Here is a 225,180-nt window from a genome sequence, read left to right on the forward strand (position 1 = left end):
TTCGGTTACCAATCGGGCGGAGATATGACACTAGGCGATTAGCGGGAAAAGGGATTGAAATTTTGCTAACTCGATAACTTACCTTAGAGAGCTGGTTTCAACCAGCTCTCTTCTATTGGCCTGTCCAAGGTTGACCGTCCCATTTTTCAAATTGCGATCCTGAGCCATCTGGCGATGTGAACGGAATCCTGTCTATTTGGCTGTCATCCCAAACTGACGAACGATCCTGCTGTGATGAATGTACGTTGCAACCTAATTGTGCGTTCCTTCTGCTAACAGTAAAGCTCAAAATTAACGCGAGCGGAATGAGCGATAATATCAAGCCGCCGATGCCAGCAAGTTTGTAACTAACGAACAAAGTTGAAAGGACGAAGATTAATAGTTTCATAGCCTATTTTCCGATGAAAATTGCCCTAATTTAAATCCTACCCCTGTTCTCTATAAATGCAAGTCGCTCAATATTCTGTTCAAAGAACCATAAAATGATACTGTAAAAAAACACAGTAAAACCCCTTGCATATCCGGGATCTCGTGGTATTTATATTGATATGTTTTGCAATGCTTTGCTTTGATTGAGGAGTAGTTATGTTTGCTGAAAAATGTCTTTGGTTTGTGCTTGCAGGGTTCATTTACTTTGTTATTGGACAGTTGCTGACTTCAGGTGATTTAGCCTATTTTGTACTGTCTGTTGCTGGTGGTGTTGCACTTACTCTGTATCTGCCAACGTCTTACAAGAAGCGATTCACAGAGGGGGCGTAGCAATGTCACCTCTACTTTCAATGTCCGATCTGGATAACCAGGCTGCTCAGATTACTGAGCAGCGCCCAGACCAAAATGTGTTTGAGTTGGATCTCACCCTTTGGAACCTGCTGGCAACTCTCTGCCGCCATGCTCCGAGCGTGGCCAGAGAGCAGTTTTCACTACCACAAAGTACGGTTGTGGCCTTAGCTGTCACGCCATCTCACGAATTGTCCAAGTTGAGTTCAGGCGTAGTTTTAAGCTTTCAGTTACACACGCCAGAACCGGACGTATGTGATTTCTTGGCCGCTGAATACGAGCGTGCTATTCCACCTGGCTTCGCAGGAATGGAGGGTGTGGAGCGAGAGTTTGACGTGACGTACTGGCTGACACTTAGAAACTTGGCTCGCCGAGACGCTCCTATGGCCGCAGCCGCATTTGGTGTCAGCCAGTCACTGGCGAAGGCTGTGGCTGAGGCAACCGACAATCAGATCCGTCAACTGGTAACAGAAATTTGTACAGCCTGCACTCTGCGATTTGGGCCGGAGATTATCGAAGGTCTGTTGCCTTCAGCAGACCTTCGTAAGCATAGACAGGCGTTCTTCATGAAGTATCAGCAGTGCCTGTCGATAGGAGGCAACGTATGAATACCCGTAACAATCCGTTGCACCTGTGGGTTCAAGCACGTGAGATGGCTCTCATGGGATACGTAACCCGCATTATCATTCTGGAGACTGGGTTGACAGATAAACAGGTACGCAGGATTTACCGAGATCTGGAAGATGATGGGATGGAGGTCGGTAAAAACAGGACCTCCAATACCATCAAAAGTGGCGCCTCTTTGGTAACGAATCAGCTTTCCAAGCTCCATGTTTCGCTTCTGATGGGGTTTTATCGACAGATAGGTGGAAGCTCCATTGAATCCTCGACCTGCATTTCGGCACTGAATCGCGCATACCGGATGTATCGTGCAGCAATCACTGAGATAGCGCCTGTCAGCTCGCCGATGGGCAAGGAGGCATTTCAGATGTTCACAATTTCGGATGCTTGGTGCTTAGCGTCGGAGATGCGGTCTGGGGACGCGATGTTTGAGCATTGCTGCGACTGCGGGTGTGAATTTTTCACCTCTGTGAATCAGGCGACGGGAATACACTGCCCGCACTGTTTTCAGCCTCAGAATGCGAAGGGTGCGGCGATGCCAGCGGTTGAAGTCTTCGCTGAGCCAGCTTGAGTTACCTTTGAAAAACTTTCACATGTGAAAGAAAATTTGGCCAATTTAACGTTATGCGCCCAAAACGGTAAATTACACATCCGCTGGGAGCGCCGGATGCTCGATATGATCTCTCGAAAAGATTTTCGGAGAGGTCATTATGCGAAATTCACCAGGCTTGATGAGAGCCATTGCCTACCTTTTAACTATCACCACGACTCTGATGCCCCTTCACGGCGTGGCTCAAGAGTCACCTGAAGTTGATAGCCAGGACTTTTTAAGTCAGCTCGGTCGCGAAGGCCAGAATCTGGGTATGGAGCTTGGTAACGAAGCCAAAAACACTCCAGCCAAGGTCCAGAACGGGCAAATCACTGTGCCCACCAAGGACGAAAATGGCAACCTACAATACCAGGGCGGCACCCAATTCAGCGTTCAAAGCCTGTACCCAGGTAGCAACCCTTCCAACGTCTCCGTCCAGAACGAGTACTTCTCTGATGGCATAGTCCCTGACCTCGAACAACTTCAGGGAATCTATGACTCGGAAGAGGGAATGGGCGAAACCGGTAGCGAGGCCAAAGACTCGCTCTGGGAGGATGCCTACAGTGACACCCCTTCCATCTCAGGTGCGGCGTATAAGGTTCTGGTGGATTCCTCAAACGAGAGTCGCCCGGATTTCAGCTCCGACCCGATGTTGGGGCTCACCAACGCCACATACGAAAACATTGACGTGATTGCTGAGGGCTTCGGTGACTGTTCCGCCGAAACAACCTTCGATGAAATCACCATGTCGGTACATAACCCGGAGTACGAAACCTGCGACCGTGTGACCGACAAAAGCGCCACCTGCGAGGTCATCCACGACTATGAAGCGGCAGTGGTCAAGCACCATGACGGTCCATACAACATTTCACCATGCGATGGGGCTGGCGGTGGATGTTCTGACGTGTGGATCGGCAAGGTCGGGGACAACTACTGGAGTGGTAGCTGCTCGATTTACGAGGAATTCACGGAAATCAAAGTCGTCAATCCTGCTGCCATTACTCAGGCTACGCTCATACGTGCCAAGTGGGATGACTACATGCAGATATGGATTGGTGAGCCAGGTCAAGAAGTAAAGGTCTGGTCTGGCCCCAATAACAATTTTCCGCCCGAGACAGCCGGTAAGTGTGAGCTGAGTACAAGCTGGGACCAAAATCCTAACCTCGACCTGACCAGTTACTTCCGTAACGCGCCGGAAGACTCGGTGATTCGATTCAAAATTCGCGTATCAGTCTCCGGCGAGGGTGAAGGCTTCGGGAAGATTCGCATTAAGTACGACCCCTCCAAAGCCATCATCAAAGATGAATGGTCACCGGATAGCTGCATCGAATCAGCTACTGGCGTGGTGGACGGCTTTGCAGAGGGAAGTCTGACCTGCGTGAACGATCCTCGTGACGCGGAAGGCTGCACCTACACGAATGGCATCAAAATCTGCGAGGACAGCCTGAAGCCTTCTCCCATCCCTGGTATCCCCAACCTTTGCAAGAAAGTCGCCGTAGATGCCGACTTCGATTTCTATAAGGGGGATATGGAGTGCTACACCGATGTCAACGGTGAAGAGCAGTGCCCCGTCAACGAGGGCGGTAATCTAAATACGTGCCAGCAGTACGAAGAAAACCCTCAGTGCGGCTTTATCAGCTCAGAGTGTGTTGAAGGTGCCCAAGGTAACTCCGGTGTGTGCTACGTCAAAGAGGAGACATGGGATTGCGGGAGTAGTGTGGACATCGACACCGTTGAGAAAAACACCGAATACCAGTGTGGGGGCGCTATTCGCTGCATGGGGGACGACTGCCTCGACCCGACACAATCCAACGACCAGACCGCGAACTTCGCGAAAGCCTCAGCGTTGCTGAACGCTGCTCAGTTTATGACTCAGGACATGAGCTGCACCGGCCAAGATGACGATGGCAATGCGACTGGGGATGAGAACGTGACCTGCACCGCGTTCGGTGGTGAGGCGGGGGAATGCAAGATTGCCGTCGGCGGAGTTTCAGACTGCTGTGAGAAACCCTCCAACGTGAGCATGGCTGATTACCTGATGATGATTCGCCAGGTTCCGAAGCTTGATGGTGCAGTCTTGGCGCTTGAGGACACCAACATCATCAAAAGCTCGTACCAAACTCTTCGTGAGCCCGTCATGAACGCTTGGACGGAGGTGTCTCAGCCGTTTACAAACTACATGGATAACATTTCTGGTGCCGTTGAGGAGATATGGTCGCCCATCGAGGAACTGAAGAACCAGCTCATAGAAAAGCTGAAAGAGCAGGCTAAAGGTATGTTGCAGGACGTGATGGGTAATTTGGCCCAGGATGGCGCGACCGAGGCGGCAGCCACTGCTACGGCAGATAGAGCGGCTGAGGAGGCAATGACTGAAATGGCGAACCAAGCCGCTTCTATGCTGGGTGCGGCGATGACGGTCTACACGGTGTACGTGGTCGCTGTGGCCGTAATTCAAATGGTCTACGCCTGTGAGCAGGAAGAGCTGGAGATGAACACCAAGCGGGCAACGGATAGCTGCACCTACGTTGGCTCCTACTGTAAGGAAGAGGTTCTTGGGGCCTGTATCGAGAAGCGTAAAGCGTACTGCTGCTTCAATTCACCGCTGTCTCGAATCATCCAGGAACAGGTTCGGCCTCAGTTTGGTCAGGACTTCGGAACTCCTAAGAATCCGAGTTGTGGAGGTATTCCCTTTGAGCAAATCGCTCAAATCAATTGGGATGAGGTAAATCTCGATGAGTGGCTGGCTATTCTTCAGCAGAACGGTCAGTTCCCCAGTGGAGCCAATTTATCTATGGATGCCCTCACAGGTTCTGGCAGCGTCTTCAATGTTGATGGGGACCGTTTGCCTGCTGATCAGCGTGCAATGGATCGCGTTGATGACATAGACGTGGACGCAAAGCGTCGGGAGGCAATGGACAAAATAGAAGTGAATCCGGGCGGTCCGGGAAGCTAACGATAAAAATACTGAAAAACTGCCTTATGCGCCCAAAATGGTAAAAAGCGCGTTCTTCGGTCAAAGGTAGTTAAACCGAAAATAGCTCCTAGAGAAATCGAAGGAGCTATTGTTTATGAAATCCCAAAAGAAAGATCGAGGGGCTGGCGTCGAGTCAGACGTGCTTTTAACGGTACGTGATGTCCAACAACTTTTACGCATTTCCAATCCGACGCTGAGCCGCATTCGGGCAGATAAGAACGCTGATTTTCCAAAACCCATTGCCGTAACCACAAAAGCGGTCCGCTGGAAGCGCGCCGACGTAGAGGATTGGCTTGAGCGTCGGAAGGTGGATTGATGGGAGGCAAGCCGTTTACTGCCTACCATCAAAGTCTTATTGAGCAGGCAGAAAATCAAGAGCTGAACCCTGAAACATGGTTCATGCCGCAATTGTTTTGCCAACTTAGCCCATTACCGGCGGCCAATACTGATAAAAACCTTTTTCAGCGCACCAATGGCAATGTCAAAGTATCGGTATTGTCCAGCGAGCGTGTTCCCGCAGGGGGCCTGGTAAGGCTTTTGTTGGCATGGTTAACCACACAAGCCAAGCGACAGAGGAGTCCTGAGCTAGCGATTGATACAAGCCAAAGCCAGTTCCTGAAAAGTCTTGGACTAAGCAATAGTGGTCGATATGCAGCTCTACTGCGCGAACAGGTCAATCGTTTGGCTCGCGCTACATTTCAGATAGAGAGAGTGGTTGGAAACGGGGTAGAAATTGAGAATATTCTTGTATCCCGTAAGGCGCTTATCTCAATGCGCCATGGCAAAAATTCAAGCTGGTCATCAACAATCAGCCTGGATGAAGAGTTCTACCAAAGCATTTTGAGCAATGCTGTGCCAGTTTCCGCCCACGCGATCAAAGCTTTGACTAAAAACCCGCTCGCCATCGATTTCTACTGTTGGTGGAATTGGCGAGTCCACTCGATGTCGCGCAGAAGGCAGATTGAAATCCCGCTTGATGCCCTGAAGCTTCAGTTCAGCAGTGAAACGAAGGAGCGGAGAGACTTCCGTCGAAAGCTGGAAAATGCCGCTATATTAGCGTCTATTTTCCATCATGAGATTTTCAACAGCACGCTTTTTCAAAGCGATAAACTGATAATTACCAAGACGAACCCTCATATCGCCCCTAAGTGAAAAAGCCTCGGGGCGAATCCTTCTTTGTTCGCATCTCCTCATTCAAAGCCCTATCTCGTCTACTTCGATTACGGTAATTATGATAATTACAGCCCCTACGGGCGGTATTCTGGTTGAGTCGAATTCGCTCCCATGGTGGATAACCCTGTTTATAACCAATGTTATCCACGTCACTAGCGCCACGCAGTAGCCAAGCCTGTGAAATCAAGGGCTCCGGCGAGTTTTGGCAAGTTATCCACGACACTAGCGCCACGCCAGTCACGTCACTAGCGCCACGCCTGTACGACACTAGCGCCACGCCTATAATTGATTTTTTAACAATAAACCAATGAATCTAAAGGAAAAATCGTTGCATTGGACAGTCTGCAAGTAGTTCTTTCAAGTAGTTTTAAACAAATAATAAATTACAACTATTGGTGACAGGGGAAATGTGGACAGTTAGTCGGTCGGACTGACGTAGGCACTTTCCAGAAAATTTTCTCAATTCCGCTCAAACCGCCCAAAATGGGCAAAAGCAGACCCGTCGTTTCGTACCTCTCTCCTTCATCATAAACCCATCAAAGCGAATCAAAGACAATGTGGGTGAATGATGTCTGAAACAGAACAGTTATCGTGCGTGATGAATGAATTGGCAGAAATCAAAAAAATCTTGGCTGATTTCGTTTCGGGAACAGCGTCGAACGACACCAGTAACGTGAACCTCCCTCCTTCTGGAAAGGAGTATCTTACTGTCGATGAGGCGGCAGCTTTGATCGGTTCAAAGCGGAGCTATATCTACAAGCTGACTCATGAGAAGCGAATCAGCTTTACAAAGCCGGGGGGGAATCGTGTATTGATTAAACGCTCGGACCTTTTGGATTGGGTTGAGGCCAACCGCATCAAATCTCAGAAGGATGTGCAGAACGACGTTGAGGAGTTTATGAAGAACTCTCGCCGTCCTGGACGTAAAGCGCCTAAGCGATAGCCATGGGGACTGCCTGCCCGCAATGGGAGCATCTGTTATTCTCACTTTCACGCTCTTTGAATATGTCTGGAAAGCTTCTCATGGCCGTTACTCGACGGCTTTCGAGAATATCAGCATAGTCTTCAGTTGTTCTCAGCTCTGAGTGTCCAAGGAGCCGAGAAAGAGAATAAATATCAACACCACGGTTAAGTTGGGCTACGGCGAATGTATGTCTCCCGACGTGAAACGTGACATGCTTTGTTATTCCAGCTCTCATTGCCCACTTCTCTAAAGCGACATTAAAGTAGCTGTTGTATTTTAGGCCGACGAACACTCTGTCTTCTGGTTCGCCCTTTCGATCTATATCCAACAGCTTTACAGCCGAATCTGGAAGGTCCAGATATACAAGGGATTTTCCACCGTTCTTAAGCTTTTTCTGGTCAAAAATGATTCGATAGTGGCCAGGCTCAAACTCTTCGATTTCACTCCATGTGAGTTTATTGATGTCACTCCACCGGAGACCGGTAGTGCAACTGAACAAAAAAGCCCGCTTCAGGACATCGTAGCGACATTCCGCTTTTGTCAACGCTCGAACCTCATCCAGTGAGAGGTAGGTTCGCTTAGTGTTCTCTGGCTTGACACTTTTCACTCGTTGAACCGGATTATCCCTGATGATGCCCTCTCGATATGCTTCATTCAGAGCAGCTCGGATCTTATTGAAGTAGCTCGATGCAGTATTTTTGGCAAGCTTGGTTTTCGATTTGGTGAGCTTCTCCTCCAGTAGGTACTTCCGTAAGCCTTCAAGAAACTGCTTATCAATCTCCTCAAAGGTGAGTTCAGCTCTGCCGTGGTAGTTTCTGAGGTGCTTACCTGCCGAGATCCAGATTGAATAATTAGATGCGCTTCCGGATTCTTTGGTCGAGGTTAATTGGTCGTAGTAGTCGAAGAAGCTTGAGGCCAGTTTCACGCGGTCTTCAAGCTGGAATTTATTGGCATGTGCTTCAACGAGACGTGCAGACCTCGCAGCTTCTGCCTGACGCATCATCTCCTTGTTGTGCTGCCGCTCAGCCTGGGTCTTGGGGTTGTGATACACGTACAGCTCAAGAGGCTCGTAATCCCGCTTAGGCCGCTTTTTTCCGTCCTCCCCTTCGACCACACCGTAGTAGTACACCAGGCGAAGCTGCTGTAGCCCCTTCGAGTTGGGGTTCCTCTTGTTAACAGATACCTTCATGTTTGCTCCAATTTTGATCCCATTGCTCCCGAATTCTAACCTTGGAGCAAATCGGGATCAATTTATAGTGAAACGGAGCAAATTAGAAGAAAACGCGGGAAAAAGGTTTTTGAGGTAAAAGCGAATATTGTCCTTAGAAAACAATAAGTTATTTTGATATGTTTTGATAGGTTTCACGGGGCTTTACCACTTCAGAATGAGGTTCACTTCCCGATGCAGAAGCTCCCGAATATCTCTCCCAGCAGATCGTCGGCACTGAACTCGCCGGTAATCTCTCCCAGTGCCTGCTGGGCATCGCGAAGATCTTCGGCCAATAGTTCGCCTGCTCCGTAGCCTTCCAACTGAGTGCGCCCTGCTTCCAACGCGGCCATGGCACGGTCCAGAGCGTCCAGATGGCGGCGGCGCGCCGAGAAACGACCTTCGGTAGTGGCGGAAAAGCCCATCACCTCTTTCAAGTGGGCTTTCAAGTTATCCACACCTGCCCCCGTTTTGGCCGAGAGCCTGACGATGGGAGTGCCTGTGGGTAACTCAGATGCTTCGAGCCCTGGCGCTTCGGCGCTGCTGTCGATCTTGTTGCGTACCAGGGTCAATCGCTGCTGGTCCGGCAGGCGGGCCACGAATTCGGGCCAGATGGCCATGGGGTCCGTTGCCTGGGTAAGCGAGGCATCGACCAGCAGCAGTACGCGGTCGGCTTTCTCGATCTCTTCCCAGGCCCGGGCAACGCCAATTTTTTCTACCGCGTCCGGCGTATCGCGCAGGCCAGCTGTATCGATAATATGCAGTGGCATGCCGTCCAGATGAATGTATTCGCGCAGCACGTCACGGGTAGTGCCCGCAATGTCCGTGACGATGGCCGTATCCTGCTCGGTCAGCGCATTGAGCAGGCTGGACTTGCCCGCATTGGGGCGCCCTGCAATCACCACGCTCATGCCTTCACGCAGCAAGGCGCCTTGGCCGGCGGCCTGGCGCACACGCACCAGTGCCTGCTGCACCTGCTCAAGATGCGTTGCCACGTGGCCATCGGCAAGAAAGTCGATCTCTTCTTCTGGGAAGTCGATGGCGGCCTCTACATAGACACGCAGCTCGATCAACTGCTGAACCAGCCCAGAAACGCGCTGTGAAAACTCGCCTTGCAGCGAGCGAAGGGCATTTTCGGCCGCCGAGCGTGAGCTGGCATCGATCAGGTCGGCAATCGCCTCGGCCTGGGCCAGGTCCAGCTTGTCATTCAAGAACGCGCGTTCGGAGAATTCGCCAGGCCGAGCCAGGCGGGCGCCCAGGGCGAGGCAGCGCTCCAGCAGCATATCCATGATCACGGGGCCACCGTGCCCCTGCAGCTCCAGCACGTCCTCCCCGGTAAAGGAGTTAGGCCCGGCAAACAGCAGCGCAATGCCTTCGTCGATAATGCCTTGAGCACCGTTGAAGGGGCCGTAATAGGCATGACGCGGGGGAGGGCATTGCCCTAGTATGGCCTGAGCGATATGGCGGCTTTCCGGGCCAGATACGCGGATGATGCCCACGCCGCCGCGCCCTGGGGGGGTGGCCAGGGCGGTAATCGTGTCTTGGGTATAGAGTCGTTCAGCCATAACGCGTCCTGGAGATCAAAAAAGAGAGTGTATCGTGTATGCAGCGGAAGAAAAGGGCAGGCCTGAAACGCCAGACCCCCGCTTTAGCGGGGGTCTGGTGAAGAACAGGATGAAAGGCTACTTGGTGCGCATCCCTTTGCCCACGTTGGGGTCTTTCTCGATATTGCGGGTAATCACGTACTGCTGGGCTACCGAGATGATGTTGTTCACCACCCAGTAGATGACCAGACCCGCCGGGAACCACAGGAAGAAGAACGTGAAGATAATGGGCAGCATCTTCATGATCTTGGCCTGCATGGGATCCGGAGGCGTCGGGTTGAGCAGCTGCTGAACGTACATCGATACACCCATCAGGATGGGCAGAATGAAGTACGGATCTTTCACCGACAGATCCTGGATCCACAGCATGAACGGCGCATGGCGAAGTTCAACGGATTCCAGCAGCATCCAGTACAGCGCGATGAAGACCGGCATCTGGATGAGGATCGGCAAGCAGCCACCCAGCGGGTTGATCTTCTCTTTCTGGTAGAACTTCATCATCTCTTGAGACATTTTCTGGCGGTCATCGCCATAAAGCTCTTTGAGACGCTGCATCTCCGGCCCGAGCTTGCGCATCCGAGCCATGGACTTGTAGGCCTTGGCTGAAAGCGGGAATAGCGCGAGCTTGACCAGCACGGTCAGCAGAACGATGGACCAGCCCCAGTTGCCGACTACGTCATGAATCTTGTCGAGCAGCCAGAACAGCGGATTGGCAATGAACCACAGCCAGCCGTAGTCCACGGTCAGACGCAGATTCGGTGCCACCTGCTCAAGGTACTCCTGGACCTTGGGCCCCATGTAGAGGGTAGCCCCCAGAGTGGCTTCGCCTTCGGCGGCCACGCTGGTCACCGGCCCTGCAAAGGCGGCAACGTTGCGGTTTCTGGAGTCGGTGGTCGCGTAATACAGGTTCTGCTGATTCTGAGCAGGTGCCCAGGCAGAGACGAAGTAGTGCTGAATGATGGCTACCCAGCCACCTTGGGCCTCACGGTTCTCGAACCGACCGCGCTGGATATCATCGAAATCGACTTTTTCGTAGCGGTTATCGGGTGACGAGTAGGCAGCGCCCAGATAAGAGCTCATGCCCATGGCGACGCCACTGGAGGGGTCCGGGCTGTTATCGCGAGCCAGTTGGCCAATGAAACGGGCACTGACCGGTTCATCAGTGTTGTTGGCCAGGTAATAGCTGACATTGACCGCATAGCTGCCGCGCTCGAAGGTCAGACGCTTGATCACGTCAACGCCGTTGACTTCTGCCGTCAGGTTGACGGTGAGCTCTTGCTCGTCGTTACCCAGGCGGTATTCGGTGTTTTCAGGCGTAAACGTGATGCGACTTGCCTGGCCATCCAGCTGCAGGCCAGAGCGCGCTACGTAGCTGCGCGTGGCGTTATCCGACAGCAACACGTAGTTGCGTTCAGAGTCCAGCGTCAGCTTGTGCTGTGGCAGAGCGGCATACACGATATCCCCACCAAAGGGGTCGATGCGTACGTCCAGCACATCGGTAGTGACGGCGATGAAGTCACGACTGGCGGTCGAGCTTGGCGAGTCGCTCATGCCTTCATCGATAGCGGTCTGAGGTGCGGAAGTACTGGGAACGGAAAGATCGTCGCTGCCGCCTTCACTCTCAGGTGCCCCATTGCTTGTCTGGGTCATTTCGGGAGTGGAGTCGTAGCTGGTCTGCCCGTAATCCTGATTCCACTGTACAACCAGTAGGTAGGCAAGCACTGCCAATGGAATCAGTAATAAAAGTCGTTTTACGTCCATGAGGGTTCTGCCCGATGGGTGGTGAACATGCTAATGGCGCAGTGTCATTTGCTCGGCCCATGACACACGAAAGCCTGCCAAGCGGCAGGCCGAGGTCGAGCGGCGAGGTGTGTCGTCAAGTGTCACGTGTCAGGCCATGTGATGGCGGAGATGTCGATGCCGCCGGAGCCTCGCGCTGGAGTCGTTTCCACATGCCATGCAATTGGCGAGTCAGCGTCTCGTTGTCGATCTCCTGAACGCCCCGCTTGGCCATGATCACGATATCCACAGCGGGCAAGCGATCCTGACGAAGGCGAACGGATTCTCTAACCAGGCGCTTGAAGCGGTTACGTTCCACAGCAAGCTTCACATTTTTCTTGCTGACTATCAGGCCAATGCGGGGGTGCCCCAGAGTATTCAAGCGCGCTAGCGCCATCATGCCCTTGCCATGGACTTTCAAGTCGGCTTGTTCGAACACGTGACTGAAATCCCCAGCGTTCAGCAATCGCAAGCACCGGGGAAAGCCTTGAGGCGACACACGCAATCCGAGATCAGGCGCTCAGACGCTTGCGGCCTTTGGCACGGCGGCGTGCGATGACGGCACGGCCGTTCTTGGTTGCCATACGAGCACGGAAGCCATGCGCGCGCTTGCGCTTGAGAACGCTAGGTTGAAAAGTGCGTTTCATAACTCGTTATTCCCACGTGGTTTAGGACGGAAATTGAATTCCAGATGACCCGGTCCAGTGAGGAACCAGCCGGGGAGTTTCAATTCAAGACCGGAAATTGTAGAGACTTCCTGGCCCCGGTGCAATTTTTCCTTGCATGAAAAGCGTGAAAAGGGCAATGGCGGCCCACGATGCCCTGTCAGTCTGACGAACGTCGATGACACTACTATTACTAATGGGTTTATTTAAACCTGTTGTTATTAATAGTGGGGATACTAATTGTGGATAACTCATTTATCCCTATTTTTATCAGTACCTTAAAATAATAAAAAATCTGTGGGTAACTGGCTGTGAGGCAGCGTAAAAGCTGTGATTTATGTGTGATTAACGCAGCACAACTCAGCAATTTGCGGTTTTGTACCCATGCCGTCCGCTGTTTTTCCTAAGCTCTCATGGCCATTTGTCCACAGGCGGAAAAGAGCCCCGAGTGCGTGTGGATAACCGTTTCGTTGGGCGCTACAATGGTCGGCCGTTTTCAACCGATGGTGAGATGAGTGTCACTCGCGCTTTGGCAACAGTGCCTGGACTACCTGCAGGACGAACTGAATTCGCAACAGTTCAATACCTGGATACGTCCACTGCAGGCAGAAGAAGGAGAGTCCAACGAGCTTCGCTTGTTGGCGCCGAACCGCTTTGTGCGCGATTGGGTGAGCGATAAATACGCGAAGCGAATCAGTGAACTGATGCGCGAGCTTGCTCCTTCCAAACCTCCCAAGGTCAGCTTGACCGTGGGTAGTCGTCGCACCTCGGCACCTGCGCCACAGCCTAGAGAGCTGGGTAATCCCGTCTCCGCATCGCCTGCCCAGGCGCCTGCTCCCGCCATCCATACTTCGCCCCGCGGTGAAGTGGGCGATGAGCGTGAAATCGAGCAGTTGCGCGAAGAGCCGGGCGCCGGCCGACGCGGCAACGAGCGCCAGGTACAGGTAGAAGGTAGCCTGAAGCACAGCAGCGGCCTGAATCCCAACTTCACCTTTGATACCTTCGTGGAAGGTAAATCGAACCAGTTGGCGCGTGCGGCCTCTCGGCAGGTATCCGAAAATCCGGGGGGGGCCTATAACCCGCTGTTCCTCTACGGCGGGGTAGGCCTGGGTAAAACCCACTTGATGCATGCCGTGGGCAATGCCCTGGCAGGTAGGCGGGAAAACGCCCGAGTGGTGTATCTGCACTCCGAGCGCTTCGTGGCGGATATGGTGAAGGCGCTTCAGCTCAACGCCATCAATGACTTCAAGCGTTTTTATCGCAGTGTCGATGCCTTGTTGATCGATGATATTCAATTCTTTGCTGGCAAGGAGCGCTCCCAGGAGGAGTTTTTCCATACCTTCAACGCCCTGTTGGAAGGTGGCCAGCAGATGATCCTGACCTCGGATCGCTACCCCAAAGAGATCAGTGGCGTCGAAGAACGTTTGAAGTCGCGGTTCGGTTGGGGCTTGACGGTAGCCATCGAGCCGCCTGAGCTGGAGACGCGGGTCGCGATCCTGATGAAGAAAGCCGACCAGGCCAAGGTCGAGTTACCGCATGATGCAGCCTTCTTCATCGCGCAGAAAATACGCTCCAACGTGCGGGAGCTGGAAGGTGCGCTCAAAAAGGTCATTGCCGACTCCCACTTCATGGGCAAGCCGATCACCCAGGACTTCATCCGTGAGTCGTTGAAAGACCTGTTGGCGCTTCAAGACAAGCAGGTGGGGGTGGATAATATTCAGCGCACGGTGGCTGAGTATTACAAGATCAAGGTGGCGGACCTGCTCTCCAAGCGACGCTCTCGTTCGGTGGCGCGCCCTCGGCAGGTGGCTATGGCGCTGGCCAAGGAGTTGACCAATCACAGCCTGCCGGAAATTGGTGATGCCTTTGGTGGGCGAGACCATACGACGGTATTGCACGCTTGTCGTAAAGTGAAGGCGTTGCAGGAAGAGAGCGCAGATATTCGCGAGGACTACAAGAACCTCCTGCGCCTGCTGACCAGTTAACCCATTATGTCGGCCTGCTGCGGTGGGCCTTTCAGGATAGAAAACCGGAGTTTCGATGAAATTTACCATTTCCCGAGAGGCGCTGCTTCGCCCGCTGACTCTGGTGGCGGGGGTCGTAGAACGGCGCCAAACGCTACCTGTGTTGTCGAACGTCTTGATCCAGGTCGAAGGTGATCAGGTAGCGCTGACCGGTACCGACCTGGAAGTCGAATTGGTGGGGCGCACGGTGGCCAGCCAGGTGGACCAGCCAGGCGCAGCAACGGTACCTGCGCGCAAGCTGATGGATATCTGCAAGTCATTGCCGGATCAGTCGGATATTCAACTGGCTGTGGAGGACGGGCGCGCCGTATTACGTAGTGGTCGTTCGCGCTTTACACTTTCTACACTTCCGGTTGCCGAGTTTCCCAACATCGAAGATGCGGATGGTAGCCAGGAACTGAGCGTACCGCGCGGTACGTTGAAGCACTTGATCGAGTCCACATCCTTCGCCATGGCCCAGCAGGACGTGCGCTACTACCTGAATGGCATGCTGCTGGAGATTCAGAGCAATCTGCTGCGCACGGTGGCCACCGATGGGCATCGGCTGGCCATGTGCTCACGTCCGGTAGAAGTGGCCGTCAGCCAGGCGCAGAAACTGATCGTGCCGCGCAAGGGTATTCTGGAGCTGTCTCGCTTGCTTGACGACAGTGACGAGCCCGTAAGCCTGACGCTGGGTGCGACCCATGTGCGTGCTCACACGGGCGACTTTACGTTCACGTCCAAGCTGATTGACGGCAAATTCCCGGACTACGAGCGTGTCGTGCCGCGCAATGCCGACAAGGTGCTGATTGCCGAGCGCGCGGAGTTGCGTCAGGTGCTGTCGCGGACCGCCATCCTCTCCAACGAGAAGTACCGTGGCGTACGTCTCTATCTGGAAGAGGGCAACCTCAAGGTCATGGCCAATAACCCGGAACAGGAAGAGGCCGAGGAGAACGTCGCTGTCGAATACAATGGCAGTGCCATGGAAGTCGGCTTCAACGTTGGCTATCTGGTAGACGTGCTTTCCGTGTTGGATGAAGACCGCGTTCAGATGACGTTGGCCGACCCCAACAGCAGTGCGCTGTTGGAAGAGCCAGGTGGCGGTGATTCGCTATACGTCGTCATGCCCATGCGTCTATAAACGACAGCAGGACGTTATCTATGACGGCGCTTCTGGCTTCAGAAGCGCCGTTTTCACGTGTGCTGGACGGCAATCAATGGTCTTGAAGAGTGACATCGACGCATGAGCATCAAGGAGCTTACTTTCCACGGCCTGCGTAACCTGGCCCCCACCACCTTGCAGCCATCGCCGCGCATCAATGTGCTGCACGGGGATAATGGCAGTGGCAAGACCAGCGTTCTGGAAGGTATTCATGTGCTGGGTATGGGGCGCTCCTTTCGAACCCGTCAGCTCAAGCATGCCATACAGACGGAAGCCCCATATATGACCCTGTATGGCCGTTTGGCGGGTGACCCTGAGGTTACCCTGGGGGTCAGGCGATTACGCACTCAGCGCGAGCTGGAGCTGCGTTTGAGGGGGGAGAAGGGGGTGCGCTTGGCCGAGCTCGTGGAGGCGATGCCCCTACAGCTCATCAATCCCGATGCCTTCAGGTTGCTGGAGGGCTCTCCTGCCGGGCGTAGAGAGTTTCTCGACTGGGGTGTGTTTCACGTGAAACATCATTTCCTGGATGCCTGGAGAAGAACGCGCCGAGCAGTGAAACATCGGAATGCCCTTCTCAGGCGTGGTAGAATGGTGGCCAGTGAGCTGGTTGTTTGGGAGCAAGAGCTTGCACAGTGGGGCGAAGAGATGGATCGGCTTCGCCTTGAGTGGTTTAGCCAGTTCTTGCCCATGTTCGAAGAAACGCTGCATAAATTGCTGCCACTACCTGGCCTGACGCTGCGCTATGCCCGAGGGTGGGATAAGCAGCGCTCTCTGGCAGAAGTGCTGAGGGATAGCCGAGAGACGGATCAGCAGATGGGGTTTACCCAGCAGGGCCCTCAGAGAGCAGATTTACGTATTCGATTGAACAAGCAGCCAGCCGTCGAGGTGCTTTCCAGAGGCCAGCAGAAATTGGTCGTCAGTGCGCTGAAGCTGGCTCAGGGGCGGCTTCTGGAAAGTACCACGCAGCGGCACTGTATCTATCTGATTGATGATTTACCTGCGGAGCTGGATGACAGGCACCGCCATCAATTTTGCCATTTACTGGAAGAAATGCAGTGTCAAGCTTTTATTACCAGCGTTGAAGCCACGGCTCTAAGGAATAGTTGGCAAGCCAGTACGGACATAAAAATGTTTCACGTGAAACATTCCCCGGCTGGATGGAGTCAATTGGAGACGGATGGCTAAACGACACGGAACGAGACAGACTTCACGACGGAGTGGTCAATGAGCGAGCAGGCTTACGATTCATCAAGCATCAAGGTGCTCAAAGGACTGGATGCAGTACGCAAGCGTCCGGGCATGTACATCGGTGATACCGACGATGGCACCGGGCTGCACCACATGGTTTTCGAGCTGGTGGATAACTCCATCGATGAAGCTCTGGCAGGCCACTGCAGTGAAATTCGCGTCGTCATCCACCCGGATGAATCGATCACCGTGAGTGATAACGGCCGCGGTATTCCGACTGAACTGCATGAAGGCGAAGGCGTTTCGGCAGCCGAAGTCATCATGACCGTGCTGCACGCAGGCGGCAAGTTCGATGACAACTCCTACAAGGTGTCTGGCGGGCTGCACGGGGTAGGTGTCTCGGTGGTTAACGCGCTTTCAGAAGAGCTGCGTCTCACCATCTGGCGGCAAGGCGAAGTATTCGAGCAGATCTATCACCACGGCGTGCCGCAGGCTCCCCTTGGGGTCGTGGGCAAAACTGAAAAAAGCGGTACACGTGTACATTTTCGTCCGTCTCCTGCCACGTTCGCCAATATCGAGTTTCACTACGATATTCTGGCCAAGCGGCTACGTGAACTCTCCTTCCTGAACTCCGGCGTTGCAATTCGCCTGATGGATGAGCGTAGTGGCAAGGAGGAGCTTTTCCATTACGAGGGCGGCTTGAAAGCCTTTGTTGATCACCTCAACAAGAACAAGACCGTTCTCAACCCGGTTTTCCACTTCAATGCGGAGCGGGAAGATGGGGTGGAAGTCGAAGTGGCCATGCAGTGGAGTGATGCGTTTACAGAAAACATCTTCTGCTACACCAACAACATTCCCCAACGGGATGGTGGTACTCACTTGGCAGGGTTTCGGGCAGCGCTCACGCGGACATTGAACCATTACATCGAAGCCGAAAATCTGCTCAAGAAATCGAAGGTCAATACCTCCGGTGATGATGCTCGTGAAGGTTTGACGGCCATCATTTCGGTGAAGGTACCGGATCCCAAGTTCTCCTCGCAGACCAAGGACAAGCTGGTTTCTTCCGAAGTGAAAACGGCGGTAGAGCAGGAGATGGGGCGTCTGTTCGCAGAATACCTGATCGAAAAGCCTAATGAAGCCAAGTCGATCGTCAACAAGATGATCGACGCGGCGCGAGCCCGTGAAGCCGCCCGTAAAGCGCGTGACATGACGCGTCGTAAGGGGGCTCTGGACATTGCTGGCTTGCCCGGCAAGCTGGCTGATTGTCAGGAGAAAGACCCCAGCCAGTCAGAACTTTACCTGGTGGAGGGTGACTCGGCCGGCGGCAGTGCCAAGCAGGGTCGTGACCGTCGTACCCAGGCCATCCTGCCATTGAAGGGCAAGATTCTAAACGTCGAGAAGGCACGCTTCGACAAGATGCTCTCTTCCGCCGAGGTAGGCACGCTGATCACGGCATTGGGATGTGGTATCGGCCGCGAAGAGTTCAACCCCGACAAGCTGCGCTATCACTCGGTCATCATCATGACGGATGCCGACGTGGACGGTTCGCATATCCGTACACTGCTGCTGACGTTCTTCTTCCGCCAGATGCCCGAGCTGATCGAGCGGGGCCATATTTTCATCGCGCAGCCACCGTTGTACAAGATCAAGCGTGGCAAGCAGGAGCTCTACCTGAAAGACGAGCAGGCCATGGTGGACTACCTGACCACGACGGCACTGGATGGTGCAGGGCTCCATGTGAATGCCGATGCACCGGGCATCGCAGGCTCGCAGCTCGAGGCCCTGGTGAATCAGTACCGCAATGTCATGAAGCGGATTGATCGCCTGGCACGTGTTTACCCCATTGAGGTATTGAAGCAGGCAGTACATGCCACTGCACTGCAAGGGGAAGCCAGCCTCAAAGATCGCGGTACCATGCAGAACTGGATTGCCGAGCTTCAGAAAGCCATGGATGACAAAGTGGCGTATGAGGGCGGCCCGCGTTATCAGTTCCATCTTCAGGAAGACACCGAGCGTGGTCTGCACCTTCCCGCAGTGTCACTGATTGCTCATGGCGTGACGACCGATTATGTATGGGGTCTGGATTTCTTCGAAAGTGCCGACTACCGTGCGATTGCTGGGCTTGGGCAAACGCTTAACGGGCTGTTGGAAGAGGGCGCCTACATTGCCCGTGGCGAGCGTCAGAAGCCGGTCAGCCACTTCTCTGATGTGTTGGCCTGGTTGATGCAGGAAGGCCAACGTGGCTTGTCAGTACAGCGCTATAAAGGGCTAGGGGAGATGAACCCTGACCAGCTCTGGGAAACCACTATGGACCCCGATAGTCGCCGCATGCTGCGCGTGACCATTGAAGATGCCGTTGCCGCTGACATGATGTTCAACACACTGATGGGCGACGAAGTGGAGCCTCGCCGAGACTTTATCGAAACCAACGCTCTGGTGGCCAACCTCGACGTATAAGGCTGATCTTCACCAGCTATTGGCCATTGATGAAAAATGTTTCACGTGAAACATTGAATCAAAAAAGCCGCAGTGGGCAATGCGCCACTGCGGCTTTTTTATGGGAATTTATGTGAAGAACTGTCCCGCGTGATCAGGCTTGGCGCTTTACAACCGTTTAGCGATTCCGCGCGTGCGAATCTAGTGTTCCGGCTAACAACTGTTCAACGAAATCGGCAAGGTCACTGACGACCAGAGTGTTCTCCAAGCCCACACCTTTGGCTAGCGTTCTCGCACCTTTGCCTGTCTTTACCAGCACACTTTGGCAACCTGCCGTCTCTCCGGCCTGTAGATCTCGCAGGCTGTCACCTACCATCCAGCTGCCCTCCAGGTGTTCCAGGCCAAGTGCCTGCTGTATTTGCGTCAGTAGGCCGGGCAACGGTTTTCGGCAGGTGCAGTCATCTTGCGGGCCATGGGGGCAATATGCGACGTGCGCAATATGGCCACCTTCGGCTTCTACCAGGCTGCTCATTCGATGATGCATGGCTGCCAGGGTGGCTTCATCGTAATAGCCCCGTGCAATACCTGATTGGTTGGTGGCCACGGCTATCGTAAAACCAGCCTGTGAAAGCCGCGCGATGGCCGTAATGGAAGCAGGGTAGGGCACCCACTCCGCCAGGGACTTGATGTAGTCATCCGAGTCATGATTGATGACGCCATCTCGGTCAAGTATCACGAGCCGTTCTGGCATCAGAGAAGTCGTCGAGGGCATGAAAGTCCTATTTGCTGCGTAGGTGCTGATTCAGTAGCGCCAAGGCGTGCAGGGTATGGGCAATCTTTTTGCCATCGCTGCCAAAGCGCTGGAAAGGAATTTTCTGGAGGCGTTGCAGGCGCGGCAAGGTCGCCAGAAAGCGTTCGCGTACATCGTGGCGGGTGGCCTGCAGGCCGTCCATCAGGGCTGCGGTCAGGCGTTTACGATGAAGAGGTCGTTTGCTCAGCTTGCCATAGAGAGAAAAGATGAAACAGTGCGAATCGCGCACCATGCAGTCGGTGAGTTCATGTACCTGGCCTGGGTCCGTTTCTGGGTCCGTTTCGAATCGATGAAAACGACTCCATCTTTGTTGACCAGGATGTTGCGTGCAAAGGCCTCGCTAAGATAGCAGCTGCGTTCATGAACATCATTGAGCGCTGAAATCCCAAGGTTTAACAGTTGGTCGATTTCATCTGGTGTTTGCGCCTGGGTCAATTTCTCCAGCAGCGTGGCTGCGGGTTCCTCCGCGCTGCCCGCATCGGCCAGCAATAGGGCATCAGGGGTTTCTGCCAGAATGGTCGGTACGGCGATACCAGCGGCAGACAGTTCTTTGATGCGACTGGCTTCTAGCGCCACGCTCTCCTGGCCGCCCAGATTGGGCACCGGTTTGAGCGCTTCGATGTTCAGCCACCGCGCCATCAAGGTCAGCGGCAGGTAAGCCAGCCGTGAGTTACGTTTGGCGGCTTTTTTCAGCCATACCTTGCGTCCTGCCATCTGGTAAGACGCCATGTTGGACTGCTGCTGAGGCAAGGTGTCGAAAAGAAACATATCGTACATGGCCAACTCCCCCGGCGACGTGAGTGCATAGCTGCCAGGTATGTCAGACGCAGCGGCAATTGAAATGTTTCATTAATTTTACCTTGATGTTTCACGTGAAACAAAAGCTTCGTCAAGCACGAAGAAATAAAAAGCCCGGCCACCTGGGCCGGGCTGTAAGCGTTTCTGACGTGTGGCGCTTACTGGGGTAGCTGAGAGATATCGGCCACTTCCAGGAACAGAGCCTGCAGGCTGGCAAGCAGGGCAAGGCGATTGCGACGCACGGCCTCGTCATCGGCCATGACCATGACCTGATCGAAGAACGTATCGACCGGCTCACGCAGCGTTGCCAAGGTGTCCAGGGCCTGCTGGTACTCACCGGCGGCAAATAGCGGAGCTACCTGCTGCTGGCAGTGGATGACGGCTTCCGCCAGTGTCTGCTCGGCGCTCTCCTGAAGCAGGGTGGTATCGACTTGCGTGCTGCCATCGTGCGCCTGCTTGCTCAGGATATTGGAGACACGCTTGTTGGCAGCCGCCAGAGCGGTGGCTTCCTCACGCTGGGCAAAGGCTTTGACGGCACGTAACCGACGCGCAAAATCCAGCGGCTTGCTGACGGGACGAGCACGCACGGCCAGGTACATCTCGGGGGTAATGCCTTCGTCTTGCCCCCAAGCGCGGAAGCGGTCGAGCATGTAGGTCAGCACTTCCTCTACCAGTCCTTCGGCTTTGGGCAGTTGCTGGTGCTGGTCGACGGCGACCTGCAGCAGTTCACGCAAGTCGAGGTTCAGCTCGCCTTTTACCAGGATATTCAGCACACCAATGGACGCGCGACGCAGGGCAAAGGGGTCCTTGGCGCCCGTGGGGCGCTGGCCGATGCCGAAGATGCCCACCAACGTATCCAGGCGGTCTGCCAGGGCCAGTGCTTGGCCAGTCAGACTGGCGGGGATGGCGTCGCTGGCAAAGCGCGGCAGGTACTGCTCTTCCAGTGCCTGGGCTACTTCGGCAGGCTCGCCATCCTGCTCGGCGTAGTAGCGGCCCATGATGCCTTGCAGCTCGGGGAACTCGAGTACCATCTCAGTGACCAGGTCGCATTTGGCCAGTGCCACGGCACGCTGAGCGTGGGCGACATCCCCCTGGATGCGCTCGGCGATGAAGGTAGCAATGGCCGTGCTGCGGCGTGCCTTGTCTGCCAGCGTGCCGAGCTGCTGCTGAAACACGACGCTTTCCAGCTGAGGAATGCGCGATGCCAGCGTTTTTTTGCGGTCGGTATCGTAGAAGAACGCAGCATCCGCGAGGCGAGGACGGATGACCTTCTCATTGCCGGCAATGACTTGGTCAGGGTCCTGGCTTTCGATGTTGGAAATGGTAATGAACAGCGGCTTGAGCTTGCCGTGGTCATCCAGCAGATGGAAGTATTTCTGGTTGGCCTTCATGGAGGAGATCAGGCACTCGGCGGGCACGTCCAAAAAGCGCTCATCGAAGCTGCCGGTCAATGCCACGGGCCACTCGACCAAACCGCTGACCTCGACCAGCAGGTCTTCATCGATGACCGCATTGGCTTCCTGAACTTCTGCCTCGGCCAGCACCTGCTCACGAATACGCTCGCGGCGCTGCTGACGGTCGGCCAGCACGTAGGCGTTTTCCAGTACTGCCAGATAATCGTCGGCGTGTTCGAGCTGGATCGCATCCGGGGCGTGGAAACGATGACCGTAGGTGGTGCGGCTGGCCTGCAGGCCTAGTGCTTCTGCGGCAATCACTTCCTTGCCATACAGGGCGACCAGCCAGTGTACCGGGCGGGAGAACTCCACACGAGACGCGCCCCAGCGCATGTTCTTGGGCACCGGCAGCGACTGAAGCGTCTTGCGAATCATCTCTGGCAGTAGTGCTTGGACACTCTCGCCTTGCTGCTGCTCCTGGAAGCCCAGCCAGGTGCCTTTGTCTGTTTCCAGGTGAATCAGCTCATCCACGCTGACGCCACAGGAGCGCGCAAAGCCTTCGGCGGCCTTGGTGGGCACGCCATCCTTGAATGCGGCGGCCAGCGCGGGACCACGGCGCTCCACTTCACGATCCGGCTGCTTGTCGGCCAATCCCGATACCTGGACGGCCAGGCGACGCGGTGTTGCATAGGCAGTGACGGACTGAAACGGAACCTCTGCTTCCTGCAGACCTTTTTCAATACCCGCAGCAAACGCATCAGAGAGCGCGTCCAGGGCGGTAGGCGGCAGCTCCTCGGCACCCAGTTCCAGTAAAAGCGTATCAACGGCCATCATGCGTCTCCCTGATCGGCGAATAGCTCGGGTAACAGTTCACGGCGCAATGCCTCGGGCGCCATGGGGAACCCTGCTGCTTTGCGTGATTCGAAGTAGGCGGTCGCCACGTCACGGGCCATGGTCCGCACACGCAGGATGAAGCGTTGACGTTCGGTGACCGAGATGGCGTGGCGCGCATCCAGCAGGTTGAAGGTGTGCGACGCCTTGAGCACTTGCTCGTAGGCGGGCAGGGGCAGGCTGGCGGCCAGCAGTTTGCTGCACTCTTTCTCCTGATGGTCGAAGGCAGCAAAGAGCTGGTCGACGTCGGCGTGCTCGAAGTTGTAGGCTGACTGCTCCCGCTCGTTTTGCAGGTAAACATCGCCGTAGCTGACCTTGCTGCCGTCCGGCGCAATGGCCCAGACCAGATCGTAAACGCTATCGACGTTTTGCAGGTACATGGCGATACGCTCGAGGCCGTAGGTCAGCTCGCCGGTGACGGGGTAGCACTCGATGCCGCCCGCCTGCTGGAAGTAGGTGAACTGGGTGACTTCCATGCCGTTTAGCCATACTTCCCAGCCCAGGCCCCAGGCCCCGAGCGTGGGGGATTCCCAGTTGTCTTCCACGAAGCGAACGTCGTGAACCAGCGGGTCGAGGCCCAGGCGCTTCAGTGACCCCAGGTACAGGTCCTGCAGATTGCTGGGGGAGGGCTTCATCACCACCTGAAACTGGTAGTAGTGCTGCAGGCGATTGGGATTTTCGCCGTAGCGGCCGTCGGTGGGGCGGCGGGAAGGCTGCACATAGGCAGCGTTCCAGGTTTCGGGGCCAATCGCCCGCAGGAAGGTGGCGGGGTGGAAGGTGCCCGCGCCGACTTCCATATCGAGGGGCTGGAGAATCACACAGCCCTGTTCTGCCCAGTACTGTTGCAGAGCAAGGATCAAGCCTTGAAAGGTCGACACATCGGGTGTCGATTGGTTTGTCGAGACACTCATCGCGGAAAGCACCGTTGGCCATGAATTCATAAGCCGTCAAGTATACAATTACAGGCAGATGGGTTATAGGCACGTTAGCAAAACAGCCGCTTTTGATAAGGAGAACGAGATGATCGTGGTAACAGGCGGCGCCGGGTTTATCGGCGCCAATATTGTCAAAGCGCTAAATGCTCGTGGCCGTGACGATGTGATGGTGGTCGACGACCTGCGCGATGGCACCAAATTCGTCAACCTGGCGGACTGCACGCTCGCCGACTACCTGGACAAGGATGATTTCATTGCCCGGGTGAAAGCCGCGCTGCGCGGTGAAACGGTGGACCTGCCGACCATCGATGCGATTTTCCATGAGGGTGCCTGCTCGGATACCACGGAGTGGGACGGCCACTACATGATGGAGAACAACTTCGAGTACTCCAAGGTGCTGCTCAACTACTGCGAGAAGCTGGGCATTCCGTTTCTGTACGCCTCGTCAGCGGCCACCTACGGCGGCAGCGAGGTGTTCAAGGAAGCGCCAGAGTATGAAAAGCCGCTCAACGTGTACGGCTACTCCAAGCTGCTGTTTGATCAGCACGTACGCTCGCGCTGGAACGAGATGACCACGCAGGTGGTGGGCTTCCGCTACTTCAATGTTTACGGGCCGCGAGAGCAGCATAAAGGCAAGATGGCCAGCGTGGCGTACCACAACCACCTGCAGATCCGTAACGGCGAAACGCTGAAGCTGTTCGGTGCTTACGGCGGCTATGAGGCGGGCATGCAGAGTCGCGATTTTGTCTACGTCGGCGATGTGGTCGACGTGAACCTCTGGTTCCTGGACAACCCCAGCGCGTCAGGCATCTTCAACTTGGGTACGGGCCGTGCCGAACCCTTCAAGGCGATTGGTGAAGCGGTGATCGATTTCTATGGTCAGGGCGAAATCGACTATATCCCGTTCCCCCAGGAGCTGAAGGGGCGCTACCAGAGCTATACCCGTGCGGACATCGGCCACCTGCGAGCATCGGGATGTGATGTCGAGTTCAAGACGGTGGCTCAGGGGGTCAAGGCCTATCTGGAGTGGCTGAATGGCTGACTCTGCCAAGCGGCTGCTGGTGGTCGGCCCTTCCTGGGTCGGCGATATGGTCATGGCGCAAAGCCTGTTCATGACCTTGAAGGCGCGCACCCCCGGGGCCACGCTGGGCGTGGTGGCCCCGGCCTGGTCGCAGCCGATTCTCGAGCGCATGCCCGAAGTCGATGAGGTATTGCCACTGGAGGTCGGCCATGGTGAATTTGGCCTGGCGAGTCGGCGGGAGCTGGCCGCTCGGCTGCGGGGCCGCTTTGACCGCGCCATTGTGCTGCCGCGCTCCTGGAAGGCGGCGCTGGCGCCTTTCATGGCACGGATCCCTGAGCGGGTAGGGTTCCTGGGGGAGCACCGCTACGGGCTGCTGAAAGAGCGCCGCAAGCTGGATAAACAGGTGCTGGATCAGACCGTCAAGCGCTTTGTCTCGCTGGGGCTTCCTGCCTCTGAAGCGCAAACTGGCCAGTTTGCCATTCCCAAGCCCAGGCTCACCATTGACCGTGACAACTTGGTGAATCTGCGGCTGAGCCACGCGCTCTCTTCCCGCCCGGCAATCGGCATGATGCCAGGCGCTGAGTATGGGCCGGCCAAGCAATGGCCATTGGCCTATTTTCATCAGTTGGCGGCAAAACTGGTCAAAGACGGCTTTGAGGTGCGCGTGCTGGGTGGCGCAAAAGACCGTGAGGCGGGGCAGGCGATCGTGAAGGGGCTGTCGCATGCACACAACCTGTGCGGGAAAACCCAGCTGGCCGACGCCGTCGATCTGTTGGCCGACTGCCGTCAGGTGGTCACCAATGACTCTGGCCTGATGCACGTGGCGGCAGCGGTCGGAGTGCGTATTCAGGCACTGTATGGTTCGTCGTCTCCTGCCTATACGCCGCCTCTCACCGAACAGGCGTCCATTCACTACCTGGGGCTCTCCTGCTCGCCATGCTTCGCGCGAGTGTGCCCGCTGGGTCATACCAACTGTCTCAACGATTTGCCCGTCGAGCGCGTCTATCAGTCGATCTGCGCCGACCTGCCGTGAGGGGCTGACGAAGGCGTTGTCAGTGCAGGATCTCGACTTCCTCGGCTTGATCGGCCGGGGTCTCCATGACTTGCGCCGAGGAGCTCTCCTCAGGCTCTCTGCGCTGGGGGGCGAGGCCTTCCCATAGGCGATGCTGAAGCGCTGTTTCTTCGCGCAGACGGGCATTGAGCGTCTTCAGTCCGTGGTTTTCCGCCAAGGTAGGACGGCGGCCCAACAGGGAGGTGCCAAGGCCTGCTCGGCCTTCGTGTAGCGGTAATCCCATGGCGTCCAGTATGGTGGGAAACACATCCAGCATGGTGGCTTCGCGGCGTATCCGCTGGGGAGTCACCCTGTCGCCCAGCATGATCATGGTATTGTCGCGATCCAGTTCCGTCAGTTGGTCCCATACCGACACGCGCATGGTCAGGTGGTCGCTGAGCACCACCACCAGCGTATTCTCCAGCAGGTTTTCTGCTTCCAGCCGTTCGATCAGATCGCGGGCCAGCCAGGCCGAACACTCCACGGAGTAAAGAATGTCCTGGCCATCGAAGGCCCCTTGACGGTCGATGCAGCGCTGGGCGGGAAAGCCGCTGGGGGCATGGCCTGCGATGCTCAGGTTGACCACTGCCCAGGGGCCATCGTCTTCACGGTTCAAGCGGCGTATTTCGTCGACGGTGAAGTCGTAGAGGGTATCATCATAGAGGCCCCAGCTATTGAGATACTCGGGGTCCTCCATGTCCGTGATGAAATCCTCCTTGCCCTTGACCGTGTCGAACTGATGCCCTCGGTAAAAGAGGCCTTTCCCCGCAAACTGCGTACTGGCGCCACCCAGATAGCTGAGCCGATAACCTTGACCCGCCAGAATGTCGCCCAGGCAGTCTACGCCAGGCACGACCTGGGAGAGGGGTTCGAACTGGCTGTCATGCAACAGGCCAGCAGGCATCAGGGGAACGCCGCACTGGCTGGCGATCATCCCGGCCATGGTCCAGCCGGTGTTGTCCATTTGTTGCACGCCTTCGAAGACGATGCCACGCTCCCCCAGTGCCTCAAGGTCATCGTAGGCGTTGCCGAATATGTCGTGACGATAGGTACGCTCGATGCTTTCCAGGTAGAGGAGCAGCAAGTTAGGAGCGCCGGGCTGGTCTTCCAGCGGCGGCTGAACGTAGCGTCGATCCAGCCAGGCCCCGTCATCGGTCACGATGGCGGCACTGCGTTGCCCCAGCCCATATAGCAGCGGGTTTCCGGCTAACAAGGCAATGGCAAAAAAGCGTTCGGTCAAACGCCAGCGCTGGTCGTGACGGGCGATATATAGGACGGAGATCAGCATGGCGAGCACGACCAGCGTATACACCACTGCCATGACCATTTTGCCGCCACCGCCATGGTCGGCCATGCCCGCTTGCAGATGGAAAAATACCGCGCCCAGGTCCACACTGCCAAAGCTGTCGACCAGGTAGACGTAAATGCCAAACAAGCTCAGCGGTAGCAGCGACCATGGCCAGACGGGGCGGTAGCGGGCATTCAAGGGAGCACCCCAGCGCAGCTTGAGGCCGACCCCAATCCATACGGCTGCGGTCAAAAAGAGTGTCCACCAGGGCAGGCGAGTTAGCACAGTAACGGCATAGCCGAGGCTGAGGCCAATCACAACCAGAGGCAGCCAGGGGGTAAGTTTGAGTGACCTTAAGGGGGGCATCCTGTATCCCTTTTCAGAACGTGCTAAATGAGTGGTTCAGCTTATCAAAAGTCGCACGCTGTGGCCGTGTTAGCATGCAACTAAACGCGCCATGGTAATGAGCACCATGGCCATGGGTCTTAAACCAAGTGGGCAAAGGTGAACCGTGTCTATTTCCGCTGTGTTAATAGTCAAAAACGAAGCGCACCATTTACGTGAGTGCCTGGAAACGCTGACCTGGGCCGACGAAATCGTGGTGCTGGATGCGGGTAGCCAGGATGACACCTGCGCGATTGCGCGTGAATTTACCGACCATGTGAGCGTTAATGCCGATTGGCAAGGCTTTGGCATTCAGCGCCAGCGAGCAGAATCCCTGGTGAGCAGTGAGTGGATTTTGATGGTCGACGCCGATGAGCGCGTGACCCCTGAATTGCGTGACAGCATTCAGGCCGCCGTTCAGCAGCCGCCTGCTGCCTATAGCGTGAGTCGGCTCTCCTGGTGTTTTGGCCGTTTCATTCGCCACTCGGGCTGGTACCCAGACCGAGTGCTGCGTCTCTACCCGAAAGGTCAGGCAGGGTATAACGCCGCGTTGGTGCACGAGAAGCTGGTCGTCGACGCAGGCCTTGCCGAAAAGCCGTTATCCGGCGACCTGCTTCACTACACCTACCGCGACCTGCGCCACTATCTTGAAAAATCTGCGCATTACGCCCAGGCCTGGGCAGAGCAGCGCGCCGCACAGGGGAAAACGGCCACGCTGTGGCAGGGCATTAGCCACGGGCTGGCCTGCTTTCTCAAAATGTATGTGCTTAAGGCGGGGTTTAAAGATGGCAAGCAGGGGCTGTTGTTAGCCCTGCTGTCCGCTCACTCAACCTTCGCTAAGTACGCGGATCTCTGGGTTCGTACGCAGACCTCCGAGAAGCAGCGCTGAGATCTGGTGGGCTGCCGCGTCGAGATCGATGGCAGTCATGTCCTGTGTGTCAGCGCCTGAAGGCGGGCTAAACGCCAGGCGCTTTTCCGCCCGGTTGCAGGTTTGCCAGCGCAGCGGCGTGGCTGAGCGCTTGGCCGGATAAAAGCCCGCCGTGGCGATATCCAGGCAGCCTGCAATGTGCAGCGGGCCGGTCGAGCCAGCAATCAGCATGTCCGCTCCGCCTAGCTGTAAGGCAAAGGCGTCGACACTTGCGGTGTCGGGGAAGTGGTCTGCTTCAACACCCTGTTTGGCTAGCTGCTCCCTCAACTCTTGTGCCTGAGGCTGCTCACTGGGGCCAGCGCTGATCAGCCAGCGTAGTGGTAGGTGCTGGCACTGCTGGTGAACGTGAGTAATCAACTCGGCGTACTGCGCTACCGATAGATTCACCGCCGAGCCGCCGCTGCCAGGATGAACTACCACCACGCGCTCTGACGTATCGTTTATCAACGTTTGTCGCTGTTCATAACGCTGCGCGAAATCCATCGGCCAGAAGGGTGGTGAAGGCAGGGTAGAGAGTTTCAGCGAAAGGCGTGCCAGCAGCTCACAGGCCAGATCGACGTTGTACTGGTACTCCGGCTTTGCTGATTGCGAGCGGCGCTGGCGTACCCGTACGTTATAGAACACCTGCGCCCACTTGGTCGCCGGGGCAACGCGCAGCGGAATGCCTGCTTTCATGCCTAGCCAACCAATGCGCGGTGTCGAGAACAGCGTTAGCAGTGCATCGAATTTCGATTGTTTCACGTGAAACAATAGCGCCTGCTGCGCCGCTTTATCGGCCTGGCTGCCAGGGTCGATAATGACCTCATCTACCCATGGGCACGCCTTGGCTAACGGGGCCGTATAGGCAGGCACCAGTACCGTCACGTGGGGCGCAGGCGATGCCTGTTTCAAACACGCCAAGGCTGGCCACGCCAACATAAAATCGCCGATTTTGTCGTTACGCACGACAAGCAGTCTCTGCGCCATGATTTAGGCCCCGTTAATAGCAGCCTGTATACTACAAGAGATTGTAAGGATTGTTTAACAGTGGGCGGCTAGGTAGGGCAAGCGATGGCGAAGAAGGTACTGCAACTGTGTCTTTCCGATGGTAAAGGCGGAATGGAGCTATACGTAGACCGGGTGATAGAACACCTGCTGGCGGAAGGTTGGGACGTCATCGGCATCTGCCTGAAAGACAGCAAGGTAGAAACTTACATGCAGCGCAACGGAGTGCCGTATAAGGCCTTTGCGAGCAACGGGCAGGCGCTGGTCAACCTGCTGTCGATACGCCGCTGGTTGAAGGAGGAAAATATCTCCGTCATTCACTGCCATAAATCGAGTGATTTACGCCTCACCACGCTGTTAAAAGCACTGCTACCAAAACTAAGAATAATTTACACTGATCACGTGGGTGGGCAGCGCCCCAAAAAAAGCCCTTATCATCGTGTTGCCTATGGCAGTGTGGATCTTGTGCTCTCTATCAGCCAAGCAACGCATCAGCGTAATGTCCGCAATTTACCGCTTCCCCAGGAGCGTGTGGTTTGCTTGCCCCACGGAGTCGATATCGATAAGTACCAGCCCAATCGTGACCCTGCCGCCATTACGGCTAAGCGTGAAGCGCTGGGTGTGCCGGCAGACGCGGTGCTCATCGGGCTTCCGGGCCGAGTGACGCCTGGCAAAGGGCAGGATGTCTGGGTAAACGCACTGCTAGCGCTTGACCCCACGCTTCACTTTTATGCGCTCTCTATCGGTGGCACTGACTATGCGTCAGGTGGCGTGGAAGCGTTCTATGCCGAGCTGCAGCGCACCATCGCGGGCACGCCGCTGGCGGATAAAATCACCTTTCTAGGGCATCGCAGTGACCTGACGGATATTTTGCCCGTGCTGGATGTGGTGTGCATTCCTTCGGAAAACGAAGCGTTCGGCCTGACCATCATCGAATCCATGGCCTGTGGGATGCCGATCATTGGCTCGAATACCGGGTCGTTGCCGGAGCTAGTGGATGCTGATTCCGGCGTGTTGGTAGGCCCGTTTGACGTGCCTGCCTGGCGCGATGCCATGGACACGCTCATTCGTGATGCGGCCACACGTCAAGCCATGGGGCGTGCCGCGCGGCGGCGCGTCGAGGAGCACTTCAGTAACAAGCAGCACGTGAAGCGCTTAATGGAGATCTACTCAGTGTCGGCATAGCCTGCGTAAAGCGGTGCCATCAGGTTTTCCATTTGGCTAGGGGCAAACTTCACCACAGACCGTTCCAGCCGCTGCAAGTTGCCCGCTTGCCATTTGCCTGGCGGGCGCAGTCGGCAGCGGTCGAGATCGATGAGCCAGGGTTTGCCAGCCTCATCCACCAGAATATTACGGGCGTTGAGATCCACATGATCGAGCCCTGCCTGGTGAAACCGCTTGATCATGGCGCCTACGCGCATCAACAGCGCCTCGTCTGCCTCTTCGGCGCTCAGTAAGGAGGCGAGCGCTCGGGCGCCCGGGATGCGTACGGTCAGCAGGGCCGCCTCATAGGTCAAACCGAACCGAGTGACGCAGCAGGCCACTGGGCGAGGCACGGGAAGCCCTTGCTCATACAGCGCGGCGGTCAAGCGCACTTCACGAAACGCTCGTGTGCGCTCTGCCCCCAGCCAGACATAGCGTTGCTTGCTGACCTTGGCGATGAGCCCGCCGCGCTGGTAAGGGCGCAGCACCCACTGCTCGTGGTCGCGTGCTTGCAGGAACAGGCTGCTGCCCCGGCCAGGTGCTTCGCCGACTACCAGGCCTTGCGATTGCCAGTAATCTGCCTCGAACAGCGCCGTGCTCAGTGGGTGAGTCGGGGAGGACAGTTGGTGTGATACGCAGGCGTCACTTAAACTGTCTGCATCATGTAAAATCAGCCCATTTTTCTGCTGGAGTGCCGCTAAGCGCATGAAGCCCTCTCTGCCTGCTCAACCAAACCATATTGCCATTTTGCGCCTCTCCGCTCTGGGAGACGTGTGCAATCTCGTGCCCACGGTGCGAGCGTTGCAGCGCCAGTGGCCGAACGCGCGCATTACCTGGATTATCGGCAAGGGGGAGCACAGTTTACTGGCCGGGCTTTCCGGGGTCGAGTTTGTTGTGTACGACAAATCGACGGGGCTCTCCGGCATGCGCGCTATCTGGCGCGAACTGGCGGATACCCGCTTCGATGTGCTGCTGCATATGCAGCAGGCCATTCGCGCCAGCGTGCTCTCGCTCGGGCTTAAAGCCAGCGTCCGGATAGGGTATGACAAGGCCCGTGCCAAGGACGCCCAGCACTGGTTCACCCAGCACCAGCTAGCCCCCCACGAGAACGCCCATGTGCTGGAGTCGTTCATGGATTTTGCGCGTCTGCTGGGCGTCGAAGATGAGCGTCTGGAGTGGAATCTCACGGTGCCCGCAGTGGCCTATGAGGAAGCCCGCGCTATCAGCGGCGACGCCCCTTATTTGGTGATCAACCCTTGTAGCAACGCGCGGTTGCGCAACTTCCGCAACTGGTCGGTGGAAGGCTACGCCAGCGTGATTGAACACGCGTGGGTACAGCACGGTCTGAAGAGCGTACTCACCGGTGGCGGCAGCCCGCTTGAGCGGGAAATGGGTGACCATATCGAAGCGCTCTGCCAGTCAGGTAGCGTGATCAACGCCATTGGCGGCACCTCGTTGAAAGGCGTATTGGCGCTGATCGATAACGCCCGCGCGGTGATTGCCCCGGATACGGGTCCTGCGCATATGGGCAACGCCATGGGCACGCCGACGCTTGGCCTCTATGCCACCACCAACCCTCAGCGGGCCGCCCCCTACTTGTGGCGCGATTTTGCCGTCAATGCCTACCCCGATGCGGTACGCACCTACCTGCATAAATCGGTGGACGAGGTGAGCTGGGGGCAGCGAGTACGCCATGCCGATGCCATGGACTTGATCAAGGCTGACGATGTGATTGCCAAGCTAGACGCGCTGCTGGCGCACACCGCAGCGCAGACCACAACAGGACCCTCGGATGAAAGTTGATTTAACCGCCCTGGAACATGCCCGCGTACTGGTGGTAGGCGACGTCATGCTCGACCGCTACTGGCACGGCGGCACCTCGCGGATCTCCCCAGAAGCGCCGGTGCCCGTGGTACGCGTGGAAGATGCCGACGACCGCCCCGGTGGCGCAGCCAACGTAGCGCTCAACGTGGCGTCATTAGGCGGCTATGCGGCACTGGCGGGCGTGGTGGGCGAGGATGAGAATGCCGAGCTGCTCACCAAACGCCTGGCTGCATCTGATGTAAGCACTTACTTTCAGCGCAGTGCCGAGATTCCCACGATCACCAAGCTGCGCGTGATGAGCCGCAACCAGCAGCTGCTGCGCCTGGACTTTGAACAGCACCTCGACAGTGTGGATACCAGCGCTCTGCTGGCACAAGTAGAAAAGGCACTGCCCGAGTGCGACGTGGTGATTTTGTCGGACTACGGTAAAGGCACGCTTAACCAAGTGGAGCGGCTGATCGAGATGGCTCGCCAGCACGGCAAGCGAGTACTGATCGACCCCAAGGGGCAGGATTTCACCAAGTACCGGGGAGCCAGCCTGATCACTCCTAACCTGGCCGAGTTCGAGGCCGTGGCGGGCCCCTGCGCCACCGACGCTATCCTGGCCGAGCGTGGCGAAGCGCTGCGTGCCGAGCTGGCACTGGAAGCGCTGCTGATTACCCGCAGCGAGAAGGGCATGACGCTGATCCGTGAAGGCCATGCACCGCTGCACCTGCCCACCCGTGCCCAGGAAGTGTTCGATGTCACGGGGGCTGGCGATACCGTGATTGGCCTGATGGGCCTGGCCCTGGCCGCTAACCATGCGCTGCCGGAAGCCATGATGCTGGCCAACTTGGGCGCAGGCCTGGTGGTGGCCAAGCCGGGTACCGCAACGCTCTCCATTGCCGAGCTTTACACCGCGCTGCATAGCGACAAGCTGGCCGAGTTCGGCGTGATCGAGCCAGCGCCTCTGGTCGATGCCGTTCGCGCTGCGCAGCTGCGCGGTGAGCGGGTGGTGATGACCAATGGCTGCTTCGATATTCTCCACGCAGGCCATGTGGCCTACCTGGAACAGGCCAAGCGCCTGGGTGACCGGCTGGTCGTGGCGGTGAACGATGATGCGTCCATTGGCCGGTTGAAAGGGCCTAAGCGCCCCATTAACCCGCTAAACCGACGGATGCAGGTGCTGGCGGGGCTCGGCGCGGTGGATTGGGTGGTACCGTTCAGTGACGACACGCCTGCCGCCCTGATCGAGCAAGTACTGCCGGATATCCTGGTCAAAGGCGGCGACTACCGCCCCGAAGACATTGCTGGCGGCAGCGCCGTGATTGCCAACGGTGGCGAGGTGAAAGTGCTGGGCTTTGAAGATGGAGTTTCCACCACGGCGATGATCAGCTCCATTCTGGACCGCGAAAGTTAATGGCAGCCCCCCGCTGGCCACGGCTGGCCTATTCGGCGGCGCTCTATGGGCTAGCGCCGCTGATTGGCTGGCGCATCTGGCGTGAGCAAGTGCCCACTTACTCACGGCTCCAGCGGCTGGGGTTGTGCCTCGAACCGCTGCCGCCCCCACCGCGCATTTGGTTGCACTGTGCCTCGGTAGGTGAGGTACGCGCTGCCCGCCCGCTGATCGAAGGGCTGCTGGCGCGCTTTCCTCACCACAGCCTGCTGCTGACCACCATGACGGCTACCGGTGCCAGACAGGCACAGGCGTTGATAGCAGAACAGGAGACTGCCGACCAGACGCGCCTTGCCCACCGTTTTTTGCCGTTGGATTTTCCGGGCGCGGCCAGGCGTTTTGTGGCTCGCGTACAGCCGGACCTTGCCATCCTGTTTGAAACCGAGCTGTGGCCGAACCTGCTTCACGCCTGCCATCGGCAGGCGGTGCCCGTTGCCGTAGTGAACGGCCGACTATCGCCCCGCGCGTTTGGCCGCTACCAGCGTTTGCGCCCGCTGATGCAGGGGGCCTTGGCCAACGTGACGTGGCTGGCCGCCAAGTCGCCAGAGGACGCCGAGCGTTTTCACGCGCTGGGCTGTGCGGCTGAATCGACCACCGTGGTGGGGTCGCTGAAGTTCGAACAAGCCTTTCCTGAAAGGCTATTGGAAGAGAGTGAGTACTTACTTAATGTGTGGGGTCAGCGTCCCGTGTGGGTCGCTGGCTCTACCCGAGACGGGGAAGAAGCGCTGCTGCTGGCTGCCCATCGCCAATTGCTTTCGCGCTTCCCCGCGGCGCTGTTAGTGCTGGTGCCCAGGCATCCACAGCGGTTTGATGAAGTGGCGGCCCAGTGTGAGCGTGAAGGGTTCAAGGTCAGTCGTCGAAGCCAGCAACAGCCCGTTACACCCGCCACCCAGATCTACCTGGGGGATACGCTGGGCGAGCTGGCGACGCTGTATGCTGCGGGCAGCGTCGCCTATGTGGGGGGGAGTCTGGTGCCACTGGGCGGGCACAACGTGTTGGAACCTGCTGCGCTGGGTAAGCCCGTGCTGTGTGGTCCGTCGCTGGAGAACTTCAGCGATGTTGCCGAGCCGCTCTTGGCGGCCAAGGCACTGACGGTGGTTGACACGCCAGATGCGCTGGCAAGCGTTCTGGTAGAACACATCACCAACCCTGAGTGTGCCAGGCAGCGCGGGCTGGCTGGGCAAGCGGCAATCACAGCCCAGCGTGGGGCGCTTTGGCGCACGTTGGATGGGCTTGGCCGGTGCTTGGCTTTGGCCCGGGATTAGTCTTGGCCAGTGCCTGGCTTTGGCGAGTGCTCAGCGTAAGGCCGTGCGCTCTACGCCATCCGCTTTACCCAGCAGCAATACATCGGCACCGCGTGCAGCAAACAGGCCGTTGGTGACTACGCCGACGATGCCATTGATACGCGCTTCCATGGCTACCGGGTCGTCGATCATGAAGTTGAAGCAGTCGATGATCTGGTTGCCGTTGTCGGTGATGACGCCCTGACGGTAAACGGGTTCGGCACCGAGTTTGACCAGCTCGCGGGCCACATAAGAGCGCGCCATGGGAATCACTTCTACCGGCAGGGGAAAGTTGCCGAGCTGGGCGACGTATTTCGAGCCATCGGCAATACAGATGAAGCGCTCGGCGCAGGCGGCGACGATCTTTTCACGCGTCAGTGCGGCACCCCCACCTTTGATCATATGCAAGTGAGCATTCACTTCGTCGGCACCGTCGATGTAAAAGGGGACGTTGCCAACGTGATTGAGTTCGAAGACCTCGATACCCTGTGCTTTCAAGCGCTCTGCGCTGGCCTCTGAGCTGGCCACGGCCCCTTTGAAGCGGTCGCGTAACGCGCCCAAACGATCAATGAACAGGTTGGCGGTGGAGCCGGTGCCAATGCCCAGCACGGTGCTTTTTTCGAGATATGGCTCGATTTCATCGAGCGCGGCATCGGCGACAGCGGCTTTTAGTTCGTCTTGTGTCATGATGGAGTCCAATCAGGGTGGGCAGTCGTCCTTAGTATAACGGCCTGAACGCCCGCTGCCGATGGCAACGCCGCTAGACGTTGGCGGCTGTCATCTGCTACCAATAGAGGTTTTGTTCGCACCCGCCAGGGTCACGCCATTTTTCCGGGATATCAGCATGCTCGAAGCAACCGTCAAAAAGATTCTCCAGGCCCGTGTCTACGAAGCGGCCTGCGAGACGCCTATTTCCCCCGCTCCCTTTTTGTCGCGTCGTTTCAACAACCAGATTTTGATCAAGCGCGAAGACTTGCAGCCGGTGTTTTCGTTCAAGATCCGCGGGGCCTACAACAAGATGGCCCAGCTCACGGAAGAACAGAAAGCCAAAGGGGTGATTGCTGCCTCGGCGGGCAACCATGCACAGGGCTTGGCCATGGCGGCCAAATTGATGGGCGTGAAGGCCGTCATCGTGATGCCTCGCATCACGCCGGATATCAAAGTGCAGGCGGTACGTGCGCGGGGTGCAAAAGTGGTGCTGAAGGGCGACGCCTTTGCCGCCGCAGCCGAGCATGCGCAGGAGCTGATCAAGGAGCATGGCTACACCTATATTCCGCCGTTTGACGATATCGACGTCGTGGCGGGCCAGGGCACCATCGGGGTCGAGATCCTGCGCCAGCACAGCGGGCGGCTGGATGCGATTTTCATCCCGGTAGGTGGTGGTGGGCTGATTGCCGGGGTGGCGGCCTACGTGAAATACCTGCGTCCTGACATCAAGATCATTGGCGTCGAGGCCGAGGATAGTGCTTGCTTGAAAGCGGCTCTGGAGGCCGGAGAGCGCGTCGTGCTGGAGCAGGTGGGCGTGTTTGCAGAAGGCGTGGCCGTGGCGCAAATTGGCGACGTGCCGTTCTCTCTGGTGCGTGACCTGATCGACGATGTCATTACCGTGAACACCGACGAGATGTGCGCGGCGGTCAAGGACATTTTTGAAGATACCCGTGCCGTGGCGGAAACGTCTGGAGCGCTGTCGTTGGCCGGCCTGAAGAAATACGTGCAGCAGACCGGTGCCGAGGGAGAAACCCTGTTGTGCATCAATTCGGGAGCCAACACCAACTTTGACCGCTTGCAGCATATTGCCGAGCGGACGGAGCTGGGTGAGCAACGTGAAGCCATTCTGGCCGTCACCATTGCTGAAAAGCCTGGCAGCTTCAAGAAGTTCTGCCGAACGCTGGGCAAACGTATGGTGACCGAATTCAGCTACCGTTATGCCGATGACAGCGAGGCCCATATCTTTGTTGGCGTGCAGGTAAAACCAGGAGGCGAAGACCGCCTGGCGGTGATCGAAAAGCTGCGCGAAGGCGGGTATCAGGTCGAGGACTTGACCGATAACGAATTGGCCAAGCTGCATATTCGCCATCTCAGTGGTGGTCGTCCCAGCGAGCACTTCGAGGAAGAGCTTTACCGTTTCGAGTTTCCGGAACGCCCAGGGGCTTTGATGAACTTCCTCACCCAACTGCCCCATGACTGGAATATTTCATTGTTCCACTACCGTAATCACGGCGCCGCTTACGGCCGTGTGCTGGTGGGCATGCAGGTGCCCAGTGAGGACCGAACCCACGTGACCGAGTACCTGGATGCCATTGGTTACCGCTATTGGCAGGAGAGCGACAATCCCGCCTATCGGCTTTTCATGGCGTAAATGAATGTAAGTGTTTGCTAACTTCGCAGACAAGGACTGCCCGCCAGGTTCGCAAGACTAAAACGTTTAATTAAGGGGTGAAAATAGTGCCAATAGCGGTTGTCACTGCCCCCCTTATAGCCCTATAGTCGTCGGCGAAAATAATGAGGTGTGTCATCTTTCCAAAGGCAACCCCTTGGTGACGCACCCAGGGCTACCGGCATTTGGAAAGACGTTGGAGATTAGGCATGCGGCGAAGAAAACCTGATATGGTCATGGCGCTAACCGTGGTGTTTCTACTGGGGGTTTTGGCGACTGGCTATGCCCAGGCAATATCGGGAAGTTGACCGATGGTAGCAGGGTAGAGCGGTATCGACGTCGCGAGCCTGCAAAAGGTCAAACAAGAGGGCTGATCATGGATCAGCCCTTTTTTATGGGGCGTACCGTGGCTTGATCGCTGACCACGGCCGTGAGCGGAATATCCCAGGGCTCCAACGGCAGCTGGTCGACCTGTTGGCAAGCGTGCGCCACCCCAATCAAGGCGGGAGCCGGGCCAGGTCTGCGCATGAAGGCCAGGCTGCGGTCGTAAAATCCTCCCCCCATGCCCATGCGGTTGGCCTGCTGGTCGAACCCGACCAGCGGTACGATCAGCGTATCCAGTGCCCAGGCGGGTAGCCGATGGCCACGGTGGGCAGCAAACCGTGGGCAGGGCTCGGCAATGCCGAAACGATTCTTGACCATGGGGGTATGCTGGTCGTAACGCACGAACCATAGGCTGTTGGCGCTGAAAGGGCGTAGCACAGGAAGGTAGATCGTGGTGCGTCGCTGGCGAAGCCAGTCGATCAGGGGTGTCGGGTCGATTTCGCCATGGATCGGCAGGTAGAGACTGATGCGTTTGGCGCGTCTGATTTCGGGCTGACGCCTCAGGCGCTGGCAGAGTGAGCGGGCCGCCTGCCGTTGCTGTCTGGCGGTCAGCGCCTTGCGTCTCCGTTTGAGTTCTCGGCGCAGGGCCTGCTTCTCATCGGGCGTCGTATGCGTCATCGCTATCAGGCCATGTTGAAGTGTTCCCCAGAATGCCGCTGTCGTTCTGGCCCTGAACCTATTGGTTCAGGTGGGTGGCCGCAGCCAGACCGTCAGGCTTTCCGACGCACGGACATGCACACGGGTCTGGCTAGCATTTGGCCCCCTGGTACTGCGTATAGGCTCGAGGGACTATAACGACTGGCGCACATTCCAGAGAACGTCCCTATCCTAACAGAGGCGCTGCCAATGCCAAAGCATCCATGCCCCGAACGGCTCTCTTTACGCGTCCGTTGGCTTGCGAGTACCTGCCAACGCTCGTTCGAGGCGCTCATTGAGGCGGCTCAGGTTGGCCTCACCCGCGCGGTGCTCGTCCAGCGCTTCCAGCAATTCATGGGTAATGTTCAAGGCGGCCATGATGGCAATGCGCTCGTTGCCCAACACGCTGCTCTGGGCGTGAATACCGTGCATGGCTCTGTCCAGGTAGCGAGCGGCGCGCTCCAGCTGCACCTCCTGACCGCTATCGCAGGCAATGACATAGCTGCGCCCCAATAGGGTGATCTCTTTCGTTGGCCGCTTGGCGGTACTCATCATTGACTCCAGCACGGGCCAGTCAGGGCCCCAATGCGTTAACATCACATAAATAGGATGGATAGACGATATTCACTATAAGAGAGCCGCTCGTACGGGGTCAACGCACGTACCGGCCGCGCTCTGCGCAGAATCTTACTCTGACTTTTGCTAAAGCGAGCACAAAACATGTCATTGATTGACGAGCGCCAGGATTTTTCTGACGTGGCGGATGTATTTTTATTGCACGGGAGCATGCAGTCTCCCGCTTTTCTGGATGGGCGCCTGTGTGGCCTGCTGGCGCTACGTGACGTGAGCGCCGAAGGGTGGCTGGAAGAGGTCTGCCTGGGGCTTGGTGTCGAGCAACCCCGCGATCAGGCAAGCGCAGAGCGACTGTTGGGCTGGCGACGCCAGACGCTGGAAGCCTTGAGCGCCAGCGATATGAACTACGCGCCGCTGCTGCCGGATGAGCTGTTTTCGCTTGCCGAGCAGGCCCAAGGGCTCAAGGAGTGGACGTTGGGCTTCATGGAAGTCGTCGAAGAAGTGGCCGATGACACGCTGCGAGAGCGCTGGTCGCAGACCCTGCGTGAGGCCATCGAAGACCTGGCGGGGCTGAGTCAGATCGAAACCGATATCGACGATAGCCCGGACAACGAGAACGATCTGTTTGCCCTGACCGAGCACGCACGGATGGCGGCCATGCTGCTGTATACCGAGCAGCACCCGGGCCAGCCCCAGGTCGAGCAGGTCGACGCCCCCGTCCACTGATATCTGACTGTTCTTCAGGATATGCAAGGAGCCACTATGTTGCCTGAGCTATTGCCGCGCCCCGCGCCCATTGGGCCCGACGAGTACCGCCAGCGGCGTGAGGCGCTGATGGCCCAGCTGCCGCCGAACGCGGCGATGCTGATCCCCGGCGCGTCGCTGGTGACGCGCTCCCACGACAGCGAATACCGCTTCCGACAGCAGAGCGACTTTTACTACCTTACGGGCCTGCAAGAGCCCGACGGCCTGCTGGTGCTGCTGCCTGGGCGTGCCGAAGGCAGCAGCGTGGTGTTCTGCCAGGACCGGGACCCCACGCTGGAGGCCTGGACGGGCCGTCGGTTGGGTGCAGGCGGGGTGGAGCAGCAGTTGGGGATCGACCAGGCCTTCGAGAACGCCCAGCGCGATGTGCAACTGGCAGCGCTGCTCGATGGCCGCGAACTGCTCTACGCGCCGCTGGACAATCCCGAAGCGACCAGCCTGCTGGAAGAGGCGCTCGCCCAGGCTCAGGCGGGCGTGCGCCGAGGCAAGCCTGCCTTGAAAGGCTGGCTGGATTGCCGTCCACTCATCCATGAGATGCGGCTGTTCAAGAGTCCGGCCGAAATCGCCCTGCTGCGCCACGCGGCGGCCATTTCTGCTCAGGCCCATGTGCGTGCCATGCACACCTGCCGGGCAGGGCTGCATGAGTATCAGCTTCAGGCCGAGCTGGAGCATGCGTTCATGTGGCAAGGGGCCAGTGGTCCCGCTTATAGCACCATCGTGGGCGGCGGCGCCAACGCCTGTGTGCTGCACTATATTGAAAACAGCGATGCGCTGGAGGCAGGGGCGCTGGTGCTGATCGATGCGGGCGCCGAGTTCGATCTCTACGCTGGCGACATCACCCGCACTTTCCCGGTCTCCGGTCGCTTCAGCGATGCCCAGCGAGCGCTCTACCAGGTGGTGCTGGAGGCTCAGGAGCGCGCTGTGAACGCCGTCGCTCCAGGCGCTACCCTGGCCGATATTCATCAAGGGGTCGTGCACGATTTGACCAAGGGCCTCATCGACCTGGGGCTTTTGGAAGGCGAGGTGCAGGCGCGGATCGATGACGAGAGCTATCGACGCTTTTATCTGCACTCCACGTCGCACTGGCTGGGTCTGGACGTCCACGATGTGGGGACTTATCGACTCGATGAAAACACGCCCAGGCCGCTGGCACCGGGCATGGTACTGACCATTGAGCCCGGCCTGTATATCCCTTGTGATGACGATATTCCTACGGCTTACCGTGGGATCGGTATTCGTATCGAAGACAACGTGGTGGTCACTGCCCTTGGGGGAGAGGTGATCACCGATGGGGTTCCCAAGCAGGTCGAGGCCATCGAACGATTGGTGGCTAAATAGTGACCAGTCGACAAAACCGATGAAGCCATTATGTAAATTACGTTATGGGTTACGATGATTCGCGTGGGCTGAACAGCCAAGCCACGTCAGGAGAGGTGAATGCAGGTGTCCGCAGCGGTAACAGAAGCTTCCAGTGAGCGGCCTGCCACTCACGATATCGTGATCGTGGGGGGGGGCTTGGTAGGCGCCAGCCTGGGGTGCGCCCTCGCACCTCTGATCGAGCGTTTTGGTTGGCGCGTGGCCATGATCGAGGCCAAGGCACTGCCCGACACGAGCGACCAGGCCACTTGGCAGCCCAGCTTCGATGCGCGTGCCAGCGCCATTGCCGAGGGTTCCGCCCAGCGCTTTCGCCAACTGGGCGTGTGGCAGGAGATGCAGGCCGAGGCCACGCCCATCCAGCGCATTCATATCAGCGAGCGTGGACGTTTGGGGGCGACACGCCTGAGCGCGGAAGAGCTGGGCGTCGAGGCGCTGGGGCATGTGATTCCCAACGCCTGGATGGGGCAGGTACTGCACCGTCGATTGCAGCAACTCCCCATCGAATGGCACTGCCCCGCCACGGTCACGTCGCTGACCCCGCAGGCAGGGGGGCAGCATCATCTTCGCCTGTCGAATGGCAGTGAACTGACTGCCACGCTGACGTTACTGGCCGATGGAGGCCGCTCGGGCTTGAAAGAACAGTTGGGTATTCAGAGTCGCCGTCACTCTTATGAACAAACCGCCGTGATTGCCCATGTGGGGGTCAGTCAGCCGCACCACGGGGTCGCCTACGAGCGCTTCACCGGAGAAGGCCCCATTGCGCTGTTGCCCTTGCCCGGTCAGGCCATGGAGCTGGTCTGGACACACCCCAGCGGCGGTGAGCGGGCGCGCATGGCGCTGTCGGGCCAGGCTTTTTTGAGCCAGCTGCAGCAAGCGTTCGGCGACCGGGTAGGCCGCTTCAATCGGCTGGGGCAGCGTTATTGCTATCCGCTTTCGCTGGTGACTGCCGAAGAGCCGGTAAGGCCGGGGCTAGCGGTGCTTGGCAATGCTGCGCACGCGCTGCACCCCGTGGCCGGGCAGGGCTTCAATCTTGCGCTGCGCTCCGTGATGGATCTGGTCGAGGCGCTGGCCCAGGCTGCCCAACACCAGCAGCCCCTGGGCAGTCTGGCAACCCTGGCGGCTTTCGAGCGCCGTCGTGCCCATGACCGTGCCAACGTCATCCGTTTCAGCGATGGCCTGGTGCGGCTGTTCGGTGCTTCGCTGCCACTGCTGCCCCATGCCCGTGGTGCGGGATTGATCGGCCTGAACCTGGTGGGGCCGCTGCGCCGGGGGTTGGCACGGCGAGCCATGGGGCTAGAACGATAGCGCTGGGACGATAGCGCGCACCATTGGCGCTGACACATTAAGGATTGGCTATGACGATTCAAGCAGAACAGGGAGCCACGGTCACGCGTTTCGATGCGGTGGTGGTGGGGGCCGGCATGGTCGGGGCCAGCGTGGCAGGGTTGCTGGCCAAGGCCGGTATGCAGGTCGCGCTGGTCGAGGCCCGTGAAAAGCCTCTGCAGTTGGAAGAGGTGGCCCAGGCGCTGCCGGCGCCCCGTGTCAGCGCCCTGACGCCGGTGTCACAGCGGTTGTTGAAGCATCTGGGTGCCTGGCCTGCCATGGCGGCGACGCGTATCACTCCTTACCGTTACATGCAGGTATGGGACGCCGAGGGCAGTGGCAACATCCACTTTTCGGCAGACGAGGCGGGCACCGCCGTGCTAGGGCATATCGTCGAGAACGACGTGACCCTGGCCGCACTCAATGCACAGCTGGCCAACCTGCCGACGTTGACCCGGCTGAATGGCGTGCGCGTCTCCGCGCTGCAGACCAGTTCCAAAGGGCGCTGGCTGGTGTTGGAGGATGGCCGCCAGCTGGAAACCCCGCTGCTGGTGGCGGCCGATGGTGCGCGCTCTGTGCTGCGCGAACTGGCGGGCATCGAGGTGGCAGAGGAGTCCATGGGCCAGGAAGCGGTGGTCACCACCGTGCGCTGTGAGCACGCCCATGGAGCGACGGCCCGTCAGGCCTTCGTAAGCGGCAGCCCGCTGGCTTTCCTGCCGTTGACCGTGGACGGCGATGATCGGCTGTGCTCGATTGTGTGGTCCGTGCCACCCGAGCAGGCGGCCCGGCTTGAGTCGCTGGCACCGCAAGCGCTGGGAGAGGACTTGGGTCGCGCCTTCGATCACCGTCTTGGGGCTGTCACGGTGCTCGATCGAGCCTATCGCTTTGCGCTGGTACAACGCCACGCCCGCCGCTATGTGCAGGAGCACTTTGCCCTGGTGGGGGATGCGGCGCACAGCATTCACCCCTTGGCGGGGCAAGGGGTGAACCTTGGGCTGATGGATGCGGCGGTGTTGGCGGAAGAAGTGGTTGCTGCCTGGCGGCGTGGCTCGCCCTGGGGCAGCCTGACCATCCTGTCGCGCTACGAACGCCGCCGTCGTCTCGACAATACGGCCATGCTGGCCCTGATGAAGGGCTTCAAGGGGCTGTTTGGCAGTCAGCAGCCGGGCCTGACCCTGCTGCGTAATGTCGGCATGAGTGGCATGAACCAGTGGGTGCCACTCAAGCGGCTCATCATGCGGCAGGCCACCGGTGAAAGAGGTCGCCTGCCGAGCACGTGCCGTTAGCGGCGCCGGTCGACGACATTGAGCGCTTTCAACAGGTTGAGCGCTTCGCTGAGCTGATAGTCGTCGCGCAGCCGCTGCGACATGGCCGCACGCTCGCGAGGCTGGTTCTGACTGCCCAGATGCCCTTCCAGGTCGGCTTCGCGCAGTTCACGGCGACTTTCGGCCACTTCCAGGCGGCCACGCACCACTTCCACGTCCGGCTCGATGCCCTGCGCCTGGATGGAGCGGCCATTGGGCGTGTAGTACAGCGCCGTGGTCAGCTTCAGCCCTTCGCCGTTGCCTAGCGGCATGATCTGCTGCACCGACCCTTTGCCAAAGCTTTCGGTGCCCATGATGACTCCACGGCGCTGGTCCTGAAGCGCACCCGCCACGATCTCTGCGGCGGAGGCGCTGCCGCTGTTGATCAGCACCACGAGCGGTACATCACGCGCAGGCGTATCGGGCGATGCCGAAAAGGACATCTCGGTATCCGACAGGCGACCTTCGGTATACACGATCAGCCCGCTATCCAGAAAGAGGTCGGCCACGCCCACCGCCGCCTGCAGCACCCCGCCAGGGTTGTTACGTAAATCCAGAATCAGGCCTTCGAGCGGCTGTTCGCGTGCCATGCGCTCGAGGGCACGGCGTGCCTGCTCCGGCGTGCGTGATTGGAACTGGCTGATACGTAGATAGCCATAGCCAGGCTCCAGGGTTTCATGGCGCACGCTTTCGCTACGGATGATTTCCCGGGTCAGCGTAAGATCTCGTGGGCTATCTTCGCCCGCGCGCAGAATGGACAGCCGCAGCTGGCTGCCCGGCTCGCCCCGCATCAGGTTGACGGCTTCCTGCAAGGAGAGGTTATCGGTGGGTGTGCCATCGATGGCGATGATGATGTCCCGCGACAGCAGGCCCGCGCGGGAGGCCGGTGTATCGTCGATGGGAGTGATCACCATGAGTTGACCATTCTCGGTGCCGACTTCGATGCCGATGCCGCCGAACTCGCCCTGGGTGGACTCGCGAAGGCTCTGGTACTCGTTGGCATCCAGGTAGGCCGAGTGAGGGTCCAGCTCGCTGAGCATGCCGCGCATGGCATTGCGCAGCAGCGTGCGATCATCCACTTCCTCGACATAGGCCCGTTTGATGCGTTCGAACACCTCGGCAAAGGTCTGGATCTCTTCCAGCGGAAGGTCGTCGGCGACGCTATTGGCCGTTTGAGCCGCCAAGGGTAAGGGAGCTGCCAGCAGCGCGAGCGGAAGCAGAGTCGCCAAGAAACGCTTGGCAGGGGCCGATACCTCGGTTACAGATAGCGTCATGCGTACTCCGCAAGGCGAAAGGCAGCGCCGCTGGGCGCCGCAGGGGTTGATACGATTGGCGCGACACCTTCATGGATGCCGCTGCTATCAGCTTATCCCGTCAACGTCGTGCAATCCAACGTTGCGGGTTAATGGGGGCGCCACCTCGCCGCACTTCGAAATAGAGCGCGGACGAAGGCTGCCCTCCGCTGTTGCCCACTCGGCCGATGCGGTCGCCTCGGTTCACTTGCTGGCCCGGGCGGGCATCGAACTGCTGAAGGTGGGCATACAGGGTCATGATCTGATCACCATGATCGATGATCATCAGGTTGCCGAACCCCCGCATCCAGTCCGCAAAGACCACCCGCCCAGAGTGGACGGCCGTGACCGCCGTGCCGGCGCCCGCTTGAATCACGATACCGTTGTAATGCACGCCCTGACGGCGTTGGAAGCTGGCCGTGATGGCACCCTGTACTGGCCAGGGCAGGTCGCCCTGGGTGCGGGTGATGTTGGTGGAGGGCGTCGGCTCGGCCAGTCGGGCAAGCTCGGCCTGGATGGCGCGTAGCTGCTGTTCGGCCTGCTCGCGGCTCTGGCTGAGATCGGCCAGACGGTCGGCTTCGCTCTCGTAACGGTCATCCAGCGTGGTCACGACGCTGCGCCGCTCCTCCGTGCGGCGGGCCAGCAGCGCACTCTGTGCTTCCAGCTCGTCCGCCAGGGTATCCAGCCGGGTCTGGCGCTCGGCCAGCGCCCGCTCGGTATCCACCAGCGCGGTATCCAGGCGGGCAATGTCGCCCAGGCGACGTTGTCGCGCCTGCGTCAAGCGGTTCAAGTAGGCCTGCATGCGGTCCAGCTCGGCGGGGTTGCTCTGGTTCAACAGCAGCTTGAGCTGAGGGGTGGGCCCCAGCCGGTAGAGGGCCGCCAGCTGCTGGCCCAGCGCTGCGTATTGCGCCGCTCTTTCCTGCGCGAGCCGCTCACGGTGCTGGCGCAGTTGCTCGCTCTCTTCGTTCAGTTGGCGGCGTTCCCCCTGTAGCTGGTCCAGACGCTGGTGCGTTTGGGCCAGCTCCGTCTCGACGGCACGCAGGGCCTGTTGGGCGCTGTCACGGGCCTGGTCCGTCACGCCCAACTGCTGGGTCATGGCATCGATTTGCTGGCCTAGCGCATCCAGTTGCTGCTGGGCGGCACGCTCATCCTGCGCGACGGCAGCGGGCGTGCCCAGCATCAGCAGCGCCAGCAAGGGCAGCCGTTGCCACGATGGCATTAGGCGAAGCGCAGCAGTGACTGGCCCGTCATCGCGTCTGGCTGTGGCTGATGCATCATCGCCAGCAGCGTGGGCGCCAAATCGCACAGACGGCCGTCCGACAGCTGAGCCTCGCGCTCACCGACGTAGATCAGCGGTACCACGAAGGTGGTGTGAGCGGTTTGCGGCTCGCCGGTCAACGGGTGCACCATCTGTTCGGCATTGCCGTGGTCGGCGGTGATCAGGCAGGCGCCACCGGCCCGCTCGATGGCCTCCACGACCCGCCCAACGCAGGTGTCGACGGTTTCAATGGCCTTGACGGCGGCGGCAAAATCCCCCGTGTGACCGACCATGTCGCCGTTGGCGTAGTTGCACACCATCAGGTCGAAGCGACCGCTGTCGATGGCGTCCACCAGCTTGTCGGTGATGTCGAACGCGCTCATTTCCGGCTTTTCGTCGTAGGTTTTCACATCACGAGGCGACGGCACCAGGATACGTTCTTCGCCGTCATACTCGGCTTCGTTACCCCCCGAGAAAAAGAACGTCACATGAGGGTACTTCTCGGTTTCGGCGATGCGCAGCTGGGTCAGGCCGCGCTTGGACACCACTTCGCCCAGCGTATCGGTGAGGTCGGTGGGGGGGAACGCCGCCGGAGCGGCAATGTCGGCGGCGTACTGGGTCATCATCACCAGGCCGTCACCCGCCAGGGCAGGCCGGGTCTGGCGCTGGAAACCGGTAAAATCTGCATCGGTGAAGGCGCGGGTCAGTTCGCGGGCCCGGTCAGAGCGGAAGTTCAGAAAAATCGCCGCGTCGCCATCTTGTAACGTCATGGCGCTACCGTTGACGGGAACGCTGGTGGCCGCCACGAACTCGTCGGTTTCACCACGCGCGTAGGCATCCCGCAGGCCGCTTTCAGCGCTGGTGGCGGTATGCTCGGCATGACCCTCGGTGAGCAGGCGGTAGGCCTGTTCGACCCGCTCCCAGCGGTTGTCTCTGTCCATGGCGAAGAAGCGGCCAATGATGGAGGCCACGAAGCCGTTGTCGGCACCGACCAGTTCGGCAAGCCGGGCATTGGCGCGCTCGATGGAGGCCAGCGCGCTTTGAGGGGGCATGTCGCGGCCATCCAGGAAGGCGTGCACGTAGATTCGCTGAGCGCCGCGCCGTGCTGCCAGTTCCGCTACGGCAATGAAGTGGTCTTCATGGCTGTGTACGCCTCCAGGGGAGAGCAGGCCCAGCAAATGTACCGCTTTGCCGTTGGCCACGGCGCCGTCGATGGGTTTGGTCAGCACGCCATTGGTATCCAGGTCGCCATCCTCGATGGCCTTGGTGATCCGCGTGAAGTCCTGGTACACGATGCGCCCAGCCCCCAGGTTCATGTGGCCCACTTCCGAGTTGCCCATCTGCCCATCGGGCAGCCCCACATGGCGGCCATCGGTGTGTACGAAGGCGTGGGGGCGTTTGGCCCACAGGGCATCCATGTTCGGGGTATGGGCAGCAGCCACGGCGTTATGTGCGCTATCGGGGTTGTGGCCATAGCCGTCCAGGATGATCAGGGCGACGGGGCGGGGTGCAGATGATGCCATGAGAAACCTCGTTATATGGGTCAGCCAAGCAACGAAAAGTGCTGTTTGAAACGCTGGCAATGGCCATTCAGCCAGTTTTCAGACAGTACCTGAGAAACAGGGTCGCGGCGGGCGCGTGCTTGGGGCATCATAACGCAGGCAGCCGCTGGGCGTCATGGCCTGCGCGGTATGCCCTGTGACGTGTATACTTGTCGCGTTTCTGATGGCGGCCAGGCCGCTTTTTTCTGCATAGACCAAGAGATTGTGTTCGCGATGATCGATCAGCTGTTCGAATTCGTAATGAACCACCCCCTGTTGGTGGGGGCATTTTTGCTGGTGCTCACGGCGTGGATTGTCTACGAAACGCGTAGCGCTGCCTCGAATGCCGTGTCCTCTAGCCAGGCCACCCAGCTCATCAACCGCGAAGATGCGGTGGTGGTGGACATTCGTGAAAGCAAAGACTTCAAGGCGGGGCATATCGCCGGTGCACGCAACATTCCCCAGAGCAGCCTCGATAGCCGCATGAACGAGCTGGAGAAAGTCAAAAGCCAGCCGATCATCGTGGTGTGCAAGCATGGCCAAAGCTCGGGTGCCGCACAAGCCAAGCTGGTCAAGGCGGGCTTCGAGCGGGCCACGAAGTTGCGTGGTGGCATGATGCAGTGGCAGGCCGATGGCCTTCCCGTAGTGAAGAAGTAAACGACGAAAGCGGCCTCTGGGCCGCACGCTTTTTTATTGAATGAATAACGAGGAGTCTCCCATGGCGGAAGATAACAACACCCCGCAGGCCGGTGCCGCTGAAGGCGAAAAGCCGCAGCTGAAATTCTCTTTGCAGCGTATTTACGTGAAAGACATTTCCTTCGAAGCGCCGAACTCTCCTTCCGTGTTCAAGCAGGCGTTCAAGCCCAAGGTCAATCTGGATCTGAACACTACCAGCCAGAAAGTGGCTGACGACCAGTACGAAGTCGTGGTCAAGGTCACCGCCCAGGTGAATGACAGCGAGTCCGGCACCACGTCGTTCCTGGCCGAAGTCGAGCAGGCTGGCCTGTTCCGTATTTCCGGCATCGAAGGTGCGCAGCTGGAGCAGACGTTAGGCGCCTTCTGTCCTAACCTGCTGTTTCCTTACGCCCGTGAGTGTATCGACAACCTGGTCAACCGTGGCGGCTTCCCTGCGCTGATGCTGGCGCCGGTCAACTTCGAAGCCATGTACGCCCAGCGCAAGCAGCGTGAAGCGCAGCAGGCAAGCCAGGCTGCCGAGAACACCCACTAAGCCATGCTCGAAGCGCATTCGGCAGCACACTGGCTCGCCACGCACGGCAAGATGCCGCGCCTTCATGTGCCCACCGAGCTGCGTGTCGGGGCAACCGTCACGCTGCCGGAAGGCCCTGCCAGGCACGTTACCCGCGTGCTGCGCATGGGGGAGGGCGCGGCACTGATCCTGTTCGACGGGGCGGGCCAGGAGGCAGGCGTTCGGCTGGCGGAGGTGGGGCGAAAACAGACCACCGCAACCGTCGAGTCGGTATGGCCAGGCAGCGCGGAGTCTCCGCTAGCGGTGCATCTGGGCCAGGCGATTTCCAAGGGAGATCGCATGGACTATGCCATTCAGAAAGCCGTGGAGCTGGGCGTCGCTGCCATCACCCCACTCTATACCGAGCGGGGGGATGTTCGCCTGAAAGGCGACCGAGAAGAGAAGAAGCTGGCCCATTGGCAGGCGGTGGCTGCCAGCGCCTGCGAGCAAAGTGGGCGTGCAGTGGTGCCTCCCGTGTACCCGCCGCAGGGGCTGGAGGAGTGGCTGGCCGAACGGCAAGAGCCGCTGCGCCTGATGCTTCATCTGGCCACGGGCAATGGCTTTGCACAGTCGTCTCGGCCCGCTTCGGCAGCGTTGCTGATTGGCCCCGAAGGAGGGCTCAGCGAGACCGATATCGCTGCGGCCACCGCCAGCGGCTTTACGCCGCTGACATTAGGGCCCCGTGTACTGCGTACGGAAACCGCACCGGTCGTCGCGCTGACCCTCCTGCAGCATCATTTCGGCGATTTGTAAGCGCTTGCTGTCAGCCGCTGCCGCATTTTCTGTGGCAGCGGCTTTTGTATAGCAGGCTGTCAGGCCGAATACGGCCTCGCTTTGGCTAGCGTTAGCAAGGTACGCTACCGATTCTCAACCCTTCGCAAGGACACCTCCATGGCCCGTGAGTCCCATGCCTCTCCCCGTTCTGCCAGCGATGCGACTGCCCAGCTGGGAGAAGTCGCTTACTTGACCGTGACGGCAGTGAACAGTACGGGCGCCTTTCTGCGCTGGGGCCAGCCCAAGGACGTGCTGCTGCCCTATAGCGAACAGCGTTTTCGCCCGGATCCCGGCAAGCGCGTACTGGTCATGCTGTATAGCGATGACCAGGGGCGTCCCGTGGCATCCATGCGATTGGACCGCTTCCTGAGCGACGATGCCTGGGCGCTGTCGCAGGGTGATGAGGTCACGGTAGTGGTGGCCGATCGCACGGACCTGGGCATGAAAGTGGTGGTCGAGCACCGTTACTGGGGATTGATCTATCAGGACGACATGACCCAGCCGCTGCGCCGAGGGCAGACGCTGAAAGGCTATGTAAAACAGCGTCGCGAGGATGGCCGAGTCGATATCTCGCTGCTGCCGCCGGGGGTGGCACGCCTCGATGTGGTGGGTGACAAGATACTGCAGGCGCTACGCGAAAGCGGCGGCTACTTGCCGCTGGGCGATAAAAGCGATGCCCACGCCATCAAGGCGCGCCTGGGGGTGAGCAAGAGCGCCTACAAACAAGCGATCGGGCGGCTTTACAAGCAACAGCTGATCACCCTGGCCCCCGATGCCATTCGCCTGGTGCCTGGCGCGCTCTCCGAAACCGCAGACAAATAGCCGCGGTTGGAGCCGTGCCTGCAGTACGGCATACTGAATAATGATTGTTCCTGCATGGACGGTATTTCGATGAGCCACTCAACGTTGCATCTCGGTGTCGTGATGGACCCGATCAGTGACATCGCCTACAAGAAAGACACCACCCTGGCGATGCTGTGGGCTGCCCAGGAGCGCGGCTATACCTTGCACTACATGGAGCAGGACGATCTGTTCTTGAACGCAGGGCAGGCCTACGCACGCATGCGTCCATTGACCGTGCATCGTGATCCGACGCACTGGTATGACCTTGGCGAAGCAGTTCAGCGGCCACTGGCAGAGTTGGACGTCGTGCTGATGCGCAAGGACCCGCCGGTAGATGCCGAGTTCATCAATGCGGTGCACCTGCTGGGCTTTGCCGAGCGCGAGGGAGTGCTGGTGGTGAACCCCACCGCCGCCTTGCTGCAGTGTAACGAGAAGCTCTTTGCCCAGCAGTTTCCTCAGTGCTGCGCGCCAACGGTCGTGGCCAGCCGTGATGACGTGCTGCGTGCCTTTCACGCCGAGCATGGCGACGTGATCTTCAAGCCACTCGACGGCATGGGTGGCACGGGCATTTTTCATATCGGCCCTGATGGCCGCAACATTGGCGCCGTCATCGAGCAGCTGACGCTGCGCGGTCAGCGTCAGATCATGGCGCAGCGCTACTTGCCGGAAATCAAACACGGCGATACCCGTATTCTGCTGGTCGATGGCGAGCCTGTGCCCTTCGGGCTGGCGCGCATCCCCTCGGCGGGAGAGACCCGCGGCAACCTGGCCGCCGGTGGGCGTGGCGTGAGCCGCGAGCTGACCGAGCGTGATCACTGGCTGATCCAGCAGGTACAGCCGCTGATCCGTGAGAAAGGGCTGATGTTCGTGGGTCTGGATGTCATCGGTGACTACATCACCGAGATCAACGTGACCAGCCCCACCTGCGTGCGGGAAATCGACGATCAGCGTGGCACCGACATCGCCGGCATGCTGCTGGACGCCATCGAGCGTCGCCTTGCTTCCGCCCAATAACGCCCGACTTGCTGATTCAGCGGCAAGCCATAGGAGACGCATGCAAAGCTTAAAACACCATTTTTTAATGGCCATGCCGCATCTGGACGACCCCAACTTTGCGGGCAGCCTGGTGTACTTGTGTGACCATGACCACAATGGTTGCATGGGGGTGATTACCAACCGCCCTCTGGAAATCACGCTGGATGCGCTGTTCGAACAGCTCTCCTTGGGGGGCGATGAGAGCCCGCACCGCAATGCGCCTGTCTATTACGGTGGCCCCACCCATAAAGACCGTGGCTTTATCCTTCACGAAGGGGATAGCCAGGCGTGGGATTCCAGCGTCCAGGTAGAAGATGGCATTGCCCTCACCACGTCCATGGATATTCTTCAGGCGCTGGCGGATGGCACGGGGCCAGAGCACTTCCTCGTGTGCCTGGGGTGCGCGGGCTGGGAAGTAGGACAGCTGGAGGATGAGCTCAAGGACAACGCCTGGTTGACGGTGGAGGGCCAGCCAAGCGTGCTGTTCGAGACCCCACCCGCCGAGCGCTTGGCCGCTGCCGCTGGCCTGCTGGGCGTCGATCTCAACCTGATGACCCGTGACGCCGGTCACGCATGACGAAGGGGCAGTAACGCGATGGCCGACAGTGGGGAGCGCCTGATCCTGGCATTCGATTATGGAACGCGGCGCATCGGTGTGGCGGTAGGCAATGAGCTGCTCAACAGCGCCCGCGAGCTGACGCCTCTCCCTGCACGGGATGGCATTCCTGACTGGAACGTGGTGTCTCGTCTGGTTCAGGAGTGGCAGCCCGACCTGTTCGTGGTCGGGCTACCGTTGAACATGGATGGTAGCGAATCGCCCATGAGTACCCGTGCGCGCAAGTTTGGCAACCGCCTGCATGGGCGTTATGGCAAGCCGTGCGAAATGGTCGATGAGCGTGGCTCTACCCGTGAAGCCAAGCAGATCGCCCACGCATCGGGACATCGCGGCAACTATCGTCAGCAGAGCGTGGACGGCATCGCTGCCGTGCTGATTCTGGAAGGCTGGTTCGCCCACCGAGAAGGCCTTCCCGGTGGGCGAACCGCGCACTGAGCGTTTAGCTGCTCAGCCGTCTGCTCCTCAGCGGTCCAGCGTGCCAATTTGCGGCGGTACGAACCAGCGTACTGGCCGCATGTCCTGCTCGATCAGCTCGTCCACTTTCAAGAGCGTGGCAAAAATGGCCATCCGCATGGGGATGCCGTTATCTGTCTGGCGGAAGATCGCCAGGCGCGGATCGCCATTCAAATCGACGTTCAAATCATTGGCGCCTGGACGGCTATCGCGCGGTAGCGGGTGCATCACGATCGTGCTTTGGCTGCAGCGGTGATCCAGAAAATCGCGATTGACCATGAAGTCATCGGAAAGCCCCTGGAAGCTCTCGTTCATTTCATCCGTGAAGCGCTCCTTCTGGATGCGTGTCGTATAGACGACGTCCAGATCCGAGAAGTCGCTGGCCAGGGAGTCGCGCTGCTCGATGCGATGGCCCCGCGATGCCACCAGATCCACCAGATAAGACGGCATTTCCAGGCCGGGTGGGGAGACCAGCGTTATCCGCAGCGGATCATAAAGCGATAGCAGCTTGATCAGCGAATGCACCGTGCGCCCGTATTTCAAATCCCCGGTCAGTAGAATGTGGGCACCACTCAGGCGCTTGCCCAACCGCTGGAACTCCTTGTCGATGGTATAAAGGTCCAGCAGCGCCTGGCTTGGGTGCTCGCCTGGACCATCACCACCGTTGATGACCGGCACATGCGTTGCGGCGGCAAACTCGGCAACCGACCCTTGATCCGGGTGGCGCATGACGATGGCATCACAGTAGCCGCTCATTACCCTGCTGGTGTCGTACAAGGATTCGCCCTTGGCCATGGACGAGAAGGTAAAGCCCGTGGTGTCACAGACACTGCCTCCCAGACGGCAGAAAGCCGCATTGAAACTCACCCGCGTCCGCGTACTGGCTTCGAAGAACAGGTTGCCCAGTACCGCACCTTCCAGCACTCGCGTGACCTGACGGCGACTGGCAATCGGCTCCATGCGTGCGGCCACCCGTAACAGGTGATCAACGCTTTCGCGATTTAATGAATCGACGGTTAACAAGTGCTGGCTCATCGAAGACCTCATATCCGTAGGTGCAATAGATGTGGCGAATGTTGCAGAGTGCCAAGTGTAACCGCCAAACAGTAAGCGCCGAAGTGCTTTCCACGGGTTGCGTGATCGCGTGGGCGACTTTTTTTGACTATTTGGTAAATACCCCTTGCCAACCCGGCAGCGAATCCGTAAAGTACGCATCCGCTGCCGGGGACGCCAAGCGTTACCAGCGGTGAAGAAGGTTGAAAAACCTTCGGTTTGTCAGGAAGTTAGCGCCATCTGTTGGTTGGATTGATCGCTCGCTTCACGCGCTGAAAACAGCCCTTGACAAACACCACGGAATGCGTAGAATACGCCTTCCTCGCTGAGGCAACACGGTTCAGGTCACCGAGCCGGCCGCAGCGAACTTAAGAAAGTTGCTCTTTAACAATTTGATCAGGTAATTCATGTGGGCGCTTGCCGATGAGGGTGAATCATCACCGAATATCAAGGCAAGCGAACACCAAGATGCTCTTCGGAGTATCACAGTGAATTCGTTTGAACCTTGAGCCAAGTTTGATCCGCTTTTGTTGCCTTCGGGCAGCGAGTAAGGATCGCATTGATCTTAAACTGAAGAGTTTGATCATGGCTCAGATTGAACGCTGGCGGCAGGCCTAACACATGCAAGTCGAGCGGTAACAGGGGTAGCTTGCTACCCGCTGACGAGCGGCGGACGGGTGAGTAATGCATAGGAATCTGCCCGATAGTGGGGGATAACCTGGGGAAACCCAGGCTAATACCGCATACGTCCTACGGGAGAAAGGGGGCTTCGGCTCCCGCTATCGGATGAGCCTATGTCGGATTAGCTAGTTGGTGAGGTAACGGCTCACCAAGGCGACGATCCGTAGCTGGTCTGAGAGGATGATCAGCCACATCGGGACTGAGACACGGCCCGAACTCCTACGGGAGGCAGCAGTGGGGAATATTGGACAATGGGGGGAACCCTGATCCAGCCATGCCGCGTGTGTGAAGAAGGCCCTCGGGTTGTAAAGCACTTTCAGTGAGGAAGAACGCCTGGTGGTTAATACCCATCAGGAAAGACATCACTCACAGAAGAAGCACCGGCTAACTCCGTGCCAGCAGCCGCGGTAATACGGAGGGTGCGAGCGTTAATCGGAATTACTGGGCGTAAAGCGCGCGTAGGTGGCTTGATAAGCCGGTTGTGAAAGCCCCGGGCTCAACCTGGGAACGGCATCCGGAACTGTCAAGCTAGAGTGCAGGAGAGGAAGGTAGAATTCCCGGTGTAGCGGTGAAATGCGTAGAGATCGGGAGGAATACCAGTGGCGAAGGCGGCCTTCTGGACTGACACTGACACTGAGGTGCGAAAGCGTGGGTAGCAAACAGGATTAGATACCCTGGTAGTCCACGCCGTAAACGATGTCGACCAGCCGTTGGGTGCCTAGCGCACTTTGTGGCGAAGTTAACGCGATAAGTCGACCGCCTGGGGAGTACGGCCGCAAGGTTAAAACTCAAATGAATTGACGGGGGCCCGCACAAGCGGTGGAGCATGTGGTTTAATTCGATGCAACGCGAAGAACCTTACCTACTCTTGACATCCTGCGAATTCGGTAGAGATACCTTAGTGCCTTCGGGAACGCAGAGACAGGTGCTGCATGGCTGTCGTCAGCTCGTGTTGTGAAATGTTGGGTTAAGTCCCGTAACGAGCGCAACCCTTGTCCTTATTTGCCAGCGCGTAATGGCGGGAACTCTAAGGAGACTGCCGGTGACAAACCGGAGGAAGGTGGGGACGACGTCAAGTCATCATGGCCCTTACGAGTAGGGCTACACACGTGCTACAATGGTCGGTACAAAGGGTTGCCAACTCGCGAGAGTGAGCCAATCCCGAAAAGCCGATCTCAGTCCGGATCGGAGTCTGCAACTCGACTCCGTGAAGTCGGAATCGCTAGTAATCGTGGATCAGAATGCCACGGTGAATACGTTCCCGGGCCTTGTACACACCGCCCGTCACACCATGGGAGTGGACTGCACCAGAAGTGGTTAGCCTAACGCAAGAGGGCGATCACCACGGTGTGGTTCATGACTGGGGTGAAGTCGTAACAAGGTAGCCGTAGGGGAACCTGCGGCTGGATCACCTCCTTAAACGATGTCTTCCCCTCGCGGTAAGCGCTCACAATGAATTATCTGATCAGAATGCTGTTGATGAGCAGTGATAAACGCTCTTTCACGTTAAAAAGAAGAAAAGACCTTTCTTTTTCTTTCAAGGTGTGAAAACACGATCCGTTTATCACTGCTTATAGCAGTCGCTCTTTAACAATGTATATCATGCTGACAGAAACGTGTTTAACGCGTTTCTACGTAAATTGTATTGTGATACGTCTCAAGCGTATCCGGCAATCGTTATCATTGCGAACCCCAGACTCCTTCGGGTTATAGGGTCAAGCAATGAAGCGCACACGGTGGATGCCTAGGCAGCCAGAGGCGATGAAAGACGTGGTAGCCTGCGATAAGGTTCGGTGAGGTGGCAAACGACCTGTGACCCGGACATCTCTGAATGGGGAAACCCACTCATCACAAGATGAGTATCTTGCGCTGAATACATAGGCGTAAGAGGCGAACCAGGGGAACTGAAACATCTAAGTACCCTGAGGAAAAGAAATCAACCGAGATTCCCCCAGTAGCGGCGAGCGAACGGGGACCAGCCCTTAAGCGTGTGACGGATTAGACGAACAGACTGGGAAGTCTGGCCATAGCGGGTGATAGCCCCGTAGTCGAAAATCTGATCACGTGAAATCGAGTAGGTCGGGGCACGAGAAACCTTGACTGAAGACGGGGGGACCATCCTCCAAGGCTAAATACTCCTGGCTGACCGATAGTGAACCAGTACCGTGAGGGAAAGGCGAAAAGAACCCCGGAGAGGGGAGTGAAATAGATCCTGAAACCGTGTGCGTACAAGCAGTAGGAGCCCACTTGTTGGGTGACTGCGTACCTTTTGTATAATGGGTCAGCGACTTATATTCAGTGGCGAGGTTAACCGTATAGGGGAGCCGTAGGGAAACCGAGTCTTAACTGGGCGACACAGTCGCTGGATATAGACCCGAAACCGAGCGATCTATCCATGAGCAGGGTGAAGGTTGAGTAACATCAACTGGAGGCCCGAACCAGGATCTGTTGAAAAAGATTTGGATGACTTGTGGATCGGAGTGAAAGGCTAATCAAGCTCGGAGATAGCTGGTTCTCCTCGAAAGCTATTTAGGTAGCGCCTCACGTATCACCGCCGGGGGTAGAGCACTGTTTCGGCTAGGGGGTCATCCCGACTTACCAACCCGAGGCAAACTCCGAATACCGGTGAGTGCCAGCGTGGGAGACACACGGCGGGTGCTAACGTCCGTCGTGAAAAGGGAAACAACCCAGACCGTCAGCTAAGGTCCCCAAATCCTGGTTAAGTGGGAAACGATGTGGGAAGGCTCAGACAGCTAGGAGGTTGGCTTAGAAGCAGCCATCCTTTAAAGAAAGCGTAATAGCTCACTAGTCGAGTCGGCCTGCGCGGAAGATGTAACGGGGCTAAACCAGGTACCGAAGCTACGGGTTCATCCTTACGGATGAGCGGTAGAGGAGCGTCGTGTAAGCCGATGAAGGTGTGTTGAGAAGCATGCTGGAGGTATCACGAGTGCGAATGCTGACATGAGTAACGATAAAGGGAGTGAAAAACTCCCTCGCCGGAAGACCAAGGGTTTCTGTTCGACGCTAATCGGAGCAGAGTGAGTCGGCCCCTAAGGCGAGGCCGAAAGGCGTAGTCGATGGGAAACGGGTCAATATTCCCGTACCGGACATGATTGCGATGGGGGGACGGAGAAGGCTAGGTGAGCCAGGCGTTGGTTGTCCTGGTGAAAGTGAGTAGGCTTGGGTCTCAGGTAAATCCGGGACCCTTCAAGGCCGAGACACGAAACGAAGACACTACGGTGTCGAAGTCATTGATGCCACGCTTCCAGGAAAAGCCTCTAAGCTTCAGATCATGTGCGACCGTACCCCAAACCGACACAGGTGGTCAGGGTGAGAATCCCAAGGCGCTTGAGAGAACTCGGGTGAAGGAACTAGGCAAAATGGTGCCGTAACTTCGGGAGAAGGCACGCCGGCGTAGGGTGACGAGACTTGCTCTCCAAGCCCGAACCGGTCGAAGATACCAGGTGGCTGCAACTGTTTAGTAAAAACACAGCACTCTGCTAACGCGCAAGCGGACGTATAGGGTGTGACGCCTGCCCGGTGCCGGAAGGTTAAGTGATGGTGTTAGGATTCGTCCGAAGCTCTTGATCGAAGCCCCGGTAAACGGCGGCCGTAACTATAACGGTCCTAAGGTAGCGAAATTCCTTGTCGGGTAAGTTCCGACCTGCACGAATGGCGTAATGATGGCCACGCTGTCTCCACCCGAGACTCAGTGAAATTGAAATCGCCGTGAAGATGCGGTGTACCCGCGGCTAGACGGAAAGACCCCGTGAACCTTTACTATAGCTTCACACTGGACGCTGATGTTGCCTGTGTAGGATAGCTGGGAGGCTTTGAACCTCGGACGCCAGTTCGAGGGGAGCCAACCTTGAAATACCAGCCTGGCATCATTGGCGTTCTCACTCAGGTCCGTTATCCGGATCGAGGACAGTGTGTGGTGGGTAGTTTGACTGGGGCGGTCTCCTCCCAAAGCGTAACGGAGGAGCACGAAGGTACCCTCAGCACGGTCGGACATCGTGCAATGAGTGCAAGAGCATAAGGGTGCTTGACTGCGAGACAGACACGTCGAGCAGGTGCGAAAGCAGGTTCTAGTGATCCGGTGGTTCTGTATGGAAGGGCCATCGCTCAACGGATAAAAGGTACTCCGGGGATAACAGGCTGATACCGCCCAAGAGTTCACATCGACGGCGGTGTTTGGCACCTCGATGTCGGCTCATCACATCCTGGGGCTGAAGTCGGTCCCAAGGGTATGGCTGTTCGCCATTTAAAGTGGTACGCGAGCTGGGTTTAGAACGTCGTGAGACAGTTCGGTCCCTATCTGCCGTGGGCGTTGGATGTTTGAGAAGAGCTGCTCCTAGTACGAGAGGACCGGAGTGGACGACCCTCTGGTGTTCCGGTTGTCACGCCAGTGGCATTGCCGGGTAGCTATGGTCGGACGGGATAACCGCTGAAAGCATCTAAGCGGGAAGCCCCCTTCAAGATGAGACATCCCTGAGGCCTAGAGCCTCCTGAAGGGCCCAGCGAGACCAGCTGGTTGATAGGCACGGTGTGGAAGCGCTGCAAGGCGTTGAGCTAACGTGTACTAATGGCCCGTGAGGCTTGACCCTATAACACCCAAGGGGTCTGGTCGTGATGATAACGAAGAGTGTGAACGCACTCGACACACCGGATACGCCGCAGTGAGCCCAAGTGCTTGCTGACAAGAGACGCACACAATACACGTCAACGAATACTCAGCATGATATGCATTACCTGTTACGCCTGACGACCATAGCACGCGTGAACCACCTGATCCCATGCCGAACTCAGAAGTGAAACCGCTTAGCGCCGATGGTAGTGTGGGGTCTCCCCATGTGAGAGTAGGTCATCGTCAGGCACTTATATCGTAGAAAGCCCCGAGCACACTGTGTTCGGGGCTTTTTTCTGTGCGTTAAATTTGTCTACCCCTGGTGCTTTTATGTCAGAATGAAGGCTCCAAGGAGGAGTGCCGATGACACAAATGCAATGGGATCAGTTACTTTCCCCTCAGCGCTTACATGACAAGCGCCCCGGCAGTAACCGCGAAATAGGGCGCACTCCTTTCCACAAGGACCATGACCGCATCGTCTTCTCAGGCTCCTTTCGTCGCCTGGGGCGCAAGACGCAGGTGCATCCCCTTACCGAAAACGACCATATCCATACGCGGTTGACCCACTCCCTGGAAGTCGGCTGCGTGGGCCGCTCGTTGGGCATGATCGTCGGCGAGTTGCTGCGTGATCGGCTGCCGGAGTGGATCACCCCAGCTGACCTGGGCGTCATCGTGCAAACAGCCTGTCTCGGCCACGACATCGGTAACCCCCCCTTTGGCCATGCCGGTGAATATGCCATTCGTGACTGGTTTCGCCGTGCCGAGGGGAGTGGCTTGCTGGAGGGACTCTCCGAACAGGAGCGCCAGGATCTGCTGACCTATGAGGGTAATGCTCAGGGATTTCGTGTCATTACGCAGATCGAGTACAACCAGTTCAACGGCGGCATGCGGTTATCTGCAGCAACCCTGGGGACTCTGTTGAAATATCCCTGGACCGTTCGCTATGGTGGCCGCGCTGGCAAGTTTGGCTGTTATCAGTCCGAGCAGGCGTTGCTCAAGGAAGTCGCTGACGCCGTGGGTCTGCTTCCTCAGGGCGAGCAGCGCTGGTGCCGTCATCCACTGGCGTGGCTGGTCGAAGCAGCGGATGACATCTGTTATGCGCTGCTGGATCTGGAAGATGGCCTCGAAATGGGGATTCTGCGTTACGAAGAAGTCGTCGAAATACTGCGTCAGATTGCTGGCGAATTTCCCCCTGAGTATGAAGAGATGCAGCGCAAGAGTGTCTCGCAGCGCCGCCGTATCGCGCTACTGCGGGGGGCAGCCATGGAGCGTGCGGTCAATGATGTGGCGGCCGTGTTTGTACAGCATGAGCAGGCGCTGCTGAGCGGTACCTTGAGCGATGACCTGCTGGAGCTTTGCCATCCGGATCTGGGCTGGGGCGTGCAGTCTGCCAAGCAGTTGGCTCGAGAACGCATTTTCCAGAACGAGCGCAAGGCCAAGCTGGAAATCGGTGCCTACACCACGCTGGGGATTCTGCTGGAGGCGTTCATTGGTGCTGCCCATGAGCTACACCATACCGGGCAAAGCTCTTTCAAGCATCAGCGCGTGCTGGCACTGATCGGTGAAAACACGCCGCTGCCCTCCTGGACGCTCTACGACAGCTACCGTCGTATGCTGGATTTCATTGGTGGCATGACCGACCACTACGCCGTGGACCTTGCCCAGGAGATGGGCGGGCGGCTGCGCGGGGATTAAACCGACGGGTGGCGCAAATGTTTTAGCTCCATCAGCCGCACCCGTTCCAGCAAGGTATGGATGACCTTGTCATGGATGACGTCGCTCATATGGCCCGGTTTAAGCTCGCTCAACTGGCGTGACAACCGTTCTCCGCTGACCACCAGAATATCTGAAGCTGCCTCACTGGTATCGATTTGCCAGCCAGGCAGCACCAGCACGCCTCGAACGGGAACAGGCACCCCACAGCGTCGCTCCAGCCACTGGGTGAGCCAATTGACCCCCTGACGCGTCTTGTGCAGTGGGCGACGCTCCTGCCAATGGGGAAAGCGCAGCCGTTCGCGTTCGACGGCCACGCTATTGAGCTCGCGGCCATCCGAACCTATCGCCAGCGCTCTGGCGCGGGTTTCGACGACAAAGACGCCATGGGGCGTCACGACCACGTGGTCGATGGTGAAGCTGTCGGTAGGTACGTCGTGAAACACATAGTAAGGGTGTGCCTCCGGGCGGATGAGTCGCTCCAGCTCCTGGCCAACGGCCAGCTCGCAGGCCAGCCCCAGCTTCAGGCGACGGATACGCTGATAATCGCGTACCAGCAGCAGTGAAAACGCCAGTACCAGCAGCGTGCTGAGCAGCCCGTACAGTGCCCACTCCACCCAGTCCTGCTGCTCCACGAACAGCATGCGGCCCATGCCGTAGACCAAGGGCGCCAGACTCACCAAAGGCCCTAGCGTACCGTTTAGAAACAGGCTCGAGAATGCTTGATCCAGCCGGTAACGCAGTGCCTGCCCAGGCTCGTGAAGCGGGGCATCGAAAGGAGACTGCACGCGCGCATCATGCAGACTGCGCAGCGCCAGCACGATACCGCCCATTGCCGCCATCGGAAACAGGAAAATGAGAGGTAGCAGGTATTCCAACCAAACCATTGCGATGCCTTGCCCTTGAGCCGTTTACCAGAAGTAGAGCGATTGGTGCTACATCAATACTTCAACCGCCTGCCAATTTTACCTGATACCCCATGGAGGTTAGCGCGTCACGCAGGGTTTCGCGATGATCTCCCTGGATTTCGATCACGCCCTGCTTGACGGCGCCACCGGTGCCACAGCGCTGCTTCAGGGTCTTGGCCAGTGCTTTCAGCTCCGCGTGGGCCAGCGGTATACCGCTGATGGTGGTCACACCCTTGCCTTTGCGGCCACTGGTCTCTCGTCGAATTCGCACGATGCCATCCAACGTAGCCAATCGTGCCTGTTCGCTGGCGTCTTCGCAGTGGCAGTCGTCAATCGCGGCACGGCACTGGGGGCATGTCTTGCCATGCTCGGTGGAATACACCAGACCACCCAGTTGGTCACGTAATGAAGCCATGTCTTGTCTCTGCTGAGGGTTATTTCGCTGTCGAGTGATGCGGCATTGCCGTGTGCCATCGCTCGCGGGTCAAACGCTCCACAACGGCAGGCAACTGATACATGTTACTGATCATGATAGCGCCTTCCGGGGTATTTTCGGCATCTGGAAAGCGGTTTAAATGAATCACCGTCATGCCCGCTTGAAGTGCTGCCCTGACGCCGACCAGCGCATCGTCGATGGCAATGCACTGTGCGGCAGCAAACCCCATGATGCTGGCCGCATGTAAGTGCAGGCACGGCTCGGGTTTCCAACAGTTGGCGGTATAGCCGCTGAACAGGCGGTTATCGAAGTAATGGGTCAGGCCCGTGGCTTTCAGCGCCGCGCGTATCTTCGTTTCCGGGCCGTTGGAAACCACCGCGCTGGGGTAGTGCGACAAGGCTTCCAGTGCTTCCAGTGCCCCGGGAATGGTGGTGAGTTCGTTGGTCAGTCGCGTGGCCAGGTTGGCGCGCATATCCTGCTCCATGCGCTCGAGTTGTTCGATGTCGACTTGACCATGGCGGTCCTGCAGCTCGGCGACGATCCTGCGAAAGCGGGCGCCGCGAAATTCGCCCATATAGTCGGAGGCAGCGAAGGGAAGCCCCACCGTATTGAGGCCGCGTGCCATTTCTTCGGCAAGCAGAGGTTCGCTATCGACGAGCGTGCCATCACAGTCAAACAGCAAAAGTGGAAGCGGCATGTCAGTTCCTTGCAGTACCTGAAGCACTACGCATGTTGGGGTAAGCCGACCATCTTGCTATTGAACGGGATTTTAGCTCCTTTGTGAACACTGTTTGATAATTTTTTACGTTTTCGTCGATGGCGGAGTCGCTGCACGTTGGGAAAGCCCCTGGCAGGTGCTTATCCCGCGGAGCGGCTATAGTGAACAGGTGCAACGACATGCATCATGAAAAAGGAGATTGATATGCGAGTATCCCCTTGGCTATTACCTTGGGTTTTGAGTGCATCCTTGTGTGTAGCCGCGGCCAGCGCGTGGGCAGATACCGCGGCTGAGAATGGACAGCACGAAGCGTTGGATGATGCGGCGCTGGAAGAGACGTACGGTATCAAGGCGGGGGCCGTCCGACGCGACGAACAGCCCGCCTCACAAGCGCAGGAAGATGCTGGCGACGATGATGAAGAGCATGCCGAAGGCGGCACTGGGGGCACCGGCAGTGCCGATGACGCCATGTTGCAAGGTGAAGACGAACAGAGCAGTGAAGAGCAAAGCAGCGATCAGTAACGCGATGCCGCTTAACGCGACAAGCGTCGTGAGTTGGCACTGCTGCGCCGATGGTAAGGCTTCATGGCTTGTTGACTGGTTGTCCACCATGGCGCGTACTGACCGCGCATGGCGCTGAACAAGACTTTTTGCATGATGAGGCCAGCTTCCACGCTGGCCTCGATCTTTTCAGTCACCATGCGCTGGTTTTCACGCATCATGGCAGGACTGAAAAAGGGCTGTGTTTGCCATAGTTGCTGACGCATGGAAATCGTGGAGAGCGACGAGCTCCATAGCTCCATGCCCATGATGCCTGCTTTCCACAGGTCAAGGAACATCAGGGGCGGTGTCAGCATTGGCAGAGGGGTGTGCTTCATGGAGAAGGCTACCTGGTGAAGAAATGGGCGGTGTTGTTTAGTAATAGCTCATTATTGCTGCATTGCAATAAAAAAGGCGACCCGAAGGCCGCCTTGATGTCGTCGCGAGGCGCTGCTTATTTGATCTTGGGCGCCAGCTCACCACGCTCGTAGCGCTGGAACATGGCTTCCAGGCTGATCGGCTTGATCTTGCTCGCGTTGCCTGCGGTGCCAAAGGCTTCATAGCGGGCAATACACAGATCGCGCATGGCTGTGACGGTTTCTTTCAGGAACTTGCGCGGATCGAACTCTGATGGGTTCTCGGCCATGAAACGACGAACGGCGCCGGTCGAGGCCAGACGCAGGTCGGTATCGATGTTGACCTTGCGCACTCCGTGCTTGATGCCCTCGATAATCTCTTCCACCGGTACACCGTAGGTTTCCGGGATCTGACCACCGTAGCGGTTGATCACTTCCAGCCACTCCTGGGGTACCGAGGAGGAGCCGTGCATGACCAGGTGGGTATCCGGAATACGAGCGTGGATCTCTTTGATACGCTGGATCGAGAGCGTATCGCCCGTGGGCGGCTTGGTGAACTTGTAAGCGCCGTGGCTGGTGCCGATGGCAATGGCCAGGGCGTCCACATGGGTCGCCTTGACGAACTCGGCAGCCTCTTCCGGGTCGGTGAGCATCTGCTCCATATCCAGCTTGCCTTCGGCGCCAATGCCGTCTTCTTCACCGGCCATGCCGGTTTCCAGGCTGCCCAGACAGCCCAGCTCGCCTTCTACAGAGACGCCACAGGCATGGGCCATTTCAACGGCACGACGGGTCACGTCGACGTTGTAGTCGTAATCCATCGGCGTTTTACCGTCTTCGCCCAGGGAGCCATCCATCATCACGGAGGAGAAGCCGAGCTGAATGGAGCGCTGGCAGACGGCCGGGCTGGTGCCGTGATCCTGGTGCATGACGACCGGGATATGCGGGAACTCTTCCACCGCCGCCAGAATCAGGTGGCGCAGGAAGGGGGCGCCAGCGTATTTGCGTGCGCCAGCAGATGCCTGCACGATCACCGGGGAGTCAGTCGCGTCAGCGGCTTCCATGATGGCCCGCATCTGTTCCAGGTTGTTCACGTTGAACGCGGGAATGCCGTAGCCGTATTCGGCGGCGTGGTCGAGCATCTGGCGCATGCTAATCAAAGCCATGGGGTCACCTTATTGGGTTGTATGTTCAGGGTTCTAAGTGTCAGCGCTGAGCAGCGGCTTCCAGTGCGGCAACGGCCGGCAGCTGCTTGCCTTCCACGTATTCGAGAAATGCTCCGCCACCGGTCGAGATATAGGAGACCTGGTCGGCAATCGCGTACTTGTCGATGGCCGCCAGGGTGTCTCCACCTCCAGCAATAGAGAACGCGGCACTGTCGGCAATGGCTCGGGAAATGACCTCGGTCCCCTTGCCGAACTGGTCGATTTCAAACACGCCTACGGGGCCGTTCCACAGAATCGTGCCAGCATCCTTGAGCAGGCTGGCCAGATGGGCCGCCGTATCGGGGCCGATGTCCAGAATCATTTCGTTGTCTGCCACCTGATCGACGGGCTTGACCACCGCCTCTGCTGCTTCGGAAAACTCGGTGGCCACCACCACGTCGGTAGGCAGCGGAATCTTCACCTTGGCCATCAGCGCCTTGGCCTGGTCGAGCAGGTCTGCTTCGTAGAGCGATTTGCCCACATTATAGCCTGCTGCCGCAATAAAGGTGTTGGCGATACCACCACCGACGATCAATTGATCGCATTTTTCGGACAGTGCGTTCAGCACGTCCAGCTTGGTGGAGACCTTCGAACCGCCGACGATAGCCGCCATGGGACGTGCGGGATTGGCCAGCGCTTTCTCCAGGGCATCGAGCTCCTGGGCAAGCAGAGGGCCAGCACATGCTTGGGGAGCAAAGCGCGCGACGCCATGGGTAGAGGCCTGGGCACGGTGAGCGGTTCCAAAGGCGTCCATGACGAAGATGTCGCACAGTGCGGCATACTGCCTGGCAAGCTGTTCGTCGTCTTTCTTCTCGCCACGATTGAAGCGCACGTTCTCCAGCAGTACCACGTCACCGTTCTGCAGCGTCGGGGCAGTGTCGAGGTAGTCGTTGACCAGTTTGACGGGGCTGCCGAGCAGTTCGCCCAGGCGCTCGGCGACGGGGGCCAGCGAGAACTCGTCAGCGGGTTCACCTTCCGTGGGGCGGCCCAGGTGGCTCATGAGCAGTACTTTGGCGCCCGCCTTGGCGGCAGCTTGTATGGTCGGCAGCGCAGCACGCAGGCGAGCATCGCTGGAAACACGGCCGTTCTTGATCGGCACATTCAGGTCTTCACGAATCAGTACGCGCTGCCCTTCCAGTGGCAGGTCGGTCATCTTTTGCACGTTCATGTGAGCGGTTTCCTCGTGTTCAAGCGAATGAAAGGTCGTGGCGGTCATACCCGCTGGCGTAGCGTTGCCAGTCGCTGGCTGATATCCAGCATACGGTTGGCAAACCCCCACTCGTTGTCAAACCAGCACAGCAGCTTGAGCAGGCGCTTGCCTGCCACTCTGGTTTGCGTGGCGTCCAGAATGCCAGAGCGAGGGTCGTGATTGAAATCGATGGAGGCTATGGGGGCCTCGGTATAGCCCAGCACGCCCGCCAGCCGCTGTTGGCTGGCCTCGCGTAGCAGTGCATTGACCTGCTGGGCATCGGTGTCGCGGCGTACGGTAAGCGAGACATCCATGGCCGAGACGTTGATCGTGGGAACGCGCACGTGCAGACACTCGAAGCGGCCTGCCAGCGCTGGCATCAAACGGCTGATGCCCACCGCAAGCCCGGTATCGACCGGGACGATGGACTGCATCGCCGAGCGGGTAAGGCGCAGGTCAGTCTGGTGGTAGGCGTCGATGACTGGCTGGTCGTTCATGGCCGAGTGAATCGTGGTGGTGACACCGTGCTCCAGCCCCAGCGCTTCATCCAGTACCGTCAGCAAGGGCACCAGGCAGTTCGTGGTGCAGGACGCCGCCGAGAGGATGCGCTGTGCACCGCTGAGCTCATGCTCGTTGATCCCCCACACGATGGTGGCATCCACGTCGTTTTCTGCCGGTTGGGAAAACAGCAGCTGCCGTGCACCGGCCTTCAGGTGCCGCTCCGCCGTGGCGCGATCCTTGAAGCTTCCTGAGCACTCCAGTACCAGATCGATATCCAGGGCTTTCCAGGGAAGCGCATCGGGGTCACGCTCACATAGCACCTGAATGCGCTGGCCGTTGATCACCAAGGCATCACCCTCGTTCTCGACCTCGCCAGGAAAACGCCCGTGGGTGGTGTCGTAGCGGGTGAGATAGGTGATGGTAGCCAGGTCGGAAAGTTCGTTGATGGCGACCACTTCCAGATCGGGATGGCCGCGCTCCACCAGTGCACGCAGTACGCACTGGCCGATACGTCCATATCCATTGATTGCAATGCGGAACTTAGCGGTTGCGTTAGCCATGTCGCGAAGCGGCCCCAAAAAAAGTGGCTAGATGATAACGTACTTCAGCGCCCGTTGCTCAGCTGCCAGCTCCCACCAGACCCCAGGCGAACGGCAGCAGCAACGCGGTGAATATGCCCGTCAAACTCATCCCGAGGGAGGCAAAGGCACCGGCAGTGGGGCTCATCTCAAAGGCCCTGACGGTGCCAATGGCATGACCGTTGAGCCCCAGGGCGAAGCCGAGCAGGCGCTCGTCGGTAATGTTCAGCCATCTGGCAGCGAGGCTCACCATCGGAATGGTGGCGACGCCAGTGACCAGCAGCGCGCCCATCAACAAGGCAACGCTGCCACCCAACTGTTCGGTGATCCCGATGGCAATCGGGGCAGTGACGGACTTGGCTGCAATGGAGGCGAGTACTTCTGGGCTGGCGCCGAGCAGCCAGGCAATCCCCAGGGAATAGCAGGCGGCCAGAGACGCCGCCACGGGCAGGCAAGCCGCCAAGGGGCGCCATAGCTCACGGATACGCGGTAGCTGTTGATAAAGGGGCATGCCGAGTGCCACGGTGGCAGGCCCCAGCAGTACGGTCAGCCAGGTCGCCCCCTGTTGGTAAATGGGGTAAGGCAAGCCCAGCACGGCAAGCGTGGCCGCCAGCAGCAAGGCGGCAATCAGTATGGCGGGTAGCCAGGCAGGGTTGCCCAGCCGCCGGAACAGCGCGGTGCCCAAGAGGTAAGCCGCGAGCGTCAGGCCCACGGCAAACAAGGGCGTTGCGGTCAATAAGGTGAGCGTGTCACTGGCCATGTTCACGTCCCATCAGACGCTTGAGCAACCACAGCGTAGTCAAGACGCTGAGCAGCGTGCCCAGGAGCAGTGCCGCCAGGATGGCCAGCCACTGTCCGGCCAATTGATCCAGAATGAAAAAGACCCCGACCACCCCGGGCATGATCAGCATGGCCAGTAGTGCAATCAGGGGCTGGGCGGCGGCGGCAAGGCTTGTGGGCACACGGCCGATAAGGGCCAGAGTGACGCACAGCAGCAACATGCCGACTACGCCAGAAGAAATGGGCAAGCCGGAGAAGTGAACCACGGCTTCTCCGACCAGCCAGTAGCCGATCAGCCAAAGCAGGCCGTTCAGCGCGGGCATCTATAGGCCCGCGCTGCCTGTGCAGGCGTGATCAGGCAGGCTGAGACAAGCTCAGCCGAGCAGCTCATTGGCCTGCTTGACGATATTCTCGACCGTAAAGCCAAAGTGCTTGAACAGCTCGTCTGCCGGGGCCGACTCACCGTAGGTAGTCATGCCAATGACGCGCCCTTCCAGACCGACGTACTTGTACCAGTAGTCGGCGTGGCTTGCTTCGATGGCAATGCGCTTGGTCACGGCTTTGGGCAGCACGCTCTCGCGGTAGTCGGCGTCCTGACCGTTGAAGCGGTAAGTAGACGGCATGGACACCACGCGCACGGCCTTGCCCTGCTGCTCGAGCGTGGCCGCGGCTTCCATGGCCAGCGCCACTTCGGAGCCGGTGGCAATCAGGATCAGCGCGGGCGTGCCGTCGCAATCCTTCAACACGTAACCGCCGCGCTGGATGGCGGCCAACTGGGCCTTGGTGCGCGGCTGGTGCGGCAGGTTTTGACGCGACAGTACCAGCGCAGTGGGGCCGGAGTGACGCTTGATGGCCGCATCCCAGGACGCCGCCGTCTCCACCGCATCGCAGGGACGCCAGGTGTTCAGGTTGGGCGTGGTGCGCAGGCTGGTGAGCTGCTCGATGGGCTGGTGGGTCGGGCCATCTTCGCCCAGACCGATAGAGTCGTGGGTGAACACGTAAATGGCCTGCTGGCCCATCAACGCCGCCATGCGTACGGCGTTGCGCATGTACTCCATGAAGATCAGGAAGGTCGCGCCATAAGGAACGAAACCACCGTGCAGGGCGATACCGTTCATCACTGCGCCCATGCCGAATTCACGCACACCGTAGTGCAGGTAGTTGCCGCTGGCATCTTCGGGAGTGATCGCTTTGGCGCCCTTCCAGAACGTCAGGTTGGAGGGCGCGAGGTCAGCGCTGCCGCCGAGCAGTTCCGGCATTTGCGGGCCAATCACGTTCAGCGCTTCAAACGACGCTTTACGCGAGGCAATGCTTTCGCCCTTTTCCTGAGCCTGCTGCATCAATGCTTCGGTGGCCAGCTCCGTGGGCAGCTGCGCTTTCATGCGGCGTTTGAACTCACGAGCCTGCTCGGGGAATGCTTTGGTGTAGCGAGCGAAGCGGCCTTCCCACTCCTGCTGGCGCGCTTTACCCGCTTCGCGAGCATCCCAGGCGGAGTAAATGGGCTCGGGAATGTGGAAGGGAGCATGCTCCCAGCCTAGCTGCTTGCGCGCCAGCGCTACTTCATCATCACCCAGCGGTGCGCCGTGGGCTTCTTCTTTGCCCTGCTTGTTGGGCGCTCCAAAGCCGATGATGGTTTTGCAGATGATCAGGCTCGGCTTGTCGTCCTGGCTTTTTGCCAGCTCGATGGCGGCTTTGACTTCTTCAGGTTTGTGGCCGTCGACGTTAGGCACCACGTGCCAGCCGTAGGACTCGAAGCGCTTGGCGGTATCGTCGGTGAACCAGCCTTCGACTTCGCCATCGATGGAGATGCCGTTGTCGTCGTACAGGGCAATCAGCTTGCCCAGCTGCTGGGTGCCGGCCAGGGACGCCGCTTCATGGGAAATGCCTTCCATCAAGCAGCCATCGCCCAGGAAACACCAGGTGTGGTGGTCAACGATGGTGTGGCCAGGGCGGTTGAACTGTGCGGCGAGGGTTTTCTCGGCAATGGCAAAGCCGACGGCGTTGGCGAAGCCCTGGCCCAAGGGGCCGGTGGTGGTTTCGATGCCGGGAGCGTAGCCGTACTCAGGATGGCCTGCCGTGGGCGAGTGCAGCTGGCGGAAGTTTTGCAGCTGTTCCAGGCTGAGTTCGTAACCGCTCAGGTGCAGCAGCGAGTAGAGCAGCATGGAGCCATGGCCGTTCGACAGCACGAACCGGTCGCGATCGGCCCACTTGGGGTCTTCGGGGTTGTGCTTGAGGTAGTCATTCCACAGCACCTCGGCAATATCAGCCATGCCCATGGGGGCGCCGGGATGGCCAGACTTGGCCTTCTGAACGGCATCCATGGAAAGGGCGCGAATGGCATTGGCCAGCTCAAAACGGGACGGCATGGGGTGCTCCTCGCCTGAAAACGGAAAGAATAAAGGCGCTATTGTCGCTGACTTCCTCGGCGGCGGCAAATTCTCGGGGTGCGTTCTGGGAAGAACCCCCAACAGCGTGTAGACTCTGCCTCCCGAAGTAGTAGTGAAAAGGCTCTGCTTCTATATACGGGCAGGGAACCTCCTGCCATGATTTCCTGCTGATGCTGCGGTCATAATGAAGCAGCCGTCATACAGAGGGTCGAGTGCGCGATGAGCGAATATTCCCTGTTTACCTCCGAGTCCGTTTCCGAAGGTCATCCTGACAAGATTGCTGACCAGATTTCTGATGCGGTGCTGGATGCCATTATCGCCCGTGACAAGCAGGCGCGTGTTGCCTGTGAAACGATGGTGAAGACGGGTGTTGCCATTATTGCGGGGGAAATTACCACCTCGGCATGGGTTGATCTCGAAGCGTTGGTGCGTGATGTGATCACCGATATCGGCTATACCTCCTCGCAGGTAGGCTTCGATGGCGCCACCTGTGGCGTGATCAACCTGATCGGCAAACAGAGTGTGGATATTGCTCAGGGCGTTGATCGCACTAAACCCGAAGATCAAGGGGCGGGCGACCAGGGCTTGATGTTCGGTTACGCCACCAACGAAACCGACTCCTTCATGCCGGCCCCTATTCACTACTCCCACCGCCTGGTCGAGCGTCAGGCCGAGCTGCGCAAGCATGGCCTGCTGCCTTGGCTGCGTCCGGATGCGAAGAGTCAGGTCACCTTCCGCTACAATGCCGAAGGCCAACCCTGTGGCGTGGATGCCGTGGTGCTGTCGACCCAGCATGACCCGGAAATCGACCAGGAAGACCTGCGCAAGATGGTCAAGCGCGAAATCATCGAGCAGGTGATTCCCGCAGAGTGGCTGGATGCGAACACCCAATACCATATCAACCCGACCGGCAAGTTCGTGATCGGTGGCCCAGTGGGCGACTGTGGTTTGACGGGGCGTAAAATCATCGTCGATACCTACGGCGGCATGGCCCGTCACGGTGGCGGTGCGTTCTCGGGTAAGGATCCGTCCAAGGTAGACCGCAGTGCGGCCTACGCGGGCCGTTACGTGGCGAAGAACGTGGTTGCTGCCGGCTTGGCCGACAAGTGCGAGATTCAGGTGTCTTACGCCATCGGTGTGGCAGAGCCCACCTCCGTGTCGATCGACACCTTCGGCACAGGCAAGATCGACGATGCGAAAATCGTCGAACTGGTGCGCGAGCACTTTGATCTGCGCCCCTACGCGATCACCACCATGCTCGACCTGCTACACCCGATGTATCGTCTGACCTCTGCCTACGGCCACTTTGGTCGCGAGCCGTTCGAGCATAGCTACCGTTGGACGGACGACAAAGGGGAAGAGCATACCGAGACGTTTACGGCGTTCCCTTGGGAGAAAACCGACAAGGCCGACGCGCTGCGCAAGGCGGCTGGTTTGTAAACACCTGGTCATACCGCTGCCCTGATAGCGCCCCCTGATGAAAATCAAGGGGCGTTTTTATTCTTTCCTATTGACTGAACAACGTAACATTGCATCACGCCCCGTTTGAGTTAAGTTAACGTTAGTACGGTGGTTCAGGCACCGATGGCTTTGCTGATCATCAGGGGGGCGGCGATGGTGTGGCGGTGGATATTCAGAGCAGGGTGGCTGAGTGGCCTGTGCGCTCTGGCGCTGACGGCGCAGGCCGAGGAGTGCCCGGCATGGCCACAGGAGCGCCTTGTTCAAGAGCGCCAGACGCTGGCCGAGCATATCGCGCTGTGGGACCGTGCCTACCATGACGCGGGTGAGTCGCTGATTGCCGATGAGCTTTACGATCAGGCGCTGGCGAGGCTGGCGCATTGGCAAACCTGTCTGGACGATCCCTCGCCCCACCGTCCTCTGACCCGATCCACCCGTAGCGATGGCACGGTGACTCACGCGGCTGCGCAAACCGGGCTCCACAAGGCCGACGAGGCCGGAGTGCGGCGCTTTACCAGCCGTCGCCAGGGGCTATGGATCCAGCCCAAGGTGGACGGTGTAGCGGTGACTTTGCGCTATCACCAAGGAGTGTTGGTCGAAGCGGTCAGTCGCGGCGACGGGGAGCGCGGTCAGGACTGGACCGAGCGCGTTCGGCAACTGCCCGATGTGCCTGCTTCGCTGCCCGAGCCGCTATCGGCGGTGTTCCAGGGCGAGCTCTATTGGCAGCTTGATCGGCATATCCAGTCGCAAGCTCCCGAGGTGGGCGCGCGCGGTGCGGTGGCCGGGGCCATGGCGCAGCAGGCACCCAGTGAGGCGACGCTTTCCCGCGTTGGCTTGTTCGTGTGGGATTGGCCCGATGGGCCTACCGAGATGACGGAGCGGCTGGCGCGACTGACGGCACTGGGGTTCGATACGGCCGAGTACACGCACCCCGTTACGGGCCATCAGCAAGCGGCTGAATGGCGGGAGCGCTGGTTCAACGAGCCGCTGCCCTTCGCTACCGATGGCGTGGTGCTCAAGCAGGCCGAACGCCCTGGCATCCGTCACTGGTCGGCGTCGCCTCCGGAGTGGGCCATCGCCTGGAAATACCCCGCGCAGCAAGCGCTGGCCCAGGTGCGTGGTATCGAGTTTCGGGTGGGGCGCACTGGGCGAGTGACGCCCGTGTTATGGCTGTATCCCGTGAGCCTGGAAGGGCGCAGCATTCGTCGTGTATCGCTAGGGTCGCTGGAGCAGTGGCAGGCCTGGGATGTTCGCCCAGGAGACCATGTCGCCGTGACGCTGGCAGGGCTGACGATTCCTCAAGTCACCAGCGTGGTCTGGCAGAGTGCTGAACGGGCGCCGCTCAGTGTGCCATCGCCAGCGCGTTATGACCTGCTGAGTTGCCTGACGCTGACCCCAGATTGTGATGCCCAGCTATTGGCACGCCTGACCTATCTGGGGAATCAGCTGGGCATGCGCGGCATCGGTGAAGGCACCTGGCAGGCCTTGATGCGTGCCGGGGTTGTGACGGAGCTGCTGGGCTGGCTGGCGCTGTCGGAGGCGCAGCTGCAACAGGCCCATGGTATTGGCCCCGCCACGGCCGCCTCGCTGGCGGCGCAGTTTGCGGCGGCACGGCAGGCGCCCTATGCCGCCTGGTTACGTGCGCTGGGCGTACCGTCGGGCGGCAGCGCCGAGCTGGGGGAGTGGGCAACGCTGGAAGGGCTCTCCCGCGCCGAGTGGCAGGCCCAGCCTGGGGTGGGCCCCGTCCGAGCCGAAGCGCTGGTGGCGTTCTTTGGCCATCCCGAGATCCAGCGGATGGCACGTCAGCTTCAGCAGGCGGGTGTGGAGGGCTTCTAGGCTGTGTATGAAAAGTAGGCGAGCGAAGACCAGACAAGGCAAAAATCGGCGAAAAAACGGAGTTTACATGCTGTAAATGAGTATTTTGAGCTGATTTTTAACGCCGTATGGTCGAGCACAGCCAGTTTTCAGGCAGAGCCTAGGCCAGCCCGGTCAGGTAGAGCATCATCCCCAGATAGAACGGGATCAGCAGTGGCGCCAATAGCGTCGTGGTCAACACGGCCAGGGCGCCTTTTTGGGGCTGAATGCCCAGCTCCATGGCCACGACCACCACATTGGAGGCCATCGGTACCACTCCCAGCAATAGCAGCGCCATGGCCAGCTCCGGTGCCAGCGGCGTCAGCTGTTGCAGCACCAGCACGGCACCGACCATGACCAGTGGCCACAGAACGTAGCGCAGCCCCACGCAGGCTGCCACGAAGCGCGTATCCCAGGCGGCCAGCGTCACCTGGCTGAGCGTCATGCCAATGATCATCATGCCCAGCAGGGTGTACGTGGCGGGAAAGACGGCCAGCGAGTTCATCATGGGCTCGGGGAGCACTACACCCAGCGAGCTGAGCAGCAGGGCCAGCAGGAAGGCATAGACCAGCGGCAGACGGGCAATCTTGATCAGACTCTGGCGCACTGAGAAGTGCCCTCGCGCGCTCAGGTAAAAGCCTACGGTAAATTCATACAGGTTGATCCCCAGCATGCAGAACAGGTATAGCGTGACGCCCTCCGGCGGCAGCAAGATCAGCGCCACGGGCAGGCCGAAATAGCCGGTGTTGCCGGTGCCGGAGGAAAAGGCCAGCAGAGCACCCTCCTGGGGGCCGAAGCGATGGCGGGTCAAGCGATGTACCAGCAGCGCCATGGCGCTGACCAGCAGAAACATGGCCAGCGACAGGGTCAGATAGGCTGCCGTGGGGCCGCCGTTCATCAGCGCGCGGAAAATCGTCAGGGGAGCAATGAGATAGACCAGCAGCGTGGCAATCGGGCGAGGGTCGATCTTGAGCCGCTGGGCCGCAAGGAACCCTAACCCGACATAGCCCAGCAGCATCAACAGTGGCCCCATCAACGTAGCGGGTGCTAAATCCATTTCTCCTCCTTGAATTTTGTCTGCCGAACAACATGAGCCGAATTGAAGATCGTGCGTGAAATCTTTCATTAGTCGCCACGCGGGTAAGCAGCGAGAATACCTCACATAATGATCACTTTGTTGTACTGCGAGGATATACCATGAGCAGCCAGGAACATCCGTTAGGTATCAGCTTCGAGTTTTTTCCGCCCAATACCGATGCCGGCCGGGAGAAGCTGATTCACGTGCGCGATGAGCTGGCCGCATGTAACCCTCGCTTCTTTTCGGTGACCTACGGGGCTGGCGGGTCCACGCAGGCGCGTACCCGCGATATCGTGCGTACTGTGAGTGAAAGCGGTATTACCACCGCCCCGCACCTTTCCTGTATCGGCAGTGAGAAAGCCCAGCTACGTGACCTGCTGGCTCAATATCAGGCGGAAGGCGTGGATAGCCTGGTGGCGCTACGTGGCGATATGCCGTCCGGCATGGGCAGTATCGGCGAGCTGCGCTACGCCAACGAGCTGGTCGAGTTCATCCGTGCCGAAACCGGTGATCACTTCGATATCGCCGTGGCGGCCTACCCAGAATCTCATCCACAGGCTCCCAGCCTCGACAAGGATGTGGAAAACTTTGCCCGCAAGATGAACGCGGGCGCCAATATGGCGATTACCCAGTACTTCTTCACCGCCGACGCCTACTTCCACTTCGTGGACAAAGCGCGGGCGCTGGGTGTCGAGCAGCCGATCATTCCCGGCATCATGCCCATCACCAACTACACCAAGCTGGCGCGCTTTTCCGATGCCTGCGGTGCCGAAATCCCCCGCTGGATTCGCAAGCAGTTAGAGGCTTACGGCGATGACAGCGACGCCATTGCCGCCTTTGGTACCGATGTAGTGACTCGCCTGTGTGAACGCCTGCTGGACGGCGGCGCGCCAGGCCTGCACTTCTACACACTGAATCAGGCGGCCCCAGTGTTGAAGGTGTTGGATAATCTGAGCTAACGCTGTCGCCTGATGATGATACCGGCCTGCATCTTTGATGCAGGCCGGTTTTTTTATGGTAGTTCTAAAGGTACGAAAAAAAGCCGGAACCTCTCGGTTCCGGCTAGTGCATAGCTTGGCTCTAGTAACGTAACGGTTTACGCAGCGCTTGCCGTTGCCTTGCCTTTGCCACCATGCTGCTTGCGCTGCATGATAAACAGCACCGTACCAATCGCTAAGCCCGCGATGTCGGTGTAGATGCCGCCGTAGATCAAGAACATGGCACCGACCAGCATCACTAAGCGCTGGGGTAAGTTCACCGGACCGAAGAACCACTTCTGAACCATGCCCGAGAGCAACACAATGCCTAGCGTGGCGGTGAGGCCTACGCGCAGTATCTGCATGGCGGAGCCTTCCATCAGCATCGCCGGGCTGTAGAAGAACATGAACGGAACGATAAAGGCCGCCAAGCCAATCTTGAACGACGCCACCGATGTGCCCATGGGATTATCCCCAGAAATACCGGCGGCTGCATAAGACGCAAGCGCCACGGGCGGGGTAATGGCTGATACCACGGCGAAGTAAAATACGAAGAAGTGGGCGACGAGTGGTTCGATACCAATGTTGATCAAGCCCGGTGCCACGACCGAAGCCGCCACGGCGTACGCCGCAGTGGTAGGCATACCCATTCCCAGCAAGATGCTGATCAGCATGGCAAACACTAGCGCCAGTAGCTGGCTAACGCCTGCAAGGCCAAGCAGCAACGATGAGAAGCGCGCGCCAACGCCGGTGAGCGAGATAACGCCCACAATCAGGCCCGCGCAGGCACACACGGCGATGATCTGGATGGACATCGTACCTGCTAGCTGAAGGGCCCTTAAAATGGCGCGAATGCCCATTTTATTGGGTGAAATCCAGCTAACGACCGCCGCTGATGCGGTGGCCAGGGTACCGGCACGAATCACTGAGTAGCCCATGAAGAGGGCGGCAATCAGAATAATAATCGGCGCAAACAGGTAGACCTGTTTCACCAGCTTCGAAAATAGCGGAATCTCATCCTTACGCATTCCCCGCATGCCTTTACGCGCGGCTTCAAAATCCACCATGAAGTAGATAGAGGCGAAGTACAGAATGGCAGGAATCAAGGCTGCAACGGCAATTTCGGTATAAGGAATGCCGGTGACCTCTGCCATGATGAAGGCACCTGCCCCCATGATGGGCGGCATAATCTGTCCACCGGTAGAAGCGGCTGCTTCAATGGCACCGGCGCTACGTGCCGGGTAGCCCACTTTCTTCATCAGAGGAATAGTGAGTGAGCCTGTCGATACCACGTTGCCTGCGGAGGTCCCGTTGATCATTCCCATTAAGCCAGAAGCAAAGATAGACACCTTAGCGGGGCCGCCGCGAGCACGACCTGCCGCGGCAAAGGCGAAGTTGACGAAGTAGTCGCCCACTTTAGACGCCTGCAAGAACGCGGCAAAAATGATGAATAGAATAATATAGGTAGAGGAGACCGCTGTTGTTGGGCCAAGGATACCCGCATCGGTATAGACCTGGCTAAAGAAGCGCTGGACCGATAGACCAGGGTAGCCCAGGAAGCCGGGTAAATAGGGGCCTGCAAAGACGTAGGTCAGAAACACGGCTGAAATGACGACCAGCGCCAAACCTGCCACACGGCGAGTCAGTTCGAGAATCAGCAGCGAGCCCGCGATGGCGGCCCAAGAGATACCAGGAGGCGCAAACGAGGTGCCGGTGGACATCCGCATGTTGGTGTTAAACGCCATCAGCAGGTAGCCGGCGCTGGCCAGTGCACATACCATGAGCACTAAGTCGGCAGGATTAAAACGGTGGCGGGCTTGGCGATAGAACCAGGAGAGCACAATCGCGCCTGCTGTGGTGGCCATCAGTGGGTAGCCAAAGTGCAGCGTCTCCACGGCCGGGTCGATGCGCATGGCACCGCCGTTGATGGCCTGCTGCATCAAGAATACTTGCACCAGCGAGTAAACTGCAGGAACCAGCAGCGCATAGCTCACCCATTTTAGCCAAGCAGGGGAGGCCTGCTGGTCATCTTCAGCAAAGCGGGCACCGGCAAACAGCCCGTAACCCAAAATTAATGCACCGGCGATGTGTACGATACGGAACGACCAGGTTTCCATGGGGTACACGTTGAGTGAAAACAGGTGGAAACCTGAATAGGCAATCGCCAGTGCTGCAAATAATAGGAACTGCCAGCCAACGAACAGGCGGCGGTTGGGCTCAACAACTTCTTCATCGACGCCATCAGCAATCGATTCTGGCGTTGATGAAGCAGCTAAGGCGTCATCCTTGAGGCCGTTGGGGTCTTGGTCGGTATTGTGACTCATCAGAGGTCACCCTCACAGCAAAAGCAAAGAAAGGGGGCAAGAGCAAACGCTGCCCCGCCCGACAGGATCGGCAGCGGGGCAGCGCGATGGTGCGTGGAGCTTACTTGATCATGTCGTCAGAGATATCGTAACCGTTCTCTTCGTACCAGCGTGCTGCACCTGGGTGGAAAGGCAGTACCGTGTTGTGCACGATGTTTTCCGGAATGCTGGTTTCAGCACTGCGGTGTACGTCGCGCATACGATCATTGTTTTCCATCGTGGCTTTCGTGACTTCATAGATGAAGTCTTCCGGCAGGTCACAGCCAGCAATCGCGAAGTTCCACATGGAAACGGCGCGAGCATCCTCTTCCAGCGTGGTGTAAGTGCTAGCCGGGATGGTGAACTCAGCGACCGGGAAGGCGTCTAGCACAGTCGCCAGCTCTTCTTCGGTAAACTCAATAATGTTCACGTCGGTTTGGACTTCCAGCTGGCTAACTGCCGGAATCGGGATGCCCGCAGCGAAGGCGACAACGTCCAGCAGGCCGTCCTGAAGCTGGCCGCCCAGGTCAGACCAACCGCCATTACGGCGGTCGAAGTTTACGCCCAGGGTTTCCAACATGGCCGGGAAGTAGGTGTCAGAGGTAGACGCCGCCGGGCCGAAACCGATGCGCGCACCGTCGGGGATGTCGGAAATAGATTCAATACCGGAGCTAGAGAGCGCAGCGATAGAGAACGGGGTTTCATACATCGGGAACAGCGCGCAAACGTTGTCCATGACTAGGCCAGGTGCCAGCGGGCTTTCGCCTTTCATGGCATCGGAAGCCGGTCCCATGGTGGTTAGGCCGAACGCCATATCGCCACTATGTACTAGCGCCAGGTTTTGGGTAGGGCCACCAGTCACTTCGCCGCCGCCTGAAACACCGAGCTCATCGGCGATGAAGTTTGCCCAGCCAGAGCCGTAAACGAAGTAGGTGCCGCCTTGACTGGCCGTACCCACCGTGAAGTTGGTTGGCCACTCGGAACGGTCCGCGTGGGCAGTACCAGCGGCGAGTAGCGCGCCACCAGCGAGCAGGGCAATCGTTTTGGGCATCGTATTGCGCATGGCGAGTTTTCCTAAGCTGTTATTGGGATTATCGTCTGGCGCGTGTGGGACACCGCCAGTGCTTTATCATTAAGCAGCTTATATAGAGCGATACTTGTGCCACATATACGATTTAATATAGAAATCAATGCATTAAGAATTTTCTCTTCAACTTTGGTTGAAAAGAAAAAGCCATTAAGTGTCTGGCTTTTCGCACTCTCTAGATAGGTTTGTGTGCGGTTTTCCGCACACTTTCAAGGGGGCTAGCGATGCAGCCGCTGCACCGCTAGAGAGGGGCGTTATTTGTTTTTACCTGCGTCAAGAATGCGAACCGGCTGCACATCCTGGATTTTTTGCTCATCACGCACCTGATTCACTCGTGTAGTGAGCTCGGGGGCCGCTTCGTCTTCAATGGGCAGCTGTTCGAAGAAATCACAGCTCACGCATTCACGGTAGCGGATGCCGTGCTGCTCCCACGCACGAATGCGGTCCATGGCGGCACAGCGGGGGCAGGTCACGCCTGCAATAAAACGCTTAATACTCGACATACATACACTCCCAACGTGCGGCGGCAACGCCGCCGCACCGGATAAAAATAGCCAGCTTAGGCGGCGCGAATACCGCTATGGCGCAGCAGCGGTTCGACGCTAGGTTCGCGGCCTCGGAAGGCGCGGAATAGCTCGGCGGCATCCCGCGCACCGCCTTGCTCCAGAATCTCTTCGCGAAAGCGCTGGCCAGTGGTGGGGTCAAAGATGCCCGCCTCCTCAAAAGCACTCCAGGCATCGGCGGAGAGCACTTCTGCCCACTTGTAGCTGTAGTAGCCGGCAGCGTAACCGCCCGCAAAAATATGGCTGAAGCTATTTTGGAAGCGGTTGAAGTCGACCACGGGAACGACAGAGGTTTGGCGACGCACGTCGTCGAGCAGCGTCTGAACATCGCTGGCCGAAGGCGCTTCCAGCTCGTGATGGAGGCGTAGGTCGAACAGAGAAAACTCGATCTGACGCACCATGCCCATGGCGGACTGGAAGTTTTTCGCCGCTTGCAGGCGCTCGAACAGAACGTCCGGCAGCGGTTCGCCGGTGTCTACGTGTTTAGCTAGCAGGTCGAGACCTTCCCGCTCCCAGCAGTAGTTCTCCATAAACTGGCTGGGCAGCTCAACCGCATCCCAGGCCACGCCGTTGATGCCTGACACATCGGCCACGTCTTGCTTGGTCAGCATATGGTGCAAACCATGGCCAAACTCGTGGAACAGCGTGGTCACTTCGTCATGGGTCAGCAGCGCAGGTTTACCGCCTACTGGCGCGGTGAAGTTGCAGGTCAAGAAGGCCACTGGGAGCTGCACGCCGTTCTCGGTTTTACGGCGTACTCGGCAGTCCGCCATCCACGCACCGCCCCGTTTGCCTTCGCGGGCGTAGAGATCCAGATAGAACCCGGCAATCGGTTTGCCCTGTTCGGTAATACGGAAGAAGCGCACGTCGTCGTGATAGCTCGGAGCGCTGCTATCTTCTTTTACCTGAACGTTGTAAAGACGCTCGACGACTTGGAACAAGCCATCCACGACCCGCGGCGCGGGGAAGTAAGGACGCAGCTGCTCTTGGGAGATAGCGTAACGCGCTTCGCGAAGCTTTTCACTGACGTAGGCGACATCCCAGGGTTTGAGCGTCTCGATGCCGAGCTCGTCGCGGGCGTAAGCGCTGAGCTCGGCAAACTCCTCTTGCGCTTGAGGCTTGGCGCGACGGGCGAGGTCTTCCAGAAAGTCCAGCACCTGCGTGGGGGAGTCCGCCATTTTGGTGGTCAGCGAGTAGTCGGCGTAGGTCGCGAAGCCCAGCAACCGCGCCAGTTCCTGACGCAGGGCCAGAATCTCTTCCAAAATGGAGGCGTTGTCGAACTTGCCCGCGTTGGGGCCCTGGTCGGAGGCGCGGGTCACGAAGGCGGTATACACTTCCTCACGCAGTTCACGGTTGTCGGCATAGCTGACGATCGGAAAGAAGCTGGGGAAGTCGAGTGTAATGCGGTAACCCTCTGCGCCTTTGGCCTCTGCCAGTGCTTTCAGCGTTTCCAGAGCGCTTTCCGGCACACCTGCCAACAGTGCCGGGTCGGTGATGTCCTTGTGCCATGCCTGCGTGGCATCCAGCACGTGGTTGGAGAACTGATTGGACAGTGTGGAGAGGCGCGCCTGTATGTCGCCGTAACGCGCCTTTTGTTCGGCAGCAAGGTCTACGCCAGCCAGGCGGAAGTCACGCAGCGCGTTATCAACGGTGCGCCGTTGGGCAGTGCTCAGGTCGTGCCAGGCAGGACCTTCCTTGAGGGCCTGCCAGCCCTTGAAGAGCCCTTCATGTTGGCCCACCCAGGTGCCGTAGGCCGACAGTTTTTCCAGGCAGCCTTGGTAGGCGTCACGCAGCTCTTGGCTGTTCATGGTGTTGTTGAGGTGCAATACCGGCGACCAGGCTTGAGAAAGGCGGTCGTTCACGGCTTCCATGGGCGCAGCAAAGTTGTCCCACGTGGGGGGCTGCTGAGCGGCTTGCTGAGCGAGGCGCTCGATGGCGTCGCGGCCCTCATCGAGCAGTTTTTCTATGGCGGGCAGCACGTGTTCGGCACGAATGTCGGCGAAGGGGGGGAGCTCATGGCTCTCTAGCAGCGGGTTGCGGGACATAGGCACCTCTGGTGGCGGCAGGTAGGTTCGTTCGGGCGCATGCAGCGTCCGTGGATAATGACACAGTGCGGGCAGCCGAGGTCAGTTTCAATGGCGGCATTGGCCTGGGGGCATGCGCCTGCTAGTCTTGCCGCCTTTTGATACGTCGAATCGAGAGCCGCCAAGGCAGGAGCAGATGATGAGTGAAACGCTGGAGCGTTGGGGGTCGAAGCGTGCCTTTATTCTCGCGGTGACCGGTGCCGCGGTGGGGCTTGGCAATATTTGGCGTTTTCCCTATGTGGCGGGGGAAAATGGCGGGGCGGCCTTCTTGCTGATTTACGTGGCGTTTGTCCTGTTGCTGGGACTGCCCGTGATGATGGCGGAAATACTCATTGGCCGCGCTGGCCGACGAGGACCCATGCAGTCACTGGGCGTACTGGCCACACAGGCGGGTGCCTCACCCCACTGGCGCTGGCTGGGGCTGTTCGGCGCGCTGACGGTGTTTTGCATTCTGTCGTTTTATTCCGTGGTGTCCGGCTGGTCGATCGAGTTTCTGGTAGCGTCCATCAATGGCAACTTTGAGGGTGCCAGTGCCGCCGAGATCGGCGCTGGCTTTGACGCTTTTCTGGCCAATCCAGGGCTGCTGATTTTCAACCATTCACTGTTTCTGTTCATGACCATGACGGTGGTAGCGGCTGGCGTCGCGAAAGGCTTGGAACGGCTCAATAATCTATTGATGCCGGTGCTCTATGGCCTGCTCCTGCTGTTAGCCATTTATGCCATGACCACCAGTGGTTTTGGGGCGGCGCTGCATTGGCTGTTCATGCCGTCTTTCGAAAACGTTACCGCATCGGTGGTGCTGCATGCCATGGGGCACGCTTTTTTCACCTTGGCCGTAGGGGCGTGTGCGTTGATGGCCTACGGGGCTTATATGCCGGATGAACAGAGCCTGCCAAAAGCCGCTTGTGCGGTGGCCGTGCTGGACATCAGCGTGGCGCTGCTGGCGGGTATCGCGATCTTTTCGGTAGTGTTTGCCCAGGGGATGGACCCGGCGGACGGGCCGGGACTGATGTTCGTGACCCTGCCCATTGCCTTCTCCGAGTTGCCTTGGGGCTCCCTGTGGCTGAGCGTGTTCTTTTTGCTGCTGCTGTTGGCAACATGGACGTCAGCCATCAACCTGGCCGAGCCGATGGTAGCCACGTTGCAGGGCCTTGGCTGGCGGCGCAGCGTTTCCACGGCCGTCGTGGCGATCAGTGTCTGGCTGCTGGGGCTGCTGTCGGCGTTCTCTTTTTCTCACCTGGCGGAGTTCCGGCCACTGTTTGGGCGCAATGTGTTCGAGCTGGTCAGCAGTATTCCCCCCGATATCTTCCTGCCCATGGGGGGATTGCTGATTGCCATCTTTGCGGCCTGGGTGATGCCACAGGCTCAGGTGATGCGCACCTTGGGCGTAGGGGAGCGAGGCTTTCTAGTGTGGCAGCGTCTGGTGCGCTGGGTTTCCATTCCGTTGACGTTCATCGTTCTGCTGGGTGGATTGCTATAGTGGTTCTTATGTGGCTGACAGGAGAGTCTTCATGAGCAATGTCTTACGCGCGTTTCACGCACACTCCCCTACGCTGGGCGAGCGTGTCTATATCGATCCGGCCAGTGTCGTGATAGGTAACGTCACCTTGGGCGACGACTGCTCGGTGTGGCCCATGAGCGTGATCCGTGGCGATATGCACCGGATTACCATTGGGGCGCGCACCAGCGTGCAGGACGGCAGCGTGCTGCATATCACCCACGCCAGCGATTTCAATCCGGAGGGCTTTCCTTTGACGATCGGTGACGATGTCACCATCGGTCACAAGGCCATTCTTCACGGCTGTACGTTGGGCAACCGTATTCTGGTGGGCATGGGCGCCATCGTCATGGATGGCGCGGTGGTGGAAGACGAGGTGATCATTGCGGCGGGAGCGGTGGTGACACCTGGCAAACGGCTGGAAAGTGGCCATGTATATGCGGGCAATCCTGCCAAGCCACTGCGGCCTTTGAAAGAGCAGGAGCGGGCCTTTTTCCCCTATACGGCAGGCAACTACGTCAAATTGAAGGACGAGTTTCTGGCACAGCAAGGTGGCTAGCCTAAACCTTTGGTAAACGGCAGCTTTTTTTATATCAGGCCGTGTTGTAGTCTTCGATAATCTGGTAATTTATCCAGTTTTTCAGAGTGCCACGACATGGCCAACTTTCGCACGCACATCACGGTGGCCGCCGCAGGCGGCACGCTCATGGCCTATATGGGCTGGCAGGCGCAGTGGTGGCCCGCGTCGCAATCCTTGCTGATCATTGCGCTGGTTGCCTTCGGCGGCATCCTGCCCGACATAGATGCAGACCGCTCTCGCTCTATTCGTCTGATTTTCAACCTGTTGTCGGTACCTACCCTGGTATTGGGGGTGTTGATGCTGCAGCCTTGGTTGACGCCTGGACTGCTGCTGGTGGCTTGTGGCGGTATCTATTTCTCAGTGCGCTACCTGGCCGCGATTCTTTTCTCCAGATTGACCGTTCACCGAGGTATCTGGCATTCGCTGATGGCGGCAGGGCTGTGCGCCTTGGCGACGGCGGCGCTCAGCTTTCATCTGCTGGAGCAACCCGCCTGGTTGGCCTGGTCGCACGGGGCCGCGGTACTGGTGGGGTTTATCATCCACCTGGGGCTGGATGAGCTGTTCAGTGTCGATCTGGAGGGGGCGCGGCTGAAGCGCTCGTTTGGTACGGCGCTCAAGCTGGGTGACAGCCGGCGCCCGCTCTCCAATCTATTGATGCTCATTGCCATGCTGGTGCTGATACCCTGGGTGCCGCCCTGGGGAGTGCTGCTGGAGTTGATGCATCAGGGATCACTGCTGTGGCGATAATCGTCAGCACTCAAACCGTGTTTTTTGAGCTTGTCGTAGAACGTCTTGCGCGGGATGCCCAAGTGGCGACACACCTCCGTTACGCGGCCATGGTGGCGCGCCAGTGACTGGCTGATGAGGCTCTTTTCGAACAGTTCTACCTGGCGCGGTAGCGAGGGTTCATGGGTATCTGCGGCGACGCCCTCCAGCAAGGCGTCCAGACGATAGTCGAAAGCCGCACCCAGCAAAACGTAGCGTTCTGCCAAATTGCGCAGCTCACGCACGTTGCCTGGCCAGTCGTGGGCCAGCAGGGCGGCAATGGCCGGGCTGTCCAGCGTCGGCGCTTCCAGCCCGCTACGGTTGGCGGCGACCACGGCAAAGTGTTGAAAAAGGAGCGGGATGTCTTCTCGCCGTTCGCGCAGGGCGGGCAGGGGCAGAGTGACCACATTGAGGCGGTAGTAGAGGTCTTCGCGAAACAGCCCGTCGTCGGCGGCCACCTTGAGATCCACTTTGGTGGCGGCAATGACGCGAATATCGAGCGGCACGGCTTCGTTGGCCCCCAGGCGTTCGACGCTGCGTTCCTGCAGTACGCGCAGCAGTTTGACCTGCAGCGCCATGGGCATGGACTCGATCTCGTCCAGAAACACCGTGCCGCCGTTGGCATGTTCGAACTTGCCGATACGCCGCTCCACGGCCCCCGTGAAAGCGCCTTTCTCGTGGCCAAACAGCTCTGATTCGATGGTGTTTTCCGGCACGGCGCCGCAGTTGATGGCCACGAACGGATTATTGCGGCGGGCGCTGCGTTCATGGATCGCACGAGCCACCAGATCTTTCCCCGTTCCAGTTTCGCCAAACAGCAAGACATCGGCCTCTACCTGGCTGATGCGCTGGATCATGGCTGCCAAGCGCGAAATGATTGGCGTGCGGCCGACCAGGCGAGGCCCGAGTGCTGCGTGCTGGACTTCGAGTTCGGCTTTCAGGCGCAGGTTTTCCAGGCTCAGCTGGCGCTTTTCGATGCCGCGTCTGACGACGTCCAGCAGTTGATCGCCCGCAAAAGGCTTTTCCAGAAAATCCCAGGCACCGGCGCGCATCGCTTCTACCGCCGTCGAGATGTCGCCATGGCCGGTGATCAGAATGATCGGCAGGGTGGCATCGCGATGGTGTAGTTCATGCAACAGGGCCATGCCATCCATGCCAGGCATGCGGATATCACTGACGATGACGCCTGGAAAGTCGTCGGGCAACGCTGCCAACGCTTGCTCTGCGGATTCGAAGCAGTAGGGGGTGTAGCCGGCCAGCTCCAGGGTCTGGCTCGCGGTGATACGCAGGTGTGGCTCGTCGTCGATCACCATGACCGGCAGTGTCGACGGTTCATGCATGGTTATTGTTCTCCGTTACTCTCTGCAGCTCGCTGGGGGGCGGCACACGCGTGCGCGGCAAGGAGATCGTGAAGCACGCGCCTCCCTCGGCTCGGTTGCTGGCCTGCAGCTTGCCGCCCAAGTCTTCCATGATACGCGATGAGATGGAAAGTCCTAGTCCCAGGCCGCTGCCTGGTGCCTTGGTGGTGAAAAAGGGCTCGAAGATTCGCGAGACATGTTGTTCGGCGATGCCGGGGCCGTTGTCGATGACATGGATATGCACGTGATGGGGCGTGGCCTCGGCCTGCAGTGTGAGTGTGGGCTGGGCGGCGTCTTTCATTGCCTGAATGGCATTGCCAATCAAGTTGACGATGACCTGTTCCAGGCGTACCAGATCCCCCTCTACCCATAGAGTCTCGGACGGCCACTGCGGCGTGACCTGGATATTGCCATCGCGCAGGCGGCTATGAAACAGCCGGAGGGCGTATTCGATGCAGGCCTGAACAGAGATGGTTTCGTGCCGTTCGCTGCTCTTGCGAGAAAATTGCCGTAGCTGAGCACTGATGTCGGCCATGCGCTGGGTCAGCTCGACGATTTGCGCCAGATTGGCATCGGCTTTCTCGATGCGCGTCAATTCGATGAAGCGGCGCGCATTTTCAGCATAGGCGCGGATGGCGGCCAGCGGCTGATTGAGCTCATGATTGATGCCTGCTGCCAGCTGGCCCAACACGGCCAGCTTGGCGGCTTGTATCAACTCGTTCTGGGTTTGCTGAAGATTGGCTTCTGCCCGGCGGCGCTCTTCGATTTCATCGGAAAGGCGTTGATTGCTGGCCACCAGATCGCGTGTTCGACGCTCCACGCTGGCTTCCAGCTCATCGCGCGCGCGCGCCAGAGTCTGTCGTTCACGTTCGGCAAAGGCTTCCCGCTCTCGGCGTAGCCGTAAACGTTGCCAACCGATGCCCGCGCCCAGTGCAACGACGCCATAGAGGCCTCCTGCCATCAAGGCGGCCACCCACTGGGCGCTGATCACCGAGTTCAATGGCTTGAGAATATGCATCTGCCAGCCAAATTCCGGTAGCGGTCTCGTCAAGCTGAGGTAGCGCTCTCCCTGCAGCGGGCCATGGGCAAAGCTGACAAGGTAGCTGTCGGGGCCATAGGGGGCCTCTACCTCGAGGCCGGAGGGGTCGAGCGGCTCGATGGCATAGCGACGCGTTGCGCGAAGGCTTTCGCGCTGCGCTTCGTTGAGGGGGTAAAGCGCATTCATGCGCAGCTCGGGTTGGCTGGCCATGAAAATGATCGAGTCGCTGTCCGTGACAAACAGCTCCGCATCTTGCTGTGCCCAGTTCTCTTCGACCTCATCGAGCAGCACTTTGATGACCAGCACACCATCCGGTGTAGCGTCGGGTGATGTATCGTCCAGCCATACGGGGGCAGAAAAGTAGTATCCCCGCTCCAGTGACTGCGTACCCAGACCGTAAAAACGCCCCTGCCCACCGGCAATGGCATCGGTGTAATAACTGCGGAAGGCGTAGTTATGGCCAATGAAAGTATTGGGGCGATGCCAGTTGCTGGCCGCAATGGTGTAGGCGTCGCGATCCAGCAGGTAAACGTCCGACACACCTGCCGTAAAGCGAAAGCGGTCCAGCAGCAGGTTCAGCGGCATGGGGTCCTGACCTTCGTGCGCGGCCAGGAAACGCTGGATGCCTTCTCGGGTAGAGAGTATTTGGGGCAGGTAATCATAACGGGACAGGTAGCCCGTCAAGTTGGCTGCCGATAGGCGCAGTTCGTTTTCAGCGTCGTCACGCAAATTGCCAAGCGCTTGCTCTCGAGCCAGCTGTGCGGCTTGCCACATGCAGAGCGCAAGCCCCACCGGCAGGATCAGCAGCCAGGCAAGCCGCCAGCGTGTGCCGGATGAGCTCATGCGGAGGTGCGCGTGCCTTGGGCGCGGCGTAATGCGCGCTGAGCGCGGGTTTCCGCCCGGGCCATTTCGAGTAACCCCTCTTCCACATACACCAGATGTTCATGAGCGCGGGCTCGGGCATCTTCTGCGCGGCCATCCAGGATAGCATCGAGAAGTGCTCGGTGCTGCTTCATCAACTGTGAGCGGGAGTCTGGCTTGGCAAACAGGTGCGCAAGATTATCCACGATACTCTGCTCCAGGAGATGGAAGATACCGCGAATGGTGTGCAAGAGCAGGACATTGTGCGCTGCTTCGGCAATCGCCAAATGAAACGCGGCGTCCAGCTTGGCTTCCTGTGCAGGGTCGGCGCCGACGAAACCGCCGTCCAACTCCTCGAAGCGCTGTATCAGCACGGCTTTGTCGGCGGGTGTCGAGCGCAGTGCAGCATAGTAGGCCGATATGCCCTCCATGGCATCGCGAAACTCCAGCAGATCCAGGTGAAACTCCTTGTGGCGGGAAAGCATTTCCAGCAAGGGGTCGGTATAGCCGCTGTTGAGCGTCTCGTTGACGAAGGTGCCGCCGCCTTGGCGACTGCTCAGTAATCCGCGGGCAGCCAATTTCTGAATGGCTTCTCGCAAGGAGGGGCGGGATACGCCAAAACGCTCAGCCAGTTCTCTTTCAGGGGGCAAGCGCTGCCCGGGTTTCAGGCTTCCTTCCAGAATCATGCCTTCAAGGCGTTCGGTAATCACATCGGCAAGGCGCTGCTGGCGGAGCGGCGGGTAAGACATGAACAGTAGCTCCAATAATTGGTAAGACCAAGAATAAGCAAATTAAGTGTTCTGCTCAAGCGTAGGCAGTGCATCAATCTCGTCGGAAATTGGCTCTTTGAACTAAAGTATGGTGGGCGTGGAGGCCGTGATTAATGTTTTATGTTTGACACGATAGGCAGGCCTCTCTAATGTTGTTTCTGTTTTTTGTAAATTGGTAAAACCAATTTTTATTCTGGCTGAAGTGCTGGCATGCCAAAGAGTCGTAGGTACGCAAGTGCATGTAAGCATGGCTTTTTTGTTGACGTAACAATAACAGCGCAATTTCTCCATAGGGTGCTTCATGATCATTTCTGCCTCCACGGACTATCGCCAGGCTGCCAAGCGTCGCCTTCCTCCTTTCCTTTTTCATTATGCGGATGGAGGGTCGTACGCAGAGCACACTCTGCGTCGCAATGTGGATGACCTGCGTGATGTTGCGCTACGTCAGCGGGTGCTGAAGGACATGTCCTCGCTTTCTCTGGAAACCGAGCTGTTTGGTGAAAAGCTTGCCATGCCGCTGGCGCTGGCGCCGGTAGGGCTGGCAGGTATGTATGCGCGGCGGGGTGAAGTGCAGGCTGCCCGAGCGGCCAGCAAAAAAGGCGTGCCCTTTACCTTGTCGACTGTGTCGGTTTGTCCGATTGCCGAAGTGGCGGCAGCGGTTGACCGGCCCATCTGGTTTCAGCTCTACGTCCTGAAAGACCGTGGGTTCATGAAGCATGTGCTGGATCGCGCCAAGGAGGCTGGCGTAAAGACGCTCGTCTTTACCGTGGATATGCCAGTTCCCGGAGCGCGTTATCGTGATGCGCATTCCGGCATGAGCGGCAGGCACGGCCCGACACGGCGTATTCTGCAAGCGGCGTTGCATCCCTTGTGGGCCTGGGACGTGGGTGTCAATGGTCGCCCGCATGACTTGGGAAATGTGTCCGACTATCGCGGTAAGCCAACCGAGCTCGAGGATTACATTGCTTGGCTGGGCGACAACTTCGATCCTTCTATCTCCTGGAAGGATCTTGAGTGGATTCGAGAGCAGTGGGATGGGCCCATGATCATCAAGGGCATTCTTGATGCGGAGGATGCGCGGGATGCGGTGAGATTTGGCGCAGACGGTATCGTGGTATCCAACCATGGTGGTCGTCAGCTGGACGGCGTGCCGTCCTCGGCGCGTGCCCTACCTGCTATCGCGGATGCGGTCAAAGGAGACTTGGCGATTTTGGCAGACTCTGGGGTGCGCAGTGGCCTGGATGTCGTCAGGATGATTGCCATGGGGGCGGATACAGTGCTTATTGGTCGGGCATTCATCTATGCGCTGGCGACAGCGGGAGAGGCTGGCGTGACCCACCTGCTCGAGCTGTTTGAAAAAGAAATGCGCGTTGCCATGACGTTGACCGGGGCGCGTACCATTGCGGATCTCGGGCCTGAGTCGCTGGTGTCGAATGCTCTGCGGATGCTGCCGCAAGAGTAGCTGTGGACAGCGCGGCCTGCGTCGTCAGGACGCTAATAGATACAGTGCTGCAAGGCTGTGAAATTATTTTACGAAAGCCCTTGCCAACCCGGCAGCGAATCCGTAAAGTACGCATCCGCTGCCGGGGACGCCAAGCGTTGCCAGCGGTGAAGAAGGTTGAAAAACCTTCGGTTTGTCAGGAAGTTAGCGTCATCTATTGGTTGGATTGATCGCTCACTTCATTCGCTGAAAACAGCCCTTGACAAACACCACGGAATGCGTAGAATACGCCTTCCTCGCTGAGGCAACACGGTTCAGGTCACCGAGCCGGCCGCAGCGAACTTAAGAAAGTTGCTCTTTAACAATTTGATCAGGTAATTCATGTGGGCGCTTGCCGATGAGGGTGAATCATCACCCAATATCAAGGCAAGCGAACACCAAGATGCTCTTCGGAGTATCGCAGTGAATTCGTTTGAACCTTGAGCCAAGTTTGATCCGCTTTTGTTGCCTTCGGGCAGCGAGTAAGGATCGCATTGATCTTAAACTGAAGAGTTTGATCATGGCTCAGATTGAACGCTGGCGGCAGGCCTAACACATGCAAGTCGAGCGGTAACAGGGGTAGCTTGCTACCCGCTGACGAGCGGCGGACGGGTGAGTAATGCATAGGAATCTGCCCGATAGTGGGGGATAACCTGGGGAAACCCAGGCTAATACCGCATACGTCCTACGGGAGAAAGGGGGCTCCGGCTCCCGCTATCGGATGAGCCTATGTCGGATTAGCTGGTTGGTGAGGTAACGGCTCACCAAGGCGACGATCCGTAGCTGGTCTGAGAGGATGATCAGCCACATCGGGACTGAGACACGGCCCGAACTCCTACGGGAGGCAGCAGTGGGGAATATTGGACAATGGGGGGAACCCTGATCCAGCCATGCCGCGTGTGTGAAGAAGGCCCTCGGGTTGTAAAGCACTTTCAGTGAGGAAGAACGCCTGGTGGTTAATACCCATCAGGAAAGACATCACTCACAGAAGAAGCACCGGCTAACTCCGTGCCAGCAGCCGCGGTAATACGGAGGGTGCGAGCGTTAATCGGAATTACTGGGCGTAAAGCGCGCGTAGGTGGCTTGATAAGCCGGTTGTGAAAGCCCCGGGCTCAACCTGGGAACGGCATCCGGAACTGTCAAGCTAGAGTGCAGGAGAGGAAGGTAGAATTCCCGGTGTAGCGGTGAAATGCGTAGAGATCGGGAGGAATACCAGTGGCGAAGGCGGCCTTCTGGACTGACACTGACACTGAGGTGCGAAAGCGTGGGTAGCAAACAGGATTAGATACCCTGGTAGTCCACGCCGTAAACGATGTCGACCAGCCGTTGGGTGCCTAGCGCACTTTGTGGCGAAGTTAACGCGATAAGTCGACCGCCTGGGGAGTACGGCCGCAAGGTTAAAACTCAAATGAATTGACGGGGGCCCGCACAAGCGGTGGAGCATGTGGTTTAATTCGATGCAACGCGAAGAACCTTACCTACTCTTGACATCCTGCGAATTCGGTAGAGATACCTTAGTGCCTTCGGGAACGCAGAGACAGGTGCTGCATGGCTGTCGTCAGCTCGTGTTGTGAAATGTTGGGTTAAGTCCCGTAACGAGCGCAACCCTTGTCCTTATTTGCCAGCGCGTAATGGCGGGAACTCTAAGGAGACTGCCGGTGACAAACCGGAGGAAGGTGGGGACGACGTCAAGTCATCATGGCCCTTACGAGTAGGGCTACACACGTGCTACAATGGTCGGTACAAAGGGTTGCCAACTCGCGAGAGTGAGCCAATCCCGAAAAGCCGATCTCAGTCCGGATCGGAGTCTGCAACTCGACTCCGTGAAGTCGGAATCGCTAGTAATCGTGGATCAGAATGCCACGGTGAATACGTTCCCGGGCCTTGTACACACCGCCCGTCACACCATGGGAGTGGACTGCACCAGAAGTGGTTAGCCTAACGCAAGAGGGCGATCACCACGGTGTGGTTCATGACTGGGGTGAAGTCGTAACAAGGTAGCCGTAGGGGAACCTGCGGCTGGATCACCTCCTTAAACGATGTCTTCCCCTCGCGGCAAGCGCTCACAATGAATTACCTGATCAGATGATAGAGCAAACGGTTTTCGCACGACCCCTCTTGGGTCTGTAGCTCAGTTGGTTAGAGCGCACCCCTGATAAGGGTGAGGTCGGCAGTTCAAATCTGCCCAGACCCACCAAATTCCTGTTACGCCGAAACAACGACATCGCCCCCTGCAGCTTGCTGCAATGTGCGGTTCATTGACGTGTCTGCGAGGAATTTATAACAAGAGGTTGGTCTTGCATAACACGATGGGGCCATAGCTCAGCTGGGAGAGCGCCTGCCTTGCACGCAGGAGGTCAGCGGTTCGATCCCGCTTGGCTCCACCATATCGCGTCGTACCAGGTGATACCTCCTGTGCTTCTCGTGCCGTTTGTTGGTTTTGTGACCATTGATAAGCCAGAACGCACTGCGTCGTCTTATCACTGTTCATAGAACAGTCGCTCTTTAACAATGTATATCATGCTGACAGAAACGCGTTGAACGCGTTTCTACGTAAATTGTATTGTGATACGTCTCAAGCGTATCCGGCAATCGTTATCATTGCGAACCCCAGACCCCTTCGGGTTATAGGGTCAAGCAATGAAGCGCACACGGTGGATGCCTAGGCAGCCAGAGGCGATGAAAGACGTGGTAGCCTGCGATAAGGTTCGGTGAGGTGGCAAACGACCTGTGACCCGGACATCTCTGAATGGGGAAACCCACTCATCACAAGATGAGTATCTTGCGCTGAATACATAGGCGTAAGAGGCGAACCAGGGGAACTGAAACATCTAAGTACCCTGAGGAAAAGAAATCAACCGAGATTCCCCTAGTAGCGGCGAGCGAACGGGGACCAGCCCTTAAGCGTGTGACTGATTAGACGAACAGACTGGGAAGTCTGGCCATAGCGGGTGATAGCCCCGTAGTCGAAAATCTGATCACGTGAAATCGAGTAGGTCGGGGCACGAGAAACCTTGACTGAAGACGGGGGGACCATCCTCCAAGGCTAAATACTCCTGGCTGACCGATAGTGAACCAGTACCGTGAGGGAAAGGCGAAAAGAACCCCGGAGAGGGGAGTGAAATAGATCCTGAAACCGTGTGCGTACAAGCAGTAGGAGCCCACTTGTTGGGTGACTGCGTACCTTTTGTATAATGGGTCAGCGACTTATATTCAGTGGCGAGGTTAACCGTATAGGGGAGCCGTAGGGAAACCGAGTCTTAACTGGGCGACACAGTCGCTGGATATAGACCCGAAACCGAGCGATCTATCCATGAGCAGGGTGAAGGTTGAGTAACATCAACTGGAGGCCCGAACCAGGATCTGTTGAAAAAGATTTGGATGACTTGTGGATCGGAGTGAAAGGCTAATCAAGCTCGGAGATAGCTGGTTCTCCTCGAAAGCTATTTAGGTAGCGCCTCACGTATCACCGCCGGGGGTAGAGCACTGTTTCGGCTAGGGGGTCATCCCGACTTACCAACCCGAGGCAAACTCCGAATACCGGTGAGTGCCAGCGTGGGAGACACACGGCGGGTGCTAACGTCCGTCGTGAAAAGGGAAACAACCCAGACCGTCAGCTAAGGTCCCCAAATCCTGGTTAAGTGGGAAACGATGTGGGAAGGCTCAGACAGCTAGGAGGTTGGCTTAGAAGCAGCCATCCTTTAAAGAAAGCGTAATAGCTCACTAGTCGAGTCGGCCTGCGCGGAAGATGTAACGGGGCTAAACCAGGTACCGAAGCTACGGGTTCATCCTTACGGATGAGCGGTAGAGGAGCGTCGTGTAAGCCGATGAAGGTGTGTTGAGAAGCATGCTGGAGGTATCACGAGTGCGAATGCTGACATGAGTAACGATAAAGGGAGTGAAAAACTCCCTCGCCGGAAGACCAAGGGTTTCTGTTCGACGCTAATCGGAGCAGAGTGAGTCGGCCCCTAAGGCGAGGCCGAAAGGCGTAGTCGATGGGAAACGGGTCAATATTCCCGTACCGGACATGATTGCGATGGGGGGACGGAGAAGGCTAGGTGAGCCAGGCGTTGGTTGTCCTGGTGAAAGTGAGTAGGCTTGGGTCTCAGGTAAATCCGGGACCCTTCAAGGCCGAGACACGAAACGAAGACACTACGGTGTCGAAGTCATTGATGCCACGCTTCCAGGAAAAGCCTCTAAGCTTCAGATCATGTGCGACCGTACCCCAAACCGACACAGGTGGTCAGGGTGAGAATCCCAAGGCGCTTGAGAGAACTCGGGTGAAGGAACTAGGCAAAATGGTGCCGTAACTTCGGGAGAAGGCACGCCGGCGTAGGGTGACGAGACTTGCTCTCCAAGCCCGAACCGGTCGAAGATACCAGGTGGCTGCAACTGTTTAGTAAAAACACAGCACTCTGCTAACGCGCAAGCGGACGTATAGGGTGTGACGCCTGCCCGGTGCCGGAAGGTTAAGTGATGGTGTTAGGATTCGTCCGAAGCTCTTGATCGAAGCCCCGGTAAACGGCGGCCGTAACTATAACGGTCCTAAGGTAGCGAAATTCCTTGTCGGGTAAGTTCCGACCTGCACGAATGGCGTAATGATGGCCACGCTGTCTCCACCCGAGACTCAGTGAAATTGAAATCGCCGTGAAGATGCGGTGTACCCGCGGCTAGACGGAAAGACCCCGTGAACCTTTACTATAGCTTCACACTGGACGCTGATGTTGCCTGTGTAGGATAGCTGGGAGGCTTTGAACCTCGGACGCCAGTTCGAGGGGAGCCAACCTTGAAATACCAGCCTGGCATCATTGGCGTTCTCACTCAGGTCCGTTATCCGGATCGAGGACAGTGTGTGGTGGGTAGTTTGACTGGGGCGGTCTCCTCCCAAAGCGTAACGGAGGAGCACGAAGGTACCCTCAGCACGGTCGGACATCGTGCAATGAGTGCAAGAGCATAAGGGTGCTTGACTGCGAGACAGACACGTCGAGCAGGTGCGAAAGCAGGTTCTAGTGATCCGGTGGTTCTGTATGGAAGGGCCATCGCTCAACGGATAAAAGGTACTCCGGGGATAACAGGCTGATACCGCCCAAGAGTTCACATCGACGGCGGTGTTTGGCACCTCGATGTCGGCTCATCACATCCTGGGGCTGAAGTCGGTCCCAAGGGTATGGCTGTTCGCCATTTAAAGTGGTACGCGAGCTGGGTTTAGAACGTCGTGAGACAGTTCGGTCCCTATCTGCCGTGGGCGTTGGATGTTTGAGAAGAGCTGCTCCTAGTACGAGAGGACCGGAGTGGACGACCCTCTGGTGTTCCGGTTGTCACGCCAGTGGCATTGCCGGGTAGCTATGGTCGGACGGGATAACCGCTGAAAGCATCTAAGCGGGAAGCCCCCTTCAAGATGAGACATCCCTGAGGCCTAGAGCCTCCTGAAGGGCCCAGCGAGACCAGCTGGTGGATAGGCACGGTGTGGAAGCGCTGCAAGGCGTTGAGCTAACGTGTACTAATGGCCCGTGAGGCTTGACCCTATAACACCCAAGGGGTCTGGTCGTAGTGATAACGAAAACCGGATACGCAGCAGCAAGCCAAAGCGCTTGCTGGAAAGAGACGATCACACAACACGTCAATGACGCCCCAGCATGATATGCATTACCTGTTACGCCTGACGACCATAGCGAGCGTGAACCACCTGATCCCATGCCGAACTCAGAAGTGAAACCGCTTAGCGCCGATGGTAGTGTGGGGTCTCCCCATGCGAGAGTAGGTCATCGTCAGGCACTTATCCCGTAGAAAGCCCCGAGCACACTGTGTTCGGGGCTTTTTGCTGTGTGCTGATATTCAAAGACCTTGATATTCAAAAATCTTAGTTACCACTCGATGGGCTCTCCTGCCCAATGCTGGTCGTCAGATCCGCTACCACGGAGGTGATTTTGTCATGCTGCAGCCCCAGCGGTGAGCGGCTGACGGCGATGATGTGGTAAGGCTGAGAGGACGAGAGTAGACGCTGCAAGATGGCGTTGCCAATGCCGCCGTTGGCCCCTGTGACCACTGCATTGAACTGTTTGGGAAGATGAGGCAGCATGACGACTCCAGCGTTAGACTATATTGCCTAATTGAAGCGTCTTGTATAAAGGTTGTCCAGGTATGTTTTAAGCAGAGGCGTTGATTCGCCCAGGTTGAGCGCTATTACGCCCATCAGGCTTGTAGAGGGTTTTTTCAGCGATTTGCCGAATATAATCAAGCATTTCCTGGTTGTGCTTCATGCGCACAGACAGCATTTGTCCGGTGAGGGCGTTCATGCGAGCCACTCGCTCACCTTTTTCCAGCATCTTTTCCCAAACAGGTAAACACTCGGCATCATGGGCTGCCTGGCGAGCACCTAGAGAGCCTTCCGGGTAGCCAAGCTTGTTCTGTACACCACGCCTCAGCACTTCGACACGCTCCAACTCGACCAGCAGCACCTGCTTTTTATGGGCAAGTTCAGCGAGTGCATCGCCATCGATGCTGCCCTTGGTTAGCTCTTCTTGCTCATGTGTCAGCAATCCAATCAAATCGTCAAGGCGCTGGAGTTGGCTGGAAAGAAGGCGAGATAAGCTCATGACCGGGACTATAGTTCTTTCAAGTTTGCAATGAGGCCATCGGCAATGCGATCAGCACGAATTTCCATGCGCCCTTCACGAATGGCATCACGGATTTCCTGCACTTTGGCCATGTCAATGTCTTGGCTACTATCCGCGCTGAACTGACTCAGTTGCGTCGATTCGCGGGCGGAGTTAGCACTGTCCGGTGTCTTGGGGCCGGTGATTTTTTGAGTATCTTCACGCTGCTGTGCTTGGTTGGTGCGCACCAGCGGATTAAGGTTGTCGATTTTCACGTTGTGGGCCTCATCGTCAACGTCTGGGCATCTCGGGCTGTGTAATAACTATCGGCCTGGGCAATGAAGACTTTAGGTGCTGAATCAAAAATCCACCACTAAAATGCCTTGATCAATGACACGTGCCGTCGCGATTTCGCGACTCCCAAAGCGTACTCTGATGATGTCGCCTCGTGCGCCGTTGGCCATGGCTTCTCCTTCACGAGAAACACGAAAACCAGGCCCTTGTGCTATGACCGTGACACGCTGGCCCCGTTCAACCAGATGCGGCGCCTGTAGAAAGTGTGGCTGAAAAGAGCTACCGCTACGAATCGGTCGCTGGGCTACCTTGCCGATGATATCGGCTTGATCTGTCAGCGTTTGTGGTGCCAGATTGCTCAAGTTGCCATCCCTCTGGCTCAGCATGTCAGCAGTGATGAGTGTACCTCGCTCGATGTCGCGTAGCGCGACAACATAGCTACCTACGACGTCGACCTGGGCTTGCATGTACCTGACTTGGCGACCATCGGTGCCACAGCGCACGCCCACCGAAACTCTGCCCACGGGTGGTTGTGCGGTATTGGCTAGAAAAGGGTCCGGCTGAACGCAAGCAGGCAGGTGTGGGGATGGTGGCGTGACGGTGATGACCGCCTCCTGCCCCAGTGCCTGGGTATGCTGATAAAGGAACATATGCACGCTCTCTTCCAACGAGAGGTCACTCGCCTGTGCCCCATGAGGAAGAGCAATGACTATTAATGCTAAGAGTGTTAATAGTTTGCGCATGGCAGCGGCAGAAACGAGAGACAGCGCATGGAGCATGAAGAGGGCCACTCAGTGTGAAAGCTCAGAGTCTACGCAGGCCGGATGCTGCATAGACTCGGCAGTGTAATGCAAAAGTACCCACCGTATCATGGGAAATGCTGGTGGAAACGCTACCTGTTCCATGCTTTAAGATGAAAGCCTCGCCTCTATTATCCATGATCAAGAATTTCCGATTTATTTTTGCCTCACGGCGAGCGAGGGTCGGCATGATTGATCAGCTTGAATCTGCCTTTAATTTTCACCAGCAGGCGCTGGGCCTGCGCCAAGCACGTCACCAAGTGCTAGCCGCTAACATTGCCAATGCGGATACGCCCAACTATAAGGCGCGCGACATTGACTTTGCTAGTGAGCTGAAAAAAGCCGTTGAAGGCGGACAGTCTCAACAGCAGCCAAATGGCGGCTTGGCGTTAGTGCGCACCTCCGAACAGCACTTGGCAGGAGAAGGCCCCGCATGGCGTGGTGCTGGAAACACCGAGCTGCTCTATCGTGTTCCTGATCAGCCGAGCCTGGATGGTAACACCGTTGACATGGACCGTGAGCGAACCCAGTTCGCGGATAACGCTGTGCGCTACCAGGCGGCGCTCACCATGATGAACCGTCGTATTCAGGGCCTGAAAAATGCGATGCAACCTGAATAACCTAGTAATAGGAGAAAAATAAGCGATGTCGATGTTTTCAGCGTTCGAGATTGCCGGTTCCGCCATGAGCGCCCAAGCCCAGCGGATGAACGTCACGGCCAGCAACATGGCGAATGCCGATAGCGTGGCAGGGCCCGATGGTGAAACCTACCGCGCAAAGCAGGTGATGTTTGAAACCCAGGCACAGTCTAACCGCTACGGTGTCGGCGGCGTCCGGGTTACTGAGGTTGTGGAAAACGATTCACCGCTGCGCATGGAGTATATGCCGAACCACCCAGCGGCTGATGAAGATGGCTACGTTGCTAAGCCGAATGTTGAGCCGGTCCATGAGATGGTCAATATGATTTCGGCATCGCGCTCCTATCAGGCGAACGTCGAGGTCTTCAATACCACCAAGCAAATGATGATTCAAACACTGTCGCTGGGTGAGGGCTGATCATGAATATTGATACCAGTGTCATTAACGCGGTTAATGGCGGCGGCTCAAGCGGCATGCCTGCCAGACAGTCCCAGGAATTGCGTGAAAGCTTCCTGACCCTATTGATTACTCAGTTGCAAAATCAGGATCCACTCAATCCCATGGACAATGCTGAGATGACCTCTCAGTTGGCACAAATCAATACCGTCAGCGGTATCGAAGAACTGAATACGACGCTGAACGGTATTACCCAGCAAATGGACGCTGCGCAGACGTTGCAAGCGGCAGGATTGATCGACAAGGCCGTTCTGGTGCCTGGTAACAACGTCATGGTGAGCTCCGATGCTGAAAACGGCACGTATGCCACGCCCTTTGGTATCGAACTCAGTGCTCCCGCTGAAAAAGTAGAAGTGACGGTGACCAGTCAGTCGGGTGAAGTCGTCTACACCAATAATCTGGGACGAGTAGCCGCGGGCGTCGAGTCGTTTAGTTGGGGAGGTACTACCAACGCTGGCGAAGCTGTTCCAGCCGGTGCTTATCGCGTCAACTTCAGGGCCACCAATGCCGATGGAGAGCTGCTGGAAGCCAAGCCACTCAACTATGCCTTGGTACAAGGAGTATCTCCTGGTGCTGGGGGCCGTGATGTTCGGCTTGATCTAGGCGCTATTTATGGCCAGGTCACGCTCGACCAGATCAAACAAATTCTTTGATGACTCGCTAGCCGTCACTATTTTCAGGGGAATATCATGAGTTTCACTCAAGCACTTAGCGGCTTAAATGCTCAGCAAGAAAAATTGGGCGTCGTTGGTAACAATATTGCCAACTCGCAAACAGTGGGTTTCAAGAATTCGAATGTCCAGTTTGCCGATGTCTTCGCTAACTCCCGGGTGGGGTTGGGCGTTCGTACTTCGGCAGTTTTGCAGGATTTTAGCCAGGGTAACATCGAGTCCACCACGCGTAACCTGGACCTGGCCATTGCCGGTGAAGGCTTTTTCCGCTTTCAGCAAACCAATGGTGAAATAGCCTACTCACGCAATGGGCAGTTGACCATGACCGCAGATGGTCGATTGATCAATGCGCAGGGCGCCCAAATCATGGGCTATCCAGCCGATGCCGATGGTAACGTGCAAGAGGGCGGCAACGTCATTCCTCTGCAAATTCCGCCGGGCGACCTGCAAGCCAATGCCACATCAGAGCTGTCGTTATCGCTTAACCTCAACTCTGGTCAGCCTGTCATCGATGCGGCGTTCAACCCGAATAACGCCAATACCTATAACTACTCTACGAATGCCACGGTATTCGATTCGCAGGGTAATGCACGTAACCTGACGCTGTACTTTACCAAAACCGCACCCAATGAATGGGATGTCAACGGCCGCCTGTCCGGCGGGCCGGCAGGGGCTGACACCTACGATATTGACTTGGGCAGCCTGTCATTTACTCAGAACGGCACGCTTGCACAGGACAATGCCAATAATGCCGTGTTCGCCAATGGTGAGTTTGGTGCGGGGAACCCATTGGCTGAACTCGATATCGACCTGTCCTTCGAGGGGACAACGCAGTTCGCGAGTGACTCAACGGTCAATGACACCATTCAGGACGGCTATTCATCGGGTGCTTTGGTAGGCATTACCATCGAAGAAGATGGCACGGTGATGCGCAACTATTCAAATGAGCAGTCACGCGCATCTGGCCAGGTGACTCTTGTGACGTTCCGTAATCCTGAAGGGCTGCGCCCCGATGGAGATAACCTGTGGGCTGCTACGGCATCCTCGGGCCAAGAGCTTCTGGGAGCGCCCGGTGCTGGCCTGAGAGGGCTGATCCAGCCCAATGCCATTGAAACGTCGAACGTGGATATGGCAAGAGAGCTGGTTGACATGATCGTAGCGCAGCGTGCCTATCAAGCGAACTCGCAAACCATCAGCACCCAGGACGAGCTCCTGCAGACCATTATTAACCTCTAATAGTGGCGTCATCGCGCTAAGGAGCACGCTGTGGATCGTATGCTTTACACCGCCATGAGTGGCGCAAAACACACCATGGACCAGCAGGCAGTGGTCAGCAACAACCTGTCTAACGTTTCCACGGCAGGGTTTCGCGCCCAGCTGCAGGCGGTACGCTCAGTGCCCGTGCAAGGCGATGGCGTGTTGCCGACCCGTGTGTCGGCCGTCACCACGACGCCGGGAACCGACTTCTCGCAAGGCCCCATCGAGCGTACCGGCCGAATGTTGGATGTCGCCATGCAAGGCAATGCCTGGATGGCGGTGTTGGCGGAGGATGGCACCGAGACGTATACCCGGCGCGGCGACCTGCAGTTGGATAGTGATGGCGTGCTGCTAAGCGTTGGCCGCCCAGTGATGGGGGATGCGGGCCCCATTGCGGTGCCTCAAGGCGCGCAGATCTCCTTTGGCGCCGATGGGACCATCAGTGCTATTCCCCAGGGCGAAGGGCCTGAGGCGATGGTCGACGTTGGCCGTATCAAGCTGGTCACGCCAGACCAGCAGGCGTTGGTGCGTGGAGACGATGGCTTGTTCAGAGTGCCACCCAATGAGGGTGGTGAGCCCGGTGCGCTACCAGCAGACGAGAATGCACGTCTGGTGAGTGGTGCACTGGAAGGAAGCAATGTCAGTGCCGTCGATGCCATGGTTTCCATGATCGACGTGGCGCGTCGTTATGACATGCAAATGAAAATGCTGAGCACAGCCGATGAAAATGCTCAACGTGCCAACAGTATCCTATCGATTCAAGGCTAACTGCAGCCACTCAGCCAAGGGAACAATGTCATGATCAAGTCTTTGTGGACTGCCAAAACCGGGTTGGAGTCGCAGCAAACCAAGCTCGACGTTATCTCCAACAACCTGGCGAACGTCAGCACCAACGGTTTCAAGCGCTCTCGTCCGGTGTTTGAAGATTTGCTGTATCAAAACATGCGCCAACCCGGTGCGCAGAACAACATTCAGGACCGACTGCCCTCGGGCATGCAGATAGGGACCGGTGTGCGTGCTGTTGCCACAGAGCGCTTGCACACACAGGGTGGCCTTGAAGAGACCGGCAATTCTCGTGACCTGGCCATCAATGGAGAGGGCTTTTTCCAGGTGTTATTGCCCGATGGCACCATTGGCTATACTCGCGACGGTAACTTTCAGTTGAATGAAAATGGTCAGATGGTCACGGCGAATGGTTACCCCCTCGAACCCGCCATCTTTATCCCTGCCAATGCACTGGCAATCACGATTGGTGAAGACGGGACCGTGAGCGTTCGTCAGCCGGGTATTGCTCAGGATGCAGACATCGGCCAGATCAACGTCGCTTCGTTCATCAACCCGGCGGGTCTGGAAAGCATCGGTGGCAACCTGTATCTGGAAACCGGTGCGTCAGGTGCGCCCAACCAGAATGTACCGGGTAACAATGGCGCTGGCCGTCTGTTCCAGGGGTATGTCGAAACGTCTAACGTCAATGTCGTTGAAGAGATGGTCAATATGATTCAGACGCAGCGCGCGTATGAAATCAATAGCCGCGCCATTTCCACCAGCGATGAGATGTTGGCGCGCTTGAGCCAGCTCTAATGCTGCCGATTCGTAGAGCATAGAGATAGGGTCGCGTTATGTTAGAACTTCATGGCAGTTTGCGCCGTTTGGCGCTCGTTGGAATGGCCGTGTTCATTCTGATGGCGGCAGGGTGTGCGCAGGTACCACGCGCCTCGGTAGTCGGCGAGCAAGAGCAGATCACTATCATCGACCGTCCGCCACCTGTTCCTAATGGCTCTATTTATCAGGCGCGTCGCGGCTATCAGCCGCTTTTTGAAGATCGTCGGCCGCGCACGATAGGAGACATTCTGACCATTGTGCTGGATGAAGAAGTCAGTGCTAGTAAGAATTCTCAGTCCAATGCCAACCGCTCGGGCAGTGCAAGTCTTAACCTGGCCCAGCTACCCGACGTGTTGGATGCGCTGGCGGAGTACGGTTTCGATATCGGAGGTGCCAGTGACTTTGCAGGCGGTGGCGGCTCACAAGCCAACAATACGTTTACCGGTACGATTACCGTGTCCGTGTTGGAAGTCATGAATAACGGGAACCTGCGCGTGCGCGGTGAAAAGCAGATTGCGATCAATCAGGGCACCGAGTTCATTCGTTTCTCCGGTGTCGTGAATCCCCGCACGATTACCGCGCAAAACACCGTGCCGTCGACTCAAGTCGCCGATGCGCGTATCGAGTACGTGGGCGATGGCTATATCAACGAAGCGCAGCACATGGGGTGGCTGCAGCGCTTTTTCCTGAATGTGTCGCCGTTCTAGGCGTGTCAACAAGCTCGACAACAGAGACCTGGTGAAATGGCTATGCAGTGGAAGATGTATCAACGGATTCAAGCAACCGCGCGCTTCGCGACTCTGTTGGCTCTCTGTTTTGTGATGCTGCCAGCACACGCCGAGCGGGTGCGCGAGCTAGCGAGCTTTGCTGGCGTTCGCGACAACCAGCTGGTGGGGTATGGCCTGGTCGTAGGCTTGGATGGCAGCGGTGACCAGACCACGCAAGCACCTTTCACCAGCCAGAGCTTGACGAACATGCTTTCCCAGCTAGGTGTCACCGTGCCTCCGGGTACCAACCTGCAGCTGCGTAATGTCGCGGCCGTCATGGTGACCGCCGACTTGCCGCCGTTCTCCAGGCCTGGCCAACGACTCGATGTCGTGGTGTCGTCCATCGCCAATGCCAGCAGCTTACGTGGCGGTACGCTGTTGATGACGCCTTTGAAAGGTGCCGATGGCGATACCTATGCCATTGCTCAGGGCAATATGCTGGTGGGTGGTGCCGGCGCTCAGGCGGGTGGCAGTAGCGTACAGATCAATCAGCAATCTTCTGGCCGGATCCCCAATGGTGCTCTGGTCGAGCGTGAAGTGCCGCTCAACCTGGGTGGCAATGGTGGCGCGCTGGAACTGCAGCTCAACGACGCTGATTTTGGCACCGTGCAACGCATGGTCTCGGCGATCAACAGCGAGTTTGGACGTTCAGTGGCATATGCCAGAAATGGCCGGGTGATTGCGCTGGATGGCCCCATGGACGCCAACGAGCGGGTCAACTTCATGGCGCGTGTCGAAAATGTGCAAGTGACACCTACGGAAGCACCTGCCCGCGTGGTCCTGAATGCGCGGACCGGCTCTGTGGTGATGAACAGTGCGGTGACTCTGCGTCGTGCTGCGGTCGCCCATGGCAACCTCTCCATCATGATCGATACCCAGTTTGGGGTAAGCCAGCCCAATCCACTGGGCCAGGGTGAAACGGTGGTCGTGCCCGATGCGGATATCAACATCGAGCAGCAGGAGGCGTATTTGCAGATCGTCGAAGGCGCGCAGCTCAATGAAGTGGTCAATGCGCTGAATGCTCTCGGGGCGACACCACAAGACTTGATGTCGATTCTCGAGGCGCTCAAGGCCTCTGGCTCATTACGCGCCGAGCTGGAGATCATTTGATGAGCATGGGAGACATGACGAGCCAATTCGCATTGGACATGAATGGCTTTCAGCGCCTTCAGCATAACGCTCGGGTCGACCCCGAGGCGGGTGTGCAAGGTGCTGCCCAGCAGTTTGAAGCGCTGTTCATTCAAATGATGGTCAAAAGCATGCGCGATGCCACGCCAACGTCAGGCCTGATGAACAGCCGTGACATGAGTTTTTATCAGTCGATGATGGATCAGCAGTGGTCGCAGGTCATGGCGTCTCGCGGCATTGGGCTGGCGGATGCCTTGATCGACCAGTTGCAGCGTCAAGGTGCCATTGGCCAAGCGTCGGATGCCGACCAGGAACTTCAAGCACTGATCGCCGGCATACCTCGTGGGACACCCAGAGTGCTGGATAATCCGCTTCAGCCACCAGAAGCATGGCGTGATGACAACACCGGCAATGGTCGTTTCTATCACGAGCTGGATATCGTTCGTCAGCGCGAGTCTCGTCAGGTCGAGAGCCAGGCCGCCACCCCGCGAGCGGCTCATCCGCATGAACACGTCGAGCGTTTCATGAACACGCTGGCGATGCCTGCGAAAGCGGCGAGTGCGGCCACGGGTGTCCCTGCTGAGTTGATTCTTGCCCAGGCGGCGCTGGAAACCGGTTGGGGAAGGCATGAGATAGCCACCCAGCAAGGGCATAACAGCTACAACGTATTTGGTATCAAAGCCGGTAGCCATTGGCAGGGCAAGACCACCGACATCGTGACCCATGAGTACGTGAACGGTCGACGCACACAGGTCGTCGATGCTTTTCGTGTCTATGACTCGTTCGAGCATGCGTTTACCGATTATGCCCGGTTGATTGGCAATAACCCTCGGTATGCGGGTGTCGTGCAGGCAGGCTCACCAGAGCAGGCCGCACATGCACTTCAGCGCGGTGGGTATGCGACCGACCCACGTTATGCCGAGAAGTTGATCGCGGTGATGAACACCATGGGCCCCCTCGGCACACCCAGCAACTTGTTGGCGGATGCTCGCTAGCATGGCGGGGTATTCAAGTTTTTCTGCGCATTGCCGATAATCAGATATCGGCCTAAGGAATTGAACCATGAGCATGTTTTCGATCGGCTTGAGCGGCCTGAATGCTGCGCAGAATGCCTTGAATACGACCAGTAACAATATCAGTAACGTATATACACCGAGCTATAACCGCGAACTCACCATTCTGGGTGAGGGGAGGACTAGCGGTGGCGTACGTGTCAACGATATCGAGCGTCAGTTCAATACCTACGTAGCCAATCAGCTCAATAACGCCAAGACTCAGTCCAGCGCACTGTCTACCTATTACAACCAAGTGTCCCAGATTGACAACTTGCTTGCTGATCGAGATGCAGGCCTCTCGCCGTTGATGCAGACCTTTTTCTCGTCTCTGGAGGATCTGGCCAGTTCTCCCTCAGACCCTGCCGCTCGTCAGGGCGTGCTGGGTACGGCGAATACCTTGAGTGCTCAGTTCCGTTCTTTCGATGGTTATTTGCAGGACATGCAGAGCAACATCAATAACCAGATCAAGGACGAAATTACCCAAGTCAACAATACGGTTGAACAAATAGCGGGACTCAATCGTGAAATTGCCCTTGCGCGAGCAAGAACGGGGGAGGCCCCCAACAGTTTGCTGAACCAGCGTGATTACCTGGTTTCCGAGCTGAACGAACGTATGGATCTGCGCCTGAATGTGCAAGATGGTAAAACCTACAGCATCAGTCTGCCGAACGGGCAGCCATTGGTGACAGGTACGAACGCATTCAAGCTGGAGCCGATGCAGGCCGATTATGACCCCCAGCGTACCATCGTGGGATACCGAGACGGTGGTGGTAATCTGGTGGCGTTGAATGAAAGTACCATCACTGGAGGCGCCCTGGGAGGGTTGATGACCTTCCGGTCTGAAACACTGGACAAGACACAAAGCCAAGTAGGCCAGCTTGCCGTATCACTGTCCGTGGCTTTCAACGAACAGCATCGGCAAGGGGTAGATCTCGAGGGCGTCGCTGGAGAAGATTTCTTCAATGTACGCGCTCCCCAAGCCTACAGCTATCCAGACAACAGTGCCGTGACCATCGATGCCATTGCGTTCGATGCGGACACCATAGATCAACTACGTGCCACGGATTATACCGTCAGTTTCGAGGGAGGGGCGCCGTCGGTCATCCGCAAGGACAGTGGCGCAACCGTGGATATTGGCAGTGGTTGGGATGCGGCTAACAGTACGCTGACGTTTGGCGGTATTTCCATCTCGTTCAGCAATGTGCCTGCCAATGGTGACCAATTCGAGATCCAGCCAGTGCGCCGCGCGGCCAACGGTATGGAGGTCAATATCAATGACCTCGACAAGATCGCCGCTGGTCAGCCAGTCAACCCTGATGATGATCCTGCTGACTGGGTAGCCGCTGGTGCCGGAGACAACCGCAACGCACTGGCACTGCAGAATCTCCAGAGCTTGAATATCGTGGGCGGCAATGCATCCGTGAGTGGTGCTTACGGCGCCATGGTCAGCGATGTGGGTAACCGGACCAATATCACGCAAGTCAATCTCGATGCTCGGCAAGGGCTGACGGATCAATTACGTGCCGTACAGCAATCAGAGTCCGGTGTGAACCTGGATGAAGAAGCGGCCAACCTGATTCGCTTCCAGCAGTTCTATCAGGCCAACGCGCGCGTGATCGATACGGCCGGTACGATCATGGACACCATTTTGAACTTGCGGAATTAACAAGAGGCTTAGGCGATGCGTGTTAGTACGGTCACCATGTTCGAGCAGAGTACGGCTTCTATCAACCGTCAGCAGAACGAGTTCCTGAAAACGAGCCAGCAAATTGCCAGTGGCCGGCGTGTAGTCAATCCATCTGATGACCCGCAGGCCGCATCACGTGCCGTTGGAGTAGACCAGTCGAAGGCAATGACTCAACAGTATGCTGATGCTCGTGTGTCGGCGCGAAATGCGTTGTCGCAGACGGAAAGCATTCTAAACAGTATCAGCGATGCCGTTATAAGCGCCAAAACATTATTGGTTCAAGCATCCAGTGACACGCTAAGTGATGTTGACCGTGAATCGATTGCCAGTGAGCTAAAAGGGATCTACGAAACCTTGATAGGTCAGGCAAATGCAACGGATGGCAACGGTCGCTATATTTTTGGCGGCTACAAGGATAACGCTCCGCCATTTGTGAAGTCGGCTGATGGCAGCGTCGAGTATGTCGGCGACAGCAATGGCCGTGAGCAACGTGTTGATGCTTCGCGGCTAATGCCGGTCACCGAGAATGGTGTGACCATTTTTCAGCAAGTTCCCAGTGGTGCAGGCTACATAGCTGAAGCCAACGTGGCGAACCAGGGTAGCGTTGTGATCAGCGGCCCGCAGGTAGTGAATGTCAACGACCCTGATTACGGAGCTAGTTTCCGTGTCAGGTTCGAGGGAGATGCTGACGCTCCCACGTATACTCTGGAGCGCTTCGATGGCTCGGGCTGGGAAGAGGTTGTTGGCCAAACGGACCAGCCCTACGATCCCGATGGTCAGCAGTTGAGCTTTGGTGGTGTCAATATCACGCTGCGCGGGGCCTCAGAAGCAGGCGATGAAATTCTTATCGCACGTTCCGGCAGCGAACAACGGCCTGCGGACTTGTTCCGCACCATGGAAGCGGCGATCCGAGTGTTGGAGACGCCAGCAGAAAGTGGCAGTCAAAAAGCCATGCTTCGCAATACGCTGAACACTTCCATGCGCGACCTGGACAATGCGCTGGATAATGTATTGACGGTACGCGCTTCTGCTGGCGCAAGGCTCAATGAACTGGATGTCATCGATGCGGTGGGCAGCAACCGGATGCTCAACTATGAACAAACGCTATCTGATCTTGTAGACCTTGATTATGCCGCGGCGATCTCCGAATACAGCCTGCGACAGATAGGCTTGCAGGCAGCGCAGCGTGCGTTCGTCGATGTCAAGGGAATGTCGCTGTTCGATTACATGTGACACATGTCTTGTCACGTTGATAAACGCCCAGCCACTCCTCTAGTGGCTGGGCGTTAGTTTATGGGGGCCATGGCTTCGATCAGCCCTTGAGTAAACATGATACCTTGGCTGAACAGCTGTTGAAGAAAGCTGCCAAGATCGGTCATCAAGACCATCAGCAGCGTCAGGCCCACCAGGATGGACGTGGGGAAGCCGATATTGAACACCGTCAGCTGTGGTGCCGAACGGTTCAGGATGCCCAACGACAAGCTAATAATGAGCAGGGGGCCTGCTAGTGGCAAGGCTAGCAGCATGCCGGAAGCAAAGATGGTGCCTGCATAGCGGGCAAGCAGCTCAAAAGCGCCAGGGTTTAGTGTCCCGATACCGATGGGCAGCGTGACAAAGCTCATGATCAGCGCTTCCAGCACCATCAGGTGGCCATTGAAGGCCAAAAACATCAACAGTGTCACCATATAGAGAATACGCGACAACACCATGATGTTGGTGCCGCTGGAGGGGTCAAAGAAACTGGCAAAGGCCAACCCCATCTGCAAACCGATGAACTCGCCCGCCGCCTGCACCACGGCAAATATGATATGCATGACCAAGCCAATGGCCAGCCCTATCAACATCTGCTCGATGATGATGCCGACGCCTGCCCATGACATGAGCGCTACATCCGGCATCGGGGGGAGTAAAGGGGCTATCACGATGGCAATGACGGCAGCGAGTGCCACCTTGACCTGGTTAGGCACGCTGGAGTGGCCCCACAGTGGGGAGGCGGTCATGAAGGCCGTAATGCGCACGAAGGGCCAGAAAAACGCGACCAGCCAGCCTTGTAGCTGAGCAAAGGTGACCTCGACCACGGCCTACATCACCATCGCGGGAATATTACTGAACAGGCGATGTGTAAAATCGGTAATCAAGCCAATGAGCCAGGGGCCTGCCACGACCAGTACGGTGAACACGGCAAGAATTTTAGGAATGAAGGTCAGCGTCATCTCGTTGATCTGCGTGGCAGCCTGAAAAAGACTGATCAGCAGGCCGACGAGGAGCGCTGCCAGCAACATTGGGCCCGCCAGGAATAACATTACCCGCATTCCTTGGTAGGCAAGGCTCATCACCATCTCTGGCGTCATGCTCGTTCTCCTTACCGTCCCGCGGTGCTAAATCATGTAGAAGCTTTCTGCCAGTGAACCGATGATCAGTTGCCAACCATCCACCAGCACGAACAGCATGAGCTTGAAGGGTAGTGAAATCGTGACTGGGGGAACCATCATCATCCCCAGCGACATGAGCATACTGGCAACCACCAGATCAATGATCAAGAAGGGAATGAAGATCGTAAAACCGATCTGAAATGCGGTTTTCAGTTCGCTGGTCACGAAGGCGGGTAGCAAGACGCGCATGGGAAGCTCTTCGGGGCCTTGCAAGGGGCCTATGTCAGCCAAGCGTACGAACAGAGCCAGGTCAGGTTCCCGCGTTTGTGCCAGCATGAATTCTCTGAACGGAATTTGGGCCTGAAGCAAGAACTCTTCGAAATTGATGGCTTCCTGTGTCAAGGGCACCCAGGCCGTGTCGTATACCTGGCTGATGACCGGTGACATGACAAAAAAAGTCAGGAACAGGGCAATGCCCAGCAATACCTGATTCGGAGGCGTGGCCTGGGTGCCCATGGCCGTTCTCAACAGGCTCAGCACGATGATGATGCGCGTGAAGCTGGTCATCATCAATAGCATGGCCGGTAGAAATGCCAGCGAACTCAGGAAGAGCAGCGTTTGCAGCGACAGAGACCACTGTTGGCCTCCATCATCTGTCGGCTGGGAAACCAGGCCTGGCAACTGCTGTGCCTCCACGCCAGGGGAGAGCAAAGACAGCAGGCAGCCCATCAAAAGCAGGCTGAACAGCCACCCGCGTGGTGCTATGGAGCGAAACAAAGGCAGAGCATGGGTCATGGCTTGGGCTGAGAGTCGGTGGAGTGCTGAGCGCCGGAGCGCTTGAGACGATGGTTGGCCAAGGCGCTGCTGAAGCGTTGTGAAAAAGGAGAGGGCGAACTCTCGGCTATGGGGGCCGCGCGGTCTTCAGGAGCAGGCCGCTCGTGGAGCATGGATACTTTTCCACCGCTGACGGCGAGCACGAGCCAGGTATCCTCTATCTCGACGACCACCACCCGTTCTCGGCTCCCAATGGCGGTGCTACCCACCACGCGCAGATGGGCACCATGATCATAACGGTGCTGCTGCCAGCGTTTGAGCAGCGCAGTGCACACCAGAATGATTGCCACCACCAGTGCCAGCGCTGCAGCGGTTTTTCCAAGGACCGCCATGCCGATCAGGGCATCACCGCCGCTTAACGCATCCACGGAAGTCGAAGTCGTCGCGACACTCATCGATTTAGTTTATGAATACGCTCTGACGGCGTAATGATTTCGGTAATACGGATGCCGTACTTATCCTCGATGACGACCACTTCGCCCTGCGCAATCAGATACCCGTTGATCAAAATATCCATCGGCTCACCTGCCAAACCTTCCAGCTCGATGACCGAGCCTTGGGCGAGCTCCAGCAATTGTTTGATCGTCAGCTTGGTACGGCCTAGCTCGACGGTGAGTTTGACGGGGATGTCCATGATCATTTCCAGATCACGGGTCCCGCCACTGCTGGGTTCACCGCTCAGAGGGCGGAAGACATCGTCACTGGCAGGTTTTGCCTGGGGGGCTTCGGGGGCAGGCTCTTCCGTGGCCTCCGGTTGCTCGGCAGCTTCTTGTTCCGCCATCGCGGCAGCCCAGGGGTCGTCATCGTCACTGGCGGCATCGGCGCTGGACGATGACTCATCTTGTGCAGACATGGCTTCCGCCCAATCGTCATCAGAGACTTTTTGATCGGGTTTATTAGGGTCAGTCATGCTTTGGGTTCCTTGGCTTTCTGTCGCGTTGAACCTTTGATAAAGTCCTTGGACGATACGTTATTCATGGCCGCATGGTCGATCATGCGCAGCACGCGCAAAGCGCGCTGCTGTCGCTGGCTGCCGTATTCACACTCCATCACAGGTACGCCATCGACCCGTGCTGTAATCGTAGAGGGGATGTCCAAAGGCAGTACATCGCCTTTTTTCAAACCCATCACGTGAGCAATACGGCTGGGGATCTGAGCGAACTCTGCAATGAGTTCGACTTCAGATTGGCGCAGTTCGCTGGCCATGCGCCGTGACCAGGTGCTATCGCTGTCGTGGTTACTGTCATTGATCGGGTTGACCAGCAGGTCCCTGAGCGGCTCGATCATGGCGTAGGGCATGCAAATCTGGAAACTGCTCGACAAATTGCCTACTTCGATATTGAACTTGGTATTGACGACGATCTCGTTAGGCGAATTGGTAATATTGGCAAACTTGGACTGTACTTCCGAGCGCAGAAAATGCACATCCAGCGGGTAGACGACCTTCCACGCTTCTTGATAAGCATCTATGGCCAGATTCAACAACCGCTGAATGATGCGCTGCTCGGTATTGGTAAATTCACGGCCATCCGACTTCGTGACGAAACGCCCGTCGCCGCCAAACAGGTTGTCCACCACCATGAAGACCAGGTTGGGAGGGAAAACCACCAGCGCAGAACCTCGCAGTGGCTTCATCGACACGATGTTCAGGTTGGTAGGTACCGGAACGTTACGCGAGAAGTCGCTGAAGCTTTGATAGCGCACCGATTCGACCGTGATATCCGAACTGCGGCGGATCAGGTTGAAGAGCCCATTGCGGAAATAGCGAGCAAAGCGTTCGTTGATGAAGTCCAGTGCGTGCAAACGCTCCCTGATGACCCGGTGCTGGGTCGACGGGTCATAGGGGCGTATACGCGTTTCATCCTGTGCGTGAGATGACGTAGCCGCTGGCTCGTCATCACCGCTGACGCCTTTCAACAGGGCATCGATTTCTTCCTGGGACAGTAGATCGTCCTGCGACATGAACGGCTCCAGTACCCGGGATTATTGAACGATGAATTCGGTGAACAGCACTTCCCTGAGATCCAGGGGGGGCTGGTTCTCGGTCAAGGGCACAGACAAACGGCTGATGATGTCCTGAGCAAGCGCTTCTTTGCCTTCAGTAGAGGTCAGCTCACTCGCTTGCTTGCCAGACAGCAGGATCAGCAGCCGGCTGCGTACTTGCGGCATGTGCTCTTCGATGATGGCTTTGCTCTGTTCGTTGCCTACCCGCAGTGTGATGCCGGTATAGAGCAGGCGCGAGCCGAAGCGATCATCGGCCAGGTTGACCGTGAAAGGTTCGATACGTGTGAAGACGGGGGGCGTCGGGGCTAGCGTTTGCTGTTGGGTTTCACCCTCAGCTCCGCCTCGCTGGTCAAGGACGAGATAGATCGCCGCCGCTGCTCCCGCGGAGGAGAGCAGTACCAGTATGATCATTACCAGAAGCAGTTTTTTAGATCCGCCGCTTGATTCAGCCATTGTGATTCCCATGGTATTCATGCATGACACTTATCCGGCATTATGCCTAACGAGTGTGATGATGAAGAAACGAACAGGCGTATTGGAATAGCCTATCTCTTGGTTTAGCGGGCTGACACTTTCGTCGGCCCGTCTTGCGTACTATTCATCTAGTGCGCTGGTCAGGCATAGAGGTCAACGCGGCCATCCAGAGTGGTGGTCACGGTGCGCTCGGTATCGATCTCGATATCAGCCTCTTGAGCTCCGTTGCCGTGCTGTGTGCCTGCGTCCGAGTTCTGCTGCGCAAACGCTTGTTGCTGAGTGCTTTGCTCGCCAACGGAGGTGTCGGTCAGCATGATTCCCTGCTCTGCCAATATGTCACGTAGCTGCGGGATAGCATGTTCGATGACTTGCCGGACTTGCGCATGAGCCGATAGGAAATGTGCCTGCGCGCCATGTTCCGTCATCTTCAATGAGATGGAGAGCGGACCGAGCTCGGCTGGATGAAGGTTCATCTTCACCTGCTGTTCACCCCCAAGCTGGGTGATATGGACCAACTGTTGACCCAACTGGGACGGCCAGGCGGGGCTGGAGACTGGCGTGCCCAGGCTGGCCTGGATGGGGGGAGAAGACGGCATGGGGCCAGATGACGTTGCGCTATTGGGCAGTATGAAAGAGGTCTCTGCGGGCGCCGACTTCAGGGCGCTCTCTGGTACGGCCAGCGTCTGCATGAAGCTGGTGGCCGTATCAGGGGTGGCGCGCAACAGGCCGTTGGCAGTATCGCCCAAGGGACTGGGAGGCGTGGCAGCTTGCCAGGTCAACGTCGGGACACTGGAGGGCGCTGCCAAGGCTCTGGAATCGTCGGCGGCGGCAACGTTCGGTGCCATGGACGGGGTAGCCATGACGCTCAATGACTGGAGCAGCGGCATGACTTCATGCTCTTCTAGCGACAGTTGACTGGCAACCGAGCGTATGGCCGCCTCGGCGGCAGAAGACATCGGTGTCGTAGAAGTATCTTGCTGATACGAACTCATCAGGGCCAGGCGTTGGGCAATCTCTTGCAGCTCGTCCTGGGAGGTGGCAGGTAGCAGCTCCGGTGCGGGGAGATCCGCCTCGGACAATGAAACCGATGCCTGCTCACTGCCGAGGTAACTCATCAGTTCGTGGAGGGTTTCTGTATCCAGCCGAATGCCCAGTGCCTCCAAGGCACTGGCAAAGGACTCAAGAGACAGGTCGTCAGCAGAGGTCGTGGAATGTGCTGTCGAATAGCCCTCATTGACCGAGCGATGCTGCCCATTGGCTGCATGCTGTAGCGCCTGTCGGAAAAAACCATTGGCGAACGTGTCACCCGAGGGCTTCGCTGCACTGGTTGCCGTGCTGGCATGGCCCTGATTCACGGAAAGTAACATTTCGATATTCATATAAATCCCGGAGCCACGTTACAGTAGCTTATCAGGGCTCTGGCGAGCCATTCGATTGGTGACCAACTCATCGTTGGCTTTTTGTTCGTGCCTGGCCTGACGGCGATGCTCTTCCAGCAAGCGGCGTGAAGCCAGTGTATCGTAAGAAGAGAGCCGACGCTGCTCCTGCTGCCAGTGTTGCTGACTTTGCTGTACCCGTTTCTGTTGTGCTGCCAGGGCTTGACGTGCTCGGCTCAGTGCCGCGTCAAGAGAGGCTAGAAACTGTTGGTAATTGTACATGGTGGCCGGGTCGATGCCCTCCCTCATCGCCTGTTGCAGACGCTCGGCATACTCCACACGATAACGGCTCAGTGACGCCAGCTGCGCCTCCGTTTGCTGTTCCGTCTGGCGCTCTTGGGCCAGCAGCTTGCCTGCCTGATCGCGGGCATCGCGAGCCAGGCCGGTCAGCATGTCGATCTGATGGTTACTCATTTAGCCTCCCACCACCGCGTGCAGCGCTTGACGCGACTCTGAAAGCGTTGCGCACTCATCTATGTTCTGTTGTAAAAAACGTTCCAGGCTTGGGAAGCGGTTGACCGCTTCGTCCAGCTTGGGGTCATGCCCTGGGCTGTAGGCGCCTACGCTGATCAAGTCGCGATTGCGTTGATAGCGTGAGAAAATTTGCTTGAAGGTGCGCGCTTCCTGCTGTTGCTCGGGCGTAACGATCGCTGTCATGGCGCGGCTGATGGATGCTTCGATATCGATCGCGGGATAATGGCCTGCTTCAGCCAAGGTGCGCGATAAAACGATATGGCCATCCAGAATGGCGCGGGCAGAATCGGCAATGGGATCCTGCTGGTCGTCGCCTTCCGTCAGTACGGTATAGAAAGCAGTAATGGAGCCGCCTCCGCGCTCTGCATTGCCTGCGCGCTCAACCAGTCCCGGGAGCTTGGCAAAGACGGACGGCGGATACCCCTTGGTGGCAGGAGGTTCACCAATGGCCAGCGCGATTTCGCGTTGGGCCATGGCGTAGCGGGTGAGCGAATCCATGATCAACAGCACATTGCGGCCCGCATCGCGGAAGCTTTCGGCGATGCGGGTGGCGTAGGCAGCGCCTTGCAGGCGTTGCAGCGGGGAGGTATCCGCAGGCGCAGCGACGACGACCGCACGCCGACGGCCCTCGGGGCCCAATATGTTGTCAATGAAGTCCTGTACTTCGCGGCCACGCTCGCCAATCAGGCCGACCACGATCACGTCGGCCTCGGTATAGCGTGCCATCATGCCCAGCAAGACGGATTTGCCCACCCCCGAGCCCGCAAATAGCCCCATGCGCTGCCCCCTGCCGACACTCAACAGCGCGTTGATGGCGCGAATGCCTACGTCGATTTGTGCTTCAATGGGGGCTCTTGAAAGTGGGTTCAAAGGCCTGGAGCTGAGCGTCGTGCGCGGAGCTTCTTCGATATTCTCTCGGTCATCGAGGGGATTGCCATTGCCATCGAGCACCCGCCCAAGCAACTGTTCTCCCATCGGAAAGCGTCGTGCGCTATGGCCGTTGCCATCGACCAGTGGGGTGACGCGCGCGCCAGGCATCAAGCCGGAAACTTCTTCAAGCGGCATCAGAAAGAGCTTGTCGCCTGAAAACCCGACGACTTCTGCTTCGGCAAATTTATCGCTGTCGTTCAAGCGTCCATCGACACCTGGCAATTCGATATGACAGGCGCTGCCCACGGCGACACGTAGCCCAACGACTTCGATGACCATGCCCGTGGCCCTGACGACTCTGCCGCTGGTGCGGTAGCGAGGCAAGCGGCTGACGCGCTGAGTGGTGCGTTGAAGGGCTTTGCGCCAGCGGTGCTGATGCGGGCAGGAGAGCGTGTTCATCGTATCAACCTGACGGTGGCGCGCTGTGGCGCTTGCGTAGCTGCGCTTGAGCGCTTTGCCAGCGACTTTCAAAGGTGGCGTCCAGCTCCCCTTGCGCACTGGTGACACGGCAGCCGCCACGGGCGAGCTGATCGTCAGGCTGCAGCACCCACTGGGCAGCTTCAAGTTCGCTACCCAGGTGCGTTTCAACGAGAGTGTGATCCGTGGGATTCAGCCACAGACGTTGCTTGCCCACCAAAGGGGGCTCGGTATGCAGAAGCTCGCGCACGACCTGAAGAATGTGCTCTGGGTGTTCATCGAGAGCATCGGCGGCCAGCTGCTTGCCGGTCGCCAGCGCCAGGTCGGCAAGGTCGTGAGCGATGGTGTCGTCCAGCCGTTCAAGCGCCTCGGAAAACTGCTTGGCCAAGGATGCCAGTGGCGCCAGCGTTTTCTGAAGCTGTACATCCAGCTCCTTTTCCGCCTGCGCGCGGCCTTCCTCCAGTCCTTTGGCCAGGCCCTCTTCATGACCACGTGCCAGGCCAGCCTGATACCCCTCTTCTTCGGCCGCTTCGCGAATCTGGTCATAAATTTTTTGACGCTCGTGTTCTTCTCGTGCGCGTGCTTCCGCCGCGGCTCGCTGAGCAGCCTCGACTTTGCGCTGGTGAGCGCTCGGCCCTTGCAGGCTATCGGCATCAGCGGCTGGTGAAGTGAGTAACTCCTCCATCTGCCAGCGTCGCCACTGGCCGTGACGGTCGAATTCAGGCGAATGAGTATCAGACATACTCATCATCTCCACCCGCTAGCACAATTTCACCTGAGTCTGCCAAGCGTCGCACGATCTGCAGGATGGCTTTTTGCTCGGTTTCCACCTGGGAAACACGGATGGGACCACGGGCCTCCATGTCTTCGCGCACCAGATCGGCAGCACGCTGCGACATGTTGCGCAGGAACTTGTCCACCAGTGCGTCCTGGGCGCCTTTGAGTGCCACCACCAGCGAGTTGGTTTCCACTTCCTGAAGCACCATCTGAATCGCACGATTGTCCAGGTCGAGCAGATTTTCGAACAGGAACATTTCGTCGATGATCTTCTGAGCCAGGTCCTCGCTGTGAGAACGCACTGTCTCGATCGCGACTTCTTCCTGGGCCGAGTTCATCAGGTTGAGTATCTCGGCAGCGGTCCTCACGCCACCCATCTTGCTGCGCTTGAGATTCTGGCCGTCCAACATGCTGGTGAGCACTTCGGTCAGCTCTTGCAGCGCGGCAGGCTGCACACCGCTGAACGTCGCGATCCGCAGTACCACATCATTGCGCAGTTTCTCTTCGAACAGCTCGAGGATGTCGGCCGCCTGATGGCGATCCAGGTGCACCAGAATCGTCGCGATGATCTGCGGGTGCTCGTCACGAATCAGCTCGGACACCATGGAGGCTTCCATGAGGTTGAGCGAATCGATACCAGAGTTTGCCCCAGTCGACTCAAGAATATCCTCGATCAGACTGGTGGCGCGTTCACTGCCCAGTGCCTTGGTCAAGACGGAGCGGATATGCTCGCTGGAGTTCAGGTTCAGCGCGACAAACTCTTCGGTTTCCCGATGGAACGCCTCCAGCACGGCCTTCATATCTTCATGCGACACTTGATGCAGTCGTGCCATCTCGGTGCTGATCTCCTGCACCTCGCCGGCGCTGAGAAACTTGAATACCTCGGCGGCGCTGTCTTCGTCCAGGGCCAGCAATAGAATGGCGCTTTTACGTGCTCCGCTCATCTCCGTGATGCTAGTCATTGGCATTCATCCAGCTGCGGATAATCATGGCCACCATGCGTGGGTCTTCCTGGGCCATTTCGCGCAGATCATTGAGATTGTGTTCATACAGTGATGTCTTGCGACGACGCTTGGGTTTGCCGCTGTAGGTATCATCCTCATCGGTGTCTCCCACGCTCTCTTCATCGTCATCTTCACTGCCGATGCTGGTGTTCAAGATGCCTCCAGGCATGGCAGCTGCCACCACGGGCGGTTGCGTGTAGCGCTTGATCAACGGGCGCAAAATCAGCCAGTAGAGCAGAAGGGCAACCAATGCTACCAAGAGGTAGCGGCCAAGGTTTGCCGCCATGGCAAGCGTGTCAGGTTGCTGCCACCAGACTGGCTCCAGGCGGCCATCGTCATCGCTGGCAAACGGCGTGTTGACAATTTCCACCTGATCGCCGCGCAGGTCAGAGAAGCCCATGGCTTGCTGCACGAGGCGCTCTAGCTGTGCCACTTCTTCTTCGCTGAGGGCGACTTGTTCGGCTTCTCCCTCTTCATTGATGACCGTACGGAAGTTCACGACCACGGCCGCTGTCAGGCGCTCGATCTGCCCCAGGCGATGCTGAATGTGCTCGATGCTGCGATCGACTTCGTAATTGACGACGTCTTCTTGGCGCAAGTTGCGTAAGGCGCCAGGTTCAGTTGTCGTATCCTCGGCGTTGTCATCGGGCTGGTTGATCGGAGAGGGCGCGACGCCTGGTGGCGTATTGCTCAGCGCGCCGGGAATGCCTGATGCCAAGGGGTCGTCGCCATCGTAGGACAGGCTCAGCTGGCGGCTACGAACGGCAGATTCGTTGGGCGTCTGGTTGGGGCGATAGCGCTCCGACGTCTCTTCGCGACGAGAAAAATCGATTTGCGCGGCGACCTGGGCGCGAACGTTGTCGCGTCCCACGATAGGTAGCAGGATGTTCTCGATACGCTGCTGGTATGACCGCTCGACTTCGGTGATGTAGGCAAGTTGGGTGCCGTCCAGATCATTGCCTTGTTGGGAGTTGGCGGTCAACAGACGACCGTTTTGATCCACCACGGTCACGTTCTCGGTGGAAAGCTCCGGAACGCTACTGGACACCATATGGACGATGGCGCTGACTTGGCCTTCGCCCAGGACCCGTCCAGGCAGCAGCGTCAATACGACGGAGGCCTTGGCGGGTTCACGGTCACGAACGAAAACGGATGGCTTGGCCATCGAAATATGAACACGGACACGCTCGACGGGGCCCAAGGATTCAATCGAGCGTGCCAGTTCGCCTTCCAGGCCGCGCTGAAAGTTGACCTGCTCCGCAAACTGGCTAATGCCGAAGGCCTGATTGTCCATCAGCTCAAGCCCTAGATTGCCGCCTCTGGGAAGCCCTTGCTCGGCCAGCTGGAGCCTGAGAGGGTGGACCTGTGCGCTGGGGACAAGCAAGGCTTGGCCCCCCTGGCTGAACTGATAGGGAACGCCACGGCTGTCCAGCTCGGCAATGATCCGTCCACCGTCTGCCTCGTTCAGGTTGCTGTAAAGCACGCGGTATTCTGGGCTGCTGGCCCACATGAAAAGTGCTGCCACCACCGCAATGGAGGCCGCTGCAGCCACCAGGACAACCACGAGCGGATTGCCGCGCAGTTGCTTCATGGTGCGCTCGAAGGTTGAGGGGGAGGCTGATTCGTTCGCCGCCACTCCGCTTTGCGAAGCGCTTGCTGTCGTGCTGTTTTGACGGCCTGCCGTAGCACCGGTTTCGCTCATGCATCCCTCCAACAGGGTTGGCAAAACGGGTGTCGGCCCAGGCGCATCACCAAAGAAGGCATAGGCTATTTCCGTCAATCGCGGTGATCCGCCAAGCAATAAGGGCGGAATTGTGATGAACGCCATTATGATGAGGTGCGTCCACCATAAATGAACGAAAAGCTTGGCTTTTCACGCGCATTTGTTCGTATGAGGGGGGCTGTGTCGGTGGTAGGCTCCTGCTAACACTTTAACCTCTGCGATATGAGGAGTTGGTATGAGTTCGCCCTCCATACAGTCTGCGTTACAGCAAATGCATAGTCTGGCCGCGCAAGCTGCCCAGCCAGTCCGTGGCGAGCAGGTCTCGACCGTCGTAGGGCAGGCGGGATTTGGCAGTGAGCTGCAGGCGTCTATCCAGAGAATCAATCGTTTACAGCAATCGGCCAATGCCAAGGCGATGGCCTTTCAAGCGGGAGAGCCGAATATTGAGCTCAACGATGTCATGGTGGATATGCAAAAAGCCAGTGTGGCCTTCCAGATGGGTATGCAAGTGCGTAATCGGCTGGTGACTGCTTACCGAGACGTCATGAACATGCAGGTGTAGGCGGCGTACGGAGAGTGATGCTTTGATGTCGCGACGTTAGAAAAGCGCCATCAGTAGTGGCGCTGCTTTGAATAGTGTTTTTGTCTAGCGGTTCTAGCGAGATCTACTATGTTGCGGGTCGGCCAGCGCAAAAGAGCGCTGGCGACGTCATACGTTCAAGGAAATCAGGTTGCCCTGTAGCTCTCCCAGTCGCTCTGCCATCGTAATGACCTCTTCGGCAGGAATCTGGCGAATGACATCGCCGGTTTCGCTGTCAATGACGCGGGTGATGATGCGCGAAGACTCCTCGCTGATATCGAACTCGAGTCCGCGTGGTCTCATCGTTTCATTGATGCGTTGTATCGGTTCCAGAAGGGCATCTCGCGTGGCGCTCAACGCCGATGGCGTGCGCTCCTCCGGTTGAGAGGGCGAGGCAACCTCAGGGGGGGTGCGTTGAGCGCGCTCCTGGGGTGCGGGAGTGTTGGTAATAGAGACCATCGGGTCGATTGGCAGTGGGCCCATAAACAACGTTCCTCTTTTAAAAGCCGTCTAAGGCTGGGTAACGTAAACTTAGAGGCCGATGCAGGTGTTGGCTAGCCTCCAACAATGTTATCGGCGAGATTTTCACAAACTTTATCTTTTCCAGTATAGACAAAAAGAAAAGTCTGATACGCAGCAATCGGCATGCGGAGCCATTGGGGCTTCTGTTATGCTCAGTTCCCTTATTTCAAGGGTGGGTTCACCTGACCACCACGGCTGTGAAAGCGAGGCACGCATGGCAGTCCAGCAAGATGAGTATGAACGTATTTCGAACCCATCCGCCATCAGTTCTCTGCTGAATACCATGATAGAAAGCGGTGGGGTGTCGCTTTGCCTTGATGCCCCTGAGGCGCGTCCCGAGCCCATTGTGTTGATGGAGCAGCACGAGGGTGAGACGCTCGTGATGGACTTGTCTTCCGTCGACTATCTGCTGTATCGCCTGGAGCAGGGCGAACGCTTCTTTCTGCGTGGGCAATCTCAGGGCAAGGTGATACGCACGCCTCTGCTCGTCCTGACGGAAACGCGTCGCTCTGGTGGGCGCTATTTATGCTGCAGCGACTACCCGGAGTCGGTAGACGTCCTCCAGCGCCGTGAGTCATACCGTGCTGAGCTGCGTATGGGCATGGTGGTGTCGGCGACCGTTTACGGCGATGGCGAAGAAGGGGCGCAGGGTGAGTTGCGAGACCTCTCCCAGGAAGGGTGTCAGCTGGAGCTGCCGTTGGCAGCGAGTGGCGTGCTGACCGAGACCTCGGAACCCATGCGTTTGGTGTTTGCCTTTCCGGATGGTACTCAGTTCGAAGTGCATGCCGTTGTTCGCCATCAAAAAACAGACGCAGAGCGCCACCTGCTGCGTGTGGGGTTCCGCTTTGCTGGCTGCACCTCCGAGCAAGAGCGACAGATCTGGTACTTCGTCTGTGAAATCGAGCGTGAGGCCTCGCGTTACAAGAAAGAGTCCCAGGATGAGCGTCAGCCCTCGCCGCTGTTCGAGCAGCCCGGCAAGCGCACACCTGACAGCGAGCATGTTGGCAGGCGGGACATTCGCCGATATGCCACCCCAACCGCCAGGCGTCTGGTCAAGGTGGCCGCCTATCTGGACGCTCAGCTGCTGATGCTGCAGCAAGGTCACGATGTCGACTCGCGACAGCTGTCTCGTAATGCCGACCGTATCCTGCAGCTTCATGAAGAGGATCGCGAGGCGCTCTTGTTCGCATCTCGGTGCCTCTCCATGGAGCCCTTGCTGGTGCGGCATGGGATCGCTGTGGCTATTCACTTGCTCGACCTGGTGGGTGGCAATATGCCCCGCGACGTGCGCAAGGCCATCGTTGCCAGTGGCCTGGTCCATGACCTCGGCAAAGCCCTGATCCCCCAGGTGGTTTTCAAAGCGCCCAATTTCGAGCCCAATCATCGTCACGTGTTGAGCGAGCATGTGTCGCTGTTGCTGGCTCGCTTGAATACTTGCCAGTGGTTGTCGGCCACGGTGGCGGAGGCGGTCATTGGTGGAATCAACGAGCGCCTCGATGGTAGCGGTTACCCGGATGGCTTGACGGGAGAGGACATTACCGAGCTGGCCAAGGCGAGCGCCGTGGTCGACGTGGTGGAGGCCATGAGACGGGATCGGCCGGATCGACCAGCACGCACTGCCCAGCAGATCTATCGGCATTTGCTGAGCCATCCCCATCAGTTCGATGCACGATGGATCAAGCGCTATATCGAGCATTTCAGGACGTTGCCCATTGGCTCGCTCGTGTTCTTTGCCAGTGAGCAGATGGGATGGATCGTGCGCCTGGATGACAACGGGGCGCCTTTTGAAGTGGTGTTGACCCAGCAGGCCGAACCGCCTGTGCGTGAGAGCCTGCTGAGCGTCGTGCGCGGAGATGTGTTGGAGCGGCTTGGTAAGCCGATGAGAGAAGTGGCGGTTTCTACTTGAGTTCTTTTGATCTGGATCATTCGTAGCGATCGCACGGCAAATAAAACCTGCGCTCATTAAAGTCCGCTGTTGCGGCGCCGATATATCAGATAGCGAGCAATTATGCCGAATCTCAATTATCCAGCAGTGTATAGCCACCTTTTGGCTACTGCCTTTACCTTTACAAGGAGAGCCCACTAATGACTTACACTCGCAGCGGTGCGGCCTACGGTCGAGGGGCAAGCGCTTACGCCCGCGTTGGCGTTGAAAGTGGCGTCATGTCGGCAGACCCTCATCAACTGATCGTCATGCTGTTCGATGGCGCGCAGGCGGCGATCCGTGCGGCGCGTATTCATATGCAGGCGGGCAATACCGTGGAGAAGGGCAAATCCATCTCCAAGGCGCTGGATATTGTCAATAACGGTTTGGCTGCGGCGCTGGATCAGGAGAAAGGGGGCGAAATTGCCGAGCAATTGGCATCGCTCTATGACTACATTGCCCGTTTGCTGCTGGCTGCCAATCTGCGTAACGATGAAGAGAGCCTCAATCAGGCGGATCGTCTGCTTGAGGACATTGCCTCTGCATGGCGTGAAATTGGTCAACGGCAAAGTGCGTGAGGCAACATGACAGCTTCCGAAACAGCAGCCCAGGGTAACTCCCAGCAAGCGCTCATCGATGCCTATGCAAGGCTGCTGGTGAGCGTGAATCACATGCATGAGCTTGCAGACAAAGAGCAGTGGGCCGAGCTGATAGAGCAACGCAGCAACTATGTAGTGTTGGTGGAAAAGTTGCGCGAACTGGACAGCCTGGTCTTGCTGGATGACGATGGCAAGCGTCGCAAGTCCGAACTGCTCGAGCATATCCTGGAGCATGACGTGGAAATTAGGCGTCGTCTCGTAGCCAGGCGAGACGAGCTGGGTAAATTGATCAGCGTGACCCAGCGTCAGCGAGACTTGCATCGCGCTTATGCTCCCCAGCAAGGTGGCAGTGACTTTGCTGCGGATATCGCCAAGGATGAGGGGGCCTCGTGAGTGGCATCACGCCACTCATTGATACGCTGTTACATCAGGTGCTGGGTCGCCAGGCTGAGGCCTCTTCTCTTCGCGCCTTGAACTCGCCAGTCCAGCCAGTTTCCCCGGGCGAGGGGCCAAGAGCCTTGCAGGGGGATGCCAGCCTCGATGGGCGGCCTCTCAATCCGCTGCTGGGCGACCTGCGGCGTTTGTCTGGCACGGCAGAAGGGCTTCGACAGCCTCCTGCCGGGAATGCCACGCCCAACGCCACGCCAAGTTCGACCCAAACGCATTTCAGTCCTGCGGCGCGCACCATTGCCGACGTGCTGCTACGGTTTCCTGCGCCTCCCGCCGTCATCAGGCCGGCTGCCCCGCTATTGTCACCTCAGGAGCCGCTGTCGACGACACAGGTGGCGAGCCGTCTGGAGGGCAGTATTCGTGATAGCGGGCTATTTTACGAATCTCACCTCAAGCGCTGGTTTCAGGGCGACATGCCTCGTCAACAGCTTCTGCGTGAGCCACAGATGCAGCCAGGGCCTCGTCCTGCGTCCCTGCCCATGTCGGCCATGATGCCTCTGGTTGCTACCGGGATCCCCACGGGTGCGTCGTCTCAGGGCAGCGCCATGACCATCTTGCCCAATCTTCCCCTGATACCCGTCAAAGGGGGCGATGCTTTGCTGGAGCGGCCTTTGCCTCTCCCCGTTGCGTCTTCGTCCTCGGGAGCGCCCTCGGCGCCTGCTGTCGTGACACCCAATCAGCCCTTCGCTCCCTTCATGGCCGAGCGTAGGGATGCTCCCGTCGTACAGCCAGCAGCGGTGGTTGCAGAACAGGACATGGCGACTCGGGGTGTGAGAGAAGTGGTGCATGACAGTCTGCAGGGCGTAGTGCGTCAACAGTTGGAAATGTTGGTCACGCCTACGCTACGTTGGGAAGGGGACGTATGGGCCGGCATTTTCATGGCGCTGGTGATCAATCTGCCAGGTCGTGACCCTCAGGATGAAAAAGCGCAGTCAGAAGATTCCCAGCCAGGGTGGCGTTCAGAAATGCAGCTCGATGTGCCTGGACTGGGCGCCTTCCGCATTGCGCTATGGCTGCACCATCAGGTGCTCAGTATCGATCTGACGGCTGATAACCCTGATACCTTCCAGCGGCTCGATAGTGAGCTGGATCGCCTGGAGCAGCGTTTGAGTGCGCTCGATTTCGCTAAAGTGCAGGTAAAAGCCCGCTATATTCCATCCGAGGAGGCTGTGGATGATGTCCAGTGAGCGTCGGCGACAGGCCGTTGCGCTGGCCTATAAAGAGGGTGAACAGGCGCCGCGAGTAGTGGCAAAAGGGTACGGTGAGCTGGCCGACAGGATCATGGCCGAAGCCCAGCGCCAGGGCATCTATGTCCATGATGCACCCGAGCTCGTCGCGTTGCTCATGCAGTTGGAGCTGGATGCTGAAATACCCGCCAGCTTGTATCAAGTGGTGGCGGAGCTATTGGTATGGGTATTTGAATTGTCAGACGGTGAGCTGAATCAGCGTGAAAGGCGCAAGTAGCCAATGCAATCGTTGTATGCAACCATGATGCTAGGTAAAGGAAAAGTCATCAATGGCGCCAGTATAACGGTCACAACGGCGCGCCTGGGTCGTTCGATGGGACACTATGAGTCAAACAAGCTTTCTCGATGAAATACAAGAGATAAACCTCGCTTACCTTCTGCTTGCTCAGCGTCTGTTGAGCGAAGATCGGGAGGCAGCCATGTTTCGTCTCAAAATTGACGGTGAGCTGGCAGATCTGCTGGTCTCGCTGAATGCTTGGCAACTCACCAAGCTCGCGCGTAGCAACCAGTTGGTCTGTCGTTTCAGTCACTCCAGTGGTCAGCGTCTGCGCCAGATTCTGGACAATCCACGAGATCAAGGCTTGTCAGGGCTGCATGCGTCGCTGTTATCTGCCTGTGAGCCTCTTTCCTCGCTGTCGTCAGGAGAGTCGAAGTGAGTCAAAAGAGCCTTGTGGATGAAATGCATCAGGTGCAATTGGCTATTGAGCTGATTGAGCTGGGTGCGCGTCTGCAGGTATTGGAGACGGAAACGGAGTTGAGTCGCACCCGACTGATCAAGCTCTATAAAGAAGTGCGCGGAATGTCTCCGCCTAAAGGCATGCTGCCTTTTTCGGCCGACTGGTTCGTGACTTGGCTGCCTAACGTGCATTCGTCACTGTTTTACAACATTTATCTCGGCTTGCTCGAGGGGGCGGAGTGTGAGCGTATCGACGCTTTCGTCAAAGCGTATCGGCTGTACGAGGAGCAGGTCTCGCTAGAGGGGGCAGAGTCGGTGCTGGGGCTGACGAGAGCGTGGACCTTGGTGCGCTTTTTTGAAAGCGACCTGCTGCAGCTGACCACGTGTACGCGCTGTGAGGGCCACTTCGTGGCACATGCCCATAGTCCGATTCATGATTATGTCTGCGGTATCTGTCAGCCCCCCTCTCGGGCAGGCAAGACGCGTAAGTCCGCGCGTTGAACGTATAAAATTGTCAAACCTCTGGCGGCAGACCATAAAAGCAATAAACTGCGCTTTAACGCATAGATAGCGGCAAAAGTCGTTGATGCTTTCTCATTAAACCGTGCTGTCACCTGGGTATGATAGATATAAGCTTCACCCTAGATGGGGCCGTTTGCGACTGTCGGTAAGGCATTGTGTGCGGCGCTGTTGATAAACCACTCATATCGCAAGGAAACTGCTTGTGCTGATTCTCCTAGGTTATGTCGTCGTCTTGTTCTGCGTCTTTGGCGGCTATGTGATGGCTGGTGGTAGCCTGGGGCCGCTCTATCAGCCCCTGGAGCTGCTGATCATCGGTGGCGCTGGCGTTGGGGCTTTCCTGGCTGCCAACAATGGCAAGGCGATCAAGGCCACGTTCAAGATCCTGCCCCGGCTCAAGCGAACCAAGAAGTACAACAAGGCGCTGTACATGGATCTCATGGCCTTGCAGTACAAGATTCTTTCCAAGGTTCGCCGAGAGGGAATGCTCGGGATCGAGCGCGATATAGACAATCCCAAGGAGAGCCCGCTATTTCAAGAGCATCCCGACGTTCTGGCCGACTCTCATATCATGGACTTCCTGACGGATTACCTGCGCTTGATGGTCAGCGGCGGTATGGAGCCCATGGAAATCGACGAGCTGATGCTCCACGAAATAGAAGTTTTCGAGCAAGAGGCTCACATTCCTATCGACGCGATTGCCAAAGTGGGGGATGCCATGCCCGCCTTCGGTATCGTGGCGGCGGTCATGGGGGTTATCAAAGCCTTGACCTATGCGGACGCTACGGCAGAACAGATGGGGCAGATGATCGCCATGGCGTTGGTGGGTACCTTCCTCGGTATTTTGATGGGCTATGGCTTCATCAGCCCGATTGCCAGCTATGCCGACCGCCAAGCCAAGGAAGCCGAAAAAATGCTTCAGTGCATTCGCGTGACGCTGCTGGCCAGCTTGCACGGCTATGCCCCGCAGTTGGCGGTCGAGTTTGGGCGCAAGGCGCTGCACAGTACTGAACGCCCTAGCTTCTCTGAGCTGGAGGAGTACGTACGCGATGCCAAAAAGGGCGGTAATGCATGAGTAAGGGGGGGGATAAGCGCCCGATCGTCATCCGGCGCAAAAAGGTGGTCCATGCCCACCATGGGGGGGCATGGAAAATCGCGCTGGCAGATTTCATGACGGCATTGATGGCGCTGTTCCTCGTCATGTGGATTCTCAGCGTTTCCAGTGAAGAGACCCGCAGGGGAGTGGCCGAGTATTTCAGCACGCCGCTGGTCACGGCGATTACCGGTGGTGATCGTTCGGGGAGCACTCGTGTTATACCGGGCGGTGGGCCGGATCCCACCCATAGTGATGGTGAGCGTGCGCGGATCGACGTCTTGCAGCAAACGCGGCCCAGTGCACAAGAGCGTCGTTTCTTTGAAGATTTGCAAACGCGTATAGAGCGGGCAATCGAGCGTGATCCCGATCTGCGTGAGTATCGTAACCAGATGCGCTTCGACCTGACGCGTGAAGGCCTGCGTATTCAGTTGCTGGATACCGAGCAGCGGCCCATGTTCGCGCTGGGCAGCGATCAGGTAGCGCCTTACATGCGCAGCCTGCTGCGCACCATGGCTCCGTTGCTGAATGACCTGCCGAATGACCTGAGCATCAGCGGTCATACGGACAGCGTTCCATATGCAGGCGGATATCGCGGTTACAGCAACTGGGAACTCTCCAACGATCGAGCCAATGCATCGCGTCGTGAGCTGGTGGCGGGAGGGCTTGATCCAGGTCAACTGCTGCGCGTATCGGGCTTTGCAGACCGAGTGCTGCTCGCGGACACTACGCCGACGGATCCCATCAATCGACGTATCGAGCTTGTGGTGCTGCTGCCAGAAATTGCCGAGGCCATACGTAATCCCGGCATTCTTGCCCCCAGCACATCGCAGCCAGTAGAGAGCGTTCCAGAAGAGCTTTTGCAACAAAACATACCGCAAGCCAGCGACAGCCCATGAGCCTGGCTTGCCACATAATGATGACGTTCAAGTGGAGCGGTGCATGGACATAGCGGATTTTTTTGACACCTTCTTTGAAGAAGCCGAGGAGCTGCTGGCGGATATGGAGCAGCACTTGTTGGAACTGGATGTCGATAATCCGGATGGCGAGCAGCTGAACGCTATTTTCCGCGCGGCCCACTCCATCAAAGGTGGGGCGGGGACCTTTGGCTTCAGCGTGTTGCAAAAAACCACGCATATCTTCGAAAACCTGCTGGATCATGCGCGCAAGGGAGAGCTAGCACTGCGCGCTGACCTCGTCGATACCTTCCTGGAGGCCAAAGACATCATGCATGAGCAACTCAATGCCTACCGCAATGAGGAAGAGCCGAATCAGGAAGCCTACGAGCGGATATGCGAGACGCTCCAGCAGATCGCTTTGGAAGAGATTGGCAAGTCTCTGGATGCGCCAGCCGCACCCAAGGTAGAAGAAGCGCCTGTCAAAGCGGCCAGCGCGTCTTCCACCCGTGAGCCAGACAGCGGTCAGGAAGGGGAGCACCGACTCAAGGTGGCGCTGCTCAATGTGAGCGAAAAAGATCGTCTGCTGCTGGTAGAAGAGTTGGAGCAGTTGGGCGATGTCGAGTCACAGTCGGGTGATGAGAAGCGCTACGAAGTCATCCTGTCGGGAGGCGTCAGCGCCGACGACATCGAGGCCGTGATGTGCTTTATCATCGAGTCGGATCAGATCGACATCACGGCATTGGCTGCCAGTGCTCCTGCGGCTGCCGATGAACCGCCGTAACTATTCAGCACCGGTTGGCTGAGTCGGGGCTTCTTGCTGCATGAAGGCTGGCACATCACCCGCAAACAGTTGCTCCAGTGCGGTATGCGCCGCCACCCCTTGCTTGACGGCGGTCGAGAGGAAGCTACGCATGCGGCAGAAGATCTCAGCACCCTCCCAGGAGCGGAAACAGCCCGAGATTTTCTGCTGGACCTTGGTCATTCGCAGATCGCGTTCCCCCTGGTTGTTGGTGAAGGGAGCGGCAGGGTCGTCGAGGAAGCGCAACACGTCGTCCTCGTACGCCTGGAGGCGTTCCAGGAGGTTGCGCGACTTGGTGCGCTTGGCCCGGCCTCGCGTTCCAGGTGGCGGTTTCACCGGCGGGGGGCACTCGGCGTCCCCTTTCGCCAGGCAATCTCGATAGCGCTGCCGCCAGGCTCGGGTCTCATCGGCCGAGAGGCAGCCGTCGGCCACCTCCACGGCGCGATGCATCTCCAACAACAGGTCATGCAAGGCCTTGGCCCATGCCTGGCCATCGTTCTCCCAGGCCGCTGTCAGCTCCCGAAGGTGGTGCGCATTACACAGCGCGTGCCGGCAATCCGGATAGCGGTAGTAGGGCTTCCAGTGATCATGCACCAGCACGCCACGCACGAAGGGCAATACGCCGATGGCGTCCATCGCTTCCTGGCCGCGCTTGGGGTGCGGGGCCAACCAGGTCAGGGCCTCGTTGGAGGCGCTGTGTAGCCAGTAGCGTTTGCCACCGACCTGCATTCCGGTTTCATCGGCATGGACGGTGTCTGCTTCACGTAGCGCCGGGATCACCCACTCGGCGAACGCCTCGGCCCGCTGGTAGGCCTCCTGGTTGAAGGCGAACAGGGTGCCGGTGCTCAGCGACAGGCCGCACTGCGAGGTGAGCAACTCGCGGATACGCGCATAGGGCAACAGCTGATACTGGGAGAGATAGACGACATGCGCCTTGAGGCGAGGGCCATACTGGATGGGGCGAGTCACGCCCTCGGGGAATGGCGCCACGTAGCGTTGCCCCTGATCATCTTCGAGGACCTCAGCCTGATATTCGGTGACCACGGCCTGGATTACGATGTCCTGCACTTGGCGCGTTTCGACGCCGACCGGGCGGTAAGAACGCCCCTTGGGGAGTTGCCGACGATCGACACGGAGCTTGACCACCTCGTCGGGGTCCGTCACCGGCGCCAACGTCTTACCCTCATGCCCTGGCTGTCCGCCGGGGCGCCGCTCGCCTTTGGCGCGCGAGCGGCGCTGGCGATTGGGATCCTGGGACGGTGGCTTGCTGCTGTTGCGGCTACTGGTGGCCAGGCGATCGGCCATGAGCTTGACCAGCAACATCAGCACATCGATGGCCGCACGCAGCGACGGAGAGACCGTCTGGTCTTCCTTGAGCTGCTGTCGGACCCGCTCCAGAGCCTCGTCGACGTTGATATCGCTGATGGTCATGTCACCGCATAGATATGCCGAAGGATTAGGCACACTATACCAGAAAAATCAGGTGGTTGGCGATATCCCATCCGCAGCCACCTGAATAGTTATGAACCGCCAGCATCTGTGGCCAAGCCCGCTCAGCAGGACAGCGCTACCGTCACCAAGGCGCCTATGCCCGCCAAGCCAGCGGCTGCCAAGGCAGCGACCAAGAAACCTGCCGATCAGGCGCCCAAAAAGGCAGCTGCCGAAACCTCGTCGATCCGCGTGTCGGTCGACAAGGTGGATCAGATCATCAACCTCGTGGGCGAGCTGATCATCACTCAATCGATGCTCGATCAGACGGTGAGCGACCTCGAAGGCCAATCGGTCAGCAACAGCTCCCTGCAAAATGGCATGAGCCTGCTGCAGCGTAATGCCCGTGACCTCCAGGAAGCCGTCATGTCGATCCGCATGATTCCCATGGAGTTCGTATTCAGCCGCTTCCCAAGAGTTGTGCGTGATACGGCCAGCAAGCTGGGCAAAGAGATCGAGCTGATCACCGAAGGCAAGTCCACCGAGCTGGACAAGAGCCTGGTAGAACGCATCACCGACCCGCTGACACACCTGGTACGCAACAGCCTGGATCATGGCGTGGAAATGCCGGAAGTGCGTGAGTCCCTGGGCAAGCCGCGTGTGGGCAAGTTGGTGCTCTCGGCACGCCACCAGGGCGGCAACATTCTGATCGAAGTCCGCGATGACGGGGCCGGCATGGACCGTGATCGGCTGTTGGCCAAGGCGCGTGAAAATGGCCTCAACGTGTCCGACACGATGTCCGATGAAGAGGTGTTTCAGCTCATCTTCGCCCCCGGCTTCTCCACCGCCAAGGAAGTAACCGATGTCTCTGGGCGTGGGGTTGGCATGGACGTGGTGAAGCGTAACATCCAGGGGATGGGCGGGCGTGTCGAAATCCAGTCGAAAAAAGGCGAGGGTACCAATACCCGCATCGTGTTGCCGCTGACGCTCGCCATCCTGGATGGCATGTCCATCAAAGTGGGCAACGAGACGTTCATCCTGCCGTTGTCTACCGTGCTGGAGTCGCTACAGCCTGCCAAAGGGGATATGTACGCCATGGCGGGAGATGACGTGGTACTCAAGGTGCGCGACGAGTATCTGCCGGTCATCGCCATTCATGAAGTACTGGATGTCGAAAATGCCATTACCGACCCCACCCAAAGCATTGCGGTCATCGTGCAAGGGGAGGGGCGTCGCTATGCCATGCTGGTAGACGAACTGATCGGTCAGCAGCAGGTCGTCGTCAAGAATCTTGAAGACAATTATCGCAAAGTGCCGGGCGTATCGGCCGCTACCATCCTGGGGGACGGTAGCGTTGCGCTGATTCTCGATATTACCGGCTTGCACCGTTTGAGCCGGGTGAAAAAAGAAGCAAGGAAAACCGCTAATCAACCCCATCTCTCTTATTACAAAGAGGCTGAGCCGTCATGAGTCATTCATCCAACGAAGCAGTGTTAGCCGCTGCCGAAGCAGAAAACCGCGAATTCCTGGTGTTTTCCCTCGGGGATGAAGAGTACGCCATCGATATCCTGAAGGTTCAGGAGATTCGTGGTTATGAAAACGTCACCCGCATCGCGAATGCGCCTGATTTCATCAAGGGTGTCACGAATCTGCGTGGGGTGATCGTGCCGATCGTGGACCTGCGCATCAAGTTCCACCTCGAGAATGTCGAGTACGGTGGTCAAACAGTCGTGATCGTGGTCAATGTTGCCGATCGTATTGTTGGTATTGTGGTAGACGGTGTTTCCGATGTGATGACGCTCGTGCCTGATCAGATCAAACCCGCACCTGAGTTCGGTGTCACGCTCTCCTCCGACTTCCTGAGCGGCCTGGGCAGCCTGGATGACCGTATGTTGGTGCTGGTCGATATCGATAAGCTGTTGTCCAGTGAAGAGATGGCGCTGGTGGACAGCACGAGTCATCACTGATACCTGCCATGGGCACAAGGAACGTGCCCAGTCTGATCCACTTAATCCGCCTTGGTGCTAAGGACAGCGCTAGTCAGTACGGTTGCGTTTGGAGTAATGCGTGTGACACAGCTAGTGCGTCAACTGATGAGTAACATGACGGTGCGTCTTAGTTGGGGGCTGGTGCTGGCCACCTTTTCACTCCTGGTAGTGATTGCCTGTGGTATCGGCCTTTACGCGCTTCACCATGGCGCCACGCTGGTGCAGGCTACGGCAGATGCCCAAGCCCAGCAGCAGGCATTCACTGCTTTTGCCGAGCGCATCCGTTGGGCGCTGATCGCTATCGTGCTGATGACCATCGTCACTGTCGTGATCGTGGTATGGGGCGTCACGGTCAACGTGTTGCGCCCGCTGGATCGGTTGGTGGGTTATTTCGAACGCATGGCTCAGGGTGATCTGAACCAGCAGATCAGCTCGCCCGGCAAAAGTGAAATTGGCAAGCTCTACAGTGCCATGGCGCACATGCAGGCTGCGCTTTCGGATACGGTGGGGATCGTTCGGCGCAGTGGAACCACGATCTTCGAACGCTCCCAGCACATTGCCAACGGCAATAACGACCTCTCGTCGCGCACGGAACAGCAGGCTTCTTCGCTCGAAGAGACCGCCTCCAGCATGGAACAGCTCGCCTCTACCGTCAGCCATAATGCCGATAACGCTCGCCAGGCGAGCCAGTTGGCGGGCGATGCGACCCTGACCGCTCGGCGCAGCGGTGAAGAAGTAGGGCAAATCGTCGAGACCATGCAGGATATCAGTGCCAGCTCTCACCAAGTGGCGGATATCATTACCGTTATCGATAACATTGCTTTCCAGACCAATATTCTTGCGTTGAATGCATCGGTAGAGGCGGCCCGTGCGGGTGAACACGGCAAGGGGTTTGCCGTCGTGGCTCAGGAGGTGCGTAGCCTGGCCAGCCGCAGTGCCAACGCAGCCAAAGAGATCCGTACGCTGATCGATACGTCCCTGGGCAAGGTGGATGCGGGTACCCAGCGCGTCAACCAGACTGGGCAGACCATGCAAGACCTGGTCACTGCCGTACAGCGGGTCAGTGACATCATGGATGACATTGCGGCGGCTTCCGAAGAGCAAAGCAACGGCATCGGGCAAGTGAACCAGGCGGTTGCCCAGATGGATCAAGTCGTTCAGCAAAATGCTCAGCTGGTGCAGCAAGCCGCCCGCAGTGCCAATGAATTGGAAAGCGAGGCAGCCCGTCTGCGTGAAGCGGTGGAGCGCTTTCGTGTGGCAGGAGGGGCGGTAGCCGTCCCTTCCGCCCCTACGCATTCCCCACCGATGAAACGGCCTGCTACCCCGCCGCCAACGCTGACCCAAAAAGCGTCAGAAGACGAGTGGGAAACGTTTTAAGTACCGATAACGCCCTGAACCAGCGCCAAGCGCCTAAAATTAACAATAAGGCAGTAAGATGCGTAACAACCAGCCAGTCACTCAACGCGAAGTCGAGTTGAGCCAGGACGACTTCCTCGTTTCTCGCACCGATCTCAAGGGGTGTATCACCTACGCCAATCCGGCTTTTATCGCGATCAGTGGCTATCGCCATGAAGAGTTGATAGGTGCTCCTCACAACCTGATTCGCCACCCCGACATGCCCGCGGCCGCCTTCGAGAATCTGTGGAGTACGCTGAAACGTGGCGATACTTGGCGGGGGCTGGTCAAGAACCGCTGCAAGAGTGGCGACCATTATTGGGTCGATGCCAGCGTCACGCCGATCGTGGAAAACGATCAGGTGGTGGGTTACACCTCCGTGCGTGTGCAGGCGACGCGCGAAGCCATTCAGCAAGCGGAGCAGCACTACAGCGATATTCGTGAAGGGCGCAACAAGCGCCTGTATCTGGATAAAGGGCGCGTTCGCCAGCGTGGGCTCGTTGTTAGGATCCGGCGTATGCGACTGGATACCATTCGCGCCAAACTGGTGGGAATGGTGTTCATTGCGGCGCTGTTACTCGTGGCCAGTGGTGGTCTGGGCCTTTATGGCTTGAACATTGCCGGTGAGCGTTTGGACCAGCTGAATAACGACGGCCTGCGTGATGTCATTCGGCTGCAGCAAATCGATCAAACCATCGCTCAAACACGCCAGTCGATGATCGAGCCTGAACGTATGGAGCTTATCAGCCAGCGTTTCGACATGGGAGATGCCGTGGCGGAGAGTGCTGGCGAAGTGGCAGATGTGTGGCAAGCTTATTACAGCCGCGACGTGAACGCCACGCCGCTGGCCAGCCAGTTCGATGAGCAGCTGCAGGCCTTCCTGGAGAACGGCATGCGACAGGCGGTCAATGTGCTGCAAGCGGAAGAGACCTACCAGGCATTTACCGGCCTGGACGCCGTGATCCGTGTCATGAACGAGGATGGCCGGGCGCTCTCTTCCCTGGTCAATGAGCTGATTGCCCAAAATCAGGCAACCGCGGAAGTGATGGCCTCCGAGGCCGAGCGGGGACAAACCGTCATGCTGAGCGCTCAGGTCGGTGTGCTAGCCACCGGCTTGGCGCTGCTGATCGTGATCAGCCTGCTGACGCTGCGCTCCATTACACGACCGCTGAAGCAAGCCTCGCGGTTTACCTTGCAGATTGCCGGCGGCAATCTTGCCGCCAGAGTACCGCCCAGACGGCGTGATGAAATAGGCCAGCTCATGGATGCCCTCGACACCATGCGCAAGAGCTTGAGCAGCATCATTGGCGAGGTCAAGACAGGCATCGATGTCGTCACGCCAGCGGCCAAGGATATTGCCAGCGGTAACGAGGCGCTTTCATCACGCACGGAGCAGCAGGCGGCATCGCTGCAACAGACGGCGTCCAGCATGGAGGAAATGACCACTACCGTTCGTCAAAACAGTGATAACGCTCAAGAAGCACGGCGTCTGGCCGATAATAATGCAACAAGGGTGTCACAAACGGGTGAGTTGATGACGCAGTTGGTCGATAACATGCAGCGAATCACGCAAAGTTCGCAGAAGATGACCGACATCATCAACGTCATTGACTCCATTGCCTTCCAGACCAACATTCTGGCCCTCAACGCGTCAGTCGAAGCCGCACGAGCGGGAGAGCATGGGCGTGGGTTTGCCGTCGTGGCCGAAGAGGTACGTAAGCTGGCGGGACGTAGTTCCGATGCTGCTCAGGAAATTCGCAGCCTGATTGATGACTCGAGTCAGCAAGTGGGCGAAGGGGCGGGTCTGGTTGAAAGGGCCGAAGTCGCGATCAGCGAAGTGGCTGAGGCTGCCCGTAGCGTCACGCAAATCATGCACGATATCTCAGCAGCGTCTCAAGAGCAGAGCAGTGGTATTGCCGAGGTCAATCAGGCGGTGGCCGAAATGGACCAGGCGACGCAGCAGAATGCACTGCGTGTTCAGGAAACGGCGCAAGCGGCGCTGGCGCTGGAGCAGCAGGCAGAGCTTCTTGCGTTATCGGTCGAGGCCTTTCGCTTGTCAGGCCATCGTCAGGTGCCGCCGCAACGTGAGCAGCCGCAGGCAGCCGCGCTGCCGAAGGTGACTGCGCAACCTCGCAGCGCCACACCGCCTGTGCCGGTCAAGAAACGACCAATGGCTTCTGTAGAGGAGTGGGAAACATTTTGACAGACCAACGCGAACGGGGAGTCGACGCTGGACAGTGGGCAACCAGCGGACAGATGGAACGTGATCTGGTGCTCACCGATGCGGATTTTACGCGTATTCGTGAACTGATTTATCAGCGTGCAGGCATCGTGCTGGCAGAGCACAAACGCGAAATGGTGTATAGCCGCTTGGCCAAGCGGCTGCGGCACCATGGCATGACGCGTTTTACCGACTACCTTTCGCGGCTGGAGCGGCAACCCGATGCCAAGGAGTGGGAGGCGTTCACCAATGCGCTGACCACCAACCTCACGGCTTTTTTCCGAGAGTCGCACCACTTTCCGCTGCTGGCAGAGCATATCAAGCACAAGCAGGAGCCGGTCACTATCTGGTGCTCAGCAGCATCGACGGGGGAAGAACCCTACTCGATTGCGATGACGCTGCTGGAGAGCCTGGGAGCCCGCGCGTCACAGGCCAAAGTGATTGCCACCGATATCGACACCGATGCCTTGGCCAAAGCGCGCCGCGGTATTTATCCCCAGGAGCAGGTACGCAAGCTGGATGAAGCACGCGTGAAGCGATTTTTCCAGAAAGGCACGGGTAACCACATCGGGCTGGCGCGGGTACGGCCAGAAGTGTCTGCGCTGGTAGAGTTCATGCCGCTCAACCTGCTGGCGCCACAGTGGCCTGTCAAAGGCCCCTTTGATGCCATTTTTTGTCGTAATGTCATGATTTATTTCGATAAAGATACACAAGCGAAAATACTCAAGCGGTTTGCACCACTGATGAAGCCTGATGGCCTGCTCTTTGCTGGACACTCGGAAAACTTCTCTTACATCAGTGATGCTTTCAAGCTTCGTGGACAAACCGTCTACACCCTTGCCAATCGATGATCGTTGTGTGTGACGCTGCTGATGAGGCCACGGCCCACAGGAGTAATGCCGAAATGGCGACTGTTAAAGGAGGCGTGCTTTGAGCGCAGCCAAGATCAGAGTGTTGTGCGTCGATGACTCGGCGCTGATTCGTGACCTGTTGACCGAAATCATCAACTCGCAGCCTGATATGGAAGTGGTCGCGGTGGCTCCCGACCCCATTGCGGCCCGTGACCTTATCAAACAGCACAATCCGGATGTCTTGACGCTGGATGTCGAGATGCCGCGCATGGACGGCCTGGATTTTCTCGAGCGGCTGATGCGTTTGCGCCCCATGCCGGTGCTGATGGTTTCCTCATTGACGCAAAGCGGTTCCGAGATCACCTTGCGGGCACTGGAGCTGGGCGCGTTGGACTTCGTGGCCAAGCCGAGCCTGGGCATTCGTAGTGGCATGATGGAGTACGCCAACGAAATCGCTGAAAAATTGCGCGCGGCGGCACGCTCTCGGCCGCGCCAGGCGCGTAACAAGAACACCCCCCCTCCCAGCCAGCTCAAGGCGCCGATGATCTCCAGTGAAAAACTGATCATCATTGGCGCGTCGACGGGGGGCACCGAAGCGATTCGCGCCGTGCTGGAGCCGTTGCCAGCCAACGCGCCTGCGATTCTGATCACTCAGCACATGCCCGGCGGTTTCACCCGCTCGTTTGCCGAGCGGTTGGACAGGCTGTGTCGCATCACTGTCAAGGAAGCCACCGATGGTGAGCGCGTACTGCCAGGCCATGCCTATATCGCCCCTGGTGACCAGCATCTGGAGTTGGTACGCAGTGGCGCCAACTATGTGGCGCGGCTCAATGATGGCCCGCCGGTGAACCGTCATCGTCCGTCGGTCGATGTCTTGTTCCACTCCGCAGCCAAGCATGCAGGGAAAAACGCGGTCGGCGTGATTCTGACCGGCATGGGCAAGGACGGAGCTGCCGGGCTTCTGGAAATGCGTCAGGCCGGTGCCCCGACCATTGCCCAGAACGAAGAGACCTGCGTGGTGTTCGGCATGCCTCGGGAGGCCATTGCCGTGGGCGGCGCAGTGGAAGTACTGCCGCTGGACGACATTCCATCGAAAATGATGGCGCTGGTGGCCGCCTCCGGACGCGCTCAGCGCGTGTAGGGCCCCAGAAACAAGACACACGAACAAGGGAATTCATAACAATGACACGTTTGTTGCGCAATCTTAGTATTCATCTTGCCGTTATTTTTGCGTTGGTTTGCTTTGTGGCGTTGATTCTGCTGATCGCCGGTTTGAGCATTGCCTCGGACCGCAGTGCACAGAGCAATTTGGCCACGCTGGATCGTATCGGCAACCAGCAGCTCAATGAGCTGAACCGTGCGGACTCGCTGCTCAACCAGGCCATGCTGGCGCTGGAAACCGCTTCGAACCTGCTGATGGTGGGACAGACCCGTCAATCCAATGAGCAGGTGGATATCGCTGCCAACCGTCTGGAGCGTGCCGAGCGTCGTTATACGAACTTCATGGCCGCACCGCGCTCGCCAGAGGCTGAGTTGCTAGGGGGCGCAGTGGATGAAAGCTTCATGCGGGTATTGGCGTTGGTCAAGGAGCAGCATGCCAGCTTCGACACCATGGACATCTCTACCTTCAACCACCTGCGCGGCGAGTTGATCGAGCCCTTGGACGAGTTGGCTGCCAATACCACGGCGTTTATCGAATATGCTTTTGGCCGCGTGGGCGCCGTACGTGAAGACGCTCAGGCGCAAGGTAATCTCTTTACCACGATCAGTATCGCTGCTGTTGGACTCGCGCTGCTGGTCACACTGGCCATCTACCTTGGCCTGCGCCGTACGGTGATCAGGCCGCTGAGCGATGCCGCTGCGCGCCTTGGACGCATTGCCGAAGCCGATTTAACCCAGCCGCTCCCCCAGGCGGGTAAGAACGAGATAGGTCGACTGTTCGCTGCCATGGCCACCATGCAGCAAAACTTGAGTGCCACCGTGTCGAGGGTGCGTGAGGGCAGTCAGGCAATCCATCACGGCACTCGAGAAATTGCCAGCGGCAACGCAGACCTGTCCTCCCGCACCGAGCAGCAGGCCGCCTCCATCGAGCAAACTGCGGCCAGCATGGAACAGATGACGGCCACCGTGAAGCAGAATGCCGACAATGCCCGCCAGGCAAGCACGTTGGCAGCAGATGCATCCACTACCGCCGAGCAGGGAGGGCAGGTCGTTGAGCAGGTGGTGCAAACCATGCACGGTATTTCGACCAGCTCCCAGAAAGTGGCTGACATTACCAGCGTGATCGACTCGATTGCTTTCCAGACCAACATATTGGCGTTGAACGCTTCCGTGGAAGCTGCGCGGGCGGGCGAGCAGGGCCGTGGTTTCGCGGTGGTCGCTGGCGAAGTACGTAATCTGGCCAGCCGCAGTGCGGACGCCGCCAAGGAGATCAAGTCCCTCATCGAGGCCTCGGTCAGCCAGATTCAGCAAGGCTCCTCGCTGGTCGAGCAGGCAGGGCAGACCATGACGGAAGTAGTCACGGCAGTGCGGCGTGTCACGGATATCATGGATGAGATATCGGCGGCCTCGCAAGAGCAGAGTGATGGCATCGAGCAGGTCAGTCAGGCCGTTGGCCAGATGGATCAAGTGACCCAGCAAAATGCCGCGCTTGTACAGCAGGCGTCCGCTGCAGCGGCCTCGCTGGAAGAGCAAGCCAATCGTTTGGAAGAGGCTGTGGCGGTCTTCCAAGTGCTCAATGCTCGGGCGGAGCACACCGCGCCAGCGGTAACGTCAGCGCTGCCCAAGGCCGCTGCCAGCCCTGCGCCCGCTCGTCGCGTTGCCACTCAGCAGCACCACGATGAGTGGGAAGAGTTTTAACCCTGACTGAAATACCAGTCCCCTGTAAATATTGTGATGTGAGAGGATGACCAATGGCCGATAAGAACATGAGCTTCCTGGTGGTAGACGATTTCCCCACGATGCGTCGTATCGTACGTAGCCTGCTGAAAGAGCTGGGCTTTACCAACGTGGACGAAGCGGAAGATGGCCAGGACGCGCTCAACAAGCTGCGTGCAGGCAATTTCGAGTTCGTGGTGTCCGACTGGAACATGCCCAACCTCGATGGCCTGGAGATGCTCAAAGAGATCCGTCAGGATGAAGCGTTGAAAGACCTGCCGGTACTGATGGTGACGGCCGAAGCCAAAAAAGAGAACATCATCGCTGCCGCTCAAGCGGGTGCCAATGGTTACGTCGTCAAGCCGTTTACTGCGGCCACTCTGGAAGAGAAGCTGAATAAAATCTTCGAGAAGATGGGTAAATGACGCAGCCGGGCTTTGGTGCTCGGTCAACGAGGAGACAACATAATGAGTCAGAATGAGCAGGGCAGTTCTGCCCAACTCTCTGAAGAGGCTGCTGAAGACCTGATTGTTCGAATTGGCAAGCTCACCCGCATGCTGCGCGACAACATGCGCGAACTGGGGTTGGACAAGGAGATCGAGAAGGCTGCGGAGGCGATTCCTGACGCTCGTGACCGTCTGCACTACGTGGCCACCATGACCGAGCAGGCGGCAGACAAGGCGCTGAACGCCATTGATCGTGCTCAGCCGTTGCAGGATCAGCTCTCCGAGCGTGCCGAAGCCCTGGACAAGCGTTGGGCCGAGTGGTTCGAGGCACCCAAAGAGCTGGATGATGCCAAGTCGTTGGTCAAAGAGACGCGAACTTACCTGAGTGATGTGCCCGAGATCACCGCAGCGACCAATAAAGAGCTGCTGGATATCATGATGGCACAGGACTTCCAGGATCTGACGGGGCAGGTCATCAAGAAGATGATGGACGTGATCCGTGAGATCGAGCATCAGCTGGTGCAGGTGCTGATCGACAACGTCCAGGGTGCCGAAGCCCGTGAAACCATGCAGCGCAAGGCGAACGATCAGTGGAAAAACGAGAATGCGCGGCGCAATGAAGATCTGCTGAACGGTCCTCAAGTAAAAGAAAACGCGCCTGACATCGTGACCGGCCAGGATCAGGTAGACGACTTATTGGATGAATTAGGCTTTTAATGCTGGGTTATTGACACATTGTAAGTGGTCGCATCTGGCACAATAGCTACCTGCTCAGCCGTCCTTTGGGGCGGCTGAGTGCATAGTATGGTGTAGTTTGATTCATCGTCCCCTCGTCAGCCGGATGACCGCATGGCAGATAACGACAGCGATCAGGAAAAGACCGAAGAGGCGACGCCCCGACGACGGGACAAGGCCCGTGAAGAAGGGCAGGTGCCGCGGTCTCGAGAGCTGACGACTTTCATGATGTTGTTGGGAGGGGTGATTGGTCTCTGGAGCATGGGGCAGATGCTCTATGATCAGTTGGGTACCGTGATGGAACAGGCGTTTCTGTTCGAGCGTCGTCAGGCCATGGAAACCACCCCCATGCTGGTCAACGCGCTGGACCTGGGCCAGCGGACGCTCTTCGCGATGCTTCCCCTCTTTCTGCTGTTGACGGTGATTGCGTTGATGGCACCCGCGCTGCTGGGAGGTTGGTTGATTTCATCCAAATCACTGCAACCAAAATTCTCCAAGCTGAATCCTGTCAAAGGTATCAAGCGCCTGTTTTCGATGCAGTCGTTGAGCGAGCTTGCCAAGGCGATCGCCAAGTCCATTCTGGTGGGCAGCGTTGCGTTCAGCTTTTTATATTTTAATATTGGCAGATATCTGGGGCTGATGGATCAGCCGGTTCAGCAAGCCCTGGCCACGGCACTCAATATGGCGGCCCTGGCGGCCGGCCTGATCGTGCTTTCCCTGATCGTGGTCATCCTGATCGATGTCCCCTTCCAGCTATGGAACAACGCCAAGCAGCTCAGGATGACCAAGGAAGAGGTCAAGCGAGAGCACAAGGACTCGGAAGGCGACCCCCACGTCAAAGGGCGCATTCGTCAACAGCAGCAGGCCATGGCACGTGGGCGCATGATGAGCAAAGTGCCCGAAGCGGACGTGATCATCACCAACCCGACCCACTACGCCGTGGCTTTGAGGTATCAGGAAGGGAAAATGGGCGCGCCCAGGCTAGTGGCCAAGGGTGCTGATGCCGTGGCTGCCAAAATCCGTGAGATCGGCGCCGAGGCTGGTGTGCCGCGATTGGAAGCAGCGCCGCTGGCGCGTGCCCTGTATCATCATGTGGATCTGGAGGCGGAAGTGCCGGCCGAGCTGTATACCGCAGTGGCCGAAGTCATGGCCTGGGCCTACCGTCTCAAGCACGTAGCACAACAAGGAGGCGAGGTGCCCCCCACCCCCGATAATCTGCCGGTCCCACCGGAAATGGATACGCCCGGCCGTCGTGCCGATGGCCATGAGGCGCAGCCATGAAAAGTTTGAGTCAGCTACTCAATCAGCGTAACTGGTCCAACAATGTCAGCATGAAACTGCTGGCCGGACCGCTGCTGATCCTGATGATCCTGGGCATGATGATCCTGCCCTTGCCACCGTTCGCGCTCGATCTGCTCTTCACCTTCAATATTGCCTTGGCCATCATGGTGCTGCTGGTCAGCATGTTTGCCGAGCGACCGCTGGATTTTGCCGCGTTTCCTGCCGTGCTGCTGTTCACCACGCTGCTGCGCCTTTCGCTCAACGTTGCCTCTACGCGCGTAGTGTTGATGGAAGGGCACCAGGGGGGCGATTCGGCAGGCAAGGTCATCGAAGCGTTTGGCACCTTCCTGGTGGGGGGCAATTTTGCCGTTGGCCTGGTGGTCTTCCTGATTCTCGTGATCATCAACTTCATGGTCATCACCAAAGGTGCGGGCCGTATTGCCGAAGTAGGGGCGCGCTTTGTGCTCGACGCCATGCCGGGCAAGCAGATGGCCATCGATGCGGACTTGAACGCAGGCCTGATTGGCGAAGACGAGGCCAAGAAACGTCGCGCAGAAGTGGCACAGGAAGCCGATTTTTACGGCTCCATGGATGGTGCCAGCAAGTTCGTGCGTGGCGATGCAGTCGCCGGTCTGGTCATCATGGTGGTCAACATCATCGGTGGTCTGCTGATTGGCATGATGCAGCACGACATGGGCTTTGCCGATGCGGCGCGGACCTACACGCTGTTGACCATTGGCGACGGTCTGGTCGCCCAGATTCCCGCGCTGGTCATCTCCACGGCGGCGGGCGTGACCGTGTCTCGGGTGAATACCGAACAGGACGTTGGTCAGCAGATGATCAGCCAGCTGTTCGTGAACCCACAAGTCATGATTCTGGCGGCCATGGTGATGGGGCTATTGGGCCTTGTGCCAGGCATGCCCAACTTTGTATTTCTGCTGTTCACCAGCCTGTTGGCCGGTCTGGCCTGGTACCTGATTCGCCGCAATAACCAGACGCTGGTCAATCAAGAGCTGACCGCTGCCCCGCCACCCATGCTGCAGGAGACCCCTGAGGCGAGCTGGGAGGATGTCCAGCTCGTCGATACGCTGGGACTCGAGGTTGGGCACCGCTTGATTCCCCTGGTGGACTCGCGCCAGAAAGGCGAGCTGCTGGGGCGCATCAAGAGCGTGCGCAAGAAATTCGCCCAGGAAGTGGGCTTTCTGCCGCCCGTGGTGCATATCCGCGACAACCTGGAGCTACCGCCGAATACCTATGTGCTTTCCATGAAAGGCGCCGAGATCGGGCGTGCCGAGGCACAGCCGGGCAAGTGGTTGGCCATTGACCCAGGCCAGGTGTCGGGGGAACTGCAGGGCACGCCGACGCAGGATCCGGCCTTTGGCTTGCCAGCGGTCTGGATCGACGCCAATCAACGTGAACACGCACAGGTGTATGGTTATACGGTCGTGGATGCCAGCACGGTCATCGCTACCCACCTCAACCACCTGCTGCACCGCCACTCCCCCGAGATGCTGGGGCGCCAGGAAGTGCAGAAACTGCTCGACAAGCTGGGCGACGATCAAAAGTCACTGGTCGAAGAAGTGGTGCCCAAATCCATCTCGTTGACGGTGCTTCAGCGTATCTTGCAGAACCTGCTGGATGAGGATGTGTCGATTCGTGATATGCGCAGCGTGCTGGATACCCTGGCCGAACATGCAGGCCAGCAAAAGGATCCCAACGAGCTGACGGCGCTGGTACGGATTGCGCTGGGGCGTGCGATTACCCAGCAGTGGTTCGCTGGGCAAGAGACGCTGAATGTCATGGGTCTGGATGCGCAACTAGAGCAAGTGCTGCTTCAGGCCATGAATGGCAACGGCGCCATGGAGCCCGGACTCGCGGATACGCTCATGAATCAGGCGCAGCAAGCGTTGGAGCGTCATGAAGGCAGTGGTGAAGCCCCGGTGCTGGTGGTACAGCACTCGCTGCGTGCCGTGCTCTCGCGTTTTCTGCGCCGTCGCATGCGCCACCTGGTGGTCATGTCTCAGGCAGAAATTCCTGACGACCGCACGCTGCGTGTGACCACGCTGGTGGGTGGTCGCTGATGCCGCTCCTGATGGTTAGCCGTCTTTCGTACACAGGTAACAGGTGAATCATGAGCGTTAGACGTTTTGTCGGAGCCAACAGCCGCGATGTCATGCGCCAGGTGCGAGAAGTACTCGGCGATGACGCCCTGATCGTGGCCAATCGGCGCACCGAAGGGGGAGTCGAAATCCTCGCCATGGCAGACGATGCGGTCGATCAGTTCGATCCTGCCCCTAGCCCGGCCACGCAGCAGGAACCCGCTGCGCCGGTGTTTTCGTTGCCCCAACAGCCAGACCCGTTGGAAGTCATGAGCGAGCGCCTGCTGCGCGAAATGCAAGAGATGCGCGAGCTGCTGGCGCGACGGCAACCCGACCCTGCGCCAAGGGCGGACAGCGCGTCAGAGCACTTGCAGCAGGTGATGCTGCGCGTTGGCTTCAGCCATGAGCTGAGCCAGGAAGTGGTCGAGGCCTTGCCCGATGAGCTGGCATCGTTACCGGCTTCCAGCGACAGCTTGATGGCCTGGCTACGCGAACAGCTCATGGCGCGGTTGCGTGTACTGCGTCAGGAAGAGGCGTTTTTCGACCAGACCGGCATCGTGGCTCTGGTAGGCCCTACCGGGGTCGGCAAGACGACCACCACGGCCAAGCTGGCGGCGCGTTTTGTGATGCGCCATGGCACACGCCCGGTGGCGTTGGTGACTACCGACAGCTTCCGAATTGGTGCCCATGAGCAGCTGCGGATCTATGCGCGACTGCTGGATACCCCCATGTATGCGCTGGATGTCGAGCAACCCATTGACGAGCTGGTGGGACGGCTTCAGGGCAAGCAGTGGGTAGTCATCGATACCGTCGGCATGAGCCAGCGCGATCAGCGGGTGATCGAGCAGATTGCACACCTTCAGGGGGGGCAATCCACCGTGCGTCTGGTGCTGATGTTGAATGCCGCCAGTCAGCCCGAAACGCTGGAGGAGGTCGTGTTGCGCTATCGCCAGGCAGCCAGGGCGGCTGGGGCGACGCTGGACGACTGCATCATCACCAAGCAGGATGAAGCGGGGCGCTTGGCCCCGGCGTTGGATATCGTCATGCGCCATGGCATGCGTGTGCTGTTTGGCTCCCATGGCCAGCAGGTGCCGGAAGACATGTCCGTGGCCGACCCTCAGGCGCTGATCGCTCAGGCGTTGGGCGCACAGCCCCGCGCCGTGCACCAGACCGAACCCTCGGCGCCGCTCAGCTTGCCACGCTGGTCGCGGGATGTGCTGGGGCAAGGGCGCAGGCTCTCATCGGTGCTGGCTCGACTGCGCAAACGGGTGGATGACTTTTACCTGCTGGAAGCCGCCTGGGATATCGGCGCACTGCCTAGGGTCATTCAGGATCAGCGGCTGGATGAGCTGTTGTCCGGGGCAGATGCCAATAGCCGCGCCATGGGGCTGGCCTGGTCGCCACGCCGCCAAGGGCGTGGCTGTGACTGGACGATGCCGGATGTTCGGCTGGATGAGCAGGGCCGTTGGTTGGCCCTGACGCGGCTTCAGCACCGTCAGCCTGCCGGCTGGCAGCCGCGTCTGGAAGAGTGTGGAGAAGATATGGCAGTTCACCTGCTGCCCGCTCTGCCAGAACCCGACGTGCTCACCTGGCTGCACGACCAACGTTTGACCTGGGTCAGCGCGGTGCATGCCAGCCAGCGAGTAGACTATCAGGGCGAGCGCTACGCCCTGAAGAATCTGTTTCAAGAGAGTACGCTGACCCACAGCGTCACGGTGCGTTTTCGCGGCCAGCGCATGCAGCTGTGGAATGCCTATGTCGAGGTGCAGGCCGCCTCGGGTCACGCCCTGCTGACCTGGGTGGGCGACATCCGTGACCCTGAAAGTGACAAGCGCGTCGCGCGTCGCTATTGGTTGACACCCGCCCGGTTGGGTAGCGATGTACTGTCACTGCTGGTCACCCAGCTCGAAAGCGATGGGCTGGCCGCACTGACCAAGCGAGCGTGGCAACAGCTCAAGGAAAGCGACAGTGGCGAAGTGAGTCGTGAGCTGCGCCTGTTGATGGCCAGCGGTGCAGCGGCCGTGGCAGGCCACCTCGACCTGGCCGATGATGAACCAGGCCAGGCGCTGAGAACGGATCTGGTGCGGCTGTTGGGTAGCCAGCGCAAGCGCCGGGATACGGCCCTGCTGGACGCGCTGCTGCATGTGTTGATGGCCCGAGATGCCATTCGGCAACTGGGCAGTGTCAGCCTCGAGGATGTGCTATGAATGGCCAGGATCAGGCTGCCGGGCTGAGAAAATGGGCAGATTTGCAGCGCCAGCAGCGAGGCGAGCAACCTGACGAGCCTGCGGCCGACGCGCCGAGTGTCGATACTTCCACTTCAGACAAGGAAGTGGCGCAAACGAACGTTGGCGCGGACGCTTCGGAAACCGCTCCCAAGGAGGTCGCAAGTGCGGCAGCGAACGTAACGGCCCCCCGCCCGACACGCACACTGGTCATTGTGGGGTTGAGCTCAGCGGGTGCCGTGCACGTCGACAAGGTCAAAGGTCGCTTGGCGCAGTGGGCATCGCTGGGGCGCCAGTGGGCGGGCGATCCTCAGGAGTGGGACGTCAAGGTGGCAAGCCCCGAGGCAGGGTCGATGGCTGCCTTGGCGCATCACCCTCACTGGGCGCTATGGGTGAGCAGTGACGCCGAGGCCTTCGCGAGCATGTACCGTGCCCTACGCCAGATGCGTGAGCAAGGGGGGCCGCGCCGCCTGCTGGCCCTGCACGAGCCGCACCTTCCGCGTCAGGGCTTGCTGGACAACCTGCGTGATGCCGCTGCGCACTATTTGCAAATAGAGCTGTTGCTACTGGCTCGTTGATGACCCCATGACAAGGGACCGGCAATGCCTCTACAGACGATGTTGCTACGAACATTGATCAACACCGCAAAGTGGTCAACAGTGACATGGAGCGTGTTTCTCTCCAGCGCCGCGTGGGTGTTGGTGTTATCGCTGGTTGTGGGTGAATCGGCGCGGGCAGCGACAGGTAGCTGGAGCAGTCAAATGCCCGCGGTGATGGTGGCCATGAGCGATCGGGCGAGCAGCAGCCAGGCCATCAGGCCTCCGGCGGGCATACCGCTGGGCAACGCGACATTGGCGAGGGTGCAATGGCGTTTCGAGGCGCCTGCCCATGCGCCTGTCAACGCCTGGCTATGCCATCCTGCACAATGCGTGCCTCTGAGTGGCATGCGTGGCAGCACCATGGCACTGGCAGGTCTGGAAGCCAACGCGCCGCTTCATTTGCGCTTTGCGCTGTCACCGGGGCAACGGCCCGTGCGCGTACAGGGGCTGCAGGTCATCGTGAATTATCAGTAAAGATCGTTTAGCCGTGAGGCAATAGGATGTATACAGCACAAGGCAGGATCAAGCAGAGTGAGCTGTTAACTCAATACATGCCGCTGGTGAGACGTCAGGCCTTGACACTGCAGGTCAGGTTGCCCGCCAGTATCGAGCTGGATGATTTGATTCAAGCGGGCATGGTGGGCTTGCTGGAGGCGCTAGGACGCTTTGATGCCGCACAGGGCGCGACGTTTGCCACGTTCGCCAGCCAACGCATTCGGGGCGCCATGATGGATGAACTGCGCACTCGGGACTGGCTGCCGCGCAGCGTGCGCCGCTCTGCCCGCGCAGTCGATGAAACCGTACGCCGTTTGGAGCAGGTGCTGGGCAGGCCCCCTGAAGAGGTGGAAATTGCCCGTGAGCTGGAGATGCCGCTGAGCGACTATCAACAGCTGCTCAACGACACCAATAGCGGGCAGCTACTGCCCTTCGAGGAACTGGTGGCCGATGGCGGTGAGCCAGCCGGGGACGAAGGCAGCGCCAATCGCCCTTTCGAACAACTGCTCGACGAGCAGCAGCGGCACACTCTGATCGAAGCGATCGAGGCGTTGCCCGAGCGTGAAAAACTGCTGATGGCCCTGTATTACCAGGAAGAGATGAACCTCAAAGAGGTGGGGACGGTACTGGGCGTCACCGAATCGCGGGTATCGCAACTGCATAGCCAGGCCGTCAGCCGCCTTCGTGCCCGCTTGAGCGACCACGATTGACCTTCTTATTCTCTCACGTTAACCGGCAAGGAGCCGTTGATGAACCCCTCTACGTTGATCGGCATATTTGCCAGCATGCTGTTGTTGATAAGCGTGCTGTTCTTTACCGCAGAGTCGCCAGAAAGCTTTATCAACTTGCCTGGTCTGGCCATCGTCATTACCGGTACCCTGGCGGCGACGTTCATCAGCTACCCCTTGAAGGAGGTACTGCGAGTAGTGCGCCTGGTAGGCCTGGTATTCCGCCGCGAGAACACCTATGTGCGCGATGATATCGGCGAGCTGGTGGCCATGTCGCGGTTATGGTTCAAGGGCGATGTTCGAGCGGTAGAGCGGGAGCTGGAGCATACGCGCAACCCGTTTCTGCGCACCGGTATTCAACTGGTGATTGCCAACACCAAGGAAGATGAAATTTTCGACATGCTGCGCTGGCGGATCGCACGGCTGAAGGCGCGTGAGCATGCCGAAGCGCAGATTTTCCGCACCATGGCCACCTATGCGCCGGCCTTTGGCATGATTGGTACGCTGGTGGGGCTGGTCAACATGCTGGAAGTCATGGATGCGGGCGATCTGCAGGTGATCGGTCCACGTATGGCCGTGGCGCTGCTCACCACGTTTTACGGTATTCTGCTGGCCAATCTGGTCTTCAAGCCCATTGCCGTCAAACTGGAGCGGCGGACCGAAGAGCGCCTGATCACCATGAACATGGTGCTGGAAGGCATTTCTCTCATTACCAAGCGTCGCTTGCCGTCGTTCATCGAAGAGACGTTGAACTCGTTCGTGGCCAACTACCACGACGAAATCCGTGATGCGAGCGTCAAGCCGCGCCCAGGCGTCGATTCGGCGCTGAAAGGGTAGCGCCATGCTCAATCACGAGGCACGGTTTGCGCTGGAACTGCCAGTGGCAGCGGGCGAGAGCGACGAAGGGTGGTTGACCAGTTACCTGGACGTCTTGACGCTGCTGATTACTCTGTTCGTGCTCTTGCTGGCGCTGACGCCTCCTGGCGGTGGGGAAGGGAGGGAGAGCGATGCCATGGGGCCGGCCAGTGCCATCATGGCCATGCCGTTGGCCTCATTGGCCACCGGCATTCACCCACGTCACGACGGTGTGCAGCCGCAGATGGCCGGGCTGGATATTCCGGGGGTCAGTGTCTCGCAGGGCCGTGAAGGCATCACCTTGCGCATCGACGACAGTCTTTTGTTTCCCAGCGGCAGTGATGTGCTAACGCCTCAGGGGCAAGTTGTGTTAGAAGGGCTCACATCGGTACTCCAAACGTTCGAAGGCCAAATCTCGGTGGAAGGGCATACGGATAATCTGCCCATTGCCACCCCGCGTTTCCCCTCCAACTGGGAGCTTTCAACGGGTCGCGCCATTGCCGTGGTGCGCCAGTTGGAGCGTCAGGGTATCGCCATTTCTCGTATGCGGGCGGTTGGCTATGCCGACAGCCAACCCATGGAAAGTAACGCTACCCCGGAAGGGCGAGCTGCCAACCGACGCGTTGAACTGCTGCTCAAACAGCGGGTCGAGGGGTAAAGCACTCTCTCGAGGCTATATGGCCACGCTGCATGTCAACGGGTTGGACCAGCCCATCACCGTCAGTATCGGCGTGGCGATATGGCAGCCGGGCGACAGCTGCAAGACGCTGATGTCGCGGGCCGATGTGGCCATGTACCGAGCCAAGCGCGGTGGTCGCAATCGTGTGGAAATCGCCGAGCAGCGAACCGGTTAATCTTCTGTCGTGCTCTCCTCGCACAGCTGCTGCATGCGAGCGATGGCGCTGTCTGCACCGGCAAGGCTGAAGGTCATGTACCACGGCTCCTGCTCGTTTTGGTCGAAGCCCAGGAACAGCTGCTCGCCGGTGCGCATCTGGGCCATCAGTGTGTCGAGATCGCTCAGGTAAAAGTGTGCGTAGAAGCCATCGTCGCCGCGCTCGGTGATGAACTCGGCCATGGTATCCACGATGGGCTGGTCATCGATGCGCAGCCGTGTGGGCACCAGATTGACAGCGCGGCTCTCGCCTTGCTGCTGTTCCAGCGTCACGCGCATTTCCAGCCAGGGGAGGTCGCATACCCCCTGGCTGGTATTGAGGCTCAGGGTGGCATCGGAGTAGCTGTGGGCCTCCACTGCGCGAAAATGGCGCTCTTCGCCCAGTGCCAGCGTCATGGACGACCAGTGCTGGTGAGGTTCGGCATGCTCCACGTTGAACGTGGCTGCCAGGGCGAACGGGGCGTTGCCCAGCAGGCTCCCCCCCAGTACCGCCAGCAGTGTACGGGTGTTGATGGGCATAAACGGTATCATCGTCCTCGGTCTAAAAGGCAAGGTCGCTCAGGCTTCCAGCAGCGGCCTGACGTTGTCGGTCAGGTAGCAGTCGTCGAACTCTCCTTCGGTGGACAGCGCTTCGAGATCCGGAATGGTGACATGGTGTCGGTCACGAAATACCAGGCCGTCTTCGCTGAGTGCGGTGAAGGTACGGCTGACATGCACCGGGCTCAAGCCCAGGATATCGGCCAACTGCTCCTGTGACAGGGGGAGGCGGAACTGTCCGCTGATATCGTCGTTGGTCTGGCGCAGGCGCAGATACATTTCATGTAGGAAGTGGGCCATTTTCTTGCGCGCGCTGCGCCGTGCCAGGTTGACCAGCCGTTCGGTCAGCAGCGCTTGCTGTCGGCTGGCAATGGCAAACATCACCGACGTGAGCGACAGTGACTCGCGAAAGACCTCCAGCATACGCTTGTGGGGAAAGTGACAGATCACGCCGTCACTGATCATGCGGACGTTTTCAAGGCGCTGGGAAAAAGCAAACTCCCGCAGACCGATGATGTCGCCGGGCAGAAAAACTTCCAGGATCTGACGGTCGCCGTTTTCGAGGTGGCGGTAGGAGTAGGCCCAGCCGCTGCGCAGCGTGCAAAACTCATTGGCCGGTGCCCCCATCTCCCAGAGTACCGTGCCCGCCTTGATGGACGTGGGGCTCTCTTCCAACGAGGCCAGCAGCTCTTTCTCGTCATCGGTGAGCGAGCAGTAGTGGCTAAAGTGGCGGATAATACAGCTTTTGTCCTGTTCCACAGCGTGTGTCTCCTCGCAGAAAACAACCATTGTTAAGCAGTCTCGCTGCTTACTATAAGCAGTCAGGGCCGTCTTTTCCTGAACTTTTTGGCCACTGCTCCAACGCTTGAGCAGCGGCCCATGAGACGCCTAGCGAGTGGCGCGGTTGCCACGCTCGAGTAACGGCGCCAGGAAGCGGCCCGTATGCGATACCGTCTGTTTGGCCAACTGCTCCGGCGTGCCTTCGGCGATGATCTGCCCGCCCCCGGAACCGCCTTCCGGCCCCAGGTCGATCAACCAGTCGGCCGTCTTGATGACATCCAGGTTATGCTCGATCACCACGATGGTATTGCCGTGGTCGCGCAGTCGGTGCAGCACCGTCAGCAGCTGGCGGATATCCTCGAAGTGCAGGCCGGTGGTGGGTTCATCCAGAATGTAGAGGGTTTTGCCGGTGTCACGCTTGGCCAGCTCGCGCGCCAGCTTGACCCGCTGAGCCTCGCCCCCGGAAAGCGTCGTGGCACTCTGCCCCAAACGGATGTAGGACAGCCCCACATCCATGAGCGTTTGCAAGCGCCGGGCGATGGCGGGCACGGGGCTGAAGAAGGCCAGCGCATCTTCCACCGTCATCTCCAATACCTCGTGGATGGTCTTGCCCTTGTAGTGGATATCTAGGGTTTCGCGATTGTAGCGCTTGCCCTTGCACACGTCACAAGGGACGTAGATATCCGGCAGAAAGTGCATCTCCACCTTGATCATGCCTTCGCCCTGGCAAGCTTCGCAGCGACCGCCCTTGACGTTGAAGCTGAAGCGCCCGGGTTTGTAGCCTCGGGAGCGAGCCTCCTGGGTACCGGCGAACAGCTCACGAATAGGCGTGAAAATGCCGGTATAGGTGGCCGGGTTGGAGCGCGGGGTGCGGCCGATCGGGCTCTGGTCGATGTCGATGACCTTGTCGAGCTGGTCCAGGCCTTCCACCTTCTCGTAGGGAGCCGGTGTCAGGGTGGTGGCCCGGTTGAGTTCACGGGCGGCAATCGGCATCAGCGTGCCGTTGATCAGCGTCGACTTGCCGGAGCCGGAGACGCCCGTCACGGCAATGAACAGCCCCAGTGGCAGGCTGAGGGTGACATTTTGCAGGTTGTTGCCCGTGGCACCGCGCACCACCAGTTGCTTCTCGGGATTGCCCGGGATCCGGTAAGGCGGGACGGCAATTTCGCGGCTGCCGGAGAGATACTGGCCGGTCAGCGAATTCGGGTTGTCCATCACCTGCTGCGGCGTGCCCTGGGCGACGATCTCGCCCCCATGGACACCTGCACCGGGGCCGATATCCAGCACGTGGTCCGCCGCGCGTATGGCATCTTCGTCGTGCTCGACGACGATCACGGTGTTGCCCAGGTCGCGCAGGCGCTCCAGCGTCTTGAGCAGACGGTCGTTGTCCCTCTGGTGCAGCCCGATGGAGGGTTCGTCCAGGATGTACATGACGCCCACCAGGCCAGCGCCGATCTGGCTAGCCAGACGGATACGCTGGGCCTCGCCCCCGGAGAGCGTGTCGGCGCTGCGTTCGAGGTTCAGGTAATCAAGTCCCACGTTGACCAGGAACTCCAGGCGAGCGTGGATCTCGTTGACGATCTTGTCGGCAATTTCTCCCTTGCGCCCGGGAAGCGCCAGCGCGCCGAAGTAGCGCCACGCCTCGCCAATCGGCAGGTGGACGATATCCGCGATGTTGCGGTCATCGACATACACATGGCGGGACTCCTTGCGGAGCCGTGAACCATGACAGGCGGTACAGGGCTGAACCGCAATGTACTTGGCCAGGTCGTCGCGCACCATGCTGGACTCGGTCTCCCGATAGCGGCGCTGCATGTTGGGCAGCACCCCTTCGAAGGCATGTTCACGGGTGACTTTACGGCCACGGTCGCCGACGTAGACGAAGGGGACCAGCTCGCCACCACTGCCGTTGAGGATGATATCGCGCTCGTGACGTGCCAGTTCCTGCCAGGGCGTTTCCAGCTCGAAACGGTAGTGCTTGGCCAGCGCCTGCAGCTGAGTAAAGTAATATATGTTGCGTCGGTCCCAGCCCTTGATCACGCCTTCCGCCAGGGATAGCTCGGGGTGGCTGATCAGTTTCTCCGGGTCGAAGTACTGCTGGATGCCCAGGCCGTCGCAGGTAGGACACGCCCCTGCCGGGTTGTTGAACGAAAACATGCGCGGCTCCAGCTCGGAGAGCGAATAGCCGCAAACGGGGCAGGCAAAGCGGGACGAGAAGACCAGGTCGTCCTGCTCGCCGTCCATGAAATGCACCATGGCGGTGCCGTCGGCCAGGTTCAGGGCCGTTTCGAAGGATTCCGCCAGGCGCTGGGCGATATCGTCACGTACCTTGAAACGGTCCACGACCACGCTGATATCGTGCTTCTTGCGCTTGTCCAGCGGCGCGATGTCGTCCAGTTCCAGCACCTGGCCATCGATCTGAACGCGCACGAACCCTTGAGCACGCAGTTCGGACAGCAGCTGCAAATGCTCACCTTTGCGGCCCTTGACGACCGGCGCCAGCAGCATCAAGCGGGTGCCTTCCGCCAGGTTCATGACCTGATCGACCATCTGGGAGATCGTCTGGGCTTCCAGGTCCTCGCCATGCTCTGGGCAGCGAGGGGTGCCGGCACGGGCAAACAGCAGGCGCAGGTAGTCGTAGATTTCGGTAATCGTGCCAACCGTCGACCGGGGGTTGTGAGAGGTGGATTTTTGCTCGATGGAGATGGCCGGAGAGAGCCCTTCGATGTGATCCACATCGGGCTTTTCCATCATCGAGAGGAACTGACGCGCATAGGTGGAGAGCGACTCCACATAGCGCCGCTGGCCCTCGGCGTAGAGCGTATCGAACGCCAGGGACGACTTGCCGGAGCCTGACAGGCCGGTAATCACGATCAGCTTGTCGCGGGGCAGCTCCACATCGATCTGCTTGAGGTTGTGGGTGCGGGCACCCCTGACCAGAATGCTGTCCATCAACACCTCGAATCGCGTGGCAAAAGCGTAATTATACGATTGCTGTATCCCTTCCGGCAAAATTGTCTCGCGCGGATGCGCCAAGGTGGGCATTTCATGGTTGGCGTTTCCAGCGTGCCGACAAAGCGCTAGAATGGGCGGTTATCTCAGGCCGTTCGGCCCTCTTATCGTACACAAGGGTTCTATGCGCAAGGTTTCTGCACTGTTGCTGGCCACTGAGCGCCGAGCCATCAGCGGCTTGGCCGGTCTCTATGCATCACGCATGCTGGGACTCTTCATGGTACTGCCGGTGCTGGCCCTTTATGCCGACACCCTGGAAGGGGCGACGCCGCTTCTGGTTGGCCTGGCGCTCGGTGTGTATGGCCTGACTCAGGCGGTTCTGCAGATTCCGTTCGGGTTGCTGTCGGATCGGATCGGCCGGAAACGCGTGATCGCCATTGGCCTGCTGATCTTTGCCGCAGGCAGTATCGTGGCCGCCATGGCGGACACCATTGGTGGTGTGATCGTCGGGCGGGCGCTGCAGGGGAGTGGTGCCATTGCGGCGGCGATCATGGCGCTGCTGGCCGACCAGACCCGTGAGCAGGTGCGTACCGCTGCCATGGCCACCATCGGCCTCTCCATCGGTGTGTCCTTTGCCATTGCCATGGTGCTGGGGCCCTGGTTGGCATCATGGGGAGGGCTGTCGAGCCTGTTCTGGTTCACGGCGCTGCTCACCCTGGTGGGCCTGCTGGTGCTGTGGCGCTGGGTGCCGCCTGCTCCCCGGCGTTTGCGACATCGCGATGTCGGGCTGGATCGCCAGCAATTCAAACGCGTCATTACCCGCCCAGACCTGTGGCGCCTGGACGTGTCGATCTTTGCCCTGCATCTGGTCCTCATGGCCATTTTTGTGGCCGTGCCGTTCAGGTTGCTGAACGCTGGAGTGGCGGTGGAGTACCATGGGTTGGCCTATCTGGCCATCATGGGACTGTCGTTTGTCGCCATGGTGCCGCTGGTGATCGTGGCCGAGAAACGCCAACGCATGAAGCTGATGTGCCTGCTGGCCATTGGTGCCATCGTGCTCAGCTTGGCGGCGCTTGGTCTACCGTTCTCCCAAGGGCAGGGGCTGTTTGTATGGCTGCTGGTGTTTTTTACCGGCTTCAATTTGCTGGAGGCCACCCTGCCGTCCATGCTGAGTAAGCTGGCGCCAGCCGGGGCAAAAGGCACCGCCATGGGCGTCTACTCCACCAGCCAGTTTCTGGGTGCGTTTCTAGGCGGTACTCTGGGCGGTTGGCTGGCGCACACCTGGGGGCTGGACGCGGTGTTCATCGGCTGCGCGGCGCTGGCGCTTGGCTGGTGGCTGGCCATGTGCGGCATGCCGTCACCGCCGCCGCTCTCCAGTGAGGTGGTGGCGCTGCATGATACCCAGCCCGATGCCATGGACCTGCTCATGGAGCACCTTGCCGATGTGGCCGGTGTCGAAGACGTCATGGTCGTGCCGGAAGAGCGCCTGGTGTATTTGAAAGTGAATCGCAAAGAGCTTGATCAGGCGGCACTCGCCCGATTGATTCCGCCACCGCGGTCCTGATCAATGAGAGACCATCACCGTATACGACAAGGAGCGACCTTATGGCGCGCGGTATTAACAAAGTCATTTTAATTGGTAATTTGGGCCAGGATCCGGAAGTGCGCTTCACTCCGTCCGGTACTGCAGTGGCCAACCTGAATCTGGCCACCTCTGACACCTGGATGGATCGCCAGAGCGGTCAGCGTCAGGAACGTACCGAATGGCATCGCGTGGTGTTGTTCAACAAAACGGCGGAAATTGCGCAGCAGTACCTGAAAAAAGGCTCCAAAGTCTATATCGAAGGTCGCCTGCAGACGCGCAAATGGCAGGATCAGAACGGTCAGGAACGCTACAGTACTGAAATCGTCGCCAACGACATGCAGATGCTGGATGGCCGCAGTGGTGACTACCAGGGGGGAGGGGCTCCGCAAGGTGGCTATGCCCAGCAAGCGCCGGCTCAGTCTGCGCCACCGCAGCAGCATTATCAGCAGCCACCGCAGCAGGCTCCTCAACAGGGTGGCTACGCTCCGCAACAGAATGCCGCGCCTCAGCGTGGCGGCGCGGCGCCTCAGCAGCAGCCTCCCGCGCATCAGCAAAGCAGCAGCTACGGCGCTCCGGATCCGGGTAACTTCGACGACTTTGACGACGAAATTCCGTTCTGATCGTCATGCCCCGCGGGGTGCTGCCGCGATGCTGACGGGTTGAGAAAGAGGGTCTGTCTTGAAGCTGCTAATACTGAACGCAGGGCACTGCTTGAGCCTGGCGCTGGCCCGTGAGGCGAGTCGGCGCACGGACACCGAGTTGGTGATTGAACAGGGCTTGAGTGTTTCTCCGGATCAGCTCGCGGCCATCGCGCCCGATGCGGTGATCATTCCACCGCTGTCGCATCCATTAAGCATGACGCCAGCGGATGTCTATGCCCATGCGGATGCGGTGGATCAGTGTGTCGATGCCTGCCAGGTGGCAGGCATCGCGCTGGTCTGGTGTGTGTCCGACCAGCTCTACGAAGAGGGGTTCGAGATCCCGATCGACGAGCATGTCGTGCCCGCCCCGCGCGATGAGTGCTTGCGTCGCCTGGTGCAGACTGGTGACCGTATCCGCGCGGAGTATCACCGCCACCTGATCGTGCGGCTAGGGCCACTGTTCGCCCTGGAAGGCAGCCATGCCTGGCTCAATGAAGTGATCGACAGCTTTGTGGCAGGCCAGCCCGTGCGTGCGGCAGAAGACGTGATTTTTTGTCCTACCTCGGCCGATGCCGTGGCCATGGCGCTGGTGGGGATGCTCCAGCAGCAAGCCTGCGGGGCCGATGCCTGGGGGGCGTATCACCTGGCGGGCACCGAGCCGGTCAGCGCTTTCACGTTTGCTTCCATGGTGCGTACCCAGTTGGCCACTCATCTCGAAGGGCGTGGCGAGGAGGTCGCATTGGGTGAGGTGCAAGCGTTGAACCACCATCACGATGCCAAGCTGCGGCGGGTACTGAACTGCCGCCGTGTCCTGGACGTTTTTGGGGTGCACCAGAAGCCCTGGCGATTGGAAGTCGGGCGAATGCTGGATGCCTGGTGCCTGACGCGCACCCAGCCGGAGGACGCAGGATCAGGAACAGGAGAGTCCGCTTGATGAATGTGGTACGCAGCCTGGTGTTCTATCTGGGCTATTTTTCAGCCATGCTGCTGATTGGTGTGCTGTTCTTGCCCGTGGCGCCGTTTCTTCCCCTGGCGGCGCGCTATCGTCTGTTGAACCTCTACAACTACTTCCTGATGGTCTGGTTTCGGCTGGCCTGTGGCGTACGGTACGATATTCAAGGGCGTGACCATATTCCCGCGGGGCCCTGCGTCATTCAGGCCAACCATCAGTGTGAGTGGGAAACGCTGTTCCTGCAGGTCATGAAGCCGCCGGTCTGCACCGTGCTCAAACGAGAGCTGCTGCGCATTCCCGTATTTGGCTGGGGGCTGCGTTTGCTGCGTCCCATCAGCCTGGATCGCTCCAAGCCGGCACGGGCCATGAAGCAAGTGCTGACGCAGGGGGTGGAGCGTTTGAACAGTGGGCTCTCAGTGCTGATCTTTCCGGAAGGGACCCGTGTCGACCCAGGCGTTCGCAAGCGCTACAACAAAAGCGGTAGCGTGGTGGCCTGTCGTGCCGGTGTGCCGGTGCTGCCCGTTGCGCACAATGCCGGTGAGCGTTGGCCGGGGCGGCAGTGGGTCAAGCGTCCGGGTATCCTGCGTGTACGCATTGGTCCGCCCATCGAGACCGCAGGGCGTACCCCGGATGAAGTATTGGCCGATGTGGAAGCCTGGATCGAAGGCCAGCTGAGTGAGATCTCCGAGGTGCCCAGGCCCTGAACGCCGGTGCCCTGAAGCCAGTGCCCTGAAGCCAGTGCCCTGGCAACCGGGGCACACACGCTGCACCAACACAAACGGCGCCCTTGGGCGCCGTTTGTGTTGGTCGTCGAGACCGGCTCAGCCGTTATAGCGCTGGAATACCAGGCAGGCGTTGGTGCCGCCAAAACCAAAGCTGTTGGACAGCACGCGGTCGATGGTGGCGTCATCGCGACGCTGGGTCACGATATCGAAGCCATCGGCTTGCTCGTCCAGGTGCTCGACATTGGCAGAGGCCGCCACGAAGCGGTGCTGCATCATGAGCAGCGAGTAGATGGCCTCTTGCACGCCGGTGGCGCCCAGCGAGTGACCCGTCAGCGACTTGGTAGAGCTCATGGCGGGTGTCGTGTCGCCAAAGACGCTGCGAATCGCTTTCAATTCGGCAACATCACCAACGGGAGTCGACGTGCCGTGGGTGTTGATGTAGTCGATGCTGCCATCGACGGTCGCCATGGCCTGACGCATGCAGCGCATAGCGCCTTCGCCAGAAGGGGCGACCATGTCATGGCCATCGGAGGTGGCGCCGTAGCCGACCAGCTCGCCATAGATCTTGGCGCCGCGTGCCTTGGCATGCTCCAGCTCTTCCAGCACCAGCATGCCGCCGCCGCCCGCGATGACGAAGCCATCACGTGCCTGATCATAGGGGCGAGAAGCGTGCTCAGGAGTGTCGTTATAGTGCGTCGACAAGGCCCCCATGGCATCGAAAAGGCACGATAACGTCCAGTGCTCTTCTTCACCGCCGCCCGCAAACACGACGTCCTGCTTGCCTAGCTGAATCTGCTCCATGGCGCTGCCGATGCAGTGAGCCGAGGTGGCGCAGGCAGAGGAGATGGAGTAGTTGATGCCCTTGATCTTGAACGGCGTGGCCAGACACGCCGAGACCGTGCTGCCCATGGTACGGGTGACCCGGTAAGGACCGACGCGACGCAGGCCTTTTTCACGCATGACGTCGGCGGCTTCTACCTGGTTGGCGCTGGAGGCACCGCCCGAGCCTGCGATGAGGCCGGTTCGCTCGTTGGAAACCTGCGCTTCGGTCAGGCCTGAATCTTCGATGGCTTGTGCCATAGAGATATAGGCATAGGCCGCTGCATCACCCATGAAGCGGCGCAGCTTGCGGTCGATCAATGCGTCCAGGTCGATATCGACGCTGCCGGCCACGTGGCTTCTAAAGCCGCGCTCGGCATACTCTTCCTTGAAACGAATACCGCTACGCCCGCTCTTGAGCGCGTCCAGGACCTGTTGCTGGTCGTTGCCCAGGCATGACACGATGCCAAGGCCGGTGACTACCACTCGTCGCATGGAAGCCTCCTGTTAAAAATTCGCAGTGGAGGTGAATAGGCCAACGCGCAGGTCATTAGCCTGGTAGATGTCGCGCCCGTCAACGGATACGGTGCCATCGGCAATACCCAGAATGAGCCGACGGGTAATGATGCGCTTCACGTTGATCCGGTACGTTACCTTTTTCGCATCGGGCAGAATCTGCCCGCTGAACTTGACTTCGCCACAGCCCAGGGCGCGGCCCCGGCCAGGGTGACCCAGCCAACCGAGGTAGAAACCGACCAGCTGCCACATGGCATCCAGGCCCAGGCAGCCGGGCATGACCGGGTCGCCTGGGAAGTGGCAGTCAAAGAACCACAGGTCAGGGGTGATATCCAGCTCGGCGATCAGTTCGCCCTTGCCGTGCTCACCGCCCTCTTCATGGATGTGAATGATGCGGTCAAGCATCAGCATGTTGGGGGCAGGCAGCTGTGCGTTGCCAGGGCCAAACAGCTCGCCGCGTGAGCAGGCCAGCAGTTCTTCGCGATCAAAGGAATGTTGCTTGGTCACTGAATCGTTCCGAAAGTCAAAAATGGTGGTTGCGCCTAGTCTACTTCCCGAAACCGCTGAATGCACGCCGCAGGCGTCTTATCCTGTGTTTTTAAGGCGCATCGTGACTGCCAATGACGACCATGGTCGCGTACGGATGCGGCACTCCATGCGCGAAATTGTCTAATCAACGGATGATTCACGTAATATGATCTACCCAAGCGTGGGGTAAAGGCGGCATGATGTCATGCATACCGTTGCCGACGTAGTGACTGCTGAATAGGACAACAAAAAACGCCATGTGGCTGCCTGTCTCGATGAATCGTCCTTTGGTCTGGGTGGCGCTGACTGCGCTGCCTGCCTGTGTCTGGATCCCGGATGCCGCGCTGCGCATGGTCGCGGCCAGCCTGGTCTCGCTGGGCTTGTGGGATGCCTGGAATCAGGTGCGTCAGCAGCGCCTTCGTTTGCGTCTTTCCCTGGATGCCATGGGATTGGCGGGAGACGCGATCGTGATTAGCGATGTCCAGAATCGCGTGTTGATGGTCAATCCCGCCTTTACCGACATTACTGGCTACGAAAGCCATGAAATGGTCGGTCGCAAGCTGGAAACCCTCGCCGCACCGCGCCACGACAAAGCCTTCTATCAGAATTTCTGGAGTACGCTGAAGGCTACCGGGCGTTGGGAAGGCGAGATGTGGAACCGCCGCAAGCATGGCGACGAGTACCCCGAATGGCTGAAGGTGCGTGCCGTCACCGACCGTCGCGGCAATATCACCCATTTCATCAGTCTGTTTACCGATATTTCGGAGCAGAAGGCCCGCGAGCGCGACCTGCGCCGCATCGGTTATGAAGATCCCCTGACCGGACTGCCCAATCGCCGCCGCCTGCATGACCTGATGGCCTCTCGCTTGCGTCACCTGCGTGCGGGAGAGAGCCTGGATATTGCGCTGATCGATATAGACGGCTTGAAATCGGTCAACGACAGCCTGGGCGTAGAGCAGGGGGACCGCCTGCTGGCACGCTTTGCGCAGCGTTTGACCAGTTACATGGCCGGCAGTGTCGTGGGTCGGCTGGGTGGCGATGAGTTCATGGTCATTCGCACCACCACCTTCGATGACCATGACAAGTGGGTCATGACCTTGCGCGACCATATGGGTCGCCCCTTTGAAATCAACGACCAGTCGCTGCGACTGGGGCTCACCATCGGTAGCTGCCGGGCACCCGAAGATGGCCGTGATTCCGGCGTACTGTTCCAGCGTCTGGAGTCCGCGCTGTATAGCGCCAAACGGCTGGGGCGTAACCATAGCCAGCGTTTCCGACCGGCGCTCGACAAGCAGGACAACCCTCAACTGGCGTTGGTGAGTGACCTGCGCGCGGCGCTGATCTCGGGAGACCAGCTGGAACTGCACTACCAGACCCAGCATCATCCCGGTACCGGCGAGCTGATGGGCATGGAAGCGCTGCTGCGTTGGCGCCACCCGCAAGACGGCATGATTTCACCAGGAGACTTCATTCCGCTGGCCGAGCGCCACGGCCTGATGGCCGAGCTGGGCAGTTGGGTCATCGAGAAAGCCTGCGCGCAGCAGGCCCATTGGCAGAACAGCGGCATGCCCAAGGTCACGGTGTGGATCAATATTTCGGCGTTGCAGCTGTTTCAGGGCGACCTGGAAACGCAGCTGGCAACCTGTCTGGAGCGTTATAAGCTGAAGCCTTCCCAGATCGGCCTGGAGCTGACCGAGTCGGTGCTGCTCGACGAGCGGGCCGGTGACATGGGACCGCGTTTGCAGACGCTACGCGACCAAGGGTATGCGATTGCCATCGATGATTTCGGCACGGGCTATTCGTCGCTGGGTTACCTGAAGCGGCTGCCGGTAGACAAGATCAAACTGGATCGTGCCTTCATTCGTGAGCTGCCGCATGATCAGGCCGATGCCGCCATCGTCACGGCAGTCCTGGCCATGGCGGCGGGGATGAAGCTCGAAGTCGTCGCCGAAGGCGTCGAAACGCAAGAGCAGTGCCAGTTCCTGATCAAGGCGGGCTGCACCTTGGTGCAAGGGTTCTATTTTGCCAAACCACTCTCTGCCGCTGAGCTGGAGCAGCGCTGGGTACCGCTGCCTTTGGCGGAAGGGGCCAACTGATCATCTCCACGGAAATCAGCCGATCAAGGCGCCCCGTCAGTTCGCGGTAGTCCTGCTTCAGCAGGGTGATACGGTCTTCCAGCCCCTCTTCCTGGATGCGGCGGGCCGTATAGGCATGCTGCTCTTCGGAGATGGTGGTGGTGACTCGGCAGCCGCGTGTCTTGGCGGCATGGATCGCCAGCCCGCCCCAGCCAGTGCCGATTTCCAGCAGATGGTGCTCTGGCTGCACGTCCAGCTTTTCGAGCATCAGGTCGAGCTTGTAGGTAGAGGCCTCTTCCAGGCTGGCTTCCGGGTAGGGGGAGGCGGCACTGGAGTACATCCAGTGGCGTTGGTCCAGAAAAGTGGCAAACAGGTCATTGCCAATATCGTAATGCGCGGCAATGTTGCGTTTGGAGCCGGTCACGCTATTGCGCTGGAAGCGATAGGCCAGGCCCAGCACCCAGCGGGTAAAGCGTGCGCAGCCATTTTCCATCTTGCCGTTGACCTGCATGGGCATGGGGAAGTCGTTGCGATCCGAGAGAGGGGTCTTCACGAACCCTGGGTGGATGATGAATTCCTTGTTGAGTAACGGTGCCACGTGAGGGGACAGCGATGTCGGCGGCGAGAGCCGCCGACAGAGGCAAGTGTTTATCTAGCCTACTTCGATAAGGCCTTGAAGGCGTCCAGGGCACGTTGACGGGCTGCCTTGTGGTCGACGATGGGGGAGGGGTAGTCCACCGGGTTCAGCATGTCCTGTGGTGGCGCATGACGCGCCTTGGCGGGCAAGGAAGCCAGTTCTGGTAGCCAGTGGGTGATGAAGGCGCCTTCAGGGTCGAAACGCGTCGACTGGGTGGTAGGGTTGAAGATGCGAAAGTACGGGGCTGCGTCCGTACCCGTGGAGGCCGCCCACTGCCAGCCACCGTTGTTGGCGCAAAATTCGCCATCTACCAGATGGCGCATGAAGAACGCTTCTCCCCGCCGCCAGTCGATCAGCAGATGCTTGCTCAAGAACATGGCGGTGATCATGCGCAGTCGGTTGTGCATCCAGCCGGTCGTCACCAATTGGCGCATGGCCGCATCCACGATGGGGTAGCCGGTACGCCCTTCGCACCATGCCGCAAACCCCTCATCGTCATCACGCCAGGCCAGATCGCGGGTGTGCTCCTGAAAGGGTTGATAGCGGCATACCTGCGGAAAGCCCACCGCGACATGCTGGTAGAACTCCCGCCAGATCAGTTCGTTCACCCAGGTCGTGAGTCCGGCATCCCCGTCTGCCAGGTGGCCGTCGTTTTCGCTCATCACGGCTTGCAGGCACTGGCGATGAGAGATCATGCCCAGCGCCAGATAAGGGGAAAGTCCACTGGTGCCACTGACGCCAGGGAAGTCGCGCTGTTGCTGGTAGTAGCGGCCCCGGAAGCGCAAAAAGCGCTCCAGGTGATCGCTGGCCGCGTTTTCGCCCGCAGGCCATTGGCGGCCATCCACGGGGGAGTCCTCGAACTCGGGGAGGGCGGGCAGTGGATCGCTGGGCAGATCCAGAGGCGACTGCGCCTGAGGCGTATCGCGCAGGGCCAGCTGCTCCTGAGTTACCTGCTTGTGCCACGCCTTGGCGAAGGGGGTGAAGACGCCATAGTAATCGCCCTTGCCGGTCAGCAGGCTGCCTGGGGCAAAGGCAATGGCATCGTGGTGGCCCTGTGCCGTCATGCCCGCGTGCTTGAAGGCTTCCAGAACGGCCTGGTCGCGGCGCTGTTCGTTCAGCGGGTACTCGTAATTGAAGTGCAGCTGCTGAACGCCGTGTTCCTGAGCCAGCGCGAGCAGTACGCTGGGTGCGTCATCGAAACTGTCGATATCCCGATGCAGCAGCGGGATATTGAGGCCGGTCAAGGACTCCTTGAGGGCGCCAACACCGCGTGCCCAGAAGTCGAGCTTGTTGGCGCCATGCCCATGGGCGCGCCACTGTTCGATACTGCGCAGGAAGACGGCGACCACTGGGCCTTTGGCGGCGGCCGCCGCCAGGGCGGAGTTATCATGAACACGCAGGTCGCTGCGTAGCCAAACCAACTGCAGATCCATGAACACTCCTGTTGCGTGGCCTGTCGGGCGCTAGAGAATGCCTGATTCGCGTAGCAGCGGTCGCAAACGCGCCACGGCTTGAGGCAGGTCATCGCCCAGCATGTGGACTGGGCCGTCGCGCAGCTCTGTTTCACGCAGTCGGGCGACTTCGCCGCACACGCCGATCGGTACGCCCAAACGCTCGGCCGCCTTGGGCAGGTCGACCCGAATGTAGTGGTCGTTTTCGCGCTGACCGCTGGAGAGCAGCACCATGGAAGAGTGCAAGCGCGACACCGCCTGGGGCAGATCTTCCAGCGCCAGCGAATGGTCGAGCAGCTGTACACGGTAGCCCTGTTCGCTGGCCATCAGCGCGCACATCAACACCCACAAGGGGCCTGGGTCGTCGGGCATGGCGGTCAGCAGCAGCAGCGGGCCGCGGGTAGCCTGGTTGGCATAGTGCAGGCGAATGCCCACCTGGCTACGCAGGAAGGATTCGAAGGTGCGCCGCACCAGGTCGTCCGGCTGAGCGGCCCATTTGGCTTCCAGGCTCAAGATGACTGGTTGCCAGAGCTCGTTGATGGCCACGCTGAGCGGGTAGAGCGCCAGACTTTGGTGATACAGCGCCTCGAGCCGCGGCAGGTCGACCGCCTCGATGATGGCTTGCAGCTGCTGCCGCTGGCTGGCCCAATCGCCAGCATCCGGCGCGGGGGTTTCCACGGTTTCCGGCTGGTCCAGCAGGTCGTCGACCTGACTGACCGGCACGCCACGGTTCAGCCATTGCAGAATACGCTCGATGCGACTGATGTCATCCTGTGCGTAAAGCCGGTGTCCTTTGGGAGTACGTTGCGGACGAATCAAGCCGTAGCGTCGCTCCCAGGCGCGCAGGGTGACCGAGTTCACACCCGTCAGACGGGAAACTTCCCGAATCGGATAGAGCGGAGTATCGGGTGGGTGGGTCGCCTTGTTGCTCATGGGCGCCATTGCCTCTTGGTTGCCTGCAACAGGTATTGCAGGGGTCTGTCTGTAATTGCCGTGGCGGTAGTTCGGTGCCGGGTCGGCGGTATGCCACTCATTCGGGGCGTGTCGCTACGTCGATGAGCCGATAATCGCTGAGATAGCGTCACGCTATTATAGGCACCTTTGTACAACTTGTGGCGGCTAGGTACAACCTCTGTGGCTTCCATGCTCCTGTACTCCTGTCGTGGTATTCATTAGACCGACCGGCCTATTAAGGCCCTGCCCAGCCCATTGCCGGATAACCAGGCATCCTCGACGCGGCTGCCTTTCCAGCTGTCGCCGCATAATGCGATACCCTGCTGGCTGTACAGGTATCCCTGTCCGTTTGGCTTGGCGGGTTGGGCGTATCGCCAGCGATGGGCGCCCAGCTCTATCAATTCGGGAATCGATACCGCAGGAACGGGCAAGTATTCCAGAAAGGCCTCTAGCAGCTGCTGGGCCGCGTCCTCTGGCGTCAGCTCGATATGCGCGTCGCTCCAGTCCAATTGAGCAAGGAGGCTCAGGCTTTCCGGCTGTTCTTCACGCCCCGGCTTGGTGTGGTTTCGGGAGGCGAGGGGTAGTTTGGGGTGCTTTGCATGCAAGCTTTGCCAGTGTTCGGCAATGCCCGACGGTGTGGGTAGCGGCGCTGCAAAAATGGCCCAGGCGGCCCAGCAAGCGCGCTGTGGGAGAGCCTCGCAGGCGGCGCTCAGCTCGGGAGCCCATTGGCCTATCAGCTCGCTGGCCTGGGGCGGTGGCGCCGTGATCACGACGCGGCTGAAGGGCCCATGATGGTTTCCTGCAGCGTCTTTCAAATGCCATTCGCCATCCGTCACCCGCTCGAGCGCGACGATACGCGTTTCCGAATGGAAGTCCGTGTGTGCATGAAGAGTGATGGCATCTATCAGATACCGAGTCAGCGCACTCATGCGCGGAGCCCCGGCATAACGCAACTGGCCGTCATCGTGTGTTTGCCAACCGGATGCACTAGCCTGATAGGTACACGTCGGCCAAGGGGCCACGCAGCCTGCGTGCTGCCACTGGGTGAGCTGTCGAGCGAATTCGGCATCGCGCACGGTAAAAGCCTGAGCGCCCAGATCAAGCGTCGCCGCTGGGCGGCCCTTGCTGGACATGCGGCCACCCGGCCCTCGCGCCTTGTCGAACAGGCTGACCGTCACGCCGTGCTGTGCCAACAGGTGAGCACAGACGAGCCCTGCCATACCTGCGCCGATGATGGCCACGGCGTCACGCGAGACAAGAGCAGGGGGAGCGGAAATGGATTCAGGCATGGCGGCTCACGGAAGCGATGACGTGTCGAAAGATAATTCTATTGTAGCAGTTGTGTATAGATATCGTACAATTTAAAAAGTTGCAATACGGATGGTCGATTAGCCCGCTGCACACAGCGACGGCGTTTGCCATAGGTGATGGATAGATCATGGATAGGTGATGGAGTGCAGGGGCTATCCAGCTTCAGGAGGGAGTACCATGCGAGTACTGATTACCGGCGGCAGCGGGTTCGTGGGACAGCGTCTGTGCCCACAGCTGATTGCTCAAGGGCACGACGTGCAGGTGGTGTCGCGCACGCCCCACAAGGTACGCGGAAAGCTGCCCCCCGAGTGTGATATCCGCGACAGCGCGCAGGCATTTATCGATACGCCCCCCGATGCGCTGGTGAACCTGGCAGGGGAGTCGATAGCCGCCAAACGTTGGAGCGCCGAGCAAAAGGAGCGGCTGATTCGCTCGCGAGTCGACAGCACCCAGCAGCTGGTGGCGCTGTGCGAGCAGTTGGCGGCCAACGGTCAGCCGCTGCCTGCGGTCCTGGTCAGTGGCTCGGCCATGGGGTATTACGGCGATCAGGGCAGCAAGGTCGTGGATGAGGCTACTCAGCCCCACGACGAGTTTGCCCATCGGCTGTGTGCCCAGTGGGAAGCCGCTGCCAAGCCAGTGGAAGCTTTGGGGGTTCGGTTGGCCATTCTGCGCATAGGCCTGGTGCTTGCGGCAGGCGGCGGCACCCTGCAAAAAATGGTGCCGCCTTTCAAGCTAGGGCTGGGTGGGCGGTTCGGCGATGGTCAGCAGTTCATGCCCTGGGTCCATCGAGACGACCTGGTAGCCGCCATCATCTTCTTGATCAACGGGTCTGGTTTGTCGGGTGCTTTCAACGGCAGTGCACCGCATCCGGTGACCAACGCCGAGTTCACCCAGACGCTGGCCAAGCAACTGCATCGTCCCGCCATTTTTCCGGTACCTGCCTTCGTGCTGAAGGCGGGCTTCGGCGAGATGTCACAGCTGCTGTTGACCGGCGCGGACATGCGACCGGCACGACTGCTCGAGGAGGGATTCAGCTTTCAATACCCGACGCTACCGAAAGCGCTGGCGGCCATTTTCTAGCCGCCAGCAAGCCGCAGGTCTAGGCATTCTCTAGGCGTTCGGGTCCACGGTGATGATGACCCGCACCGAGTCGAGCCGCAGGCGAGTGTTTTCGATGGCATCGCTGAGCGCTTGACGCTCCTGCTTGAGGGCTTCCAGCTCCTCGCTGCGCACCGCCGGGTTGTGCTCTGCCAGCGCCGTCAGGCGGGCCAGCTCGGCATCCAGCTGAGCACGCATGCGCGTTTCGGCGGCTTCCACGATGCTGGGCAGCTCCCGCTCGGCCTCACTCTCCCCTTGGGTCAGCAGGTCACGCAGCTGGTCGTGACGGCTCTTGATCAGGTCACGGGCCAGCGACTTGTTGACCTTCTGCAGATTTTTGCCCAGCCCGGTAAAGGAGATCTTGCTGGTCAGATTGGCCCCGGACTCATCCAGCAGTACCCGGACGGCCGTGGGGGGCAAAAAGCGGTTCAGGTGCAGCGCTTTAGGCGCCGGGCAGTGGGTGCGGAAGATCAGCTCGGCCATCAGTCGTCCACTGGGAATGGCAGGATGGCGCAGCAGCGCCAGGGCAGTATTGCCCATGGTGCCATCCAGAATGCGTCCCATCATCTCGCGCAGCAGCGGGTGTTCCCAGGAGAGGCGTTGCACGTCATCCCGCGCCAGGGCCTGGGCACGGCTGTAGGTGGCAGAGAAGCCTTCTTCCCCTTTGACCAGCCCCGGCAGTCCGTCCAGCATGTGCTGGCTGGGCTGCAGGTGCAGCAGGCCATTGCCAATTTCCTGGCTATCGACCCCGAAGATATCCAGCGCACGCTCCACGTAGCGGGGCAGCGCTGGGTCCTCGTCCAGCTCGCGTACCGCCTCAATCACCTGCTGTGCTCGTGCTGGGCGGCAAGCATTAAGCTCCAGCAGGCGGTTGCGACCCGCATCCCGCTCGGCGAGCTTGGCAGTGAACATCTCGCGCGTCTCTTCGATAATCTCGTCGAGCGCTTCATCGTCGAGCAGCGCATCGGCCAGGGCATCGCCAAAGGCGTCGAACAGGTCGCTGCCAATACCGTGGGGGGCACTGAAAGCGGCCATGCCTTCGTCGTACCAGCGCTGCAGCCGCTCCCCCGGGCTGCCGATGAAGCTGGGCACGTGCAGCTCGATGGCGTGGCGTTGGCCAATTCGGTCGAGGCGGCCAATCCGCTGCTCCAGCTGGTCCGGGTGTTGGGGCATGTCGAACATCACCAGATGACGACAGAACTGGAAGTTGCGGCCTTCGGAGCCGATCTCGGAGCACACCAGCACCTGGCAGCCATCTTCCTCGTCGGCGAAGGCGGCGGCGGCGCGGTCGCGCTCCACTAGCGACAGCCCTTCGTGGAAGACCGGTGCCTGGTAGCCGCCCAGCACACGCAGGCCTTCGGCCAGCCCTTCGGCGGTCTCGCGGTGGTGGGCAATGACCAGCACCTTGTCGTTGGCAAAACCGTCTTCGCTGTCGTCGCTGAGCTTTTCTAGCAGCCAGTTGACCCGGGGGTCGATATGCCACCAGGATTCACCGTTCAGCGGGTCATTGCTCAGCTCGCGGTACATGGCATCCGGGTAGATCAGTACGTCCGGGTGGTCCATGCCGGTTTCGATCAGCAGCTCGTCCAGATAGTCCTCGTCGCGCTCCAGGCGGCGCAGCACTCGGCGATAGGCGGAGGGCAGCTCCAGCTTGGTCAGGTGTAGCCGCCGCTCCGGGAAGCCGCCCACGTGGCGTCGGCTGTTGCGGAACATGACGCGCCCGGTGCCGTGACGGTCGAGCAGCGCATCGCGCAGTTGGGCTCGGGCCGCGTCCTGCTGTTCAGAGCTGGCCTCGGCGTTGCACAGCGTCGCCAGCAGGGCCTGGCTGTCGCGGTCGTCGGCGATGGTGGCCACGCGCTCGCGGGCGCTGGGTGCCTGGGGAAGTTCTTCCAGCGCATCGATGGCGCTGGCCACGGCGACGTAGTGCTGCTCTTCGTCCTTGAAGCGCTCGATGTCGTGGTAGCGCTCCGGGTCCAGCAGGCGTAGCCGCGCAAAGTGGCTCTCCTGGCCCATCTGCTCGGGGGTGGCGGTGAGCAGCAGCAGGCCGGGGATCTCGGCGGCCAGCTGCTCCACGCACAGGTAGCCGGGGCCGCTGGTCTCCGGGTGCCAATCCAGGTGATGCGCCTCGTCGACGATCAGCAGGTCGAAACGGCTGGCCAGGGCCTGTTCCTGACGGTGACGATTGGCAAACAGCCAGCCCTGGCTGGCCAGCACCAGCTGGGCGCTCTCGAACGGATTGGCGCTGCCGTGGGCCTGGCTCTGGTGCTCGTCGAGCAGCGTGACGGTCAGCGAGAAGCGGCGCAACAGCTCCACCAGCCACTGGTGGGTCAGGCTATCGGGTACCAGAATCAGCGCGCGCTCTACGCGGCCTGCCAACAGCAGGCGGTGGAGGATCAAGCCTGCTTCAATGGTCTTGCCAAGCCCCACTTCATCGGCCAGCAGCACCCTGGGGGCGTGGCGGCGTGCGACTTCGTCGGCGATATAGAGCTGGTGGGGAATCAGGTCGATGCGTGGCCCGGCAAACCCCAAGGCGCTGTGCTGTTCGATACGCTGAAAGTGATGCAGGGTACGAAAACGCAGGTCGAACCAGTCGTTGCGATCGACCTGGCCGGTCAGCAGGCGGTCACGGGCCTGGTCGAACTGCATGGTGTCGGCCAGGCGTGCTTCGGGCAGTTCGCGCAGGTTGCCGTCGCTGTCTTCACCGATATAGGTGATCAGGCCACGGCTCTCTTTGCTGTCGTCCACGATCATCTGCCAGCCGTCGGCTGACAGGACCCGGTCACCGCTGCCGAACATGACGCGGGTGAGGGGCGCCTGGCGGGTGTTGTAGGTGCGGGTTTCCTGGCTGGCACTGAACAAGATGGTAACGCTACGGGCGTCGCAGTTGAGCACGGTGCCAAGCCCAAGCTCGGCCTCACCGTCGCTAATCCAGCGCTGGCCGGGAGAAAAATCGCTCATGATGCCTCGAGGAAGTCGTCAAAATCGGGTCGCTCGCCACCGGGAATGGGCCTCGGTGGCAGACAGGGCGGGGGATTCTAACGCAAAGCAGCGAGGGGATTAAGGGCTATCATGGTCAATCGTTCAGCCAGCGCTCCAGGTGAGCGCGGGTGAGTTCACCGACGTGCACGTCCAGTGTTCGTCCCTGGGCGTCGAACAGTACGGTCGTGGGCAGGCCGGGGGCTGCGAATTCGGCCATCAGCAGCTGCCGAGGGTCGCGTAGTGCATGACGAAACACCAGCTGCTGTTCATCCAGGTAGCGCACGATGGGCAACAGGTCTTCGCCCTGGTTGACCACCACCACGCTGACCCCCTCCATCTGGTCTGCGGCTTCCAGCAACGGCATTTCGCGGAGGCAGGGCGGGCACCAGGTGGCCCACAGGTTGACCATCAGCAGGTCACCTTGCGCATCGAGGGAGGCCAGATTCACCGGGTTGCCGTCCAGGTCTTCCAGGGTAATGTCCGGCACGGACGCCACCGCAAAGGAGGGCCCCAGCGGCGCCAGGGTGGCCAGAACCAGCCAGAGGCTGGCGGCACCTACGGTCATGGCCAGGCCGCCGAGCATGGCCAGCAGCCGTTCACGCAGTGCCCAGGCGGTCCATACAAGGCCCGCCACCATGCCGCCAAGGGCATTGAAACCTGGCTGCCACAGCTTGAGGGCATCCAGCGGCGCCTGACTGTAGCTCTCCCAGTGTAGAATGACGAACACGGCACGAGCGCCGAGCAACCATACCAGCAGCAAGCCGTTGAACCAGCGCGTGTGCTGCTGGGCACTCAGCCCCAGCAGGTAGCGGCTGCTCACCAGCAGCATGAGTGCCACACCCAGGGCGTAGAGGCGTGGCGTCGAGATCAGCAGTGGGCCAAGTGCAATGGCATTCATCAGTTTGTCCGTTAAGCAGTTACACTGATTCACCATATCATGCATGCAACACATCACGGAGAGGTCGATGTCGCAAACTTCCTTTGATCGCCTGCGCGCCCTGGCAATTGGCTCTCAGGCGCTGGGGCTAACGCTCATTATCACCTTGGAGACCGTGATGGGTGACGCCGCGCGGCCCTGGCAGGGGGGCGTGCTGGCCGCCATGGTGGCGTGTGCACTGGTCATTGCGCTGGTGCGTATGTACCGCAACAAGCGCCGCCAGAAGCGCTTGGCAGAGCGACTAGACGCGTCGGCGTCAGAAAACCACAAGCGTTAGAAGCCGTTGCTTGTGTTTTTGGCGCGACGGTTCCAGATTAAGGGGAGCCCTGCGCTGGACAGTCGGGGCACTTAACACACTGGGAGCGACAAACAATATGATTAATAAGCGCGCATTAACCATTGCCGTAGCGGCTTCATCACTTGCTTTAACCGGGATGGCCCAGGCGGAGGTCAAAGTGGGCTTCCTGGGCGGCTTTACCGGGGGGATCGAAAGCCTGACGCCGCCTATTTTCGAGGGGGCCAAGCTCGCCGTTGCCCAGATCAACGAACAGGGGGGCGTGCTGGGCGGCCAGACGCTGGTCATGCCGTCAGGGGATACGACCTGCTCTGATGCATCGGCCGCGTCCAATGCCGCCGACCGTATGGTCAATACTGAAAACGTCACCGCCATCGTCGGCGCGCTGTGCACCGGGGCCACGATTGCTGCGGCCAATAACGCGGCCATCCCAGGCGGCGTGATGATGGTGTCTCCGGCCTCCACCGCGCCTGCGGTGTCCGAGCTGAACGATAACGACCTGGTGTTCCGTACCGTGCCGTCCGACGCCTTCCAGGGCGAAATGCTGGCCAAGCTGCTGCTGGACAAGGGCATCGACTACGTCGCCGTCACGTTCGTCAACAACGACTATGGCCGTGGCCTGTCTGACGCCTTCAGTGCCGCCTTCACGGCGGGCGGTGGCGAAGTGGCCGAAAATCTGGCCCACGAAGACAACCGTGCCGACTACCGCTCCGAACTGGGCTCCCTCTCTGCCAGTGGCGCCGACACGCTGGTCGTGCTGGCCTATGCCGACACCTCTGGCCAGACCGTGCTGCGTCAAGCCTATGAGAGTGGCATGTTCACCCAGTACGTGGGTGCCGACGGCATGGTAGGAGACAGCCTGGTGCAGGCGATTGGTGCCGATGTCCTCGATGGCATGATCGCCACGCGCCCTGGTAGCCCGGAGCTGCCCGGCACGGAACTGTTCAATAGCGCCGCCGAAGCCGCGGGCATCGACCCCAGCGCGGTGTTTGCCGCCCAGGCGTACGATGCGGCTTTCCTGATTGCCCTGGCCATCGAGCAGAACGGCAGCGCCGAGCGTGAAGGGTTGTCGGAAGCGCTGCGCAGCGTTTCCAGCGCGCCGGGTGAAGTGATTCTGCCAGGCGAATGGGAAAAAGCGGTGGCGCTGATTGCCGAAGGCACCGAGATCAACTACGAAGGCGCTTCCGGCTCTCATGAGTTCGACGAGAATGGCGATGTGCCCGGCGTGGTAGTCGAGATGGTGGTCGAGAACGGCACCTTCACCACCAAGGGGTTGGTAGAGCCATAACCCTGGACGCAGCACTGGTCAACTGACCGCCCACAAACGAATGCCCGGCCATGATTGGCCGGGCATTTTGCATTGTGGTGAGTGTTATTGGGGTAAGCGTTACGGGGCGTGTTATCCGTGGGTCTTGATCTTCTCGGGCAGCAGCCCCTTGGGAGCAAAGCGCAGTACCAGGGTGATCAGCATGCCAATCACCAGCACCCTGGCCTGGAGGGCTCGGCTGTCCATGTTGCCCGGTGCCTCCCAGCCAAAGGCGCTTTCGCCCAGCGAGACGAACAGCTGCATCAAGAACAGCGCCAGCGGTTCCGACATGATCCAGATGATATAGACCGCCACGGCACCAAAGATCGTGCCCAGGTTATTGCCCGGGCCGCCCAGGATCACCATCACCAGCACCAGGAAGGTGTGGTTGAGGGGCAGGTAGCCTTGCGGGTCGAACAGGCTGTTGAAGGTGCCCAGCATGCCGCCCCCCAGGCCCATCAGAATGCAGCCCAGCACGAAAATCTCCAGGCGGCGCTTGTTGATGTCCTTGCCCATGGCCGATGACGAGACTTCGTTGTCACGGATGGCGCGAATCATGCGCCCCCAGGGCGCGTGGTAGGCGCGATGGAGCAGGAAGAAGATGACCGCGATGACCACCGCCGTGAGCGATAGATACACCGCGCGTGCCAGCGTAAAGCCCAGCTCGGCGGGGCCAGGGGTTGGCCAGGGGAGCGGAGATACCGTGGCCGTGCCCCGGGTGAGCCAGTCGGAGTTCTTCAGAAACGCCTTGATGATTTCTGCAATGCCCAGCGTGGCAATGGCAAGGTAGTCGCTGCGCAGGCCCAGGCAGACATGGCCGATCAGGTAGCCCACGCCGCCTGCCAGGGCACCGCCGACGATCCAGCCGACCCAGGCTGGCAGGCCGAAACCGCCGACGAAACCTGCCTGGGATTGAATCTGGCTGGTGACATCGCGCAGCAGGCTGATGACCACCAGGTAGAGCACCACGGCCAGCACCACGGCCAGCACGGTACGCAGTTTTTTCGGCACGCCCAGGCGGTCGAGACGCGTGGCGCCCAGCACCACCACGAAAGCCGCCAGGCCGTAGAGCAACACGCGACCGAGTTCGCCGGGCAGCTCGCTGCCCCAGAAAGCATCGTTGACCGGCACACTGAACAGCATGGCGCAGAAGCCACCCAGCGCCACGAAGCCCATGACGCCCGCATTGAACTGGCCCGCGTACCCCCACTGAATGGTCAGGCCCAGCGCCAGGATGGCATAGCAGGCGGCTTCGACCAGCATGCGGGTGCTGTAAGCCGATCCCATGATGGCATAGACCGCCAGAATGGCCGCAAACAGCGCGCCGAACAGCACCAGCTCACGCATCGGGAACCGGCGTTTGGGCGTAGCATCCTGCGGCGTGTAGTCGGGGTTGCGCAGCTTCGATGAAGGGTTCATTGGATCACCTTGCCTTTAAACAGACCGGTGGGACGCCATACGAGAATGGCCACCAGGATAAAGAAGGGCACCACGATCTTGTACTCCGTGCTCACGAACGCCAGGTTCGACGGCAGCTCCAGCCAGGCGGGCAAGCTGTCGCGGAAGGGTCGTAACAACACGTTCCAGTTGAAGACGGCCAGGGTCTCGGCAAAGCCCACCACGAACCCGCCGGCAATGGCGCCGTAAGGGTGCCCCACGCCGCCCACGATGGCCGCTGCAAAGATCGGCAGCAGCAGGAAGAAGCTCAGGTCCGGCTTGAAGGTGACATCCAGCGACAGCAGCGTGCCGGCGATGGCCGCCAGGCCCCCTGCAATCACCCAGGTCACCGCCACGATGGTGTTGGTATTGATGCCCGACGCCTGGGCCAGCTCCGGGTTGTCCGACATGGCGCGCATGGCCTTGCCCAACCGCGAGCGATTCAGAAAGACGTGCAGCGCGATGACGGCTACCAGGGTGATCACGAACAGGTAAATCTGCGGTTCAGTGATCACGATGGGTGCACGGACCCCTTCGAAGGGCAGGGCAATGCGGAAGATCTCCTTGCGGTCATCCACGTAAAGGCTTTGCCCGCCGGTACCGGCAAACAGACGAATCAGGCCCTGCAGCATCAGGGTCACCCCCAGAGAGCCAATCACCATCACGATGGGCTTGACGCCGTGGGCGCGCAGCGGCTTGTAAAACGCCTTGTCGATGCCCACCGCCAGCAGCGCGGTCAAGAGCATGGCCAGGGGCAGCATGACCAGTGCGGTCGGCACACCTATGCTGGGGCCGACCGCCGGGAAGGCGGTGGTCAGCAGCAGCACCATGAAGGCGCCGAAGGTCATCATGTCGGCGTGGGCAAAGTGCGCAAAGCGCATGATGCTGAAGATCAGCGTGACGCCAATTGCCCCGATGGCATAGATCGAGCCTGTCACGCTGCCCGCGATCACCACGTTATTGATAAAAAAGACCAGTTCGTTCACAGGTTTCTCCCCCGGGCTAGCCGCCCAAAAAGCTTTTTGCGACATCCGGGTCGGCCAGCAGCGCAGCCCCTGTGTCCGTGAAGCGGTTCTGCCCGGCGGCCAGCACAAAGCCCTTGTCGGCAATGGCAAGTGCCTGCTTGGCGTTCTGTTCGACCATCAAGATGCCAACGCCTGCGGCATTGATCTTTTTCACGCGGTCAAAGATTTCGTTCATGTAGAGTGGCGACAACCCTGCCGTGGGTTCGTCCAGCAGCAGCAGGCTGGGCTCTGCCATCAGGGCACGGCCCATAGCCACCATCTGACGCTGGCCGCCCGACAGCTCCCCCGCCGGCTGATGGCGTTTCTCCACCAGCGGCGGGAAGAAGTCGTATACCTGCTCCAGCATGCGCTTGACGTTGTTGGGCTTCAGGTAAGCCCCCATCTCCAGGTTTTCCTTCACCGTCAGGCTGGGAAAGACGTTCTTCTCCTGAGGCACGAAGCCCATGCCACGCTCCACCAGCTGATTCGGTGGCAGGTTGTGGATCGGCTGACCGTTGAGCAGTATTTCGCCCTGGTTGACGTTGAGCAGGCCAAACACCGCCTTGAGCATGGTCGATTTGCCTGCGCCGTTGGGGCCGACGATCACGCCGACCTCATCGGCATACAGGGTCATGTCGACCCCGTTGAGGATATTCATGCTGCCATAGCCGCCGTGCACATGGCGCGCTTCGAGCAGCGGCTGGGGAGTTGTGGGGGTAGATGACATAAGGTGTCTCAGCAAACGTCGCGCAGTGTTTCTGTCACGATCATGTTGTTATCTCCATGCGCTGCCAGGCAGTGACATGGCGGTAGTAGGCTGCCGTGCGCTACGCGGCATCGGTCCCGAAATAAGCCTCGATCACGGCAGGGTTGTTCTGTATGTCCTTGATATGACCCTCGACCATGACGCTGCCTTGCGCCAGGACGATGACCGGATCACACAGGCGAGAGATCATGTCCATATCATGCTCGATGACCAGGAAGGTGTAGCCCATCTCACGGTTGAGGCGCTCGATGTTGCCCATCAGGTCGCCCAGCAGAGTGCGGTTGACGCCGGCGGCAATCTCGTCGAGCAGCACTACCTTGGCATCGGTCATCATGGTGCGGCCCAGTTCCAGCAGTTTCTTCTGGCCACCAGAGAGGTTGCCCGCCAGCTCATTGCGCACGTGGTGCAGGCCCACGAAGTCGATGACTTCCAGCGCTCGCTGGCGCACCTCGGCTTCCTGCTGGCGCACCAGGCCCGGCTTGAACCAGGTGTTGAACAGGCTTTCCCCTGCCTGATGGGGGGGCACCATCATGAGATTTTCCAACGCGCTCATCTGGCTGAATTCGTGGGCGATCTGAAAGGTGCGCAGCAGTCCCTTGTGAAAGCGCTGGTCGGCGCTGAGGGAGGTAATGTCTTCACCTTCCAGCAGGATACGGCCACTGTCCGGGGTGAGCGCCCCGGCGATCAGGTTGAACAAGGTCGACTTGCCTGCCCCGTTGGGGCCAATCATGCCGGTAATCGAGCCTTTCTCCACGCGTATGGAGCAGTCGTTGATGACGTGTAACCCACCGAATGCCTTGTTGACATGTTGTACTTCGATAAGGGGGTGCATGGTGTCCTCGGCAGGCAGGCGGCCAGGGCCGCCTGCCATCGCATGTTATTGTTGAAACCCATGATGTTGCGTTGGCCGGTATCTAGCCGCTGGCTGGCGGCAAAGGCTCCGACGATCACTTGTATGAACTGTGGCATGTCAGTACCCCGAGGGCGTGCTGAGAATAGCGCTACTTTGCGATAGAACGTCAGCGCTTTCCAGCGTACTAGCGTTTAGGGTGCGTTAACGAGCACGCTTGGCGATGAACCAAAACGCGCGGCCAGAGGGGCTGTCGTACGAAAAAGGTTTCTACGCTGAGAGCTTACATAAAGAAGCCCGCACGGCGGCGGGCTTTGTGTCGGCAGTGGTCGGCTTACTTCTTGCTGGCGCGCTTGCGTTCGTTTTCCTTGAGGAACTTCTTGCGCAGGCGGATATGGTTGGGGGTCACCTCCACCAGTTCGTCGTCGTCGAGGAACTCGATGGCTTGCTCCAGCGTGAACTTCACCGGCGGTGTCAGCACGATGTTTTCATCGTTGCCTGATGCGCGCATGTTATCCAGCTTCTTGCCCTTGGTGGGGTTGACCACCAGGTCGTTGGCGCGGCTGTGGATGCCCACCAGCATGCCTTCGTACACTTCGGTACCGTGGTCGATGATCAGCTTGCCGCGGTCTTGCAGGGTATACAGAGCGTAGGCCAGCGCCTTGCCATCCACCATGGAGACCATGACGCCGTTGCGACGCTCGATAGCGGCATCGGGCTTCAGCGGGCCGTAGTGGTCGAAGCGGCTGGTCAAGATGCCGGTGCCCGACGTCAAGGTCATGAACTGGCCACGGAAACCGATCAAGCCACGTGCCGGGATCATGAAGTCGAGACGCACACGGCCCTTGCCATCCGGGTTCATGTTGGTCAGCTCGCCCTTGCGGTAGCCCAGCTCTTCCATGATCGAGCCCTGATGCTGCTCTTCACAGTCGATGATGACTTCTTCGTAGGGCTCCTGCTTGACGCCGTCGATCTCTTTGATGATGACCTCCGGACGGCCAACGGCCAGCTCGAAGCCTTCACGGCGCATGGTTTCGATTAACACCGACAGGTGCAACTCGCCACGGCCAGAGACTTTGAACTTCTCGGGGGTTTCGCCCTGCTCGACGCGCAGCGCCACGTTGTGGATTAGTTCTTGATCCAGACGATCCTTGATATTGCGGCTGGTAACGAACTTGCCATCTTTACCCGCGAACGGAGAGTCGTTGACCTGGAAGGTCATCGAGACGGTGGGCTCGTCTACGGACAGCGGCGGCAGGGCCTCGACGGCGCTCGGGTCACACAGAGTATCCGAAATGGACAGCTCTTCGATGCCCGTGATGCAGACGATATCGCCAGCGGTGGCTTCGGTGGTTTGAACTCGCTCAAGGCCCATGTGAGTCATGACCTGACCGATTTTGCCCTTGCGCACCTTGCCATCCACGCCGATCACCGAGATCTGTTGGTTAGGCTTCACAGAACCGCGCTTAATGCGGCCAAGACCGATAACGCCGACGTAGCTGTTGTAGTCCAGGGCAGAAATCTGCATCTGGAAGGGGCCATCTACTTCAACTTTCGGTGGCTCGACGATATCGACGATAGCCTGGAACATCGGGTCCATGTTGTCGGCCAGCGCTTCCGGATCCATACCAGCAATACCGTTCAGGGCCGAGCAGTAGATAATCGGGAAATCGAGCTGTTCGTCAGTGGCACCCAGGTTGTCGAACAGATCAAAAATCTGGTCGATAACCCAATCAGGGCGTGCGCCGGGGCGGTCGATTTTGTTAACCACCACGATCGGCTTGAGGCCCTGGGAGAAGGCTTTCTGGGTAACGAAGCGGGTTTGCGGCATCGGGCCGTCTACGGCGTCAACCAGCAGCAGAACCGAGTCCACCATGGACATGACGCGCTCTACTTCACCACCGAAGTCGGCGTGCCCAGGGGTGTCCACGATGTTGATGTGGTAATCCTTGCCATTGCCGTCTTGCCACTGAATAGCAGTGTTCTTGGCCAGGATGGTGATACCACGCTCCTTCTCCTGGTCATTGGAGTCCATGATACGCTCTTGGCCTTCGGCCTTGCGGTCGAGCGTTCCGGACTGGCTTAACAGTTTGTCTACCAAGGTAGTTTTACCGTGGTCAACGTGGGCGATAATGGCAATGTTGCGAAGATTCTCGATCACGACGCGATCCTGCTGGAAAAATAGGGCGGCATTATAGGGTCTGGGTACGGTCCACTACCAGCGCTGTCTTAAATAAAGCACCAAGTCAATAACCTAAACGCGGCAGTTTTCGCCTTCATGACGGTTCCGTTAAGATAGGCGTTTTCCCAGTTGGGGCAGGCACATGACCATCGGTAACCTGATGCGTTTGTTGAGCGATGGCGAGGTTCATTCCGGTGAACAGTTAGGGGAGGCGCTAGGTGTTTCCCGAGCCGCCGTGTGGAAACAGTTGAAGAAACTCGAAGCGCTGGGCGTCGAACTGGTCGCCGTCAAAGGGCGAGGCTATCGCCTGGCTTACCCGCTCGAGCCGTTGGATGGCGCGCGTATCGTCGAACGGCTACCTGCGGATGCCCGCCACCTGCTGGCGCGCCTGTTCGTCGAAGACCAGCTGCCTTCCAGCAACGAATACTTGCGTGAGCGGTTTTCACAGGGCGCAGGCCACGGTGAAGTGTGTTTCGTCGAGCTGCAGACGGCAGGGCGAGGCCGACGAGGTCGCGTCTGGTCGACGCCTTGGGGGCAGAGCCTGATGGTGTCCATGGGCTGGCGCTTCGAGTCCGGCGTCAATGCGCTGGAGGGGCTGAGTCTGGCGGTGGGCGTCGTGGTCTCTCAAGTGCTCGAACAGTATGGCGTGGCGCCCAAGCTGAAGTGGCCCAACGACGTGCTGCTGGCCGAACAAGGGGGCGAGCTTGGCAAGCTCGCAGGTATTCTGATCGAAGTGACGGGGGATGCCGCAGGCCCCTGTGAAGTAGTGATCGGCATTGGCATGAACTTGATGCTGCCCGATAGTCTGCGAGCGACCATCGACCAGCCGGTGGCCGCATTGTTCGATGCGCAGCCCGGAATCTCGCGCAACCAGCTGGCGGCGGACATGGTATCGGGGTTGCTGAGCATGCTGGCAGGGTTCGAAGCCGGCGGATTTGCACCCTGGCTCGATGCCTGGAACCAGCGCCATGCCTATTCTGGGCTGCCCATCCGGGTCATTCAGGGGGAGCGCACCAGCGACGCCGTTGCAGGCGATGTCGATGAAAGTGGTAACCTGTGGGTTACTGAAAACGGTCACGCGCGACGCCTGTCGGGCGGTGAGATTAGCGTACGTAGGCGTCTATGATTCTGGATTTGGATATCGGCAACACGCTGTCGAAGTGGCGGCTCAAGGATGCCGAAAGCAGCGAGATCCGTTCCCGTGGGGCCGTATGGACCCGGGAGGAGTGGCGTCCAGGGGCAGACATTCCTGACCTGGGCGTCGTGGAAGCCGTACGTATTTCCAGCGTGGCCAGGGCTGCCGTGCTGGAAGAAACCGTCGCCTTGCTGCGCCGTCAGGTGCGGCAGGTTCATGTGGCGCGCTCGACGCCCGAAGCGCTGGGCGTCGTCAATGGGTATGAGGAGCCTGGCCGCCTGGGCGTAGACCGTTGGATGGGGGCGTTGGCAGGTTACCAGCTGGCCGGTGGCTGCTGTGCGGTGGATTGCGGCAGTGCCATTACCATCGACTTCGTGTTGCCGGGCGGCGTGCATCTGGGGGGCTTCATCATTCCAGGTTTGCGATTGATGAAAGAGAGCCTCAAGCTGGGCACCCGCAATGTGGCCATCGACCCCGACAGCGAGGCCGACGCGCTGCTGGAGCCAGGCAGGCGTACGGTGGATGCCGTCAACCATGGCATCTATATGGCGGCGGTCAGTGCCATCAATCGCATTTACAGTGAGGTATGTGACCAGCAAGGAGTGGCGCTGCCCATGCTGCTGACCGGGGGAGATGCGCGCGTGGTGTCGCGCGGGGTCCAGGTGCCCCATGCCGTCTGGCCCGACATGGTGTATGGCGGCCTCGAAGCCACATTTCCGCTGACCTTTGCCGAGCGCGCAGGCAAGATGTCGGGAGCGCCGCGGGTGCCGGAGCCGGTTTCGTTGGAAAAAATTCGCGCGGGGCTTGCATTCTCCATGCTGCTTTGACAGAATGCAGCGCGTTCCAAAGCAGATGCAGTCAAGACGAATGGCTTGCAGAGCTGATTGATTCAATTGGCAAGCAAGTGAAAGTCTCGAAAATAAAGAGCTTTTGGCTTGACACTGTTTTGAGGGCTGGCATAATATGCCGCCACAGATGGAGAGGTTCCCGAGTGGCCAAAGGGAGCAGACTGTAAATCTGCCGCGAAAGCTTCGAAGGTTCGAATCCTTCCCTCTCCACCAGATTGTACGGGCGCTGAATTGTCAGTGCTTGTGAATGAAAAGCCGGTAAGCGGGCATTAGCTACTGTTTCTCGTGCAGCGGATTGTCATTCTTTAGGCAAGTTCGGCGGGCGTAGTTCAATGGTAGAACCTCAGCCTTCCAAGCTGATGGTGCGGGTTCGATTCCCGCCGCCCGCTCCAGTTTGATGTGTTTGGCTCATGTAGCTCAGGGGTAGAGCACACCCTTGGTAAGGGTGAGGTCGACGGTTCAATTCCGTCCATGAGCTCCATATTGCGAAGAAGGCGAGCGATGCTCGCTTTTTTTGTCTTCGCCCACGGCAGTGGGCGTGGTGTAAGGGTTGTCAGGCGGAAAAATCTCCGCTATCATGGCGCCCGCTCTTGCGCAGGTGATAAGTTGCGCATTTGACGATACAGGCCAGTAGCTCAATTGGCAGAGCAGCGGTCTCCAAAACCGCAGGTTGGGGGTTCGATTCCCTCCTGGCCTGCCAATCTTCCCCAGGTTGGCAAGTCTTTCTAGAATTCCTTTGTCGCTCGCTGCACCCTTAGGAGTCTCGTTTTTATGAAGCCTAGTTCCGTAAAACATGGCGATGAGGTGCAACAGACGCGCCATGACGGGCTCAAGTGGGCGGCGGTTGTGGCGCTGCTTGTTGTTGCAGTCGTTGGTAATACCTATTTCACCGATATTGGCCTGCTCTATCGTGTCCTGGGTGTCGTTGTGCTGTGTGCGTTGGCAGGATTGATTGCGCTGACCACCGCCAAGGGTCGCGACCTGATCGAGCTTGCTGTCAGCGCCAAGAAAGAGATTCAGCGCGTTGTATGGCCAACCCGTCCTGAAACCATTCAAACGACCGCCATCGTGCTGGTGGCTGTGCTGGTGGTAGGGTTGATGCTGTGGTTGATTGACACTCTTCTTGGCTGGGCGATGTCCGGCGTTATTGGTTAGGAGTTTTCATGTCCAAACGTTGGTACGTCGTCCACGCTTATTCCGGCTTTGAAAAGCATGTCATGCGCTCGCTGATCGAGCGTGTGAAAATGTATGGCATGGAAGATCGCTTTGGCGAAATCCTGGTGCCGACGGAAGAAGTGGTCGAAATGCGTGACGGCAAGCGCCGCAAGAGTGAGCGCAAGTTTTATCCTGGCTATGTGCTGGTCGAGATGGAGATGGCCGACGAAACCTGGCATCTGGTGAATGAAACGCCGCGTGTCATGGGGTTCATCGGTGGCACCAAAGAGAAGCCGGCGCCCATCACCAGTCGCGAAGCCGAAGCCATCCTTCGTCGTGTGAAGGACGGCACCGACAAGCCGCGTCCCAAGACCATGTTCGAGCCGGGTCAGTCCGTGCGTGTCATCGATGGTCCGTTTGCCGATTTCAATGGTGTCGTTGAAGAGGTGAACTACGACAAGAGCCGTCTGCAGGTCAGCGTGCTGATCTTCGGCCGCGCGACACCTGTAGAGCTAGAGTTCTCTCAGGTAGAAAAAGAGTAATTTCAAATTGTTGCAGGATGGTGCCGTGGGTGCCATCCTGGATTCATGTAAAGCAGCCCCGCGCTGCTTTACGCGTACCGGGGAGCCGCCAGGCGTTATCACCCAATTGGAGTAATTATCATGGCCAAGAAAGTACAGGCTTATATCAAACTGCAGGTTGCTGCAGGTAAAGCCAACCCGAGTCCGCCCGTAGGCCCCGCGCTGGGTCAGCACGGCGTGAATATCATGGAATTCTGTAAGGCGTTCAACGCTGCGACTCAAGAGATTGAGCCGGGCCTGCCGACGCCTGTCGTGATCACTGTCTACTCTGACCGTAGCTTCACGTTCGTCACCAAGACGCCGCCGGCCGCCGTACTGCTGAAAAAAGCAGCGGGCATCAAGTCCGGTTCTGGTGAGCCGAACAAGAAGAAGGTTGGCAGCGTGACACGTGCACAGCTGGAAGAGATCGCCAAGACCAAAGAGCCTGACATGACGGCTGCTGATCTTGAAGCCGCAGTGCGTACCATCGCTGGTAGCGCTCGCAGCATGGGCTTAAACGTGGAGGGTCTCTAATCATGGCTAAACTGTCCAAGCGCGCCAAGATGATTCGCGAGAAAGTAGACAGCAGCAAGGCTTACTCTCTGGAAGAAGCCGTTGCCCTGCTTTCTGAGCTGTCAACCGTGAAGTTCAAAGAGTCTCTGGACGTTGCGATCAACCTGGGTGTCGATCCGCGTAAATCCGACCAGGTCGTTCGTGGCGCTACCGTCATGCCTAACGGCACCGGTAAAGACGTTCGCGTAGCTGTGTTCACTCAGGGTGCCAACGCCGATGCGGCTAAAGAAGCCGGCGCTGACATCGTGGGCATGGAAGAGCTGGCCGAGCAGGTCAAGAAAGGCGTGATGGATTTCGACGTCGTCATCGCTTCTCCGGATGCCATGCGCGTTGTCGGTCAGCTGGGCCAGATCCTCGGTCCGCGCGGCCTGATGCCGAACCCGAAGGTCGGTACCGTGACGCCTGACGTGGCCACTGCGGTCAAGAATGCCAAAGCGGGCCAGGTGCGTTTCCGTACCGACAAGAACGGCATCATCCACACTACGCTGGGCAAGGTCGATTTTGACGTGACCGCCGTTCAGGGTAACCTGGAAGCACTGGTAGCTGACCTGAAGAAGCTCAAGCCGAGCTCTTCCAAAGGCATCTACTTCAAGAAATTCACCCTGTCCACTACCATGGGCCCGGGTTTGACTATCGACCACTCCTCGCTGGTATAAGCGAGTCGAGGATAGTCCCGCTGGCGGCATGAGCGAAATCTCGTGTTGCCGGCGGCTGGAACCGAGCAAGAACTTTGCGGTCCCTCGCTGAGCTTTATGCCAGATGAGGCACCGTCAAAGACCGCAGGTGCCGCCGCTTTTCTGAAGCGGCGGCTTAATCGCCCTAAAGCGCCTGCGCAGATGGTGTGGCCGCCAGTTGGTTAACGCTTTTAGCAACCGCTTTCTGGTGAGCACCATCCCCTAAGGCTTCCTGTGCCGCTGTTGGGCCTGGAAGAGATGGTAACCTCCGGAACCTTGACGGGTTTCGGCACGAAGGAGTGATCACTGTGCCACTAGCACTTGAAGGCAAGAAAGCGATTGTTGCCGAGGTCAGTGAAGCGGCCAAGGGCGCACTCTCCGTCGTAGTTGCCGATTCTCGCGGCGTCACGGTCGGTAAAATGACCGATCTGCGCAAGCAGGCGCGTGAGAATGGTGTAGAGCTGCGTGTTGTTCGTAACACGCTGGCTCGCCGCGCACTCGAAGGCACCCAGTGGGAGTGCCTGAACGAGAGCTTCGTTGGTCCTACTCTGCTGGCTTTCTCCACTGAGCATCCGGGCGCTGCCGCTCGTCTGTTCAAGGAGTTTGCCAAAACCGAGCAGAACTTCGAAGTCAAAGCGTTGGCCTACGAAGGTGAGCTGATTCCGGCTGCTGACATCGATCGTCTGGCAACCCTGCCGACTTACGACGAGGCAATTGCCAAGTTGATGTCGGTCATGAAAGAAGCCTCCGCTGGCAAGCTGGTTCGTACCCTGGCCGCCCTGCGCGACCAGAAGCAAGAAGCCGAAGCTGCCTAAGCAGCGTTTCTTGCGGGCCGCGTTATTGACACGCAGTCTGAACCTGCAATAAATCCCGAGTTCTCGGTTGTCCGAGACTCCCGCAAAGTTAGGAATGGAACAATGGCACTGACCAAAGACGATATCATCAATGCTGTAGCCGACATGTCCGTCATGGAAGTTGTCGAGCTGATCGAAGCGATGGAAGAGAAATTCGGCGTTTCTGCTGCTGCAGCCGTTATGGCTGGTCCGGCTGCTGCTGGCGAAGCTGCTGAAGAGCAGACCGAATTCGACCTGGTACTGGCGTCTGCTGGTGACAAGAAAGTTAACGTCATCAAAGCCGTTCGTGAAATCACCGGTCTTGGCCTGAAAGAAGCCAAAGGCGCTGTTGACGGCGCTCCGGCGACCATCAAAGAAGCGATGTCCAAGGACGACGCTGAAGCTGCCAAGAAGAAGCTGGAAGAAGCTGGCGCAACCGTCGAGCTCAAGTAATCCTTGTGCTGATGGCTTTACGCGCTGCGTAAGCTTCCACGGCTGGCGGCGGGCTATCCCGCTGCCGGCCTTTTTCTGTTGTAATATGCTGCCGTGCAGCGAAACGACAGAGCCGCTGCGGTAAAAAGCAGCACAATAGCAGGACCGTTGTTGTGAAGCGTACGTTGTTGTAATGCGTCAGTTGTAAAGCGTGAGCGTGTCGGCAGGCAACAACGAAGCGCGGACAGCACTACCGTAACACTGTTATCTATCAAGATTTTTGACGGCGAGCTACCGATTGAGGAGCTTGCTGTCTGCGTCTGAAACGCCCGCGGGCAGATGACCACGCATCGGTCACCCATGGTGAACAAGCTGGGGAATACAGATGGCTTACTCATATACTGAGAAAAAACGCATCCGCAAGGATTTCGGCAAACTGCCCCAAGTGATGGATGTGCCTTACTTGCTGGCCATCCAGCTTGATTCCTACTACGACTTTCTCCAGCAGGATCGTTCGCCTGATGAGCGGCACGAAGTGGGTCTGCACGCGGCATTCAAGTCCGTGTTCCCGATCGAGAGCTTCTCGGGTAACGCTGCGCTGGAATATGTCAGCTATCGCTTCGGTACGCCGGCGTTCGATGTGAAGGAGTGTCAGCTGCGTGGCGTGACCTACTCCGCCCCGCTGCGCGTCAAGGTTCGCTTGATCATCTATGATCGCGACTCCTCGAACAAGGCTATCAAGGATATCAAAGAGCAGGAAGTCTACATGGGGGAAATCCCCCTGATGACCGAGAACGGTACCTTCGTCATCAACGGTACCGAGCGGGTAATCGTTTCCCAGCTCCACCGCTCACCCGGTGTGTTCTTCGATCATGACAAGGGCAAGAGCCACTCTTCCGGCAAGCTGCTCTACTCTGCTCGCGTGATTCCTTACCGTGGCTCATGGCTCGACTTCGAGTTCGACCCGAAAGACAACGTCTTCGTGCGTATCGACCGTCGTCGCAAGCTGCCGGCTTCCGTGCTGATGCGCGCGCTGGGCATGAGCACCGAAGAGATCCTCGACGAGTTTTTCGAAACCAGTACCTTCCATATCGAAAAGTCTGGCTTCTCCGTGGAGCTGGTTCCGTCGCGCCTGCGCGGTGAAACCGCCACCTTCGACATCAAGGATGCCGATGGTGAGCTGATTGTCGAAGAAGGCCGTCGGATCACCCAGAAGCACATCCGCCAGTTGGAAAAAGCGGGTCTGGAGCGTCTGGAAGTGCCGATGGAGTACCTGTTCGGCAAGACGCTGGCCAAAGATCAGATCGACACCAAGACGGGCGAGCTGATCTGCCCGTGCAACACCGAAATTACCCCAGAAGTGCTGGAGCGCATGGCTCAGGGCGGCATTACCCTGATCGAAACGCTCTACACCAATGACCTGGACTGCGGTTCCTTCGTTTCCGACACGCTGAAGCTGGACACCACCAGCTCGCAGCTGGAAGCGCTGGTCGAAATCTACCGCATGATGCGTCCTGGCGAGCCGCCCACCAAGGAAGCCGCCGAAACGCTGTTCCACAACCTGTTCTTCACCGAAGACCGCTACGACCTGTCGGGCGTGGGCCGGATGAAGTTCAACCGTCGTCTGCGTCGTGACTCCGACGTGGGCTCCGGTGTATTGGACCGCAAGGACATCCTCGATGTGCTGCGCGAGCTGATCAACATCCGTAACGGTTTTGGTGACGTCGACGATATCGACCACCTGGGCAACCGTCGTATCCGCTGCGTTGGCGAAATGGCCGAGAACCAGTTCCGTGTAGGTCTGGTGCGCGTCGAGCGTGCGGTGAAAGAGCGTCTGTCCATGGCGGAGAGCGAAGGCTTGATGCCCCAGGACTTGATCAACGCCAAGCCCGTGGCGGCGGCGGTGAAAGAGTTCTTCGGTTCCAGCCAGCTGTCCCAGTTCATGGACCAGAACAACCCGCTTTCCGAGGTGACTCACAAGCGTCGTGTATCGGCACTCGGTCCGGGCGGTCTGACCCGTGAGCGTGCAGGCTTCGAAGTACGTGACGTACACGCCACGCACTACGGTCGTCTGTGCCCGATCGAAACGCCGGAAGGCCCGAACATCGGTCTGATCAACTCGCTGGCCACCTACAGCCATACCAACAGCTATGGCTTCCTGGAAACGCCGTACCGCAAAGTGAATGCCTGTCAGGTCACCGACGACATCGTTCACCTGTCGGCGATCGAGGAGGGCGACTTCGTTATCGCCCAGGCGTCGGCGGCGGTAGACGAGTCCGGCAAGCTGATCGATGACCTGGTGCAGGTACGCCACCGCGGCGAAACCACCTTCATGCGTCCTGAGCAAGTGACGCTGATGGACGTGTCTCCGCGTCAGGTTGTATCGGTCGCAGCGGCTCTGATCCCGTTCCTGGAGCACGATGACGCCAACCGCGCCTTGATGGGTGCGAACATGCAGCGTCAGGCCGTTCCGACCCTGCGTGCCGACAAGCCGCTGGTCGGTACCGGCATGGAGCGTTTCGTTGCCCGTGACTCCGGCGTTTGTGCCGTGGCGCGCCGTGGCGGCGTCATCGACTCCGTGGATGCGCGTCGTGTGGTGGTGCGGGTCAACGAAGATGAAATCATCGGCGGTGAAGCCGGCGTCGACATCTACAACCTGACCAAGTACACCCGCTCCAACCAGAACACCTGTATGAACCAGCGCCCCATTGTGCGGCCTGGCGACAGCGTGGCACGCGGCGATATTCTGGCCGACGGTCCGTCTGTCGACATGGGTGATCTGGCCCTGGGCCAGAACATGCGCATCGCGTTCATGCCCTGGAACGGTTACAACTTCGAAGACTCCATCCTGCTCTCCGAGCGTGTCGTTCAGGAAGATCGCTTCACCACGATTCACATTCAGGAACTGACCTGTGTGTCGCGTGACACCAAGTTAGGGCCGGAAGAGATTACCTCTGATATTCCCAACGTCGGTGAATCCGCACTGGGTAAACTGGACGAAGCGGGCGTTGTGTACATCGGCGCTGAAGTCGGCCCCGGTGACATTCTGGTGGGTAAGGTAACGCCGAAAGGTGAAACCCAGCTGACACCGGAAGAGAAGCTGCTGCGCGCCATCTTCGGTGAGAAAGCCTCTGACGTGAAAGACACCTCCCTGCGCGCCCCCACCGGCATGAAGGGTACGGTCATCGACGTTCAGGTGTTCACCCGTGACGGCGTCGAGAAGGACTCCCGTGCGCTCTCCATCGAGCAGATGCAGCTGGACGAAGTACGCAAGGACCTGCAGGAGACCTACCGGATCGCCGAAGACGCGACGTTCGAGCGTCTGAAACGCACCCTGGAAGGTCAGGCCGTCAACGGTGGCCCGAACCTGAAAAAAGGCGACGTGCTGAGCGAGACGTACCTGGACGAACTGCCCCGTCAGCAGTGGTTCAAGCTGCGCATGCAGGACGAAGCCTACAACGAACTGCTGGCCCAGGCCGATGAGCAGCTCGAAAACCGCCGTAAAGAGATGGACGAGCGTTTCGAAGACAAGAAACGCAAGCTGACCCAGGGCGACGACCTCGCGCCGGGCGTGCTGAAAATCGTCAAGGTCTACATGGCGGTCAAGCGTCGCATCCAGCCAGGCGACAAGATGGCCGGTCGTCACGGTAACAAGGGTGTTATCTCTGCGATCATGCCCATCGAAGACATGCCGTTCGACGAGAAGGGCGAGCCGGTGGACGTGGTACTGAACCCGCTGGGTGTACCGTCGCGCATGAACGTCGGTCAGATCCTGGAAACCCACCTGGGCATGGCGGCACGTGGCCTGGGTGTCAAGATCGAGGCCATGCTGCGTGATGCGCGTGGCCAGCAGGTTGCGGAAATTCGTGACTTCCTGGGGCAGGTCTACAACACGCCTGGCACCCGCATGGAGGACATCGATTCGCTGACCGATGAGGAAATCATCGCGCTGGCGAAAAACCTCAAAGGCGGTGTGCCCATGGCCACGCCGGTGTTTGACGGTGCCAAAGAGCACGAGATCAAGCACCTGCTGAAGCTGGCAGACATTCCGGAATCCGGTCAGATGGCGCTGTACGATGGTCGTACCGGCGATGCCTTCGACCGCCCGGTCACCGTTGGCTACATGTACATGCTGAAGCTCAACCACCTGGTAGACGATAAGATGCACGCGCGTTCTACCGGTTCTTACTCGCTTGTTACGCAGCAGCCGCTGGGTGGTAAGGCGCAGTTCGGTGGTCAGCGCTTCGGTGAGATGGAAGTGTGGGCGTTGGAAGCCTACGGCGCTGCGTACACGCTACAAGAGATGCTCACCGTCAAGTCGGACGACGTCGAAGGCCGCACCAAGATGTACAAGAACATCGTGGATGGCGACCACACCATGCAGGCAGGCATGCCGGAATCCTTCAACGTACTCGTGAAGGAAATCCGCTCGCTGGGCATCGATATCGAGTTAGAGAGCTAGGAGCCGTCATATGAAAGATTTGGTGAAAGTACTCAAATCGCAATCTCAGTCCGATGAGTTTGACGCGATCAAGATTACCCTCGCGTCGCCGGACATGATTCGCTCCTGGTCGTTTGGCGAGGTGAAGAAGCCCGAGACCATCAACTACCGTACCTTCAAGCCGGAACGGGATGGTCTGTTCTGCGCCAAGATTTTTGGCCCGGTCAAGGACTACGAGTGTCTGTGCGGCAAGTACAAGCGCATGAAGCACCGTGGCATCATTTGTGAGAAGTGTGGCGTCGAAGTCACCAAGGCTGCCGTGCGCCGTGAGCGCATGGGCCACATCGAGCTGGCCTCGCCGGTCGCTCACATCTGGTTTTTGAAATCACTGCCGTCGCGTATCGGCATGTTCCTCGATATGACCCTGCGTGATATCGAGCGCGTGCTGTACTTCGAAAGCTTCGTGGTCATCGACCCGGGCATGACCACGCTGGAGCGTGGTCAGCTGCTCAACGACGAGCAGTACTTCGAAGCCCTGGAAGAGTTCGGCGATGACTTCGACGCCCGCATGGGTGCCGAAGCCGTTCAGGAACTGCTCAAGGACATCGATCTGGAAGAAGAGATCAACACGCTGCGCGAAGAGATTCCGCAGACCAACTCTGAAACCAAGATCAAGAAGCTCTCCAAGCGCCTGAAGCTGCTCGAAGCGTTCTACCACTCCGGTAATGCGCCGGCGTGGATGGTCATGGAAGTGCTGCCCGTGCTGCCGCCGGATCTGCGACCGCTGGTACCGCTGGACGGTGGCCGCTTCGCGACCTCCGATCTCAACGACCTCTACCGTCGTGTGATCAACCGTAACAACCGCCTGAAGCGTCTGCTGGACCTCAATGCGCCGGACATCATCGTGCGCAACGAGAAGCGTATGCTGCAGGAAGCGGTGGATGCGCTGCTGGACAACGGCCGTCGCGGCCGTGCCATCACTGGCTCCAACAAGCGTCCGCTGAAATCCCTTGCCGACATGATCAAGGGTAAGCAGGGCCGTTTCCGTCAGAACCTGCTGGGTAAGCGTGTCGACTACTCCGGCCGTTCGGTCATCACCGTGGGCCCGACCCTGCGTCTGCACCAGTGTGGTCTGCCGAAGAAGATGGCCCTCGAGCTGTTCAAGCCGTTCATCTACTCCAAGCTGCAGTCGCTGGGCCATGCGTCCACGATCAAAGCCGCAAAGAAGATGGTCGAGCGTGAACTGCCGGAAGTGTGGGATATTCTGGCCGACGTCATCCGCGAACACCCGGTACTGCTCAACCGTGCACCGACCCTGCACCGTCTGGGTATCCAGGCGTTCGAACCGCTGCTGATCGAAGGCAAGGCGATCCAGCTGCACCCGCTGGTGTGTGCGGCTTACAACGCCGACTTCGACGGTGACCAGATGGCGGTCCACGTACCGCTGACCCTGGAAGCCCAGCTCGAAGCCCGTGCGCTGATGATGGCCACCAACAACGTGCTGTCGCCTGCCAACGGCGAGCCGATCATCGTGCCGTCGCAGGACGTTGTTCTGGGTCTGTACTACATGACCCGCGAAAAGATCAACGCCAAGGGCGAGGGCATGGTGTTCTCTGACCTCAACGAGGTAGAGCGCGCCTTCGGTACTCAGTCCGTCTCGCTGCATGCCCGCGTCAAAGTGCGCCTGGATGAAGTGGACGTCGACGAAGAGACCGGCGAGCGCTCCGAGCATCGCCGCCTGTACGACACCACCGTGGGTCGTGCCCTGCTGTTCCGCATTCTGCCGGAAGGCGTACCGTTCGCGCTGATCGATCAGCCGATGAAGAAGAAGGCGATCTCCAGCCTGATCAACGAAGTGTATCGTCGCGCGGGCCTCAAGCCCACGGTCATCTTCGCTGACCAGCTGATGTACACCGGCTTCCGTCTGGCGACCTGGTCCGGCGCCTCGATCGGTGTCAACGACTTCGTCATTCCCGACGCAAAGACCGATATCGTCGAAGCGGCCGAAGCCGAAGTCAAAGAGATCGAAGACCAGTTCTCGTCCGGTCTGGTGACCGCAGGCGAGAAGTACAACAAGGTTATCGATATCTGGTCCAAGGCCAACGACAAGGTGGCCAAGGCGATGATGGTAGGTATCTCCAAGGAGACCGTCGTCGACCGTGAAGGCAATGAAGTGGAGCAGGACTCCTTCAACAGCGTCTTCATCATGGCCGATTCCGGTGCCCGTGGTAGCGCCGCCCAGATCCGTCAGTTGGCGGGTATGCGTGGTCTGATGGCCAAGCCGGATGGCTCGATCATCGAAACCCCCATCGTGGCCAACTTCCGTGAAGGTCTGAACGTACTTCAGTACTTCATCTCGACCCACGGTGCGCGTAAAGGTCTGGCGGATACGGCCCTGAAAACGGCCAACTCCGGTTACCTGACTCGCCGTCTGGTCGACGTGGCCCAGGATCTGGTGATCACCGAAATCGACTGTGGCACCGAGAACGGTCTGACGCTGCACCCGATCATCGAGGGTGGCGACATCATTGTACCGCTGTCACAGCGTGTACTGGGCCGAGTGGTGGCGCAGGACGTCATCGATCCGAGCACCGAAGAAGTGCTGATCCCGCGCAACACGCTGCTCGACGAGAAGTGGTGTGCCTCGCTGGACACCATGGGTGTGGACGAGATCGTGGTGCGCTCCACCATTACCTGTGACACCGCGCACGGCGTTTGTTCGTCCTGCTACGGTCGTGACCTGGCGCGTGGCCATCAGGTCAACATCGGTGAGTCGGTGGGTGTCATCGCTGCCCAGTCCATCGGTGAGCCGGGTACTCAGCTGACCATGCGTACGTTCCACATCGGTGGTGCAGCATCGCGTTCTTCGGCGGTCGACAGCGTACAGGTGAAGCACGGCGGTAAAGTACGCCTGCACAACATCAAGCACGTTGAGCGTGCCGACGGCAAACTGGTGGTGGTGTCTCGTTCAAGCGCCCTGGCTGTCGCCGACGATCATGGTCGTGAGCGTGAGTACTACAAGCTGCCTTACGGTGCCGAGCTGTCGGTTCGCGACGGTGACGTCGTCGACGCTGGCACGGTCGTGGCCAAGTGGGACCCGCACACCCATCCGATCATTGCGGAAGTGGAAGGTAAGGCGCAGTTCATCGATCTCGACGAGGGTGTCACCATGCACCGCAGCGTCGATGAAATGACTGGTCTCTCCTCCATCGAGGTCATCGAGTCGGCCGCCCGCCCGATGGCTGGCCGCGACAAGCGCCCGATGGTGATGCTGCAGGACGCCGCAGGCGAGTACGTGTCCGTGTCCGGTTCCAACACGCCGGTACAGTACCTGCTGCCCGGCAACTCGATCATCTCCGTGGACGACGGCTCGACCATCGGTGTGGGTGAAGTCGTTGCCCGTATCCCGGTAGAAGCCTCGGGTAACAAAGACATCACCGGGGGTCTGCCGCGCGTAGCCGACCTGTTCGAAGCCCGTAAGCCGAAAGAGTCGGCCATTCTGGCGGAAATCAGCGGTGTGGTGAGCTTCGGTAAAGAGACCAAGGGCAAGCGTCGTCTGACGATCACCCCGGAATCTGGCGATCCGTTCGAAGCGCTGATTCCGAAATGGCGTCAAATCGCCGTCTTCGAAGGCGAAGCCGTCGAGAAGGGCGAAGTGATTTCCGATGGCCCGAGCAACCCGCACGACATCCTGCGCCTGCTGGGTGTGGCGGAGCTGGCCAAGTACATCACTGCCGAAGTACAGGACGTATACCGTCTGCAAGGCGTAGGCATCAACGACAAGCACATCGAAGTCATCGTGCGTCAGATGCTGCGCAAGGTAGAGATCACCGATTCCGGCGACTCTGACTTCATCACCGGCGACCAGGCAGAACTGGTGCGCGTGCTGGAGCAGAACGAGCGTCTGGAGAAAGAAGGCAAGTTCCCGGCCAAGTACCAACGCTTGCTGCTGGGTATCACCAAGGCCAGCTTGGCCACCGAATCGTTCATTTCGGCGGCGTCGTTCCAGGAAACGACCCGCGTATTGACCGAAGCGGCGGTAACCGGCAAGCGCGATTACCTGCGTGGCCTGAAAGAAAACGTGGTAGTTGGACGTCTGATTCCGGCAGGTACCGGTCTGACTCACCACGCAGAGCGTCGTCGCAAGCGCGAAGACGTAGAGCGTCTGTTCAACCCCTCGGCTACCGAGGTTGAGCAGGAGCTGGGTGCTCAGTTGACCGCCCTGGATTCAGACGACGATCTGTAACCCAGGGCAGGCCAAGAGCAGCCAAGAGCGGCTGGCCCTGAATGGCAGAACCTGGCGGTAAACCACCGCCAGGGCTTGACGCCAGGCAGGGTCAGCCTTTAGAATGCGCAGCCTTTAACAGTGGGGTGGGTGCGCCCGCATCCGCTGCTTGCATTTGTTAATAGGCCAAGGCAACCATTGGAGTCAGCTAAACACCATGGCAACGATTAATCAGCTAGTGCGCAAGCCGCGCAAGCGCCCCGTCACCAAGAGTGACGTGCCTGCGCTTCAGGCATGCCCGCAAAAGCGCGGCGTTTGTACGCGCGTTTACACCACCACCCCCAAGAAGCCGAACTCGGCCCTGCGTAAGGTTTGCCGTGTGCGCCTGACCAACGGTTTCGAAGTCTCTTCTTACATCGGTGGTGAAGGTCACAACCTCCAGGAGCACTCTGTTGTTCTGATTCGCGGCGGTCGTGTAAAGGATTTGCCAGGTGTGCGTTATCACACCGTTCGTGGCGCCCTTGACACCTCTGGCGTACAGAACCGTAAGCAGGGTCGTTCCAAGTACGGTACCAAGCGTCCGAAGTCCTAAGGCGCTGAACGCAGCCTCATGGAGCGCTGCGGTGTTACCTTTTAACCGAATATGATGGTCTGATAAGAGTAAGGTCGGGCGGCGCCAAAGGCGCAAGCAGGTTCCGGGTTTACCTGAAGGATCCTTAATTGAGGGCTTATCATGCCTAGAAGAAGAGTTGTAGCTAAACGCGAAATCCTGCCGGATCCCAAGTTCGGAAGTGAGCGTCTGGCGAAGTTCATGAACCACCTGATGGTCAGCGGCAAGAAGTCCGTAGCTGAGCGCATCGTCTATGGTGCGTTGGACAAGGTTGCCGAGCGTAGTAAAGAAGAGCCGCTGGAAATCTTCGACAAGGCGCTGGAAACCATCCAGCCGATGGTCGAAGTAAAGTCGCGCCGCGTGGGTGGTGCTACTTATCAGGTGCCGGTTGAAGTTCGTCCGTCACGCCGCCAAGCGCTGGCAATGCGCTGGCTGGTAGACGCTGCGCGTCGTCGCGGTGAGAAAACGATGGTTCAGCGCCTGGCAGGTGAAATGCTGGATGCCGCTGAAGGCAAGGGCTCTGCTGTCAAGAAGCGTGAAGACGTGCACCGTATGGCAGAAGCCAACAAGGCCTTCTCTCACTATCGTTTCTAAGCTCGACGTTTCTGGGCTCGTGTCTTTTTCTGTCGGTTGCAGGGCGTTAAAGGTTTTTATCGTCATGTTGCAACACGCCGCCGCTATCGTTGTCGATGGCGGCGGTAGCATAAGCAGAAATGGCACCGCTGGATTAACGAGCATCACCAACTAACGGGAGTTTCACCGTGGCACGCAAGACTCCACTGAATCGCTATCGTAATATCGGTATCGTGGCGCACGTTGATGCGGGTAAAACCACAACAACCGAGCGCGTACTGTTCTATACGGGTCTGAACCACAAGTTGGGTGAGACGCATGAGGGTGCGTCTACAACTGACTGGATGGAGCAGGAGCAAGAGCGTGGGATCACTATCACCTCTGCTGCAGTAACCACTTTTTGGCGGGGTATGGCTCAGCAGTTCGACGAGCACCGTATCAACATCATCGATACCCCTGGGCACGTTGACTTCACCATTGAAGTCGAGCGTTCGCTGCGTGTTCTCGATGGTGCGGTCGTTGTGCTGTGCGGTTCCTCCGGCGTTCAGCCGCAGACCGAAACCGTATGGCGTCAGGCCAACAAATACGAAGTTCCGCGCATGGTGTTCGTCAACAAGATGGACCGTACCGGCGCTGACTTCTTCATGGTTGTCAACCAGCTGAAAGAGCGTCTGGGTGCCAACGCTGTGCCGATCCAGATCAACTGGGGCACGGAAGAAGACTTCAAGGGCGTTATCGACCTGATCGAGATGAAGGCTATCTTGTGGGACGAAGAAAGCCTGGGCATGAACTTCGAGCTGGTGGACATTCCTGCGGAGCTGCAAGAGACCGCTGAAGAGTACCGCGAGCAGATGGTCGAAGCCGCTGCCGAAGCGTCCGAAGAGCTGATGGACAAGTACCTTGAAGAAGGCGAGCTGAGCGTCGCTGAAATCAAGGCAGGTCTGCGTGCTCGTACACTGGCCAACGAAGTCGTTCTGGTCACCTGTGGTTCTGCGTTCAAGAACAAAGGTGTTCAGGCGGTTCTGGATGGTGTTATCGAGTACATGCCTTCGCCGACAGAAGTCAAGGCGATCGAAGGTGAGCTTGACGACAAGGATGGCACCATTGCCACTCGTGTTGCCGACGACAGCGCTCCGTTCGCCGCTCTGGCGTTCAAGATTGCTACCGACCCCTTCGTAGGTACCCTGACCTTCATTCGCGTCTACTCCGGCGTTCTGAAGTCTGGTGACGGCGTCTACAACTCCGTCAAGCAGAAGAAAGAGCGCGTTGGCCGTATCGTTCAGATGCACGCCAACTCGCGTGAAGAGATCAAGGAAGTACTCGCGGGCGACATCGCGGCCTGTATCGGCCTGAAAGATGTCACCACCGGTGACACCCTGTGCGATATCGACAACAAGATCGTTCTCGAGCGCATGGAGTTCCCGGAGCCGGTTATTTCCGTTGCCGTCGAGCCGAAGTCCAAGGCGGACCAGGAAAAGATGGGTATCGCACTGGGCAAACTGGCCCAGGAAGATCCTTCCTTCCAGGTCAAGACCGACGAAGAGACCGGTCAGACCATCATCTCCGGTATGGGTGAGCTGCACCTGGACATCATCGTTGACCGTATGCGTCGCGAGTTCAAGGTAGAAGCCAATATCGGTAAGCCGCAGGTCGCCTACCGCGAAACCATTCGCGGCAGCGTCGAGCAGGAAGGCAAGTTCGTTCGTCAGTCTGGTGGTCGTGGTCAGTTCGGTCACGTCTGGCTGCGCATCGAGCCGCTGACTGCAGAAGAGAAGGGTGAAGGCGAAGAAGAAATCTTCTTCAAGTTCAACTCTGAAATCGTGGGTGGTGTGGTTCCCAAGGAATACGTCCCTGCGGTTGAAAAGGGTGCTTTCGAGCAGCTGAAAAACGGTGTCATCGCCGGTTACCCGATGATCGACGTCAAAGTCACGCTGTTTGATGGTTCCTACCATGACGTGGACTCGAACGAGACTGCGTTCAAGATTGCTTCTTCCATGGCAGTGAAAGAAGGTGCCCGGAAGGCCAAGGCCGTGCTGCTGGAGCCGGTGATGAAGGTCGAAGTCGTGACCCCCGAAGATTTTATGGGTGACGTCATGGGCGACCTGAACCGTCGTCGCGGCCTGGTGCAGGGCATGGATGACTCTTCCTCTGGTAAAGTCATTCGTGCAACGGTGCCACTGGGTGAGATGTTCGGTTACGCAACCGATCTGCGCTCACAGACCCAGGGCCGTGCGAGCTACTCTATGGAGTTCGCGAAGTACGAGGAGGCGCCCTCCAGCGTCGTTGAAGCCGTCATCAACCAAAACGGTTAACCGTTAGCTAACGTAAAGAGGTTATAGCAGTGGCTAAGGAAAAATTTGAACGTTCCAAACCGCACGTCAACGTCGGCACCATCGGTCACGTCGACCACGGTAAAACGACTCTGACAGCGGCCCTGACCCGCGTGTCTGCTGAGGTTTTCGGCGGCGACTGGCGTGCATTCGATACTATCGATAACGCACCGGAAGAGCGTGAGCGTGGTATCACCATCGCGACTTCTCACGTTGAGTACCAGTCCGAGCAGCGTCACTACGCGCACGTTGACTGCCCGGGGCACGCTGACTACGTCAAGAACATGATCACTGGTGCTGCTCAGATGGACGGCGCTATCCTGGTATGTTCTGCCGCTGACGGCCCCATGCCGCAGACTCGCGAGCACATCCTGCTGTCTCGTCAGGTTGGCGTTCCGTTCATCGTTGTGTTCCTGAACAAAGCGGACATGGTCGATGATGAAGAGCTGCTCGAGCTGGTCGAAATGGAAGTTCGTGAACTTCTGAACGAGTACGACTTCCCGGGTGACGACACGCCGATCATCACTGGTTCTGCGCTGATGGCTCTGAACGGTGAAGACGAGAACGGCATGGGTACCACCGCCGTTACCAACCTGATCAAAGCTCTGGATGACTACATCCCTGAGCCGGAGCGTGCTATCGACCAGCCGTTCCTGATGCCGATCGAAGACGTATTCTCTATCTCTGGCCGTGGTACTGTTGTTACCGGTCGTGTAGAGCGCGGTATCGTTAAAGCCGGTGAAGAAGTGGAAATCGTGGGTATCCGCGACACCACCAAAACTACCGTTACTGGCGTTGAAATGTTCCGTAAGCTGCTCGACGAAGGTCGTGCAGGTGAGAACGTTGGCGCGCTGCTGCGTGGTACCAAGCGTGATGACGTCGAGCGTGGTCAGGTTCTGGCCAAGCCGGGCACCATCAACCCGCACACCACGTTCGAAGCCGAAGTATACGTACTGTCCAAAGAAGAAGGTGGTCGTCACACGCCTTTCTTCAAGGGCTACCGTCCTCAGTTCTACTTCCGTACCACTGACGTAACTGGTACTTGTGAACTGCCGGAAGGCGTTGAAATGGTAATGCCGGGCGATAACATCAAAATGGTTATCACCCTGATCGCTCCGATCGCCATGGACGAAGGTCTGCGCTTCGCTATCCGCGAAGGTGGCCGTACCGTAGGTGCTGGCGTCGTCGCCAAGATCGTCAAGTAAGCTGTTGGCTTGATGATGCAAGGGGGCTCGCAAGAGCCCCCTTTTCTGCGCACCAATCGCAAATGTTTGACATGGCCGATTGGCGTGCCTATAATGCGCATCCTTTGAATGCGTGGGTAGACGGCTCGCGCCGTCGACATCCATTGGAGTTTAGGGCAAATGCAGAACCAAAAGATTCGCATTCGGTTGAAAGCGTTCGACCATCGCCTGATCGATCAGTCCACTGCGGAAATCGTTGAAACCGCTAAGCGTACTGGTGCTCAGGTTCGTGGTCCGATCCCGCTGCCGACCAACCGCGAGCGCTATACCATCCTGATTTCTCCGCACGTCAACAAGGACGCGCGCGATCAGTATGAGATTCGCACTCACAAGCGTGTGCTCGACATCGTTGAGCCGACCGAGAAAACCGTTGATGCGCTGATGAAGCTCGACCTCGCCGCTGGCGTAGACGTGCAAATCAAGCTCGACTAATACACTAGACACTTTGCGGCCCAGCGCTCATCGCCATCTGTCGAGAGCAGCAGCCGCCGCGCCGTGAGGCGCCACACAATGTGCTAGTGGAATGCTCTGGAAAGGGCAGCCATAGCGGGTGATAGCCCCGTACACTATAGGAGACTGAGCATGACTATCGGTTTAGTCGGTATCAAGGCCGGGATGACCCGCGTCTTTACCGAAGACGGCGCATCCGTGCCCGTGACCGTTATTGAAGTTGATCCTAACCGTGTAACGCGCGTCAAGACGCTTGAGTCTGACGGCTACGCAGCGGTTCAGGTCACTACTGGTTCTCGTAAAGCCAAGCACCTCACCAAAGCGCAAGCGGGTCAGTTTGCCAAGGCGGGTGTCGAGGCTGGTCGTTCACTGATGGAATTCCGCCTTGCAGAAGGCGAAGAAGCTCCTGAAGTGGGTGGCGAACTCACCGTATCCCTCTTCGAAGCTGGTCAAAAGATCGACGTGACTGGCACTTCCAAGGGTAAAGGCTTCCAGGGTGCTGTTAAGCGCTGGAACTTCCGTACCCAAGACAACAGCCATGGTAACTCCCTGTCGCATCGTGCGCCGGGTTCTATCGGCATGTGTCAGACACCTGGTCGCGTATTCAAGGGCAAGAAAATGGCCGGTCAAATGGGTAACGCCCGTTGCACCGTACAGAGCCTTGAGATCGTCCGTGTCGACGCCGAGCGTAACCTGCTGCTGATCAAGGGCGCTGTACCGGGAGCGACCGGTAGCAACGTTATCGTTCGCAGCGCCGTGAAAGCTGGCTGAAGGGGATAATTACCAATGAATCTGAATCTTGCTGCAGGCACGGGTACCGTTGAAGTAGCCGACGCCACTTTTGGCAAAGAATTCAACGAAGCGCTGGTGCATCAGGTCGTCACTGCCTATCTGGCAGCTGGTCGTCAGGGTACACGCGCTCAAAAGAGCCGTTCCGACGTGCGTGGCGGTGGTAAGAAGCCGTGGCGTCAGAAGGGTACCGGTCGTGCGCGCGCTGGTACTATCCGCTCTCCGCTGTGGCGCAGTGGTGGTGTTACTTTCGCGGCGCGTCCTCAGGACTACACCCAGAAAGTAAACCGCAAGATGTACCGTGCGGCGATGCGCTCCATCCTGTCTGAGCTGGTACGTCAAGAGCGTTTAGTCGCTATTGAAGAGTTCAGCGTAGAAGCGCCGAAGACCAAGCAGGTAGCTGCCAAGCTGAAAGAGCTCAACCTTGAGAAAGTGTTGATCGTCACTGAAGAAGTCGACGAAACGCTCTATCTGGCCGCACGCAACCTTCCCCACGTTGACGTGGTGGATGTCGCTGCAGCTGATCCGGTGAGCCTGGTTGCCTTTGACAAGGTCCTGGTCACCGTCTCCGCCCTGCGTAAATTCGAGGAGAAGCTGGCATGAACCAGGAACGCGTATTCAAGGTTCTGCTTGGACCGCACGTGACCGAAAAGGCCGCGATGGCAGCCGAGCGCAACCAGTACGTTTTCAAGGTGGCACCCGATGCTACCAAGCCCGAGATCAAGAAAGCCGTTGAAGCACTGTTCGGCAAGAAGGTCGGTGGCGTTCAAGTACTGAACGTCAAGGGTAAAACCAAGCGTACTGCTCACGGCGTTGGCCTGCGTAAGGGTTACCGCAAGGCGTATGTGACCCTGGCTGCGGGTGAAACGCTCGAAGACTTCTCTGGCGCCGAATAAGGGCAGGAGTACGGATAATGGCAATCGTCAAGACCAAACCCACATCCGCCGGTCGTCGCCACGTCGTCAAGATCGTTGGTGAGGAACTGTACAAGGGCCGTGCTTATGCACCGCTTTTGGAAAAACAGTCCAAGTCCGGTGGCCGTAACAACTACGGTCGCATCACCACCCGCCACGTGGGCGGTGGTCACCGTCATCACTATCGGTTGATCGACTTCAAGCGCACCAAGGATGGCATTCCGGCCACCGTTGAGCGTCTGGAACACGACCCGAACCGCAGTGCGCACATTGCACTGCTGAAATATGCCGATGGCGAGCGTCGTTACATCATTGCACCGAAAGGCGTCAGCGCCGGTGACGTGCTGGAATCTGGTGTCAACGCGCCCATCAAGAAAGGCAATGCCTTGCCGCTGCGTAACATCCCGCTCGGTTCTACCGTTCACGGTATCGAACTGAAGCCGGGTAAAGGCGCGCAGATTGCTCGCAGTGCCGGTACTAGCGCTCAGCTGGTTGCTCGTGAAGGTAACTACGCCACCCTGCGTCTTCGCTCTGGCGAAATGCGCAAGGTCCTGGCCGAGTGCCGCGCGACCCTGGGCGAAGTGAGCAACTCCGAGCACAGCCTGCGTCAACTTGGCAAGGCCGGTGCGAAGCGCTGGAGAGGCGTGCGTCCGACAGTTCGCGGCGTCGCGATGAACCCTGTGGATCACCCGCACGGTGGTGGCGAAGGCCGCACCAGCGGTGGCCGTCACCCGGTTACTCCGTGGGGCGTGCCGACCAAGGGTCACAAGACGCGTAAGAACAAGCGCACCGACAAGCTGATCGTACGTCGTCGTAACAAGACGCGTTGATCTAAATTGCCAAGACATTAAGAGGTAACGGCTGTGCCACGTTCACTAAAGAAAGGTCCCTTCATTGACCTTCATCTTTTGAAGAAGGTAGAGGCTGCAGTGGAGAAGAACGACCGTAAACCGATCAAGACCTGGTCGCGTCGTTCGATGATCCTGCCAAACATGGTAGGCCTCACAATCGCTGTCCATAACGGTCGCCAACACGTCCCGGTGCACGTCTCCGAGGAAATGGTTGGTCACAAGCTGGGCGAATTCGCTGCCACTCGCACTTATCGCGGGCATGCGGCGGACAAGAAAGCCAAACGGTAAGCCAGAGAGGATTGAGAGATGGAAGTCACAGCTAAGCTGCGTGGCGCTCGTTTATCCGCCCAGAAGGCCCGTTTGGTGGCTGACCAGGTGCGCGGTAAACCGGTCGCCGAAGCACTCGACCTGCTGACCTTCTCACCGAAGAAGGCTGCCAAGCTAGTCAAGAAAGTGCTGCAGTCCGCCATTGCAAACGCGGAAGAAAATAACGGCATGGATATCGACGAGCTGCGTGTCTCGACCATCTGCGTCGATGAGGGCATGACGCTCAAGCGTATCAAGCCGCGTGCCAAAGGCCGCGCGGATCGTATCTTGAAGCGCACCTGCCACATCACCGTCAAGGTAGCCGAGAAGTAGGAGTCGACCAGATGGGTCAGAAAGTCAATCCAACAGGCATTCGACTGGGCATCGTCAAAGACCATGCTTCTGTCTGGTATGCCGAGCGCGGCGCCTATGCCGATAAGCTCAACAACGATCTCGAAGTGCGCAGCTTCCTGGACGAGCGTCTGAAAAGCGCCTCCGTAAGCCGCATTCACATCGAGCGTCCGGCGAACAATGCCCGCATCACCATTCACACTGCCCGTCCGGGTATCGTGATTGGCAAGAAAGGTGAAGATGTCGACCGTCTGCGTCGTGATCTGACCGAGATGATGGGCGTTCCGGTGCATGTGAACATCGAAGAAGTTCGCAAGCCCGAGCTGGATGCCAAGCTGGTTGCTGCCAACGTGGCAGGTCAGCTTGAGCGTCGCGTCATGTTCCGTCGTGCCATGAAGCGCGCGGTACAGAACGCAATGCGTCTTGGCGCTGGCGGCATCAAGATTCAGCTGTCAGGTCGTCTGGGTGGCGCCGAAATCGCACGTACCGAATGGTACCGCGAAGGTCGCGTTCCGCTGCACACTCTGCGTGCGGACATCGACTACGCCACTTACGAAGCTCACACCACCTACGGCGTCATCGGCGTCAAAGTGTGGATCTTCAAGGGTGAAATCCTCGGCGGTATCGAGGAAGTACGTGCCAAGGCCAAGCAACAGCAACAGCCTGCCGGCAACGCGCCCAAGAAGAAAGGTTCCAGGTAAGGGGAGAGCGAGTCGATGTTACAGCCCAAGCGTATGAAATTCCGCAAGATGATGAAAGGCCGCAACCGTGGCCTGGCGCATCGCGGAAGCAAGATCAGCTTCGGGGAGTACGGTCTCAAGGCAACCGGTCGTGGCCGCATCACTGCGCGTCAGATCGAAGCTGGCCGTCGTGCGATCACACGTCACGTCAAGCGTGGCGGTAAAATCTGGATCCGCGTTTTCCCTGACAAGCCGATTTCCAAGAAGCCGCTCGAAGTTCGTATGGGTAAGGGTAAAGGTTCAGTTGAGTACTGGGTAGCCCAGATCCAGCCGGGTCGGGTCCTGTATGAAATTGAAGGTGTATCCGAAGAGCTGGCCCGTGAAGCATTTGAACTGGCCGCCCAGAAGATGCCCCTGTCCACCACCTTTGCGAAACGGACGGTGATGTGATGAAAGCCCAGGAAATTCGTGAAAAGTCCGTAGGAGAGCTCCAAGAGCAGCTCCTCGAGCTCCTCCGCGAGCAGTTTAACCTGCGCATGCAGAAGGCCACTGGCCAACTGAGCCAGACTCATCTGCTCAAGCAGGTCCGTCGGGATATCGCCCGCGTTAAGACTGTGCTCAACGAGAAGGCAGGTGATTGAGATGGCCGAAGAGAAAAAAACACGTACGCTGACCGGCAAGGTGGTCAGCGACAAGATGGACAAGTCCATCGTCGTCATGATCGAGCGTCGTGAGCGTCACCCGATCTACGGAAAATACGTCAAGCGCTCCACCAAGCTGCACGCCCATGATGAGGCGAACCAGGCAAAGGCAGGCGATACGGTTTCCATTCAGGAGTGCCGTCCGCTTTCCAAGAAGAAAGCCTGGACGCTGGTCGAGGTGGTCGAGCAGGCCAAGGGTTAATCCCTTGCGTCTGTTCAACCAGTGCAGTCAGATTAGGTTTGGAGAAAACCGATGATTCAGACTCAGACAATGCTGGATGTCGCCGACAACAGCGGAGCGCGCCGGGTGCAATGCATCAAGGTGCTGGGCGGTTCACACCGTCGCTACGCCCGCGTTGGTGACGTCATTAAAGTAACGGTCAAAGAAGCTATTCCTCGTGGCAAGGTCAAAAAAGGCCAGGTTCTCAAGGCAGTAGTCGTTCGTACCCGTAGTGGCGTCCGTCGTAGTGACGGTTCGCTGATCCGTTTCGATGGAAATGCGGCGGTTTTGTTGAATAACACCAACGAACAGCCGATCGGCACGCGTATCTTCGGGCCGGTAACTCGTGAACTTCGTAATGAGAAGTTCATGAAGATCATTTCCCTAGCGCCTGAAGTGCTGTAAGGAGCGAGGCGGATATGCAAAAGATCAAACGTGACGATGAAGTCATCGTCATCGCCGGGAAGGATAAGGGCAAGCGTGGCACTGTGAAGCGGGTACTTGAAAACCGTTTCGTGGTGTCCGGTGTGAATATGATCAAGCGTCACACCAAGCCTAATCCCATGGCGGGAAATCAGGGCGGTATCGTCGAGCGTGAGGCTCCGATTCACGCGTCCAACGTAGCCATCTTCAATTCGGAGACCGGTAAGGCGGATCGCGTCGGCTTCCAGGTGAAGGAAGACGGTACCAAGGTACGTATCTACAAGTCGACGCAGACGCAGATCGACGCCTAACGCGAGTCGGGTAGCATAATGGCGAACTTGAAAGAACGTTATCAAAACGAGGTGGTAGCTCAACTCAAAGAGCAGTTCAGCTACGCCAACGTAATGCAGGTACCCCGGATCACGAAAGTGACTCTGAACATGGGTATCGGCGAAGCGGTCAGCGACAAAAAGCTGATCGACAATGCCATCGGCGACCTGGAGAAGCTTTCCGGTCAGAAGCCGCTGGTGACCAAGGCACGCAAGTCCATCGCGGGCTTCAAGGTGCGCGAAGGTTGGCCGATCGGTATCAAAGTGACACTGCGCTCCGAGCGTATGTGGGACTTCCTGGACCGTCTGGTGAACATTGCCATCCCACGCGTGCGTGACTTCCGTGGTCTCAACCCGAAGTCCTTCGACGGTCGCGGCAACTACTCCATGGGTGTGCGTGAGCAGATCATCTTCCCGGAGATCGAATATGATAAAGTCGATCGTGTACGGGGACTGGACGTCACTATCACTACTACCGCCAACACCGACGAGGAAGGTCGTGCGCTGCTTGCAGCACTGAACTTCCCGTTCAAGAAATAAGGGTTGGATCATGGCTAAGAAAAGTATGATAGAGCGTGAGCTCAAGCGTACTCAGCTAGTCGAGAAGTTTGCGGCTAAGCGCGCAGAGCTCAAGAAAATCATCTCGGACGTGAACGCTTCTGAAGAAGATCGTTTCGAGGCGACGCTGAAGCTGCAGCAACTGCCGCGCGACTCCAGCCCGGTGCGTCAGCGTAACCGCTGCCGCGTGACTGGCCGTCCGCACGGCTTTTACAACAAGTTCGGCCTCGGCCGTAACAAGCTGCGTGAAGCCGCCATGCGTGGCGACGTCCCTGGCCTCAAAAAGTCCAGCTGGTAACGCCACGTAGAATCATCAGGAGCGCACATTAAATGAGCATGCAAGACACTCTGGCGGATATGTTTACCCGTATCCGCAATGCGCAGATGGCCACCAAGGAGACGGCTACCATGCCGTCCTCCAAACTGAAAGTCGAAGTGGCCCGAGTGCTAAAGGAAGAAGGCTACATTACCGACTTTACGGTGGCTGAAGGCGTCAAACCCGAGCTGACCGTTACTCTCAAGTACTTTGAGGGTAAGCCGGTTATCGAGCACATTCAGCGGGTTTCCAAGCCGTCTCTGCGTCAGTACAAGGGCAAGGACAACCTGCCCAAGGTAGCCGATGGCCTGGGTATCGCGATTGTCACCACCTCTAATGGTGTCATGACCGATCGTGCCGCGCGCCAGGCTGGCGTCGGTGGCGAAGTCATCTGCACCGTATTCTAGGAGGCTGGAATGTCCCGCATAGCGAAATATCCGGTTAAAGTGCCTGCTGGCGTTGATGTCAAAATCGATGCTGGCCAGCTGACCGCCAAAGGCGGCCAGGGCACGCTGTCTATGCCCATTCACCAGGACGTGGTGATTGGTCAAGAAGACGGCCAGCTGACCTTCGCCCCGAGTGAGTCTGCCAAGAGCTGGGCAATGGCCGGTACTACCCGCGCCTTGGTTCAGAACCTGGTTACGGGCGTATCCGAGGGTTTCACAAAAACTCTCGAAATTGTTGGCGTCGGTTATCGTGCCCAAGCTAAGGGCCAGACGCTCAATCTTTCACTGGGCTTCTCGCACCCGGTCGACTACGAACTGCCTAAAGGTGTTACAGCGGAAACGCCGAAGAACACCGTGATCGTGCTGAAAAGCGCGGACAAGCAGATGCTCGGTCAGTGCGCCGCGGAAATCCGCGCCTTCCGTCCGCCTGAGCCGTACAAAGGCAAGGGTGTACGTTACGCCGACGAGCAGGTGCGTCGCAAAGAAGCCAAGAAGAAGTAAGGCAGGGTTATGAACGCGAAGAAAGAATCTCGTCTCCGTCGTGCCCGCCGCGCTCGCGCCAAGATCCGCGAGCTGGGCGTGTATCGCCTGTGCGTCAACCGTACCCCGCGTCACATCTATGCGCAGATTATCTCGCCGGATGGTGGCAAGGTGCTGGCCAGCGCTTCTACGCTGGACAAAGCACTGCGCGAGGGTGCGACCGGTAACTCAGACGCGGCCTCCAAGGTTGGCGCTCTGATTGCCGAACGCGCTAAAGAAGCAGGCATCACCCAGGTGGCCTTCGACCGTGCTGGCTTTAAGTATCACGGTCGCGTCAAGGCTCTGGCCGACGCCGCACGTGAAGGCGGCCTGGAATTCTAAAGGGTTTTACGATGGCGAAGAACGAACAGCAAAACGGTGATCTGCAGGAGAAGTTAGTGCAGGTCAACCGCGTCGCCAAGGTGGTCAAGGGTGGTCGTATTTTCGGCTTCACCGCACTGACCGTCGTAGGTGATGGTAAAGGTCGTGTCGGTTTCGGTCGTGGCAAGGCGCGTGAAGTGCCGGTCGCAATCCAGAAAGCGATGGACCAGGCTCGTCGCAACATGGTCAAGGTCAACCTTGCAGGTCACACACTGCAGTACCCGGTAAAAGCCCGTCACGGTGCTTCCAAGGTGTACATGCAGCCGGCCTCCGAAGGTACTGGTATCATCGCTGGTGGCGCCATGCGTTCCGTACTGGAACTGGCAGGCGTTCACGATGTACTGGCCAAGTGCTACGGTTCCACCAACCCGGTTAACGTGGTGCGGGCGACTGTCAAAGGTCTCTCTGCCATGCAAGCACCGGAAGACATTGCCGCCAAGCGCGGTCTGTCTGTCGAAGCGATCACGGGGTAAGGCACCATGGCAGCAACGATCAAGGTTACCCAGATCCGCAGCACCATCGGCGTTTTGCCCAAGCACAAGGCTACTATGAAAGGCCTGGGCCTGCGTCGCATCGGTCATACGGTTGAGCTGGAAGACACCCCTGCCGTACGCGGCATGATCCACAAGGTTAACTACCTTGTGCGCGTTGAGGGAGAGTAATCCATGAAACTCAATACCCTGAGCCCGGCACCGGGCTCCAAACACGCTGAAAAGCGCGTTGGTCGTGGTATCGGTTCCGGTCTGGGCAAGACCGGTGGCCGTGGCCACAAAGGTCAGAAATCACGCAGTGGCGGTAGCGTCAAGCCTGGTTTCGAAGGCGGTCAGATGCCGCTGCAGCGTCGTTTGCCGAAGTTTGGCTTCACGTCTGCCAAGTCGCTGGTATCTGAAGAAGTACGCCTGGCGGAACTTGCCAAGGTTGCCGGTGACGAAGTCACCATGGAAACCCTGAAGCAAGCCAACGTGCTGAAGGATGCGACGCTGCATGCGAAGATCATCCTTTCTGGCGAACTGAACAAAGCGGTTACCGTTCGTGGAATCAAGGTCACCAAAGGTGCCCGTGAAGCGATCGTAGCCGCTGGCGGCAAGGTAGAGGACTAAATGGCCAAGTCAGGAAACATGCCGGCGATGGGCAGCGGTCTGAGTGAACTGTGGGCGCGTTTGCGCTTCGTGCTCCTCGCCATCGTGGTGTACCGTATCGGTGCCCACATTCCCGTTCCCGGTATCAATCCTGACCAGCTTGCTGCCTTGTTCAGGGAGCAACAGGGCACCATCCTGGGCATGTTCAACATGTTCTCGGGTGGCGCCCTGGAGCGCATGAGCGTCCTCGCCCTGGGCATCATGCCCTATATTTCGGCGTCGATTATCATGCAGCTGATGACTGCAGTCTCCCCTCATCTTGAACAGCTCAAGAAAGAGGGCGAGGCTGGCCGCCGCAAGATTAGCCAGTACACCCGCTACGGCACGGTGCTACTGGCTTTTGTCCAGGCTACCGGCATGTCCGTGGGTCTGGCTAGCCAAGGCATCGCTTACAGCGCTGACTTCAGCTTCTATTTCACCGCCATCATCACGTTTGTGTCGGGTGCGGTGTTTATGATGTGGCTAGGTGAGCAGATCACCGAGAAGGGCATCGGCAACGGTATTTCGCTGCTGATCTTCGCGGGGATCGTCGCTGGGCTGCCCAGTGCCGTGGGGCAAGCCTTCGAGCTTGCTCGTAACGAAGGGGCCTGGAATGTTCTTCCGCTGTTAGCGCTGTCCGTGCTAGGTATTGCCACCGTGGCATTCGTGGTGTTCATCGAGCGTGGCCAACGCCGCCTCAAGGTGAACTACCCACGTCGCCAAGTGGGCAACAAGATGTATGCAGGTCAAAGCAGCTACTTGCCGTTGAAGGTGAACATGGCGGGCGTCATTCCCGCGATCTTTGCCTCTAGTATCCTACTCTTCCCGGCCTCTATCGGTCAGTGGGTAGGCGCTGGCGAAGGCATGGAGTGGTTGCAGCGTGCCTCGCAGGCGTTAGGCCCTGGCCAACCGCTTTACATCTTGCTTTTCGCTGCGGCAGTGGTATTCTTCTGCTTCTTTTACACAGCGCTGGTCTTCAACCCCAAGGATGTGGCTGACAATCTCAAAAAGTCAGGCGCTTTCCTGCCGGGCATTCGCCCCGGCGAGCAGACCGCTCGCTATATCGACAAAGTGATGACTCGTCTCACTCTGTTCGGTGCCTTGTATATCACTGCGGTTTCCCTGATGCCCCAGTTCCTGATCGTAGCATGGAACGTTCCGTTCTTCTTTGGCGGTACGTCGCTGCTGATCGTGGTAGTGGTCATCATGGACTTCATGGCCCAGGTGCAGTCGCATCTCATGTCGCATCAATATGACTCAGTGATGAAGAAGTCCAACCTGAAAGGCTACGGTAGCGGCGGCATCATGCGCTGAGGCGCCCCTAACGAATTGGCGCGCCGCGAGCCGTTTTTGGAGAAAGAACGATGAAAGTTCGAGCTTCCGTAAAGAAGATGTGCCGTAACTGCAAGATCATTCGTCGCAATGGCGCTGTACGTGTCATCTGTGTCGAGCCGCGGCACAAACAGCGTCAGGGTTAAACCTGGGCTGTTTTAAGCGGGTGCAGGCATACCCCTTGCCTTCGGGCTCCTAAAGGGGTATGCTGTTGCGCCTTTTGTAGATGAATAAACGAGCAAGCCGCTCAAATTTCGGAGTAAGCTGATGGCCCGTATTGCAGGCGTCAATATCCCGGACAACAAGCATGCGGCGATCTCGCTGACCTATATCTTCGGGATTGGCCGTACTCGCGCTCAACACATCTGTGTTGCTGCCGGTATCGCGCCGACTACCAAGATCGTAGACCTGTCTGGCGACGAGCTGGACACCCTGCGTTCTGAAGTTGGTAAGTACACCGTAGAAGGCGACCTTCGTCGTGATGTCACGCTTAACATCAAGCGTCTCATGGACTTAGGCTGCTACCGTGGTCTGCGTCATCGTCGTAGTCTTCCGCTGCGTGGTCAGCGGACCAAGACTAACGCGCGTACCCGTAAGGGCCCGCGTAAGCCGATCCGCAAATAACACGCAGGCTCTTTAATCGAGAGCTGACGTTAAGACAGGAATAGACATCAACATGGCTAACCCGCGTAGTAACCGTAAAAAGGTTAAAAAGCAGGTAGTGGACGCCGTCGCGCACATCCATGCCTCTTTTAACAACACGATCGTGACGATCACAGACCGCCAGGGCAATGCTCTCTCTTGGGCAACAGCCGGTGGTTCGGGTTTTCGTGGTTCTCGCAAGAGCACCCCGTTCGCTGCGCAAGTTGCAAGCGAACGTGCAGCAACTGCTGCAGCCGAGTATGGTGTGAAAAACGTAGACGTGCTGGTCAAGGGCCCCGGTCCCGGCCGTGAATCCGCCGTGCGCGCACTGAACGCCGCCGGCTTCCGCGTGCAAAGCATCGTAGACGCGACGCCCATCCCCCACAATGGCTGCCGTCCGCCGAAGAAACGCCGCGTTTAAGGAGACAGATTCATGGCTCGTTATATTGGACCGAAGTGCAAACTGTCTCGTCGTGAGGGCACCGATCTCTTCCTGAAGAGTGGCGTGACTCCCTTCGAGAAAAAGTGTAAATCCGAGCAGATCCCGGGTGTACACGGCCAGCGTCGTCAGCGTCTTTCCGACTACGGCTTGCAGCTTCGCGAGAAGCAGAAAGTACGCCGTATGTATGGCGTACTCGAAAAGCAGTTCCGCAACTACTACAAAGAAGCCGCTCGCCTGAAAGGTGCGACCGGTGAAGTACTGTTGCAACTGCTTGAATCCCGACTGGATAACGTCGTCTACCGCATGGGCTTCGGCTCGACTCGCTCTGAAGCGCGTCAGCTGGTCAGCCACAAGGCGATTTCCGTCAACGGCCGCACCGTTAACGTTGCTTCCTACCAAGTGAAGCCGGGTGACGTGGTAGCTGTTCGTGAAAAGGCGAAGAACCAGGCTCGTATCCAAAGCGCGTTGAGCATTGCTGCCAACCGTGGCGATATCACCTGGATCGAAATCGACGCCAAGAAGATGGAAGGCACTTTCAAGGCTCTGCCTGAACGCGGTGACCTGACTGCCGACATCAACGAAAACCTGATCGTCGAGCTGTACTCCAAGTAAGCAGTCTGTTTGTTGCTTCTGCTTCTTGAGGCCTGGGCGGGATAGCAAAGCTAACCGCCCAGATGCTCTTGAGTATTGTGCTTTAGAGTACTCAGTATCCGTTTGGCAGCCTGAAAGGTGTTCATATGCAGCGTTCAGTGACAGAGTTTCTTCGCCCCCGCGACATCAAGGTCGAAGAGATCAGCGCACATCATGCCAAAATCGTTCTCGAACCGTTCGAGCGCGGCTTTGGTCACACCCTGGGGAATGCACTTCGTCGCATTCTGCTTTCATCCATGCCCGGCGCTGCCGTGGTAGAGGCTGAAATCGCCGGTGTAGAGCACGAATACAGTGCGCTCGAAGGGGTGCAGGAAGATGTCATCGAAATCCTCCTGAACTTGAAAGATGTTGCGATCAAGATGCACAGCCGCGATGAGGCGGTGCTCTCGCTGAACAAGCAGGGCCCAGCCGTCGTCACCGCTGGCGACATTGCGCTTGATCATAGCGTCGAAATCGTCAACCCGGACCACGTCATTGCACACGTCAATGAAGGTGCCGAGCTGAAAATTCAGCTTAAGGTCGCGCTGGGTCGTGGTTACGAACCGGCTGACGCTCGTGGCTCTGATGAAGAGACCCGTGCGATTGGCCGCCTGCAGCTGGATGCCACCTTCAGCCCTGTTCGCCGTGTTTCCTACTCGGTCGAAGCCGCTCGTGTCGAGCAGCGTACCGACCTCGATAAGCTGATTATCGACCTGGAAACCGACGGCACCCTGGATCCGGAAGAGGCTATCCGTCGCAGTGCGACCATTCTGCAAGAGCAGCTGGCCGCCTTCGTCGACCTGGAAGCTGACAAAGAGCAGGAAGTCGAAGAGGAAGAGGATCACGTCGATCCGATCCTATTGCGCCCCGTAGACGATCTCGAGTTGACCGTACGCAGCGCTAACTGCCTCAAAGCCGAGAATATCTACTACATCGGTGATCTGATTCAGCGCACGGAAGTGGAGCTGCTGAAGACCCCGAACCTCGGTAAGAAGTCCTTGAATGAAATCAAGGATGTATTGGCAGCGCGCGGCTTGTCCCTCGGCATGCGGCTGGAAAATTGGCCACCCGCTAGCCTGAAGGACGACAAGGCCTCCGCGTAAGCGTCGACTTGAGTCCCAGTTTGGTAAGGAATTACAACCATGCGTCATCGTAAGAGTGGTCGTCATCTGAATCGTACCAGCTCGCACCGTCAGGCCATGTTCAAGAACATGTCTGTCTCGCTGGTCGAACATGAAGTCATCAAGACAACCCTGCCCAAGGCCAAGGAACTGCGTCGCGTTATCGAGCCGCTGATCACCCTGGCTAAGCAGGATAGCGTTGCAAACCGCCGTTTGGCCTTTGCTCGTACGCGCTCCAAAGAAGCCGTCGGCAAACTGTTCAACGAGCTGGGTCCGCGCTACGCTGAGCGTCCGGGTGGTTACATCCGTATTCTCAAGTGCGGTTACCGCACCGGCGACAACGCGCCCATGGCGTACGTTGAGCTCGTAGACCGCCCGGTGGCTGAAGAAGAAGCCGTCGCTGAATAAGCGCTGCTCCTTCTGGTAGGCACAATGAAAACCGACCCTTTGGGGTCGGTTTTTTTGTGCGCCCGGCACGGGCGCACTCCTGGAGGTGCAAGTCCTCCCGTAAGCTGGCCACAGCGAACGAAGCGAAGCGCAACTGCGGAAGGGTGACCAACCGTGGGAAGGAAGCGTGGAGCGTAAACCGCGAGCCGATGAACAAGAACCGGATAGGAGGCGCTGCCGAGCAGGGCGAGCGGGCAAGAAGCCGCGAAGCTCTTGTGGCCAAGGCGACGTAGCGTATATCCGGCGGTTGTGCGGTGAAGGAGTGTGTCCTTACCCGGGGAGATCTCGCCTTATGCCTGAAAGGGCAACGTGACCACACGGAGCGAGAAGTCAGCAGAGGCCGTAGTAGCTCCTCGTCTTTTTTGGAGCAAAGGGCTGAACGAGAAGGAGCGTCAAACGTCTTGTCGATGAGATCAGTAATGCATCAGATGCCCGCGACTGCGGGGCGGGAGAAGGCATGCCAAGGTGAAGCCTTGTCGTCCTGCTCCAGCGATGAAACTGGCCTCCCGCGACAAGTGTCGGAGGACGCAGGGCAAGGTCTGCTTGAGCGGGCCTTCGCAAGAGAGAACATGCTACGTGCATGGAAGCGCGTGCGTGCCAACAAGGGAGCAGCAGGCATCGATGGTCTGGACATTGCTCAGACCGCCGAGCACCTAAGGTGGGCCTGGCCCGATATTCGACAGCAGCTTCTTGCAAGTCGATATTATCCTCAGCCTGTCCGCCGAGTGGCTATTCCGAAGCCAGATGGAAGCGAACGAGAACTGGGGATACCCACCGTGACTGACCGTCTTATCCAACAGGCACTGCTGCAAGTTCTACAACCGCTGATCGATCCTACTTTTAGCGAGCACAGCTACGGCTTCCGTCCGGGCCGCCGTGCCCATGATGCCGTACAAGCTGCTCAGCGCTTCGCCCAACAGGGTTACCACACCGTTGTTGATGTTGACTTGTCACGATTCTTTGACCGAGTCAATCATGACATCCTGATAGACCGCCTGAGGAAACGCATCCAGGATAATCGTGTTATCCATCTGGTTCGTGCGTATTTGAATGCGGGAATAATGGAAGGAGGGGTGGTCATTCATCGGCATGAGGGGACGCCGCAGGGTGGCCCATTATCGCCGCTACTGGCCAATATCCTGCTGGATGAGGTGGATCGCACACTGGAACATCGCGGCCACCACTTTGCTCGCTATGCCGACGACTGCAACGTTTACGTGCGTAGCCAGAAAGCAGGGGAGCGAGTCATGGCTTTGCTACGACGCTGTTACAGTAAGCTGCGCTTGACGATCAATGAGTCCAAGAGTGCGGTCACCAGCGTGTTTGGCCGCAAGTTCCTGGGCTACGCCCTGTGGGAAGCCAAGGGTGGAGATGTCCGACGTGGTATATCAGCCAAAGCGTTGGGGACATTTAAACAGCGGATTAGGCAACTGACACGCCGAAATGGCGGGCGCAGTATCGCACAGGTCGTCGCCTATCTACGACGCTACCTTTTAGGCTGGCAAGGCTACTTTAAGCTGTCGCAAACACCTCGTATCTGGAGGTCGCTGGACGGGTGGATACGAAGACGTTTAAGAGCTTTGCACCTAAAGCAATGGCGTCGGGGTAAGACGATTTATCGTGAGCTGCTGCGTCTTGGCGCGACGCCGAGGGTAGCACAATCGGTGGCGGCGTTGAGTCGTCGTTGGTGGCACAACAGTCTGTCGGGAGTCCATCATGTATTAACGGTGGCCTACTTTGATCGGTTGGGCGTGCCCCGTCTCTCATAACCTCAACTTCTCGAACCGCCCGGTGCGGACCCGCATGCCGGGTGGTGTGGCAGGGGATCGGTCAGCCATGCTGACCGCCCCTATGCCGATATATCTGCGCTTTTTCCGCTGCTTTATCGAGATGAATGCTCTATGGGAAGATCTATTTAACGATAAGGCATGCTAGGCTAATGCAGCAGCCGTATGAATGGCCAAGTGTCGGGCAGTGTGATCAATCAGTAAGAGGTCGGTATGGCAACAATACGGGGAGTGAGCACAGGGGTTTGGGCGGCGCACTGGCTACTGGTCATGCTGATGATGACGCTGATGGGTAGCGCCAACGCCCAGGCGAATCCTCGTTATGCAGGCATCGTTGTGGATCTCGAAAACGGCGAAGTGCTATACGCTGAAAATGCTGACGAGCCACGCTATCCTGCGTCGCTCACGAAAATGATGACGCTCTACCTAACATTCGAAGCGCTGGAGGAGGGAAGGCTAAGCCTCGATCAGCCGTTGCCCGTTTCTGCTCAGGCGGCTGCCATGCCGGCGACCAAACTATGGCTGTCGGCCGGTAGCTCCATTCCTGTGGATACGGCGATTCGTGCGCTAGCCGTGCGTTCTGCCAACGATGTGGCGGTCGTGGTGGCAGAGGCACTAGGAGGCAGCGAGCAACGCTTTGCGAACCTGATGACGGCGAAGGCGCGTGAGTTGGGCATGAATGCCACTACCTTCCGCAACGCTTCGGGCTTACCGGATGATCTGCAAATCACCACCGCGCGAGATATGTTGACGCTCTCGGTGCGGGTGATGCAGGACTTTCCCCAGTATTACCACTATTTCGGTTTGCAGGAGTTCACCTACCGCGGTACTCGCCATACCAGCCACAACCGATTGGTGCGTGACTACCCAGGGGCCGATGGCTTAAAAACTGGTTTCATTCGCGCCTCAGGCTTTAACGTGGCCACCACTGCTGTCCATGATGGCCGCCGTATGGTAGCCGTAGTGATGGGTGGATTCAGTTCCTCTTCCCGTGATACCCATATGGCAGATCTGCTAGACCGCAGCTTTATGCGTGCGTCGCTAAGAGATCAACGCTCATGGCTTGCTGATACCAGTTTCTCAAGTGAGTTTATGGGGTTTGCGGGACCAGCCCAACCGCTTACTCAGCCTCGCTCACAACCGATGATGGCTAATATCTCCGCCACGTCGCTATCACCCACACGGCCCATGTCTAACAGTACGCCGGCACAAACCGTTGAGGCCCAGCTTCTCCAAGCGGAGGCCGCACGTGAGGAGGCACCAGAAGCTGCCTCGCAAGATCCACTGCAAGCCTTTATTGAGCGGGAGCGCGTGCTGGCGACGGCACCTCCCACTGCGCAAATGGCCTCTGCTGGCTGGGGCATTCAAGTAGGTGCCTTTAGCCAGGCGGCCCAAGCTGAGCAATTGGCTCGCCAAGCCGCGCAGCGGCTGCCAACGAGCGTGGGAGGCCGCGTTGCCATCGATCCGCTTCAGGGGCCCACGACAGTATTTCGCGCCCGTGTCGTCTCACTGAACGAATCCCAGGCGCGGCAAGCTTGCCAAACGCTTCAGGCGCAGGGCATGGATTGTATGGTGGTCAACGCAAGCCTTTAACCACCGCAGTGGTTCACCGCCCCGCTAATGTACGTTGGCGGGGCTTTTTATTGTATGTCGATGATATCCGAGTAGGACCATAACAATAGCAACACAAGGAGCATGTTTATGACGCCATCCTTAAAAGGCATACTTTGCATGTGCTTAGGCGTGCTGTTTTTAGCACTAGGGGACGCAGTATCAAAGTGGTTAGGGGCGGTGCACTCCCCGATACAAATTATTTTTTTCCGCACGCTAGTATCGTTACCGCTCATTGCTCTGTTGGCTTATTTTGGCGGCGGGCTACGCAAGCTGCGCACCAAGCGGCCAGGCGTTCACCTGCTGCGTGGGTTGATCTACACCGCCACCATGGTGTGCTTTGTGTGGGGGCTAACCCTGTTACCGCTGGCAGAAGCCACCGCCATTGCGTTTGTCGCACCGCTATTTGTCACGCTGCTATCCGTGCCGCTTTTAGGTGAGCGTATTGATCCGCCAGTGCTTGTAGCATCACTGGTAGGCTTTGTGGGCGTGCTGATTGTAGTTCGCCCGGGCGGAGGTGCGTTTCAACTAGGCGCCATGATTATGCTGGCCGCAGCGGTATTTTATGCCCTGATGATGGTCACGGCGCGGCGCTATGGCGCCAACGAGCACCTGTGGGCCATGGTGTTCTACATGACGGCCGTGCCGCTGGTACTGACGGGCCTCAGCCTGCCCTGGGTATGGCAAACGCCCCATCCCTGGCACTGGCTGGGCTTTGCCGCCTCCGGGGTGCTGGGGGTGGGGGCCACGGCGTTCATCACCCTGGCCTTTCGCCATGCGCCCGCCGCCATTGCGGCGCCCTTCGATTACACCGCCATGCTGTGGGCCGTGCTGCTGGGGTGGTGGTTCTGGGGAGAACTGCCGGACGTCTGGGTCTGGGTAGGCAGCGCGCTGATCATGTGCAGCGGTCTGGCCATTGCCTATCACGACCGTCGCACCACCCTGAAACGTCGCCCCACGGCCTGACATGCACCGGGAATTGACCCAGGTCAGCAAACCGGCCGACGGGCCGCAACCGGCGAGGTGCGCTGGCTATAATGCCGCCCGTTCAAACAACGGTGACGGTTATGCAAGCTCCCGAACTTCTCTCGCCTGCGGGCACGTTTCACAACATGCGTTACGCGTTTGCCTACGGGGCCGATGCGGTCTACGCCGGGCAGCCGCGCTACTCGCTACGGGTGCGCAATAACGACTTCAAGGTGGCGACGCTGCACCGGGGCATCGAGTATGCCCATGCCAGAGGCAAGCAGTTCTACGTGGCCTCCAACATCGCTGCGCACAACAGCAAGCTCACGACCTACCTGCGGGATATGGAGCCGGTGATCGAGGCTGGGCCGGACGCTCTGATCATGTCCGACCCCGGGCTGATCATGATGATCCGTGAGCGCTGGCCGCACCAAGTCATCCACCTGTCGGTGCAGGCCAATGTGGTGAACTGGGCCGCGGTCAAGTTCTGGCAGCGGCAGGGGATTCAGCGCATCATTCTTTCTCGGGAGCTATCGTTGGAAGAGGTGGCTGAGATCCGCACCGAATGCCCGGATATCGAGATCGAGACGTTCGTTCACGGTGCGCTGTGCATCGCATATTCAGGACGCTGCCTGCTCTCGGGGTACGTCAATCGCCGTGACCCGAACCAGGGCACCTGCACCAACGCCTGCCGCTGGCAATACAAGACGCTGGATGCCACTCAGGATGCCACCGGCGAGCTGATAACCGTGGCGGCAGACACCGAGCGGGCCGCGTTGATCGAAGATGTCTCCCGGCCGGGCAAGCGGATGCCCCTCTACGAAGATGAGCACGGCACTTACCTGTTCAACTCCAAGGACCTGCGCGCCGTGCAGCACGTGGCACGCTTGGCGCGCCTGGGTGTGGCGTCACTGAAGATCGAAGGACGTACCAAGTCCCACTACTACGTGGCGCGTACTGCGCAGGTGTATCGTCAGGCCATTGACGATGCCGTGGCAGGCCGCCCCTTCGACATGGGCTTGATGGATCAGTTGGAAAACCTGGCCAACCGAGGCTATACCGAGGGCTTTTACCGCCGCCATGTGCACGATGAGTTTCAGAACTACGAGCGCGGCCACTCCGTTGGCGTGCACCAGCAGTTCGTGGGCGACATCATCGGTGTCGATGCCACGGGCAGCCTGCTGGACGTCGAGGTCAAGAATCGCTTCGAAGTGGGCGATGCCATGGAGCTGATGCTGCCCGGCGGCAATCGTCGTTTCGTGCTGAAGCAGATGGAAAGCGGGCGCGGTGAGTATCAGACTGCCGCACCCGGCTCAGGGCATCGTGTCCGCATAGCGCTACCTGGCGCGCCCATCGCCCCGGAGCAGTGGGAGTTTGCCCTGCTGATGCGGGATCTTCCTACCGCTCCCTCCCACACCCCCGCCCAGGCCAGCCATCTGGGCGTGGCCGTCAGTTGAACGCGTAGACATCCATCGCCAGCACGCCGTGCTCGACGCTATGGTGCAGCCGCTGGCCCTGGCCCCCGGCTCCCATGGCGACCAGTAACGGTTGGAAGTGCTCCGGCGTGGGATGGTTGCGCTGGGCATGGGGAGCCGTTTGCCATGTCAGCAGCGCCTCCCGCGCGTCTTTGTCCAGTTGGGTGTGTGCCCAATCGGCAAAGGCATCCACCCAGCCTGGCGCCTGGCTGCCCTGAGGCAGTAGCGCATGCAGGTTATGGGTCAGGCTGCCGGAGCCCACGACCAGAATACCTTCGCTGCGCAGGTGGGCAAGCCGCTGGCCCAACTCCATCAGCGCCGCGTTGCTCCACCGGCTGGGAAGCGACAGCGACACGACCGGTAGCCTGGCCTCGGGGTACATCAGGGAAAGTGGCACCCAAGCGCCGTGGTCCATGCCGCGCTCCACGAGTCTGGCACCGAGCGTGTTGCCCAGCGTTGCGGCCAGGGCTGGGTCCCCCGGTGCCGGGTACTGCACGGCGAACAACGCCGCCGGAAAACCGCCAAAATCGTGGAGGGTCTCGGGGTGAGCGCTCTGACTGATGAGCAGCTCCGGCGTTTCCCAGTGGGCTGAGACCACGACGATGGCCTTGGGGCGAAGCGTCTGGCCCAGCTCACGCAGGAACTGGTGAGCGGGCGTGGGGGTCAGCGCCAGCATGGGCGAGCCGTGAGAGATAAACAGGCTAGGTAACATAAGGCACCTCGATGTGCAGCCTGCCAGCGTAGGCACGCCAGCAGGCCAGTGGCTCACGCGAAGCGGCGTGCAACGACCAGGCTGCCGCTGCCAAGGCCGGCTTGCACGACCAGTGCAATGGCCCAGAATACCGGGAATTCCCAGCCGCCGCCCGGGTTGGAAAAGAGCCAGCCGTTACCGATATGTACCCAGGCGGCTCCCAGCAAAACCGGTACCAGGGCAAGGCTGACCCAGCGGGTATAGATACCCAGCAGCAGGGCCAGGCCTCCGCCGACTTCCGCCGCAATGGTCAGGTAGGCCAGAAAGCCTGGCAGGCCCAGCGACTCAAAATAGCCGACCGTTCCAGGCAGGGTGAACACGAATACTTTCAACAGCCCGTGGGCCAGGGTCATGATGCCCAGGCTGATGCGCAGCAGGGCAGTGGCATGCAGGTGTGATGCTTGAGTCGTCAGTGTCGTCGTCATGGTGTTCTCTCGTGGTCGTCGGCATCCCCTCTGGATGCGATGACGCCACTTTACGACGACTGCCTGTCTGGATAATCCCTGCTTTTGGCACTTCACTGTTGCGCTGGGCGCGACAATCCCAGCGCCTTCTCCCAGGCGGGTGGGTCGCCCCAGGCAACCGTCAACTGGTCGATCAGGCGTGCCACTTTGGCAGGCAAAAACTGCCGGGCAGGATAGAGCGCGTGGATGTCCAGGTACGTGGGAGGTATCTCCTGCAATAGCGGCACCAGGCGGCCCTGGGCGATGCTTTCGGTCACCAGGAAGCTGGGCTGATGGGCGATGCCTAGCCCGGCTTCCGCGGCATGGGTCAGCATATCGCCGTTATTGCTCTCCAGCGGTCCGTCGACACTCAACCACTGCTGCCCCACGCGCCAGTCGCCGCTGTTCTGGCCGCTGCGATAGCGTAGGCAACGATGGTCGGCCAGCGCCTCCAGGCGGGTGGGAGTGCCGTGCTGTGCCAGGTAGTCAGGAGAGGCGCAGAACACCATCTGGCAGCGTGCCAGGCGCTTGGCCACCAGGCTGGAATCCGGCAGGCTGCCAATGCGAATGGCCAGGTCGTATCCCTCTTCGAGCAGGTCTACACGGCGGTCATTGAGGTCCAGGCGCACCTCCAGGTGGGGATGATCCCGCATGAAGCGAGCCACCTCGGGAGCCAGGTAGCGAGTGCCAAAGCTCATGGGCCCGTTGATGCGCAGTCGTCCGCTCACGCTTTGAAGGCCGCTACCCACTTCATTGGCAGCCTCCTCCAGAGCCAGCAGGATCGCCTGTGCGCGGGCCAGATAGCGCTCGCCTGCTTCCGTCAGGTGCAGCCGCCGGGTGGTGCGCTGTATCAGCCGCGCGCCCAGTGATTCCTCGAGCGCCATGACCCGGCGCGATAGCAAGGTGCGCGAGAGGTCCAGGGCCTCCGCCGCCCGCGTGTAACTGCCTAACTCGGCCACCTTGACGAAGGCTGTCAGTTGGTCGAACTGGGTCATGACCTGAAGAACGCCTGGGCCGCCTGACGTGGGTCAGGATGGCCGCAAATGGCCGAGATCACCGCGAGCCCGTGGGCACCGGCGGCTTTCACCTGGGCGGCGTGCTCGGCTTTCAAGCCGCCGATGGCCACGCTGGGCAGCGGGCAGGCACTGGCCAGTTGGGCCAGCCCGGTAAAACCGATGGGCTGCGCGTGGTCCTGCTTGCTCCCGGTGGCAAACACGGGCCCCAGCCCCACGTAATCCAGCAGCGCCACGGGGGCACGCTGCAACTGTTCCAGAGTATTGATGGAGAGCCCGATGATCGCCTGCTCGCCCAGCACCTGGCGGGCCTGCATCACGTCCGTATCGCTCTGGCCAACGTGCAAGCCGTCGGCACCGCTGGCGTGCGCCACGTTCAGCCGGTCATTGATGATCAGCGGTACTCCGCTACCTGCCAGCACTTCCTTGAGACGCTTGGCCTGGGCAATCATGGCCTCGTCGCTGGCCTGCTTGTCGCGTAGCTGGACCAGCGTGACGCCTCCTGCCACGGCGGCTTCCACGGTACGTTCCAGGCCCGTGGAGGCGCATAGCTGAGCATCCGTGACCAGGTAGAGCGTAAGATCAACCGACATGTAGGGTCTCCGAGTGAGGTAGTGCAGGCAGGTCATCTGCCGTGAGCGAGTACAGGGTATCCAGCAGCGCCACATAGAAACTGCCCGGCCCTTCGGCCTGCTGCCCGGCGCGACTGCCTGCCAGATTGAAGTAGGTCAGGGCGCCGAGCGTGGCGGCCAGCGGGGCGTGACGGTTGGCCGCCACGAAGCCGGCGACCAGCGCGCTGAGCCCGCAGCCCAGGGTGGTTACCCGTGGCATCAGCGGGTGGCCGCCGGTCAAACGATACAGCGACTGGCCATCGGTGACGATATCGGTGGCCCCGGTCATGGCGACGACACAATGATACCGACGCGCCAGGGTGATGGCCGCTTGGGTGGCATCGTCGGTGCTGACCGTGGCATCCACGCCCCGGCCCTGGTGGGCAAGGCCGCTCAGCGCCATGATTTCCGAAGCATTGGCACGAATCACACTGGGCTGGTAAGCCAGCAGGGACAGGCAAGTTTGCTGGCGCAGCCGCGTGGCACCCACGGCAACCGGGTCCAGCACCCAGGGCACCGCGTGGGCCTGGGCAGAGTGGGCGGCCAGCTGCATGGCCTCGGCCCAAGGGGTAGAGAGCGTACCGATGTTGATCGAGAGCGCTCCCGCGATGGCGGTAAATTCCGCCACTTCTTCCTGGGCATGCAGCATGGCGGGGGAGGCCCCGGCGGCCAGCAGCAGGTTGGCGGTACTGTTCATGGCAACGTAGTTGGTGATGCAGTGAACCAGCGGGGTCTGGTCACGCAGCGCGAGCAGCGTCTCGCGTGGGCTGGGTAGGGTCATGACTTCCTCCCGGCAGGGAGGTGGTGAATGGAAGCACCACGACTCCCTACGCCGGTGCTATCCGGTTCAGGTTCAAAGGGTGCTTCTCAGCCGCGTCGCGGCGCCCCTGTCGTAGGCGTACTATCCTCGGCCAGGCGGGATGTGTAAAGCCAATGGTGCGGAAAGATCAGCGAAACGCGATGCGTGTGCCGTAGGTCAGCATTTCATCGGGCGTCATGGCGCTGCCCGAGACGCCGATCATCTCGTCGCCACACTGGTCGGAACAGGTCAATACGCCGTGGGTCAGCCCCAGTTGCCCGAGGGTGTCGCGGATTTCTCCGGTGCCCAGAAACGTGCTGACTTGCCCCTGTGCATTGCTCAGGTCCGAGACGCCGTGGGCATGATGAAAGCGGACCTTGTAGATGCCATCCATCGAGACGACCTCCACGATGGGGGAAAAGCCGTTCTGTAGCGCGTTGGCCAACTGCTTCAACGTCAGGCGATCATCTAGCGTCATTTCAATGTCGGTCATGACACACTCCCAGGCTAACGATACGCTGAATGTACAGCTGTAGAGACAGTAGTGTAGAAGAGTTGCATAGAAAATCCACTACGACCAATGCCTGGGGAAGCGCCCCGCGCGCTGGCAGGCCTAGTGCACTGCATCCAGGGCGTGTTGCTGTAGTTTGATCAGCGGAATGATGTCCAGCGTGCGTGCATTGGTGCCTGACAGAATCACCGGCGGGGCCAGACCGACCTCTGCGGCTTCTGCCCAACGGTGGGCACACAGGCACCAGCGATCACCGGGCCGCAGGCCAGGAAAGCCGTACTCGGGGCGCGGGGTGACCAGGTCATTGCCCTGCGCGCGGGAAAACGCCAGGAACTCCTCGGTGACCATGGCACATACCGAATGAATGCCCACATCGTCGGTGCCGACCCGGCAAAAGCCATCACGATAAAACCCCGTCTTGGGCGAGTGACAGCAGGGGGTGAGCGGCTCACCCAGTACATTGAGATCACGTGACATGCGGCCTCCTCAGGCAGGGGCTAGAATTATCGCAGCGCCGCCCTCATACATGACCCAAGGGGCGGTAACGGCGGATTCGATGGGGTTCGCGTTAGCAGCAGCCTAAAGCCTTGTACATGGTATGGGCTTCGTCAAAGTATTTACGTACCAAAGTGCCTACTTGGGCACCAATTGCCAGATACATCACGCAGCAACAGGAGAAAGTCATGTCGTTTTCAGGTGAACAGCATCCCGGTGTTGCCCCTGCGGCTCCCCAGACCCAAGGGTTTCGGTTGAATCACACCATGCTGCGGGTCAAGGACCCGGAGCGCGCGCTGGCGTTCTATTCCCGCGTATTTGGCATGCAGGTGCTGCGGCGGCTGGATTTCGAAGAAATGCAGTTCTCGCTCTATTTTCTGGCCAACGTGGAAGCCGACGACCAGGTGCCGGAGGACCAGAACGCTCGCACCGCCTGGACTTTCAGCCAGAAGGGCCTGCTGGAACTGACCCACAACTGGGGCACCGAAACCGAGCAGGACTTTGCCTACCACGACGGCAATGCCGAGCCCCAGGGGTTTGGCCACATCTGCTTCAGCGTGCCGGACCTGGAGGCCGCCCAGGCCTGGTTCGACGAGCACGATGTCACCTTCGTGAAGCGTGCCGACCAGGGCAAGATGAAAGACGTCATTTTCGTCAAGGACGCGGATGGCTACTGGATCGAAGTGATTCAGGCGGATCGCATGGCGGCATTGGGCGGCTAACATGGCACATTTGCTGTTCCGGTTGCGCCACGTGACCGATGAAGAGGCCATGGAAGTGCGCCAACTGCTGGATGAACACGGCTTCGACGTGTATGAAACCCAGGCGGGGTTTTTCCGCCTGGGGGTCGATGCCATCTGGCTGCGCAACCCGGCCCAGCGAGACGACGCCGAGGCGCTGCTGGCGCAGTACCAGGTCGAACGCCAGGCCAGCGTGCGAAAGGCCCACCAGGAAGCGCTGGCCCGCAACGAAGCGCCGACCTGGGGGCGGCGTTTACGGGAGCAGCCGATTCAGATCGCGCTGGTGATGGTCGCCGTGATCCTGATCGCGCTGCTGACCCTGCTGCCGTTCATTGGGCTGGCGCGTTAGTCTGGCACACCGCATCCGTCAGGTGCCCGCGTTTCATGTACATCATGACGCCGTGCTCACCGGCCCGCAGCGATGGGGTGGCCCCAGGTGGGAAGCGGCACCAGCTGCCCTGCGGGTATTCGTTGCCCGCCTCGTAGAGCGAGCCTTCCAGTACCAGCAGTTCCAGCCCGCCCGGTAGCGCAGGGTAATCGATGGTCACCTCATGCTCCCAGCGTTCCAGGCTGACCCGCTCCTGCGCGTAGGTGTGCAGCATCTTGTAGCCGA

214 protein-coding genes, 6 tRNA genes, 6 rRNA genes, 1 other RNA gene, 3 pseudogenes and 1 riboswitch (2 of these 231 cut by a window edge) are annotated in these 225,180 nt (G+C 58.7%); of the genes and pseudogenes, 148 read left to right on the forward strand and 82 right to left on the reverse strand.

The genetic code is table 11. From position 1 onward, the window contains the following. From RVM26_RS15945 to RVM26_RS15980, 8 genes are all read left to right on the forward strand, one after another. Nucleotides 1-77 carry the 3' portion of a hypothetical protein gene (locus RVM26_RS15945; protein ID WP_490391124.1) on the forward strand. 211 nt of this gene lie to the left of the window's left edge, so the window shows 77 of its 288 coding nt (coding positions 212-288); the start codon falls outside the window, past its left edge; the stop codon is at nt 75-77. 508 nt (nt 78-585) lie between these two features. Next, the gene (locus RVM26_RS15950; protein WP_490391123.1) at nt 586-759 is read left to right on the forward strand and encodes a hypothetical protein; all 174 of its coding nucleotides are present in this window, start codon (nt 586-588) and stop codon (nt 757-759) included. 2 nt (nt 760-761) lie between these two features. Next, nucleotides 762-1,385 carry a flagellar transcriptional regulator FlhD gene (locus RVM26_RS15955; RefSeq protein ID WP_490391122.1) on the forward strand — a complete coding sequence of 208 codons (624 nt, stop codon included), beginning with the start codon at nt 762-764 and terminating at the stop codon, nt 1,383-1,385. Continuing rightward, nucleotides 1,382-1,969, forward strand: coding sequence for a FlhC family transcriptional regulator (locus tag RVM26_RS15960; protein WP_490391121.1), 588 nt, complete (start codon nt 1,382-1,384; stop codon nt 1,967-1,969). The genes RVM26_RS15955 and RVM26_RS15960 overlap by 4 nt, the downstream gene beginning before the upstream one ends. Before the next feature lie 139 nt (nt 1,970-2,108). Beyond that, a complete protein-coding gene (traN, locus tag RVM26_RS15965; RefSeq protein WP_490391120.1) occupies nt 2,109-4,940 on the forward strand; it encodes a conjugal transfer mating pair stabilization protein TraN in 2,832 nt (943 codons plus the stop codon). Nucleotides 4,941-5,055: 115 nt separating this feature from the next. Next, on the forward strand, nt 5,056-5,277 hold the full coding sequence (locus RVM26_RS15970; RefSeq protein WP_068811997.1) for a helix-turn-helix transcriptional regulator: 222 nt from the start codon (nt 5,056-5,058) through the stop codon (nt 5,275-5,277). Further along, a complete protein-coding gene (locus RVM26_RS15975) occupies nt 5,277-6,113 on the forward strand; it encodes a replication protein RepA (RefSeq protein ID WP_490391119.1) in 837 nt (278 codons plus the stop codon). The genes RVM26_RS15970 and RVM26_RS15975 overlap by 1 nt, the downstream gene beginning before the upstream one ends. A gap of 586 nt (nt 6,114-6,699) precedes the next feature. After that, on the forward strand, nt 6,700-7,077 hold the full coding sequence (locus RVM26_RS15980) for a helix-turn-helix domain-containing protein (RefSeq protein ID WP_229694632.1): 378 nt from the start codon (nt 6,700-6,702) through the stop codon (nt 7,075-7,077). On the opposite strand, the gene RVM26_RS15985 is transcribed toward RVM26_RS15980, so the two are convergent. The 5 genes from RVM26_RS15985 to rpmH form a co-directional block, all read right to left on the reverse strand. Further along, nucleotides 7,067-8,287 carry a site-specific integrase gene (locus RVM26_RS15985; protein WP_068812299.1) on the reverse strand — a complete coding sequence of 407 codons (1,221 nt, stop codon included), beginning with the start codon at nt 8,285-8,287 and terminating at the stop codon, nt 7,067-7,069. The genes RVM26_RS15980 and RVM26_RS15985 overlap by 11 nt on opposite strands. A 203-nt stretch (nt 8,288-8,490) precedes the next feature. Further along, nucleotides 8,491-9,870 (reverse strand): tRNA modification GTPase, encoded by a 1,380-nt coding sequence (gene mnmE / locus RVM26_RS15990; RefSeq protein ID WP_498939645.1) that lies wholly within the window; start codon nt 9,868-9,870, stop codon nt 8,491-8,493. A gap of 117 nt (nt 9,871-9,987) precedes the next feature. Beyond that, a complete protein-coding gene (yidC, locus tag RVM26_RS15995) occupies nt 9,988-11,670 on the reverse strand; it encodes a membrane protein insertase YidC (protein ID WP_498939647.1) in 1,683 nt (560 codons plus the stop codon). Between the two features lie 115 nt (nt 11,671-11,785). Further along, a complete protein-coding gene (gene rnpA, locus RVM26_RS16000; RefSeq protein ID WP_498939648.1) occupies nt 11,786-12,187 on the reverse strand; it encodes a ribonuclease P protein component in 402 nt (133 codons plus the stop codon). A gap of 13 nt (nt 12,188-12,200) precedes the next feature. Then, the gene (gene rpmH, locus RVM26_RS16005; protein WP_009723348.1) at nt 12,201-12,335 is read right to left on the reverse strand and encodes a 50S ribosomal protein L34; all 135 of its coding nucleotides are present in this window, start codon (nt 12,333-12,335) and stop codon (nt 12,201-12,203) included. A 533-nt stretch (nt 12,336-12,868) separates the two neighbouring features. Between rpmH and dnaA the strand changes: the two genes are divergently transcribed. From dnaA to gyrB, 4 genes are all read left to right on the forward strand, one after another. Beyond that, nucleotides 12,869-14,338 carry a chromosomal replication initiator protein DnaA gene (gene dnaA / locus RVM26_RS16010; RefSeq protein ID WP_498939650.1) on the forward strand — a complete coding sequence of 490 codons (1,470 nt, stop codon included), beginning with the start codon at nt 12,869-12,871 and terminating at the stop codon, nt 14,336-14,338. Between the two features lie 55 nt (nt 14,339-14,393). Continuing rightward, nucleotides 14,394-15,497 (forward strand): DNA polymerase III subunit beta, encoded by a 1,104-nt coding sequence (gene dnaN, locus RVM26_RS16015; RefSeq protein ID WP_287805864.1) that lies wholly within the window; start codon nt 14,394-14,396, stop codon nt 15,495-15,497. A gap of 102 nt (nt 15,498-15,599) precedes the next feature. Beyond that, complete coding sequence (gene recF / locus RVM26_RS16020) at nt 15,600-16,703, forward strand: DNA replication/repair protein RecF (RefSeq protein WP_193462053.1); 1,104 nt, start codon at nt 15,600-15,602, stop codon at nt 16,701-16,703. A gap of 39 nt (nt 16,704-16,742) precedes the next feature. Next, nucleotides 16,743-19,163 (forward strand): DNA topoisomerase (ATP-hydrolyzing) subunit B, encoded by a 2,421-nt coding sequence (gene gyrB / locus RVM26_RS16025; protein ID WP_039179113.1) that lies wholly within the window; start codon nt 16,743-16,745, stop codon nt 19,161-19,163. A gap of 157 nt (nt 19,164-19,320) precedes the next feature. On the opposite strand, the gene gmhB is transcribed toward gyrB, so the two are convergent. From gmhB to glyQ, 5 genes are all read right to left on the reverse strand, one after another. Further along, on the reverse strand, nt 19,321-19,893 hold the full coding sequence (gene gmhB, locus RVM26_RS16030; RefSeq protein WP_498941787.1) for an HAD family hydrolase: 573 nt from the start codon (nt 19,891-19,893) through the stop codon (nt 19,321-19,323). 28 nt (nt 19,894-19,921) lie between these two features. Next, a complete protein-coding gene (locus tag RVM26_RS16035; RefSeq protein ID WP_498939653.1) occupies nt 19,922-20,095 on the reverse strand; it encodes a hypothetical protein in 174 nt (57 codons plus the stop codon). Between the two features lie 41 nt (nt 20,096-20,136). Next, a complete protein-coding gene (locus RVM26_RS16040) occupies nt 20,137-20,730 on the reverse strand; it encodes a BUD32 family EKC/KEOPS complex subunit (RefSeq protein WP_498939655.1) in 594 nt (197 codons plus the stop codon). A gap of 179 nt (nt 20,731-20,909) precedes the next feature. After that, nucleotides 20,910-22,976, reverse strand: a complete 2,067-nt coding sequence (gene glyS, locus RVM26_RS16045) for a glycine--tRNA ligase subunit beta (RefSeq protein WP_287805857.1) — start codon at nt 22,974-22,976, stop codon at nt 20,910-20,912. Further along, the gene (gene glyQ / locus RVM26_RS16050) at nt 22,976-23,947 is read right to left on the reverse strand and encodes a glycine--tRNA ligase subunit alpha (RefSeq protein WP_287805855.1); all 972 of its coding nucleotides are present in this window, start codon (nt 23,945-23,947) and stop codon (nt 22,976-22,978) included. Before glyQ ends, glyS begins: the two co-directional genes overlap by 1 nt. Before the next feature lie 109 nt (nt 23,948-24,056). On the opposite strand from glyQ, the gene rfaD reads away from it, so the two are divergent. Both rfaD and waaF read left to right on the forward strand, forming a co-directional pair. Further along, nucleotides 24,057-25,013 (forward strand): ADP-glyceromanno-heptose 6-epimerase, encoded by a 957-nt coding sequence (gene rfaD / locus RVM26_RS16055; RefSeq protein ID WP_287805853.1) that lies wholly within the window; start codon nt 24,057-24,059, stop codon nt 25,011-25,013. Continuing rightward, complete coding sequence (gene waaF, locus RVM26_RS16060; RefSeq protein WP_498939658.1) at nt 25,006-26,025, forward strand: glycosyltransferase family protein; 1,020 nt, start codon at nt 25,006-25,008, stop codon at nt 26,023-26,025. The genes rfaD and waaF overlap by 8 nt, the downstream gene beginning before the upstream one ends. A gap of 19 nt (nt 26,026-26,044) precedes the next feature. Here waaF and RVM26_RS16065 read toward each other — a convergent pair whose 3' ends face one another. Next, nucleotides 26,045-27,697 carry an alkaline phosphatase family protein gene (locus RVM26_RS16065; RefSeq protein ID WP_498939659.1) on the reverse strand — a complete coding sequence of 551 codons (1,653 nt, stop codon included), beginning with the start codon at nt 27,695-27,697 and terminating at the stop codon, nt 26,045-26,047. Between the two features lie 145 nt (nt 27,698-27,842). On the opposite strand from RVM26_RS16065, the gene RVM26_RS16070 reads away from it, so the two are divergent. Continuing rightward, nucleotides 27,843-28,604: a glycosyltransferase family 2 protein gene (locus RVM26_RS16070; protein ID WP_498939661.1), complete on the forward strand. Its 762-nt coding sequence runs from the start codon at nt 27,843-27,845 to the stop codon at nt 28,602-28,604. On the opposite strand, the gene RVM26_RS16075 is transcribed toward RVM26_RS16070, so the two are convergent. Then, nucleotides 28,542-29,609 (reverse strand): glycosyltransferase family 9 protein, encoded by a 1,068-nt coding sequence (locus RVM26_RS16075; protein ID WP_498939663.1) that lies wholly within the window; start codon nt 29,607-29,609, stop codon nt 28,542-28,544. The two genes, RVM26_RS16070 and RVM26_RS16075, sit on opposite strands and share 63 nt — an antisense overlap. An 84-nt stretch (nt 29,610-29,693) precedes the next feature. Here RVM26_RS16075 and RVM26_RS16080 point away from each other — a divergent pair, with 84 nt between their 5' ends. Further along, on the forward strand, nt 29,694-30,812 hold the full coding sequence (locus RVM26_RS16080) for a glycosyltransferase family 4 protein (protein ID WP_498939665.1): 1,119 nt from the start codon (nt 29,694-29,696) through the stop codon (nt 30,810-30,812). Here RVM26_RS16080 and RVM26_RS16085 read toward each other — a convergent pair. Beyond that, nucleotides 30,794-31,537, reverse strand: coding sequence for a 3-deoxy-D-manno-octulosonic acid kinase (locus RVM26_RS16085; protein ID WP_498939667.1), 744 nt, complete (start codon nt 31,535-31,537; stop codon nt 30,794-30,796). The two genes, RVM26_RS16080 and RVM26_RS16085, sit on opposite strands and share 19 nt — an antisense overlap. On the opposite strand from RVM26_RS16085, the gene RVM26_RS16090 reads away from it, so the two are divergent. Genes RVM26_RS16090 through waaA form a run of 3 tightly spaced genes read left to right on the forward strand, consistent with a single transcriptional unit; the run spans nt 31,536 to nt 35,354 of the window. Next, complete coding sequence (locus tag RVM26_RS16090) at nt 31,536-32,633, forward strand: glycosyltransferase family 9 protein (protein ID WP_498939669.1); 1,098 nt, start codon at nt 31,536-31,538, stop codon at nt 32,631-32,633. The two genes, RVM26_RS16085 and RVM26_RS16090, sit on opposite strands and share 2 nt — an antisense overlap. Then, nucleotides 32,623-34,053, forward strand: a complete 1,431-nt coding sequence (gene hldE, locus RVM26_RS16095; RefSeq protein ID WP_498939671.1) for a bifunctional heptose 7-phosphate kinase/heptose 1-phosphate adenyltransferase — start codon at nt 32,623-32,625, stop codon at nt 34,051-34,053. Before RVM26_RS16090 ends, hldE begins: the two co-directional genes overlap by 11 nt. Next, nucleotides 34,053-35,354 (forward strand): lipid IV(A) 3-deoxy-D-manno-octulosonic acid transferase, encoded by a 1,302-nt coding sequence (gene waaA, locus RVM26_RS16100; protein WP_287807573.1) that lies wholly within the window; start codon nt 34,053-34,055, stop codon nt 35,352-35,354. The genes hldE and waaA overlap by 1 nt, the downstream gene beginning before the upstream one ends. Before the next feature lie 30 nt (nt 35,355-35,384). Here the strand turns inward: waaA and rpiA are convergent, their stop codons facing one another. Next, the gene (rpiA, locus tag RVM26_RS16105; protein ID WP_039179177.1) at nt 35,385-36,059 is read right to left on the reverse strand and encodes a ribose-5-phosphate isomerase RpiA; all 675 of its coding nucleotides are present in this window, start codon (nt 36,057-36,059) and stop codon (nt 35,385-35,387) included. Between the two features lie 157 nt (nt 36,060-36,216). On the opposite strand from rpiA, the gene ilvA reads away from it, so the two are divergent. Then, nucleotides 36,217-37,731, forward strand: a complete 1,515-nt coding sequence (gene ilvA, locus RVM26_RS16110) for a threonine ammonia-lyase, biosynthetic (RefSeq protein ID WP_039179180.1) — start codon at nt 36,217-36,219, stop codon at nt 37,729-37,731. Between the two features lie 399 nt (nt 37,732-38,130). Here ilvA and RVM26_RS16115 read toward each other — a convergent pair whose 3' ends face one another. The 3 genes from RVM26_RS16115 to RVM26_RS16125 form a co-directional block, all read right to left on the reverse strand. Next, a complete protein-coding gene (locus RVM26_RS16115) occupies nt 38,131-38,751 on the reverse strand; it encodes a 5-formyltetrahydrofolate cyclo-ligase (RefSeq protein ID WP_498939674.1) in 621 nt (206 codons plus the stop codon). Between the two features lie 20 nt (nt 38,752-38,771). Next, nucleotides 38,772-38,953, reverse strand: a non-coding RNA gene (gene ssrS / locus RVM26_RS16120) — 6S RNA. Between the two features lie 59 nt (nt 38,954-39,012). Then, nucleotides 39,013-39,321 (reverse strand): cell division protein ZapA, encoded by a 309-nt coding sequence (locus RVM26_RS16125; protein WP_039179187.1) that lies wholly within the window; start codon nt 39,319-39,321, stop codon nt 39,013-39,015. A gap of 168 nt (nt 39,322-39,489) precedes the next feature. Between RVM26_RS16125 and RVM26_RS16130 the strand changes: the two genes are divergently transcribed. From RVM26_RS16130 to RVM26_RS16145, 4 genes are all read left to right on the forward strand, one after another. Further along, nucleotides 39,490-40,068 carry a UPF0149 family protein gene (locus tag RVM26_RS16130; RefSeq protein ID WP_081193777.1) on the forward strand — a complete coding sequence of 193 codons (579 nt, stop codon included), beginning with the start codon at nt 39,490-39,492 and terminating at the stop codon, nt 40,066-40,068. 36 nt (nt 40,069-40,104) lie between these two features. Next, nucleotides 40,105-41,442, forward strand: coding sequence for a Xaa-Pro aminopeptidase (gene pepP, locus RVM26_RS16135; RefSeq protein ID WP_498939676.1), 1,338 nt, complete (start codon nt 40,105-40,107; stop codon nt 41,440-41,442). Between the two features lie 99 nt (nt 41,443-41,541). After that, nucleotides 41,542-42,786, forward strand: a complete 1,245-nt coding sequence (gene ubiH / locus RVM26_RS16140; protein WP_498939678.1) for a 2-octaprenyl-6-methoxyphenyl hydroxylase — start codon at nt 41,542-41,544, stop codon at nt 42,784-42,786. Nucleotides 42,787-42,836: 50 nt separating this feature from the next. Then, nucleotides 42,837-44,090 (forward strand): UbiH/UbiF/VisC/COQ6 family ubiquinone biosynthesis hydroxylase, encoded by a 1,254-nt coding sequence (locus tag RVM26_RS16145; RefSeq protein WP_498939680.1) that lies wholly within the window; start codon nt 42,837-42,839, stop codon nt 44,088-44,090. Here RVM26_RS16145 and RVM26_RS16150 read toward each other — a convergent pair. The 3 genes from RVM26_RS16150 to gpmI all read right to left on the reverse strand — a co-directional run bounded on the left by RVM26_RS16150 (nt 44,087) and on the right by gpmI (nt 48,181). Continuing rightward, nucleotides 44,087-45,382: a S41 family peptidase gene (locus tag RVM26_RS16150; protein WP_081138427.1), complete on the reverse strand. Its 1,296-nt coding sequence runs from the start codon at nt 45,380-45,382 to the stop codon at nt 44,087-44,089. The genes RVM26_RS16145 and RVM26_RS16150 overlap by 4 nt on opposite strands. Before the next feature lie 100 nt (nt 45,383-45,482). Further along, nucleotides 45,483-46,619 carry a murein hydrolase activator EnvC family protein gene (locus tag RVM26_RS16155; RefSeq protein ID WP_498939682.1) on the reverse strand — a complete coding sequence of 379 codons (1,137 nt, stop codon included), beginning with the start codon at nt 46,617-46,619 and terminating at the stop codon, nt 45,483-45,485. Then, nucleotides 46,619-48,181, reverse strand: a complete 1,563-nt coding sequence (gpmI, locus tag RVM26_RS16160; RefSeq protein ID WP_498939684.1) for a 2,3-bisphosphoglycerate-independent phosphoglycerate mutase — start codon at nt 48,179-48,181, stop codon at nt 46,619-46,621. The genes RVM26_RS16155 and gpmI overlap by 1 nt, the downstream gene beginning before the upstream one ends. Before the next feature lie 252 nt (nt 48,182-48,433). On the opposite strand from gpmI, the gene RVM26_RS16165 reads away from it, so the two are divergent. The 7 genes from RVM26_RS16165 to ruvX all read left to right on the forward strand — a co-directional run bounded on the left by RVM26_RS16165 (nt 48,434) and on the right by ruvX (nt 53,148). Further along, a complete protein-coding gene (locus RVM26_RS16165; RefSeq protein WP_016915639.1) occupies nt 48,434-48,856 on the forward strand; it encodes a rhodanese-like domain-containing protein in 423 nt (140 codons plus the stop codon). 61 nt (nt 48,857-48,917) lie between these two features. Continuing rightward, the gene (secB, locus tag RVM26_RS16170; RefSeq protein WP_016915640.1) at nt 48,918-49,427 is read left to right on the forward strand and encodes a protein-export chaperone SecB; all 510 of its coding nucleotides are present in this window, start codon (nt 48,918-48,920) and stop codon (nt 49,425-49,427) included. 3 nt (nt 49,428-49,430) lie between these two features. Continuing rightward, nucleotides 49,431-50,198 carry a 16S rRNA (uracil(1498)-N(3))-methyltransferase gene (locus RVM26_RS16175; protein ID WP_016915641.1) on the forward strand — a complete coding sequence of 256 codons (768 nt, stop codon included), beginning with the start codon at nt 49,431-49,433 and terminating at the stop codon, nt 50,196-50,198. A 138-nt stretch (nt 50,199-50,336) separates the two neighbouring features. Beyond that, nucleotides 50,337-51,041, forward strand: coding sequence for a CvfB family protein (locus RVM26_RS16180; RefSeq protein ID WP_096921715.1), 705 nt, complete (start codon nt 50,337-50,339; stop codon nt 51,039-51,041). 69 nt (nt 51,042-51,110) lie between these two features. After that, nucleotides 51,111-52,076, forward strand: coding sequence for a glutathione synthase (gene gshB, locus RVM26_RS16185; protein ID WP_096923361.1), 966 nt, complete (start codon nt 51,111-51,113; stop codon nt 52,074-52,076). 40 nt (nt 52,077-52,116) lie between these two features. Further along, nucleotides 52,117-52,674 (forward strand): YqgE/AlgH family protein, encoded by a 558-nt coding sequence (locus RVM26_RS16190; protein ID WP_498939688.1) that lies wholly within the window; start codon nt 52,117-52,119, stop codon nt 52,672-52,674. An 18-nt stretch (nt 52,675-52,692) separates the two neighbouring features. Beyond that, nucleotides 52,693-53,148 (forward strand): Holliday junction resolvase RuvX, encoded by a 456-nt coding sequence (gene ruvX, locus RVM26_RS16195; protein WP_016915645.1) that lies wholly within the window; start codon nt 52,693-52,695, stop codon nt 53,146-53,148. 27 nt (nt 53,149-53,175) lie between these two features. Here ruvX and RVM26_RS16200 read toward each other — a convergent pair whose 3' ends face one another. Then, nucleotides 53,176-54,201 (reverse strand): aspartate carbamoyltransferase, encoded by a 1,026-nt coding sequence (locus RVM26_RS16200; protein ID WP_016915646.1) that lies wholly within the window; start codon nt 54,199-54,201, stop codon nt 53,176-53,178. Between the two features lie 585 nt (nt 54,202-54,786). On the opposite strand from RVM26_RS16200, the gene RVM26_RS16205 reads away from it, so the two are divergent. The 4 genes from RVM26_RS16205 (at nt 54,787) to RVM26_RS16220 (ending at nt 61,222) form a co-directional block, all read left to right on the forward strand. Continuing rightward, nucleotides 54,787-56,319, forward strand: a 16S ribosomal RNA gene (locus RVM26_RS16205). Nucleotides 56,320-56,613: 294 nt separating this feature from the next. Beyond that, a 23S ribosomal RNA gene (locus RVM26_RS16210) occupies nt 56,614-59,507 on the forward strand. A gap of 153 nt (nt 59,508-59,660) precedes the next feature. After that, a 5S ribosomal RNA gene (gene rrf / locus RVM26_RS16215) occupies nt 59,661-59,776 on the forward strand. The 16S, 23S and 5S rRNA genes sit together here, the layout of an rRNA operon. Before the next feature lie 114 nt (nt 59,777-59,890). Further along, nucleotides 59,891-61,222, forward strand: coding sequence for a deoxyguanosinetriphosphate triphosphohydrolase (locus RVM26_RS16220; protein ID WP_193462185.1), 1,332 nt, complete (start codon nt 59,891-59,893; stop codon nt 61,220-61,222). Here RVM26_RS16220 and RVM26_RS16225 read toward each other — a convergent pair. The 3 genes from RVM26_RS16225 to RVM26_RS16235 form a co-directional block, all read right to left on the reverse strand. Then, complete coding sequence (locus tag RVM26_RS16225; RefSeq protein WP_016915648.1) at nt 61,219-62,127, reverse strand: nuclease-related domain-containing protein; 909 nt, start codon at nt 62,125-62,127, stop codon at nt 61,219-61,221. The two genes, RVM26_RS16220 and RVM26_RS16225, sit on opposite strands and share 4 nt — an antisense overlap. 61 nt (nt 62,128-62,188) lie before the next feature. Further along, nucleotides 62,189-62,563: a translation initiation factor Sui1 gene (locus tag RVM26_RS16230; protein WP_016915649.1), complete on the reverse strand. Its 375-nt coding sequence runs from the start codon at nt 62,561-62,563 to the stop codon at nt 62,189-62,191. A gap of 19 nt (nt 62,564-62,582) precedes the next feature. Further along, entirely contained in the window at nt 62,583-63,281 is a 699-nt protein-coding gene (locus tag RVM26_RS16235) for an HAD family hydrolase (protein ID WP_498939691.1), read from the reverse strand. A gap of 225 nt (nt 63,282-63,506) precedes the next feature. Here RVM26_RS16235 and RVM26_RS16240 point away from each other — a divergent pair, with 225 nt between their 5' ends. Next, nucleotides 63,507-63,824, forward strand: a complete 318-nt coding sequence (locus RVM26_RS16240) for a hypothetical protein (RefSeq protein WP_227407400.1) — start codon at nt 63,507-63,509, stop codon at nt 63,822-63,824. An 11-nt stretch (nt 63,825-63,835) separates the two neighbouring features. Here the strand turns inward: RVM26_RS16240 and RVM26_RS16245 are convergent, their stop codons facing one another. From RVM26_RS16245 to tkt, 7 genes are all read right to left on the reverse strand, one after another. Next, complete coding sequence (locus RVM26_RS16245) at nt 63,836-64,180, reverse strand: hypothetical protein (RefSeq protein WP_016915652.1); 345 nt, start codon at nt 64,178-64,180, stop codon at nt 63,836-63,838. A 116-nt stretch (nt 64,181-64,296) separates the two neighbouring features. Next, nucleotides 64,297-65,361: a class II fructose-bisphosphate aldolase gene (gene fba / locus RVM26_RS16250; RefSeq protein WP_016915653.1), complete on the reverse strand. Its 1,065-nt coding sequence runs from the start codon at nt 65,359-65,361 to the stop codon at nt 64,297-64,299. Between the two features lie 40 nt (nt 65,362-65,401). After that, on the reverse strand, nt 65,402-66,568 hold the full coding sequence (locus RVM26_RS16255) for a phosphoglycerate kinase (protein ID WP_039183563.1): 1,167 nt from the start codon (nt 66,566-66,568) through the stop codon (nt 65,402-65,404). A 44-nt stretch (nt 66,569-66,612) separates the two neighbouring features. Beyond that, nucleotides 66,613-67,650: a type I glyceraldehyde-3-phosphate dehydrogenase gene (locus RVM26_RS16260; RefSeq protein WP_498939695.1), complete on the reverse strand. Its 1,038-nt coding sequence runs from the start codon at nt 67,648-67,650 to the stop codon at nt 66,613-66,615. A 58-nt stretch (nt 67,651-67,708) separates the two neighbouring features. Then, nucleotides 67,709-68,428 (reverse strand): LrgB family protein, encoded by a 720-nt coding sequence (locus RVM26_RS16265; RefSeq protein WP_039183567.1) that lies wholly within the window; start codon nt 68,426-68,428, stop codon nt 67,709-67,711. Then, the gene (locus RVM26_RS16270) at nt 68,418-68,771 is read right to left on the reverse strand and encodes a CidA/LrgA family protein (RefSeq protein ID WP_081137895.1); all 354 of its coding nucleotides are present in this window, start codon (nt 68,769-68,771) and stop codon (nt 68,418-68,420) included. Before RVM26_RS16270 ends, RVM26_RS16265 begins: the two co-directional genes overlap by 11 nt. A gap of 51 nt (nt 68,772-68,822) precedes the next feature. Then, complete coding sequence (gene tkt / locus RVM26_RS16275; RefSeq protein ID WP_498939698.1) at nt 68,823-70,814, reverse strand: transketolase family protein; 1,992 nt, start codon at nt 70,812-70,814, stop codon at nt 68,823-68,825. A gap of 240 nt (nt 70,815-71,054) precedes the next feature. On the opposite strand from tkt, the gene metK reads away from it, so the two are divergent. After that, nucleotides 71,055-72,275, forward strand: a complete 1,221-nt coding sequence (gene metK, locus RVM26_RS16280) for a methionine adenosyltransferase (RefSeq protein ID WP_016915659.1) — start codon at nt 71,055-71,057, stop codon at nt 72,273-72,275. Between the two features lie 174 nt (nt 72,276-72,449). Beyond that, a complete protein-coding gene (gene ligB, locus RVM26_RS16285) occupies nt 72,450-74,129 on the forward strand; it encodes an NAD-dependent DNA ligase LigB (RefSeq protein ID WP_498941789.1) in 1,680 nt (559 codons plus the stop codon). A gap of 139 nt (nt 74,130-74,268) precedes the next feature. On the opposite strand, the gene RVM26_RS16290 is transcribed toward ligB, so the two are convergent. Then, nucleotides 74,269-75,204, reverse strand: coding sequence for an AEC family transporter (locus RVM26_RS16290; RefSeq protein WP_016915664.1), 936 nt, complete (start codon nt 75,202-75,204; stop codon nt 74,269-74,271). Nucleotides 75,205-75,344: 140 nt separating this feature from the next. On the opposite strand from RVM26_RS16290, the gene metF reads away from it, so the two are divergent. Continuing rightward, a complete protein-coding gene (metF, locus tag RVM26_RS16295; protein ID WP_287806661.1) occupies nt 75,345-76,184 on the forward strand; it encodes a methylenetetrahydrofolate reductase [NAD(P)H] in 840 nt (279 codons plus the stop codon). 137 nt (nt 76,185-76,321) lie between these two features. Here metF and RVM26_RS16300 read toward each other — a convergent pair whose 3' ends face one another. The 4 genes from RVM26_RS16300 to prlC all read right to left on the reverse strand — a co-directional run bounded on the left by RVM26_RS16300 (nt 76,322) and on the right by prlC (nt 82,239). Beyond that, the gene (locus RVM26_RS16300) at nt 76,322-78,526 is read right to left on the reverse strand and encodes a TRAP transporter permease (RefSeq protein WP_287806664.1); all 2,205 of its coding nucleotides are present in this window, start codon (nt 78,524-78,526) and stop codon (nt 76,322-76,324) included. A gap of 100 nt (nt 78,527-78,626) precedes the next feature. Beyond that, complete coding sequence (locus RVM26_RS16305; protein ID WP_287806667.1) at nt 78,627-79,607, reverse strand: TAXI family TRAP transporter solute-binding subunit; 981 nt, start codon at nt 79,605-79,607, stop codon at nt 78,627-78,629. Nucleotides 79,608-79,885: 278 nt separating this feature from the next. Then, nucleotides 79,886-80,134: a YheV family putative zinc ribbon protein gene (locus RVM26_RS16310; protein WP_287806670.1), complete on the reverse strand. Its 249-nt coding sequence runs from the start codon at nt 80,132-80,134 to the stop codon at nt 79,886-79,888. Between the two features lie 56 nt (nt 80,135-80,190). Continuing rightward, a complete protein-coding gene (prlC, locus tag RVM26_RS16315; protein WP_498939702.1) occupies nt 80,191-82,239 on the reverse strand; it encodes a M3 family metallopeptidase in 2,049 nt (682 codons plus the stop codon). Between the two features lie 178 nt (nt 82,240-82,417). Between prlC and RVM26_RS16320 the strand changes: the two genes are divergently transcribed. The 3 genes from RVM26_RS16320 (at nt 82,418) to RVM26_RS16330 (ending at nt 85,103) form a co-directional block, all read left to right on the forward strand. Further along, entirely contained in the window at nt 82,418-83,758 is a 1,341-nt protein-coding gene (locus RVM26_RS16320) for a sodium-dependent transporter (RefSeq protein ID WP_039183590.1), read from the forward strand. 31 nt (nt 83,759-83,789) lie between these two features. Then, complete coding sequence (locus RVM26_RS16325; RefSeq protein ID WP_287806677.1) at nt 83,790-84,335, forward strand: gamma carbonic anhydrase family protein; 546 nt, start codon at nt 83,790-83,792, stop codon at nt 84,333-84,335. 96 nt (nt 84,336-84,431) lie between these two features. After that, nucleotides 84,432-85,103, forward strand: a complete 672-nt coding sequence (locus RVM26_RS16330) for a metal-dependent hydrolase (RefSeq protein WP_498939705.1) — start codon at nt 84,432-84,434, stop codon at nt 85,101-85,103. Here RVM26_RS16330 and RVM26_RS16335 read toward each other — a convergent pair. The 3 genes from RVM26_RS16335 to RVM26_RS16345 are packed head-to-tail and all read right to left on the reverse strand — an operon-like array spanning nt 85,079 to nt 89,128. Continuing rightward, nucleotides 85,079-86,461 (reverse strand): sigma-54-dependent transcriptional regulator, encoded by a 1,383-nt coding sequence (locus RVM26_RS16335; protein ID WP_287806680.1) that lies wholly within the window; start codon nt 86,459-86,461, stop codon nt 85,079-85,081. The two genes, RVM26_RS16330 and RVM26_RS16335, sit on opposite strands and share 25 nt — an antisense overlap. Beyond that, entirely contained in the window at nt 86,454-88,361 is a 1,908-nt protein-coding gene (locus tag RVM26_RS16340) for a sensor histidine kinase (RefSeq protein ID WP_498939708.1), read from the reverse strand. The genes RVM26_RS16335 and RVM26_RS16340 overlap by 8 nt, the downstream gene beginning before the upstream one ends. Further along, nucleotides 88,358-89,128: a GntR family transcriptional regulator gene (locus RVM26_RS16345; protein WP_039183605.1), complete on the reverse strand. Its 771-nt coding sequence runs from the start codon at nt 89,126-89,128 to the stop codon at nt 88,358-88,360. Before RVM26_RS16345 ends, RVM26_RS16340 begins: the two co-directional genes overlap by 4 nt. Before the next feature lie 322 nt (nt 89,129-89,450). Between RVM26_RS16345 and lldD the strand changes: the two genes are divergently transcribed. From lldD to rrf (RVM26_RS16375), 6 genes are all read left to right on the forward strand, one after another. Continuing rightward, nucleotides 89,451-90,611, forward strand: a complete 1,161-nt coding sequence (lldD, locus tag RVM26_RS16350) for an FMN-dependent L-lactate dehydrogenase LldD (protein WP_287806685.1) — start codon at nt 89,451-89,453, stop codon at nt 90,609-90,611. Between the two features lie 520 nt (nt 90,612-91,131). Further along, nucleotides 91,132-92,664, forward strand: a 16S ribosomal RNA gene (locus RVM26_RS16355). Nucleotides 92,665-92,749: 85 nt separating this feature from the next. After that, a tRNA-Ile gene (locus tag RVM26_RS16360) sits at nt 92,750-92,826 on the forward strand. A 114-nt stretch (nt 92,827-92,940) separates the two neighbouring features. Beyond that, nucleotides 92,941-93,016 (forward strand) — tRNA-Ala (locus tag RVM26_RS16365). Nucleotides 93,017-93,260: 244 nt separating this feature from the next. Then, nucleotides 93,261-96,154: ribosomal RNA gene (locus tag RVM26_RS16370) — 23S ribosomal RNA — on the forward strand. Between the two features lie 133 nt (nt 96,155-96,287). After that, a 5S ribosomal RNA gene (gene rrf, locus RVM26_RS16375) occupies nt 96,288-96,403 on the forward strand. Nucleotides 96,404-96,489: 86 nt separating this feature from the next. Here the strand turns inward: rrf (RVM26_RS16375) and RVM26_RS16380 are convergent. The 4 genes from RVM26_RS16380 to flgA form a co-directional block, all read right to left on the reverse strand. Continuing rightward, nucleotides 96,490-96,708: a hypothetical protein gene (locus tag RVM26_RS16380; RefSeq protein ID WP_287807786.1), complete on the reverse strand. Its 219-nt coding sequence runs from the start codon at nt 96,706-96,708 to the stop codon at nt 96,490-96,492. A 67-nt stretch (nt 96,709-96,775) separates the two neighbouring features. Then, the gene (locus RVM26_RS16385; protein WP_189462933.1) at nt 96,776-97,225 is read right to left on the reverse strand and encodes a flagella synthesis protein FlgN; all 450 of its coding nucleotides are present in this window, start codon (nt 97,223-97,225) and stop codon (nt 96,776-96,778) included. A gap of 8 nt (nt 97,226-97,233) precedes the next feature. Further along, complete coding sequence (gene flgM, locus RVM26_RS16390; protein WP_096921695.1) at nt 97,234-97,500, reverse strand: flagellar biosynthesis anti-sigma factor FlgM; 267 nt, start codon at nt 97,498-97,500, stop codon at nt 97,234-97,236. Between the two features lie 84 nt (nt 97,501-97,584). Next, on the reverse strand, nt 97,585-98,298 hold the full coding sequence (gene flgA / locus RVM26_RS16395; protein ID WP_498939711.1) for a flagellar basal body P-ring formation chaperone FlgA: 714 nt from the start codon (nt 98,296-98,298) through the stop codon (nt 97,585-97,587). Nucleotides 98,299-98,507: 209 nt separating this feature from the next. Here flgA and flgB point away from each other — a divergent pair, with 209 nt between their 5' ends. The 11 genes from flgB to flgL all read left to right on the forward strand — a co-directional run bounded on the left by flgB (nt 98,508) and on the right by flgL (nt 108,814). Continuing rightward, nucleotides 98,508-98,939: a flagellar basal body rod protein FlgB gene (gene flgB / locus RVM26_RS16400; RefSeq protein ID WP_287807846.1), complete on the forward strand. Its 432-nt coding sequence runs from the start codon at nt 98,508-98,510 to the stop codon at nt 98,937-98,939. 25 nt (nt 98,940-98,964) lie between these two features. Beyond that, nucleotides 98,965-99,375 carry a flagellar basal body rod protein FlgC gene (gene flgC, locus RVM26_RS16405; protein WP_287807795.1) on the forward strand — a complete coding sequence of 137 codons (411 nt, stop codon included), beginning with the start codon at nt 98,965-98,967 and terminating at the stop codon, nt 99,373-99,375. 2 nt (nt 99,376-99,377) lie between these two features. Continuing rightward, nucleotides 99,378-100,067, forward strand: coding sequence for a flagellar hook assembly protein FlgD (locus tag RVM26_RS16410; RefSeq protein WP_039180897.1), 690 nt, complete (start codon nt 99,378-99,380; stop codon nt 100,065-100,067). Between the two features lie 36 nt (nt 100,068-100,103). Beyond that, on the forward strand, nt 100,104-101,321 hold the full coding sequence (flgE, locus tag RVM26_RS16415; protein ID WP_039180896.1) for a flagellar hook protein FlgE: 1,218 nt from the start codon (nt 100,104-100,106) through the stop codon (nt 101,319-101,321). Nucleotides 101,322-101,351: 30 nt separating this feature from the next. Further along, nucleotides 101,352-102,110 (forward strand): flagellar basal-body rod protein FlgF, encoded by a 759-nt coding sequence (flgF, locus tag RVM26_RS16420; protein ID WP_287807799.1) that lies wholly within the window; start codon nt 101,352-101,354, stop codon nt 102,108-102,110. A gap of 30 nt (nt 102,111-102,140) precedes the next feature. Beyond that, a complete protein-coding gene (gene flgG / locus RVM26_RS16425) occupies nt 102,141-102,923 on the forward strand; it encodes a flagellar basal-body rod protein FlgG (RefSeq protein ID WP_287807802.1) in 783 nt (260 codons plus the stop codon). Between the two features lie 38 nt (nt 102,924-102,961). After that, nucleotides 102,962-103,651 carry a flagellar basal body L-ring protein FlgH gene (locus RVM26_RS16430; protein ID WP_287807804.1) on the forward strand — a complete coding sequence of 230 codons (690 nt, stop codon included), beginning with the start codon at nt 102,962-102,964 and terminating at the stop codon, nt 103,649-103,651. Between the two features lie 114 nt (nt 103,652-103,765). Further along, nucleotides 103,766-104,821, forward strand: a complete 1,056-nt coding sequence (locus RVM26_RS16435; RefSeq protein ID WP_498941791.1) for a flagellar basal body P-ring protein FlgI — start codon at nt 103,766-103,768, stop codon at nt 104,819-104,821. Next, nucleotides 104,821-105,834 carry a flagellar assembly peptidoglycan hydrolase FlgJ gene (flgJ, locus tag RVM26_RS16440; RefSeq protein WP_498939715.1) on the forward strand — a complete coding sequence of 338 codons (1,014 nt, stop codon included), beginning with the start codon at nt 104,821-104,823 and terminating at the stop codon, nt 105,832-105,834. The genes RVM26_RS16435 and flgJ overlap by 1 nt, the downstream gene beginning before the upstream one ends. Before the next feature lie 67 nt (nt 105,835-105,901). Then, nucleotides 105,902-107,560 (forward strand): flagellar hook-associated protein FlgK, encoded by a 1,659-nt coding sequence (gene flgK / locus RVM26_RS16445; protein WP_498939717.1) that lies wholly within the window; start codon nt 105,902-105,904, stop codon nt 107,558-107,560. Between the two features lie 15 nt (nt 107,561-107,575). Beyond that, on the forward strand, nt 107,576-108,814 hold the full coding sequence (gene flgL / locus RVM26_RS16450) for a flagellar hook-associated protein FlgL (RefSeq protein WP_498939719.1): 1,239 nt from the start codon (nt 107,576-107,578) through the stop codon (nt 108,812-108,814). Between the two features lie 53 nt (nt 108,815-108,867). On the opposite strand, the gene fliR is transcribed toward flgL, so the two are convergent. The 13 genes from fliR to fliF form a co-directional block, all read right to left on the reverse strand. Then, entirely contained in the window at nt 108,868-109,659 is a 792-nt protein-coding gene (gene fliR, locus RVM26_RS16455) for a flagellar biosynthetic protein FliR (protein ID WP_498939720.1), read from the reverse strand. 3 nt (nt 109,660-109,662) lie between these two features. After that, entirely contained in the window at nt 109,663-109,932 is a 270-nt protein-coding gene (fliQ, locus tag RVM26_RS16460) for a flagellar biosynthesis protein FliQ (RefSeq protein WP_287807814.1), read from the reverse strand. A 27-nt stretch (nt 109,933-109,959) separates the two neighbouring features. After that, nucleotides 109,960-110,682, reverse strand: coding sequence for a flagellar type III secretion system pore protein FliP (fliP, locus tag RVM26_RS16465; RefSeq protein WP_498941793.1), 723 nt, complete (start codon nt 110,680-110,682; stop codon nt 109,960-109,962). Between the two features lie 62 nt (nt 110,683-110,744). Next, complete coding sequence (fliO, locus tag RVM26_RS16470) at nt 110,745-111,182, reverse strand: FliO/MopB family protein (RefSeq protein WP_498939723.1); 438 nt, start codon at nt 111,180-111,182, stop codon at nt 110,745-110,747. Further along, nucleotides 111,179-111,697: a flagellar motor switch protein FliN gene (gene fliN / locus RVM26_RS16475; protein ID WP_287807819.1), complete on the reverse strand. Its 519-nt coding sequence runs from the start codon at nt 111,695-111,697 to the stop codon at nt 111,179-111,181. The genes fliO and fliN overlap by 4 nt, the downstream gene beginning before the upstream one ends. Next, nucleotides 111,694-112,749, reverse strand: coding sequence for a flagellar motor switch protein FliM (gene fliM, locus RVM26_RS16480; protein ID WP_498939724.1), 1,056 nt, complete (start codon nt 112,747-112,749; stop codon nt 111,694-111,696). Before fliM ends, fliN begins: the two co-directional genes overlap by 4 nt. Nucleotides 112,750-112,770: 21 nt before the next feature. Further along, entirely contained in the window at nt 112,771-113,244 is a 474-nt protein-coding gene (gene fliL / locus RVM26_RS16485) for a flagellar basal body-associated protein FliL (protein ID WP_039180856.1), read from the reverse strand. 161 nt (nt 113,245-113,405) lie between these two features. Further along, nucleotides 113,406-114,644 carry a flagellar hook-length control protein FliK gene (locus RVM26_RS16490; protein ID WP_498939726.1) on the reverse strand — a complete coding sequence of 413 codons (1,239 nt, stop codon included), beginning with the start codon at nt 114,642-114,644 and terminating at the stop codon, nt 113,406-113,408. A gap of 18 nt (nt 114,645-114,662) precedes the next feature. Continuing rightward, complete coding sequence (gene fliJ, locus RVM26_RS16495) at nt 114,663-115,115, reverse strand: flagellar export protein FliJ (RefSeq protein ID WP_096921684.1); 453 nt, start codon at nt 115,113-115,115, stop codon at nt 114,663-114,665. Continuing rightward, the gene (gene fliI, locus RVM26_RS16500) at nt 115,116-116,504 is read right to left on the reverse strand and encodes a FliI/YscN family ATPase (protein WP_498939728.1); all 1,389 of its coding nucleotides are present in this window, start codon (nt 116,502-116,504) and stop codon (nt 115,116-115,118) included. 4 nt (nt 116,505-116,508) lie between these two features. Then, entirely contained in the window at nt 116,509-117,264 is a 756-nt protein-coding gene (locus RVM26_RS16505) for a flagellar assembly protein FliH (RefSeq protein WP_498939730.1), read from the reverse strand. Then, complete coding sequence (fliG, locus tag RVM26_RS16510; RefSeq protein ID WP_498939732.1) at nt 117,257-118,261, reverse strand: flagellar motor switch protein FliG; 1,005 nt, start codon at nt 118,259-118,261, stop codon at nt 117,257-117,259. The genes RVM26_RS16505 and fliG overlap by 8 nt, the downstream gene beginning before the upstream one ends. Further along, the gene (gene fliF / locus RVM26_RS16515) at nt 118,254-120,005 is read right to left on the reverse strand and encodes a flagellar M-ring protein FliF (RefSeq protein WP_498939734.1); all 1,752 of its coding nucleotides are present in this window, start codon (nt 120,003-120,005) and stop codon (nt 118,254-118,256) included. The genes fliG and fliF overlap by 8 nt, the downstream gene beginning before the upstream one ends. 256 nt (nt 120,006-120,261) lie before the next feature. Here fliF and fliE point away from each other — a divergent pair, with 256 nt between their 5' ends. Further along, a complete protein-coding gene (fliE, locus tag RVM26_RS16520) occupies nt 120,262-120,588 on the forward strand; it encodes a flagellar hook-basal body complex protein FliE (RefSeq protein ID WP_287807837.1) in 327 nt (108 codons plus the stop codon). A 147-nt stretch (nt 120,589-120,735) separates the two neighbouring features. Here the strand turns inward: fliE and RVM26_RS16525 are convergent, their stop codons facing one another. Continuing rightward, complete coding sequence (locus tag RVM26_RS16525) at nt 120,736-121,089, reverse strand: flagellar protein FlaG (RefSeq protein WP_498939736.1); 354 nt, start codon at nt 121,087-121,089, stop codon at nt 120,736-120,738. 253 nt (nt 121,090-121,342) lie between these two features. Between RVM26_RS16525 and RVM26_RS16530 the strand changes: the two genes are divergently transcribed. The 10 genes and pseudogenes from RVM26_RS16530 to RVM26_RS16575 form a co-directional block, all read left to right on the forward strand. Next, complete coding sequence (locus RVM26_RS16530) at nt 121,343-123,034, forward strand: HD domain-containing phosphohydrolase (RefSeq protein ID WP_287807851.1); 1,692 nt, start codon at nt 121,343-121,345, stop codon at nt 123,032-123,034. Nucleotides 123,035-123,213: 179 nt separating this feature from the next. Next, nucleotides 123,214-123,630 carry a flagellar export chaperone FliS gene (gene fliS, locus RVM26_RS16535; protein ID WP_039180829.1) on the forward strand — a complete coding sequence of 139 codons (417 nt, stop codon included), beginning with the start codon at nt 123,214-123,216 and terminating at the stop codon, nt 123,628-123,630. A 6-nt stretch (nt 123,631-123,636) separates the two neighbouring features. Beyond that, complete coding sequence (gene fliT / locus RVM26_RS16540) at nt 123,637-124,044, forward strand: flagellar protein FliT (protein ID WP_498939739.1); 408 nt, start codon at nt 123,637-123,639, stop codon at nt 124,042-124,044. Continuing rightward, entirely contained in the window at nt 124,041-125,288 is a 1,248-nt protein-coding gene (gene fliK, locus RVM26_RS16545) for a flagellar hook-length control protein FliK (RefSeq protein ID WP_498939741.1), read from the forward strand. The genes fliT and fliK overlap by 4 nt, the downstream gene beginning before the upstream one ends. Beyond that, nucleotides 125,275-125,565 (forward strand): EscU/YscU/HrcU family type III secretion system export apparatus switch protein, encoded by a 291-nt coding sequence (locus RVM26_RS16550; protein WP_144984092.1) that lies wholly within the window; start codon nt 125,275-125,277, stop codon nt 125,563-125,565. Before fliK ends, RVM26_RS16550 begins: the two co-directional genes overlap by 14 nt. Nucleotides 125,566-125,671: 106 nt before the next feature. Continuing rightward, a complete protein-coding gene (gene flhD / locus RVM26_RS16555; protein WP_039180823.1) occupies nt 125,672-126,004 on the forward strand; it encodes a flagellar transcriptional regulator FlhD in 333 nt (110 codons plus the stop codon). Next, complete coding sequence (gene flhC, locus RVM26_RS16560; protein ID WP_096921677.1) at nt 126,001-126,525, forward strand: flagellar transcriptional regulator FlhC; 525 nt, start codon at nt 126,001-126,003, stop codon at nt 126,523-126,525. Before flhD ends, flhC begins: the two co-directional genes overlap by 4 nt. Nucleotides 126,526-126,748: 223 nt before the next feature. Continuing rightward, nucleotides 126,749-127,618, forward strand: a complete 870-nt coding sequence (gene motA, locus RVM26_RS16565; protein ID WP_189462945.1) for a flagellar motor stator protein MotA — start codon at nt 126,749-126,751, stop codon at nt 127,616-127,618. Continuing rightward, on the forward strand, nt 127,615-128,535 hold the full coding sequence (motB, locus tag RVM26_RS16570) for a flagellar motor protein MotB (protein ID WP_498939744.1): 921 nt from the start codon (nt 127,615-127,617) through the stop codon (nt 128,533-128,535). Before motA ends, motB begins: the two co-directional genes overlap by 4 nt. Nucleotides 128,536-128,578: 43 nt before the next feature. Beyond that, a pseudogene (locus RVM26_RS16575) lies at nt 128,579-129,313 on the forward strand (Hpt domain-containing protein); the annotation flags it as partial. A 3-nt stretch (nt 129,314-129,316) separates the two neighbouring features. Here the strand turns inward: RVM26_RS16575 and tnpC are convergent. After that, nucleotides 129,317-130,765 (reverse strand): IS66 family transposase, encoded by a 1,449-nt coding sequence (tnpC, locus tag RVM26_RS16580; protein ID WP_498938507.1) that lies wholly within the window; start codon nt 130,763-130,765, stop codon nt 129,317-129,319. 111 nt (nt 130,766-130,876) lie between these two features. Here tnpC and RVM26_RS16585 point away from each other — a divergent pair. The 18 genes and pseudogenes from RVM26_RS16585 to RVM26_RS16670 form a co-directional block, all read left to right on the forward strand. Continuing rightward, nucleotides 130,877-132,232 (forward strand): annotated as a pseudogene (locus RVM26_RS16585) (chemotaxis protein CheW); the annotation flags it as partial. Continuing rightward, nucleotides 132,229-132,729, forward strand: a complete 501-nt coding sequence (cheW, locus tag RVM26_RS16590) for a chemotaxis protein CheW (protein WP_144984104.1) — start codon at nt 132,229-132,231, stop codon at nt 132,727-132,729. The pseudogene RVM26_RS16585 and the gene cheW, both read left to right, overlap by 4 nt. A 126-nt stretch (nt 132,730-132,855) precedes the next feature. Next, nucleotides 132,856-134,127, forward strand: coding sequence for a methyl-accepting chemotaxis protein (locus RVM26_RS16595; RefSeq protein WP_498939746.1), 1,272 nt, complete (start codon nt 132,856-132,858; stop codon nt 134,125-134,127). A gap of 58 nt (nt 134,128-134,185) precedes the next feature. Next, a complete protein-coding gene (locus RVM26_RS16600) occupies nt 134,186-136,348 on the forward strand; it encodes a methyl-accepting chemotaxis protein (protein ID WP_287808186.1) in 2,163 nt (720 codons plus the stop codon). Next, entirely contained in the window at nt 136,345-137,217 is an 873-nt protein-coding gene (locus RVM26_RS16605) for a CheR family methyltransferase (RefSeq protein WP_498939748.1), read from the forward strand. Before RVM26_RS16600 ends, RVM26_RS16605 begins: the two co-directional genes overlap by 4 nt. Before the next feature lie 79 nt (nt 137,218-137,296). Then, nucleotides 137,297-138,358 carry a protein-glutamate methylesterase/protein-glutamine glutaminase gene (locus tag RVM26_RS16610; RefSeq protein WP_498939751.1) on the forward strand — a complete coding sequence of 354 codons (1,062 nt, stop codon included), beginning with the start codon at nt 137,297-137,299 and terminating at the stop codon, nt 138,356-138,358. A 41-nt stretch (nt 138,359-138,399) separates the two neighbouring features. Next, a complete protein-coding gene (locus RVM26_RS16615) occupies nt 138,400-140,076 on the forward strand; it encodes a methyl-accepting chemotaxis protein (RefSeq protein WP_498939753.1) in 1,677 nt (558 codons plus the stop codon). Nucleotides 140,077-140,129: 53 nt separating this feature from the next. Next, nucleotides 140,130-140,519, forward strand: coding sequence for a chemotaxis response regulator CheY (cheY, locus tag RVM26_RS16620; RefSeq protein WP_016915725.1), 390 nt, complete (start codon nt 140,130-140,132; stop codon nt 140,517-140,519). A 42-nt stretch (nt 140,520-140,561) separates the two neighbouring features. After that, nucleotides 140,562-141,257, forward strand: coding sequence for a protein phosphatase CheZ (cheZ, locus tag RVM26_RS16625; protein WP_498939755.1), 696 nt, complete (start codon nt 140,562-140,564; stop codon nt 141,255-141,257). Between the two features lie 132 nt (nt 141,258-141,389). Further along, nucleotides 141,390-142,556: a flagellar type III secretion system protein FlhB gene (flhB, locus tag RVM26_RS16630; RefSeq protein ID WP_498939757.1), complete on the forward strand. Its 1,167-nt coding sequence runs from the start codon at nt 141,390-141,392 to the stop codon at nt 142,554-142,556. Beyond that, nucleotides 142,553-144,637, forward strand: coding sequence for a flagellar biosynthesis protein FlhA (gene flhA, locus RVM26_RS16635; RefSeq protein ID WP_498939759.1), 2,085 nt, complete (start codon nt 142,553-142,555; stop codon nt 144,635-144,637). Before flhB ends, flhA begins: the two co-directional genes overlap by 4 nt. A 50-nt stretch (nt 144,638-144,687) precedes the next feature. Beyond that, nucleotides 144,688-146,862, forward strand: coding sequence for a flagellar biosynthesis protein FlhF (flhF, locus tag RVM26_RS16640; protein ID WP_498939761.1), 2,175 nt, complete (start codon nt 144,688-144,690; stop codon nt 146,860-146,862). Next, a complete protein-coding gene (locus RVM26_RS16645; protein ID WP_144984134.1) occupies nt 146,859-147,458 on the forward strand; it encodes a hypothetical protein in 600 nt (199 codons plus the stop codon). Before flhF ends, RVM26_RS16645 begins: the two co-directional genes overlap by 4 nt. A gap of 183 nt (nt 147,459-147,641) precedes the next feature. Continuing rightward, nucleotides 147,642-147,953, forward strand: a complete 312-nt coding sequence (locus RVM26_RS16650) for a flagellar protein FlhE (protein ID WP_287808196.1) — start codon at nt 147,642-147,644, stop codon at nt 147,951-147,953. A gap of 26 nt (nt 147,954-147,979) precedes the next feature. Beyond that, on the forward strand, nt 147,980-148,684 hold the full coding sequence (locus tag RVM26_RS16655; protein WP_287808197.1) for an RNA polymerase sigma factor FliA: 705 nt from the start codon (nt 147,980-147,982) through the stop codon (nt 148,682-148,684). A 39-nt stretch (nt 148,685-148,723) separates the two neighbouring features. Continuing rightward, nucleotides 148,724-149,539 carry a motility protein A gene (locus RVM26_RS16660; RefSeq protein ID WP_039180782.1) on the forward strand — a complete coding sequence of 272 codons (816 nt, stop codon included), beginning with the start codon at nt 148,724-148,726 and terminating at the stop codon, nt 149,537-149,539. Nucleotides 149,540-149,543: 4 nt separating this feature from the next. Further along, on the forward strand, nt 149,544-150,215 hold the full coding sequence (locus tag RVM26_RS16665) for an OmpA/MotB family protein (protein WP_287808199.1): 672 nt from the start codon (nt 149,544-149,546) through the stop codon (nt 150,213-150,215). Then, nucleotides 150,118-150,411: a GGDEF domain-containing protein gene (locus tag RVM26_RS16670; RefSeq protein WP_287808201.1), complete on the forward strand. Its 294-nt coding sequence runs from the start codon at nt 150,118-150,120 to the stop codon at nt 150,409-150,411. The genes RVM26_RS16665 and RVM26_RS16670 overlap by 98 nt, the downstream gene beginning before the upstream one ends. Here the strand turns inward: RVM26_RS16670 and RVM26_RS16675 are convergent. The 3 genes from RVM26_RS16675 to uvrA all read right to left on the reverse strand — a co-directional run bounded on the left by RVM26_RS16675 (nt 150,408) and on the right by uvrA (nt 154,718). After that, on the reverse strand, nt 150,408-150,968 hold the full coding sequence (locus RVM26_RS16675; protein ID WP_498939764.1) for an invasion associated locus B family protein: 561 nt from the start codon (nt 150,966-150,968) through the stop codon (nt 150,408-150,410). The two genes, RVM26_RS16670 and RVM26_RS16675, sit on opposite strands and share 4 nt — an antisense overlap. A gap of 39 nt (nt 150,969-151,007) precedes the next feature. After that, complete coding sequence (locus tag RVM26_RS16680; RefSeq protein WP_287808203.1) at nt 151,008-151,745, reverse strand: Crp/Fnr family transcriptional regulator; 738 nt, start codon at nt 151,743-151,745, stop codon at nt 151,008-151,010. Between the two features lie 129 nt (nt 151,746-151,874). Beyond that, nucleotides 151,875-154,718: an excinuclease ABC subunit UvrA gene (gene uvrA / locus RVM26_RS16685; RefSeq protein WP_096923357.1), complete on the reverse strand. Its 2,844-nt coding sequence runs from the start codon at nt 154,716-154,718 to the stop codon at nt 151,875-151,877. 184 nt (nt 154,719-154,902) lie between these two features. Here uvrA and RVM26_RS16690 point away from each other — a divergent pair, with 184 nt between their 5' ends. Genes RVM26_RS16690 through RVM26_RS16705 form a run of 4 tightly spaced genes read left to right on the forward strand, consistent with a single transcriptional unit; the run spans nt 154,903 to nt 158,600 of the window. Further along, a complete protein-coding gene (locus RVM26_RS16690) occupies nt 154,903-156,282 on the forward strand; it encodes an MFS transporter (RefSeq protein ID WP_287808205.1) in 1,380 nt (459 codons plus the stop codon). 41 nt (nt 156,283-156,323) lie between these two features. Continuing rightward, complete coding sequence (ssb, locus tag RVM26_RS16695; RefSeq protein ID WP_287808206.1) at nt 156,324-156,923, forward strand: single-stranded DNA-binding protein; 600 nt, start codon at nt 156,324-156,326, stop codon at nt 156,921-156,923. A gap of 58 nt (nt 156,924-156,981) precedes the next feature. Next, nucleotides 156,982-157,878, forward strand: coding sequence for a sugar nucleotide-binding protein (locus RVM26_RS16700; RefSeq protein ID WP_498939767.1), 897 nt, complete (start codon nt 156,982-156,984; stop codon nt 157,876-157,878). Further along, a complete protein-coding gene (locus RVM26_RS16705; RefSeq protein ID WP_144984152.1) occupies nt 157,875-158,600 on the forward strand; it encodes a lysophospholipid acyltransferase family protein in 726 nt (241 codons plus the stop codon). The genes RVM26_RS16700 and RVM26_RS16705 overlap by 4 nt, the downstream gene beginning before the upstream one ends. Nucleotides 158,601-158,717: 117 nt before the next feature. On the opposite strand, the gene fabB is transcribed toward RVM26_RS16705, so the two are convergent. Together fabB and fabA are read right to left on the reverse strand one after the other, a co-directional pair. Further along, nucleotides 158,718-159,935, reverse strand: a complete 1,218-nt coding sequence (gene fabB / locus RVM26_RS16710; RefSeq protein WP_498939769.1) for a beta-ketoacyl-ACP synthase I — start codon at nt 159,933-159,935, stop codon at nt 158,718-158,720. Nucleotides 159,936-159,947: 12 nt separating this feature from the next. Then, nucleotides 159,948-160,463, reverse strand: coding sequence for a 3-hydroxyacyl-[acyl-carrier-protein] dehydratase FabA (fabA, locus tag RVM26_RS16715; RefSeq protein ID WP_039180752.1), 516 nt, complete (start codon nt 160,461-160,463; stop codon nt 159,948-159,950). Between the two features lie 278 nt (nt 160,464-160,741). On the opposite strand from fabA, the gene RVM26_RS16720 reads away from it, so the two are divergent. After that, on the forward strand, nt 160,742-162,580 hold the full coding sequence (locus RVM26_RS16720) for a putative bifunctional diguanylate cyclase/phosphodiesterase (RefSeq protein WP_498939772.1): 1,839 nt from the start codon (nt 160,742-160,744) through the stop codon (nt 162,578-162,580). On the opposite strand, the pseudogene RVM26_RS16725 reads toward RVM26_RS16720, so the two are convergent. From RVM26_RS16725 to RVM26_RS16740, 4 genes and pseudogenes are all read right to left on the reverse strand, one after another. After that, nucleotides 162,579-163,067, reverse strand: a pseudogene (locus RVM26_RS16725) (SAM-dependent methyltransferase); the annotation flags it as partial. The gene RVM26_RS16720 and the pseudogene RVM26_RS16725 sit on opposite strands and share 2 nt — an antisense overlap. 149 nt (nt 163,068-163,216) lie before the next feature. Then, entirely contained in the window at nt 163,217-164,629 is a 1,413-nt protein-coding gene (gene phrB, locus RVM26_RS16730) for a deoxyribodipyrimidine photo-lyase (RefSeq protein ID WP_287808212.1), read from the reverse strand. 30 nt (nt 164,630-164,659) lie between these two features. Then, entirely contained in the window at nt 164,660-165,580 is a 921-nt protein-coding gene (locus RVM26_RS16735) for a MerR family transcriptional regulator (protein WP_287808214.1), read from the reverse strand. Between the two features lie 239 nt (nt 165,581-165,819). Next, nucleotides 165,820-166,890 carry an NAD(P)/FAD-dependent oxidoreductase gene (locus RVM26_RS16740; RefSeq protein WP_498939774.1) on the reverse strand — a complete coding sequence of 357 codons (1,071 nt, stop codon included), beginning with the start codon at nt 166,888-166,890 and terminating at the stop codon, nt 165,820-165,822. A gap of 199 nt (nt 166,891-167,089) precedes the next feature. Between RVM26_RS16740 and RVM26_RS16745 the strand changes: the two genes are divergently transcribed. Next, nucleotides 167,090-167,992: a TIGR01777 family oxidoreductase gene (locus RVM26_RS16745; protein ID WP_039180721.1), complete on the forward strand. Its 903-nt coding sequence runs from the start codon at nt 167,090-167,092 to the stop codon at nt 167,990-167,992. 30 nt (nt 167,993-168,022) lie between these two features. Here RVM26_RS16745 and rapA read toward each other — a convergent pair whose 3' ends face one another. Both rapA and RVM26_RS16755 read right to left on the reverse strand, forming a co-directional pair. Continuing rightward, on the reverse strand, nt 168,023-170,968 hold the full coding sequence (gene rapA / locus RVM26_RS16750; RefSeq protein WP_498939776.1) for an RNA polymerase-associated protein RapA: 2,946 nt from the start codon (nt 170,966-170,968) through the stop codon (nt 168,023-168,025). Nucleotides 170,969-171,083: 115 nt separating this feature from the next. Next, a complete protein-coding gene (locus tag RVM26_RS16755; RefSeq protein WP_498939778.1) occupies nt 171,084-171,887 on the reverse strand; it encodes a prolipoprotein diacylglyceryl transferase family protein in 804 nt (267 codons plus the stop codon). Between the two features lie 67 nt (nt 171,888-171,954). Here RVM26_RS16755 and RVM26_RS16760 point away from each other — a divergent pair, with 67 nt between their 5' ends. Both RVM26_RS16760 and RVM26_RS16765 read left to right on the forward strand, forming a co-directional pair. Then, entirely contained in the window at nt 171,955-172,203 is a 249-nt protein-coding gene (locus tag RVM26_RS16760) for a hypothetical protein (protein WP_287808222.1), read from the forward strand. Between the two features lie 97 nt (nt 172,204-172,300). Then, nucleotides 172,301-173,509, forward strand: coding sequence for an ABC transporter substrate-binding protein (locus RVM26_RS16765; RefSeq protein ID WP_287808223.1), 1,209 nt, complete (start codon nt 172,301-172,303; stop codon nt 173,507-173,509). 111 nt (nt 173,510-173,620) lie between these two features. On the opposite strand, the gene RVM26_RS16770 is transcribed toward RVM26_RS16765, so the two are convergent. The 5 genes from RVM26_RS16770 to typA form a co-directional block, all read right to left on the reverse strand. Continuing rightward, the gene (locus RVM26_RS16770) at nt 173,621-174,946 is read right to left on the reverse strand and encodes a branched-chain amino acid ABC transporter permease (protein ID WP_287808224.1); all 1,326 of its coding nucleotides are present in this window, start codon (nt 174,944-174,946) and stop codon (nt 173,621-173,623) included. Then, entirely contained in the window at nt 174,943-175,950 is a 1,008-nt protein-coding gene (locus tag RVM26_RS16775) for a branched-chain amino acid ABC transporter permease (RefSeq protein WP_039180704.1), read from the reverse strand. Before RVM26_RS16775 ends, RVM26_RS16770 begins: the two co-directional genes overlap by 4 nt. A gap of 16 nt (nt 175,951-175,966) precedes the next feature. Next, nucleotides 175,967-176,695, reverse strand: coding sequence for an ABC transporter ATP-binding protein (locus RVM26_RS16780; RefSeq protein WP_498939781.1), 729 nt, complete (start codon nt 176,693-176,695; stop codon nt 175,967-175,969). A gap of 100 nt (nt 176,696-176,795) precedes the next feature. Further along, complete coding sequence (locus RVM26_RS16785) at nt 176,796-177,566, reverse strand: ABC transporter ATP-binding protein (protein WP_096923354.1); 771 nt, start codon at nt 177,564-177,566, stop codon at nt 176,796-176,798. A gap of 352 nt (nt 177,567-177,918) precedes the next feature. Beyond that, entirely contained in the window at nt 177,919-179,745 is a 1,827-nt protein-coding gene (gene typA / locus RVM26_RS16790) for a GTP-binding protein TypA/BipA (RefSeq protein ID WP_498939783.1), read from the reverse strand. Nucleotides 179,746-179,908: 163 nt separating this feature from the next. Between typA and RVM26_RS16795 the strand changes: the two genes are divergently transcribed. From RVM26_RS16795 to trhP, 50 genes are all read left to right on the forward strand, one after another. After that, nucleotides 179,909-180,892 (forward strand): biotin--[acetyl-CoA-carboxylase] ligase, encoded by a 984-nt coding sequence (locus tag RVM26_RS16795; protein WP_287808229.1) that lies wholly within the window; start codon nt 179,909-179,911, stop codon nt 180,890-180,892. Beyond that, nucleotides 180,889-181,728, forward strand: coding sequence for a type III pantothenate kinase (locus RVM26_RS16800; protein ID WP_498939785.1), 840 nt, complete (start codon nt 180,889-180,891; stop codon nt 181,726-181,728). Before RVM26_RS16795 ends, RVM26_RS16800 begins: the two co-directional genes overlap by 4 nt. 150 nt (nt 181,729-181,878) lie before the next feature. After that, nucleotides 181,879-181,962 (forward strand) — tRNA-Tyr (locus RVM26_RS16805). Between the two features lie 105 nt (nt 181,963-182,067). Continuing rightward, nucleotides 182,068-182,141, forward strand: a tRNA-Gly gene (locus tag RVM26_RS16810). 14 nt (nt 182,142-182,155) lie between these two features. Continuing rightward, a tRNA-Thr gene (locus RVM26_RS16815) sits at nt 182,156-182,230 on the forward strand. Between the two features lie 143 nt (nt 182,231-182,373). Further along, nucleotides 182,374-182,449: transfer RNA gene (locus tag RVM26_RS16820), tRNA-Trp, on the forward strand. 71 nt (nt 182,450-182,520) lie between these two features. Then, on the forward strand, nt 182,521-182,904 hold the full coding sequence (secE, locus tag RVM26_RS16825; RefSeq protein WP_039180685.1) for a preprotein translocase subunit SecE: 384 nt from the start codon (nt 182,521-182,523) through the stop codon (nt 182,902-182,904). 8 nt (nt 182,905-182,912) lie between these two features. Then, a complete protein-coding gene (gene nusG / locus RVM26_RS16830; RefSeq protein ID WP_287808232.1) occupies nt 182,913-183,446 on the forward strand; it encodes a transcription termination/antitermination protein NusG in 534 nt (177 codons plus the stop codon). 120 nt (nt 183,447-183,566) lie between these two features. Then, entirely contained in the window at nt 183,567-183,998 is a 432-nt protein-coding gene (gene rplK, locus RVM26_RS16835) for a 50S ribosomal protein L11 (protein WP_287808234.1), read from the forward strand. Between the two features lie 2 nt (nt 183,999-184,000). Beyond that, the gene (rplA, locus tag RVM26_RS16840; RefSeq protein ID WP_287808235.1) at nt 184,001-184,693 is read left to right on the forward strand and encodes a 50S ribosomal protein L1; all 693 of its coding nucleotides are present in this window, start codon (nt 184,001-184,003) and stop codon (nt 184,691-184,693) included. A gap of 326 nt (nt 184,694-185,019) precedes the next feature. Further along, nucleotides 185,020-185,526 carry a 50S ribosomal protein L10 gene (gene rplJ, locus RVM26_RS16845; RefSeq protein WP_016915767.1) on the forward strand — a complete coding sequence of 169 codons (507 nt, stop codon included), beginning with the start codon at nt 185,020-185,022 and terminating at the stop codon, nt 185,524-185,526. Nucleotides 185,527-185,628: 102 nt separating this feature from the next. Then, nucleotides 185,629-185,997: a 50S ribosomal protein L7/L12 gene (rplL, locus tag RVM26_RS16850; RefSeq protein WP_016915768.1), complete on the forward strand. Its 369-nt coding sequence runs from the start codon at nt 185,629-185,631 to the stop codon at nt 185,995-185,997. Between the two features lie 364 nt (nt 185,998-186,361). Beyond that, nucleotides 186,362-190,438: a DNA-directed RNA polymerase subunit beta gene (gene rpoB / locus RVM26_RS16855; RefSeq protein ID WP_039180679.1), complete on the forward strand. Its 4,077-nt coding sequence runs from the start codon at nt 186,362-186,364 to the stop codon at nt 190,436-190,438. Nucleotides 190,439-190,448: 10 nt separating this feature from the next. After that, nucleotides 190,449-194,663 carry a DNA-directed RNA polymerase subunit beta' gene (rpoC, locus tag RVM26_RS16860; protein WP_287808237.1) on the forward strand — a complete coding sequence of 1,405 codons (4,215 nt, stop codon included), beginning with the start codon at nt 190,449-190,451 and terminating at the stop codon, nt 194,661-194,663. Nucleotides 194,664-194,859: 196 nt separating this feature from the next. Further along, nucleotides 194,860-195,234 carry a 30S ribosomal protein S12 gene (rpsL, locus tag RVM26_RS16865; protein ID WP_009098973.1) on the forward strand — a complete coding sequence of 125 codons (375 nt, stop codon included), beginning with the start codon at nt 194,860-194,862 and terminating at the stop codon, nt 195,232-195,234. A 141-nt stretch (nt 195,235-195,375) separates the two neighbouring features. Next, nucleotides 195,376-195,846, forward strand: a complete 471-nt coding sequence (gene rpsG, locus RVM26_RS16870) for a 30S ribosomal protein S7 (protein WP_016915771.1) — start codon at nt 195,376-195,378, stop codon at nt 195,844-195,846. Between the two features lie 167 nt (nt 195,847-196,013). Further along, nucleotides 196,014-198,137, forward strand: coding sequence for an elongation factor G (gene fusA, locus RVM26_RS16875; protein ID WP_287808240.1), 2,124 nt, complete (start codon nt 196,014-196,016; stop codon nt 198,135-198,137). A 29-nt stretch (nt 198,138-198,166) separates the two neighbouring features. After that, nucleotides 198,167-199,360, forward strand: coding sequence for an elongation factor Tu (gene tuf, locus RVM26_RS16880; protein ID WP_039180669.1), 1,194 nt, complete (start codon nt 198,167-198,169; stop codon nt 199,358-199,360). 159 nt (nt 199,361-199,519) lie between these two features. Next, nucleotides 199,520-199,831 carry a 30S ribosomal protein S10 gene (gene rpsJ, locus RVM26_RS16885; protein ID WP_009098983.1) on the forward strand — a complete coding sequence of 104 codons (312 nt, stop codon included), beginning with the start codon at nt 199,520-199,522 and terminating at the stop codon, nt 199,829-199,831. A gap of 150 nt (nt 199,832-199,981) precedes the next feature. Continuing rightward, a complete protein-coding gene (rplC, locus tag RVM26_RS16890; RefSeq protein ID WP_039180665.1) occupies nt 199,982-200,620 on the forward strand; it encodes a 50S ribosomal protein L3 in 639 nt (212 codons plus the stop codon). A 15-nt stretch (nt 200,621-200,635) separates the two neighbouring features. After that, the gene (gene rplD, locus RVM26_RS16895; RefSeq protein ID WP_096921646.1) at nt 200,636-201,241 is read left to right on the forward strand and encodes a 50S ribosomal protein L4; all 606 of its coding nucleotides are present in this window, start codon (nt 200,636-200,638) and stop codon (nt 201,239-201,241) included. Further along, the gene (rplW, locus tag RVM26_RS16900) at nt 201,238-201,534 is read left to right on the forward strand and encodes a 50S ribosomal protein L23 (RefSeq protein ID WP_016915776.1); all 297 of its coding nucleotides are present in this window, start codon (nt 201,238-201,240) and stop codon (nt 201,532-201,534) included. Before rplD ends, rplW begins: the two co-directional genes overlap by 4 nt. Before the next feature lie 17 nt (nt 201,535-201,551). Then, nucleotides 201,552-202,382, forward strand: a complete 831-nt coding sequence (rplB, locus tag RVM26_RS16905) for a 50S ribosomal protein L2 (RefSeq protein WP_016915777.1) — start codon at nt 201,552-201,554, stop codon at nt 202,380-202,382. Between the two features lie 33 nt (nt 202,383-202,415). After that, nucleotides 202,416-202,691, forward strand: a complete 276-nt coding sequence (gene rpsS / locus RVM26_RS16910) for a 30S ribosomal protein S19 (protein WP_009098993.1) — start codon at nt 202,416-202,418, stop codon at nt 202,689-202,691. Between the two features lie 18 nt (nt 202,692-202,709). Further along, nucleotides 202,710-203,042 carry a 50S ribosomal protein L22 gene (gene rplV, locus RVM26_RS16915; protein ID WP_010626471.1) on the forward strand — a complete coding sequence of 111 codons (333 nt, stop codon included), beginning with the start codon at nt 202,710-202,712 and terminating at the stop codon, nt 203,040-203,042. 11 nt (nt 203,043-203,053) lie between these two features. Beyond that, nucleotides 203,054-203,761, forward strand: coding sequence for a 30S ribosomal protein S3 (rpsC, locus tag RVM26_RS16920; protein ID WP_016915778.1), 708 nt, complete (start codon nt 203,054-203,056; stop codon nt 203,759-203,761). A 15-nt stretch (nt 203,762-203,776) separates the two neighbouring features. Continuing rightward, entirely contained in the window at nt 203,777-204,190 is a 414-nt protein-coding gene (rplP, locus tag RVM26_RS16925; protein WP_007112000.1) for a 50S ribosomal protein L16, read from the forward strand. Beyond that, nucleotides 204,190-204,381: a 50S ribosomal protein L29 gene (rpmC, locus tag RVM26_RS16930; protein ID WP_016915779.1), complete on the forward strand. Its 192-nt coding sequence runs from the start codon at nt 204,190-204,192 to the stop codon at nt 204,379-204,381. Before rplP ends, rpmC begins: the two co-directional genes overlap by 1 nt. A gap of 1 nt (nt 204,382) precedes the next feature. Continuing rightward, a complete protein-coding gene (gene rpsQ, locus RVM26_RS16935; protein ID WP_009723897.1) occupies nt 204,383-204,643 on the forward strand; it encodes a 30S ribosomal protein S17 in 261 nt (86 codons plus the stop codon). Between the two features lie 51 nt (nt 204,644-204,694). Then, nucleotides 204,695-205,066 (forward strand): 50S ribosomal protein L14, encoded by a 372-nt coding sequence (rplN, locus tag RVM26_RS16940; protein WP_009723896.1) that lies wholly within the window; start codon nt 204,695-204,697, stop codon nt 205,064-205,066. 14 nt (nt 205,067-205,080) lie between these two features. Continuing rightward, nucleotides 205,081-205,395: a 50S ribosomal protein L24 gene (gene rplX / locus RVM26_RS16945; protein WP_009723895.1), complete on the forward strand. Its 315-nt coding sequence runs from the start codon at nt 205,081-205,083 to the stop codon at nt 205,393-205,395. A gap of 18 nt (nt 205,396-205,413) precedes the next feature. Then, on the forward strand, nt 205,414-205,953 hold the full coding sequence (gene rplE, locus RVM26_RS16950) for a 50S ribosomal protein L5 (protein WP_016915781.1): 540 nt from the start codon (nt 205,414-205,416) through the stop codon (nt 205,951-205,953). Nucleotides 205,954-205,963: 10 nt separating this feature from the next. Next, a complete protein-coding gene (gene rpsN, locus RVM26_RS16955; protein ID WP_026001935.1) occupies nt 205,964-206,269 on the forward strand; it encodes a 30S ribosomal protein S14 in 306 nt (101 codons plus the stop codon). 32 nt (nt 206,270-206,301) lie between these two features. Then, entirely contained in the window at nt 206,302-206,694 is a 393-nt protein-coding gene (gene rpsH / locus RVM26_RS16960) for a 30S ribosomal protein S8 (protein WP_009723892.1), read from the forward strand. 9 nt (nt 206,695-206,703) lie between these two features. Beyond that, nucleotides 206,704-207,234: a 50S ribosomal protein L6 gene (rplF, locus tag RVM26_RS16965; protein ID WP_016915784.1), complete on the forward strand. Its 531-nt coding sequence runs from the start codon at nt 206,704-206,706 to the stop codon at nt 207,232-207,234. A gap of 9 nt (nt 207,235-207,243) precedes the next feature. Beyond that, nucleotides 207,244-207,594 (forward strand): 50S ribosomal protein L18, encoded by a 351-nt coding sequence (gene rplR / locus RVM26_RS16970; protein ID WP_008959159.1) that lies wholly within the window; start codon nt 207,244-207,246, stop codon nt 207,592-207,594. A gap of 11 nt (nt 207,595-207,605) precedes the next feature. After that, on the forward strand, nt 207,606-208,106 hold the full coding sequence (rpsE, locus tag RVM26_RS16975; RefSeq protein WP_016915785.1) for a 30S ribosomal protein S5: 501 nt from the start codon (nt 207,606-207,608) through the stop codon (nt 208,104-208,106). A gap of 6 nt (nt 208,107-208,112) precedes the next feature. Next, nucleotides 208,113-208,295 carry a 50S ribosomal protein L30 gene (gene rpmD, locus RVM26_RS16980; RefSeq protein WP_009723888.1) on the forward strand — a complete coding sequence of 61 codons (183 nt, stop codon included), beginning with the start codon at nt 208,113-208,115 and terminating at the stop codon, nt 208,293-208,295. A 3-nt stretch (nt 208,296-208,298) separates the two neighbouring features. After that, nucleotides 208,299-208,733: a 50S ribosomal protein L15 gene (gene rplO / locus RVM26_RS16985; RefSeq protein WP_016915786.1), complete on the forward strand. Its 435-nt coding sequence runs from the start codon at nt 208,299-208,301 to the stop codon at nt 208,731-208,733. Next, entirely contained in the window at nt 208,734-210,065 is a 1,332-nt protein-coding gene (secY, locus tag RVM26_RS16990; RefSeq protein ID WP_016915787.1) for a preprotein translocase subunit SecY, read from the forward strand. Between the two features lie 50 nt (nt 210,066-210,115). After that, complete coding sequence (rpmJ, locus tag RVM26_RS16995) at nt 210,116-210,229, forward strand: 50S ribosomal protein L36 (protein ID WP_081139244.1); 114 nt, start codon at nt 210,116-210,118, stop codon at nt 210,227-210,229. Nucleotides 210,230-210,350: 121 nt separating this feature from the next. Beyond that, a complete protein-coding gene (rpsM, locus tag RVM26_RS17000; RefSeq protein ID WP_039180640.1) occupies nt 210,351-210,707 on the forward strand; it encodes a 30S ribosomal protein S13 in 357 nt (118 codons plus the stop codon). Between the two features lie 52 nt (nt 210,708-210,759). Then, on the forward strand, nt 210,760-211,146 hold the full coding sequence (rpsK, locus tag RVM26_RS17005) for a 30S ribosomal protein S11 (RefSeq protein WP_009099028.1): 387 nt from the start codon (nt 210,760-210,762) through the stop codon (nt 211,144-211,146). A gap of 12 nt (nt 211,147-211,158) precedes the next feature. Continuing rightward, nucleotides 211,159-211,779: a 30S ribosomal protein S4 gene (gene rpsD, locus RVM26_RS17010; protein WP_016915789.1), complete on the forward strand. Its 621-nt coding sequence runs from the start codon at nt 211,159-211,161 to the stop codon at nt 211,777-211,779. Nucleotides 211,780-211,904: 125 nt separating this feature from the next. Then, a complete protein-coding gene (locus tag RVM26_RS17015) occupies nt 211,905-212,900 on the forward strand; it encodes a DNA-directed RNA polymerase subunit alpha (RefSeq protein ID WP_016915790.1) in 996 nt (331 codons plus the stop codon). Between the two features lie 39 nt (nt 212,901-212,939). After that, on the forward strand, nt 212,940-213,326 hold the full coding sequence (rplQ, locus tag RVM26_RS17020; protein ID WP_044628819.1) for a 50S ribosomal protein L17: 387 nt from the start codon (nt 212,940-212,942) through the stop codon (nt 213,324-213,326). Between the two features lie 608 nt (nt 213,327-213,934). Further along, the gene (gene ltrA / locus RVM26_RS17025) at nt 213,935-215,134 is read left to right on the forward strand and encodes a group II intron reverse transcriptase/maturase (protein WP_254893789.1); all 1,200 of its coding nucleotides are present in this window, start codon (nt 213,935-213,937) and stop codon (nt 215,132-215,134) included. 231 nt (nt 215,135-215,365) lie between these two features. Further along, nucleotides 215,366-216,745, forward strand: a complete 1,380-nt coding sequence (locus RVM26_RS17030; protein ID WP_498939796.1) for a serine hydrolase — start codon at nt 215,366-215,368, stop codon at nt 216,743-216,745. Nucleotides 216,746-216,853: 108 nt separating this feature from the next. After that, the gene (locus RVM26_RS17035; RefSeq protein ID WP_498939798.1) at nt 216,854-217,729 is read left to right on the forward strand and encodes a DMT family transporter; all 876 of its coding nucleotides are present in this window, start codon (nt 216,854-216,856) and stop codon (nt 217,727-217,729) included. Between the two features lie 101 nt (nt 217,730-217,830). After that, nucleotides 217,831-219,186, forward strand: a complete 1,356-nt coding sequence (trhP, locus tag RVM26_RS17040) for a peptidase U32 family protein (RefSeq protein ID WP_498939800.1) — start codon at nt 217,831-217,833, stop codon at nt 219,184-219,186. Here the strand turns inward: trhP and RVM26_RS17045 are convergent. From RVM26_RS17045 to RVM26_RS17075, 7 genes are all read right to left on the reverse strand, one after another. After that, nucleotides 219,179-219,916 (reverse strand): DODA-type extradiol aromatic ring-opening family dioxygenase, encoded by a 738-nt coding sequence (locus tag RVM26_RS17045; protein ID WP_498939802.1) that lies wholly within the window; start codon nt 219,914-219,916, stop codon nt 219,179-219,181. The two genes, trhP and RVM26_RS17045, sit on opposite strands and share 8 nt — an antisense overlap. Before the next feature lie 53 nt (nt 219,917-219,969). Next, on the reverse strand, nt 219,970-220,380 hold the full coding sequence (locus RVM26_RS17050; protein ID WP_016915796.1) for a DoxX family protein: 411 nt from the start codon (nt 220,378-220,380) through the stop codon (nt 219,970-219,972). Between the two features lie 92 nt (nt 220,381-220,472). After that, complete coding sequence (locus RVM26_RS17055) at nt 220,473-221,393, reverse strand: LysR family transcriptional regulator (RefSeq protein ID WP_016915797.1); 921 nt, start codon at nt 221,391-221,393, stop codon at nt 220,473-220,475. Continuing rightward, nucleotides 221,390-222,004 carry a thiamine phosphate synthase gene (gene thiE, locus RVM26_RS17060; RefSeq protein ID WP_039180618.1) on the reverse strand — a complete coding sequence of 205 codons (615 nt, stop codon included), beginning with the start codon at nt 222,002-222,004 and terminating at the stop codon, nt 221,390-221,392. Before thiE ends, RVM26_RS17055 begins: the two co-directional genes overlap by 4 nt. Continuing rightward, nucleotides 221,994-222,803 carry a hydroxyethylthiazole kinase gene (thiM, locus tag RVM26_RS17065; protein WP_498939805.1) on the reverse strand — a complete coding sequence of 270 codons (810 nt, stop codon included), beginning with the start codon at nt 222,801-222,803 and terminating at the stop codon, nt 221,994-221,996. Before thiM ends, thiE begins: the two co-directional genes overlap by 11 nt. A gap of 26 nt (nt 222,804-222,829) precedes the next feature. Beyond that, nucleotides 222,830-222,921: riboswitch (TPP riboswitch) on the reverse strand. A gap of 48 nt (nt 222,922-222,969) precedes the next feature. Continuing rightward, nucleotides 222,970-223,314: a hypothetical protein gene (locus tag RVM26_RS17070; RefSeq protein ID WP_039180612.1), complete on the reverse strand. Its 345-nt coding sequence runs from the start codon at nt 223,312-223,314 to the stop codon at nt 222,970-222,972. Nucleotides 223,315-223,434: 120 nt separating this feature from the next. Continuing rightward, nucleotides 223,435-223,809, reverse strand: a complete 375-nt coding sequence (locus tag RVM26_RS17075; RefSeq protein ID WP_039180609.1) for a DUF2237 family protein — start codon at nt 223,807-223,809, stop codon at nt 223,435-223,437. Nucleotides 223,810-224,015: 206 nt separating this feature from the next. On the opposite strand from RVM26_RS17075, the gene gloA reads away from it, so the two are divergent. Both gloA and RVM26_RS17085 read left to right on the forward strand, forming a co-directional pair. Next, nucleotides 224,016-224,549, forward strand: coding sequence for a lactoylglutathione lyase (gene gloA / locus RVM26_RS17080; protein WP_096921639.1), 534 nt, complete (start codon nt 224,016-224,018; stop codon nt 224,547-224,549). A 1-nt stretch (nt 224,550) separates the two neighbouring features. Next, the gene (locus RVM26_RS17085; protein ID WP_193461403.1) at nt 224,551-224,916 is read left to right on the forward strand and encodes a DUF6164 family protein; all 366 of its coding nucleotides are present in this window, start codon (nt 224,551-224,553) and stop codon (nt 224,914-224,916) included. On the opposite strand, the gene RVM26_RS17090 is transcribed toward RVM26_RS17085, so the two are convergent. Beyond that, nucleotides 224,897-225,180: the end of a cupin domain-containing protein gene (locus RVM26_RS17090; protein ID WP_498939808.1), read on the reverse strand. The gene runs 409 nt beyond the window's last position; only the last 284 of its 693 coding nucleotides appear in the window; its start codon lies beyond the right edge, outside the window; its stop codon occupies nt 224,897-224,899. The two genes, RVM26_RS17085 and RVM26_RS17090, sit on opposite strands and share 20 nt — an antisense overlap.

The organism is Halomonas sp. KM072, from assembly GCF_050710315.1.
Classification (GTDB): Bacteria; Pseudomonadota; Gammaproteobacteria; order Pseudomonadales; family Halomonadaceae; genus Vreelandella; species Vreelandella hamiltonii.

Excerpts from the sequence above, each read along its gene's own strand:
- RVM26_RS15950 (WP_490391123.1), top strand. The coding sequence starts at position 586 with ATGTTTGCTGAAAAATGTCTTTGGTTTGTGCTTGCAGGGTTCATTTAC.
- RVM26_RS15955 (WP_490391122.1), top strand. The coding sequence starts at position 762 with ATGTCACCTCTACTTTCAATGTCCGATCTGGATAACCAGGCTGCTCAG.
- RVM26_RS15960 (WP_490391121.1), top strand. The coding sequence starts at position 1,382 with ATGAATACCCGTAACAATCCGTTGCACCTGTGGGTTCAAGCACGTGAG.
- traN (WP_490391120.1), top strand. The coding sequence starts at position 2,109 with ATGCGAAATTCACCAGGCTTGATGAGAGCCATTGCCTACCTTTTAACT.
- RVM26_RS15970 (WP_068811997.1), top strand. The coding sequence starts at position 5,056 with ATGAAATCCCAAAAGAAAGATCGAGGGGCTGGCGTCGAGTCAGACGTG.
- RVM26_RS15975 (WP_490391119.1), top strand. The coding sequence starts at position 5,277 with ATGGGAGGCAAGCCGTTTACTGCCTACCATCAAAGTCTTATTGAGCAG.
- RVM26_RS15980 (WP_229694632.1), top strand. The coding sequence starts at position 6,700 with ATGATGTCTGAAACAGAACAGTTATCGTGCGTGATGAATGAATTGGCA.
- RVM26_RS15985 (WP_068812299.1), bottom strand. The coding sequence starts at position 8,287 with ATGAAGGTATCTGTTAACAAGAGGAACCCCAACTCGAAGGGGCTACAG.
- mnmE (WP_498939645.1), bottom strand. The coding sequence starts at position 9,870 with ATGGCTGAACGACTCTATACCCAAGACACGATTACCGCCCTGGCCACC.
- yidC (WP_498939647.1), bottom strand. The coding sequence starts at position 11,670 with ATGGACGTAAAACGACTTTTATTACTGATTCCATTGGCAGTGCTTGCC.
- rpmH (WP_009723348.1), bottom strand. The coding sequence starts at position 12,335 with ATGAAACGCACTTTTCAACCTAGCGTTCTCAAGCGCAAGCGCGCGCAT.
- dnaN (WP_287805864.1), top strand. The coding sequence starts at position 14,394 with ATGAAATTTACCATTTCCCGAGAGGCGCTGCTTCGCCCGCTGACTCTG.
- recF (WP_193462053.1), top strand. The coding sequence starts at position 15,600 with ATGAGCATCAAGGAGCTTACTTTCCACGGCCTGCGTAACCTGGCCCCC.
- gyrB (WP_039179113.1), top strand. The coding sequence starts at position 16,743 with ATGAGCGAGCAGGCTTACGATTCATCAAGCATCAAGGTGCTCAAAGGA.
- gmhB (WP_498941787.1), bottom strand. The coding sequence starts at position 19,893 with ATGCCAGAACGGCTCGTGATACTTGACCGAGATGGCGTCATCAATCAT.
- RVM26_RS16035 (WP_498939653.1), bottom strand. The coding sequence starts at position 20,095 with ATGGACGGCCTGCAGGCCACCCGCCACGATGTACGCGAACGCTTTCTG.
- RVM26_RS16040 (WP_498939655.1), bottom strand. The coding sequence starts at position 20,730 with ATGTACGATATGTTTCTTTTCGACACCTTGCCTCAGCAGCAGTCCAAC.
- glyS (WP_287805857.1), bottom strand. The coding sequence starts at position 22,976 with ATGGCCGTTGATACGCTTTTACTGGAACTGGGTGCCGAGGAGCTGCCG.
- glyQ (WP_287805855.1), bottom strand. The coding sequence starts at position 23,947 with ATGAGTGTCTCGACAAACCAATCGACACCCGATGTGTCGACCTTTCAA.
- rfaD (WP_287805853.1), top strand. The coding sequence starts at position 24,057 with ATGATCGTGGTAACAGGCGGCGCCGGGTTTATCGGCGCCAATATTGTC.
- waaF (WP_498939658.1), top strand. The coding sequence starts at position 25,006 with ATGGCTGACTCTGCCAAGCGGCTGCTGGTGGTCGGCCCTTCCTGGGTC.
- RVM26_RS16065 (WP_498939659.1), bottom strand. The coding sequence starts at position 27,697 with ATGCCCCCCTTAAGGTCACTCAAACTTACCCCCTGGCTGCCTCTGGTT.
- RVM26_RS16075 (WP_498939663.1), bottom strand. The coding sequence starts at position 29,609 with ATGGCGCAGAGACTGCTTGTCGTGCGTAACGACAAAATCGGCGATTTT.
- RVM26_RS16080 (WP_498939665.1), top strand. The coding sequence starts at position 29,694 with ATGGCGAAGAAGGTACTGCAACTGTGTCTTTCCGATGGTAAAGGCGGA.
- RVM26_RS16090 (WP_498939669.1), top strand. The coding sequence starts at position 31,536 with ATGAAGCCCTCTCTGCCTGCTCAACCAAACCATATTGCCATTTTGCGC.
- RVM26_RS16085 (WP_498939667.1), bottom strand. The coding sequence starts at position 31,537 with ATGCGCTTAGCGGCACTCCAGCAGAAAAATGGGCTGATTTTACATGAT.
- hldE (WP_498939671.1), top strand. The coding sequence starts at position 32,623 with ATGAAAGTTGATTTAACCGCCCTGGAACATGCCCGCGTACTGGTGGTA.
- waaA (WP_287807573.1), top strand. The coding sequence starts at position 34,053 with ATGGCAGCCCCCCGCTGGCCACGGCTGGCCTATTCGGCGGCGCTCTAT.
- rpiA (WP_039179177.1), bottom strand. The coding sequence starts at position 36,059 with ATGACACAAGACGAACTAAAAGCCGCTGTCGCCGATGCCGCGCTCGAT.
- ilvA (WP_039179180.1), top strand. The coding sequence starts at position 36,217 with ATGCTCGAAGCAACCGTCAAAAAGATTCTCCAGGCCCGTGTCTACGAA.
- RVM26_RS16115 (WP_498939674.1), bottom strand. The coding sequence starts at position 38,751 with ATGACGCATACGACGCCCGATGAGAAGCAGGCCCTGCGCCGAGAACTC.
- RVM26_RS16125 (WP_039179187.1), bottom strand. The coding sequence starts at position 39,321 with ATGAGTACCGCCAAGCGGCCAACGAAAGAGATCACCCTATTGGGGCGC.
- RVM26_RS16130 (WP_081193777.1), top strand. The coding sequence starts at position 39,490 with ATGTCATTGATTGACGAGCGCCAGGATTTTTCTGACGTGGCGGATGTA.
- pepP (WP_498939676.1), top strand. The coding sequence starts at position 40,105 with ATGTTGCCTGAGCTATTGCCGCGCCCCGCGCCCATTGGGCCCGACGAG.
- ubiH (WP_498939678.1), top strand. The coding sequence starts at position 41,542 with ATGCAGGTGTCCGCAGCGGTAACAGAAGCTTCCAGTGAGCGGCCTGCC.
- RVM26_RS16145 (WP_498939680.1), top strand. The coding sequence starts at position 42,837 with ATGACGATTCAAGCAGAACAGGGAGCCACGGTCACGCGTTTCGATGCG.
- RVM26_RS16150 (WP_081138427.1), bottom strand. The coding sequence starts at position 45,382 with ATGACGCTATCTGTAACCGAGGTATCGGCCCCTGCCAAGCGTTTCTTG.
- RVM26_RS16155 (WP_498939682.1), bottom strand. The coding sequence starts at position 46,619 with ATGCCATCGTGGCAACGGCTGCCCTTGCTGGCGCTGCTGATGCTGGGC.
- gpmI (WP_498939684.1), bottom strand. The coding sequence starts at position 48,181 with ATGGCATCATCTGCACCCCGCCCCGTCGCCCTGATCATCCTGGACGGC.
- RVM26_RS16165 (WP_016915639.1), top strand. The coding sequence starts at position 48,434 with ATGATCGATCAGCTGTTCGAATTCGTAATGAACCACCCCCTGTTGGTG.
- secB (WP_016915640.1), top strand. The coding sequence starts at position 48,918 with ATGGCGGAAGATAACAACACCCCGCAGGCCGGTGCCGCTGAAGGCGAA.
- RVM26_RS16175 (WP_016915641.1), top strand. The coding sequence starts at position 49,431 with ATGCTCGAAGCGCATTCGGCAGCACACTGGCTCGCCACGCACGGCAAG.
- RVM26_RS16180 (WP_096921715.1), top strand. The coding sequence starts at position 50,337 with ATGGCCCGTGAGTCCCATGCCTCTCCCCGTTCTGCCAGCGATGCGACT.
- gshB (WP_096923361.1), top strand. The coding sequence starts at position 51,111 with ATGAGCCACTCAACGTTGCATCTCGGTGTCGTGATGGACCCGATCAGT.
- RVM26_RS16190 (WP_498939688.1), top strand. The coding sequence starts at position 52,117 with ATGCAAAGCTTAAAACACCATTTTTTAATGGCCATGCCGCATCTGGAC.
- ruvX (WP_016915645.1), top strand. The coding sequence starts at position 52,693 with ATGGCCGACAGTGGGGAGCGCCTGATCCTGGCATTCGATTATGGAACG.
- RVM26_RS16200 (WP_016915646.1), bottom strand. The coding sequence starts at position 54,201 with ATGAGCCAGCACTTGTTAACCGTCGATTCATTAAATCGCGAAAGCGTT.
- RVM26_RS16220 (WP_193462185.1), top strand. The coding sequence starts at position 59,891 with ATGACACAAATGCAATGGGATCAGTTACTTTCCCCTCAGCGCTTACAT.
- RVM26_RS16225 (WP_016915648.1), bottom strand. The coding sequence starts at position 62,127 with ATGGTTTGGTTGGAATACCTGCTACCTCTCATTTTCCTGTTTCCGATG.
- RVM26_RS16230 (WP_016915649.1), bottom strand. The coding sequence starts at position 62,563 with ATGGCTTCATTACGTGACCAACTGGGTGGTCTGGTGTATTCCACCGAG.
- RVM26_RS16235 (WP_498939691.1), bottom strand. The coding sequence starts at position 63,281 with ATGCCGCTTCCACTTTTGCTGTTTGACTGTGATGGCACGCTCGTCGAT.
- RVM26_RS16240 (WP_227407400.1), top strand. The coding sequence starts at position 63,507 with ATGCGAGTATCCCCTTGGCTATTACCTTGGGTTTTGAGTGCATCCTTG.
- RVM26_RS16245 (WP_016915652.1), bottom strand. The coding sequence starts at position 64,180 with ATGAAGCACACCCCTCTGCCAATGCTGACACCGCCCCTGATGTTCCTT.
- fba (WP_016915653.1), bottom strand. The coding sequence starts at position 65,361 with ATGGCTTTGATTAGCATGCGCCAGATGCTCGACCACGCCGCCGAATAC.
- RVM26_RS16255 (WP_039183563.1), bottom strand. The coding sequence starts at position 66,568 with ATGAACGTGCAAAAGATGACCGACCTGCCACTGGAAGGGCAGCGCGTA.
- RVM26_RS16260 (WP_498939695.1), bottom strand. The coding sequence starts at position 67,650 with ATGGCTAACGCAACCGCTAAGTTCCGCATTGCAATCAATGGATATGGA.
- RVM26_RS16265 (WP_039183567.1), bottom strand. The coding sequence starts at position 68,428 with ATGGCCAGTGACACGCTCACCTTATTGACCGCAACGCCCTTGTTTGCC.
- RVM26_RS16270 (WP_081137895.1), bottom strand. The coding sequence starts at position 68,771 with ATGCCCGCGCTGAACGGCCTGCTTTGGCTGATCGGCTACTGGCTGGTC.
- tkt (WP_498939698.1), bottom strand. The coding sequence starts at position 70,814 with ATGCCGTCCCGTTTTGAGCTGGCCAATGCCATTCGCGCCCTTTCCATG.
- metK (WP_016915659.1), top strand. The coding sequence starts at position 71,055 with ATGAGCGAATATTCCCTGTTTACCTCCGAGTCCGTTTCCGAAGGTCAT.
- ligB (WP_498941789.1), top strand. The coding sequence starts at position 72,450 with ATGGTGTGGCGGTGGATATTCAGAGCAGGGTGGCTGAGTGGCCTGTGC.
- RVM26_RS16290 (WP_016915664.1), bottom strand. The coding sequence starts at position 75,204 with ATGGATTTAGCACCCGCTACGTTGATGGGGCCACTGTTGATGCTGCTG.
- metF (WP_287806661.1), top strand. The coding sequence starts at position 75,345 with ATGAGCAGCCAGGAACATCCGTTAGGTATCAGCTTCGAGTTTTTTCCG.
- RVM26_RS16300 (WP_287806664.1), bottom strand. The coding sequence starts at position 78,526 with ATGAGTCACAATACCGACCAAGACCCCAACGGCCTCAAGGATGACGCC.
- RVM26_RS16305 (WP_287806667.1), bottom strand. The coding sequence starts at position 79,607 with ATGCGCAATACGATGCCCAAAACGATTGCCCTGCTCGCTGGTGGCGCG.
- RVM26_RS16310 (WP_287806670.1), bottom strand. The coding sequence starts at position 80,134 with ATGTCGAGTATTAAGCGTTTTATTGCAGGCGTGACCTGCCCCCGCTGT.
- prlC (WP_498939702.1), bottom strand. The coding sequence starts at position 82,239 with ATGTCCCGCAACCCGCTGCTAGAGAGCCATGAGCTCCCCCCCTTCGCC.
- RVM26_RS16320 (WP_039183590.1), top strand. The coding sequence starts at position 82,418 with ATGAGTGAAACGCTGGAGCGTTGGGGGTCGAAGCGTGCCTTTATTCTC.
- RVM26_RS16325 (WP_287806677.1), top strand. The coding sequence starts at position 83,790 with ATGAGCAATGTCTTACGCGCGTTTCACGCACACTCCCCTACGCTGGGC.
- RVM26_RS16330 (WP_498939705.1), top strand. The coding sequence starts at position 84,432 with ATGGCCAACTTTCGCACGCACATCACGGTGGCCGCCGCAGGCGGCACG.
- RVM26_RS16335 (WP_287806680.1), bottom strand. The coding sequence starts at position 86,461 with ATGCATGAACCGTCGACACTGCCGGTCATGGTGATCGACGACGAGCCA.
- RVM26_RS16340 (WP_498939708.1), bottom strand. The coding sequence starts at position 88,361 with ATGAGCTCATCCGGCACACGCTGGCGGCTTGCCTGGCTGCTGATCCTG.
- RVM26_RS16345 (WP_039183605.1), bottom strand. The coding sequence starts at position 89,128 with ATGTCTTACCCGCCGCTCCGCCAGCAGCGCCTTGCCGATGTGATTACC.
- lldD (WP_287806685.1), top strand. The coding sequence starts at position 89,451 with ATGATCATTTCTGCCTCCACGGACTATCGCCAGGCTGCCAAGCGTCGC.
- RVM26_RS16380 (WP_287807786.1), bottom strand. The coding sequence starts at position 96,708 with ATGCTGCCTCATCTTCCCAAACAGTTCAATGCAGTGGTCACAGGGGCC.
- RVM26_RS16385 (WP_189462933.1), bottom strand. The coding sequence starts at position 97,225 with ATGAGCTTATCTCGCCTTCTTTCCAGCCAACTCCAGCGCCTTGACGAT.
- flgA (WP_498939711.1), bottom strand. The coding sequence starts at position 98,298 with ATGCTCCATGCGCTGTCTCTCGTTTCTGCCGCTGCCATGCGCAAACTA.
- flgB (WP_287807846.1), top strand. The coding sequence starts at position 98,508 with ATGATTGATCAGCTTGAATCTGCCTTTAATTTTCACCAGCAGGCGCTG.
- flgC (WP_287807795.1), top strand. The coding sequence starts at position 98,965 with ATGTCGATGTTTTCAGCGTTCGAGATTGCCGGTTCCGCCATGAGCGCC.
- RVM26_RS16410 (WP_039180897.1), top strand. The coding sequence starts at position 99,378 with ATGAATATTGATACCAGTGTCATTAACGCGGTTAATGGCGGCGGCTCA.
- flgE (WP_039180896.1), top strand. The coding sequence starts at position 100,104 with ATGAGTTTCACTCAAGCACTTAGCGGCTTAAATGCTCAGCAAGAAAAA.
- flgG (WP_287807802.1), top strand. The coding sequence starts at position 102,141 with ATGATCAAGTCTTTGTGGACTGCCAAAACCGGGTTGGAGTCGCAGCAA.
- RVM26_RS16430 (WP_287807804.1), top strand. The coding sequence starts at position 102,962 with ATGTTAGAACTTCATGGCAGTTTGCGCCGTTTGGCGCTCGTTGGAATG.
- RVM26_RS16435 (WP_498941791.1), top strand. The coding sequence starts at position 103,766 with ATGCTGCCAGCACACGCCGAGCGGGTGCGCGAGCTAGCGAGCTTTGCT.
- flgJ (WP_498939715.1), top strand. The coding sequence starts at position 104,821 with ATGAGCATGGGAGACATGACGAGCCAATTCGCATTGGACATGAATGGC.
- flgK (WP_498939717.1), top strand. The coding sequence starts at position 105,902 with ATGAGCATGTTTTCGATCGGCTTGAGCGGCCTGAATGCTGCGCAGAAT.
- flgL (WP_498939719.1), top strand. The coding sequence starts at position 107,576 with ATGCGTGTTAGTACGGTCACCATGTTCGAGCAGAGTACGGCTTCTATC.
- fliQ (WP_287807814.1), bottom strand. The coding sequence starts at position 109,932 with ATGACGCCAGAGATGGTGATGAGCCTTGCCTACCAAGGAATGCGGGTA.
- fliP (WP_498941793.1), bottom strand. The coding sequence starts at position 110,682 with ATGGGCTGCCTGCTGTCTTTGCTCTCCCCTGGCGTGGAGGCACAGCAG.
- fliO (WP_498939723.1), bottom strand. The coding sequence starts at position 111,182 with ATGAGTGTCGCGACGACTTCGACTTCCGTGGATGCGTTAAGCGGCGGT.
- fliN (WP_287807819.1), bottom strand. The coding sequence starts at position 111,697 with ATGACTGACCCTAATAAACCCGATCAAAAAGTCTCTGATGACGATTGG.
- fliM (WP_498939724.1), bottom strand. The coding sequence starts at position 112,749 with ATGTCGCAGGACGATCTACTGTCCCAGGAAGAAATCGATGCCCTGTTG.
- fliL (WP_039180856.1), bottom strand. The coding sequence starts at position 113,244 with ATGGCTGAATCAAGCGGCGGATCTAAAAAACTGCTTCTGGTAATGATC.
- RVM26_RS16490 (WP_498939726.1), bottom strand. The coding sequence starts at position 114,644 with ATGAATATCGAAATGTTACTTTCCGTGAATCAGGGCCATGCCAGCACG.
- fliJ (WP_096921684.1), bottom strand. The coding sequence starts at position 115,115 with ATGAGTAACCATCAGATCGACATGCTGACCGGCCTGGCTCGCGATGCC.
- fliI (WP_498939728.1), bottom strand. The coding sequence starts at position 116,504 with ATGAACACGCTCTCCTGCCCGCATCAGCACCGCTGGCGCAAAGCCCTT.
- RVM26_RS16505 (WP_498939730.1), bottom strand. The coding sequence starts at position 117,264 with ATGTCTGATACTCATTCGCCTGAATTCGACCGTCACGGCCAGTGGCGA.
- fliG (WP_498939732.1), bottom strand. The coding sequence starts at position 118,261 with ATGACTAGCATCACGGAGATGAGCGGAGCACGTAAAAGCGCCATTCTA.
- fliF (WP_498939734.1), bottom strand. The coding sequence starts at position 120,005 with ATGAGCGAAACCGGTGCTACGGCAGGCCGTCAAAACAGCACGACAGCA.
- fliE (WP_287807837.1), top strand. The coding sequence starts at position 120,262 with ATGAGTTCGCCCTCCATACAGTCTGCGTTACAGCAAATGCATAGTCTG.
- RVM26_RS16525 (WP_498939736.1), bottom strand. The coding sequence starts at position 121,089 with ATGGGCCCACTGCCAATCGACCCGATGGTCTCTATTACCAACACTCCC.
- RVM26_RS16530 (WP_287807851.1), top strand. The coding sequence starts at position 121,343 with ATGGCAGTCCAGCAAGATGAGTATGAACGTATTTCGAACCCATCCGCC.
- fliS (WP_039180829.1), top strand. The coding sequence starts at position 123,214 with ATGACTTACACTCGCAGCGGTGCGGCCTACGGTCGAGGGGCAAGCGCT.
- fliT (WP_498939739.1), top strand. The coding sequence starts at position 123,637 with ATGACAGCTTCCGAAACAGCAGCCCAGGGTAACTCCCAGCAAGCGCTC.
- RVM26_RS16550 (WP_144984092.1), top strand. The coding sequence starts at position 125,275 with ATGATGTCCAGTGAGCGTCGGCGACAGGCCGTTGCGCTGGCCTATAAA.
- flhD (WP_039180823.1), top strand. The coding sequence starts at position 125,672 with ATGAGTCAAACAAGCTTTCTCGATGAAATACAAGAGATAAACCTCGCT.
- motB (WP_498939744.1), top strand. The coding sequence starts at position 127,615 with ATGAGTAAGGGGGGGGATAAGCGCCCGATCGTCATCCGGCGCAAAAAG.
- tnpC (WP_498938507.1), bottom strand. The coding sequence starts at position 130,765 with ATGACCATCAGCGATATCAACGTCGACGAGGCTCTGGAGCGGGTCCGA.
- cheW (WP_144984104.1), top strand. The coding sequence starts at position 132,229 with ATGAGTCATTCATCCAACGAAGCAGTGTTAGCCGCTGCCGAAGCAGAA.
- RVM26_RS16595 (WP_498939746.1), top strand. The coding sequence starts at position 132,856 with ATGAGTAACATGACGGTGCGTCTTAGTTGGGGGCTGGTGCTGGCCACC.
- RVM26_RS16600 (WP_287808186.1), top strand. The coding sequence starts at position 134,186 with ATGCGTAACAACCAGCCAGTCACTCAACGCGAAGTCGAGTTGAGCCAG.
- RVM26_RS16615 (WP_498939753.1), top strand. The coding sequence starts at position 138,400 with ATGACACGTTTGTTGCGCAATCTTAGTATTCATCTTGCCGTTATTTTT.
- cheY (WP_016915725.1), top strand. The coding sequence starts at position 140,130 with ATGGCCGATAAGAACATGAGCTTCCTGGTGGTAGACGATTTCCCCACG.
- cheZ (WP_498939755.1), top strand. The coding sequence starts at position 140,562 with ATGAGTCAGAATGAGCAGGGCAGTTCTGCCCAACTCTCTGAAGAGGCT.
- flhB (WP_498939757.1), top strand. The coding sequence starts at position 141,390 with ATGGCAGATAACGACAGCGATCAGGAAAAGACCGAAGAGGCGACGCCC.
- flhA (WP_498939759.1), top strand. The coding sequence starts at position 142,553 with ATGAAAAGTTTGAGTCAGCTACTCAATCAGCGTAACTGGTCCAACAAT.
- flhF (WP_498939761.1), top strand. The coding sequence starts at position 144,688 with ATGAGCGTTAGACGTTTTGTCGGAGCCAACAGCCGCGATGTCATGCGC.
- RVM26_RS16645 (WP_144984134.1), top strand. The coding sequence starts at position 146,859 with ATGAATGGCCAGGATCAGGCTGCCGGGCTGAGAAAATGGGCAGATTTG.
- RVM26_RS16650 (WP_287808196.1), top strand. The coding sequence starts at position 147,642 with ATGCCCGCGGTGATGGTGGCCATGAGCGATCGGGCGAGCAGCAGCCAG.
- RVM26_RS16655 (WP_287808197.1), top strand. The coding sequence starts at position 147,980 with ATGTATACAGCACAAGGCAGGATCAAGCAGAGTGAGCTGTTAACTCAA.
- RVM26_RS16660 (WP_039180782.1), top strand. The coding sequence starts at position 148,724 with ATGAACCCCTCTACGTTGATCGGCATATTTGCCAGCATGCTGTTGTTG.
- RVM26_RS16665 (WP_287808199.1), top strand. The coding sequence starts at position 149,544 with ATGCTCAATCACGAGGCACGGTTTGCGCTGGAACTGCCAGTGGCAGCG.
- RVM26_RS16670 (WP_287808201.1), top strand. The coding sequence starts at position 150,118 with ATGCCGACAGCCAACCCATGGAAAGTAACGCTACCCCGGAAGGGCGAG.
- RVM26_RS16675 (WP_498939764.1), bottom strand. The coding sequence starts at position 150,968 with ATGCCCATCAACACCCGTACACTGCTGGCGGTACTGGGGGGGAGCCTG.
- uvrA (WP_096923357.1), bottom strand. The coding sequence starts at position 154,718 with ATGGACAGCATTCTGGTCAGGGGTGCCCGCACCCACAACCTCAAGCAG.
- RVM26_RS16690 (WP_287808205.1), top strand. The coding sequence starts at position 154,903 with ATGCGCAAGGTTTCTGCACTGTTGCTGGCCACTGAGCGCCGAGCCATC.
- ssb (WP_287808206.1), top strand. The coding sequence starts at position 156,324 with ATGGCGCGCGGTATTAACAAAGTCATTTTAATTGGTAATTTGGGCCAG.
- fabB (WP_498939769.1), bottom strand. The coding sequence starts at position 159,935 with ATGCGACGAGTGGTAGTCACCGGCCTTGGCATCGTGTCATGCCTGGGC.
- RVM26_RS16720 (WP_498939772.1), top strand. The coding sequence starts at position 160,742 with ATGTGGCTGCCTGTCTCGATGAATCGTCCTTTGGTCTGGGTGGCGCTG.
- phrB (WP_287808212.1), bottom strand. The coding sequence starts at position 164,629 with ATGGATCTGCAGTTGGTTTGGCTACGCAGCGACCTGCGTGTTCATGAT.
- RVM26_RS16735 (WP_287808214.1), bottom strand. The coding sequence starts at position 165,580 with ATGAGCAACAAGGCGACCCACCCACCCGATACTCCGCTCTATCCGATT.
- RVM26_RS16740 (WP_498939774.1), bottom strand. The coding sequence starts at position 166,890 with ATGCCTGAATCCATTTCCGCTCCCCCTGCTCTTGTCTCGCGTGACGCC.
- RVM26_RS16745 (WP_039180721.1), top strand. The coding sequence starts at position 167,090 with ATGCGAGTACTGATTACCGGCGGCAGCGGGTTCGTGGGACAGCGTCTG.
- rapA (WP_498939776.1), bottom strand. The coding sequence starts at position 170,968 with ATGAGCGATTTTTCTCCCGGCCAGCGCTGGATTAGCGACGGTGAGGCC.
- RVM26_RS16755 (WP_498939778.1), bottom strand. The coding sequence starts at position 171,887 with ATGAATGCCATTGCACTTGGCCCACTGCTGATCTCGACGCCACGCCTC.
- RVM26_RS16760 (WP_287808222.1), top strand. The coding sequence starts at position 171,955 with ATGTCGCAAACTTCCTTTGATCGCCTGCGCGCCCTGGCAATTGGCTCT.
- RVM26_RS16765 (WP_287808223.1), top strand. The coding sequence starts at position 172,301 with ATGATTAATAAGCGCGCATTAACCATTGCCGTAGCGGCTTCATCACTT.
- RVM26_RS16770 (WP_287808224.1), bottom strand. The coding sequence starts at position 174,946 with ATGAACCCTTCATCGAAGCTGCGCAACCCCGACTACACGCCGCAGGAT.
- RVM26_RS16780 (WP_498939781.1), bottom strand. The coding sequence starts at position 176,695 with ATGTCATCTACCCCCACAACTCCCCAGCCGCTGCTCGAAGCGCGCCAT.
- RVM26_RS16785 (WP_096923354.1), bottom strand. The coding sequence starts at position 177,566 with ATGCACCCCCTTATCGAAGTACAACATGTCAACAAGGCATTCGGTGGG.
- RVM26_RS16795 (WP_287808229.1), top strand. The coding sequence starts at position 179,909 with ATGACCATCGGTAACCTGATGCGTTTGTTGAGCGATGGCGAGGTTCAT.
- RVM26_RS16800 (WP_498939785.1), top strand. The coding sequence starts at position 180,889 with ATGATTCTGGATTTGGATATCGGCAACACGCTGTCGAAGTGGCGGCTC.
- secE (WP_039180685.1), top strand. The coding sequence starts at position 182,521 with ATGAAGCCTAGTTCCGTAAAACATGGCGATGAGGTGCAACAGACGCGC.
- nusG (WP_287808232.1), top strand. The coding sequence starts at position 182,913 with ATGTCCAAACGTTGGTACGTCGTCCACGCTTATTCCGGCTTTGAAAAG.
- rplK (WP_287808234.1), top strand. The coding sequence starts at position 183,567 with ATGGCCAAGAAAGTACAGGCTTATATCAAACTGCAGGTTGCTGCAGGT.
- rplA (WP_287808235.1), top strand. The coding sequence starts at position 184,001 with ATGGCTAAACTGTCCAAGCGCGCCAAGATGATTCGCGAGAAAGTAGAC.
- rplL (WP_016915768.1), top strand. The coding sequence starts at position 185,629 with ATGGCACTGACCAAAGACGATATCATCAATGCTGTAGCCGACATGTCC.
- rpoB (WP_039180679.1), top strand. The coding sequence starts at position 186,362 with ATGGCTTACTCATATACTGAGAAAAAACGCATCCGCAAGGATTTCGGC.
- rpoC (WP_287808237.1), top strand. The coding sequence starts at position 190,449 with ATGAAAGATTTGGTGAAAGTACTCAAATCGCAATCTCAGTCCGATGAG.
- rpsL (WP_009098973.1), top strand. The coding sequence starts at position 194,860 with ATGGCAACGATTAATCAGCTAGTGCGCAAGCCGCGCAAGCGCCCCGTC.
- rpsG (WP_016915771.1), top strand. The coding sequence starts at position 195,376 with ATGCCTAGAAGAAGAGTTGTAGCTAAACGCGAAATCCTGCCGGATCCC.
- rpsJ (WP_009098983.1), top strand. The coding sequence starts at position 199,520 with ATGCAGAACCAAAAGATTCGCATTCGGTTGAAAGCGTTCGACCATCGC.
- rplC (WP_039180665.1), top strand. The coding sequence starts at position 199,982 with ATGACTATCGGTTTAGTCGGTATCAAGGCCGGGATGACCCGCGTCTTT.
- rplD (WP_096921646.1), top strand. The coding sequence starts at position 200,636 with ATGAATCTGAATCTTGCTGCAGGCACGGGTACCGTTGAAGTAGCCGAC.
- rplW (WP_016915776.1), top strand. The coding sequence starts at position 201,238 with ATGAACCAGGAACGCGTATTCAAGGTTCTGCTTGGACCGCACGTGACC.
- rplB (WP_016915777.1), top strand. The coding sequence starts at position 201,552 with ATGGCAATCGTCAAGACCAAACCCACATCCGCCGGTCGTCGCCACGTC.
- rplV (WP_010626471.1), top strand. The coding sequence starts at position 202,710 with ATGGAAGTCACAGCTAAGCTGCGTGGCGCTCGTTTATCCGCCCAGAAG.
- rpsC (WP_016915778.1), top strand. The coding sequence starts at position 203,054 with ATGGGTCAGAAAGTCAATCCAACAGGCATTCGACTGGGCATCGTCAAA.
- rplP (WP_007112000.1), top strand. The coding sequence starts at position 203,777 with ATGTTACAGCCCAAGCGTATGAAATTCCGCAAGATGATGAAAGGCCGC.
- rpmC (WP_016915779.1), top strand. The coding sequence starts at position 204,190 with ATGAAAGCCCAGGAAATTCGTGAAAAGTCCGTAGGAGAGCTCCAAGAG.
- rpsQ (WP_009723897.1), top strand. The coding sequence starts at position 204,383 with ATGGCCGAAGAGAAAAAAACACGTACGCTGACCGGCAAGGTGGTCAGC.
- rplN (WP_009723896.1), top strand. The coding sequence starts at position 204,695 with ATGATTCAGACTCAGACAATGCTGGATGTCGCCGACAACAGCGGAGCG.
- rplX (WP_009723895.1), top strand. The coding sequence starts at position 205,081 with ATGCAAAAGATCAAACGTGACGATGAAGTCATCGTCATCGCCGGGAAG.
- rplE (WP_016915781.1), top strand. The coding sequence starts at position 205,414 with ATGGCGAACTTGAAAGAACGTTATCAAAACGAGGTGGTAGCTCAACTC.
- rpsN (WP_026001935.1), top strand. The coding sequence starts at position 205,964 with ATGGCTAAGAAAAGTATGATAGAGCGTGAGCTCAAGCGTACTCAGCTA.
- rpsH (WP_009723892.1), top strand. The coding sequence starts at position 206,302 with ATGAGCATGCAAGACACTCTGGCGGATATGTTTACCCGTATCCGCAAT.
- rplF (WP_016915784.1), top strand. The coding sequence starts at position 206,704 with ATGTCCCGCATAGCGAAATATCCGGTTAAAGTGCCTGCTGGCGTTGAT.
- rplR (WP_008959159.1), top strand. The coding sequence starts at position 207,244 with ATGAACGCGAAGAAAGAATCTCGTCTCCGTCGTGCCCGCCGCGCTCGC.
- rpsE (WP_016915785.1), top strand. The coding sequence starts at position 207,606 with ATGGCGAAGAACGAACAGCAAAACGGTGATCTGCAGGAGAAGTTAGTG.
- rpmD (WP_009723888.1), top strand. The coding sequence starts at position 208,113 with ATGGCAGCAACGATCAAGGTTACCCAGATCCGCAGCACCATCGGCGTT.
- rplO (WP_016915786.1), top strand. The coding sequence starts at position 208,299 with ATGAAACTCAATACCCTGAGCCCGGCACCGGGCTCCAAACACGCTGAA.
- secY (WP_016915787.1), top strand. The coding sequence starts at position 208,734 with ATGGCCAAGTCAGGAAACATGCCGGCGATGGGCAGCGGTCTGAGTGAA.
- rpmJ (WP_081139244.1), top strand. The coding sequence starts at position 210,116 with ATGAAAGTTCGAGCTTCCGTAAAGAAGATGTGCCGTAACTGCAAGATC.
- rpsM (WP_039180640.1), top strand. The coding sequence starts at position 210,351 with ATGGCCCGTATTGCAGGCGTCAATATCCCGGACAACAAGCATGCGGCG.
- rpsK (WP_009099028.1), top strand. The coding sequence starts at position 210,760 with ATGGCTAACCCGCGTAGTAACCGTAAAAAGGTTAAAAAGCAGGTAGTG.
- rpsD (WP_016915789.1), top strand. The coding sequence starts at position 211,159 with ATGGCTCGTTATATTGGACCGAAGTGCAAACTGTCTCGTCGTGAGGGC.
- RVM26_RS17015 (WP_016915790.1), top strand. The coding sequence starts at position 211,905 with ATGCAGCGTTCAGTGACAGAGTTTCTTCGCCCCCGCGACATCAAGGTC.
- rplQ (WP_044628819.1), top strand. The coding sequence starts at position 212,940 with ATGCGTCATCGTAAGAGTGGTCGTCATCTGAATCGTACCAGCTCGCAC.
- ltrA (WP_254893789.1), top strand. The coding sequence starts at position 213,935 with ATGCTACGTGCATGGAAGCGCGTGCGTGCCAACAAGGGAGCAGCAGGC.
- RVM26_RS17030 (WP_498939796.1), top strand. The coding sequence starts at position 215,366 with ATGGCAACAATACGGGGAGTGAGCACAGGGGTTTGGGCGGCGCACTGG.
- RVM26_RS17035 (WP_498939798.1), top strand. The coding sequence starts at position 216,854 with ATGACGCCATCCTTAAAAGGCATACTTTGCATGTGCTTAGGCGTGCTG.
- trhP (WP_498939800.1), top strand. The coding sequence starts at position 217,831 with ATGCAAGCTCCCGAACTTCTCTCGCCTGCGGGCACGTTTCACAACATG.
- RVM26_RS17045 (WP_498939802.1), bottom strand. The coding sequence starts at position 219,916 with ATGTTACCTAGCCTGTTTATCTCTCACGGCTCGCCCATGCTGGCGCTG.
- RVM26_RS17050 (WP_016915796.1), bottom strand. The coding sequence starts at position 220,380 with ATGACGACGACACTGACGACTCAAGCATCACACCTGCATGCCACTGCC.
- RVM26_RS17055 (WP_016915797.1), bottom strand. The coding sequence starts at position 221,393 with ATGACCCAGTTCGACCAACTGACAGCCTTCGTCAAGGTGGCCGAGTTA.
- thiE (WP_039180618.1), bottom strand. The coding sequence starts at position 222,004 with ATGTCGGTTGATCTTACGCTCTACCTGGTCACGGATGCTCAGCTATGC.
- thiM (WP_498939805.1), bottom strand. The coding sequence starts at position 222,803 with ATGACCCTACCCAGCCCACGCGAGACGCTGCTCGCGCTGCGTGACCAG.
- RVM26_RS17070 (WP_039180612.1), bottom strand. The coding sequence starts at position 223,314 with ATGACCGACATTGAAATGACGCTAGATGATCGCCTGACGTTGAAGCAG.
- RVM26_RS17075 (WP_039180609.1), bottom strand. The coding sequence starts at position 223,809 with ATGTCACGTGATCTCAATGTACTGGGTGAGCCGCTCACCCCCTGCTGT.
- gloA (WP_096921639.1), top strand. The coding sequence starts at position 224,016 with ATGTCGTTTTCAGGTGAACAGCATCCCGGTGTTGCCCCTGCGGCTCCC.
- RVM26_RS17085 (WP_193461403.1), top strand. The coding sequence starts at position 224,551 with ATGGCACATTTGCTGTTCCGGTTGCGCCACGTGACCGATGAAGAGGCC.